The following is a 230,686-nucleotide window of genomic DNA, read 5'->3' as shown; positions in this document are numbered from 1 at the left end:
GGCGCCGGTGTTCGCCGACCGGGTGATGGTCGAGCAGGTGCTGCTGAACCTGGTCAAGAACGCGATCGAAGCCATGCGCGAAATCCCGACCGCGCGGCGCGAGCTGCGCATCGACGCGCGCATGAACCTGGACGACCAGATCGAGGTGCGCGTGTCCGATCGCGGCGCCGGCCTGAGCCCGGCCGAGCAGGATCAACTGTTCTCGCCGTTCTTCACCACCAAGACCGACGGCCTGGGCATCGGCCTGGCGATCTGCCGCTCGATCATCGAATACCACGAGGGCCGGCTGTTCTTCGAGCCGCGCGAAGGCGGCGGCAGCGTGTTCGGCTTCACCCTGCCGCGTTATGAGGCGCGCACTTGAGCGGCGCGCGGGCGCCGTCCGGCCGGGCCTGGGCATCGCGAGATGACAAAGGTCAGCATCGCCGCCCCCGCCCGCCGGGTTATACCGTGCGGCTGGCGCGCGACCGGGCGAGGTCCGTGCGCGCCCCGCTCCATACGCTTTTCGTTTTCACCGTAAAGGTTCACGCAAGGACCCGTGCGCGTATGCGCGCATCGCTATGCCGGGAGTGAGGCCGCATGACCGAAGCACGCATCTACCTGGTGGACGACAACGACGGCTTCCGCGAATCCACCGCGTGGCTGCTGGAAACGGCCGGGTTCGAAGTGCAGGCCTATGCCTCGGGACCGGCGTTCCTGCAGGCCTACGCCGGCGAGCGCCATGGCGGCGCGGCGCCGTGCATCGTCTCCGACATCCGCATGCCGCTGATGAGCGGACTGCAATTGCAGGAAGAACTGCGCCGGCGCGGCATCGCCCTGCCGCTGGTGTTCGTGACCGCGCACGGCGACGTGCCGCTGGCGGTGGAGGCCATGCGCAAGGGCGCGTCCAACTTCCTGGAAAAACCCTTCAGCGACGACGCCCTGATCGACGCGATCCGGGCCGCCATCGCCAATGCGCGCAACCATGCCGGCAGCGAGGCCGGCGACGACCGCCTGGCCCGGCTCAGCCCGCGCGAACGTCAAGTCATGGACTTGGTGGTGGCGAGCAAGCCGAACAAAATCATCGCCGACGTGCTCGGCATCAGCGTCAAGACCGTGGAACTGCATCGATCGAACATGATGAACAAACTCGGAGTACGCTCGCTGCCCGAACTGATGAAGGTGGCGCTGGGCCATGGGTGAGCCGCACAGCATGAGCAGCGAAGACAGCGCGCCGGCGCAAGCGGCCGCGGCCGCGCAACCGCCCCTGGAAGGCACTTCGATCCGCGGGCGTGTGGCCTCCTTGCCGCTGTGGCAGGCGCAGGCTATGTGCGCCCTGTTCGGTGCGGCGCAGCGTTGGCCGCTGCGCGAAGGCGGCTGGCTCAGTTTCGCCCAGGCTTCGCCGATCGACGGCGAGGTAATCACGCTGGAAGGCGACGGCGCGCGGGTCAAGCTGCAGCTCGACAGCGGCCTGTCGCTGGATCACGACACCGGCCTGCACTGGAGCGACTACCAGGGCCGCTCGCGCGTGCTGGCCTGGAGCCTGGCCCACGAATCGCAGCTGATGCGCCTGAGCCAGGCGATCGACATCGCCCTGATTCCGGTGGTCGACGACGGCAACACCTCGCTGCAAAGCCTGCAGGCGCTGACCAAGGCCGACCTGGACGGGCTGTGGCTGGCCTTCACCATCGCCGATACCGGCGGCCAGCCGCGCGTGCGCGGCAATCTGCGCATCCCGCCGGGCTGGGTCGACCGCCTGCTGCAGCGCGCGGAAATTTTCGAACGCCCGCACGGCGACGACAGCGACGGCTATCGCGACTGGTCCGACCTGCCGATCCCGATCGCGCTGCGCTGGGACGGTCCGCAACTGCGCTACGCGCAATGGCGCCAGCTGCGTCCCGGCGACGTGCTGGTGATCGGCAACTACCAGCGTCCGCCGCCGGTGCGCGCGCAAGTGCCCGGCTACGCCTGGCCGCTGCTGCCCGATGCCGGCGGCTGGCGCATCGATGGACCGCCCTTGACCCTTTCCACGCATCAGGAGACTTCCCCGATGAGCGACACCGAGTCCGCCCCCGACACCGCCGAAGCCACCGGCCCGGATGTTCCGGTCCGCCTGGAATTCGATCTGGGCCGGCTGGAATGCCGCTACGAGGATCTGTCCGGCTTCCAGCCCGGCTACGTGTTCGCCCTGCCTTCGCGGCTGGAAGGCGCGAACGTGGTGATCCGCGCCAACGGCCGCGACGCCGGTCGCGGCGAGATCGTCGCGGTCGGCGACACGCTGGGTGTACGCCTGCTCTCCTGGAGCTGAGTCATGGATTTCAGTTCGTTCTCGCCGGCGCTGGTGCTGCTGACGGTCGTCAGCCTGGCGCTGGCGCCGTTCGTCGCGGTGATGGTCACTTCCTTCACCAAGATCGTCGTGGTGCTGAGCCTGTTGCGTAACGCGCTGGGCCTGCAGCAGGTGCCGCCCAACGTGGTCATCAACGGTCTGGCGATCGTGTTGTCGATCTACGTGATGTATCCGGTGATCCTGGAAACTCACGACGCGGTCAACGCGCGCGCGAACGGCACCGCGGTCGCCGCGACGCAGGGGCAGCCGCCGGGGACCGCGGCCGCGGCTCCTGCTGCCGGCACGGCACCCGTGGGCACCGCGCCTGCGGGTGCGGCTCCTGTCGCCGCTGCTACTGCGCCGGCCGCCAACACCGCCGCCGCGCCGGTCGCCAACGCCGCGGTTCCGGCCGCTCCGGCCGCTCCGGCCGCGGTCGCCGCGACGCCGGCCGCGGGCGCCAACGCCAATGCCGCAGCGACCGCCGCCGGCGCGAAAAAACCCGCGGCGCCGTCGGCCTTGCTCGGCGGCGGCAAGATGGACGCCGCGCGCATGCTCGCGCTGATGGACGCCGGCAAGGAACCGCTGCGCGGGTTTCTGATCAAGCATTCCAGCGACGCCGAGCGCGCGTTCTTCCTGCGCAGCGCGCAGCGCCTGCTGCCGCCGGCCTCGCGCGGCGACATCAGCGTCAACGACTTCCTCGTGGTCATCCCCGCCTTCACCGTCAGCGAACTCACCGCCGCGTTCCAGATCGGCTTCCTGATCTTCCTGCCGTTCCTGATCATCGATCTGGTGGTGTCCAACATCCTGTTGTCGCTGGGCATGATGATGCTGTCGCCGACCACGGTCTCGCTTCCGTTCAAGCTGCTGCTGTTCGTGCTGATCGGCGGCTGGGCCAAGCTGGTGCATGGATTGGTGCTGACGTATGGCGCTTGAAGCCGGGATTCGGGAATGGGGATTGGGGATTCGCAAACGCGGCGCTCGCCGTTAACCGACTCCACTTCCCACCCCGTCCGGCTGTGCTTTTCCTAATCCCGAATCCCGAATAACGAATCCCGGCACTCCTATGGGCGACATGCTCGAAATGACCAAACAGGCGTTGTGGCTGACGCTGCTGCTGTCGGGCCCGCCGGTGGTCGCCGCCGCCCTGGTCGGACTGGTCGTGGCCTTCATTCAGGCCGCGACCCAGTTGCAGGAACAGACCTTCGCCTACGCGATCAAATTCACCGTGATCGTGGTGACCTTGTTCGTGACCGCGTCGATGATCGGCGGCACCCTGTACACCTTCGCCGACCGCATCTTCATCGATTTCCCGGGCATGGTCCGGCACTGATGCGCGACGGCGACACCCGCATCGCGCGGCCCGGCCGCGGCGCGCGATGAATATCGATTCCTACGGCAATGTGCTGATCGCGCTGGGGCTGGTGCTGCCGCGCGTGATCGGCTCGTTCATGATGTTGCCGCTGATCACCAGCGAGAACATGCCGCCGCTGGTGCGCAACAGTTTCATGGTGAGTCTGGCGATCATCGCCATTCCGGTGGCGATGAACGGCGTGCCGCTCAATCAGCTCAGCGCGCTGAACTTCGCCCCGATCATTCTCAAAGAGTTGTTCATCGGCGTGTCGATCGGCTTCTGCTTCGGCATGGTGTTCTGGGCGATCAGCGCCGCCGGCAATGTCGTCGACACCCAGGTCGGCATGACGCTGGCGCAGGTGTTCGACCCGATCCAGGGCCATCAGGCCTCGCTGCACGGCACGTTCCTGTCGCAGTTCGCGGCGTGGCTGTTCATGGCCAGCGGCGCGTTCCTGGTGTTCCTGGACTTGCTGCTGTCGAGTTACGCGATGTGGCCGGTGGTGTCGTTCTTCCCGAACCTGCACGCCTCGGGCATGGAGTTGTACGTCGGCCAGTTCAGTTATCTGATGACCGCGCTGCTGGTGATGGCCGCGCCGGTGATGGTGGTGTTGCTGCTGATCGACCTGTCGTTCGGCCTGGTCAACCGCTTCGCGCCGCAGCTCAACGTGTTCACCATCACCATGCCGATCAAGGCGTGGCTGGCGACCTGGATCATTTTGCTGATGCTGGGCGTGTACGTGGAGATCGTGCTCGATCGGCTGGGCGGGAACCGCAGTCTGCTGCAGGCGCTGCATCGGGTGTTTGGCGGCTGAGTCGTCTCAGACCTCGGCGGCGCTATTGCTGTTGCCCCCTTTGAAAAAGGGGGCGGACGGCCGCGAAGCGGACGCGGGGGATTTGCTTTTGCTTTGGCTGTTCGCGAGCAAAAGCAAATCCCCCCTAGCCCCCCTTTTTCAAAGGGGGGAATACTTCGGGGAAGTTGGGTAAGCCGTGGGAAGCTTCGCGGCTTTGGCCACGCCGGCGTTCACTCCACCGGCGGCGGCAGTTCCATCTCGCTGGTGTCGCCCTCGCGCAGACGACGCACGCCCTCGGCCCAATGCAACACCTCGGCCACCGCTTCGAAGAACTCGCTGCCGATGTAATCGTCCAGTGCCACATGCTCGTGCAACCCGCGCGCCAGTTCGATGTTCTGCAGGATCGGCACCCCGGCCTCGACCGCCGCGCGTTTGATCTGCTCGGCCATGTAGCCCTCGCCCTTGGCCACCACCACCGGCAAGTCGGTGGTGCCGTGCTCGTACTGCAGCGCGATGGCGATGTGGGTGGGGTTGGTCACGACGACATTGGATTGGCGGACGGCATTGAGCATGTTCTGCTGCGACCACTCCTGATGCAACTGCCGGCGCCGGCTCTTCACGTGCGGGTCGCCCTCGCTCTCCTTGACCTCCTGCTGGATGTCGCGCCGGCTCATCCGCAACTGCTTGGTGTAGGAGAACTTCTGGTACCACACGTCGATGGCCGAGACGAAGAAGAACACGAAGATCGTCCAGATCACGATCCGCACCAGGCCATGCCAGATGCCCGCGCCCATCGCCTCCGGCGGCGCGTACGGCAGCAGCATCAACTGGGCCAGCATCTTGTAGATCACGAACACGCCGATGCCGATCAGCGCGCCGCTCTTGATCACCGACTTGACCAGTTCGACCAGGTTGTCCACGGAGAACATCTTCTTGATGCCCTCGGCGGGATTCATCTTGTCCAGGCTGGGCTTGACCTTGCCCAGGCTCAGGATCGGCCCGACCTGCAGGAATTCGATCACCACGCCCAGAAACACCGCCATCGCCAGCAACGGCAGCGACAGCCACAGCAGCGCATCGAACGCGGCCGCGCCGACTTCGCGCAGCGCGTCGCCGAAGGGCTGATTGATCGCGCCCAGGCTGGTCTCGAACAGGCGGATCAGCTTCATGCGCATGAAGTCGAGCATCAGCCAGCCGCACACCACCCAGCCGAGCACCAGCACGGTGCTGGTCAGCTCCTTGCTCTTGGCGACGTTGCCTTCCTTGCGCGCGTCGCGGATCTTTTTCTGGGTAGGCGGCTCGGTCTTGTCGGCGCCCTGGTCCTTCGACATGCACGGCCCTCAGCGAGAGGACGAGGAGGCTAGCATGGGCCCCACGACGCGGTAGTGGCGGGTGTCAGCAATCCACGCGCCATCGCCCGGAGCGCCGGCCCGGCCCGAACCGTGAACCCCTGGGCACCCGTACGCTGACGCCGGACCCGCTTGCGCGCCCGCCGCGGCCGGAGACGAATGAACGGGCCGGAACCCACCTAGGGTCACCCCGAGTTGGCCCTTTCCCCCCCCGGGCGCTACATTTCGCCCATCCCCCCGACTTCACCCGACAACCGCCCCGCATGAGCACCATCGGCCCCGACTCGCGCATCGACCGCACCGGCTTGGACAGCCAGGCTGCGCTCGAAAGCCTGCGCAGTCGCGAACCGGCCGCGCAAGACCCGATCCAGCACGCCAACGCGGTCTCCGAGGCCGTTCCGGCCTACGCCCCGCCCGCGGTCGATGCCGGCGAAGACGTCCTCAATGCCGATGCCTGGCACGGCGTGCCCCCCGGCGAGCGCCTGCTGGCCGGCGACAGCCGCCTGGAGCACGAACTGGGTTCGCTGGACCTGTCCGCCGCCGCCGACCGCGGCGCCGACGCGGTGATGGACTCGTTCACCGTCTGAGTTTTCCCGGCGCCCCCGCGCCCGGACTGACCGACCCGCGACGCATCCTCCCCGATCGCCTCCTTCCTGCCCCGTCGCGGCCGCCGCCGTCCGCATCGCCGCGCGAACGCCCGCTGGGCTAGGCTAACGATCTCTCCGCTGCCCGCCTGCGTTGCGCCGTGACCGACGCCGTTCCCTCTCCCGAAGCCCTGCGCGCCGCCGCCGACCGGCTGATTTCGGCCCTGGCCGCGCACAGCGACCCCGAGTACCGGCTGACGGTGCTCAAGCGGGTCGTGCGCCGGCTGGGCGAGGAACGCTATCCCTTGTTCATCCGCCTGCTCGGGGTGGTCGCCGAAAGCGACGACGCCCGCGCTCAGCGCCTGCTCGCGGATACCTTCGGCACCGCGCTGCGGCGCATGGACCTGCCCGGCGGCGCCTTGAGCTCCTGGGGCGCCACCCGCCTGCCCGACTCCACCGGCCCGGTCGCGGTCAGCGCCTTGTCCGGGCATTTCTTCGGCGCCACGCCGCGGCGCCTGCTCGGGCCGGTCGAATACCTGACCGTGTGGCATCTGCAACGCACCCAGCGCACGGCGCTGGGCGCGGACACCTTCCGCACCGCGCTGTCGCGGCTGATCGCCCTGCTCAACCGCAGCGAGGACGCGCGCACGCTGTATCCGCAGAAGCTCGCCTCCGATGCGCAGAACGAACTCGAAGGCGCCTACACCCGCGCCACCCGCGAACGGCTGGCGGCGATCGCCGCGGCCTGGCGCGCGGGCAAATCGCCCGATGCGGTGGCGCAGGCCGCGCTCGACACCGACGCCTCATCGCATCCCAGCGGCTGGGTGGTTCGCGACTTGTAAGCCCGCAGCGATAGCGCATCCGCGCCTGCGACACTGGGCCACATCCGCGCTCGCAACGACGGTGCTGCAATGCGGTCTTCCGCATCGTTGAGGTGAATCGTGCGCGATCGCCGCATTACGCCCGTCCTCGCTCATCCGCATGACCGCACGCGCCGTCGCCTGCTCGCCGGCCTGGGCGCGGCGACGCTGCTGTCGGCCTGCGGCCGCGCCGCGCCGTTGTCGCTGCACGGCATCGACCTGAGCCACCGCAGCGGTTTCGGTCGCGATTTCCGCCTGCTCGATCCGCAAGGCCGGGCGCGCACGCTGGCCGATTTCCGCGGCAAGATCGTGCTGCTGTTCTTCGGCTTCACCCTGTGCCCCGACGTCTGCCCGACCGCGCTGACCCGCGCCGTGCAGATCCGCAAACTGCTCGGCCGCGACGGCGAGCGCCTGCAGGTGATCTTCATCACCCTGGACCCGGAGCGCGACACGCCCAAGGTCTTGCAGGCCTACACCCAGGCCTTCGATCCGAATTTTCTCGGCCTGACCGCGGACGCGCAAACCATCGACGCGACCGCGAAAGCCTTCCGCGTGGTCTACGCCAAAGTGCCGACCGGTTCGACCTACACCATCGACCACTCGGCCTTGAGCTATGTCTACGACGCCGATGGCGCGTTGCGCATGGCGTTGCGGCACGAGCAAAGCGCGGCCGATTGCGTCCACGACATCCGCCAGATCCTGTGAGGCCAGCATGACTTCGATCCACTCCCTCGCCGCGCTCGCGGCTGCGGTATTGCTGAGCGCATCGGCCGCGGTGTCGGCGCAAGTGTCGGTGGACGCGCCGTGGGTGCGCGCGACCGTGCCGCAGCAGCAGGCCACCGGCGCCTTCATGCGCTTGACCGCCGCGCACGACCTGCGCCTGGTCGCGGCGCGCTCATCGGTGGCGCGGACCACCGAGGTGCACGAGATGGCGATGCAGGGGCAGATGATGCGCATGCGCCAAGTCCCGGAACTGGCCTTGCCGAAAGACCGCGCCGTGGCGCTGGCGCCGGGTGGTTATCACATCATGCTGATCGATCTGAAGCGGCCGTTGAGCGCGGGCGAACAGGTGGCGATCACGCTGGTGTTCGCCGATGCGCAGGGCAAGCGCAGCGAGCAGCTTGTGCAAGCTCCGGTGCGGCCGCTGGGTGCCGCGGCGCCCTGAGCAAGCTTTTTTCTTTTGTTGTGGGAGGGAGCTTTAGCCCCGATGCTTTTCGCTCAGCTCGCGGTGGATTCCGGCAATCGGAGCCAAAAGCATCGGGGCTAAAGCTCCCTCCCACAAAGCCTTGGTATCGGGGCTGATGCTCCCTGCACAAAGACTTCGCCTATAAGCCGATCAAACTGCGCTCCGGCCCCGGCCGCTTGCCGAGCTTGCGCTGCAGGGAGCGCCGATGCATGCCGAGCAGGCGCGCGGTCGCGGAAATATTGCCGCCGGTATCGTTCAGCGCCTGCTGGATGTGTTCCCACTCCAGGCGCCGCAGCGGCGTCATCGTGTCGGGCGCTTCCGCCACGGCCGGCGCATCGGCCGATTCCAATCCCAACGCGGACAGGATCGCCGCCACGCTGGCCGGCTTGGGCAGATAGTCGTCGGCGCCGCGCTTGATCGCATCCACCGCGGTGGCGACGCTGGCATAACCGGTGACCAGCACGATCCGCATCTGCGCATGCAACTCGCGCAGCGGCCGGATCAGTTGCAGCCCCGATTCGCTGCCCAGCTTGAGGTCGATCAGGGCGAACGAAGGCGGCTGCGCCATCGCCAGGTCCAGCGCTTGCCGCACGCCGGCGGCGGTGCGCGCCTCGATGCCGCGTCGCGCCAGGCTGCGCTGCAAGGTCGCTGCGTAGGCCGCGTCGTCGTCCACGATCAAACCGCTCACGGCAGGCCCATGGATCGCGGCGCGGGAGAAAGTCGTTGCATTCATGCGCCGCATCCTAATCCCGCCGCCGCGCGGCGGGACTGCGGCAAACTGCCACAGGACAAACTGTCCATGGCTGTGCTGGACTGCGGAATTCCGCCATCGCCCTTCTCCCGCGAACGGAAGAAGGGCGATCGCCTCGCGCCGCCGCAAACGGCGGCGCGGGTTACCGCTTCAATGCACTCCGGCCGTCACTGCCGCTTGCAGTCCACCACCTGCTCGGCATCGGTGCCGTAAGCGACTTCGTGCAGCGTGATCGAAGTTCCCTTCGACGCCTGCAAACCGAACGGCACTTCCAGCTTGCCCATGTCGGCGCCGGCCGCGCGCACGCACTTCAGAGGAATGCCGATGCGCTGCCACTGCCCGCGTGGCAAGCCGCGCAGGATATCGCCGAGCGGCATCTTCGCTTCGCACTTGGGACCGGTGCACACGGCGATCAGATTGGTATCGCCGGCGCCGACCGCATCGACCTTGAGCGTAATCAACAGCTGCACATCGCCGTTGGTTTCGCGCACCAGCTCCATCGGCGTATCGGCCACCCATTCCACGCGCGCATCGCCCTTCCAATCCACGCGCCAGGCGTCTTCCTGCGCCTTGTAATCGACCGCCGACACCGCCACCGCGCCGTCGGCGCTGGCCAGCGGCGGCTTGATCGCATCGGCGCGCTTGCCCTGCGAATCCACGCGCAGCTTCCAGCCGCGCGGCAATGCGCCGCGGCCGAGGAACTGCATCGCGCGCTGATCGATATCGGCCGTGCCCGGATCTTCCGCGAGCGCGCCGACCTTGCCCGGCTTGGCGTAGCTCAAGCCATAACCGAAGGCGAACTGCGGCGAATAGTCCTTGTCGCCGACGTTGGCGATCTGCACCGCCGTACGCGGCCACGAGTACGACAGCTTGCCCTTGAAGTCGTGAGCGACGCCGCCGGCGCCGTTGCGCAGCAACACATCGGCGATGCCGCCGCCTTCCGAACCGGGCAGCCATGCGGCGACAAAAGCATCGGAGGCGTTGATCTCGCGATTAACCCACAACGGCCGCCCCGACAGGAACACGCTCACCACCGGGATGCCCTCGGCCTTAAGCCGCTTGATCGTTTCCAGCTCCGGATTGCGCGTCGGCCGGAACGTCACCGTGCGCAGATCGCCCTGGAATTCGGCGTAAGGGTCTTCGCCATAGACGAAGATCGCCACGTCAGGCTTGTTCTTGTACTTGCCGTCCGCAGCCAGCTCGGCTTGCCCGCCGGCGGCCTGGATCTGCTCGCGCAATCCGCTCCAGATCGACTGCGCATGCGGGAAATCGCTGGCTTTCAGCCCGGTTCCCTGCCAGTTCAAGGTCCAGCCGCCGGACTGCTTGGGCAGGTTGTCGGCGCCTTCGCCGAGCACCAGCACGCGCGCCTTGGGCGAAATCGGCAACACGCCGCTGTCGTTCTTCAACAGCACCAGCGACTCGCGCACGGCCTGGCGCGCGATCGCGCGATGCTCGGCGCTGCCGAGCAATTCGAACTTGCCGCCGAGCGGCCGCTGCGACGGCGCGCCGGCTTCGAATAGCCCCAAGCGCAGCTTCACCCGCAGGATGCGGGTCACCGCATCGTCCAGGCGCGCCATCGAAATCTCGCCGCTTTTGACCTGCTTGAGCGCGTTGTCGTAGTAACCGCGCCAACTGTCGGGCGCCATCAGCATGTCCACGCCGGCGTTGAAGGCGGCCGCGCAATTGTCGTTGCTGCAACCGGTCACCTGGCCGTGCGCGTTCCAGTCGCCGATCACGAATCCGTCGAAGCCCATGCGCTGCTTGAGCACGCCGGTCAGCAAGGCCTTGTTGCCGTGCATCTTCTGGCCCTGCCAACTGGAGAAGGACGCCATCACCGTCTGCGCGCCGGCCTTCAACGCCGGCGGATAGCCGGCGCCGTGAATATCGCGCAGTTCCTGCTCGCTGATTTTCGCATCGCCCTGGTCGCGGCCTTCGAAGGTGCCGCCGTCGGCGAGGAAGTGCTTGGCCGAGGCGATCACATGGCGGCCGTCGAGGAACTGCCTGGTGCCGACCTTGCCCTGCAGGCCCTCGATCGCGGCCGCGGCGTAGCTGGCGACCACGCGCGGATCTTCGGAGTAACCCTCGTAAGTGCGGCCCCATCGATCGTCGCGCGGCACCGTCAGGGTCGGCGCGAAGGTCCACTCCATGCCGGTGGTGCGCACCTCGGCCGCGGTCGCCGCGCCGATCCGCCGGATCAGCTCGGGATTGCGCGTGGCGCCCAGGCCGATGTTGTGCGGGAACAAGGTCGCGCCGATCAGGTTGTTATGGCCGTGCACCGCGTCGATGCCGAAGATGATCGGCACGGCGGCCTTGCCGTCGCTGTCGTCCATCGAGGCTTTATAGAATTTGTCCGCCACCTCCAGCCATTCCTGCGGCGCCGCAGCGTAATTGCCGCCCGGCTCGGAGATGCCGCCGGGCTCGGAATTGCCGCCCGCCAGCACCGAGCCGATGTGGTATTTGCGCACGTCCTCGGGCGTGGCGCTGTTGATGTCGGCCTGGACGATCTGGCCGACCTTCTCTTCCACGCTCATCTTCGCCAGCAGATCGACGATGCGTTTTTCCAGGCGGGCGTCGCGCGCGATCGGCGGTTTCAGGGCGGCCCAATGCGCCGGGTCCACGGTCGCGGCGGCCGCCGGCGCCCCGTCGGCCGCCGCCAGCCCGGGCAGCAGGGCCAGCGCCAGCGCGCAGACCAGCCGCCGGCGCCGGGGATATCGCGATGGGATCGAAAGAATCGCCGCGCGCTCGTGTGCGCTAAGCTCTGCGTTCATGCACTGCTCCTGGTGGCCTGAAAACGACGCGCGGCTTGCGCATGAAAATAGCGAAAGCCGGGCGAAATGGATGAGTATTGGCCGCGCGTTCTGGCAAAATACGCGTAACGCGCAGCAAGGGAAACGACCGGTTATGCGGGTTCGCATCGAAGATGTGGCGGAAGCGGCGGGGGTGTCGATGAAGACCGTCTCGCGCGTGCTCAATCAAGAGCCCAACGTCAGCGAGGACACGCGCAAGCGCGTGGAAGCCGCCGCGCGCAAGCTGCAATACCGGCCCAATCCGTCGGCGCGCAGCCTCGCCGGACAGCGCTCGTTCCTGGTCGCGCTGCTGTACGACAACCCGTCCAGCAACTATCTGATGGAAGTGCAGGCCGGCATGCTCGATGCCTGCATCGCTCAGCACTACAACCTGATGCTGGCGCCGGTCACCTACGGCGAGCGCAAGTTCCTCGCCCACGTGGACGAGATCATCCAGCACTCGCGCGCCGACGGCCTGGTGCTGACGCCGCCGCTCACCGACCACCCCGGCCTGATGAAGCGCCTGGGCCAGCTCGGCATTCCCTACGCCAACATCTCGCCGAAGCTGCGCGGCGGACGCATCGGCGTGGTGCTCGACGAAGAACGCGCGGTGCGCGAAATGATGGCGCACCTGGTCTCGCTCGGGCATCGGCGCATCGCCCATATCAAGGGCCATCCCGAGCACGGCGCCAGCCAGTGGCGCTTGAACGGTTACCGCGACGGCCTGGCCGCGGCCGGCATCGAGTTCGATCCGGGACTGGTGGTGGAAGGCGACTTCCACTACGACACCGGCGCGATCTGCGCCCAGCGCCTGCTGCTCATGGACAACCCACCGACCGCGATCTTCGCCGCCAACGACGACATGGCCGCCGGCACCATCCGCACCGCCAGCGAAATGGGCCTGTCGATTCCCGGCGACGTGTCGGTGTGCGGCTTCGACGACACGCCGATCTCGCGGCAGATTTATCCGCCGCTGACCACGGTGCGCCAGCCCACCCGCGAAATGGGCCGGTTGGCCACCAATGAATTGTTCAAGCGGATCAAGGCGCCCGACGGCGGCCAGATGATCACCGCCGGCTACGAGCTGCAGCTGCGCCAGTCCACCGGGCCGATCGACAAAGGCCGCGCGCGGCGGCGCTGAAATCGCCTGAGCCGAATGCGAGTCCGACGCCGCGGCATCGGGCCCGATCGCGATCGCACCGCTTCGCGCGCGCACCGCGCCCTCGCGCACGACGCGCGAAACCTGGACGGCACGCGCCCCCGCCTTCACCAGAACAGCGCGTACAGCGCGATCAGGATCGCGACCACGGCGATCGCGGCGACGTTGAACGAGGGCGTGGTGGCGTAGCTGACGCCGTCGCTCTGGATGCGGTCGTGGCCGGCGCCGGAGCGTGTCGATAGCGACACGATCACCGCCAACGCCGCGGCCAGCACGAACACCACGCCGACGCGATTGACGAACGGAAGTTCCGGCCATGCGAGCTTCAGCGCCACCGACAGCACGAACGAACCGATCGCCGCGGCCAGCGCGCCGGCTTCGTTGGCGCGCTTCCAGAACAGACCGAACAGGAAGATCACCACGATGCCCGGAGTGAAGAAACCGGTGTATTCCTGGATGTACTGGAAGCCCTGATCGAAACCGCCGATCAGCGGCCGCGCGGTGACGATGGCGATGGCGATCGCGACCGCCGCGGCGATGCGGCCCACCCGCACCAGCCGCTGTTCGCTCGCCTGCGGCCGGTACTTGGCGTAGAAATCCAGAGTGAAGATGGTCGCGACCGAATTGATCTTCGAAGCCAGCGAAGCCACGATCGCCGCCACCAGCGCGGCGAACACCAGGCCCAGCACGCCGCTGGGCAGCAGCGACATCATCGCCGGATACGCATCGTCGGAACGCTTCAGCCCAGGCGCCAGCATCACCGCGGCGATGCCCGGCAGCACGACGATGATCGGCAGGATGATCTTCAGAGCGGCGGCGAACACGATGCCCTTCTGCGCTTCGCGCAGATCCTTGGCCGCCAGCGCGCGCTGGATGATGTATTGGTTGAAGCCCCAGTAACTCACGTGCATCACCCACAGGCCGCCGAGCAGCACGCCGATGCCGGGCAGGTCCTTATAGTGCGGATTGTCGGGCGACAGGATCATCTTGAAGTGATCCGGATGGGTCGCGATCAACTTGTCGAAACCGGCGATCACGCCGGCGCCGTCGCCGATCTTGCTCAGGGTCAGGCCGGCGACCAGCAGGCCGCCGAGCACCAGCAAGGTCACCTGCACGATATCGGTCAGCGCCACCGCCTTCAGGCCGCCGTAGAGCTGATAGGCCAGCGCGAACGCGCCCAGCAAGGTCAGCGCCAGCATCTGGTCCATGCCGGTGACTTGCGAAACCGCCAGCGAACCCAGCCACACGATCGAGGTGAGGTTCACGAACACGTACAGGCCGAGCCAGAACACCGCCATCAGCGTGCGGATGCGATTGCCGTAACGCTCCTGCAGGAACTGCGGCATGGTGTAGATGCCGTTGCGCAGGAACACCGGCAGGAAGAACTTGCCGACCACCAGCAAGGTGGCCGCCGCCATCCATTCGTAGGACGCGATCGCAAGGCCGAGCGCGTAGCCCGAGCCGGACATGCCGATGATCTGTTCGGCGGAAATATTGGCCGCGATCAGCGAGGCGCCGATCGCCCACCATGGCAGCGCCTTGCTCGCCAGGAAGTAGTCCTTCGCGGTTTTCTCGTGCCCGGATTTTTCGCGCGAGACCCATTGCGCGAGAGCGAACACGCCGGCGAGGTAGATCAGGACGATCAGGGTGTCGAGCAAGGGAAGTTTCATGGAGCTCCGCTGGGTCTGGGCGGGATTGAGGAGGTCGTTGCTCGTGCGCGGTGCTTTGTTGCTGGTGTGTTGCTGCTGATGCTGATGCGTTACTGCTGATGCGTACTGCTGGAGTGTTGTTGCCTGCCTGCTGTTGCCTGCCTGCTGCTGCTTGTGTGTTGTTGCCGTGTGCTGTCGCTTGCGTATCAGCCGCCTCGCATCTCACCTATCGTCATTCCCGCGAACGCGGGAATCCAGTGCCTTTCGTGCGAGAACGTTTGAAGTCGCTGGATTCCCGCATTCGCGGGAATGACGGCCTGGAGGGACCTCGCTGAAGTCTCTGGATTCCCGCATTCGCGGGAATGACGTTCTGGAAGGATGACTCTGAAGTCTTTGGATGTTCGACTGCGTCGAAGTAAAGCGGAGTCGGCCTTCGCGGGAATGACGACCTGTGCAGACACCCCGCAGCCCCGGCCCCGCGCGCCGTGAAGCTACGCGCGCGCAAGCCGGAGCGGCGAGGGTGGGACGCGGCGATGCCGTCATCAGAAGTTCCAGCGCACCCGCACGCCGTAGCTGCGCGCGTCGTTGAGGAAACGCGTGTTCACGCCCGAACCCACCAACGCCTTCTGCGATACGTCTTTGTTCGTCAGGTTGCTGCCCCACGCTTCCACCCGCCAGGCACCGCTGAGCGAGCTGAAACCGATGCCGGCGTTGACCTGGGTGAAACCCTTCTGCTTGTCCGGGAAACCGGCGGTGGCCGCGTCCTCGACCCGGGCCACCGCGCCGGAGGCGTCGCGCAGGAAGGTCACGTCGCGGTCGTTGTACTGGGTCAGGAAGAACGAGGAGCGATGCGCGGCCAGGATCTGCCAGTCGAAAGTGCCTCGACTGAAATCGATCGCCTGCTGCAGGCGCGCGTTGAAGGTGAATTCAGAGGACAGCGGCAACTCGTTGCCGGTCAGGTCGATCTGCGAGGTGATGCCGCCGTTGCCGAAGTCCTGGCTGCGCACGTCGGCGACCATGCCCTGCTTGATCTCGGTCTTCAGGTACAAGGCGTTGAGGTCGAGGGTGAACCCCGCGCCCAGGCGCAGCCGGCTCTCGGCCTCGATGCCGTACAGCTCGGACTTGCCGACATTGCGGTTGACCAGGGCGAAGCCGTTCGGCCTGCCGTCCGGGTCGAACGCGATCGTGGTCAGGTCCTGGAACACCTGGTCCTGGTAGTCGTAATAGAAACCGCTGACGTTGAAGGTCGAAGTGCGGCCGAAGAATTCGAACGAGTTCTTCGAGCCGATTTCCAGCGCCGTCAGTTTCTCCGGCTTGTAGGTTTCCGGGATGACATTCACGTCGAAGCTGTCGTTGAAACCGCCGGCCTTGTGGCCGGTGGAGACCGTCGCGTACAGCAGGTTGCGGTCGCTCAGGTCGTATTCGAAGCCCAGGCGCCAGTCGAGGAAATCGAATGCGCTCGAGCCGTGCTGCTCGGAGGGAATACCGAGCGAGATGAAGCTGTGCTGGCCGTTGGCCGGGCAGTTGACGGTGTTGCCGCCGATGTCGGGCCGATCGATGCAGGTGCCGTTCGGGCGGCTGCCATCGACGATGCCCTGCAACTGCTGCTGCATCGTGTCGCGCGCGCCGGCGCGCAGGATGCCGTCCAGCAGATAACGCGCCTTGTCGGCGTCGGTGACCAGGCCGGTGGTGTTGAAGCTGGGGCGATTGAGCAAGCTCGGCATGAAGCCTTCCGTGCCCAGGCGGGTCTGGAACACACCGCCGTCGCCGCCCAGGCCGATGGTCCAGTTGCCGCCGATGCCGTCGCGCGACTTGCGCTCGTCGGTGTAACGCAGGCCGCCCTTGACGCGCAGGCGGTCGTTGACATCGAAGGTGCCGTCGCCGAACACCGCCCACGACTTGCCGTCCACATCGGGCATGGTGAATTCGGTGCCCGAATAGAACGCGCCCTTGTCGGCCAGCGCCATGAAGCCGACCTGCTGCTTCTCGTGGAAGTAGAAGCCGCCGGTGGTCCAGCGAAAGCGCGCATCGTCGTCGGACGACAGGCGCAGCTCGTGAGTCTGCGATTGCGAACGCGCCTGCAGATAGTTGGTGCCGAAGTTGTCGTAGTCGATGCCGCCCCAAGTCGCCGGCTGGCCCGGCGGGCGCTCGCGCAGATCGCGGCCCGGCCAGGTGTTGCCGTCGGCGGCGGAGTTGATCTGGAAGTAGTCGACGTCGCGATAGCTGCCGTTGTATTCCAGGTTCACGCCGCCGAAGTCGTAGCGCACCGTGCCCTGAAAACCCCACAGCTTGTTATCGACCTTGCCCTGCGCGCCGCGGTACACCACCGCGCGCATGTCGATGTCGTCGGGCTTGAAGCCGGCCCTGGCCGCCTCGAACACGCCCGCGCCCGGATAGCCGGTGCCCAGCTCGCGGCCGACGTCGAGCATGGCGAACACCGACAGCTTGTCGTCGGGCTCGTACAGGAACGACAGGCGTCCGGCGCTGTCGTCCTGGATGCCGGCGGGCTGGATGTGCTGCCACAGGCCGGCGTTCTTGAAACCGGCCTCTTTCTCGACGTGATAACCGGCGAAGCGCAACGCGGCGTATTCGCCCAGCGGAAAATTCACCGCGGTCTCGTAGCCCTTCTGATCGCGATTGCCGACCTCGCCCTGCACGTAGCCGCTGAAATCGCCGCCCAGCTCGGGCTTCTTGGTGATGATGTTGAGCGTGCCGGCCAGCGCGTTGCGGCCGCGCAGGGTGCCTTGCGGGCCCTTGTTGATCTCCACGCGTTCCAGGTCGTAGAACATCGCGCCCAGGCCGCGCGGACGCGGGATGTAGGCGCCGTTGACGTGCGGCGCGGCGCCCGGATCGCCCAGTTCGGTGTTGTTCGACGAGCCCACGCCGCGGATGAAGACTTCGGTCGCGCCTTCCTGGTTGGCGATGCTCAGGCCCGGCACGGCGACCTGGATCTGGCGCAGTTCGTTGTTGATGCCCAGGCCGCGCAGATCGTCCTGCGACAGGGCCTGCGCGGTGCCGGCGAATTTCTGCAGACTCTGCGCGCGGCGTTCGACGGTGACGATCACCGAATCCAGATCGGTCGCGTCCTTGCCGGCGGCGGACTCGCGCGCGGGCGCGTCGGCGGGCGCGGCGTCCTGCGCAGCGGCGTTGCTGGCGATCAGGGCGGCGAAGACGGCAAGGCTCAAACTCGAACAGCGGTTACGCACGATCATCAGAACATCCCCTCCCCGGGGTCGGCTTCGCGGCCGATCATGTTGTGGGTGTTGCGGCCATCCGGCGCTCACGCTTCGCGCGGAAGCCTGCCGTTGGTGCGGGACAGCTTGTAGCGCGGCCATGACAGCGCTGTCAACAAAACGGACAGCATGCGGCGATGCAGCATGGTTACGCGGCGCAACCGTCGTTGCCGCGCAACAGGCAGCGTGGTCCGGCGGTTGCGTGATGCGAATCACGCGCACGGCCCGTTCATGCGCGCGTTGCGCGCATTCGCCGCTTCGATGAAGACGACAGGTTCAGACCTAAGTCGCGTCCGCGCGCAGGTGCGAGCGCACGCGGGAGAATTTCCGCTCGGGCGCCGGATTGCGCAATGCATCACGGCCGATGCGCTCGCTGTCGTCGCAGGCGCGGCGGCGCAACGAAGAACCCCGGCCGAAGCCGGGGTTCAAGATCGCCAGTGCGATCGTTCGCTTCAAGCCCGACCCGGCCGTTGCCGTCGGCCGGGTCGCGCCGCGATCACGGCGTGGCGTCGGTGGCCTTATCCGCGTTGACGATACCCGAGCCGATCGCCGGGCTCTGCACCACCGGGAACGGGGTGATGTTCGCCACCGCCTTGATGATCGCCTCGGCCTGCGCGGGCGTGCGGTCGACACCCGGCTTGGATTGCATCAGCGCGACCACGCCGGCCACGAACGGCGAGGCCATCGAGGTGCCGCTGTAGCTCGCATAGCTCGCCGCGCCGGGTACGGTGGTGCCGGAGTTGAGCGTCGACAAGATGCTCTGGCCCGGCGCGGCCACATCCACCAGCGGTCCCCAGTTGGAGAAGCTGGCGCGCACGCCGGCCGAGGTGGTGGCACCGACCGTGATCACGTTGGCGCAGCTGGCCGGCTGGAAGCCCGAAGCGTTGGCGTTGCTGTTGCCGGCCGCCACCACCACGGTCACGCCGCGCGCCACCGCGCCGTTGATCGCGGTCTGGAAGGTCGAGCTGCATGCGCCGCCGCCGCCCAGGCTCATGTTGATCACCGTGGCCTTGTTGACGCCGACCGCGGGCACGCCGCTGACGGTGCCGCCCGACGCCCAGGTGATCGCATCGGCGATATCCACCAGCGTGCCGCCGCAGGCGCCGAGCACGCGCGCGCTGAGCACCTTGGCCTTGAACGCGGTGCCGGCCACGCCGACCGCGTTGTTGGTCACCGCCGCGGCGATGCCGGTCACGTGGGTGCCGTGCCAGCTGGAGTTGGTGGCCGGACGGCCGGCGCCGCATTGACCGGCGGTGGTCCAGTCGCCCTGGTCGGCCGGATTGGCGTCGCGGCCGTTGCTGTCGCGCGCGGCGGCGGCGTTGCTGATGAAGTCGTAACCGGTCGGCGAGGTCAGATTCTGCGCGAGGTCGGGATGGCTGGTGATGCCGGTGTCGATCACCGCGATGATCTTGCCCTGGCCCTGATAGGTGTTGTCCCACGCGGTGTTGGCGCGGATGCCCCAGGTGCCGCCCAGGCCGAATTGCGAGGGATAGCTGGGATCGTTCGGGGTCAGCGCCGGGTAGAACATCGAGTTGGGTTCGATGTACTCGACATCGGGATCGGCCGCGATCTGCTGCATCAGCGTAGTCGCCTCGACCACGTCGAGCGGACGGTTGACTTCGATCAGCTCGCCGCCGGTCGATACCGCGCGCACGTGCTTGATCGTCAATCCCTTCTGGCCCAGCGTGCCGACCGCGGTGCTGAGCTGGCGTTGCAGATCCACACCCTTGGGCGTGCCGGACTTGTACGCAACGATGAAACCGGCGACCGGCTGCTGGGGATCCAGGCTGGTCAGGTTGACGCGGTCGGCGGCGAAGGCCGGCGCGGTGACGATGACGCAAACGGTGGCGGCCGCCAGCAGGTGCGGGCGGAAATACTTGGATTGCTGAGCCATTGCGAAACTCCCGTGAGGTTTCGTTGAGCCGCAGATGCGGCGGAACCGTCCTGGTCCCCTCTCGCGATCGAGCATGTTGGAATGACGTTGCCTTACGCGAGCGCGTCCGGACGTGTCGGCGGACAGCGCTATGTCCGCGTTAGGCAGACTAGGCGGAAATATTTATTCGACAACGCGTAAAAGACTATTCGTCACATCGCGTTCGTTGATGCGGATCATGGATTGCGCATCGGTCACTGCGCCGATTGCATGAATCGGCGCGTGAGCGCGCAAGCGGCGAAAAGCAAACTGCGACGCGCATTGTGAAGCGGCGATAGCGCGTGAATCGTGCGGAAATCGATTACCCAACCCAGAGTGGCGCGGTGGCCGGATCGATGGGCGTCGGGAAAAAAAATGGATTCGAGCTTGCGCCGGAATCCATTTTTGATTCTTGCCTGCAACGTCCGCGTCGCCGCGAGGCGCATCGCACGCACCCGGCCTGCCCCCTCTCCCGCATACGGGAGAGGGGTTCGCCGATCAGCTCTCGTACGCCGACTCGCCGTGCGTGGTGATATCCAGGCCTTCGCGCTCGGCTTCTTCCGGCACGCGCAGGCCGATCACCAGCTTGACGATCGCGAACGCGACCACCGACACCACGCCCGACCACACGATGGTGATGCCGACGCCGAGCGCCTGCACGCCCAGCTGCGAAGCGATGCTGTCGTTGCCCGCGCCGAAGCCGAATCCGCCCAGCGCCGGCGCGCTGAACACCGCGGTCAGCAATGCGCCGATGATGCCGCCCAGGCCGTGCACGCCGAACACGTCGAGCGCGTCGTCCGCGCGCAGCAGGCGCTTGAGCCCGTGCACGCCCCACACGCACACCGCGCCGGCGATCGCGCCGATGGCGATCGCGCCGAACGGGCCGACCGTGCCGCAGGCCGGGGTGATCGCGACCAGTCCGGCGACCACGCCAGAGGCGCCGCCGAGCATCGACGGCTTGCCCTTGATCACCTTCTCCACCAGGCTCCAGGCCAACGCCGCCGCCGCGGTCGCCAGCAGCGTGTTGAGGAACGCCAGCGCCGCGCCCGCGGTCGCTTCCAGGTTGGAACCGGCGTTGAAGCCGAACCAGCCCACCCACAGCAACGACGCGCCGATCATGGTGAAGGTGACGTTGTGCGGCTTGATCGCCTCGCGTCCGTAACCCACGCGCTTGCCGACGAAGTAGGCGCCGACCAGGCCGGCGACACCGGCGTTGATGTGCACCACCGTGCCGCCGGCGAAGTCGATCGCGCCCTTGGCGAACAGGAAACCGTCCGGCCCGTACCAGACCATGTGCGCGATCGGCAGGTAGGCGAAGGTGAACCACAGCACCGAGAACAGCAGCACCGCCGAGAACTTGATGCGCTCGGCGAAGGCGCCGACGATCAGCGCGCCGGTGATGCCGGCGAAGGTCGACTGGAAGGCGATGAACACATATTCGGGCAGCGACACGCCGGCGCTGAAGGTCGCCGCCAGCGATTCCTTGTTCACGCCCTTGAGGAACAGCTTGTCGAGGTTGCCGATGAAGGCGTTGCCGCCGTTGAAGGCCAGCGAATAACCGTAGACCACCCACAGCAAGACCAGCAGCGAGAACACCGCCAGCACCTGCATCAACACCGACAGTACGTTCTTGGAGCGCACCAGTCCGCCGTAGAACAGCGCCAGGCCCGGTACGGTCATTAACAGCACCAGCAAGGTCGAGGTCAGCATCCAGGCGACATCGCCTTTATCGACGATGGGTTTGGCCGCTTCCGCGGCCGCCGCCGCTTCCTGCGCATGCGCAGGGGCGAGGGCGAGCAAGGCCGCCGCCGGCAACGCGCTCCAGGCCAGGGTTCGCAGCATCCGCTCGCGCGAGCGGGGTTCGAGCATCGTGTCGTACTTCATGTTCGTCTCTCGCAGGCAGGGGTCAGAGGGCATCGTCGTCGAGCTCGCCGGTGCGGATGCGCACCGCGCTTTCCACCGGTAATACGAGAATTTTTCCGTCGCCGACCTTGCCGGTGCGCGCGGCGTTCTGGATCGCTTCCAGCGCGGCGTCGAGCAGGCTCTCGGGCACGGCGCATTCGATCTTCAGCTTGGGCAGGAAATCGACGACGTACTCGGCCCCTCGGTACAACTCGGTATGGCCCTTCTGGCGCCCGAAGCCTTTGACTTCGGTGACGGTGATGCCCGATACGCCGACTTCGGTCAGCGCTTCGCGCACCTCGTCGAGCTTGAACGGGCGGATGATGGCGGTGATCAGTTTCATCTCGCGGCTCCGGTGGTTTCGATCAATGCGCGCAGCGTTAGAACGCCTTGCTAACGGTCAAGGTGAAGGCGCTGTCGGCCAGGAAGTTGTTGTGGGCGTTGGTGTAGAGCGCCTTTTCGGCATCGGTGTCGCTGTAGGCGGCGGCCACGGAGAAGCCGCTTTCGAAGGTCTTGGTCACCCCGAGCTTCCAGTCGGTGTATTCGAAGGCCTCGTTGTTCTCGATCCACTGCTTGCCGCCGTGCAGGTTGAGCGTCCAGCCCGGCTGGAAGGTCCAGTTGAGGTTGGCGTCGATATAGCCGCTGCCGTCGGAATCGGCGTAGCCGAACAGATCGGTGACGGCGTAGGAGTACTTCAGGCCGACCGACACCGTTTCGCTGGGCGCGAGCGTGCCGCCCAGATAGATCTCGGTGGTGTTCGGGCTGTTGAAGCCGGACGGGTAGTCGCCCGGGTAGTAGTAGGTCAACACGCCGACGTCGTACGAGAAGATCTCCCCGGCCTTGCCGCGATAGCCCAGATAACCGTCGAGTTCCAGGCTGCTGGAGATGTCGTCGCCGACGACCACCGTGTCCGACAGCCAGCTGATGTTGCTGCCCCAGGCGCCGACGTAGAAACCGCTGTCGTGCGCGTATTCGATACCGCCCTGCAGAGCCGGCTCCTGATTGGTCTGCGAGACCCCGCGAAACAGGTAGTCCGAGGTCAGACTGATCGAGCCCGTGGTTCCGGCGCGCGCTTGCGTAGCCGCGAGCGCGGCGCAGGCGAGCGCGAGTGCGAGCGTCGCCTTGGCGACGGCATGGGCGTGCACCGCGTGAGCGGCGTTGTGGTTTTCAGTCTTGAGATGAGACGACATGACGCAGGCTCCTCATAAGCGGTGGCCCCTCCCCGGTCATTGCGATGTGCGCGGTGATCGCGGGGCGCTTCGTTGGCGCCCTCGCGGTTTTTCGGAAACAAGCCGCCCCGCGGCGGGCTTGGCCCGTCGTGCGTGTCCTCATGGGTTGTGAGTGGAAAACGAAAACGGCCCGGGGCATTCGCCTCGGGCCGTGTGTGGGTTACAACGCTTTGCTCATGAACACGCTGTTGGGATCGTCGCGATATCCGGCGAAGGGCCCGCAGTAGTCGAAGCCGTAACGCGCGTACAGGCTGCGCGCCGGCTCGAATCCATCCATCGAGCCGGTTTCCAGGCTCAGCCGCCGATACTCGCGCCGGCCGGCCTCGCCGAGGATGTGTTCGAGCATCGCCGCGGCGACGCCGCGACGTCGATGCGCACTGGCGGTGCGCATCGATTTGATTTCCCCATGCCCGTCGTCGAGCCGCTTGAGTGCGCCGCAACCGAGCAGATCATCGCCTTCGCCCCAGGCGCTCCAGAACGTGATGTCCGGATGCCTGAGCCCGTCCAGATCGAGCGCGTGGACGCTTTCCGGCGGCGACAGTTCGGCCATGCCCTGCAGGTGTTCGCGCAACAGCGCGATCACTTCGGGATGGTCGAGTTCGCCGGTACGGATGTGCATCGGGCGTTGCTCTCCTGGTTCACGACGGTGCTGCGAATCGCGCGGCGCATCGGTCCGCAACGGCGCGGAATCTTGCCGTTGCGGACCTTGTGCGCGCGCCTGGACTGCTTCAGACCGCGTAGTACATCTGGCATTCGAGCGGGCGAACCGGGAGCTTTCCGGAATGCGTTGAAGCGCATTCCGGCCCGGTGAGCGCCCGGTCCGCAAGGACCGGGCCGGACATCCGCCGGTCCGAAGACCCGATACACATATGCAGCAACTTCTTTAGACGGCGTAGTACATCTGGTATTCGAGCGGGTGAGTTGCGGCGCGGAATTTGGTCACTTCCTGCATCTTCAACGCGATGTAGCCGTCGATGAAGTCGTCGGTGAACACGCCGCCGGCCTTGAGGAACTCGCGATCCTTGTCCAACGCTTCCAGCGCCTGGTCGAGCGAATGGCACACGGTCGGGATGCCCTTCTCTTCTTCCGGCGGCAGGTCGTACAGATCCTTGTCGCTCGGCGCGCCCGGATCGATCTGGTTCTTGATGCCGTCCAGGCCGGCCATCATCAGCGCGGCGAAGGTCAGGTAGCCCGACTGGATCGGATCGGGGAAGCGCATTTCGATGCGGCGCGCCTTCGGGTTGGCCACGTACGGAATGCGGCAGCTCGCCGAACGGTTGCGCGCCGAGTAGGCCAGCATCACCGGGGCTTCGAAGCCCGGGACCAGGCGCTTGTAGCTGTTGGTGCCGGAGTTGGTGAAGGCGTTGATGGCGCGCGCGTGCTTGAACACGCCGCCGATGTACCACAGCGCCATCTGCGACAGGCCGCCGTAGCCGTCGCCGGAGAACAGGTTGACGCCGCCCTTGGCCAGCGACTGGTGCACGTGCATGCCGCTGCCGTTGTCGCCGACGATCGGCTTGGGCATGAAGGTCGCGGTCTTGCCGTTGCGATGGGCGACGTTCTTGATGATGTACTTCATCGTCAACAGCTCGTCGGCCTTGGCGACCAGCGAGTTGAACTTGGTGCCGATCTCGCACTGGCCGGCGTTGGCGACTTCGTGGTGGTGCACTTCGACTTCGATGCCGACCGCTTCCAGCGTCTTGCACATCTCCGAGCGGATGTCGTGCAGCGAATCGAGCGGCGCGACCGGGAAATAGCCGCCCTTCACGCCCGGACGGTAGCCGCTGTTGCCGCCTTCGTATTCCTTGCCCGAGTTCCACGCCGCTTCTTCCGAATCGATGTGGAAGAAGGTGTGGCCCATCTCATTGGCGTAACGCACCGAGTCGAAGATGAAGAATTCCGGTTCCGGGCCGAAGAAGGCCTGGTCGGCGATGCCGCTGGACTTCAGATAGGCCTCGGCGCGCTTGGCCACGCCGCGCGGGTCGCGCGAATAGGCCTGCATGGTGGCCGGGTCGAGGATGTCGCAGGTCAGGATCAGGGTCGGATCGGCGGTGAACGGATCCAGGACCGCGGTCGAAGCGTCGGGCAGCAGGATCATGTCCGACTCGTTGATGCCCTTCCAGCCGCTGATCGAGGAGCCGTCGAACATCTTGCCGTCTTCGAACAGCGCCGGCTCGACGATCGACTTGGGGAAGGTCACGTGGTGCTGGACGCCACGCATGTCGGTGAAACGCAGATCGATGAATTCGACCTTGTGATCCTTGACGAGCTTTTCGACGTGTTCGAGAGACATGGATTGGGTCCGGGATTGGGGATGCGGGATTGGGGATTCGTGCAAAGCGAGGGCTTTGAGGCCGTCTGCCGATAGGGAATGCAAAGCGCGTGCCAACTTTCCAACCGCTCCAAGCTCATGATTTATATGAAATAGAAGCGTGACGCAACGCAGCAATGAACTAGTTTGGTGCGATAAAATCAGCTTACGCACCAAATTGAATCAAAGCCATTTCGGCTATCCTGCCCGCCGCCTCGCCACTGGCTTTGGCGAATCCCGAATCCCCCATCCCGAATCCCGGCCCCTCATGACCGATCTGCTCGCCGCCCTCCTCCTGGGCATCATCGAAGGCATCACCGAATTCCTGCCGATTTCCAGCACCGGGCATCTGCTGATCGCGCAGCACTGGCTCGGCGCCCGCTCTGACCTGTTCAATATTTCGATCCAGGCCGGCGCGATCCTCGCGGTCGTGGTCATCTACTGGAAGCGGCTGTGGGGGCTGGCGACCGGTTTCACCCGCCGCGACAACCTCGACTACCTGCTCAAGCTCGGCCTGGCCTTCGGCATCACCGCGGTGCTCGGCGTCGCGGTCAAGAAGGCCGGCTTCCAGCTGCCCGACCACGTCACCCCGATCGCCTGGGCGCTGGTGCTGGGCGGCGTGTGGATGATCGCGGCCGAGCATTTCGCCGCCAAGCGCGCGGCCGCGCTGGGCGAACGCAGCGAAATCACCTGGACCGTGGCCGCGCTGGTCGGCGTGGCCCAGGTCGTGGCCGGCGTGTTCCCGGGCACCTCGCGTTCGGCGGCGACGATCTTCATCGCCCTGCTGGCCGGCACCACCAGCCGCGCGGCGGCGACCGAGTTCGCCTTCCTGGTCGGCATCCCGACCATGTTCGCGGCCACCGGCTACGAGCTGATGCACGTGGCCGGCACCCCGGCCGCGGCCGGCGAGGACTGGAGCGCGCTCGCGGTGGCCTTCATCGCCTCGGCCGTGACCGCGTTCATCGCGGTGAAGTGGCTGTTGCGCTATATCCAGAGCCATCGCTTCACCGCGTTCGCGATCTACCGCCTCGCCTTCGGCGCGGCCTTGCTGCTGTTGATGCCCTCGGGCAGCTGATCCGCAGCCGATCCCTTGCCGGAACCTCGCCGATGAACGAACAAGACCGCCTCGCCGAACAGCAGTTGCTGGAGTACGTCCAACTGTCCAGCCCGGAGCGCTACGCCGCGTTCCTGGAATCGGTGGCGCGCACCGGGCGCTTCTGGATCGCGATGTCGGGCGAGTTCGTGCTGACCTTGTTCGACGAAGACGGCCAGGAACTGCTGCCGGCCTGGCCCTCGGCCGCGACCGCGCGCGCCTCGCTCGCGCAGGCGCCGCAGTTGCGCGAGTACGCCCCGGCCGAGCGCGAGCTGGGCGCGTGGCGCGAGCACACCGCCGCCGCGCTGATGCAGGCCAAGGTCGCCGTCGGCGTGTTTCCCAGCGACCGCATGCAGAGCGTGACGGTCGATGCGGGACTGCTGCTTTCGCATATCGATGAGGTGATCGCGGAGGATGCCGCGCTCGACGACGACGCCGTGGACGACGAGGCCGACGGCAGCGGCGGCCTGGATCTGGAACGCGCGCAGCGCGAGCTGATGCAGAAGTTCGCCAAGCCGCCCAAGTCCTGAGCGCCGGCGCCGCCGACCGCCCGCTGAACGCGCGCAACCCCATCGCCCGCGCCGGCCCGTTGATCCTGTCTTCGCAACGCAACCCGGATCATTGCGCCCCATGAACATCACCCGCCCGCTCGTCCTCTCCGCCGCCGCGCTGTCGCTGGCCCTGCTCGCCGCCTGCGCCGCGCCCTCGCATAACAACGCCAACGCCGCCGCGCCCGCCGGCGATTCCGCCAGCACCGGCGCCGCCCACTCGTCCATCGACCTGGGCGCCTATCGCTGGAACCTCGACACCGCCAGCGACGCTACCGGCAAGCCGATCGGCGTGCTGCAGCGCGAAGGCAAGTACGGCCTGCAGCTGAGCTTCCTCAAGGACCGCCTGGGCGTGTCCGGCGGCTGCAATCACGTCGGCGCGACCTATGCGCTCAAGGGCGACAAGATCGAGGTCAAGAATTTCCAGACCACGCTGATGGCCTGCCAGGACCAGCGCCTGATGCAGATGGACAGCGAGATTTCCAAGCAGCTCGAAGGCAGCACCCAGTTCGCGATCGAAGGCCAGGCGCAGCAACCGCGCCTGCTGCTGACCACCGCCTCGGGCAGCAAGCTGGTCCTGAGCGGCCAGCCGACGCCGGAAACGCGTTACGGCGGCGCCGGCACGACGATGTTCCTGGAAGTCGACGCGCAGCGCCGCAGCTGCCCGCATCCGCTGATGCGCGACTACCAGTGCCTGTGGGTGCGCGAGCGCAAGTACGACGCCAACGGCGTCGCCCTGGCACCGACGGAGGACTGGCATTTCCTCTACCAGGACATCGAGGGCTACACGCACGAAGCCGGCGTGCGCAACGTCGTACGGATCAAGAAGTTCGACATCAAGAACCCGCCGGCCGATGCGTCGTCGGTGGCGTACGTGCTCGACATGGTGGTCGAGAGCGAACTGGTTCCAGCCAGGTAAGTACGTATCGCGAGCCGGGTTGGTCAGGACTTCCTGACCACCCGCGTCTCGGACAGACGGTCGTGCCAGGCGATGCGATCTTCGCCGGAGAAGAAGATCGAGAACGGCTCGAACGGAATGCAGCGACCCAGGGTGCGCACGATGATGCTGCCCCAACCGGGCGGCTGGTCTTCGTTGTCGACCACGCGCGTGCCGGTGACGAACTTGCCGACGGTCGCGCCGAACAAGCCCTCCATCATGATGTAGTAGACCATTATTATCGCGAAGGTGAAGAACACGTCCTTGAGCGGCGAGTGATAGATCGCCGAGCGGCCGACGACGATTATGATCGCGACCTTGATCATGCCGGCGATCGTCGAATCGATTAAGTAGTTGGCGAAACGCCGGCCGTAGCCGGCGGCCTCGTAGCCGGCCTGCGCATACGCCGTCGGGATGGGTGCGGCGCTGACGCGCGAGACTACCTGGTAGGGATTGTGTTCGTCGCTCATGGCTTCAACCTGCTTCCTTGTATGGCCGCGCTGTCCACGGCGCTTCAACTAAATCCGGCCTGCGAATGCTTTGCGGCGACTCTAAGCCGCGCCCGCGGCCGGCGCAACGAGGCCGATGGCGCGTTCCGCGTTCGGTCGCCAGATGCGCGGATGAACACGCTTCAGCGCGCCCGCACCACCAGGGTCTTGGGCAGGCGATCGTGCCAGGCGGCGACGCGTTCGGTCCCGGAGAACAGGATGGTGAATTGTTCGAACGGAATCAGCCGCGCGGCGGTGCGGCCCAACACCTGGCCCCAACTCGGCGGGCGGCCTTGTTCGTCCACCACCCGGGTATTGGTGACCAGCTTGCCCAGGGTGACGCCGAACATGCCTTCCATCGGCACGTAGTAGATCAGCAGCGCGATCGGCGTCATGACCCAGTCGCGGAGCATGTTCGGCTCGCGCAGCGAGTTCACCACGGCCGGATCGTAAGCGGTGTACAGCGTCAGCGCGCAGACGATCAAGGCGACGCAGGCCAGCGAGTCGATCAGGTAGTTGATCAGGCGCTGGCCGCGCGTGGCGGTGACCAGTTGCGCGATGCGTTCGGCGCGCACTTGGGTCTGCGGCGCATCGTAGGGGTTGTGCGGGTCGTTCATTTCGTCGCTCGGTGGAGAATCGCCGCGCGCCGCGGATCGGCGCCGGCGCGGTCGGTCAAAGGCAAGCCGGATCGGCGCTCCACTCGCGTCGCGCTCACTGGCTCAGCCCTTCACCGCGGGGTTGAGCGAGTAGGTGCCGTAGATCGACGCCTCCCCCAGCACATGGCCCTGCATCGCGTTCAACACGTCGGCGGCGGTGAAGCGCGCGTCCAGTTCCAGCCGCTCCACGTCGAGCGCGAACACGCGGAAGAAATAGCGGTGCAGACGCAGATCGTTCGGCGGCGGGAACGGGCCGTCGTAGCCGTGCCAGTCGCCGGCCATGTCCGGATCGCCGGCGAACCAGCCGGTGTAGTCGTTGAGGCCCTGGCGCGAGCCGCGCGGGCCGGACGGATCGCGCTTGCCGTGCGCGGTCACGCCGTCGCTGCAACTGCCGGCAGCGATCTCGCGCACGTCGGCGGCGATGTCGGCGACCACCCAATGGATGAAATCGGTGCGCACCTGATGCTCGGGAATCTGCACGTCGCTGCGCCCGACCATCTCGGCCACGGTCGGCACGTCCGGGTCGATGCACACCAGCGCGAACGAACGCGCTCCCTGCGGTACCTCATCCCAGGCCAGATGCGGATTGCGGTTCGGCGCGAAGCCATAGCCGTCGCCGCTGGCCTGGCCGGCGGCGAATTCGGCCGGCAGGCGTTGACGGTGCTGGAAGCTGTTGCTGTGAATGCGCATGAAGGGCTCCTGGGCGCTGCTGATTCGCGGTGCGGGCATCGCACCAAGACAGTGAGGGTGCACGATAACGCGCGGCATCGATCCGCCATGGATCGATCCGCCCGGCGAAGTATTCCGTAGCCGGCCGCCGCGAACCGGGTGGTCGATCGCAGCGGCCGTCGCTACCGGCGCGCGCTCAGGCCTGCGGATAGCCCAAACGCTTGGCCACCGGCGCGAGCAACGCGAACGCTTCGCCCAGCGCGCCCTGGTAGGCGCGCCAACGGCCGTTGCCGAGGCGCTCGCTCATCGCGATGCCGCCGGGCAGCGACACCTGCACGCGCAGGGTGTCGGCGATGATCTGCGCGATCGCGCCGGGGTCTTCGCCGGTTTCGTCCAGGCGCACCAGGTTGTGCGGGAACAGATTGCCTTCGTGCAGATCGGCGATCTGGTCCAGGCACTGCGCCAGCCAGCGCGCGCCGTCTTCCGGCGTGGGCAGCGCATACGGCGTCGGGCTGCCGGAGGCCAGCCAGTCCAGCAGCATGTCGCGCGGATCGCGGATCGGAATCAGCAGGAAGGCTTCCGACAGATATGGACGCAACGCGCGCAACAGCGCGTTGTCCCACCACAGCAGCCAGTCGAACACCGGGCCGTCGGCGGCGCCGCGCGCGGGCAAGGCGGCGCGGTACATCTTGATCAGGAAGGCCGGATCGAGCGTGCCGGCGAGCAGTTCCTCGACCGTGCCGTAGCGCTGCATCGGATCGGTCGGCGGCTGCGGGCCGTAGCGATCGACCAGCAGCGGCGCGCCGACCGCGCCGAGCACCTGGGCGATGCGTTCCACCCGCGAACCCGGCGCGCCCCACAGCAGCAAGATGCCGCGGGTGCCTTCGGCGATGGTGCTCATCGCCGGCCAGTCGCCGGCGCTGCGCGCGCTGATGGCGTTGAACGGCAGGCGTTGATCGACGACTTCCGCGTGAAGCTCGGCCCAGGTCGCCGCGGCCGCTTCGGGCTGCGCGGCCAGATCCAGAGTGCGGCCCAGCAACTGCCGCAGCTCGCGCTTGGCGGCCGGATCGACGGCCTGTCCGATCAGGCGCTCGATGCGCTCGGCGGCGGCGTCGGGATCGCGTTCGGTCAGGCCCTGGACGATGCGCATCTCGGCGGCGACATCGCCCGGACTGAGTTCGACGATGCGTTCGGCGATGGCCTCGGCCTGGCTGTGCTCGCCCAGTTGATCGTGCACCGCCGCGCGCGCTTCCAGCGCCGCGAGGTTTTCCGGCATGGCCTGCTGCCAGCGGTCGAGGATCGCCAGCGCCGAGGGCTCGCCGAACGGTTCCAGCACCAGCCGCGCGCGCCACAGGTCCTGCTGCTGCGGATGCTGGGTGAGCGCGGATTCCAGCGACTGGCGCGCGTCGTCGACGGCGCCGAGGCGGCGCCAGGCTTCCATGATCGCGTTGAGCGTGCGCGGATCGTAAGGCTGATCGTCGAAGGCCTCGCGCAGCAGCGACAGGGCGCGGTCGTTGCGGCCGGCGTCGAGTTCCAGCTCACCGGCCCAGCGGCGCACGCCGAAGCCGGCGTCTTCGCGCTGCGCCACCGGCGCGATGCGATCGGCGGCTTCGGCATAGCGCGATTGCAGGCGCAGCAGATCGGCGATCAGCAATTGCAGCGTGGGCTGGTCCGGGCTGCGCTCGGCCAGCGCGGTGAAGGCTTGTTCGGCGAAGGCCAGATGGCCCTTGGCCAGATAGGCGAAGCCCAGGCCGTGCAGCACCTGCGGATCGTCCGGCGCCAGCGAGGCGGCGTGGCTGAGGATGGCCAGGGCGCGGTCGGCGTCGCCGCGGCGCAGCGCCAGCACGCCTTCGATGGCGGCGACCTGCGGGTGATTGGGAGCGATGCGCGCGGCGGTGCGGCCGAGGCGCTCGGCATCTTCCAGGTCGCCGCGCACGATGGCGAGCTGCGCTTTGACGACGTAGGCCGGGAACTGGTTCGGGTCCAGCCCGATCGCGCGCGCGAGCGAAGCCTGGGCCTCGTCGAGGTGGCGGCCGTCGAGCAGCGCGCCGGCGCGTTCCAGATGCAGTTGCGCATCCTCGGGCGTGAGGCCGATGGCGCGATCCAGGGCCGCCACGGCGCCGTCGCGATCGCCGTTCAGACGCAGGGCGGCGGCGTGCAGGCGATGCAGGCCGGCGTCTTGCGGGTCGGTGCTCAGCGCTTGTTCGGCGGCGGCCAGCGCTTCGGCGGGGGTGCCGCTGCGCAGCGCGTCGAGAATGGGTTCGTACATTCGTGTGCTTCGGACGGGATAAGAGGAGGGGGATTGTAGGGGCGCGCGCGGTTTCGCGCTTTTTATGCGCTGGCCGCTGGTCGCGATCGCTCTCCGCCCCCTCGCTCTGTCCCGCCCGGCCGGGCTCAGGCCTCGGCCACGCGCACCACCAGCTTGCCGAAGTTATGCCCCTGCAGCAGGCCGATGAATGCGGCCGGCGCGTTCTCCAGGCCGTCGACGCGGTCCTCGCGCAGCTTGACCCGGCCGGCGGCGACCCATTCGCCCATCTCGCGGCGGAAGGCCTCGAAGCGCTCGGCGTAGTGGTCCAGGATGATGAAACCCTGCAGACGGATGCGTTTTTGCAGCAGCGTGGTCATCAGCCCCGGCAGCGGGTTGGGCACCGGCGGCTGCGCTTCGTCGTTGTAGTGCGCGATCACCCCGCACACCGGCACGCGTGCGTAGTGGTTGAGCAGCGGCAGCACCGCCTCGAACACCGCGCCGCCGACGTTCTCGAAGTACACGTCGATGCCGTCCGGGCAGGCCTGCGCCAGGCGCTGCGCCAGCTGCGGATCGTGGCGGTCGATGCAGGCGTCGAAGCCGAGTTCTTCCACCGCGTAGCGGCATTTGTCCGCGCCGCCGGCGATACCGACCACGCGCGCGCCCTTGAGCTTGGCGATCTGCCCGACCACCGCGCCGACCGCGCCGGTCGCCGCCGCCACGACCACGGTTTCGCCCGGCTTGGGCTGGCCGATGTCGAGCAGGCCGACATAGGCGGTGAACGCGGGCATGCCCAGGCCGCCCAGCGCCAGGGACGGTTGGGCCATGTCGCCGAGCGCGGTCAGGTCGGTGCCGTCCGACAGCGCGTAGTCCTGCCAGCCGGCGTTGCTCAGGACCAGGTCGCCGGCCTTGAACTGCGCATGCTCGGAGCTCACCACCCGGCTGACCGTGCCGCCCACCACCGGCGCGCCCAGCGCGATCGGCGGCGCGTAGCTGGTGCCGGCTTCGTCCATGAGGTTGCGCATGTACGGGTCCAGCGACAGGTACAGCGTGCGCAACAGCAGCTGGCCCGGGCCGGGCGTCGGCACGGCGGCTTCTTCCAGGCGCAGGTCCTGCGTGGTCGGCATGCCGTTCGGGCGGGCGGCGAGGACGATGCGGCGGTTCACGGGTTGCGGCTGCGACATGGAGGCTCCTATCGGGTGGGTGCGTGGGTTGGGTTCGGACGACTCGGTGACTGCAAATAGACCGGTCGCCTAGTGATCGGGTACAAAAAATCGGGTCGGCGTTCACACCGTCCCGCTTCAAACGTTTTGGGTCAGGCCTAACAGTTGCCGGGTGCCGGCCATGGCCGTGTCCAGCGGCGCGCGATCGCGGGCGATCTTGGCCAGCAGGCTGGCGCCGAGCCAGTTCTGGTAGAGCGTCACCGCCGCGGCGCGGCTGTCGGCCGGCGCCGACAAGGAGCCGTCGGCGCGGCCGGCGTCGATGCAGCGCGCCAGGCGCTCGGTGATACAGCGAGTGCCGCGCTCCAGCGCCGCGCGCATGCTTTCGGACAGGTCGCTGACTTCCGCGCCGAGCTTGACCACCGGGCAACGGCTGCTGGCTTCGTCGCCGGTCTGCGAGTCGAGCCAGTCGTCGAAGTAGCCGCTCAGCCGCTGCGCGGCCGTGCCCGGCTGGCTCAGCAGCAGGTCCATGCGCGCCAGATAACCGGCGAAATAGGTCTCCAGCACCGCCTCGCCGAAGGCTTCCTTCGAGCCGAAGTAGTGATAGAACGAGCCCTTCGGCACCTGCGCGGCGGTCAGCACCTCGGTCAGGCCGACCGCGGTGAAGCCTTTGCGCAGCAGCAACGGCAAGGCCACATCGAGGATGTGCTGACGGACGTCGCTGGGGGCGGTGGAGGTCATGGCGGGCACTCTAGAGGCAATTAGACCGGTCGTCTAGTGCTGCCGCGAACGATTTCGCCGGGCCCGCCATGGCGGCTCAGGCCGAGGCCAGCTTCTCCATGCGGTCGGCGATCCAGCGCTCGGCGAAGCCGTCCAGCTGGGCGTTCTCCAGAAACCCGCAATGCCCGCCCCAGGATGCGACTTCCAGGCGCGCGTTCGCGGGCAGCTCCAGTTCGCGGAAACCGGCCACCGGAATCACCGGGTCGTCGGCGGCCATCAGGATGCTCACCGGCACCTGCAACTGCGCCAGGCGCTGGCCGGCGACCGAATAGCCGTCGAAATAGCGATCCAGGGTGCCGAAGTCGGTGTGGCGCTCGACCATCCACTGGGTCAGCGGACGCATGCTCAGGCCGAGCGTGCGGTCGTCGAAGTCGTGCACGCCCGGGAACAGCTCGCGCTTGCGCGCCAGCGAGTCGCGCCATTTTCGCTCGAAGTACCACAGGTAAAAACGCAGGCCGTTTTCCATCGACTCCATGGTGCGCGCCGGGTCCAGCACCGGACACACCGAGGCCACGTGCGCCAGCGGCAGCCCGGCCTCGGGCGCGCGCAGCGCCAGGCGCAGGGCGAAGTTGCCGCCGAGCGAATACCCGGCCACCGACAGCGGCCGCAGCGGAAACATCCGCGCGATCTGCGCGGTGGCCTGCACCACTTCGTCGATGCGGTTGGAGTGGAACAGGCCTTCGTTGAGGTGATGGGTGTCGCCGTGATCGCGGAAGTTGAGCCGGAACACTTCGAAGCCGCGCGCCAGCAACTGCGCCGCGGTCAGGCGCATGTAGTTGGAATCCACGCTGCCTTCCCAGCCGTGCAGCAGCAGCACCAGCCCGCGCGGGGCGACGCCGTCCACGGCGCTGTGCAGGCCGTGCAGGCGCACGCCGCCGTCGGTTTCGATGATGTGCGCCTGGGTGCGCGCGCCGATCGCCGCCAGCCGGCGTTCGGCGTTGCGCCGGCGCAGGGGACTGGAACCCAGCGCCGATTGCACGTGGGCGTTGCGCAGCCAGCGCGGCGGAGCGTAATCGGCTGCAGTCAACATGGGATCAGCTCGCCATCGCCTCGATAATGCGCAGCCGCGCCAGTTCGGCGATGCGGCGGCGTCCATCGGCTTCGCCCGGGCCGATCGGTGTCAGGAAGTGGATTTCGGCCACGCGCCCGGGTTCGCCGAGCAGGCGCAGGAAGTTGGCGAAAAAGCTTTCCTTGTCCTGGAATGCGACTACCGTCTGGGCGTCGCCGCGCTCGCCGTAGCGCAGCGCCACCGGCTGCACCGGCACGCCGGCTTCGACCGCGGCCAGGAAGATGCGCGCGTGGAACGGGCCGATCTCGCGGCCGCCGCGGGTGCCGCCTTCGGGAAACACGCCGACCGAACGGCCCGCGCGCAGGCGCGAGAGCATTTCATGCAGCACGCCGCCGAGCGATTCGGTGTTGCCGCGGTGATGGAAAATGGTCTGGCCGCGCGCGGCGAGCCAGCCCACCACCGGCCAGCCGGCGATTTCGCGCTTGGCGACGAAGCCCATCATGCGCTGGCTGTGCAGGATCTCGATATCGACCCAGCTGACGTGATTGGCGACGAACAAGGTCGCCCCGGCCAGCGGCGTGCCGATCCGGCGCAGGCTGAAACCGAAGATGCGCATCAGGCCGCCGGCCCAGGCGCGGATCAGGCGTTCCTCCAGGGTCTCGCCACCCAGCGGCAGCCGCGAGGTCGGCAAGGTGATGAGCAACAGCACCAGCGGCAGGTGGATGAGCAGATGCCACACCAGCAGCGGCACACGGATCAGGTAACGCAGCGCGCGCGCGGCCGACGCACCGGGAGGCGCGACCGCGCCGGCGTGGGGAGGCGGCGCATTCATTGTGTGCACGATACCTAAGCGATGTCGCAGCGGCCAGCGGCGATTGCGGGCGGCGGCGGCGTTTTAAACGCGATGGTGAAAATTTGACCGTCCGGGTGGGGCTGAATGGGCTGGGATGGGGCTTAAGAGCAAATCCCCCCTACCCCCCTTTTTCAAAGGGGGGGAACAGCCTCGGCAACGGTGGGCCCGCAAAGTCGGCCGGATTCCCCCTTTGAAAAAGGGGGGTAGGGGGATTTGCTTTTGCTCTTCCCCCCGCAAACCTCAATTCGAAGAAGCCGCCACCGCCCCATCCGACACCGCGCCGCGATCGCGCAGCCCGACCTTATGTCCGGCCTTGGCGAAGTACAGGATGTACAGATAGCAAGGCACCATCAGCAGCAAGAACACCAGCTGGAAGTCCATGTGCTGCTTGAGCGCGGCGAACAACTGCGGCACCACCGCGCCGCCGGCGATACCCATCACCATCACCGCCGAACCGACCTCGGTGTGCCGCCCCAGCCCGCGGATGCCCAGCGGGAAGATCGCCGGCCACATCATCGCGTTGGCGAAACCCAGCGCGGCGACGAAGGCCACCGACACATAGCCGTGAGTGACGAAGGCGCCGATCGACAGCGCCACGCCGAGCACCGCCGACAGGCTCAGATAACGCTCCTGCGAGATGAAGCGCGGAATCACGATCAGCCCGACCACATAGCCGACCAGCATCCCGCCCAGCGTCAGCGAGGTGAAGAACTTGGTCTTGTCCAGCGGCAGGCCGAAGCTGTGGCCGTAGGTGCCGATGGCGTCGCCGGCCATCACTTCCACGCCGACATAGACGAAGATGCACAGCGCGCCCAGCCACAGGTGCGGGTACTGGAACAGGTTGGCGCGGCCGCCGTTTTCGCCGTTCGAGGCGCGATTGGCCTCGGCCGCGCGCAGCTCCGGCAGCGGCGAGAACAGCACGCCGACCGCCAGCAACGCCAGCAATCCGGCCATGACCAGATACGGCGCGTGGATGCTGGAAGCGAAGGTGTCGAGCAACTGCGCCTTGGTCGCAGGATCGGCCGCCTTCACCTGCGCGGCCAGATCGCCCATGCCATGCAGCACCAGCGCGCCCAGCAGCAGCGGCGCCAGGATGCCGGCGACCTTGTTGCAGATGCCCATCACCGCGATGCGCTGCGCCGCGCCTTCGATCGGGCCGAGGATGCTGATGTAGGGATTGACCGCGGTCTGCAGCACCGCCAGGCCCGCACCGATCACGAACAGGCCGCCGAGCGCGCCCGGGTACCAGCGCTGGGTGGTGTACTCGCCGAACACCGCCGCGCCGATCGCCATGACCAGCAGGCCCAGCGCCATGCCGCGCTTCATGCCGGTGCGGCGCAGGATCGCCGACGACGGCAGGGCCAGGAAGAAGTACGACAGATAGAACGCCATCGGCACCAGGAAGGCGCCGACCTCGTCGAGGTCGAAAGCGAGCTGGGCGAAGGTGATCAACGGCCCGTTGAGCCAGGTGACGAAACCGAACACGAAGAACAGCGCGCCGATGATCGCGATCGAGCCGAGATACCGCGGCTGAGCGCTGGCGTTGGAAACCGACATGAGACATCCCCTCCCAGAGCAGCGGGTGACGCCCGCCACGCGTCGCCTGTCCCGGTTGACCGGCACGACAAGCGACTGCCCAACGTTGTCACATCTGCCCGGGTCCTGCCAACCGAACCGGGACGAATGGGCTGAAACCCGCGCCAGAACGTGATCTCCGGCGCGCGACGGCATGTTGCGCCGCATCATTAAAAATGAAGCGAGCACACGGTTTGCGCAGCCGGATGACACTTTTGACGACGTTTGTTGACAACGTTGTCAAAGCCGGAGCAATCTCGGCGCCGCCAGGGGAAACCGATGGGCAGCCGTGGAGGGCGCATGCAGTGGGACGGGCTGTTGAAGGCATTGTTTGGGCAAAGCAGGCACGGGGTTTCGATGCCCCGGCGCGAACGCATCGGCGCGACCGCGCCGGGCGGATGGGTGCGAGCATGAGCGCTGCGCCTCAGCTCAAGCGAACAATGCCCGCGAACATGAATACTTTTATCGCCGCCGATGTCGGCGGTACGCACACCCGTGTCGGCCTGGTACGTCCGGGCTATGGCGGCGAATCCACCGTGGCCGTGCTCGCGCACCGCAAATACGTGTGCGCCGACTATCCCGGCCTGGCCGCGATCCTGGCCGAATTCATCGCCGGCAACGGCGTCGGCGTGGACCGGGTGGTGATCGCCACCGCCGGCGTCGTGCTCGACGACGAGGTGGTCAATTCCAATCTGCCCTGGCGCATCTCGCTGTCGCAGCTGCGCGGCGAACTGGGCCTGCACGAAGTGCTGGTCATCAACGATTTCCAGGCCAACGCCAACGCCGCGCAATGCATGGCGCCGGCCGACTCCACCCTGCTCACGCCGGGCGTGAGCGAAGCCGATCCAGGTCCCGGCCCGGTGCTGGTGATCGGCCCGGGCACCGGCCTGGGCGCGGCGCTGCGCATCCCGCACGGCCACTCCACCGTGGTGCTGCCGACCGAGCCGGGCCATACCGCGTTCGCGCCGGGCAACGGCCGCGAAGTGGAAATGCTGCGCCTGGCCCAGCAACGCGGGCAGACCCACGTGCCGACGGAATACTTCGTCTCCGGCCCCGGGCTGGTGAACCTCTACAGCGCGCTGTGCACGCTCAGCGGCGTGGAAGCCTCGCTGCGCGCGCCGGCGGCGATCACCGAAGCCGCCCGTCGCGGCGAAGCGCTGGCCCGCGAAGCGGTGCTGACCTTCTGCGCGCTGCTGGGCAGCGTGATCGGCGATCTGGTGGTGATCAGCCGCGCCAACGCGGTGTTCATCGCCGGCGGCATCCTGCCGCAGCTCAAGGACTTCGTGCCCGACAGCGCATTCCACGCGCGGATGCTCGACAAGGGCGTGATGCGTCCGGTGCTCGAACGCGTGCCGGTGCGGTTGATCGAGAACGAACGCCTCGGCGTGATCGGCGCGGCGAGCTGGTACCTGGAACACCTGGCGCAGTCCGGGCAAGACGCTCTCGCCGCGCCGCGACAACACCCGCAGTAACCGCGCATTCGCCACGCCGCCCGCCCACCGCGAGCGGGCGGCGAACGCGAAACACCGCTGCACACCGGGCGACGCCTGCCCGGAACGGTTCGGCAACAACCCGCTGCACACCTGATTTCGCACAACCGGCTTCGCGACGAACCGACCTGCCCGGTCGATCGCCGAGCCAATCAATGTCGAGGGAGGAGTAGCCAATGAAAGCGCGCAAAACCATCCTGTCCGCCAGCATCTTCGCGATTTTGGCGATGGCTTCGTCCATCGCCCCGGCACAGGACGCCGCGCAGGCCACCTCCGCTCAAGACGCCAAGCCGGCGACGGATGCGACCGACATCGACGCGGTGGTGGTGCAAGGCATCCGCGCCAGTCTGCAAAAATCGTTGGAGACCAAGCGCAGCGCCGACGCCGTGGTCGAGGCGATCACCGCCGAGGACATCGGCAAATTTCCCAACACCAACGTCGCCGAAGCGATGACGCAGATTCCCGGCGTCACCATCGACCGCCGTTTCGGCCAGGGCGAGCGCGTCAGCATCGACGGCACCGACCCCAGCCTCAACCTGACCTTTCTCGACGGCCATCCGCTGGCGCAAACGCCGTGGCTGCACGGCGAGCAGCCCAATCGCGGCTTCGACCACACCCTGATCGCGTCCGAACTGATCGGGCGCATGGAAGTCTATAAATCGCCGGAAGCCAAGCTGCCCGAAGGCAGCCTCGGCGGCACCGTGCTGATGTATACGCGCAAGCCCCTGGACCTGGACGCCAACACCTTCAGCGGCACCATCGGCTACAGCTACAACGACCAGGCCAGCAAGGGCAAACCCACCGCCTCGGCTTTGTACAGCTGGAAAAACGCGCAGGAAACCTTCGGCTTCAACGTCGCCGCGCAGCATTTCGAAGAACGCGTGGACCGCCAGGGCGTGGAGATCTTCAGCTACGTGCCGCCGTCGACGTTTCCCAACGCCGCCGCGCAAGTTCCGGCCGGCGCGCGCGTGCCGAACTTCGTCAACGCCGCCTGGTTCCAGCAGGATCGCGAACGCGACAGCGTCGCGCTGAACCTGCAGTTCAAGCCGAGCAGCGCGCTGGAGTTCAACCTCGACACGCTGTACATCAAGGAAAGCTTCGACAACTACAACCAGTCGGTCTACAACTTCCTCAGCGATCGCGCCGACTCGGTCGATCAGCTCAAGCTCGGCGCCAACAACGTGGTCACCAGCGGCCACTCCGGGCCGAACGCGCGGGTGTTCTACGACGCCAACGCGCGCGTGTCGGAAGTGGAAACCAAGGGCGTGGACCTGCGCGGCAGCTTCCGCGGCGATGGCTGGAAGATCAACGGTCAGGTCGGCCAGAGCAAGGCCACCAACGACAACATGCGCACGTACTTGTTGCAGTCGACCTACACCGGCGCCTACCGCTGGGACATCGGCAAGGGCGTGTTCTTCGACGACCTCGCCGGCTCGCGCGATCCGCGCAACTGGGGCGCCACCGATTCGATCGGCAACGTCAACTTCTTCCAGATCGAGGCCAAGGACCGCTACGCCCAGGTCGATTTCAGCGTCAACTTCAACGGCTTCTTCAACCAGTTGGAAGTGGGCCTGCGCCGGCACAAGCACGAGGAGTCCAACAGCCTCAACGTGTTCGACATCGCCGCCAACACCACCCTGGCCGACATCGGCACCTCCGGCTACACCGACATCCTCAAGGATTTCGGCGGCTTCTCGCCCAGCCACGCGCACCACCTGCAGCTCAGCCGCAGCGACGTGATCGGCTGGGTCAACGGCCGCAACATCGATTACTCGTTCAACAACAGCGATCCGGGCAACTACCTCAACAACACCTTCCACGTCGAGCAGACCAACACCGCGGCCTATGCGCAGCTGAACTTCAGCCAGGACCGCCTGCACGGCAACGTTGGCGTGCGTCATGTCCAGGCCGATATCGAAACCAGCAGCTACGAGCTCGCCGGCAGCCAGCCGGTGCTGCCGGCTCAGGCCGGATGGTGGGTCACGCGCAGCAACAAGAACGACTACTGGCTGCCTTCGCTCAACGTGGTCTACGACATCGCCGACGACTGGGTGATCCGCGCCAGCGCCTCCAAGGTGGTGGCCTGGGCGCCGTACCGCCAGCTGGTGGACGCGACCTTCCTCGACGACGGCCTGCTCACCGGCACGGGCGGCAACTCCAAGCTCGATCCGTATCAGTCCAACAACTTCAACGCGTCGCTGGAGTGGTACTTCGCGCCCGAATCGGCGCTGGCCTTGTCGGTGTTCTACAAGGACATCAGCAACTTCGTGAACCTGGACAACGGCAAGGAGCGTTACTTCAACTCCCTGCGCGACATCGATCCGGCGCGCTGGAACAGCGCCCTGCTGGGCCGCAACGGCTGCACTGCCGACGGCTTCTGCGATTACGCGGTGCTGCGTCCGCGCAACGGCGGCGCGGCGACCATCAAGGGTTTCAACCTGGCCCTGCAGATGCCGTTCGGCGAAACCGGTTTCGGCATCACCAGCAACTACACCTACGCCAAGGGCAAGAGCGAGCAGGGCGATGAGCTGCCGTATCAGTCCAAGGAATCGGTGACGGTCAGCCCGTATTACGAGAAGGGTCCGCTGACCGCGCGCATCAGCTACGGCTGGCGCAGCCATTACCTGGCCGGCGGTTACGTCGCCGGCGCGCCGCCGGCGAGCGTGGACGACTACACCGACCTGGGCGCCAGCGTCGGCTGGGCGTTCAACGAGCACTGCACCGTGCGCCTGGACGCGCAGAACCTGCTCAACGAGAAGTACACGCAGTACCTGGGCGACAAGAGCCTGCCCTTGAACGAATACACCAGCGGCCGCCGCTACATGGCGTCGATGAGTTTTTCGTTCTGACCCCACCTTCGTCGCCGGCGCGGCCGGCGACGCAGCGGTAAACGGCGCACCGCCGCGCATTGCACGCGGCGGCGCGACGAAGCGGTAAGCGGTATCGGCAACATCCGGCGCGGCCGGGCGGTCACCCGCCACCGTGTCGCGCAAGGCATCGAATCAAAAACGTTTCGCAACGAAAACAGGACTTCGCGACGAACCGGTTCCCGGACGATCGTAGAGCCATCACCGCCCGAGGGAGGAACAAAATGAAAGCGCGCAAGACCATCTTGTCAGCCAGCATCGTCGCAGCTCTATGCATGGGCCCCGGCCTGGCGATCGCTCAAGACGCCCAGCCCGCCGCAACGCAGGCCACCGACCTCGACGCCGTCGTCGTCACCGGCATCCGCGCCAGCCTGGAAAAGTCGCTCGACACCAAGCGGGCCAACGTGACCGTGTCGGAGGCGATCACCGCCGAGGACATCGGCAAGTTCGCCAACACCAACGTCGCCGAAGCGATGTCGCAGATTCCCGGCGTCTCGCTCGACCGCCGTTTCGGCCAGGGCGAACGCGTCAGCATCGACGGCACCGACCCCAGCCTCAACCTGACCTTCCTCGACAACCATCCGGTCGCGCAATCGATCTGGTTGTACGGCGAGCAGCCCAACCGCGGCTTCGACTACACCCTGCTCGCGCCGGAAATCCTCGGCCGCCTGGAAGTGATCAAGTCCTCCGAGGCGCGCATCACCGAAGGCAGCCTGGGCGGCACCGTGCTCATGCACACCCGTCAGCCGCTGGACATGGACGCCAACTCCATCGCCGGCTCCCTGAGCTTCAACAAGAACGATCAGGGCGGCGACACCCGTCCCAGCGGTTCGATCGTCTACAGCTGGAAGAACGCCGACAGCAACTTCGGCTTCAACATCGCCGCGCAGCATTTCGAAGAAGACGTCGATCGCCAGGGCACGGAAGTGTTCGGCTACGTCAAGGCCAGCGCGTTCCCGAACCAGACGGGAGCTGCGGCCGACATCGACGTGCCGAACTTCATCAACGCCGCCTGGTTCCAGCAGAGCCGCAAGCGCGACAGCGTCAACGTCAACCTGCAGTTCAAGCCCAGCGACGAACTGGAGTTCGGCCTGAGCGGGCTGTACATCAAGGAAAGTTTCGACAACTACAACCAGTCGGTCTACAACTTCCTGACCCAGCGCCCGGCCGCGGTCGATCGCCTCACCACCTCCGGCGGCGTCGCCACCGGCGGCCACAGCAACGCCAATCCGGTGTTCTACGACAACAACGTGCGCGCCTCCGAGCCCGTCACCAAGGGCGTGGACCTGCACGGCAAGTATCAGACCGATACCTGGGGCGTGTCCGGCCAGATCGGCGCGAGCAAGTCCGACAACACCCTGGAACAGTGGTTCATCGAACCGGTCTTCATGGGCGGCTACAGCTGGGACGCCAAGCGCGGCCTGAGCTTCGACAACCCGGCCGCGGCGCAGAACCCGGCCAACTGGGCCGGCGACGGCTTCATGGGCAACTACGGTGTGATCGACACCGAGACCAAGGACAACTACGCCCAGGTGGACTTCAACGTCCGCTTCGACAGCGTGTTCAACAACCTGCAGTTCGGCGTGCGTCGCGGCAAGCACGAAGAAGACTACGTGCAGAACGTGTACGTGGGCCTGCCGGTCGCCGATCTGAACACCGTCGGCACCATCGGCGCGACCAGCCTGCGCGATCTCAACGACGGCTCGGGCCGCCACGTCCAGGTCGGCCGCCAGAACGTCATCGACTACGTCAACCAGTACCGCGGCATCCTGCGTCCGGACGCCGGCAGCTTCCTCAACAACACCTTCAACGTCGAGCAGACCAACACCGCCGGTTACGCGCAGCTGGACTTCTCCTCGGGCGGATGGCGCGGCAACTTCGGCGTGCGTTACGTCGAATCCAAGACCGACGCGGTGGCCTTCGAGCCCGGCGGCGCGCCGAGCCTGGACAACCTCGCGTCCAAGCAGCGCCACACCTCGAAGAAGCAAGACTTCACCCTGCCGTCGTTGAACGTGGTCTACGACACCGGCGCGGACGTGCTGTTCCGCTTCGGCGCGGCCAAGGTGGTGGCGTGGGCTCCGTACAACCAGCTCACGCACAACACCTTCCTCAACGATTCGACCTTCACCGGCTCGGGCGGCAATTCGGACCTGGATCCGTACGAATCGACCAACTTCAACCTGTCGGCCGAGTGGTACTTCGCCCCGCAGGCGGTGTTGGCGGCGTCGGTGTTCTACAAGGACATCGACAATTACATCTCCAGCGACGCGGCGACCGAGCGTCAGTTCAACTCCAACGCCCAGACCACGCCGGACCGTTACCAGAGCCAGATCGTCGGCACCAACGGCTGCACCACCGACGGCTTCTGCGACTACAGCATCATCCGTCCGAAGAACGCCGGCAAGGGCAAGGTCAAGGGCTTCAACCTGAGCTATCAGCAGCCCTTCGGCGACACCGGCTTCGGCCTGACCGCGAACTACACCTACGCCGACGGCGAAGGCTCCGGCGGCACCAAGCTGCCGTACCAGTCGCGCGACAGCGTCGCGATCAGCCCGTACTACGAGCGCGGCCCGTTCGCGGCGCGTCTGTCGTACAACTGGCGCAGCGATTACCTGGCCGGCGGTTACGTCGCCGGCGCGCCGCCGGCCAGCGTCAACGATTACGCCGAACTCGGCGCGAGCGTGAGCTGGACCTTCGACGAACGCCTGACCGTGTCGCTGGAAGGCATGAATCTGCTCGACGAAGAGTATCTGCAGTACCTGGGCCGCGAAGAACTGGTGGCGCAGCGTTTCCACACCGGCCGTCGCTTCATGGCCTCGTTCCGCTTCAAGTTCTGATTGGCGTTTTCCGCAATCGATGCAACACCGCGCGCGCCGGCCATCGGGCCGGCGCGTGTCGGGGGCGAGGCGAAAGCGTTCGCGCAGTCGTTTAGCCGGTCACATCCGAAGCCCGGTACTCGCGTGCCGGGCTTCGGCGCTTTGAAGATTCCTGATTTGTTGTTCCGGAATCTTTTGTGGGAGGGGCTTCAGCCCCGATGCTTTCCGTTCCGACGCGGTGATCCGAAAGAAAAGCGTCGGGGCTGAAGCCCCTCCCACAAAGGACCTCGCACACTTTTCTTCGCACGCCTCAAACAGCGCCGATCGAACGCCGCTTTCCGACCTGTTCGCACGACGCCTTCCACGGAGCCAGTCCACGATGAAGACGCGCACGACCCGCCACCTGTTCGCCGCCGCCACGCTCGCCGCCGCATTGGCCGCCTGCACCAGCGCCGCGCCGCGCAGCGACAGCGCCGCGACCGGCGACCCAGCGGCCGCGCCCGCCGATTCGAACGCCGCGCATCCCAGCGCGATCATTCCCCGCCCGCTGCAGATCGTCGCCGGCCGCGGCAGCTTCGTCTTCGACGCGAGTACGCCGATCCGTATCAAGCCCGGACAGCCGGGCGAGCGCCGCGTGGCGGAGTACTTCGCCCAGCGCGTCCAGGCCCTGCGCGGCTTCGCTCCCGCCGTCACCGAGGCACCCGGCGGCCGCGGCGCGGTCTGGCTCAACATCGATCCGAACCTGACCATCGGCGATGAAGCCTATGAGCTCGATGTCCAGGCCGACACCGTGCGCCTGAGCGCGCGCACCGAAGCCGGCCTGTTCTACGGCGCGGTCAGTCTGTGGCAGCTGGCCACCGCCGACGGCGGCCAGGGCGCCACGCGCATCGCCGCGCAGCGCATCAACGACGCGCCGGCGTTCGTCTGGCGCGGGCTGATGCTGGATGTCGCGCGCCACTTCCGCAGCGTCGATGAAGTCAAAGCGGTGCTCGACCAGATGGCGCTGCACAAGCTCAACACCTTCCACTGGCATCTCACCGACGACCAGGGCTGGCGCATCGAGATCAAGCAATACCCGCGCCTGACCGAAGTCGGCGGCTGCCGCGTCCTGGCCGGCGCCAACGGCCGCGGCGCCGACGGCAAACCGCAGCAGTACTGCGGTTACTACACTCAGGAGCAGATCCGCGACGTGGTCGCCTACGCCGCCGCGCGCCATATCACCGTGGTGCCGGAAATCGAAATGCCCGGGCATGCGCAGGCGGCGATCGCCGCCTATCCCGAACTCGCCGTGACCGACGTGGTGCGCAAGGCGCCGCGGGTATCGCCGGATTGGGGCGTGCACACGTATCTGTTCGGCGTGGACGATTCGACCTTCAGTTTCCTCGAGAACGTGCTCGATGAAGTCGCCGGGCTGTTTCCGTCGAAGTACATCCACATCGGCGGCGACGAGGCGGCCAAGGATCAGTGGATCGCATCCAAGCAAGTGCAGGCGAAGATCAAGTCGCTGGGCCTGAAGAACGAGATGGCGCTGCAGAGCTGGTTCGTCGGCCGCATCGGCAAGCACCTGCAGGAGCACGACCGGATCCTGCTGGGCTGGGACGAAATCCTCGAAGGCGGCAAGCTGCCGGCGAGCGCGACGGTGATGTCCTGGCGCGGCGACGCCGGCGCGCTGGAAGCCGCGCGCGAAGGTCACGACGTGGTCGTATCGCCCGATCGCAAGCTGTATCTGGATTACGTGCAGAGCGATCGCGACGACGAGCCCAGCGGCCGCTTCCCGGTCAGCACGCTGCGCGCGTTCTACGACTTCCAGATGATTCCGCCCGGGCTCGATGCACAGCAGGCCAAGCACGTGATCGGCGGACAGGGCAACTTGTGGGTCGAACACAGGCGCAGCTTCGATCTGGTGCAAAAGGCGCTGTACCCGCGTCTGGACGCGTTGTCGGAAGTGGTCTGGTCGCCGGCCTCGAGCCGCGACTGGAACGATTTCCAGCACCGCCTGGCGCCGCAGTTCGCGCGCTATCGGGCGCAGGGCGTGCAGGCCAGCGACGTCGCCTACGCGGTCGACTTCAAGGCCGACAACGCGCAGCTGACGCTGTCCAACCAGGCCGGCTTCGGCGAAATCCGCTACCGCACCGACGGCGCCGAGCCGGACGCCGGTTCGCCGCTGTATTCGCAGCCGCTGCCGGCGACGCCGCCGCTGGATCTGGTCGCGACCACCTTCCTGGACGGCCGCGCGCTGTCGGCGCCGCGCCGGTTCAGCGCCAAGGACCTGTCCGACCTCAGCGCCCGCAGCAGCGCCGCGCTCAAGCCCTGCCGCGAAGGCTACAACCTGCGCCTGGAGGACGACGCCGCGCGCGACGGCGGCCGCGACGGCGCGCGCGCCGCGCTCACGGTCAACCTGATCGACCCGTGCTGGATCTACCCGGCCGCGCAGCTCGACGGCGTGGCCCGCATCCGTGCCACGGTCGGGCAGGTGCCGTACAACTTCCAGCTGTGGCACGACACCAGCAAGATCGTGACCCGCAAGGCCACCCTCGGCGGTTCGCTGGAAGTGCGTCTGGACGACTGCAAAAGCGCGCCGATCGCGCGCCTGCCGCTGGCCGCGGCGCGCAAGTCCGACGGCGTGACCACGCTGGAGGCCAAACTGCCCAAGCTGGAAGGTCGCCACGACCTGTGCTTCGTGTTCGCCAGCGGCGGCCACGATCCGTTGTGGGCGCTGGACCGGGTGGTGCTCAAGCCGGCCGAATAAGCCGCGCGGCGCGGCGATTGCGCGTCGGACGGCTCCGCTCCGGGCCGTCCGGCAGGGCTGCGGTTCCGCGGCGGGTGCCGTGAACTGCCTCGCCATTCGCCGCCGCGAGCACGCCGGGTCAGCCCGGCGCCAGCATTTGGTAAAGAAAATATGTGCGCGGATTCATAGATCGTGCATGTCAGCGGTTAGCATGTAGCCGCCCAAGGGGGACCCACGTACATGCCTATCCGCAATCTGCTGTTGGCCGCGGCACTCGCCACGGCTCTCGCGTCCGGCGCAGCCGGCGCGCAAAACCTGCCCAAGCCGAACGAATTCTATTTCGATGCCGACGCCCAGACCGTCAAACCGGTGATCGCCGTGCGCGAAACCGGCGAAGCGGCGATGGAGCGCCTGGCCAAGATCCTCGAACGCAAGGCCCACGCGCCCAACGAAGCCGCCCAGCTGGGGCATCTGGCGATGGAGGCCGGACGCAACGAGCTCGGCCGCCAGCTCTACGCCCGCGCCCTGCGCGAAGTGGACAGCGGCAGCACCTACTGGCGGTCGATCACCTGGAACTACGCCTGGGATCTGTACCGCTCCGGCGCCGGCGAGGAAGCCTTCAGGCAATGGACGACCCTGCACAACGCGCGCACGGTCAACGCCTCATGGATGCCGCCGACCTACGCCGTCGCCTTGTGGACGCTGGGCCGCAAGGACGAGGCCGTGCAGTGGTACGCCGCCGCGGTGCGCAGCGAGCCGGACCAGTGGCGCGACACTTCCGCCTACGCCACCTTGCTGCCGCACTGGCGCGCGGCCGATCGCGCCACCCTGGCCGAAGTACAGAAGGCGTGGGCGGCCAATCCGCCGGCCTGGCCCTGAGCCGGCGCTGACAGCGCACGCGATGCGGGAACGGCGAAGCCCGTTTCCCGCCTCGCGCTTCGAACACGCGCGGGCGTCGATGCGACGCCCGATGCGCAACCGCTACAAGGTTCACACCGCGCCCGCGACGCGATCGGTAACGTCGATGGCGACCGTTCGTCGCCGCCGTTCCCGTTGACACAGGGACGCGGCTAAAGTCGGCCGTCCAAGACCGCGCGCGCTGCGTAGCGCCGGTCTGTCGTTGCATGCGCGGTCGGGGATCGGATGTCCATATCGGCACTGAGTGTCCTGGTAGTCGAAGATCACGGCTTCCAGCGCCGCATGGCCCTGCGCCTGCTCGCCGAACTGGGCATCGACCGCCTGCTGGAAGCCGCCGACGGCGCTTCGGCCTTGCGCCTGCTGCGGGCGCAGGCGCAGCCGCCGGACGTGGTGATGGTCGATCTGGACATGCCGGGCATGGACGGGATCGAATTCATCGACCATCTGGCGCGCGAACAACTGGCGCGCTCGATCCTGGTGGTCAGCGCCCTCGACGCCGCCCTGCTCCACACCGTGCAGACGATGGCCCGCGCCTGCGGCCTGCGCGTGCTCGACGCGGTGCCCAAGCCGCTGACGAAAGCCAAATTGTTCGAAGCCTTGTCCACCCTGGGCCAAACCAAGGCCAGCGTGGAAGAAACCCCACCCGACGAAATCGCCCCTGCCGAACTCCGCCAGGCCCTGACCAACGGCGACATCGTTCCCTGGTTCCAACCCCAGGTCGAACTGAGCAACGGCCGGGTCGTCGGCGTGGAAGCGCTGGCGCGCTGGTGCCACGGCGACGGCCGGGTGATCCTGCCGCAGTACTTCATGCCGGTGCTGGAAGGCGAAGGCCTGCTCGACGAACTCACCGAACGCATGCTCGCCCAAGCCTGCCGCTGGAAGCGCGAATGGGACCGCGACGGCCTGCGCCTGAAACTGTCGGTCAACGTCTCGGCCTCGACCCTGGACGACGCCGGCGCCGCCGACCGCTATCAGCGCATCGTCCGCGAGGCCGGCGTGGACGCGGGCGAAGTGGTGCTGGAACTGACCGAAAGCTCGCTGATGGCCGACGCCGCGCGCGGGCTGGGCGTGCTGGCGCGCTTGCGGCTCAAGGGCTTCGGCCTGTCGATCGACGACTTCGGCACCGGCTGGTCGTCGCTGTCGCAGCTCTCGCAGGTGCCGTTCACCGAATTGAAGATCGATCAGGAGTTCGTCGCCGGCGCCTGCCAGCAGCCGCGCAAGCGCGCGGTGGTCGAAGCCAGCCTGGATCTGGCGCGCAAGCTCGGCCTGGACGCGGTGGCCGAGGGCGTGGAAACCATCGAGGACTGGCAGATGCTGGCCGATCTGGGCTGCGCGATCGCGCAGGGGCGGCTGATCGGCGACGCGGTGCCCGGCGAGGAATTGCCGGCCATGCTCGGTCGCTGGCGCCGGCCCGAGTACTGAGGCGCCATGTTCGCCTGGCTGGACCGTTACAGCATCCGCCGCCAGCTCTGGGGCCTGTTCACCTTGTTCCTGCTGGCCGGGACCAGCGTGCTGCTGCTCGACGAGTTCGAGCAATACCGCGCGCGCCGCACCCTGCAGACCTTGCAGGACGACGCCCTGCTCGGCCTGCGCCTGATCAAGACCGTGTCCGACGCCTACGGCCTGGACGTGGTCGATACCACCTTCCGCGTGCGCAACGATCTGGTCGGCTGGGACGAGGGCCTGGAGCGGGTCGATAACGCGCGCCGCCGCATCGATCAGGCCTGGCTGCGCCTGCAATCGCTGCCGCACACACCGCAGGAAATCGAGCAACTGTACGCCGCCGCGCAGGCGCGCCGCACCGCCGACGCCGCCGCGCTGGAACTGCGCGGCATCCTGCACCGGCGCGACATCAAGGCCCTGGGGCAATTCGCCGATCACCGCCTGTATCCGGCGATCGATCCGCTGACCCAGCGCATGCAGATGCTGTCGGACCTGGAACTGGTCCAGGCCGACAAGGTGGTGCGCGCCGACATCGTGCGCAGCGAGCGGGTCAGCATGCTGCGCATCGCGGTGTCGCTGCTGGCGCTGGCGATCGCCGCGCTGGTCGGCCGGCGCGTGCTGCGCAACGCCTCGCGCGGCATCGACAAACTCACCTGGCTGGCGCGGCGCATGCGCGAGCACGACTACACCGCCGAACCCGGCGAACTGCCGCCGGGCGAGCTGGGCGCGGTGATGCAGGCCTTCATCGACATGCGCCGCGACGTGCTGGGCTTCGAGACCGAGCTCACCGGCCAGCTGATCCGCAACGAACGCACCCGCGCCGAACTCGAACGCCGCGAACGCTTCCAGGCCTCGCTGCTGGATTCGGCGCAGACCGCGATCCTGGCGGTCGATGCGCAGGGCCGCTTCACCCTGGTCAATCCCTTCGCCGAACGCCTGCTGGGCATCCGCGAATCGGAACTGATCGGGCGCGAGCACCTGCATCGCATCTTCGAAGCGCGCGCCTTGCAGACGCTGGCGAGCGAACTGAGCGATCAGTTGGGGCGCCCGGTCGCCGCCGACTGGACCGCGCTGCGCGAACTCGCCCGCGCCCAGGCCGAGCCGCGCGAAACCCGGCTGCGTCATCGCAACGGCACCTGGGTGCCGGCACTGGTCGCGGTCTCGGCCACCGGCGACGGCGAGGACGAAACGCCGGGCCTGCTGGTGGTCGCCGCCGACCTGAGCGCGCTCAAGCACCTGGAACGCGCGTTGCGCGCCAGCGAAGCGCGCGCGCAGGACGCCAGCCGCGCCAAGTCGTCCTTCCTGGCGGCGATGAGCCACGAGATCCGCACGCCGATGATCGGCGTGACCGGGATGGTCGAAGTGCTGTCGCATTCGCGCCTGGATCCCGAGCAGCGCCGCGCGCTGGAGGTGATCCAGCAGTCCTCGCAATCGCTGCTGCGGATCATCGGCGACATCCTGGATTTTTCGAAGATCGAAGCCGGACGGCTGGAGCTGTCGCCGGAAGCGGTGGACCTGTCGGCGCTGCTGCGCACCACGGTCGCCGGTTTTCTCGGCGCGGCGGCCAGCCGCGGCGTGCAGATGAGTTGCCACATCGACGCGGCGATCGCGCCGGCGCACTACGCCGATGCGCTGCGGCTGCGGCAGATCCTCGGCAATTTCCTCTCCAACGCGGTGAAGTTCACCGAGCGCGGCATGATCCAGGCGGCGCTGGAATACGAAGGTCCGGCCGACACGGACGCAGCCGGCCGGGCGCGCGATCGCCTATGCCTGCGCGTGACCGACACCGGCATCGGCGTCAGCGCCGAACAGCAGCGGCATTTGTTCGAGCCGTTCCAGCAGGCCGAAAGCGACACCACGCGCCGCTACGGCGGCACCGGCCTGGGGCTGGCGATCTGCCGGCGCCTGGCCACGCTGATGGACGGCGCGATCAGCATGGACAGCGAACCGGGCGTCGGCACCACGATGCGCCTGCGCGTGGCGCTGCCGCGCGCGGCCGCCGATGCGCTGGCCGCGGCCGAGGCGGCGGCGCCGGCCAGCGAGACCTTGATTCCGCGCGCGCTGCCGGACCTGGCGACGGCCGAGCGCGAGCGCAGCCTGATTCTGTTGATCGACGATCATCCGACCAATCGCTTGGTGATCGCGCGCCAACTCGCCCTGGCCGGTTATGCCTGCGAAGCGGTCGACGGCGGCGAAGAAGGCCTGCAGCGCTGGCGCAGCGGCCGCTACGCGCTGGTGTTGTCGGACGTGCACATGCCCGGGTTGGACGGTTACGGGTTGGCGCGGGCGATCCGCGCGGAAGAGGCGCGCTCAGACGAGGCGGCGCGCACGCCGATCGTCGCGCTCACCGCCTCGGCGTTGAAGGGCGAGGCCGAGGCCTGCCTGGCCGCGGGCATGGACGATTGCCTGATCAAACCGGTCGCGGTCGCGCGCCTGGCCGCGACCCTGCGCCGCTGGCTGCCGCATACCGCCGCCGTCGGCGACAGCGCGCCGTCGGCGCTGGAGGAAGGCCACGATCGCGTCCGCGTGCTCGATATCGGCGTGTTGCAGCACCTGCTAGACGACGTCGGCGGCGACGCGGCACAGGTGCTGGCGGATTTCATCGGCGCCAGCGAACAGGATCTGCATGGCCTGCAGACCGCGCGCAACGAGAGCGATCTGTCCGCGGTGCAGCGGCATGCGCACCGGATCAAGGGCGCGGCGCTGCTGGTCGGGGCGCAGGAACTGGCCGAAGCGGCGCAGGCGCTGGAACATGCCGCGCAGGCGCAGGACTGGGGGCTGGTGCTGCCCTTGCTCAGCGATGTGGAGACGGCGTTGGAGCGGGTGCGGCGGGTGCCTTGGTAGTTGGTGGGTGCGGGAAGAGCAAATCCCCCTGCCCCCCTTTTTCAAAGGGGGGAACAGCAACGGCTCAAGGGGGACGGCAACGACTCAGGTGGACATGCATAGTCGGACGAAGCCCACGACAAATCGCCCCCTTTGAAAAAGGGGGCTGGCGCCTGCGCGCCATCCCATGCCGAGAACCCCGCTGCGCCGGGGGATTTGCTCTTAAGCCAGACTACTTAGCCTGCGCATCCTCAATCGGAATCTGATGCTCGCGCAGCCAAGCGATCACCGCCTCGCGCTCCCCGCGAGTGCGCGAGTTGAGCGTCTTTTCCGGCGTCATGAACATGAAACGCTGGAAACTCGCGCCCTGCACATTGCGCGCATTCGGGCTGGCGCCGGCCTGCAGCAATTCCAGCGCGTGGCCGAATTCGTTGATCTTCGCCGCCTGATGCAAGGGCGTGTTGCCCATGCGGTCGGCCGCATCGGGCTTGGCGCCGGCCTTGAGCAAGGCTTCGAAATTCTGCGTGCGCTCGCCCATCAGCGCCGACACCAGCGGCGTCGCCTGGGTCACCGTGTTGGGCGTGTCGGCACTGGCGCCGTGTTCGAGCAGCAATCGCAGATAACGCGGATCGTCGGCCATCGCCGCCAGATGCACCGCGGTCATGCCGTCGTCGGCGCCGACCGCAGGGTCCGCGCCGGCGCTCAGCAAGGCCTGCATGCCGGCGACGCTGTGCTTGTACAGCGCCCACTGCAGCGGCGTGACGCCCTTGGCGCCGCGGTCGTTGGCGTTGGCGCCGGCCGCGACCAGTTCGCGCACGCGCGCGGCGTTGCCGGCGGCGGCGGCTTCGGCCAGTTCCGCGCTGCGCACATCGGTGAAGACTTCGCTGGCTTGCATCGATCCTTTCCCCGGGCCCGCACACGCCGTGCAGACCTGCAGCATAAGCAAGACGGCGGCGGCCATCATCCGCGATCGCACGCGGCGCGGCATCAATCGAGCAAGGAGCATGGCGCGAGGCCTCCGCTGTCGTGATCGTGGCCGGATCGTAGCGCACTGCCGCGACGGGTAATGCGAAGCGCGCCGGGATCGCGCCGCGCGGGCCGGGCGGCCTGGCGCGATGCGATCACAGGGGAGCGCCGGCGGCGAGGCTTACACGCCGCCGCCGCGCGAACGGGCCGGATCAATCGAACGGATTGAGGAAGCTGCCGACGTCCTTGACCACGTTGACGCCGCCTTCGACCACATCGCCGGCGACATCGAAGGTCACTTCGGCCGCGGTACCGACGCCGTCGATCACGGTTTCGGTCAGGCCGCCCAGGTCTTCGGCGCGATTGCCGAGCCATTCGCCGCCGTCCTCGACCCAACCGGCGACGGTTTCGCCGGTGCCTTTCAGGCCGACGTACTCGCCGACGTCGCGGATCAGTCCGCCGGTCAGCTCGCCGGCGCCCTGCAAGGTATCGCCGGCCAGGTTGAACGCGCCGTGGGCGGAATCGCCGGCGAAGTTCAGCACGCCTTCGGTGAGATCGCCGGCCAGCTTGAAGGTGCCGTCGAAGTAACGGCCGTCGGCGTATTCGTTGCTGGCCACGTTCTTGACGTCGTCGACGAAGTTGGCGCCGTGCTGGTAGCCGTTGACCATCAGCTCGCCGAACTCGTTGCCGGCATCGCCGACCAGGTCGAGCGCGGTTTCCGACACGTCTTCGGCGGCGCGATCGAGCAGGCCCAGTTCGTCGCCCTCGATGCCCGGGGTCGGCGTGGGGGTCTGGGTCTTCATCGCTTCGATCACCGTCGCGGAGCCGTGCGCGGTGAGCGGGTTGGCCCAGCCGCCGGGATGGGCGAGGTTGAGTTCGTAGCCGACCGCGTCGGGCATGCCGTTGATCAGCTCCACGCCCTGCTGCGCGCCGGTCAGCGGATCGCCGTCGACGTTGTAGCGGCGGATCTGGCCGTCCTCGGCCTGGGAGCGGGCGTCGTGCGGGGTGAAGCCCAGATCGCGCAGGGTGTCGTTGCTCAGGCCGGCGGCGTTGAAGGTCACCGCGGTGTTGCCGGTGGCCAGCGCGGCGGTCGAGGCCAGGCCGCCGCCGAGCGAGTGGCCGGTGAACACGACGTTGTCGCCGAAGGCGGCTTCGGCTTCCTTCGCCAGGGTCACGGCCTGGTTGTACTGCGGCGTGTTGATGCCGAAGCCCTGGCCGCCATCGGCGATGAGGTCGCCGCCGGCGTCGTTGGTGCCGGCGAAGGCGACCACGTACTGGCCGTCGCCGTTGGTATAGACCGCGGCGCGGAAGCCGGTGCCGGTGGTGTCCAGCGAAGCCGGATCGATGCCGGCCGGCTTGCCGTCGGCGCCCTTGAGGTTGATCAGCTGATCGGGGGTCAGCTTGGTCCAGCCGGCCGCGCCGGTGCGCGAGGGCTCGTAGACGTCGCTGGACAGCTCGGCCAGCGCGGTATCGATTTCCTTCTGCGGCTGCTGGCCGCGCAGCTGATCGCTGAAGGGCGTCTGCTGCGCCTGCGGCACCGGCACGTGCGGCGAATACGGCAGCTCGACCTTGGCTTCGACCGGCGGCGGGGGAGGCGGCGGCGGCGCGGGCGGGAGCGGCTGCTGGTGCAGGTACTGGTTGATCGCGAAACGCAGCGGATTGGTGATATCGGTCCAGCTCATCGGTGCCGTCTCCTCAGTCTTGACGGCAGCGTATGGGGAGAGATTGTGCAGAAATAGCTGGTACGGGCCCGAGCTAGGGTTGGCCCTAGGGTTGGGAGGGGCGGTTGTAGTGAGGGAGGTGGGCACCGGGCGCGATATATCTGCCTGCCGTCATTGCCGCGCGGTGAGTGCGGCGTACCTTCCTATCGCCGCGAGCGCGACGTACCTACCTATCGTCATTCCCACGCCACGAGCCCGGCGTACCCACGTACCGTCATTCCCACGCCATGAGCGCGGCGTACCCACCTACCGTCATTCCCACGCCACGAGCGCGGCGTACCCACCTACCGTCATTCCCGCGAAGGCGGGCTCCGCTTTACTTCGGCGTAGCCGAACATCCAGGGCCTTTCGTGCGAGAACCTTTGAAGTCGCGGGATTGACGATTTGGTGAGATGGCGCTGAAGGCTCTGGATGTTCGGCTACGCCGAAGTAAAGCGGAGCCCGCCTTCGCGGGAATGACGGCTTGGAGATTCGCGGGACTGACCGCCTGACAAGACACCGCAGCGCAATGCCCCCTCAGCGCCCAGCCGTCTCCAACTCCACCTCATGCTCCTCCAGCCACGCCACCACCGCCGCGCGCTCGCGGCGCGCCTGCGGGTTGAGCTTGTCGTCGGGCAGCTTGAACAAAAAGGTCTGGAAGCTGGCGCCCTGGCGGTTGCGCGCGCGCGGGTCGGCGCCGGCCTTGAGCAGGGACAGCACTTGCCCGGAGGCGTTGAGCTTGGCCGCCTGATGCAAGGGCGTATTGCCCATGCGGTCGGCGCGGCCGGGATCGGCGCCGGCCTTGAGCAAGGCGTCGAACTGGGCCTGGTAACGCGGGCCGGCCGCGTCCGCCAACGGGGTTTCGCCGGTTTCGGCGTGGGCCGCGTTGGGGTCGGCGCGATGCGCCAGCAGCAGGTCGAGGTAGTGCGGATCGTTGGCGATCGCCGCGCCGTGCACGGCGGTGCTGCCGCCCATGCCCGGCCGCGACGGGTCGGCGCCGTTGTCGAGCAGGGCCTGCAGGCCGCGCGGGCTCTGCGCCAGCATCGCGTACTGCAGCAGGTTCACGCCGCGGTCGCCGTGCGCATTGGGATCGGCGCCGGCCTGGACCAGGCTGCGCACGCGCGCGGCGTCGCCGTCGGCGGCGGCCTGCGCCAGTTCGGCGCTGCGCGGATCGGGAAAGGCCTGTTTGGCGTCCATCGCTTCTCCTCGGCACGCCACGCCGGCCAGGGCCAGGCACAGGATCGTCAACGCGGGAAGCGTGGCGGCGCGCATGCGGCGATTGTCACCACGCCGGCAGGGTCTGCCAAGCCAAGCGCGTCACTTCCACGGCTGCTGAGTCTGCATCGCCTCGATCAGCGGGCCGATGGCGTGCAGCTCGCCCGGACGCTTGGCCTTGTCGGCCACGTACTCGGCGGTGCGCTTGGCCATCTCGATCGGATTCCAGGTGAAGTCCGGAGCCTTCGGCGGATCCGGATCCTTCAAGGTGATCTCGTGCCCGGGCGCATCGGGAATCTTGTTGAGCAGCGGCACGTCTTCCTGCGCCGCGGTCAGGACTTCGCCGCCGACGTTGTAACGGCGGATCTGGCCGTTCTCGGCATCGCTCTTGACCGCTCCCGGGTCCAGGCCCAGCCCGCGCAAGGTGTCGTCGTGCACGCCGGCGGCATTGAAGGTCACCGCGGTGGTGTCGGTGGCCAGCGCCGCGGCCGCGGCCAGGCCGCCGCCGAGTGAATGCCCGGTAATGACCATGTTCTCGCCGAAGGCTTGCTGCGCGTCGCGCGCCAGCTGCACGGCCTGATCGTACTGCTTGGAATCCCAGCCGATGCCCTGGCGCGCGTTGTTGATCCAGTCCTGCAGATCGTTGGAACCGGCGTAGGCGACCACGTACTTGCCGTTGCCGTCGCTGTAGATGCCGGCGCGGAAGCCGGTATCGGAATTTTCCAGCGACTTGGGATCGATGCCGGCCTGGGTCAGCTGCGCGTCGTCCAGGCGGGTCCAGTTGCCGACGGTCTTGGTGTCGGGGTTGTAGACCGCCTGCGACAGCTCGGCCATCTGCAGGTCGATCGGCTGCGAATCCTTGCCGCGCAGTTGCTGATCGAACGACAGCGGATCGGGCGCGGCGTTCGCCGCCGGCCCCGGCCGCGCGTTCACGCCCAGCAGTTGCGGGTGATAGCTGGCTTCCAGGGTGAACGGGCCGGCCTCGGGCTGCTGCGGCGGCAGCGGCGGCGCCGGCGGCAGCGTCTCGGCCGGGTTCTGCCAGTTGGGTTGAAGCTGGGTCGGCTGCAGCTGGACGCTCATCTGGTGCTACTCCCCGGTCGCTTGATCACGAACCTACGCGGCCGTACGCGGAGGCGACAACTGGGGCGTACCCGAGGAGCGCGCATTCATGTTCGACCGACCTCGACCTTCGGCCTACGCGGGCGAGCGCGTGCCTGCGCTATCGTCGGCGCTCACCTGGAGAGACCCGCAATGTCATCACCGAACACCGCACCGCGTCGCCGCACGGCGTTGCTCGCGCCGCTCGCGCTCGCCCTGGCCTGCGTCTTCGCCCTGCCCTCCACCGCCAGCGCCGCCGATCGCATCAGCGGCAAACCCTTCGCCACCCGCAGCGAGGTCTACGCGCCGCACGCGATGGCCGCGACCTCGCATCCGTTGACCACGCAGATCGCGCTGGACGTGATGAAGGCCGGCGGCAGCGCGGTGGACGCGGCGATCGCCGCCAATGCCGCGCTCGGGCTGATGGAGCCCACCGGCAGCGGCGTCGGCGGCGATCTGTTCGCGATCGTGTGGGACCCGAAGACGAAGAAGCTCTACGGCTACAACGGCTCGGGCCGCTCGCCCAAGTCGCTGACCCTGGCCGAGTTCCAGAAACGCGGCCTCAAGGAAATTCCGCCGACCGGCCCGCTGCCGGTAACCGTGCCCGGCGCGGTCGACGGCTGGTTCGCCCTGCACGAGCGCTTCGGCCGCAAGCCGATCGCCGACGACCTGGCGCCGGCGATCCGCTACGCCCGCGAAGGCCATCCGGTCCACGAGGTGATCGCCTACTACTGGAACGCCTCGGTGCCCAAGTTGTCGAAGTGGCCCGGCTTCAAGGAGCAGTTCACCATCGACGGCCGCGCGCCGCGCGTGGGCGAGATGTGGAGGAACCCGAATCTGGCCAACACGCTGGAACAGATCGCCAAGGGCGGCCGCGACGCGTTCTACAAGGGCGACATCGCCCGCACCATCGACGCCTACTTCAAGGCCAACGGCGGGTTCCTGAGTTACGAGGACCTGGCCTCGCACCACGGCGAGTGGGTCGAGCCGGTCAGCAGCAATTACCGCGGCTACGACTTATGGGAACTGCCGCCCAACGGCCAGGGCATCGCCGCCCTGCAGATCCTCAATATTCTGGAAGCCTACGACCTGAAGTCGTACGGCTTCGGCAGCGTCGAACACGTGCACTTGTTCACCGAGGCCAAGAAGCTGGCCTTCGCCGACCGCGCGCGCTGGTACGCCGACCCGGCGTTCGAAAAGTCCTCGCCGGTGGCCAGGCTGATCTCCAAGGAGTACGCCGCGCAGCGGCGCAAGCTGATCTCGATGGACAAGGCGCTGCTTGAAGTACAGCCGGCCACGCCCAAGCAGCTCGACCAGGGCGACACCATCTACATGACCGTGGCCGATGCCGACGGCATGATGGTGTCGCTGATCCAATCCAATTACCGCGGCATGGGCAGCGGCATGGCGGCGCCGGGGCTGGGCTTCATCTTCCAGGACCGCGGCGAACAGTTCGTGCTCAAGGAAGGCCATCCCAATTCCTTCGCCCCCGGCAAGCGCCCGTTCCACACCATCATTCCCGCGTTCGTGACCAGGCAGGGCAAGCCGTGGCTGTCGTTCGGCGTGATGGGCGGGGCGATGCAGCCGCAGGGCCATGCGCAGATCCTGATGAACCTGATCGACTTCGGCATGAACCTGCAGGAAGCCGGCGACGCGCCGCGCATCCAGCACGACGGCTCGACCGATCCGGCCGGGCAGGCGGAGGCGATGAGCGACGGCGGCGAGGTGGACCTGGAAACCGGATATCCGTACGAAACCATTCGCGAGCTGATGCGGCGCGGACACAGCGTGCGTTCGGCGCTGGGGCCTTATGGCGGGTATCAGGCGATCATGGTCAATCCCAACGGCGGGTATGTCGGAGCGAGTGAGTCGCGTAAGGATGGGCAGGCGGCTGGGTATTGAGGTGACGGGTTGAAGCAAGGAAGTGCGCTGACGGTTTGCGTTGGCGCGACTTGTTGGTTTCACTCTATGCCGTAGCCACCTCTACTGCTCGACGTAGCCGTCTCTACTTCCCGACTGAGTTCTCCCTTTCAAGAGCGAGTTCCCCCCTTTGAAAAAGGGGGGCAGGGGGGATTCGCTTTTGCCGTTGCCCTTGCTAGTCCTTCCCGCGAACGCGGGCTCTGCTTTACTTCGGCGTAACCGAACATCGAGCGACTTCAAACGTTCTCGCACGAAAGGCACTGGATTCCCGCGTTCGCGGGAATGACGGTTATGGAAGGATGACGCTGAAGTCTCCCATCTCCGCGCGAATGCCCGCTTCACCGCAACACACTCAAGCCCGCGCGCATCCAAACAGCGCCAAATTCTTGCACCCATCCAAACCCGCGCGCGAAGCTTTCGCCATTTCGCGCCGTCGCCGCGATTGCGCGCCGAATCGGGTTGACACATCGCGACCGCCTGTCGAACCATTGGCTCCGCATCGTTCACAACGCGATGCATTCCACGCGCCGCCGGCCCTCGGCCGCTGCGCGATCCGGACCGAGGGGTGCTGCGACGGAGTCCACACGCTCCGCCACGCTCGATCCGCGATGCCGAGCAAGGGCGCCCTCCCGATCAAGGAGGCGTCATGCCTGCGTCCAATGTTGCCACTCCCGCTTCCGTCTCTCCCACCGCCGTATCGGGCGAACCCATGCCGATCCAATCGCCGCACTTCGATCCTCCGCTGTCCATCGCCCTGGTCACCTCGCAAGTCCATCCCGACGTCGATGACGACGACCACGGCCTGGTCGCGGCGCTGCGTGCGCACGGCATCGAGTCCGCGCCGCGCATGTGGAACGACCCGTCGGTGGACTGGTCCGCGTTCGATGCGCTGCTGGTGCGCAGCACCTGGGATTATTTCCAGCACTACACCGAGTTTCTCGGCTGGTACGCGCGCATCGCCGAGCTCGGCACGGTCATCGTCAATCCGCTGCCGCTGCTGATCTGGAACAGCGACAAGCGCTATCTGCTCGATCTGGCGAAACTCGACGTGCCGATCATCCCGACCACGCTGGCGCGCGGCGTCGAGCTGGAAACGGCGCTGGCGTCGATGAGCGGCGAGGTCGTGGTCAAGCCCAGCGTCAGCGGCGGCGCCTGGCATACCGTGCGCGGCCGCGTCGGCAGCGCCGAGTTCCAGCAAGCGCTCGCGAGCTTGCCGCGCGAGCTCGACTATCTGGTGCAGCCGTTCATGCCGCAGATCGTCGAGGAAGGCGAGTGGTCGCTGCTGTTCTTCGGCGGCGTCTACAGCCACGCGGTGCTCAAGAAGCCCGGCAGCGACGACTACCGCGTGCAGACCTATTTCGGCGGCACCGCCGATGCCACCGCGCCGAACCCGCACATTCTCGCCTCGGCGCAGCGCGCGCTGCAGGCGGTGGCCGAGCTGGGCCATCGCGATCAGGCGTACGTGCGCGTGGACGGCGTCGTGGACGCGGGCGTGTTCCGGATCATGGAGCTGGAATTCATCGAGCCGTTCCTGCACTTGCGCGCGCATCCGCCGGCCGCGACCTTGTTCGCCGCGCAGTTGGCGCAACGCTGGCAGACATTGCGCAAGCCAGAGGCTGCCGAGGCCTGAGTCCGCGATACCGCGCATCGTCACGGCGTACGCGTCGTGGCGATGACGCGATCGCCGATGCGGCCCGCGCCCGATCCGCGTATCGTCGCATCGACTTCGCCGCCGCGGCCTGACCGCAATGGAGCGCTCATGAGCGACAGTTTCGTCGTCCGCCTGTTTTCCTACGGCACCCTGCAATTGCCGTCGGTGCAGCAAGCCACCTTCGGCCGCCTCTTGCAGGGCGAGGCCGATGCCTTGCTCGGTTATCGCCGCACGATGGTCAAGATCGACGACCCGCAGGTGGTCGCGACCAGCGGCGAGTCCTATCACCCCATCGTCGAAGCCAGCGGCGACGCGACCGATCGCGTGGACGGCACGGTGTTCGCCATCAGCGCCGAAGAACTCGCCCGCGCCGACGAATACGAGGTGGACGACTACCAGCGCGTTGAAGCGGCGCTGGCCTCGGGCCGGCAGGCGTGGGTGTACGTGAAGCGCGTGCGCTGAGCCACGGCTCGAGCGGACTCACACCGAGCGCGTGGCGGAAATAACCGGCGCAGCCAGTTCCGTAGCAGTGGCGTCATGCACAGCAAGGAATGAAATCGGAACACGAAGCGCTCCTGGCCGTCCCTTGCGGGGCGGTGCGGCTGAGGTCGGCTGGAGAAGAAACTTAGACGGTGCGAGGCGTTTGGCTTCGGGTTTGTTCCTGGCTTTGTTCTTGAGCCAAAGCCACCCGTTGGTCCGCCGCAGCCAGCTTTTGGAAAGACACTTCGACGGGAATCTGCGCGGCGATCACGGTGTTCACATGGGCGCGTTTGTGCGCCGGATCGTGCAGTTCGCCCTGTACCGCGAAGACATCGGTTCCGGCCGGCGTGTTGCGGCCCGGAACAACGTGGTTGACCTGCTCCAGCCCCGCCAGTCGCGAACTCACCAGCAGCGCTGCCGTGGTGCGCTCGGCGGTCGCGTCCAGCGGACGCCCCTGCTCGGCGAAGACACGCCCGACACCCGCGTCGAGGGTGCTGTGCATCGAATGGTTCGGATGGTCAGGATGGCGCGGGTCGGGTACACGGCTCTCCGGCGCAGGCACTGCACCGTGTGCATCCTTGAACGGGCTTTCGGGCGTCTTCTCGGGCAGGCGCCGCCCGATCTCTTCGGCGATGCCCATCGGCCCACGCAGGACGGCCGACCCGATCGATGCGCCTTCCCGCGTGGCCCAAATGTCGCCACGGAACTTATCGATCATGGGTTCAAAGCGATGGGCGTTGACTCGGGTTTCTGGATCGCGCAACACCGAGATGTCCTTCGTCTGCCCGGGTCCTGCGTCGCGGAAATTGTGCAAGCTGTGCGAGAGCGCGCCAGACGCCAAGGCCACCGGCAGGTTTCGCTCATCGGTGAGGCGTGCATCGTTGTTGGCGTAGCCCGCGACCGACAGCGTATTGATGTCGTGCCGGCTCGCGTACACCCGTACCTCGCCGAAGTGGTGGCTGCCTGAACTGACGAAGTCGGCGGCCATGACGTGGTTGACGACTTGATGGCCGCCTTCGGGGATGCGCATGTTCAGGTCGGCCGCGCCGTAAGCGTTGAAGGTCTCGCCTTGCAGGCCCAGCTTGGCCGCGGTGACCTGGGCCAGGCAGCCGCCGAGGGAATGGCCCGTTACCGTGATTGGAACGCCTTGCTCCCCAGCGCGCTCCATAGCCTTACGAGTAAACTCAAGCGCATCTTGAGCCTGCTGATTGGCGCGCTGCCCCACCATTCCGCCGTCCGCGCGCAAGACATCGTCGATGAACTCGCGCGTGAACTCGGTGCCACGATGGGCAACAACGATTTCATTGCTGCCCTCGCGTTGAAACACCACGCCCTGATAGCCAGAGGACCGGTTGTCTGCCACTTCAAGAACATGGTATTTCACACCATCGAGATTCAGTACCCGGTTGCCGTCTTTGTCCGGCGGCGGAATATCGTAAGCGGCATCAGATAGTTCCGCATAGTGTTGGCTGCCAATTGTCATGGCCTTAGCTCCTTGGCTTGCAGCGTTACAGAAATAGTGTCCGACAGATCAGGGTCGCGATATTTCGCGAACTCTTCTCGCTTGAGTGCGCTCTCAGACACCGGCTGAGGATGAGGGCGCGATGTTCCGTACAGCTTCCGCTGCCAATACATCGAGATAGGTAATTCGGTCTCAATCTCCGCGTGGCTCATGAAGGCTGCGAGCGAGTACTCATCAGGCGCCCCCGTAGGGCGCAGCGTGAGAGCGGCGTAGTCGATCACCCACGTACAGATCCCTTTGCCGAAGTAGTCCTTGCTCGCCATCGCATCCAGGTAGACATCAAACCGATATTCGGTCTCGGAAGCTCGATGCACTGAAGGCTTAATGTCGAAGCTATCTGGCGTGGGTGAGTGACCGGAAATGGGCTCAGCGTCAGGCATGCATTCTTGGGACGGGCCCACTTTGTAACGAATGTTCACGGAGGCGCCTTTGAACGGCCCTGGCGCACCATCGATCTTTGCCGTGACGACGTACTTCTGGCGCGGGTTGGGATTGCGCTCGTACTTCGGGTCCATGACCGCGTTGGAGCAGCCGGTTAGCATCGCTGCCATAGCGACGAGTGCGAGGACTGCAAGGGGCGCGTTCGGTTTCATCTGCGATTGACTCGATTCGTATGGCGCTGGTTGAAGGGCTGGGTTCTGAACGTCGCATCTCGCCTGTCGGCACCGGCTCAAAGCCAGACGGCGCCTGTGCTTGGGCTCGACTCTTTGAAGCTAATGATCAAGGAACGAGTTCTGGATGCGTATCGCGCGGTGAACAGCGAGAGCGCGACCATTCCGAAGGCGCCAACCCACAACATTGGGAAGAGCAACGCAAGCTGCCCTAGTGTCACGGCCAGGAGGGCCGCGCTCTGACTGACGAAGCCCAGCAATGTTCCGTACTTCGCACGCGAATGCAGCCCGCTTCCCGCATAGTCCGGGACGGTCTTCAGCGCTTTGAGGGACTCCCAGTAGACGCCTCCCAGGCACCCCATGGACATGGTGTGCAGAGCAGCTGAGCCGATAGCCAACGGAACCGCGGCCACAACGAGATGAGGCACCGAGAACACATGACCTGACAGGAGCAACACGACAAAACTGATGAGCGCACCGCTCGACAGCCGGGACCATCGCGCAGCGCGCGCGCTCTCCGCGCCGATCTTCTCCAGGATTTCGGCGGCGACCTGGGGTGTTGCGTTGAAAAGAAAATTCATCGCGCGCTCCATGGCTATTCGTTCAACAGTACTGCGATCTTTAACGACCGCAGTGCACTTACCTCGTCAGCAGACTCTGGCGGACAGACTGCATGCCGCGTAGTAGACGTGGCAGCCGGTATCGCCAAGCTTCTGGCAAGCCGCCATTTCCATCTCCGCTGCGCCCTGTGTTGATTCTGCTTGATGCCGCTTGATACTCATCGCGATGACTTTTCTTGATACGTTCAACGAACTCGAACAGGGAGGCTGCACCCACTGTAATAAATCCAGCATTCGCTTTCGCTGCTTTTTCTGCACGCTTGACTCGCGTTTTCCAACGCTTCCTCGACCGTTGCTGCACTTTCGGAGAATGAGCCCGTGCGGGACGACACCACCACGGCACACTGGTTTTTGTATGCAAAAGACAGACGGCATTTATTCTTGGCGCTGCGGTCGCGGCATTCCTTAAGCGCTTGAGCCTTGGCTGCGGACTTGCTGTCGAGCTGAGCAACAATGCCATATGTGCCGGCGTCATCAGTAGCAATGGCTCCCCACCTGCTTGCCCATAAGGGGCCAGGGGATGCAGGAGTGCTCCCCCCTGGAATCGGACCGCAAGAAGCTAACGACGTACCGCTGTAGGGGATTTGTCCCGCAGGACATCCACCTTCCGCCTTTGACGGTCCGGTTGGAAGAGCAACCAGCACGGCAAGTAAGAGCACTACCTTTTTCATGACCTTAATCCCTCGTCACTTCGTCAGCAGACTTGATGCGCTGCTCATGTACCGGCGGCGTTCCGGTAATTCGATTGCTGTGGTTGTATGTGGCGCTAGCCGCCTCAGCCGACGCGTAGGACTTGTCTGACTGTTGGCTATCGTTGCGGACCAGCGATGAGTAAGAACCTGGAGGTTGTCCTTGCGGCCCCGGCGAACCGCCACCACCACCCGCGCCGCCTGAGAACGCAGAGAAGTGCATGAAGCTGCCGAGTTGCCCCTGGAAGAAGTTGGCGAGCGACTGAGGAACCGTGATCAGCAGCGCGGTCGCCAGCAACCCGATACCCCCTTGTTGCAGGGCTTGGCTGCTGATGCCCTCGACCTCGATCCCCACTATCGAAGCCAGCTTCGCCACCCATAGGCCCGCCGCGATGCGCGCGACGAGTTCCAGAATCACGCCCGACATCACGCTCAGGCACCCCATCGAGAAAATCGTTCCTATGGTGTAGTTCAGCCATTTCACGAAATGGCCCTTGGTCTGGTCGAACATCAGACACAGGATGAATATCGGCCCCAGGGCCATGGAGAAGGCCATCGTGCATTTGAATGTGAGGTACAGCACGCCGGCGACCATGGCTGGACCGGCAAGCCCGAATCCGGCAAACACAAGCGCACGGGTCTTCTGATCTTGCAGGGTCGGATCGTCCTTTGAAACTTGCACGCCATCTATCGCCGTAAGCGCGACTTGCAAGTACCCAAGATTCTTGTCGATGGCATCGGCCGTGCTCTGGTTCTCATGCCCGGAAAACAGGCCATGCACGGCTCGGTCCATATCTTGAGTAAAGAGTTGATACAGATTGGTACCGCCGAAGGACATCGTGGTCGCGGCAGTAATGATCAGCACGTTCCGCAGCGAGCCAACCAAGAGGTTCCTCAAGGTACCGTTCGACTGCCCCGTGACCATGCGGTAGCCCATGATCATGATCCACAGCACGACTAGCGTTCCCGCGATGCTGGCCGCCCATGACATGGTCCTCTCCATCATGGCGAAGCCGATGTCATCGATCTGGCGAGTCAAGTAGTCGTTAATGATGCGAAAAATCGCGTATTCGCCGAGTCCCGCCTAGCTTGAAGGGGACAGCAAGTCCGACATGCGGCTGAAAGTCATGGTTTGCATCCGTTCTCGAATGGGCAGGCGTGTGCGTCGGCTGGCAGATCAGTTGCCGAGCGCTGCCTTGATGGCAACGGCCTGAATGACTTGCCCACCGATTCCGGTTCTGTTTCCCTCCAGGGCACGTTTGGCCAAGCGAGCTTGGTCCCGCTTGAGCGACTCGATGTAGTCCTCGTAGGCCTTCATGCGCGCCTGCCAGTAATCGAGGTCCAACTGATTTCGTGCGACGAACCGATAGGCCTCGTTGTCGTTCGCGGCTAGCGCGCCCTGACTGTCGTTGACGCTGTCGCGCTGGCTCTCGATCTGCGCGAATTCCTGGTTTCGCCGCATGAGCCTGCGCAACATCTGCACCGACTCGTTGTACTTCATGTTTTCCGCATGGACCATGCGCTGGCAAATGGATTGCTGCTCGCCGATAACGTTCCCGCCCAGCTTGGGCGCGGCTTGCTGAAACACGGTCGTCAACTGTCCCTTGATGCCTTCGCCCCGTCCCGGACACATGTCCTCCATACCGTAGTCGGCCGGACGCGGCGGAAAGCTGTCTTCCATACGGGACTGCCCGAAGTTCAGCCGCTGCAGTCGGATCAACTGTTGCTGGTAGTGGTTTACGGTCTTCTGATACTGACTCGCCGTCTCCTGCCAGCGCTTGCTCTGTTTGCCGTATTCGACGGAGTCTTCGCTCGTCTGCTTCAACTTCGCCATGAGACCGAACGGGTCTTTGACGATCATCTGTGCACTGGCTTGATGGCTCGTGAGAACGCACAAGGCGATGGCGGTGATTGCAGCCCCCCTGACGGAGCGACGATTCACCCTGCTGCGATTCCTCATGTTCGACTCCGTGTCGTGTTGAAGGTACGGCCAACGTCGGCCCGTGGTTCAGTCGTCCAACAAATGCATCAGCCCTTTTTCGTAGAAGTACTTCGCCAGCTCGGCTTCGTGGCGGATGCCGAGCGCCTTCTTCGCCTTGGTCCAATGGGTCCAGATCGTGTCGTAGGCCTTGCCTTCGCGTTCGGCGATCCGGCCGATCGATCCGTGATGCAGGATCGACACGCACACGCGCTGCTGTTTCGGCGTCAGCGACGACCACGGATCGGCGTTGGCGCGGCCGAAGTCGATGCGCGGGTCGCAGAAGGTGTCGCCGGCCCGCACGTGCTGGATCGCCTGCAGCAGCAATCGCGTCGGGCTGGTCTTCAGCACATAGCCGCTGACGCCTTCGGCGATAATCCGCGCCGCCAGAAACGGGCTGTCGTCGCTGGCGTAGACGATGAGCCGCGCCGGCGGGCATCGCTGCCGCAGCGCGCGCACCAGCGCGATGCGCTTCAAGCCCGCGATCGCCGGATCGAGTATCACGATGTCTGCACTGGCCTCCGTTGCGATCAGGACGTCGAACAACCGCTCGCTGGATCGCACCGCGTGAATCTCGTCGGCGATGGGTCCACGCGCACTCTTCAACAACCGCTCGACCAGCATCGCCATCGCGGGCTGGTCGTCTGCGACCACGTACTTCATGCACCGATCCTTATGCTCGTTTCGTTTGGCATCCTGCCAACTCTCAGTGGGCATAGTGTTGCTAAACCGATGGCCTCTTGCCAAGCCGGAAAAACTCCACGAATCGATACGGCATCGCATGAGTTTTATTGGCACACGGCGATACATCGCTCGGCACACCGTTGGCCGAACGCTCGCATTTATCGTGTTTTTTACTGGCTAGTTCGCGCGCTCGGTACGCGCCTCAGTCTGTCGGCGAACGCGGACGGAAACGGTGACGTGTTTCGCTCGCGTCGCGACGCGCCTCAGTCGGCCGACACCGTGCGGCCGCGCGCCCACTCGCGTAAGGATTCGACCTGCTCGGCCATCAGCACCGACAGCGGCCGGGTCTGCTTGAGTTCGGCGCGCAGTTGGAAGTCCGACAGCGGCGCGCCGGCGGCGTGAGCGGCGTACATCGCCGCGACGATGGCCTGCTCGATCTCGGCGCCGGAGAATCCGTCGCTGGCCGCGGCCAATGCCGGCAGATCGAAGGAGTCCGCGCTCAGCGAGCGCCGCCGCAGATGGATCGCGAACAACTCCGCGCGCACCTCGGCCATCGGCAGATCGACGAAGAAGATTTCGTCGAAGCGGCCCTTGCGCAGCAGCTCCGGCGGCAAGGCGTCGATCTGGTTGGCGGTGGCGACCAGGAACAGGCGCGATTTGCGTTCGGCCATCCAGGTCAGCAGATAGCCGAGCACGCGCCGCGACACCCCGCCGTCTCCGTCGCCGCTGTCGCCGGCCAGGCCTTTTTCGATTTCGTCGATCCACAGCACCGCCGGCGACAACTGCTCGGCCGAGGCCAGCGCGGCGCGCAGGTTCTTCTCGGTTTCGCCGTGGAATTTGTCGTACAGCGTGCCGAAGTCCAGCCGCACCAGCGGCACGCCGAAACCGGCCGCGACCGCCTTGGCCAGCATCGACTTGCCGCAGCCCTGCACGCCCAGCAGCAGCATGCCCTTGGGCGGATCGAGCCCGGGCGGCGCCTCGCCGCTGACGAACACGGCGCGGCGTTGCTCGACCCAGCGCTTGAGCCGGCGCGCGCCGGCCACATCGCTCATGCGCGCGGCGTCGTATTCGTAATGCAGGTGGCCGGAGCGGTTGAGCAATTCGAACTTGAGCCTGGCCAGCTCGGGCAGGTCGTCGGCGTTGAGCGCGCCGTCGCGGAAGATCAGGTGGCGGGCGATCCGGCGCGCATCGACCGGATCGATTCCGCGCAGGTTGCGCACGATCTGCTTGACCGCTTCGCCATCGACCTCGACCCGGCGGCCGCCGTTTTCGCGCGCGTAGTTTTCCGCTTCCTCGCGCACCAGTTTCAGCAGCGCGTTGGCGTCGGGCAGGCGGGGCGTGTAACGCACCGCCAGCGAATCCAGGTCCGGCGGCAGTTCCAGCTTGTGGCCGATCAGCACCAGCACGTGCGGCGCGCAATCGCGGCGCTGGGCGATTTCGCGCAGCTGGCGCTGGGTGCTGGCGTAGCCCAGGTAGGGATGGGCGTCGAACAGCAGGTAGATGCCGCGCTGATCGGCGTCGCGGATCGCCTGCAAGGTGGTGGAGATGTCCGGGGCGACGTCGGTTTCTTCCTCGCGGTCCAGATCGACCCGGCGCAGGCCCTCGGTGATCGACCAGCGGTACAGCGCCCGCCACACGTTCATCAGCGCGTGCCGGAACAGCTCGACCACGCGCGCTTCGTCGCGGGTCTCGATCACGATCAGCGGGGTGTTGGAACGGATCAGCGCGGTCAGGTCTTGCAGGTCGCTCATGGGACATGGGTCTTCCGTGGACGCGACATGATACGGCCCGGCGCCCTCCGGCACCCGCGGGCTGGATCCGTTGCGCTGAAGCGGCCATGGCGGGCTGGCGCCGCGGCATCGCAGGTAAGCCGAAAGCCGGGTTGAGCCCGGGCCGGGCAACCGCGACCATGGCCGCATCGCGCCGCTGCGGCGCGCGGAGTCGGTCCGCGATGGCTTTCGACGCTTTTGCCCTGGTGCTGGCGATGCTGGCGCTGGGTTACCTGTTCCAGCGGCTGCGCGCGTTGCCCGACAACGCCGCGCAGACGCTGAATCTGGTCGTGCTGTATGTCTGCCTGCCGGCGGCGGTGCTGCGCTATGCGCCGCGCCTGCATCTGGAGCCGGCGCTGCTGGGCGTGGCGGCGGTGCCGTGGCTGCTGCTGGGCGCGACCGTGCTGCTGGTCGGCGCGCTGGCGCGCGTGCTCGGCCTGCGCCGCGACGAACACGCGGTGCTGCTGCTCACCGTCGCCCTGGGCAACACCAGCTTTCTGGGCTATCCGCTGACCCGCGCGCTGATCGGCGAGCACGCGCTGCCCTACGCGGTGGTCTACGACCAGTTCGGCGCATTCCTGATCCTGTCCACCTTCGGCCTGTGGGTGCTGGCGCGCTACGGCGGCGACGCCCCGCCCAGCGCGCGGGCGATGGTGCTGCGGGTGTTGAAGTTTCCGCCGCTGTGGGCGCTGCTGATCGGCTTCAGCGTGATGCCCGAGCAGCCGCCGAGCTGGATCGCCGGCGGCCTGCAGCGCCTGTCCGACGCGCTGCTGCCGCTGGCGATGCTGACCATCGGCCTGTCGGTGAAACTGGCCTTGCCGCGCGAGGAGCTCAAACCGCTGATCGCCGGGCTGGGCCTGAAGCTGGCGCTGATGCCGGCGCTGGCCTGGGTACTGGTGCCGTGGCTGGGACTGCACGGCGAAATGGCCCGCGCGACCGTGCTGGAAGCGGCGATGCCGCCGATGGTCACCGCCGGCGCGCTGGCGATCGCGCAGCAACTGGCGCCGCGGCTGGCGGCGGCGATGGTCGGTTATGGCTTGCTGCTGTCGTTGGCGACCTTGCCGCTATGGGCGAGGGTGGCGGTTGGCTAGGGCATGAAAGCCCCAGCCCGCTGACCTGTGTGGAACACGGTCCACAGCGACTGGTATGCGCCAAGACGCAGTTCCAACCGATCGGATGCCTCCCGACCCACTGCGGCGGGACTGCATCGTGCTGGACCGTAATGGCCGGTGCGACGATCCAATGATCGATAACAGAACGGCGCCGGATCACTCCGGCGCCGTGTGCTTCAGTGCGAGCCAGGGACGGGAAACCCCAGCCGCCCCAACCTGCTCCATCTCAGGACGATCTGGTCTCCTAGTTGGCGCATTCGGTCGTGTTGCTGCCGGCCAGTTCGTCGTACGACTTCTGGCCCTCCGGCAGCGGCGAAGGCTGCGTCGGCAGCAGCGACCGGTAGGCCGGCGCGTACAGAGCAGACAAAACGCACTGTTTTGATTTGGCGTGGAACTTCAGACGCCCGTTGCCAAAGCTGGTGTCAAAGCCGGCGGTGCCCAGGTCGTTCCCCTGAGTACCGGCGATCAGCGCCAACGCATCGTAGGTAACAGTGGCCAGATCGTTGCGACGCTGGCGCAGCAGACTCGTACGTTCGGACTTCTGCTCGTCAGTGGCATCGTTCGGCAGTGCCGCCGGTTCGGTGGCCTGGGTCAGTTGGCGTTGGTGCTGCAGACCGAGCAGGGCCAGCGCGGCCACATGCGGCGCCGCCGAGGACGTACCGTTAAAGGTATTGGCGCCGTAAGTCACCGTATCGACATTGGCGAAGCTGCCCATGTCCGGCTTGGCGTTGCCCGGCGCCTGCCCGGCCGGACGGCCGCCGCCTGGAGCCAGCACCGGGCCCCGCGAGCTGTAAGTCTCCAGTGCGGAATCCGCCGCATTCAACGCGGCCACCGTGATCACGCTGGCGGAGTCGGCCGGCGCCAGGATCGAACGCTCGGTTTGCTTGTACTGCAGCGGAATTTTCCCGGTGAACACGCGCAGGAAGTTGGCGGCATTGGCGCTCTTGCGAATCACGCGCAGCGCCAGCTTGGCGCCGTTCGAGCATTGCGAGGTGGCGATGTCCGCAGGCACCTTGTATCCAATTTCCTCATACGGGGTTTGTCCGTTGCCGCCATTTTGCAACCTGTCGGACTCCTTCGCCGCGACCCAACCGCTCGGGGTGACGATGTAAGTGCCCCAGCGCCCGGTCGCCGGATCCCGCCCGAACTTCTTGACCTCGTCCTGCCACCGCAACAGTTCGAGCTTGTAGTCGGCGTCGACTGCGTTGGTGTCCGATGCCCAATCATTCCAGACCAGGGTGGCACTGATCTCCTTGCCGACCGGCGTACAGTCGCCGCTGTAGCGCACGATATTCGTGTCCTGCACACCGGCGGTCGCCAGATCGAAGTCCTGCGCGACATTGACGCCGGCACCGTCATCGCTGTCGCCGTCCCAGTGCGCCTGGGCATGGTTACCGGCGGCATTGACCACGATCACGCCGTTATTCGCGGCCGCGGCCAGGGCATCGTAAAGCCCCTTCAGCGTGGCCGAACCGGAGCTGCCGTCACCCGGAACATCGCCGGGGAGCCCGACCGAAGCGGTGATGACCTGGGTCCTGGGTTCGCCCAAAGGCTGATTTTGCGCATCGAGATTGGCTGCGTCCCGGATCGCGTTGACCCAGTCGGCGATAGTCTCGATGTCGTAGAGACGGTACTTGGCATTGGGCGCGATGTCGTAGGCGATTTCGGTGACCGCGTTGCCGTGTCGGTTGCCATTGGCGCCGAATGCCTTGCCCGCCGGCCCGGTCATCACGATGACGTCGGCCTGTTGGGCGGTATTGCTGGGCCATTCGTTCTGGTTCTGCAGTTCGGCGACTTCCCCCGCGTTGTTGTCGAACATGTCGATGATCGCCACCGTCAAGCCCTCGCCCCGCAGGCTCGTGCGCAGCTCGAGGGGTAGTTCGGCCGAGTCGCCCAGCGTACGCAAATGATCGACATTGCTCGCGGTGGCGCCGTCGGAGAAGGCCACCACGTCAGGAAGTTGCATCAGGCCCAATTGCGCCACACCCGCCAGGCCGGCCACCCATTCCAGCCGGGCCACCGGCACCAGCGCTTCCACGCTGGGCGAACCGATGATCGCATTGGCCTGGATGCCGCCGCCGCGCAGACTGCTCAGCAATGCCTCGGTCGCCCGGGTCAACGCCTGGGCGTCCTGGATGCTGCGATAGTCCAGCGCGAGACCGACGTTGATCTTGACCCGGTCGCCATCGCGCCAGCGCTCGGGAATGCCGGCCCGGTCAAGCGCGGCGATCTGCGCTTCGCGCATGGCCGTCTGCGCGGTCTGCCCCGGCTGCGCGGCGATCCAGGCTTGCAGTTGCGGCAAAGCCTGCACGGCCTGCAACAGCGAGCCGGCACCGAGTTTGGCTTGCGCCGGCGTACGCGGCGTCGGCGCGGCATAAGACACGTTCATCGAGGTCGGTGGCATGATCGCCGGCCCGCTCGGACGGTTGCCGGCATATCCGCCCGCGGCCGGAGCGCCTTGCCGTTGGTTCCCCTGAAGGGAGTCGGCATCGAGTTGCGACCAGAGCAATGCGGCGCTGCACGCAGTAGCCATGGCGAGGGCCGTTTTCTTCGAAAGCACCTTCTTCATTCTTATCTTCCCGTATCCACTTGTGGCTAGGCGATCTCTCGTTTGCACGAAGACCCACTGAGCGCCCCTGCGAAACCGTGCTGTTGGTTTGCGCAACGCTTGCTCTTGTCCTTAAACGCGAAAAAATCTGGGATACCCGACTCAGATTTGTCCTAAAAGAAGCCACCGCGCCCTTCCTCGATTCGCTCGCCCAGCACCCGCGGGTGCGCCGCGGACAACTGTGGGCCGGCTTGAGGTGCCGTGGCTGGGATTGCGTGGCGAAATGGCCCGCGCGACCGTGCTGGAAGCGGCGATGCCGCCGATGGTCGCCGCCGGTGCGCTGGCGATCGCGCAGCAACTGGCGCCGCGGCTGGCTGCGGCGATGGTCGGCTATAGCCTGCTGCTTTCGTTGCTGACCCTGCCGCTGCGTGCGCGGGTGGCGGTGGGCTGAGCAACGCGAACTAGCGCGGGTATGCTGCGCGGACCGCGGCGTCGCATCGCCGCCGCATCGAGTTCGCCATGACGCCCGAAACGACGCTCCGACCGCGCCGCCGTTCCATATGGATGCTCGTCGCGCTGGCGATCGTGTTGAATGCCGGCGCCTGCGATCGCGCCGAGCCCGTCGCGGCCGCGCCTGCGTCCAAGAACGCACCGCTGTTGTTCCCGTTCTCGCTGTCGGATGCCGCCCCGAAGTGGAACCAGGCTTACCAGCGCGCGCTGCGCGACCGGCTGGCGACGCTGGCTCAACGCGACGACGCGATCAGCCAGCTCGATATCGTCCGCCTGCAGCCTTTGCTGGACGGCTACTACACCGCGCCGCCGACCGGGGTGCACCAAGAACGCGAGCGGGCCCTGCGCCGCGCCCAGGCCCTGGCCGCGCCCGGCGACGACACCCCGTTCTGGTACGAGGCGGCGATCTGCGCGCACGCCGAACCCATGCCCGGAACCCAGTGCGATCCCAACCCGGCCCTGGCTCATCTGCAGCGCAGCGACGCCGACAACGCCGCCGTGTGGCTGATGAGCGCCGATACGGCCGCCGCCCGCGGCGATCAAGCCCGAATCGATACCGCCCTGCTGCACGCGGCAAAGGCCCGGCGCTACGACATCCGTTATGGCCGCAACGCGACCGAGACGATGCGCGCGCTCGGCGAACTGGAGCTGCCGGCGTTGGACGAGCCGGCGCGCGCGGTCCTGAACTCCGACGGCCTGCTCGCGGACGCGAATCTGCACGACGCGCGCATGGCGCTGGCCGGCGGGGCCTTCCCGCTGCCTTCGCCGCTGGCCTTCCAGCGCCGCTGCCGCACGGCCGCGGCCGCCCCCGCCGGCACCGATGCCGAACTCCATGCGGCCTGCACCGCAATCGCCACGCGGATGGCCGATTCGGACACGCTCATCGGGCAGATGTTCGGCTTGACGGTCATGGCCCAGCTGAGCGCCCGGTCGGCCGACGGCGCGGCCTGGCGCGAACGACTGCGCACTCACTATTGGCAGAGCGCACACCTGCAACAACGCCCCAACCTGATCCGCGATCTGCCCCGGGTCTGGCGCGTGGGCGAAGTCGCCACGTTCGCCGAGCGCCTGAAAGCGGCCGGCCTGGACCGTCCGCCGCCCGACTGGCTGCCGGAATCTCCTCTGCCGCGCTCGCTGGTCCTCACCGGCCGCTACATCGACCCGCCGCCGGCCGCACAGCCGTGATGACCCGCTCCACATCCCCGGTGTAGGCTGCGCTTTCCATCCGGAGGGAGCTCGCATGAAGACCGTGCTGGTGGCCAGTTCCAAGGGGGGCGTCGGGAAGACCACGATCGCCACCCACCTCGCCGCACAAGCGGCTCTGGAAGGCCTGCGCACGGCCTTGATCGACGCCGACCCGCAAGGCTCTTCGACCCGTTGGGCGCAGCGCCGCTCGGTCCTGGAAAGCGCGGTGCTGGCGCTGGACGGCACCCGCCGCAAGGCCTGGCGCAAGAACCTGCCCGAGGATGCCCAGCGCGCGATCATCGACGCCCCGGCCGGGGCGATGGCCGACGACCTGGAAACCTTTCTGGAGTTCGCCGACGCGGTGGTCGTGCCGGTGCAGCCCTCTACCCTGGACATCGAAGCCACCGTGCCTTTCCTGGATTCGCTGGCCCAGCACCCGCGGGTACGACGCGGGCAACTGCGGGTCGGCCTGATCGGCAACAAGCTCAAGCCCTGGACCAACGCCTCGCAGCAGGCGCTGGAGCTGCTCGGCGAATGGCCGTACCCGGTGGTCGGGCAGATCCGCGACAGCCAGGCCTACGTGGTCATGACCGCGCTCGGCAAAAGCCTGTTCGACTACCACTCGCAACAGATCCGCGAGCACCAGGCCGACTGGCAGCCGCTGCTGAAGTGGCTCAACAAGAAGTGAGGCCGGGCCGATAGACGCCGCCGTGCAACGGGACCGGACCTGTCCGCGCCGCGCACCCGCGCGCGCCGGGCGCCGGCCGGGGCGTTGCCGCGGCCGCGCCGCCCGCCGGCCCGCCAACCCGCCCCTCGCCCCCGCTACCCATCCGCCCCCTCGACAGGCATCCTCTACCTTGCGTTCGCGCACTCCCCTCATCACTCGTTCTGGCTCTGACTCATGCGCGAATTGATCCTGCTCCGCCACGCCCACGCTGAACCCGCGGGCCAAAGCCAGGCCGACCTCGACCGGCCGCTGTCCGCCGAAGGTCTGGCCGAAGCCGAAGCCGCCGGCCGCTGGCTGGCGGAGAAAAAACTGATCCCCGACTGCGTGCTGTGCTCGCCCTCGCGGCGCACGCGCGAGACCCTGGAAGCGGTGCTCGGCGCCATCGGCTATGTCGAACAGCGCATCGAGCCGTCGATCTACGACGCCACCCCGGGCACCCTGATCAGCCTGGCCGACACCCATATCGAGGTCGAACGGCTGATGCTGGTCGGCCACAACCCCGGTCTGGAACGTCTGGCCGCGCTGCTGCACAGCGGCCAGTCGGGCGATTACCGCGGCATACCGCCGGGCGGCGTCGCCGTCCTCAGCGTGCCGGCCGGAACCGCGTTGGAACCGGGCGTCGCCCAGCTCAGCGAGTTTTGGTGGCCGTGAGCCCGTCGCCGCCGCGCTTGCGGCGGCGGCACGGTCGAGACGCCGTGATCCGCTGCATCGGGGCCGGCCTGGCCCTGATGTCGGTCGGGCTTGTCGCCCAAGCCGGTGTCCAGCAGTCGTCCCCGGCCGAAACACGGGCCTGGGCGCCGCGGCCGGCGGAAACGCGCGCCGCCGAGTTCCGCGCCACCGACGCCAAGCCGCCCGAGCCCAAGCCGGTGCAGCAGGGCTTCGATCCGGAACACACCCGTTTCAGCTTCGAACTGCGCACCCGCTGGGGCCAGCGCATCGCCGGCGAGTTCCCGCGCTACGACGGCGAACTCACCATCCTGGCCGACGGCCGCCATCAGGTCCGCATCCGCCTGGCCACCGCCTCGGTCGTGGTCGGCGAGTCCGAGCGCTACGCGCGCATGGCCCGCGGCGAGCGCTTCTTCAACGCCCCCCGCTATCCCTTCATCGAATTCCTGTCCGAACCGCACCCGGCCGACCTGGCCCGCACCGGCGGCGTACTGCGCGGACGGCTGACCCTGCACGGGGTGAGCCGCATCGAAAGCTTCGTCCTGGCCCCGGCGGCCTGCGCCAAGCCGGGCGAAGACTGCGACGCGATCGCGCACGGCAGCGTCAGCCGCGACGACTACAACCTCGACGGCTGGCAACTCGCGCTCGGCGACCGGGTACGCTTCACCATGCAGGTACGCCTGCAATCCACGCAAAATAAGCTGATCCCGTCGAAACCCGCGCCGCCCAGGACTCCGGAACCGTTTCCGTCCAGGGTCCCGACGCGTTAAGGAGCCACCCCGTTGAACCCCGTGTTGCGCGGCCTCGCGGCCCTGCTCGCCCTGTCCCTGTCGGCCTGCGCCTCGCTGAGCCCGGCCCAGCGCGACCGCGCCAGCGCGATCGCCGCCGCCGCCCGTTCGCAGCAGATCGACTGCCAGGGCGAGAACGCCTGCGCCCAGCCTTCCCCGCTGTACGAGCTGGGGCGCAAGGCGATGGCGCAGTCCACGCCCGAACGCCCGCGCCACTACGCGCTGATCCTCGATCGCGGCCCCGACGCCCTGCTGGCGCGCATCAACCTGATCCGCAGCGCCACCCACAGCCTGGACCTGCAGACCTACATCTTCGACGAGGACGACGCCGGCAAGCTGGTGCTGGACGAAGTGCTCGCCGCCGCGCGCCGCGGCGTGCGCGTGCGCCTGTTGCTCGACCAGCTGGCGGCGATGCGCCACATCGACACCCTGGCCGCACTGGCGGGCGCCCACGCCAATTTCGAGATCAAGCTGTACAACCCGGTGCTGCACCGCGCCCGCATCAACTACCCGCAGTACGTGCTGGCCGCGGCCTGCTGCTGGCGCCGGCTCAACCAGCGCATGCACACCAAGCTGCTGCTGGCCGACAACCGGGTCGGCATTTCCGGCGGCCGCAATTACCAGGACGACTATTACGACTGGGACGACCAGTACAACTTCCGCGATCGCGACGTGCTGGTCGCCGGCCCCGTCGCCGACATCATGGGCACCGACTTCGAAGTGTTCTGGAGCGATCGCCGCAGCGTGCCGGTGGAGCGCCTGGCCGATGTGGGCAAGCGCCTGATCGACGGCGGCGTGCCGGTGCTGCCGAAGACCGAATTCGAGCGTCCGCAGCGCGCCCAGGCCATGCGCGAGGATGCCGCCGACGAGGCGAAGATAAACGAACGCCTGGTCTCGCACGCGATCGAAGTCGGCGCGGTGCGCTACATCTCCGACACCCCCAACAAGCACCGCGAGAACAGCGACGCCAACGCCCTGGCCTCCGATTCGCTGCGCAGCCTGATCACCCATTCGAAAGAAGAAGTGATCCTGCAGACGCCGTACCTGGTGCTGTCCAAGTCCGCGCAGCAATTGTTCCGCAGCCTGCACGACCGCCCCGACCGGCCGCGCGTGATCGTGTCCACCAACAGCCTCGCCGCCACCGACGCCTTCATCGCCTACGCGCTGTCGTACAAGTACAAGCGCCGCTATCTGCGCGAATTCGGTTTCAACATCTACGAGTACAAGCCGTTCCCGGCCGACGCGCCGATCGATATCGCCGCCACCGGCGCCACGCTGCCCGACCTGGGCCTGGAAGGCCTGGCCGAACGCGACGGCCGCGCCGAGCCCGAATCGGTGCAAGGGGCCGGACTGGCCGAATCGCGGCGCCAGCGCCGCGAACTCGACCGCAGCAGCGTGCTCTACCGCCAGCGCTACCGGCAGCCGCTGGCGCGCGAGTACGCGGCGATGCGTTACGCGCGCCGCCGCACCAACGAGCCGGTGCCGCTCAAGCGCGCCGGCGTGCGCATCGGCATGCACGCCAAGTCGATGGTGATCGACGAGCGCATCGGCGTGATCGGCACGCACAACTTCGATCCGCGCGGCGACCACTACAACACCGAAAGCGCGGTGGTGATCGACGACCCCGTGTTCGCCCGGACCCTGGCCGCGAGCATCCGCCGCGACATCGCCCCGGCCAACTCGTGGGTGATCGCGCGCCGCGACAAGCCGCCGCTCTTCTCCGGGCTGGAGTATTCGATCGCGAAGATTTCCGAGCACCTGCCGATCTTCGACCTGTGGCCGGTGCGCTACGCGACCAGCTACGAATTCGTGCCCGGCCCGGACTGCCCCTCGCCGCTGTACCGCACCGACCCGGGCTTTCGCGCCTGCTACAAACCGGTCGGCGACTTTCCCGAGGTCAACCTCGGCGTGAAGAGCCTGACGACGCGGATGTTCACCGCGTTCGGGGCGGGGTTGGCGCCGATTCTTTGAGGTGCCCGCTCTGCGGTTGGTCCCACCATTAGAAAACAAGTATCCAGACCATCGCCGAAAAACAGCACGCCCCGCTCGACACGGGGCGTTCTCATCTGAAATTTTCCGCTACTTGCGATCCGGATCAAGGCTGAATCGGTTTCTCTGTTCCAACGATGACCTTGCCCTCGCACTCACCCTCGCAGCCTCCGCCGCCGACGCCGGACCAACTGCCGCCGCTGCCGCCGCTGCTACCACCTTCGCCGCCTGATCCACTGCCACTACCGCCACTACCTCGCGGCGTCTTGGCGATCTGCTGCATGCCTGCGACTCCTCCGAAAACCGACGTCATCAAATAAGTCGAACAAGCGGTCGCATTGCAAATGGTGACCGTATCCTTGGCCTTCCATTGATTGACTTTTTGATTCACCGTCGACTGAATAAATACGACCGTATCCGGATCAGGCGTAGGTCCGTTCAACGTGCAACCCGACGAACAGATAAACGTTCCGTAGTGCGAAGCGATCGCCACCCCTATCACGACTATTCCAGCTAACCCTGCAACCCATCTGAACTTCATCTACTGCTGCTCCTGTTGACTGCGCCAGCCGACATGGCCTCCGCGCTCCTTATCTGTTCGGCCGTAAGCTCACGGCCCCACAGATCCAAATACTTCGCCGACGCTTCGACACCTCCACGCTGTTGCAAAGCACGCATGTACGCATACGCCTTTACCGGATCGCGCTTGGCCAAGGTCCCTTCCTGGTAAGTGTTGGCAAGGTTGAACAGCGCCGTGCGATCGCCCCGCGAGGCCGCTGATGTCAAATGCACCAATGCTTCGGACTTGATCCGCGCGAATTCCTCGGCGTTAGCGACGACCTTCTGCGGTGTATCGAATTTCTCCGTGGCGACAGAGAAATAGGCGACTTGCGCACCGACATGTCCCAAGCGCGCGGCCTTCGTGACCCAGTATTCTTTCGATGCGAGCTGATCTTTGCTCAGTCCGGCGCATGCCGCGCGATCTTGCGCCAGTTCTCGAACCACGTTCGCTTCCAGGACTTTGTCCCTGGATACGGCAGCGAGATCTTCCAAGGACTCCTTGCGCGCCTGAATCGAGGAACATCGCAAGACGTCCTCGTATAACTGAAAAGCGGCCATCGCGTTTCCGGACTCTGCCTGTTGCGCCAGCATCGAGTACGTGTCGGCATAACGCCGCCTGTCAGCAATAGTCCTTGTCACGGTTTGCGCTTGGTTCGCAACAATCTCAGGCTTTTGCGGAGCGTCTTTCCTGGGAGCGCTTGGGGACTGGCTCATGACGGTGGACCGAGTCGATTCACGGTCGCCGCGATCGCATCCAATCGCCGCGACCAAGACGGTAAAGAGAAAGACAGCGCGACAATTTCCGCGGAGCATCGTTAGCTTCATTACGATATTCAGTTCAAGGGCCGTGCGGCTACCGTATACCGATGAGGCTCATCGTCTCGAGTGTTGAAACGTCCGATCGCACGGATGTCCCGACTCAGATTCGTCCGAAAAGCGTCGCGTAGGCCTCATCGCCACAAATCGGCGTCCTCGGGACCTTCTCGCGCCCCGGCCACACTCGCCCGCCCTGTAGGTCGTCAGTCATGGGTACGCGATTGCAACCCTCGGCGCCCCCGCCTCATCTCTATCCGTGAACCCGGACGGTGCGCCCCACCGCCCAGCCAGCCCAGGAAGCTCCAGGGCATGACTAAAGGGGGATATGACTTCCAGCACATATCAAGTTCTACCTAGGTGTTGTAGATTACCAACACACCGAAGCACTACCACCCCACGACACAGGACACCCGCCATGAACGCTCTGACCACCCGCACCGTCACCACCACCCCGAATTCGGCTCCGGCCACCACCGTCAACGCCGCCCCGGTTCGTCACCAGCACCGCCAGCGCGACTTCGGCGTCGGCTACGGCAATAGCAGCGGCTACGCCAGCAACCGCAGCTACACCAGCAACTGGGTCCAGCCGCGCTTCCGCTTCGCCTGATCCCGGATTGCCGTACATGGACCGGCCGTCCGTCGTGAACACCGACCGTTTCGCTTTCCGACCCGGACCGGCGCGCATAGCTCCCTGTTTCCCCCGCGCGCCGTTCCGGGCTTTTTGAAACGCACCGCGTTCCCGGCCAGACCCCGCCCGTCCCGCCGTACCCGTACACCGCACACCCGGTTGTAACGCCGCACCGATCAGGCCCTTCCGCCGCAACGGCGGTCCCGATGCCTGGTTTCCCACGCCCCCGGCTGGTCCGGCCGCTGCATCGCCGCTATCGTGACGCGATGAACGCATCCGACCCGACCCGCCCCGAGGCCGCGACGCCCGTCGCCAAGTCCATCTTCCGCAGCGCCGACACCGTCGATGACCTCAACCGGTATTCGCGCAACACCTCGATCGAACAACTCGGCATCGTCTTCACCCAGATCGGCCCGGACTATGTCCGCGGCACGATGCCGGTGGACGCCCGCACCCATCAGCCCTACGGCCTGCTGCACGGCGGCGCCTCGGTCCTGCTCGCCGAAACCCTGGGCAGCAGCGCCGGCAACCTGTGCTGCCCGGAGGGCAAGATCTGCGTCGGCATCGAGATCAACGCCAACCACGTCCGCGGCGTGCGCAGCGGCACGGTCACCGGCACGGCGCGGCCAATCCACATCGGCGGCAGCACCCAGGTCTGGGACATCCGCATCGAGGACGAAATCGGCGCGCTGGTGTGCATCTCGCGCCTGACCCTGGCCGTGGTACCCAAGCTGTGAGCCGGCGAGTAGGCTAAGGCTCCGTCCGGCACGCAGTTACCGCCGGCACCGCGCCCTACGCGAGGCCCCGTGCGCCGACCGACCATCAAAGATGTTGCCGAACTCGCCCAGGTCTCGCTGAAGACCGTATCGCGGGTGATCAACGACGAATCCGGCGTGCGCGCCCGCACCCGCGCCCGCGTGCACGAGGCGATCGCCGAACTCGAATACCGGCCCGACCCGTCCGCGCGCAGCCTGCGCAGCGCCCAGCCGTATGCGCTGGGGGTGGTCTACGACAACCCGAATCCGTACTACATCATCAGCGTCCAGAACGGCGTGCTCGCCGCCTGCCGCGAAACCGGCTACGGCCTGCAGATCCATCCCTGCGATTCGTCCTCGCCGTTGCTGGCCGCCGACCTGATCGATCTGGTCCAGGGCGCGCGCCTGGCCGGGCTGGTGCTGGCGCCGCCGATGTCCGAGCGCATGGAGCTGGTCAGCGAGCTGGTCGCGCACGGCATCAAGCTGGTGCGCATCGTTTCGGCCGCGGAGGACCCCAAGGACGGCTCGCCCTGCGTATGGGTGGACGACCGCGACGCCGCCTACGACATCACCGAGCACCTGATCCAGCTCGGCCACCAGCGCATCGGTTTCCTGTGGGGCGGCAAATCGCACCGCTCCAGTTGGGAGCGCTACAAGGGCTATGCCCAGGCGCTGAACGACTACGGCATCGCCGAAGACGAAAACCTGGTGCTGCCGGGCGACTATTCCTTCGACGACGGCTTCCGTGGCGCGCGGCGTTTGTTCGCGCTGCCCGACCGGCCGACCGCGATCTTCGGCAGCAACGACGAAATCGCCGCCGGCGTGTTGGCGGCGGCGAAGTCTTCCGGCATGCATGTGCCTTACGACCTGTCGATCGCCGGGTTCGAAGACAGCCCGTTCTCGAAGCAATCCTGGCCGACGCTGACCACGGCGCGGCAGGCGACGGAAGAAATCGCGCGCCATGCGGCGTATCGGTTGATCGCGGAGTTGCGGCGCGAGGGCGGGGACAAGCCGATGGACGTTCCGGCCAACGAAGGTTTCAGCCCGATCCTGGTGGTTCGCGGATCGACGGCGCCGCCGCGTCCGGCGCAGGGCTAAGGCGCGCGACCCGCGCGCCGCGGTTTTCCTCCTGATCTCCCCCGCTTTTGCTGTTCCCCCCTTTGAAAAAGGGGGGCAGGGGGGATTCGCTGTTGCTGTTGCTGCTAAAGGCAAAGGCAAAAGCCAAATCCCCCCTGCCCCCCTTTTTCAAAGGGGGGAACAGCAAAAGCCGGGGACGGATGGGCCGGCTCAGCGCCCCAACGCTGCCGCTTCCCTCGCCAGCGCCTCGATCTTCGCCCAATCGCCGGCCTTCACCGCCGCCGGCGGCGCCACCCACGAACCGCCCACGCAAGGCACGTTCTTCAGCGCGAGATACTCGTGCGCGTTGTGCACGCCGATCCCGCCGGTCGCGCAAAACCGCAGTTCCGGCAGCGGCCCGCCGAGCGCCTTCAACGCCGTCGCGCCGCCGACCGATTCGGCAGGGAAAAACTTGAGCTGGGTATAGCCATGCTCCAGCAAGGCCATCGCTTCCGACGCCGTCGCCGCGCCGGGCAGCCAGGGCAGATCGATGTCGCGCGCGGCCGCGATCAAGCCCGCCGCGCTGCCCGGCGACACCGCGAAGGTCGCACCGGCTTTCAAGGCATCGACGAAATCCGATGGCCGGCGCACGCTGCCGACGCCGACCGCCGCGCCTTCGACCTCGGCCGCGATCGCGCGTACCGCGTCCAACGCCACCGGCGTGCGCAAGGTCACCTCGATCGCCGGCAAACCGCCCGCGACCAAAGCCCGCGCCAACGGCACCGCGTCCTTCAGCTCGTCGATCACCAACACCGGCACCACCGGCGCCAGCGCCAACACCGCGGCGATACGCGTTTGCAGATCCTGCATCGAACTCATTGCCTGGCTCCAGTCGTTTTCGGAACGGTGACACTCTTATTTATCGGCGTGGGCGAACGATGTTCAACCACGCATCTCTCATGCCGTCATTCCCGCGAAGGCGGGAATCCAGTGACTTTCGTGCGAGAACGTTTGAAGTCACTGGATTCCCGCCTTCGCGGGAATGACGAGCAAAGGCCCTCAGGGCCGCGCCGCCACTTCATCGATGTGCTTGAGCAGATCCGCCGGATCCTCGTATACGCGAAACCCGCCTGCGCGCTCGAGTTCATCCTGGCCGTAACCGCCCGACAACAGCCCCACGCCGAGCGCACGCGCGCGTCGCGCGGCGAGCAGATCCCAGATACTGTCGCCGACCACGACCGAGTGCTCGATATCGGCGCCGAGCTTGTCCGCGGCGGCGAGGAACAAATCCGGATCGGGCTTGGCGTACTTGACCATGTCGCGGGTGATCACCACCGATACCGCCGGATCGACGCCGAGCGCGACCAGATTGTGGCGCGCGGTTTCCATCCGGCCGCTGGTGGCGATCGCCCACGGGATCTTGTTTTCGGTCAGATAAGCGAGCAGTTCGACCGCGCCCGGCAAGGGGCGAATTTGCGTGGCCTGCTGGCCGTAGGCCTGCGCGTGCAACCGATGCAGGCGCTCGATCCGTTCCGGGGTGATGTCGATTCCGGTCTCGCGCAGCAGGATGTTGGTGAACAAGCCGCCGCTCATGCCGATCTTGCGATGGATGCGCCAGACCGACAGCGGAATGCCGTCGGCGTCCAGCGCCTGTTTCCAGGCCAGCACGTGCTGGTAGACGCTATCGACCAGGGTGCCGTCGAGATCGAACAGGAAGGTGCTGCGTGCGGGGGCGGGCATGGCTTGCTCCTGGGAGCGGGATTCGGGATTCGGGATTCGGGATTCGGGATTCGGGATTCGGGATTCGGGATTCGGGAACAGCGTACTTACCTGTCGTCATTCCCGCGAACGCGGGCTCTGCTTTTCTTCGGCGGAGCCGAACATCCAGTGTCTTAGCCGTGACCTGCCCGAAAGTCGCTGGATTCCCGCGTTCGCGGGAATGACGACTTGGTGGATGACGCTGAAGTCTCTGGATGTTCGGCTCCGCCGAAGAAAAGCAGAGCTCGCCTTCGCGGGAATGACGGCCGGGCGGATTCGAAGTCGGTCATCAGCAACGCCGCATCCGCGACATCGCAATCAAGCAGACGACCGCATCCGCCAACCCTCAAAGCGTCACCGTTCCAAACACCCCCGCGCCGCGATCGGCCGGTGCGGCGTAATCGCGGAACGCCGCGAACAACTCGCGACCCACGCCGGCGTGATGCGAAGACAAATCGGCCGTCGCGCATTCGCGCGAAGCCCAATCGGCCGGCTCGATCACCTGCAAGGTTCCGGCCACCGCATCCACCCGCAGCACGTCGCCGTCGCGCAGCTTCGCCAGGGCGCCGCCGCTCATCGCTTCGGGGGTGACGTGGATCGCCGCCGGCACCTGACCCGAGGCGCCGGACATGCGGCCGTCGGTGACCAGGGCGACGCGATGGCCGCGCTTTTGCAAGACCGACAAGGTCGGGGTGAGCTGATGCAGTTCCGGCATGCCGTTGGCGCGCGGGCCCTGGAAACGCACGACCACGATCACGTCGCGATCCAGTTCGCCGCGCTCGAAGGCCTGCTTCACTTCATGCTGTTCGACGAACACCCGGCACGGCGCTTCCACGACCCAGCGGTCTTCCGGCACCGCCGAGACCTTGATCGCCGCGGTGCCCAGATTGCCGCTGAGCACGCGCAAGCCGCCGTCGGTGCGGAAGGGTTCGGCGACCGGACGCAGCACCGCGGTGTCGCAGCTTTCGCGCGTGCTCGGCACGTACACCACTTCGCCGTCGTCGCCCAATCGCGCTTCCACGCGATAACGCGCCAGCCCCGGACCGGCGACGGTTTCGACGTCGCCGTGCAACAGGCCGTGATCGAGCAGTTCGCCGATCAGGTACGCCAGCCCGCCGGCGGCGTGGAAATGATTCACGTCGGCGCTGCCGTTCGGGTAGACGCGCGCCAGCAGCGGGATCGCCGAGGACAGCGCATCGAAATCCTCCAGGCGCAGATCGATCCCGGCCGCGGCGGCCATGGCGATCAGATGCAGCAGGTGATTGGTCGAACCGCCGGTGGCGTGCAGGCCGATCACGCCGTTGACGATCGCGCGCTCATCGACGATGCGGCCGATCGGCCGGTAATCCTCGCCCAGCGCGGTGATCTGCGCGGCGCGCACCGCCGCCAGCGCGGTCAGCGCGTCGCGCAGCGGCGTGTTGGGATGGACGAAGCTGGAACCGGGCAGGTGCAGGCCCATCAGCTCCATCAGCATCTGGTTGGAATTGGCGGTGCCGTAGAAGGTGCAGGTGCCCGGGCCGTGATAGCTGCGCGCCTCGGCTTCCAGCAACTCCTCGCGCGAGGCCTCGCCGGTCGCGTAGCGCTGGCGCACACGCGACTTTTCGTCGTTGGGCAGGCCCGAGGTCATCGGCCCGGCCGGCACGAAGATGCCCGGCAGATGGCCGAAATGCAGCGCGCCGATCAACAACCCCGGCACGATCTTGTCGCACACGCCCAGGTACAGGCCGGCGTCGAACATGTCGTGCGACAACGCGATCGCCGTGGACATGGCGATGACGTCGCGCGAGAACAGCGACAACTCCATGCCGTCGCGACCCTGGGTGACGCCGTCGCACATCGCCGGTACGCCGCCGGCGACCTGCGCGGTGGCGCCGCAATCGCGCGCGGCGGCCTTGATCAGATCGGGAAAGCGCTCCAGCGGCTGATGCGCGGAGAGCATGTCGTTGAACGAGGTGACGATGCCCAGGTTGGGCGCGTAACCGGTGCGCAGCGCGGCTTTGTCGCCGCTGGCGCAGGCGGCGAAACCGTGCGCTAGATTGCCGCAAGACAGGCGTCGCCGATGCGGGCCGCTGCTCTGCGCCGCGTCGATGCGGGCCAGATAAGCATTGCGGCGCGCGCGGCTGCGTTCGGCGATACGGTGCGTGACTTGCGCGACAACGGGATGCAGTTGGGTATTCACGTTTACTCGTTCGGTGCGAGGCGCCGCACGCGGCGCGAAACAGTTCCCCCCCCTTTGAAAAGGGGGTTAGGGGGATTTGCTCTTCCTACACCTTCCTGAGAAGCAAAGGCAAAAGCAAATCCCCCCGCGCCCGCTGCGCGGACGCGGCCCCCTTTTTCAAAGGGGGCGACAGCAAAAGCCGCAGCTGGGAGGGGAGGGAGCTATGGCTTGGCTGTCTCAAGAGCCCAATATTTCGCGGGCCCCAATAAAACGCTTGCGCTTGGCCGGTTCGAACTCAACCGGCTTCGGCCGAATCAAGGGCTCCAATAAAGCGTAGGCGCCACCGGCGCGCCGCTGAGCACCGAGCGGATCGGCAGCGCGCTGCGCGGATCGCGCTGCGCGCCTTCGAGCACGGCGCGCTTGCTCTCGCCTTCGATGTGCAGATAGATCGCCGGCGCGGTGAAGATCGCGCTCAGGGTCAGGGTCATGCGCGGCTCGGGCATCGCCGAGGTGCGCACCGACATCACCGGCGCGCGGCCGCGCGGCTGCAGACCGATCTCGCGCAGCGCCGGATTGTCGTAGCCCAGGTCCGGGAACAACGAGGCCACGTGGCCGTCCTCGCCCATGCCCAGCACCACCACATCCAGCGGCAGGCCTTCGTTGGCGATCTTGGTCAGCACCGGCATCAGCGCCATTTCCGGGGTCGGCGTCGGCCGGTACATCGGCAGCAGACGGGCGACGGCGGCGTTGTTCTTGAACAGATGCTCGCGCAGCAGGCGCTCGTTGGAACGCGGATGCTCCGGCGGCAACCAGCGCTCATCGACCGGCAGCACGGTCACCCGCGCCCAGTCCAGCGTCTGCGTGGACAGCGCGTCGAAGAAACGCTTGGGCGTGTTGCCGCCGGACAAGGCGATGCACGCCTCGCCATGCCGCGCCAGCGCGCCACGCAGATCGGCCGCGACCTGTTTGGCCAAAGCCTGCGCGAGCTGTTCGCCATCGTCGAACAGGCGCTCATGCAACGGCAGCGGCAAGGGTTCGATCACTTTGAGTCGCTCAGCCTGCATCTTCATGCCACGTTCTCCCATCGCGTTCGATCAGCGCCACCGCGGCGCTCGGACCCCAACTGCCGGCCGTGTACGGGCGCGGCGCTTCGGCGCCCGCGGCCCAGGCGGCGCGGATCGGGTCGATCCACTTCCAGGCCGCGTCGACTTCGTCGCGGCGCATGAACAACATCGGATTGCCGCGCACCACGTCCATCAGCAAACGCTCGTAGGCGTCGGCCTGACGGCCGCCGAAGGCCGCGGCGAAACTCATGTCCAGCGGCACGTGGCGCAGGCGCAGGCCGCCGGGGCCGGGCACCTTGTTCATGAGCCACAGCTTCACGCCCTCGTCGGGCTGCAGGCGCAGCACCAGCTTGTTCGGTTGCAGGCGGCTGGACGGATCCTGATCGGTCAGATCCTCGAAGATCGAATGCGGCACCTGGCGGAAGGTCACCACGATCTCCGACACCCGCTCGCCCAGGCGCTTGCCGGTGCGCAGGTAGAACGGCACGCCGGCCCAGCGCCAGTTCTTCACTTCGGCCTTGATCGCGACGAAGGTTTCCGTCAGCGACTGCGCGCCCAGTTCCTGCGCGTAGCCCGGCACCGCGGTGCCATCGACCGCGCCGGCCTTGTACTGGCCGCGCACGGTGGACTGCGCCGCGTTGCCGTTTACGATCGGGCGCAGCGCGCGCAGCACTTTCAGTTTTTCGTCGCGGATCGCGTCGGCGGCCAGCGAGGACGGCGGCTCCATCGCCACCAGGCACAGCAGCTGCAGCAGATGGTTCTGGACCATGTCGCGCAGCGCGCCGGATTTGTCGTAGTACGGCGCACGCGATTCCACGCCCACCGTTTCGGCCACGGTGATCTGCACGTGGTCGATATGCTCGGCCTTCCACAGCGGCTCGAACAAGGCATTGCCGAAGCGCAGCGCGGTGAGGTTCTGCACCGTCTCCTTGCCGAGGTAATGGTCGATGCGGAAGATTTGCGTTTCGGCGAACACGCGCGCCAGCGCGTCGTTGATCGCATCGGCGCTGACGCCGTCCTTGCCCAGCGGTTTTTCCACCACCACGCGGGTCTTGGGACTGACCAGGCCATGCGACTGCAGGCGATCGGCGACCACGCCGAACAGGTCCGGGCCGACCGCGAGGTAGAACACCCGCACGCGTTCGTCGCCGGCGAATTCGGCGGAGAACTCCGGCCAGCCGCTGTCGGAACTCAGATCCAGGCGGCGATACAGCAGCAGCGACAGGAAGCCTTCCACCGACTGCGACTCGCGCGCGTCCAGATTGGCGAACTTGGCCAGCGCGTCGCGCACCCGGCCGCGGTAGTCCTCGTCGCTCTGGGTGTCGCGGGCGATCGCCACGATGCGGGTGCCGGCGACGATCTGGCCGTCGGCATACCGATGGAACAGCGCCGGCAGCAGCTTGCGCAGGGCCAGGTCGCCGGTGCCGCCGAAAATCACCAGATCGAACGGGGCCAGCGGCGCCAGATGCGGGGCTTGCGAGGGAGTCGGCACGGAGTAGACGCTCATGGACGGGCTCGGACAGGTCTGGATGGAACCATACCAGCAAAGATACCAGTAAGATACCACTTCGGCAAATTAACCATAAATCAATTGGTTACAACGGCGTTACAGGCCTTTGTTGCCGTCAATGGTCTGCGACTGGTATCTTTTTGCCATGCAGGGCTATCTCGAAAGCGAATTCCGCCGCCAGTCCGATGCGCGCCGCGCGCCGGCGTACCAGCACCTGCGCCGGACCCTGCAGCACGCGATCGACAACGGCGAGCTGACCGCCGGCCAGGCCCTGCCCGGCGAGCGCGAGCTCGGCAAGCTGCTGGACCTGTCGCGGGTGACGGTGCGCAAGGCCATCGCCGGGCTGGTCGAGGACGGGCTGCTGGTGCAGCGCCAGGGCGCCGGCACCTTCGTCGCCGAGCGCATCGTCAAATCGTTCTCGCGCCTGACCAGCTTCACCGACGACCTGCGCGCGCGCGGGCTGGACCCGCGTTCGACCTTCCTCGAGCGCGGCGTCGGCGAGGTCACGCCGGAAGAAGCCATGGCGCTGAATCTGTCGCCGGGCGCGCAAGTGATCCGCTATTACCGTTTGCGGACTGCCGAGAACGTGGCGCTCGCACTCGAACGGACGGTGGTCCCTGTCGCGGTGCTTTCGAATCCTGACTTGGTGGAAAACTCGCTGTACGAAGCCTTCGCCAAGCTCGGCATCCGCCCCGCCCGCGCGCTGCAGCGCCTGCGCGCGATCGCCTTCGACGCCGAACAGGCGCGGCTGATGAATCTGCCCGAAGGCGCGCCCGGCTTGTTCATCGAACGCCGCACCTTCCTCGACGACGGCCGCGTCGTCGAGTTCACCCGATCCTTCTACCGCGGCGACGCGTACGACTTCGTCGCCGAACTGCAGAGCGAAACCACCCCGTGAGCACCGACACCTTGCTGGACGCAACAAGCACGCGCATGTACGCCGAAGCCAACGAGTCGGGCGACGCGGTCGCGCGCCAATTCGCCGCCAACGCCGACATCATCGACGACCTGGTCGAACGCCTGCGCAAACAGCCGCCGCGCTTCATCGTCACCTGCGCGCGCGGCAGCTCCGATCACGCCGCGACTTACGGCAAGTACCTGTTCGAAACGCAACTGGGCTTGGTCACCGCATCGGCCTCGCCTTCGGTCGGCTCGGTGTACGCGATCAAGCCCAAGCTCGAAGGCGCGCTGTTCGTGGCGATCTCGCAGTCGGGCAAGAGCCCGGACCTGCTGCGCAACGCCGAGATCGCCAAGGCCGCCGGCGCGCACGTGGTGGCGCTGGTCAACGTCGCCGATTCGCCGCTGGCGCAGCTGGCCGACACCGTGCTCGGCCTGCACGCCGGCCCGGAAAAGAGCGTCGCCGCGACCAAGAGCTATCTGTGCTCGCTGGCCGCGCTGCTGCAACTGACCGCGCGCTGGAGCAACGACGCCGGCCTGTTCAACGCCGTGCACGCGCTGCCCGACGCGCTGCGCGAGGCCACGCGTCAGGACTGGTCGCCGCTGGTCGAAGGCCTGGTCGATGCGCGCAACCTGTTCGTGCTCGGCCGCGGCCTGGGCCTGGCCGCGGCGCAGGAAGCGGCGCTGAAATTCAAGGAAACCTGCGGCCTGCACGCGGAAGCCTTCAGCAGCGCCGAGGTCAAGCACGGGCCGATGGCGATCGTCGGCCCCGGCTTCCCAGTGCTGGCCTTCGCCCAGGACGACGGCACCGGCGACAGCACGGTCGCGGTCGCGCGCGAGTTCCGCGCGCGCGGCGCACCGGTGTGGCTGGCCGCGCCGGGCATCAGCGGCGGCGATGCTTTGCCGCTTGCGCGCTCTTCGCATCCGGCGATGACCCCGCTGATCACCGTCGCCAGCTTCTACAAGGCGGTCAACGCACTGTCGGTGGCGCGCGGGCACAACCCGGACCTGCCGCCGCATCTGAACAAAGTCACCGAGACGGTTTGAGGAACGCCCGCATGTCCGCCACCGCCTTCGTCAACGGCCGCGTGCTCAGCGAGCGCGGATTCGAGTCCGATCTGAGCGTCATCGTCGAAGACGGCCACATCGTCGCGGTCCTGCCCGGCGCGGCACCGGCCGGCGCGGACACGGTCGATCTGCGGGGCCGCTACCTCACGCCGGGCTTCATCGACACCCAGGTCAACGGCGGCGGCGACGTGCTGTTCAACGATGCGCCCACTGTCGATGGCCTGCGCCGCATCGCCGCGGCGCATCGCAAGTTCGGCACCACCGGTCTGATGCCGACCCTGATCAGCGACGATGTCGAGGTGATGGCGCGGGCGATCGACGCGGTGCGCGAAGCGATGCGGCAGAACGTACCGGGCATTCTCGGCATCCACCTGGAAGGCCCGTACCTGGCCGCGGCGCGCAAGGGCGTGCACAACCCGCACAAGTTCCATACCCCGGGCGAGGACGAACTCGATCTGGTCGCCTCCCTGGGCGTCGGCAAGACCATGCTGACGCTCGCGCCCGAGCGCTTCGGCAACGACACCCTGCAGGCGCTGGCCGCGCGCGGCGTGCTGGTCTGCGCCGGCCACACCGCCGCCGACTACGGCCGCCTGCGCGAAGCCTTCGCCCACGGCGTGCGCGGCGTCACCCATCTGTTCAACGCGATGACTCCGCTGGGCAGCCGCGAACCCGGCGGCGTCGGCGCCTGCATCGAAAATCCGGATTCGTGGTGCGGCGTGATCGTCGATGGCGAACACGTGCACGACGCCTCGTTGCGCATCGCCATCGCGGCCAAGCCGCGCGGCAAGATCATGCTGGTCACCGACGCGATGCCGCCGGTCGGCGGCGACACCGAGGACTTCGTCCTGTACGGCGAAACCATGACCTGCCGCGACGGCAAGTGCACCACCGCCGACGGCACCCTGGCCGGCTCCGCGCTCGACATGGCCGGCGCGGTGCGCAACACCGTGCAGCGCCTGGGCCTGCCGTTGGACGAAGCCTGCCGCATGGCTTCGACCTATCCGGCCGAATTCCTCGGCCTGGGTCACGAGCTAGGCCGCATCACACCGGGCTATCGCGCCGATCTGGTGGCGCTGGACGATTCGCTGCACGTCACCGACAGCTGGATCGGCGGCGCCCGCTAAGCTAACCGCCCCACGCGCAAGCACCGAAATCTCCATGGGAGGGAGCTTCAGCCCCGACCAACCGAAGCCGCGCATCGCCGAAATCGCCGGCGTTTCATGGACAAGTGGTCTGAGCCTTCCAGCGCAAGAGCGAGCGAGCCCAGCGCTCAGTGCAACCCCACCTTTCCCTTCATCGCCTCGAAAATCGCCTCGGTCCTGTAGCCCTTGCCCGCCTTGAACACCAGCGGCATGCGCTCGATCGCGCGCGCATCGCGGGTCGGATCGCCATCGATCACGACCACATCCGCGCGCTTGCCGGCCTCCAGGCTGCCGACGCTCTTGTCGCGCCCCAGATAGCGCGCGCCGTTCAGGCTCGCCACGCGCACCGCCTGTTCGAAAGTGAAACCGGCCTCGACCATCAACTCGAGCTGGCGCTTGCTCGCATAACCCGGAATCACGCCGCCGTAGCCGGTCGGGTCCGTGCCGGCCATCAACAAGCCGCCGGCGGCGACGAAACGCCGCTCCCACTGGCCGAGCTTGGGCAGCAGACGCGCCCAATCCTGGCCGCCCGGCTTGGATTGCATCGCCGTCCAGCCCGCTTCGTATTGTTCGCGCACTTCCGGCAGCAATAACGACAGCGCCGCCTCCGACACCTTGGGCCGCTGCGCCGCCAGGGTCTCGATCACGGGCAAGGTCGAGGTCAGCGCGACCTTGCGCTCGACCAGCAGCTCGATCAGCCGCTGCATCTGCGGCGCGTCCACGTCCAGATCGGCGAGCGATCGGGTGATCGACGCCGGGCAGACATCGGGCTGCTTGTCGGCGACGAAGTCCGAGGCGAAGGAGAAGCCGTGCTCCAGATTGTCGATGCCCATCGCCGAGGCTTCGGCGAACGTCACCGAACACAGATGCGCGGTGACCTTGCGCGAACGCCGGTGCGCGACCTCGATCATGCGCTGCAGTTCGTCGCGGCGAATCTGCATGTAGGCCTTGTACGAATCCACGCCCTCGTCGGCCCAGTAGTTCACCGCGCGCTCGGCATCGTCGGCGCCGTCGAGCACCTTCACCGCCAGCACCGGCAGGCCGGGGCCGTTGAGCAGGGGCGAGGTGACTTCCATGTCAGGGCCGATGATGGCGCCGTCGGCGATCTTCTTGCGCATGTTGAGATCGGCGTAAGGTTGCATCGCAGCGGCCGTGCGCAAGGTGGTGACGCCTCCGGCGAGGTACAGCGACGGGAAGCTGTGCACCATTTCGGAATAGTTGCCCTGCCCGGTCGGGTAGAACATGTGCTCGTGCATCATCACCAGGCCGGGCAGCAAGGTCTTACCCTTGGCATCGATCACGGTTGCGCCCTTGGGCACGGCGACCTTCGCGCTGGCGCCCAGGGCGCGGATTTTTCCGTCTTCGATCAGCAAGGTCTGATCGCGCCGGATCGGCGCGCCGGTGCCGTCGATCACATCGGCGTGGGTGAACGCCAATAGCGACTGATCGTAAGCGACGAACGGCGGGCCGGCTTTCGCCGCGGGCACGGGCGTGGCCGCGGGCGCCGCCGGCTCGTGGGCGATGGCGAGCGCGGACAGACCGCAGGACATCAGCAAGGCGATCGAACCTTTCCACTTCATGGAGACTTCCGGCCGGCGGCGAATTGAACGACGCCGATCAGCGTATCGCATCCATTGCGGCATATCGATGGCGCATGGGTGTCGCGGCGGAGCGCTGCGCGCCGGCGAACGCCATTCGGCAGCGTTCGCGCAATCGCGGCTCATCACGGCCTCGCCGGCATCGATACGACCGTGTGCGCAGGCATCGACACCACGCGCGATCGAAAAAGTTCGAACTCGCCGACGGCATGCGCACTCGCGATTGAATTTTTACGCATCGACCCGCGGATATCCCGGCCAATACTCGCAGCGGCACCATTTGCGGAAATGAATGCTGATTAAGAGTTGTCACGTGCGACGCGCCATCCGCGCATCCAAACGATGTCGCCGCTGCACACACGCCCGCGTACGCCGGCCGTCGGCCGATCCGGATCGCATATCCAGCTCCTAAGGTGTCCCGCCAATCCTCGGACGATCACGACGCCCATGCGAGTTCTGCGGGAACCGGCCACCCTCGCGCAGCCGAGCCGATGCGGCCGGGTGTCGCTGTCGCGGCGCATCGCGCTGCTGCTGTTGGTCAGCGTGGCGAGCACTTCGCTGCTGTTGCTGGACGATCGCCTGCAGCAATTGGTCAATCCGCACAACCTCGCCGTGTTCAAGCCAGGCTGGTGCGCGGCCTTGATGCTGATCGTTACCTGCCTGTGGCTCAGCGGCAGCCGGATCGCCGCCAACGCGGTGATCGCGCTGTTCGCCGGCATGCAGTTGCTGCAGCTGTGCCATATCGCCGCGATCGGCCGTCCGCTGTCGCCGTTGGACATCGCGATGATTCCGCATCAATCGCGCGACATCGGCGAGGCAGTGCGCGCCGAGCTCGGCCAGAACTGGCCGAGCCTGCTCGCCGGCGGCGTGCCGTATGCGCTGCTGCTCGCGCTGTTCAATCTCGGCCTGCCGCGCGTGCCGCTGCCGCGCCTGCGTTGGGCTTGGTTGCTGGTGGCCCTGGTCCTGGCCTTCATCCCGTACAGCGCCGCGCGCCGCAACATGATGCGCTTCATGCCGCAGCCCCAACGCAGTTCGCTGCACAATTCGCTGATGGCATTCGGCTACTACGCCGCCAACCTGAGCGGCGCGTCGGTGCGCAGCGACGCCGATCCGTATCGCCCCTATGTCGTCGAACGCGATGCGCGCAGCGATGCGGCGAGGCCGCACTCGATCTGGCTGGTGATCTTCGACTCCACCCGCACCGATCACTGGGGCATGGCCGGCTATGCGCGCGACACCACGCCGGTGATGTCGCGCTGGGTCGCACAGGGCGATGCGCGCTGGCATCGCGGCGTGGCCGGCGCCGCGGCCACGCGCGCCTCGACGGCGCTGCTGCTCAACGGCGTGCGCGAGCCCGGCCACCTCGAACAATTGCGCTCGCATCGCGGCAATCTGTTCCGACTGGCGAAACAGGCCGGCTATCGCACCTATTGGCTGTCGACCCAGTACGGCAACGATCTGCTGGAACACCAGGACAAGGCGGGCATCGACGTTACGCGCACACGCGAAACCGATCCGGAGCCGGTCGCCGCGGTCGGCGACGATGCCATCATCGACATGCTCGCGCCGCTCAAGCCCGGCGAGCCGCGATTGATCGTGCTGCTTCTGCGCACCGCGCATTTTCCGTACGAAGACGCGTATCGGCGGCGCGCCACGCCGCCGCCACAATGGCCGGATACGGCGGTGTCCTCGCCTGCGCAGCGCAAAATCGACGCCTACGATCACGCGATCGCCTATCAGGACGATCTGGTCGGCCGCCTGTACCAGCGCTTCGAGGCCTTGGACGAACAAGGCCTGTTCGTGGTGACCTCCGATCACGGCCAGATGCTCGGCGAAGACGGCGTGTGGGGCCACAACGTGCTGACGCCGCAGATCGCGCAGGTGCCGATGCTGGTGCGCAGCCGCGGCCCGGCGCAACCGCCGCTGGGCGAGAACGGCGAGTGGATATTCCATAACCAGCTCGCGTTCGCGCTGGCCGCGCGCATGGGCTATCGCATCGACAATCCCAACGCGCAAGCGGGCCGGTACTTCCTGCAGGGCTCGGACGCGTTCGGCGACATCCTGTTCCGCGAAGCGCGCGTGGCCGATGGCCAACTGGTGCTGGGCGAATTGTCGGGCCTGCGGCCGGCATCGTCGCGCTGACAGACCGACACGGTCGCGGACTATCATCGGCCACGGATGCCACCGCCTCTCAAGGAAGGATTCGACATGAGCGACGACCGTACCGACCACAGCAGCTACGCTCCCTTCATTCTCATGGACCGCGGCGGCTATCGCTCGCTGCTGCTGACCGAGCCGGGCATGGAAGCGAAACAGCATGTGTTCGCCGAACACGAGGCCGCGGGCTGGAGCGGCAACGGCTACGACTGGAGTTCGATCGCGCAAGCGGTGGTGGCCGAGCGCCTGCCACGGTTGCAGGGTCGGCTGTCGTTCGACCCCGAGGCCGGCATGCTGTCGGTATCCGGCGAACGCGCCGACCTGGAAGCGCTGGGCACGGCGCTGCGCGCGGTGTATCGCGATGAGGCCGATCTGCGCGACCTGCTCTCGCGCGCGGAACTCGACTGACGCGCGAAGCGGGCGGCGCCTGCGCGCACGGGCTTCGTTGCCCGCGTCATTCCTGAACAGGGACAGCACCGGACCCGTTCATCTGCAGGGCGAATCCGTGCGCGTGGTCATGCCTCGCGGATTCACGCCCACAGGGCACACCGGCGGCGCCTAGCGGCCCGATTGAGCACACAAGCTATAATTCCGAGTCTTTGCTCGGCCCCGGCGCGCCACCGCCGGCCCGCGCGGATCGCCGAACGCCCCCGCCAGCCAACCCGCGGCACCGCCGCGAGAGCCCGCCATGACCAGCACCGCAGAACTCAGCTCGCCCTCGTCGGCGAATACTTCCCTGACCAATTCCGTCCTCGATCCGGATTACTCGCTCGAGCACAAGTACACCCGTCAGGAAGGCCGCATCTATCTGTCCGGCGTGCAGGCGCTGGTGCGTCTGCCGCTGATGCAGCGCCTGCGCGATCAGGCCGCGGGCCTGAACACCGCCGGCTTCATCTCCGGCTACCGCGGCTCGCCGCTGGGCGGCTTCGATCTGGAGCTGTGGCGCGCGCGCAAGCACCTGGAAGCGGCCGGTGTGAAGTTCACCCCCGGCCTCAACGAAGACCTGGGCGCGACCATGGTCTGGGGCACGCAGCAGACCAATCTGTTCCCTGGCGCCAAGGTCGAAGGCGTGTACGGCATGTGGTACGGCAAGGGCCCGGGCGTGGACCGCACCGGCGACGTGCTCAAGCACGCCAACGCCGCCGGCACCAGCAAGTACGGCGGCGTACTGGCGCTGGCCGCGGACGATCACGCCTGCCGCTCCTCGACGCTGCCGCACGGCTCGGAGGGCGAGTTCACCAGCGCGATGATGCCGATCCTCAATCCGGCCGGCGTGCAGGACATTCTCGACATGGGCCTGATCGGCTGGGCGATGTCGCGCTACACCGGCCGCTGGGTCGGCTTCAAGACCATCGCCGAGACGGTCGAATCCTCCGCCTCGGTGGACGTGAATCCGCTCGCGCTGAACATTCTCACTCCGGACGATTTCATCCTGCCGCCGGGCGGTTTGAGCATCCGCTGGCCCGATCCGCCGATGGATCAGGAAATGCGCCTGCACCAGTACGCGGTCAAGGCCGCGCAGGCGTTCGCGCGGGCCAACAAGATCGACCGCATCGTCATCGATTCGCCGAACGCGCGCTTGGGCATCATCACCACCGGCAAGAGCTACCTCGACGTGCTGCAGGCGCTGGAGTACCTGGGCCTGGACGCGCGCGCGTGCTCGGACCTGGGCCTGCGCGTGTACAAGGTCGGCATGACCTGGCCGCTGGAACCGGTCGGCCTGCGCGCGTTCGCGCGCGGCCTGGACGACATCCTGGTGGTCGAGGAGAAGCACGCCTTCATCGAAAGCCAGATGAAGGAGTCGATGTACAACTGGGACGGCGAGCGGCGTCCGTCGATCGTCGGCAAGTACGACGAAAGCGGCGAGTGGATCCTGCCGTCCACCGGCGAGCTGACCCCGGCGCGCATCGCCGGCGTGATCGCGCGCCGCATCCAGCGCTTCCACAACTCCGAGCACATGGAAAACGTGCTGCGCTGGATGGAAGAGAAGGAAAGCGAACTCGCCCTGCCGCGCGCCTCGTTCCCGCGCGTGCCGCATTACTGCTCGGGCTGCCCGCACAACACCTCGACCGTGGTGCCGGAAGGCTCGCGCGCGCTCGGCGGCATCGGTTGCCACTACATGGTGACGTGGATGGACCGCGACACCAACACCTTCACCCACATGGGCGGCGAAGGCGTGACCTGGTCGGGGCAGGCGGCGTTCACCGAAACCCAGCACGTGTTCCAGAACCTCGGCGACGGCACCTACTTCCACAGCGGCTCGCTGGCGATCCGCCAGTCGGTCGCCACCGGCGTCAACATCACCTACAAGATTCTCTACAACGACGCGGTCGCGATGACCGGCGGCCAGCCGGTGGACGGAACCTTGTCGGTGCCGCAGATCGCGCACCAGGTGCGTTCCGAAGGCGTGCACACCATCGTGCTGCTGTCGGACGACATCGCCAAGTGGAACAAGCGCGAGCTGTTCCCCAGCGACATGGAATTCCACGACCGCAAGGAACTCGACGCGGTGCAAAAGCGCCTGCGCGAGGTCAAGGGCACCAGCGTGCTGATCTTCGATCAGACCTGCGCGACCGAGAAGCGCCGTCGCCGCAAGCGCGGCAAGATGGTCGATCCGCAAAAGCGCGTGATGGTCAATACCCTGGTCTGCGAAGGCTGCGGCGATTGCGGCAAGAAGTCGTTCTGCGTGTCGGTGCTGCCGAAGGAAACCGAATTCGGCCGCAAGCGCGAGATCGATCAGTCCAACTGCAATAAGGACTATTCCTGCGTCAACGGCTTCTGCCCGAGCTTCGTCACGGTGGAAGGCGGCGGGCTGAAGAAGAAGAAAGGCTCCTCGGCCAAGGATCGCCTGAACAATCTGCCGATGCCGCCGCTGCCCGCGCTGGATCAGCCTTGGAACATCCTGATCACCGGCGTCGGCGGCACCGGCGTGGTCACCATCGGCGCGCTGCTCGGCATGGCCGGTCACCTGGAAGGCAAGGGTGCGAGCGTGCTCGACCAGACCGGCCTGGCGCAGAAGGGCGGCGCGGTCACCACGCATATCCGCATCGCCAAGACCCCGGCCGACATCCACGCGGTGCGCATCGCCGCCGGCGAAGCGGATCTGGTGCTGGGTTGCGACATGGTCGTGGTCAACGACTACTGGGCGCTGTCGAAAGTGCGCGCCGGCCGCAGCCAGGTCGTGCTCAACAGCTACGAAGCGATGCCGGGCACCTTCACCACGCGTCCGGACATGCAGTTCCCGGCGACCGACATCGTCGCGGCGATCAAGCAGGCGCTCGGCGGCGAAGATCCGTTGATCGTCGATGCGACCCAGCTGGCCACCGCGCTGCTCGGCGACGCGATCGCGACCAATCTGTTCATCCTCGGCTACGCCTGGCAGCGCAGCCTGGTGCCGATCGCGTTCGACGCGCTGATGCGCGCGATCGAGCTCAACGGCGCGGCGATCGAAATGAACAAGACCGCCTTCGCCTGGGGCCGCCTGGCCGCGATCGACCCGCAGTCGGTGGCGCAGGCCGCCGGCGTGACCCGCAAGGTGCCCACCGCCGCCGAGGCCACCCCGCGCGACCTGCCGCATCTGGCGCCGGGCGAATGGGAAGGCAACGAATGGGGCGCGACCTCGGCGCCGCGCGCGACCCGCAACGAAGACGAACTGCGCCACGTGCCGGCGCGCGCGGACAGCGACAACGTCGCCTTCCTGCCGCTGGACGATCTGCGCCTGTCGCGCTCGCTGGACGAACTGATCTCGCGCCGCGTGTCGTTCCTCACCGAGTACCAGGACGCCGCCTACGCCAAGCGCTATTCCGATTTCGTCGCCAAGGTGCGCGAAGCCGAGCAGAGCAAGGCGCCGGGCTCGACCGACCTGGCCGAGGCGGTCGCGCGTTACTTCTTCAAGCTCATGGCCTACAAGGACGAGTACGAAGTCGCGCGCCTGTACACCAGCGGCGAATTCCAGCGCAAGCTGGAGCAGCAGTTCGACGGCGACTACAAGCTCAAGTTCCATCTCGCCCCGCCGCTGCTGGCCAAGAAGGACGCGCAGGGTCGCTTGATCAAGCAGGAATTCGGCCCGTGGGTGTTCACCGCGTTCAAGTGGATGGCCAAGCTGCGCAAGCTGCGCGGCGGCAAGCTCGACATCTTCGGCTACACCGAAGAACGCAAGATGGAGCGCCAGCTGATCGCCGACTACGAGCAGACCGTCGGCGGCCTGCTGGCCTCGCTGGACGGCGGCAACGTCGATCTGGCCGCTGAAATCGCCAGCATCCCGGAGCACATCCGCGGCTACGGCCACGTCAAGGAAGAGCACCTGCACAAGGCCAAGGCGCGCGAGGCGGAGTTGATCAAGGAATTCGGCAATCCGTTGCGGATTGTGCAGGCGGCTTAAGGTTCGGTTCGGTTGGATTTAGGCAAAGGCCCCGCGGAAGCGGGGCTTTTGTTTGGTGGGTGTTTTTGGTCGCTGATTTGCCTTTGTTCGTCGTTCCGCCTTTGCTTCGGCTTTGGCCTTTGCTCGTCATTCCCGCGAACGCGGGTTCTGCTTTACTTCGGCGAAGCCGAATATCCAGCGACTTCAAACGCCCTCGCACGAAAGGCACTGGATTCCCGCGTTCGCGGGAATGACGTTCTGAAAGATGACGCTAAAGGCTCTGGATGTTCGGCTCCGCCGAAGTAAAGCAGAGCCTGCCTTCGCGGGAATGACGCGCCCTGGGGTAATGGCGCTCAAGCCCACTCGCCGCAACAACGACGTGAACAACGTCGAACCCCAACTCAAATCGCCTGCAACGCCCGCTTCACCACCCGCGTGCTGCCATCATCGCTGCCGCTCACCATCGCGTAGTTGTAACCGCCGCGCGACCAGTACTGCGCGAGCAGGTCGCCGTCGCGGCGGTCGCCGCGCGGCAGCAGGTAGCGGTGCGGGCCGGGCGGGCGGATGTAGAAGCTGATCGCGTTGCCGGCGGCGTCTTCATACACGATCAAGGCGGCGGCTCCCTGGTCGGTGGCGAGCAGGCGGCCGCCGACTTGCCTGAAGCCCGAGCCGCTCAGGTCGGGCAGTTTCATCGGTTGGCGGAAGTTCGCTTCCAGCCACGGCTGCAGATCGGCGGCGACGCGGTCGGGTTGCAGGTCGTGACGCACGGCGAACAGGCGATGCGCCTGGATCGCATCGGCCATCGGCGCCGCGCTCGCCAATGCGGGCGGCGCGGCCGGCTGCGACCATTCGCGCGCCTGCCAGCCGCCGAGACCGCCGACGCCGATGCTCAACAGCACCGCCGCCGCCATCGCGTAGCGCGCGCTGCGCCGGCGCGCGAGTGCGCCGCGCACGCGCGCGGGATCGAGTTCGGACGGCGGCGCCAGGCTTTCGCCGGCCAGGGCCGCGCGCAGTTGCTGCGCGTCGCGCTGCCAGGCCTGGATTTCCACCAGCCGCTCGGGATGACGGCTCAACCACGCCTCCATGTCGGCGCGGCTCGCGGCGTCCAGGCGTCCATCGACGTAGGCGTGCAGATCGTGTTCGTTCGGGGGCGTGCTCATGGGGTGCTCATCGGGGCGATATCGAACCGATCGCGACGGCGATCGGATTCGTTGCGATCAAGGGAGGCGATGCCGGCCGGGCATCGGCGCGCGCAAGGCCGACTAAGCGAAGGCCGGAACCGCTCATTTCAGCAACCTCAACGCCGGTGCCGGTGTCTCGCCATCGCTGAGCCGGCGCAAGGCCTGGCGCGCGCGCGACAGCCGCGACATCACCGTGCCGATCGGAACCTGCAGAATCTCCGCGACCTCCTGGTAGCTCAGGCCCTCGACCGAGATCCACAGCAACAGGCTGCGCTGCTCCACCGGCAGCCGTTGCATCGCTTCCAGGGTGGAGCGGGCGAGGAACTCGCGTTCGGCCGACGGTTGGCTCTCGGCGCCGGCGATGCCCAGTCGCGCCAGCAGCCCGGCGTAGCGCTGCGAGCGGCGCTGGCCGTCGAGGAACTGGCGATAGACGATCGCGAACAGCCACGGCCGCAGCGCTTGTTCGTCGCGGCGACCGGCCCAGCGGGTGATCGCGCGCTCCATCGCCGCCTGCACCAGATCGTCGGCGGCATGCGGGTCGCGTGCCAGCCAGCGGGCGAAGCGCCACAGCGAGGGCAGCTGTTCGCGCAGGGCGGCATCGATTTCGCTGGCGGACATGGCGCGGGACCGGCTGGAGGGGACTGTCCTGAGTGGGACGCCGCTGGCCGCAGTTTATTCCGCGGCCGATGGAATAAACCCCGGCGGCGTGCGTCGTACCGGTATCGCGCCCCCACCGAGAAGCCCGCATGCCACCACCCGATCCCATCGACACCGCCCGCTCCGCCTCGTCCCCGCCGCCAAAACCGCTGGGCCGCTGGGCGCTGATCGCCTTCGCGGTGAGCGCGCTGGCGGCCGCCTTCGGCTACGTCGCCGGCCCGCTCGATCCGAACCGGCTCACCCCGAAGCAGGTGGTCGATACCCTGCAGAACAACGGCGGCCTGCATCCGGGCTACCGGCGCAATCACGCCAAGGGCGTGTGCGTGATCGGCCGCTTCGACAGCAACGGCCAGGCCGCGGCATATTCGAAAGCGGCCTTGTTCGCGCCCGGCGCCACCCCGGTGGTCGGGCGCTTCGCCCTGCCCGGCGGCAATCCCTACGCGCCCGACGGCGGCGTGCCGATCCGCAGCTTCGCCCTGCGCTTCACCCAGGCCGACGGCCAGCAATGGCGCACCGGCATGAACAGCATGCCGGTGTTCCCGGTCGCCACGCCGCAGGCGTTTTTCGAGCAATTGCAGGCCGGCGCGCCCGATCCGGCCACCGGCAAGCCCGATCCGGCGAAACAGAAGGCGTTCTTCGCCGCGCATCCGGAAACCGCCGCGTTCCGCGCCTGGGCCAAGGACCGCAAGCCCTCGGCGAGTTACGCCACCGAGGCCTACTACGGCCTCAACGCGTTCTACTTCGTCGATGCCGGCGGCGCGCGCCATGCGGTGCGCTGGCGGGTGATGCCGGACAACGGCGCGGCCGCCGCGCCGCTGTCGGCGCAGGATCACGATGTGCTCGCGCGCGAACTCGACCAGCGCCTCGCCAGCGGCCCGCTGCGCTGGCGATTGCTGGTGACCCTCGCCGCCGCCGGCGATCCGACCGACGACGCCACCCGCGTGTGGCCGGCCGATCGCAAGGAGATCGACGCCGGCACCGTGGTGATCGAACGCGCGCAGTCGCAGGACGCCGGCGAATGCCGCGACATCAACTACGACCCGCTGATCCTGCCCGACGGCATCGCCGGTTCCGACGACCCGCTGCTGCCGGCGCGCTCGGCCGCCTACGCCGATTCCTACCGCCGCCGCACGTCCGAGCAAGCCCGGGCTGGCGGCCGTCCGCCGCAGGAGACGCCGCGATGAACCGCGATCATGAAATGTTTTCGCTGCCGGCGCGGGTGCTGCACTGGCTGATGGCGGCGATGATCCTGACGATGCTGTTCGTCGGCGCCGGCATGGTCGCGACCGTGTCGGACAAGCACACCTGGCTGCTGGCGCTGCACAAGCCGCTGGGCATCGCGATCCTGGCCCTGGCGGTGCTGCGATTGCTGCTGCGCCTGGCGCGCAAGCCGCCGCCGTTGCCGGCCGACATGGCGCCACTGCAGCGCTTCGCCGCGCTCGCCTCGCACTGGCTGTTGTATGCGCTGATGTTCGCGCTGCCGCTGGTCGGCTGGGCGATGCTGTCGGCCGGCGGCTATCCGGTGAGCCTGGGCGCGGGCGTGCAACTGCCGCCGATCGCGCCGTTCGATGCGAGCGTGTTCGCGACCTTGCGCTGGTTGCATCGCGCTTTGGCGTATTTGCTGTTCGCCACTGTGCTGATGCACTTGGGCGCGGCGCTGTACCACGGGCTGATTCGCCGCGACGGGGTGCTGCGAAGCATGACGTGGCGGGGTCGGGCGCGCGAGGTGGCGACAGCGGATTCGCAGACGCGGCCGGTCGTGCCCGGCGATTGATCGACGCGCTTCGCGGCCGGCGCCGTCACTGCGCGCCGTCACTGCGCGCCGGCTCGCGGCCGCGTCAGCGCGCCGCGGTCAGGCCGTGGCCGCCGACCGGTTCGGTTTCGAAATGCGCCTGGAAGCTGGCGATCATCGGCTTGGCGCGCTCGATCGCCGCGCGCACTTGCGGCAACGACAGCGAGGCGCGGTGGTTGTCGGCGTTGTCCCAGACTTCGCTGATCCAGATCGCGTCGGCGTCCTTCGGATCGCGGGCGACGATGTAGTTCAGGCATCCGGGCATGGCGCCGACGTCTTGCAGCAGCACATCGATCAGCGCGTCGCGCTGGCCGGCGGTGGCTTTCATCTTGCCGATCAGTCCGTACATGGCGGCGGCGCTCTCAGGTGTCGGGAAGGGGAGCGCCGGCGCATGCGGGCCAGGCCACCGCGAATGCAGCGGCGGCGGTCGTGACGATGAATTCGCGTCGGCCGGGGTGCATGCGGGCGCAGTGCGGTGAACGTCGCGGCGACTTTAGCGCGCAATTGCGGACAGATTGCGGACATGCCCAGAGGTTTGAACTCAGTCGCAGGGACTGTCGCTTTCAGCTCCCTCTCCCGCTCGCGGGAGAGGGTTGGGGTGAGGGACGTCAGGTCGGGCTGCCCTCACCCTAGCCCTCTCCCGCGAGCGGGAGAGGGAACGGTACGCGCGATCGATTGGTCACCGGCGCAGGTGGCTTCTAAATCGATCAGCAGATAGTGCGCCGGTTCCATGCGCGTCGTTTCCCTAAACAATGACGATCATCGCGGCCGCGCCACGTTTCACTTCGGCGCGAAGATCTTCGACAGCCGGTCCGGCGTGCCTTCGATCCGCTCGAGCTTGGGATAACGCAAGCCGCCGCGGTAATCGATGCGCATGGTCTTGATCACATCGGCATTCTTGATGATCAGCTCGATCGGATGCTGCCCGTCCTTGGCCGCGGTCACCGCGTCCTTGAGCCGTTCGCCGTTGCCGGTGTAGCCATTGACCGCGATCAGCGTGCTGCTCGGCGCGATACCGGCGTTGAACGCCGGCCCGTCCCAGCGCACCGCGTTGATGGTGCCGTCGCTGGACAGATTCAGGCCCAGCGAATAGGTCAGGTCGGTGTACTTGCGATCTGCCTCGGCGAATTTGACGAAATCGCCCGGCTTGTCGGTGTAGACAAGCTTCCAGCCGCTCGCCGCCACGCCGTCCAGCGGCGAGGCCTTGGCATCGATGCGCTCGCGCAGGAACGCGGCCCAGTCGAAATGCGCGACCTTGTTCAAGGACGCGACCACATCGTCGAATTCGTACGGCTTGACCTGATAGTCGCCGTTCTCGCCGCGGAAGAAATCGCGGGCGAAATCGTCGAGCGACCGCTTCTCGCCGGTCAGCGCGCGCAGCTTGGCATCGACCGCGAGCCAGACCAGCTGACCACCGCTGTAGTAGTCCTCGCTGAGCTGATAGCTCTGGTACGACTTCGGCCGGCGCATCGCGATCACCGGGTCCATGGTGGTGTCCTGGATCGAACGCCAGGCCAGGCCGGGGCGATCGTCGGCGTAGCGCGCCACCACCATCGCCAGCGCCTCGCGCGCCATCTCCGGCTTCCACAAGCCGGCGCGCGCGGTCAGCACATAACCCCAGTACTGGGTCTGGCCCTCGTAGACCCACAGCAGGCCGTCGCTGAGCGGCTGATTGAAATTGGTCGCGGTCACGCCGGCCGGGCGGCGGTATTTGCCGTTCCACGAATGCACGAACTCGTGCGCGAGCAGATCGCGGCCGGTGACGCTGGCGCCGTCCCAACCGGTGAAGTAATCCGTGTCTACGCCGTTCTCGCTGGAGCGATGGTGCTCCAGGCCGTTGCCGCCCATCTGCGCGGACAGCGAGAGCAGGAAATCGTAGTGATCGTATTGATGCGAGCCGAACAGCTTGTAGGCCTGCGCGACCAGTTCGCGATGCAGCTTGATCTGCTCGGGCTTGGCTTCGAGAAACTTCGCCGCGTCGGCGACGACATTGAGCCGCACCGGGGTTTTCGCGCCCGGGTCGAGATCGATCTGCTTGTAGTAGCGGCCGGCGTAAACCGGCGAATCGAGCAGGGTGTCGAACGGCACCGTGCGATAACGCAAGGTGTCGCCCTGGCGCGATTCCAGTTCGAGCGCGGTGCCGGCCTGCCAGCCGGCCGGCAATTTCAGGGTCGGCGCGATCTGGATGCCGCGCGCGTAGTAACCGGCCGGATACAGCGCGACCTGGTTCCATTGCACGTTGAGCATGTCCGCGGTCATCACCACCCGGCCCTGGTTGTTGCCGGTCGGAGTGAGCATGTCGAAGCTCAGTTCGATCTCGCCCACGCCCTGCGGCACGTCGAGCTTGAAGGCGTAGACGTCGAGCGGATCGCGCGACCATTCGATCGGCTGGCCGTTGCCGCTGATGCGCAGGCCGGCGAGCTTGTCGATCGGCCCGGTCGGCGAGTGGTTGCCCTGGATCCACTGCGGGAACAGCAAGGTCAAGGGGCCGGCCTGGACCGGGATGCGCTGGCGCGCGTGCAGCACACGCCGGGCGATGTCGGTGGCGTCGACCTGCAGCTGCAAGGTGCCCGGATACGGCGTGTCGCGCGGCGCCGCGGTCTGTGCGCGCGCGGCCGACAGCGGCAGCGCCGCGGCGATCATCAGAGGCAACAGGGCAAGGCAGGGTCGAAGCATGGACGGAACTCCGGCGACGCGCGGGACTGGATTGAGCATCCTAACCATGCGCCCGCGCTTGCCTCCTGCCATTGGGCATAGAACGGCGAAGCCGGCGCGGGGGCGACTGATTGCGCACACCGCTTGCGCAGGATGGGGACATCCTTGCGTGCGGCGCGGCCGGCCGCGCGGCGCCGGTGCCGCCTCAGGTGGCGCGACAGCCCGGCCGATGGGTCACGGCTGGGGCAAGGGCTCGTCGCTGCGCGCGGTCAACTGGCTCTCGCCGATGCCGTCGCCGAAGTAACGCATGGCGGTGACGGCACCCTGGCCGTCGCGCTGCAATTGCAGCCGCGACAGGCCGTTGGGATAGGCGTAGGTGTCGCGCGCCACCGGCGTGAGCGCGATGCGCGAGCCGCCCAGGCGCTGCTGGGTCAGCACGCCATCGACCACCCGCAGCGCCCAGGCGAGCTGCGGATTCTTCCGGTACACGCCTTCGGCCTGCTTGAGCGTGGCCGCATCCACCGGCACCGCGGTCACCGCCGGATACGGATCGCCCAGAGCGACCGCGGCCAGCCTGCGCGCCAGGCCTTCCGGATTGACGCCGTCCTTGAGCGCGGAATCGGAATTGGACAACACCGCCACCGTGGTCTTGCCGTCGGGCAGATAGAGCAGGAACGTGGCGAAACCAAAGATGCCGCCGCCGTGGCCCCAACCGCCATGGCCGTGCGCATAGGCCTTGCCGATGCCATAGCCGTAGCCGTCTTCGCGCGCCTTGCCTTCGGGCGTGGTCATCGCCCGATAGCTGTCGGGCTTGAGCACCTGGCCGTTGTGCAGCGCCAGGTTCCAGCGCAGCAGGTCGTCGAGCGAGGACACCAGCGCGCCGGCCGCGTGCGGCTGGCTCATGTCGAGATAATTCATCGGCGCGTTGCCGCCGTCGCCGCGGGTGTAGCCGCCGACGTAGCCCGGAATCAGCGCATGCACGTCGCCGTAGCGCGTGTGCTTCAGACCCAGCGGCTTGAACAGGGCCTGGTCGAGATAGTCGTACCAGCGTTGTCCGCTCGCCGCCTCGATCACCGCGCCGACCAGCACATAGCCCGAGTTGTTGTAGGCGTAGCCCTGCCCCGGCGCGAAATCCACCGGCAGGTCCTTGAACACATCGATCATCGCCCGGGTGCTCAGATCGCGCTTGATCGACTCGTGCATGTAACCGTCGATGCCGGTATAGCTCTTCACCCCGGAGGTGTGATTGAGCAGCTGGCGCACGCTGATCGCGTCGCCGTTGGGGAAATCCTTCACGTACTTGGACAGCGGATCGTCGAGACCGACCTTGCCGGCTTCGACCAGCTTCATCACCCCGGCCGCGGCGAATTGTTTCGTCACCGAGCCCAGGCGGAACACCTGGTCGGGCGTCAGCGGCACGCCGAGTTCGATATTGGCCAGACCGCGCGCGCCGCGGTACAGCACCTGGTCGCCGCGCGCGACCAGGACCACGATGCCCGGCCCGCCCTCGGGAACGCTGTCGGCCAACAAGGTCCGCGCATAGGTCGCGACTTCGGCCGCGGAGGCGGGCCTGGAGGCAGCGACTGCCGCCGTCGCCGCGTCCGCCGATGCGAACGGCAACGGCGCGACACACAGGCCGGCGCACAGCGCGGCCGAGAACCACAGGCGCATGACCACTCCGCTTGCAGGGATGTGGCACGAACATACGTGGCGCGTCCGCGCCGCGACATGGCCGGAAGTCAGGGTACGCGGCGCCGCGATGCGCGGATCGGACGGCGCGGGCGCGGCGCGGTTACGCCGAACGCGCCGCGCCGGCCAGGATGCTCATCGCCACCGCTTCGGCGGTCTTGATCCCGTCCACCGCCGCCGACAGGATGCCGCCGGCGTAACCGGCACCCTCGCCGGCCGGGAACAGGCCGCGCGTGTTGAGGCTGTGGCCATCGGTGCCGCGGGTGATGCGCAGCGGCGAGGACGTGCGCGTCTCCACGCCGGTGAGCATCGCATCGGCCATGGCGAAGCCCTTGATCTGCTTGTCGAAGGCCGGCAGCGCTTCGCGGATCGCGGCGATCGCGTAGTCGGGCAGCGACGCGCTCAGATCGCTCAGGCGCACGCCCGGCGTATACGAGGGCTGCACCGCGCCGAGCGCGGTCGATGCGCGGCCGGCGAGGAAATCGCCGACGCGCTGGCCCGGCGCTTCGTACTCGCCGCCGCCCAGGGCGAAGGCCTGCGCCTCCCAATGCCGCTGCAGGGCGATGCCGGCCAGCGGGCTGCCGCTGTCGTCGAAGGGCTTGAAGTCGTCCGGAGTGATGCCGACCACGATCGCCGCGTTGGCGTTGCGTTCGTTGCGCGAGTACTGGCTCATGCCGTTGGTGACCACGCGGCCGGGCTCGCTGGCGGCGGCGACCACGGTGCCACCCGGGCACATGCAGAAGCTGTAGACCGAACGGCCGTTGCGGCAGTGATGCACCAGCTTGTAGTCGGCCGCGCCGAGAATCTCGTGACCGGCCTGCGGGCCGAAACGCGCGGCGTCGATCAGCGATTGCGGGTGTTCGATACGGAATCCGATCGAGAACGGCTTGGCCTCCATGAACACGCCGCGCTCGTGCAGCATCTTGAAGGTGTCGCGCGCGCTGTGGCCGACCGCGAACACGACGTGGTCGGCGCGCAGTTGCGCGCCGTCGGCCAGCGTCACGCCGCGCAGTTGCCCGTCTTCGATCAGCACGTCCTCGACCCGCTGCGAGAAGCGGATTTCGCCGCCCAGCGATTCGATCGTCGCGCGCATGTTCTCGACCATCGACACCAGGCGGAAGGTGCCGATGTGCGGCTTGCTGACGTAGAGGATTTCTTCCGGCGCGCCGGCCAGGACGAATTCGGTCAGCACCTTGCGGCCGTGATGCAGCTTGTCGCTGATCTGGCTGTAGAGCTTGCCGTCGGAGAAGGTGCCCGCGCCGCCTTCGCCGAACTGCACGTTCGACTCGGGATTGAGCACGCGCTTGCGCCACAGGCCGAAGGTGTCCACGGTGCGTTCGCGCACGGCCTTGCCGCGTTCGAGAATGATCGGCTTGAAGCCCATCTGCGCCAGGATCAGGCCGGCGAACAGGCCGCACGGGCCCATGCCGATCACGATCGGCCGCAGCGGCAGCGCGGCCGGCGCGCGGGCGACGAATTTATACGCGGTGTCGGGCGTGGGCAGCACCTTGCCGGTGTCGGCGGGGGCGGGGTTCTTGCCGCTGTTCTTGCCGCCCTTGGGCGCTGGCGCGGCGGACGCGTCGGGGCCCAGGCGTTGGAGGATTTCCGCCTCGCGCGGCGTGTCCACGTCCAGCGAATAGATCAGCACGATGCCGCCGCGCTTGCGCGCGTCATAGCTGCGCTTGGCGATGGTGTAACCGGTGAGGTCCGTCGCGGCGATGCCCAGGCGGGCGAGGATGGCGTCGGTAAGCGCGCTGGCCGGGTGGTCGAGCGGCAGGCGGAGGTCGGTGAGTCGAAGCATGGCGATATTCTAAGAGGCTTCGGGAGTGGGCGCTTTTTTGCCGAGGTTGCGCGTGCCCTCACCCCGGCCCTCTCCCGCAAGCGGGAGAGGGAGCAGACACCGCGCGTCCCTTCTCCCGCATGCGGGAGAAGGTGCCCGAAGGGCGGATGAGGGCCCGCGCCCGCAACCGCGACACACACCCCGCCCTAAACACCGCGCTAACCACCATCGCACCCGGATTGGCTAGCATGCTCAACCCCCCAGCCACGACGTCGCCGGCCTCATGATCCGACGCCAGTTCCTCAAATCCGCGGCCGGCGCCCTGGCCGCCTTCGGCCTGCCCCTGCCCGCGCTCGCGCTGACCGGCCCGGCCGCGACCAAGCTCGGCGCGGCGCAGCCGTTCGACTTCGCCACCCTCAAGGGCCAGGCCCGCGCGCTGGCCTCGAAGGCCTACGCGCCGCGCAGCACCACCTTGCCGCCGGCGCTGGCGGCGTTGAACTGGGACCAGTACCAGTCGATCCGCTTTCGCCGCGATCACGCCCTGTGGGGCGGCGGCGACGGCAAGTTCCTGGCGCAGTTCTTCCATCTGGGCCTGTTCTTCAAGTCGCCGGTGCGCATGTACGAACTCGCCGGCGGCCAGGCGCGCGAGATCGCCTACGACCCGGAAATGTTCGACCGCGCGCGCAGCGGCATCCAGGGCAAGCCATTGCCGGCCGACCTGGGCTTCGCCGGTTTCCGCCTCAACACCCGCAAGGATCCCGAGCGCGATTTCGCCGCGTTCCTGGGCGCGAGCTATTTCCGCGCGGTCGGCGTGGAAGGCCAGTACGGCCAGTCCGCGCGCGGCCTGGCGATCGACACCGGCACCGGCCACGCGGAGGAATTCCCGGACTTCGTCGCCTACTGGCTGGAACGCCCCTCGGCCGATTCCGACACCGTGGTGGTGTACGGCCTGCTCGATTCGCCCAGCGTCGCCGGCGCGTACCGTTTCGCGATCACGCCGGGCGAAGTGCTGCTGATGGACATCGATTGCGCGCTGTACCCGCGCAAGAGCATCGAGCGCCTCGGCCTGGGCCCGTGCACCAGCATGTACCAGACCGGCGAGAACGACCGCCGCATGGACTGGGACTGGCGCCCGGAAATCCACGACACCGACGGCCTGGCGATGTGGACCGGCAGCGGCGAATGGATCTGGCGCCCGCTGTGCAATCCCGAACACCTGCGCTTCAACATGTTCAGCGACGAAAACCCGCGCGGCTTCGGCCTGTTGCAGCGCGACCGCAACTTCGATCATTACCAGGACGACGGCGTGTTCTACGACAAGCGCCCGTGCCTGTGGGTCGAACCCAAGCAAGGCTGGGGCGCCGGCTCGGTACAGCTGGTCGAGATTCCGACCCTGGACGAAACCTTCGACAACATCGTCGCCTTCTGGAATCCGCGCGAGAAACCGCAGGCCGGGCAGGAGCTGCTGTACGGCTATCGCCTGTACTGGGGCGCGCAACCACCGGCGGTGCCCAAGCTCGCGCATTGCGTCTCCACGCGCACCGGCCTGGGCGGCCGCATCGGCTTCAAACGCGATTATTTTTCCCAGCGCTTCGCGGTGGATTTCGCCGGCGGATCGCTGGCGCAGTTGGCCAAGCGCGACGCCATCGTCGAGCCGGTGATCCAGATCGGCAAGGGCAAGCTGGAAACCGTGTCCTGCCGTCCGCTGCACGAGATCGACGGTTACCGGGTGATGTTCGACGCGGTGCCGCCCGGGGATTCGACCGAACAGATCGATTTGCGCCTGTTCCTCAAGAACGACAGCGGCGCGCTCAGCGAAACCTGGCTGTATCAGTGGTCGCCGCCGGCCAAGGCGGATCGGAAGGTTTATTGAGGGTGGGGTTGGGTTCTGGCGTTCGGTAGAAGCAAATCCCCCCCTGCCCCCCTTTTTCAAAGGGGGGAACAGCAACGACGGACAGCAACGGCAACGGTGCTTCGAACCATCGGCCAAGCGCGTCAATTCGCCCCCTTTGAAAAAGGGGGCCAGCGCCCGACGAAAAAGCTTGCCGCGCGAAACCTCAGCGCGGGGGATTTGCTCCAGCGACGAAAGCGTTCGCTGACCGAACTGCCCTCATCGCCGGACGAAAATCACGCCACCCGGGCCCGCCGCGCCCGCGTCAAATGCACCAGCAGCAGCGAAATCGCCGCCGGCGTCATGCCCGCAATGCGCTGCGCCTGGCCCACGGTCTGCGGCCGCACGCGCTCCAGCTTCTGCTGCACTTCCAGCGACAAGCCGCGCACCGCGGCGTAGTCGAACCCGTCCGGAATCGGCGTGCTCTCGTTGCGCTGCTGGCGCTCGATCTCATCGCGCTGACGATCCAGATACCCGGCGTACTTCACGCCGATCTCGACCTGCTCGGCGACCTCGGCCTCCGCCACGGCCGGACCCAACGACGGCACCTGCATCAGCTTGGCGTAGTCGATTTCCGGACGCTTGAGCAGATCGCGCGCGCTGCATTCGCGGCTGACCTCGATGCCCAGGGTCTGCGCGATCTCGCGGCCGAGCGCGTTGTTCGGCGCCGCCCACACGCCCGCCAGACGCGCGCTCTCGCGCTCGACCGCCTCGCGCTTGCGCTCGAAGTGCGTCCAGCGCGCCTGCTCGACCAGGCCCAGCTCGCGCCCGACCGGGGTCAGGCGCAGATCGGCGTTGTCCTCGCGCAGTTGCAACCGGTACTCGGCGCGCGAGGTGAACATGCGATAGGGCTCGCTGGTGCCGTGAGTGATCAGGTCATCGACCAGCACGCCGATGTAGGCCTCGTCGCGACGCGGGCTCCAGCCGTCCGCGCCGCGCACGAAGCGCGCCGCGTTGACGCCGGCCAACAGGCCCTGCGCCGCGGCTTCTTCGTAACCGGTAGTGCCGTTGATCTGGCCGGCGAAGAACAGACCGGCCACGGCCTTGGTCTCCAGCGTGGTCTTGAGACCACGCGGATCGAAGAAGTCGTACTCGATGGCGTAGCCCGGCCGGGTGATGTGGGCGTTCTCGAAACCGCGGATCGAACGCACCAGATCCAGCTGCACATCGAACGGCAGCGAGGTCGAGATGCCGTTGGGGTAGATCTCGGCCACGTCCAGGCCCTCGGGCTCGACGAAGATCTGGTGGCTGGCCTTCTCCGCGAAGCGCACCACTTTGTCTTCGATCGAGGGGCAGTAGCGCGGGCCGATGCCTTCGATCTGGCCGGTGTACAGCGGCGAGCGGTCCAGCGCGCCGCGGATGATCTCGTGGGTGCGCTCGCTGGTGTGGGTGATCCAGCACGAGACCTGACGCGGATGGTCGGCCCGCGTGCCCATGAAGGACATGACCGGACGCGGATCGTCGCCCGGCTGCTCTTCCATCACCGAGTAGTCCAGGCTGCGCCCGTCGATGCGCGGCGGCGTGCCGGTCTTCAGGCGATCCACCGCGAACGGACCTTCGCGCAGGCGCGCGGCCAGAGCGGTCGCGGGCGGATCGCCGGCGCGGCCGGCGGCGTAAGTGGTCTGGCCGACGTGGACTTTGCCCGCGAGGAAGGTGCCGGCGGTCAGGACCACGGCCGGCGCGTCGAAGCGCAGGCCGGTCTGGGTGACCACGCCGGTCACGCGGCCGTTGTCGAAGGCGATGTCGTCCACCGCGGCCTGGAACATCGTCAGCCCCGGCTGCGCTTCGACCGCGCGGCGGATGAAGCCGCGGTACAGCGCGCGATCGGCCTGGCAGCGGGTGGCGCGCACCGCCGGGCCCTTGCTGGCGTTGAGGCGCCGCCACTGGATGCCGGCGGCATCGGCCGCACGCGCCATGACGCCGCCGAGCGCGTCGATCTCCTTGACCAGATGACCCTTGCCGATGCCGCCGATGGCCGGGTTGCAGCTCATCGCGCCGACCGTCTCGACCGAATGGGTCAGCAACAAGGTGCGCGCACCGGCGCGCGCCGAGGCCAGCGCGGCTTCGGTGCCGGCATGGCCGCCGCCGATCACGATCACGTCGTATTGGTAGAAGTCGCTCATGGGGCCGGGAATCGGGAATCGGGAATCGGGAATCGGGAATCAACAGCGTAAAGCCGCGATTGCCCGTTGAGACATGATCTCACGCTGCCGCGCCTTACCTGTTCCCGATTCTCAATTCCCGATTCCCGGCCCGCCTCACTTGGCACGGTTCATGCGTAGCTACTCATGCACCTTGCGGGGCAGGCGCTAGACGCCGGCTGGAATTGGAACAGGGGCTGGCCAAGCGCTCGCGGGGGAAGCCGGGGGGCCGAATGTCGGGGGACATTCGGCCCCTTTTTATTGCCCGCGCCCAACGCGCCGGGCCGCTGCGCACCGGCCACGCCACGGCGTCCGCCGATTGTTGGGCCTCGCAGCCAACTTACTGATCTCAAACGAAAAAGCGCGCGTGGATACGCGCGCTTTTTCGTTTTGCCCCGCTCGCGGGGAAATGGGCGCCGACGCCTGACGGGGACGGAACAGGGGGGATCCGTGATTCCTCGCCAGGCGCCGACATAGAAGCCTGTGCTTACCGAAAACGTCCAAATACGACGTAAGCGGTCAGTAGCGGTAGATTGCGGTCACTCCGGTCCGAACGCAAGTGCGCCCCGTTCCAATTTCGGCGACTGCCGGGGTACGCCCCGGCAGCCGGCAAGTCACGGTTCAGCGTTCGGCGTTGCGCCATTCCTTCCAGCTGCGGCCACCGTCGGCACGTCCGGACGGTGCCGAGGGCGCCGACATCCGCGGTTGCGGCATCGAGCGCGGCTGCGGCGCGAACCGCGGCTGCTGCATCGCCGGGTTGTCGTTGCGCGGCGCCCAGGCGCCTCCGCCGATCGGACGCGCGTCGCGCCAGGACACGCCGCCATCGGCGCGCGTGGACGGCCGCGACGGATAGCTCGGGTTCGGATTGCTGGGCGGACGGTGCGGACGGCTGGGGTAGTAGTAGCGCGGGTAGCCGTAACCGTACGGATAGCCGTTGTAGTACGGATAACCGCCGTAGTAGCCGTAACCACCGTTGCGATAGCGATAGGACTCGCCGTACGGGTAGTACCCGTAGCCGGGCGCGTAACCGCCGTAGCCGCCGTAGTAGTTGTAGTCGACGCTGGGACGGCCGTAGTAGTACGAACCGCCGCCGCCGCCGCCGCGCAGGGAATAATCGGACACGCAACCTGCCAGCAGGCCGGCTGCGACTAATGGGACTATAAGTTTACGGATCATGGCAGACCCCCCGGGTAGGATTTCAGAGTCTGCCTGATGCGTTGAACTCGGGCTTAACTCGGCCCGGCATCGCCTATACGGTTCAGGCCTGGGTTTCGCCCGGCACGGCGGGCGTATCGGCCTTCAGGTCGATGTGCACCGGCGCCTTGGTGACGCCGTCGAGCGCCGGCGGCGGATCGCAGCCGGTGAGCAGGACGACCAGACCGATGGAAAGGCAGAGCGAAAATTTGCGGAACATGGCGGAATCCCCTGTTGTGGGTCTCGGGTGAGTCGTACTGAATAGGTCCGGTCGCGCACAGCGCGGCGACGGACATAACGCCGGCTTTCCTGATGGTCCCGACCGCGGACAATCCCGTCCGCGCGAACCGGAAGCTCTGAAGGCTCCGCCAGCCGATTCCTCGCCAGGCACCGTGCAGCAAAACCTTCGATCAGCGCAATACCTAAACTAACGATGACTGACCTCGCAATTGCGGCACGGGTTCACAGTTCGCCGGGTGCAAGACGTTTGCGCTATGTCGCCGCTCAATGAGCGCGACGGCGGCGCGGTAAGCTAAACCGCGCAGGGCGACGGGCGCGGCGGAAGGCTTGCGCGACTCACGCGCGCGGTCGGGTTCGGCGTCTCCAGCGCGTCGGGCCGGGAACCTGCGCGCGGCTTGCGCGGTCACTATCCTCGATGATGGTTCGACGGCCGCCGCCTGGGCCCGTCGCGGTGCTTTCCTTGAATTCTGGCCTGGTTTTCGATGATCGAATTGGATGCGGTCCATCGTCGCTACGAGATGAATGGGCAGGCGGTGAACGCATTGGCCGGAGTGGATCTGAAGATCGCCGCCGGCGAGTTCGTGGCCATCACCGGCGCATCGGGCTCGGGTAAATCCAGCCTGCTCAATATCCTCGGCTGCCTGGACCGCCCCACTCGCGGGCGCTATCTGATCGAAGGCCGCGACGTGGCCGAATTCGACGACGAGGCCGCCAGCGACATCCGCAACCGTCGCATCGGCTTCGTCTTCCAAAGCTTCCATCTGCTGCCGCGGCTGAGCGTGCTGGAGAACGTGCTGCTGCCGCTGCGCTTCCATCGCGAACCGCCGGCGGACGCGCACGCGCATGCGCACGAACTGCTCGGCCGCGTCGGCCTGGGCGATCGCAGCGGCCACCGCCCCAGCGAGTTGTCGGGCGGCCAGCAACAACGCGCGGCGATCGCCCGCGCCCTGTTGCTGCGGCCGGCGCTGCTGCTGGCCGACGAGCCTACCGGCAACCTGGATTCCAAGAGCGCGACCGACGTGCTCGATCTGATCGGCGAAGTCCACAGCGGCGGCCAGACCGTGGTGCTGGTGACCCACGACCGCGACCTCGCCGCGCGCGCGCCGCGCGAGGTGCGCCTGCACGACGGCAAGGTCGAGCATGACTCGGCGGCCTGAGCGCATGCGCGTGCGCGCATCCCTCGTCGTCGGCGCGGCGCTGTCCTCGCTCGCGGGCGCGGCCTGCGCCGCGGTGCTGACCGGCGAGGTGCGCTCGGTCGGCGCGCAGGTGATCTATACGCCGCAATCCAACAGCGCGCCGGTGGCGATCCGCTATTTCGTGCCCGAAGGCCAGTCGGTCAAGGCCGGCGAGGTGGTGCTGCGCATCGATCCGGGCCAGGCCGGCACGCAGATCCCCGAACTCGAAGCCAAGATCGAGCAGGCGCGGGCCAAGGCGGCGAAGGAACTGGCCGAACTCGAGGTCAAGGCGGTCGATGCCGAAGTCGCGGTGGCCGAAGCCGAAGCCGCGCTGGCCACGGCCAAGATCGAGGCGGCGATTCCGCGCACGCTGATCTCGCAACTGGACTACGACCGCCATCAGGGCGATCTGGACAAGACCACGCGCGAAAACCGGCTCAAGCACGAACTGCTCGACACCGCCCGCGCTGCGGTCGCGCGGCGCCGCAGCGACGGCCAACTGGAAGTGGACAAGCTGGTCATCCAGCGCGATTACTACGCCGCGCTGCTGCGTCAGTCGGAAGTGCGCGCCGAACGCGACGGCGTGGTCCTGCACGGATTCAACAACAACTGGATCGGCGGACGCATCGACGAAGGCAGCTCGACCATGCCTGGCAGTCGCGCCGGCGAAGTGGTCGGCAGCGGCGGCGGCATGCAGGTGCGCGCCTGGGCGCTGGAACCGGACCGGCGCGGCCTGCGGGTCGGCCAGCGCGTGCAGCTGAGTTTCGACGCCCTGCCGCGCCAGCGCCTGCAAGCGACGATCCGCGCGATCGCCGGCGCGCCGGACCGCAAATCCGAATGGGGCGAAGGCCGTTACTTCACCATCGACATCGATCTGCCGCCCAGGCACGGACTGCCGCTGTTGCCGGGCATGAGCGTGCGGGTGACCGCCGCCAGCGCCGCGCCCAGCGCCGGAGCGCAGCGATGAAGCGCCTGTGGGCGGCGTTGTTGCTGGCATCGAGCCTGCCGGCCGCGGCCGCGCCGCTGCGCGTGGACGGCGAGGTCTATGCGCGGCGCACTTCGGCGCTGATGCCGCCGAGCGTGGAGCGCATGTGGCAGTTCAACATCACCCAGCTCGCCACCGACGGCGCGCCGGTCAAGCGCGGCCAGCAGGTGATCAGCTTCGACAGCAGCGACGTGATCAAGCAGCTCACCGAGAAGCAAAGCCAGCTCAAGGAAAAACACAGCGAGCTGGAAAAACTCGACCTGGAGCTGGCCGAACGCCAACGCAGCGAGCGCCTGGCCACCTCCGAGGCGCAGGCGGCTCTGGATAAAGCTCAGCGCAAGACCCAGCAGCCGGCCGAGCTGATCGCCGGCATCGAGTACCGCAAGCTGGTGGTCGCGCGCGCGCAGATGGAACGCAAGATGGCGCTGGCGCAGCGGCGCGAAACATTGTCGGCCGAGCAGCGCCGGCAGGAACGCCGCCTGCTCGCGGCCGAACGCGCGCAACTGCAGGCCGACGTCGATCGTCTGCAGCGCTCGCTGGGCGCCTTGAACGTGATCGCGCCGCGCGACGGCCTGATGATGCATCGCAGTAATTTCGAAGGCGAGAAATACGACGTGGGCTCGCAAGTCTGGGTCGGCCAGACCGTGGCGGAGATTCCCGACATGAGCACGCTGGCGGTGCGCGCCGAATTGCCCGAGCGCGATCTGCAGAAAGTCAGCGTCGGCGCGCCGGTGCGCATCGTCGTGGAAGGCGGCGCCGGCAGCGTGCTGCGCGGGCATATCGCCTCGGTCGGCCGCGCGGTGCGCAGCAAGTCGCAGGTGCAGCCGGTGCCGGTGCTGGATCTGGACGTGCAGCTCGACGATCCGCGCGCGCCGCTGCGACCGGGGCAGGCGGTGCGGGTGGAGATCGCGGCGCCGGTGGCGGCGAAGGGTGTGGCGCGATGAGGGCGGCGCTGGGTGGGCGGATTGCGGCGCTGCGCGCAGGTTCTCGCGGCGATCGATGCGGATTGCGCGCGATGGGGTGTCGCGGTCTTGGGAGTGCGCAGGCGGTGGTTATCGGCCTCTTCGGTTGGCTCCTCCCCGCGCTGTGGCTGAGCGGCTGCGCCGGCGACATCGCCCCCGCGGCGACCGAAACCCTGACGCAGGCGCCGCTGCAACTGAGCGTGCGCGGCGAGGGCGAACTCAAATCGGCCAAGTCCACGCCGCTGAACGTGCCCGGCCGCAACTGGGCGGCGCGTCAGGTCGAGTGGATGCTGCCCGAAGGCAGCGCGGTCAAGAAAGGCGACCTGATCGCGCGCTTCTCGGCCGAACAAGGCAAGCAGGAACTCGCCCAGACCCTGATCGACGTGCAGCGCAATCTGCTCGCGCGCGCGGCCAAGCAGGGCGATCTGGAAACCGCGCAGAGCAAGGTCGCGGTCGATCTGGCCCAGGTCGCGGTGCAGCTGGGCATCGCCGACCGCTACGCCAGCGCCGACCTGAGCACGATGGCGCGCAACGAAGTGCTCGACGCCGTGCAGGACCGGCGCTTTCTGACCGAGAAACGCGAGACCCTGCAATGGCAGCGCGGCCAGTCCGGCGCGCGCGGCGGCGCGGAACTGGCGGTGCTCGACGCGCAGCGCGCGACCTTCGACATCGCCGCCAAGACCCGCCAGGCCGACCTGGACGCGCTGGAGCTGCGCGCGCCCAACGACGGCGTGCTGATGCTGACGAGCAACTGGTCCGGCGAAAAACCCAATATCGGCGCGACGCTGCGCGCGGGCTTCGACTACGGCAGCCTGCCCGACGCCTCGGCGATGGAGCTGGATCTGAGCCTGCCGCAGATCGAAGCGCAAGGCATCCATGTCGGCAACGCCGTGGAGATGTTTCCGGTCGGCCGGCCCGAGCAGAAGATTCTCAGCAAACTGTCCTGGGTCGCCAGCGCGGCCAAGGTGCGCAGCCAGGAAAGCCCGGTGAAGTATCTGAGCATGAAGGCGCCGATTCCGGCCGAGGCGATCGCGCGCTACAAACTGGTGCCGGGGCAACGGCTGCAGGCGCGGGTGATTTTGTTCGACGCGCGCGCCTTGAGCGTGGCCAACGTGGCGATCGACAGCGACGACGGCCGCGACTACGTGCGCGTGCGCGACGGCGGCGATTTCCTGCGCCGCGAGATCAAGCTGGGCGTGCGCGGGCCGGCGCGCTCGCAGGTGCTGTCGGGCCTGCGCGCCGGCGATGAAGTCTTGCTGGCCGAGGCCGGCGCGATCGAAACCGCGGCGCCACCGAAAGAACCCTCGGGCAACGATGCCGGCGCGAGCAAGCCGGCCGCGCGCGCGACCCCGGCGGCGCGACCGTGAGCCGTGCCCTGCATTGGCTGCCGCCGATCTGGCGCGAAGCGGTCGAGGAACTGTGGCGGCGGCGTCTGCGTACCCTGCTGACCTTGCTCGGCATGATCTTCGGCGTCGGCGCGATCGTGGCGATGCAGGCGGTCGGCGAAGGCAGCCGGCGCGAAGCGCTGCGCCTGGTGGAAAGCCTGGGCCTCAACAATCTGATCGCCGAGGCCAAGCCGCAGGACGAAAACAGCCTGCGCGAAACCCGCGCGCGCAGCCTGGGCCTGAGCCTGGCCGACGCCGACGCCGCGCTCGCGGTGGTGCCCGGCGCGCAGCGCTACGCCGCGGAGAAACCCATCCGCACCCATTCGGTCTTCAGCGACGCCGGCCGCAGCGACGCCCAGGCCAGCGGCGTGAGCCCGGATTACTTCGACTTGTCGTCGCTGCGCATCGCCAAGGGCCGCGCCTTGACCGACGCCGACGATCGCGCCCTGGCCGCGGTGGCGGTGCTGGGCCATCAGGCGGCGGCGGATCTGTTTCCGGGCGTTGATCCCATCGGCCAGGACCTGAAGGTCAATCACGTGTGGCTGCAAGTGGTCGGTGTGCTGGCCGATCGCGACTTGAGCAAAGATCAGTTCGAAGGCGTGCAGTTGGGGCTGGAGAGCAACCGCGTGTACGTGCCGCTGGCCAGCGCGCGGGCACGATTCAAGTTCCAGCCGCAGGAGGACGAGGTCGATCGCTTCGTGCTGCGCTTGCGCGATCCTTCGCAACTGGCCGCCGGCGCGCGGGTGCTGTCGACCGTGCTCAATCAGCGCCACGCCGGCATGTCCGACTTCCGCCTGGTGGTGCCGCAGCAATTGTTCCAGCAGCATCAGAAGACGCAGCGCATGTTCCGCGTGGTGATGGGCGCGATCGCCGGCGTGAGCCTGTTGGTGGGCGGCATCGGCATCATGAACATCATGCTCGCCAACGTGCTGGAGCGGCGGCGCGAGATCGGCCTGCTGCGCGCGCTGGGCGCGCGGCGGCGCGACGTGATCGCGCAGTTCCTGCGCGAGGCGACGGTGATCTGCGTGTCGGGCGCGGCGCTGGGATTGTTGTTCGGGGTCGCGCTGGCGTATCTGATCGCCGCCTTCGCCGGCTGGCAGGTGGCGTGGGCGCCGATCCCGGTGTTGCTGTCGGCGCTGTTCTGCGCCGCGGTGGGCTTGGGCTTCGGTGTGTATCCGGCGCGGCAGGCGGCCAGGCTGGACCCGATCGCGGCGCTGCGCCACGACTGAGGACAATGCGGCCCCCTCCCTTTGTCGATGCAGTTCCCCCCTTTGAAAAAGGGGGGTTAGGGGGGATTTGCTTTTGCTTTAAAGCACGGCGGAGCAAATCCCCCGCGCCTGTAGCCAAGCACAGCAACCATACCTTCGCCGGGCGCTCGCCCCCTTTTTCAAAGGGGGCGCATTGACGCGCTTGTCCGGTGCGGACGATGCATCGCGCCCCATCCCCGCGGACACCGGTCCACCTTTCCGCCACGCCGCGCACCCCACCTTCCACACGCCTGCGCTACGCTTGGTCCATGAACAATCTCTCCGCTCCGCAAGGCATCGAGCCCGCCTCCGCCGTCGCCGATCCGGCCGCGCCGACCTATTCCGATATCCTCGCCGCGGCCGCGCGCATCGCCCCGCATGCGCATGCCACGCCGGTCATGCGCTCGCGCGTGATCGACGAAGCCGCCGGCTGCGAGCTGCACTTCAAATGCGAGAACCTGCAACGCGGCGGCGCGTTCAAGTTCCGCGGCGCCTGCAATGCGGTGTTCTCGCTCAGCGACGAGGAAGTCGCGCGCGGCATCGTCACCCAGAGCTCGGGCAACCACGGCGGCGCCATCGCCCTGGCCGCGCGCCTGCGCGGCGGCCGCGCCACCGTGGTCGCGCCGCACAACACCCCCAAAGTCAAGCTCGCCGCGATCCGCGCCTACGGCGCCGACATCGTCCATTGCGAACCCGAGCAGTCCGCGCGCGACGCCGCCACCGCTCAGGTGCTGGCGCGCACCGGCGGCGTGCTGGTGCATCCGTTCAACGATCCGCGCGTGATCGCCGGCCAAGGCACGGCCACGCTGGAGCTCCTGGCCAGCGCGCCGCAACTGGACACCGTGATCGCGCCGGTCAGCGGCGGCGGACTGCTGTCGGGCACCGCGATCGCCGCGCACGGCCACGATCCGTCCATCGCCGTCTACGGCGCCGAGCCCGAGGGCGCCCGCGACGCCCACGATTCGCTGCTCGAAGGCCGCCGCATCACCGGCCGCAAGACCGACACCGTCTGCGACGGCCTGCGCGCGGAACTGGGCACGCTCACCTTTCCTATCCTTCGCTCACACCTGCGCGACATCTGCCTGGTCGATGATCGCCAGGTCATCGCCGCCATGCGCTTGATCTGGGAGCGCATGAAGCTGGTGGTCGAGCCGTCCGGCGCGGTGCCGCTGGCGGTGGTGCTGGCCTATCCGGCGTTGTTCGCGGGCCGTCGCGTCGGCCTGATCGTGTCCGGCGGCAACGTCGATCTGGATCTGGCGGCGCAATGGTTCGCGCCGCAAACGCTTTGACCGGTTTCCGACACGCTTTGCGTTTGTTATGCGGTCGGTTCTTCGACACGCAGTGTTAGCCGCATAAACTGCGTAAAAAACGGGCTTTTCTGTGATCTTCGTTTGCGTTTTTTGTTAACGCAACTGGCACGCTGCGCCATCGCGCGCCAGTCCCTTGGTCATGGCCGCGCTCGTAATGAGTCGGAACAGACGGACCTGCGCACAGGCCAGGGGAGTACTACATGGTGGATGTCGAGTTTCGCGTGGTGTCCGACCGCCGCGACGGCCTCTTGCTCGCCTTGGGGCAGGTGGTCATCGCGAACGGATTCACCCTGCTGCGCCAGCGCATGCTCAACAGCGATGAAGGCGTGGTGCTGGTCATGGTCGTGCGGGGTCCGGCCGATGCCTTGCTGATGCTCGAAGAGAAGCTGGGCACGCATCATCTGGTGCAGAGCTTCGAGGCTTCGCCGTACGAGCCCGCGCCGAGCGCGCCGGCGGCCGCGCCGGCTCCGGTCGCGCGCAACAACGGCAATGGCAATGGTCACGCGGGACAGACGTCCGCGGCTGCTGCGCCGGTCGCGCCGGCGGGTGCGGCGGGGGGGCACGCGGCTGCGCCTATTGATACGCAGCGCGTGGAAACGCTACTACCCCAGTTGGCGCGCAACTACCCCAACATCCTGCTGCAGCTGGTCGCGCTGGAACGCGAACTGCCGCCGGCGCAGCGCGAGGCGACCTTGCGCTACATCGGCCAGCGCGTCGGCGCCTGGGTCTACAAACGCGATTTCGCCCTCGGCGGACAGCTGCCGCTGGCCGACTCGGTGCGCCGCATCGCCCTGCCGGCGATGCGCCAGCTGGTCCAGGCCGAACTGCACGAGGACGTGCTCAAGGTCCGCAACAGCCCTTTCTGCCATCGCGGCGAGAGCGGCGAATGCTGCCATTTCCTGCGCGGCATGCTCGGCGGGCTGCTGGAAGGCCAGCACGGCGCCCACGTGCACGTCGTGGAAAGCCAATGCCGCAACACCGGCGCGGAGACGTGCCGGTTCGAATTCGAAAGCTGACCGGTTCGCCGGTCGACCGCCACGGTCAAGGACCGCCGTGGCGCATGGCACGCCGGGCATGCGCCGACGTGCTTTATCGCAACGGCGCGGGACGGCGCCGCGGCGATTCATTGCAGCTCAACCCATCCACCTCAGGGGGTTCGCCATGCCGCTCGATCACGCCATCCAATGCATCCATGACCCATTGCTGGTCATCCTCTCCTACGTAGTGTCGGTACTGGGCTCGTTCACCGCGCTGCAGCTGGCGATCGCGATTCCCAACGCGAGCGGCCCGGCGCGATGGCGCGCGGTCACCGCGGCCGGCATCGCGATGGGCGGCGGCGCGATCTGGGCCATGCACTTCATCGCCATGCTCGCCTGCCGCATGAACGTGGAGGTCACCTACGACCTGCCGATCACGCTGGGCTCGGCGGTGGTCGCGGTGGTTTCGTGCATGGCCGGACTGGGCATCGCCGGCACCGGCGTATTCAACTGGGGCAAGCTCATCATCGGCGGCGTGCTGATGGGCCTGGGCGTGACCGGCATGCACTACGCCGGCATGGCCGCGATGCTGATGCCGGCCGACACCGTCTACGACAGCACGCTGGTGATGGCTTCGGCGGCGATCGCGATCGTCGCCTCCATCGTCGCCCTGTGGCTGGCCTTCAACCTGCGCGGCTGGGGCCAGATGCTCGGCAGCGCGCTGGTGATGGGCGTGGCCGTGTGCGGCATGCACTACACCGGCATGCTCGCGGCCAGCTTCGTGCCGAACCAGGCCGGCAGCGCGGCCACCGCCGGCGGCGTCAGCGGCGGCTACCTGGGCGTGGGCATCTTCGTGGTCACCACCGCGCTGCTGGCGGCGGTGCTCACGATCAGCCTGCTGCGCCAGCGTCAGCGCGCGATGGTGCGGATCTGAGTCCGCTCCGCGCCGTCTGAACGGCGCGGCGGACATCGCTGCGGTACACGAGAAGGGCCCGCCAAACGCGGGCCCTTCGCTTTGGCGCCGAACGGCGGCGAACCGCGCCGCCGGCGGTTCCTCGATTAGGCCCGAATGCGCCATGATGCGCCTGCCCCGCCCTACCCGCAGGATCGCTCATGAAGATCGACGGCACCCGTCTGCACGACCGCGCCACCGAAGTGGTGCTGTCCTATTACGCCGCCTTCAATCGCGGCGACTGGGCCGGCATGCTCGCCACCCTCGGCGAGGGCGTCGTGCACGATCTCAACCAGGGCGCGCGCGAATCCGGCCGCGAGGCCTTCGCCGCGTTCATCGAGCGCATGGCGCGGCATTACCGCGAGCAGCTGCGCGATATCGTGGTGATGGTGTCGCCCGACGGCGTCCGCGCGGCGGCGGAGTATGTGGTCCACGGCGAGTATCTGCTGACCGATCCCGGCCTGCCCGAAGCGCGCGGCCAGCGCTATGTGCTGCCGGGCGGCGCGTTCTTCGAAATCCGCGAGGGCAAGATCGAGCGGGTGACCAACTACTACAACCTCGATCACTGGGTCGCCCAGGTCGGCGGTTGACCCCGCGCTGTCGCCGATGCGCTGCTTCACCATGAGCCTGGGCACGCGCAACATAGCTGCGATGTGGAGCATCGGCCTCGGCGATATGCGATAGCGCACCGCGCATATGCATCGCGGGTTTGCCTGCAATTCACCGTGCCGCATGCGACGGCTTCGCCGCATGTCCGCGTCCGCGCCGCATCGCGGCCATCGGTGTCGCGTTACCCAATAGACGTCACAGTTATCGGCTCGCAATCCTCGCCACTGCGAGGGGGGTCGATGGGCCTGCTTGCGCTTCTATCTACAGCGAATGCTTGTTCGCTATTCGCCGCGTGAACGAAGCGCGCCGTGCGCGCGGCCTTTCTTCTCCATTTCAGGAAAACGAACCGATGAAATCCTTAGGTAGAGCATTACTCGCCACGGCACTGTTCGCGTGCTGCGGAGCGGCGATCGCCGGGAAAATTCCCAGCGGCGCGAAGGCCACCCAAGCCGAGTGGAACGTGCTGGTGTTCATGAACGGCAAGAACAATCTGGAACAGTACACCGTCCACAACTGGGACCAGATGGCCAAGGTCGGCAGCTCCGACAAGGTCAACATCCTGGTCGAATACGGCCGCATCGACGGCTACTACACCGGCAACGGCAACTGGACCGGGGTCAAGCGCTACCGCGTCAAGAAGGGCGACAAGCCGACCGCCGCCGGCGCGTTGATGGACCTGGGCCGGGCCAAGTTGAACACCGACATGGGCGATAAGGACACGCTGGCCGAGTTCATCAAGTGGGGGACCGAAAAGTATCCGGCCAAGCGCACCATGCTGGTGATCTGGAACCACGGCCAGGGCTTCCGCGCCGCGCCGAGCCAGAAATCCACCCATCGCTCGGTGTCCTTCGACGACCAAACCGGCAACGCGCTCTACAACGCCGACGTGGCCGCCGCGATCAAGACCGCGCTGGGCGACAAGAAGCTCGATATCGTCTCCTTCGATGCCTGCCTGATGGCGATGATCGAGCCGGCCTACGAGTTGCGCAACCGCGCCGACTTCCTGGTCGGCAGCGAGGAACTCGAGCCGGGCGAAGGTTGGGACTACGGCTTCCTCGCCAAGCTCAGCGCGCAGCCGGCTACCACCGGGGCCCAGTCCCTGGGCCGGTTCGTCGTCGACAGCTACCGCGACTACTACACCAACAATCCCAGCGGCCATACCACGCTGTCGTCGATCGATCTGAGCAAGGCCGGCCTGGTCGCCGACGCGCTCGATTCGGTCGCCGAAAGCCTGACCACCAGCACCGAGCGACAGGCCGCGCGTAGCGCGCGCACGGGCATGACGCCTTACGACGGGTCGCTGGGGGTGGACATCGGCGGCTGGCTGAGCCTGCTCAAGACCAAGGCGATCGACGCCGACAGCAAGGCCGCGATCGGCGACGCGCAAGCCGCGTTGGCGCTGGCGGTCAAGGCCAACTACAGCAGCGGCAACAACATCGGCGGCCGCTACAAGGGCGACACCGGCCTGGCCGTGTTCTTCCCGCAGAGCGCGAAGGAATTCAACTCCGACACGTCCAGCGACGGCTACAAGGTCAGCAACACCGACCGGCCGATCAGCTACGTGCGCGAATCGGCCTGGCCGGGCTTCCTGAAGACCGTGTTCTCGGCGCCGACCGACTGATCGCAGCGAAGGCAGTCCCGGCGGCGGAAGCGTTATCTCGCTTCCGCCGCCGGCAAGGTTGAATCGCCGCAGCAATGCGGCGCGCATGTCGCCGCTTGCGTGCGACGGACGACGCGGAAGACCGACGAGGCGGCCGCGGCGCCTGCGGCGGTTGCGCGCTACCAGGTCGCGCAGCCGTCCGTCCGCAGGTGGCCGAACCCAGTGCCGCGCCGCGGTGGCGCCGCGACCGGCCCGTCGGAGCCTTGGGGGCCGGGATTGGTGATACGGGATTGGCGATGCAAAAGCCGGCGTTAATCGCTGCTTTTACCAATCACAAATCCCTAATCCCGAATCTCGGCCCAAATAAAAAGACCGACGACAGGACACGGCGAAAGAGAGGGGGAGGGGGCGTCGCCGTGCCTGGGGGTCGTCGGTCAAGGGGGAACGGTCGGGTGCGGAACCCGGAATTGGGAATCGGCGAAAGCGACGAAGGCGAGCCCGCGCTTTCTGCGAATCCCAAATCCCGAATCCCGGTCCCGGCTACATCAATTGCGCGCCACGCCTTCGCGCACCGGCTCGCGGCCCGGCCAGCCGCCGGCCATCGCCTTGTACAGCGAGATCGCGCCGGTGACGCTGCGGGTGCGGCCATCGGCGAAGGCGTCCTGCGCCTGCAGCTGCGTGCGTTCGGCATCGAGCACTTCGAACAGGTCGGCGGCGCCGGCCTCGTAGCGCACGCGGGCGAGCTTGGCGGCCTTCAGGCTGTCCTGCGCGGCGCGCTCCAGGTGCTGGTCCTCGACGCGGGCGCGCGCATAGCGCACCAGGGCGTTCTCGGTATCTTCCAGCGCCAGCAGCACGCTTTGCTGATAGCGCGCCAGCTCGCCTTCGGCGGTCGCGTCGGCGGCCTTGATGCGCGAACGCACGCGGCCGATGTCCAGGAACGACCAGTCGATGCCCAGCGCGACCAGGCGGGTTTCGCTGGCGCGTTCGAACAAGGCGGACGTGTCTATGGCCTGCGAACCGATCAGCCCGCTCAGGGTGAAGCGCGGGAACAGATCGGCGGTGGCCACGCCGATGCGCGCGGTCGCCGCGTGCAACCGGTGTTCGGCCGCGGCGACGTCGGGACGGCGGCGCAGCAGTTCGCCCGGCGTGCCGGCGTCGAGACGTTGCGGCAGCGCCGGCAACGCGCCGGCCTGATCCAGCTCGGCGATCAGCGCGTCCGGCGTCTGCCCGGTCAACACCGCCAGACGGTGCTCGGTGATCGCGACCTGGGCTTCCAGGTTCGGCACCCGCGCCAAGGTGGCTTCGAGTTGAGCGCGCGCGCGCGAAGTATCGAACTCGGTGCCGCGTCCGGCGTCGAAGCGCGCCTGCACCAGGCGCAGGGTCTCGGTCTGGTTCTCGGCGTTTTCGCGCGCGACCCGCAGACGTTCCTGCAGGCCGCGCAACTCGACATAGCTGCGCGCCACTTCGCCGACGATCGACACCTGCATCGCCTGCAGATCGGCGGCGCTGGCCCAGGCGTCGGCGCGCTGGGATTCGATGTTGCGGCGCACCCGGCCGAACACGTCCAGTTCCCAGCTCACGTTGGCCTGCGCGCTGTAGCTCTCGTTATCGCGCGCCGAGTTCGACGCGCCCGGCATCTGGTCGGAGCTCGAACGCGTGTCGCTGCCGCTGGCGCTGCCGGTGATGGTCGGGAAGCGGTCGAACTTGGCGCCGCGCAACAGAGCGTTGGCGCGATCGTAGTTGGACAGGGCGATACGCAGATCGTGATTGGCCGACAGCGATTCCTCGACCAGCCGCGTCAGCAGCGGGTCGTTGAAGCCGCGCCAGAACTCGGCGTCGGGTTCGGGCGCGACGGTGCCGTCGGTGGCCGCTTGCGCATCGCCGCGGGCGAACTTGTCCGGCGTGGACAGGGTCGGCCGGACATAGTCCGGACCGACGGCGCAGGCGGCCAGCGCGAGCGTCAGCACGGCGATCGCGGGAAATTTCAGATTACGCATGGACTTTCTCCGTAGCGTTGTGATGGTCGCCGTGCGAGACCAGCTTGTTGCCGGCCATCTTGCGCAGAGCGACGTAGAACACCGGGGTCAGGAACAGACCGAACAAGGTCACGCCCAACATGCCGGCGAACACGGTGATGCCGGTGACCGAGCGGATTTCCGCGCCGGCGCCATGCGACAGCACCAGCGGAACGGTGCCGGCGATGAAGGCGATGGAGGTCATCACGATCGGACGCAGACGCAGGCGGCACGATTCCAGCGCGGCCTCGACGATGCCCTTGCCCTGCAGTTCCAGTTCGCGGGCGAATTCGACGATCAGGATCGCGTTCTTGCACGCCAGGCCCATCAACACCACCAGGCCTACCTGCACGAACACGTTGTTGTCGCCTCCGGTCAACCACACGCCGAGCAACGCCGACAGCATGCACATCGGCACGATCAGGATCACCGCCAGCGGCAGGGTCCAGCTTTCGTACAGCGCGGCCAGCACCAGGAACGCGAGCAGGATGGCGAGCGGGAACACGATCAACGCGGCATTGCCCTGGCTGTCCTGCTGATAGCTCAGGTCGGTCCATTCGATTTCCATGCCGTGCGGCAACACCTTGGCGGTCACGTCCCGCACCACGTCCATGGCCTGGGCCGAGGACATCACGCGCGGATCGACGTCGCCGGCGATGTCGGCGGCCGGATAGCCGTTGTAGCGCAGCACCGGGTCGGGACCGAAGGTCTGCTTGATGCTGACCATCGAACCGATCGGCACCATCTCGCCGCGGTCGTTACGGGTACGCAGGTTGCCGATGTCCTCGACGCTGTCGCGGAACGAACCGTCGGCCTGGGCGATCACCTGCCAGGTGCGGCCGAACTGGTTGAAGTCGTTGACGTAGGCCGAACCCAGATAGGTCTGCAGGGTGTCGAACAACTCGGTCAGCGGCACGCCCTGCGCCTTGGCCTTGACGCGGTCGACTTCGGCGTCGAGCTGCGGCACGTTGGCCTGGTAGGTGGAGTTGGCGTAGCCCATGCCCGGGGTCTGCATCACCGTGCCCTGGAACGCACTGACCGCGTTCTGCAGCGCGCCGTAACCCAGATTGCCGCGGTCTTCGATGAACATCTGATAGCCCGCGCCGTTGCCCAGACCCAGAATCGGCGGCGGCATCAGGCCGAAGGCGAAGCCTTCCTGGAAGCCGGCGATCTTCTGATTGAGCTCGGCGGTGATCTCCACCGCGCTGCGGCTGCGCTCGCTGAACGGCTTAAGCGGCAGGAACGCCACGCCGGTGTTGGGCGTGTTGGTGAACTGCACCGCGTTCAAGCCCGGGAAGGCCATGGTGTGCTGCACGCCTTCGATCTTGCCGGCGACGTCGGTGACCTTCTTCAACATCGCGTCGGTGCGGGCGATCGAGGAACCTTCCGGCAACTTCACCGCGGCGATCAGGTACAGCTTGTCCTGCAGCGGGATGAAGCCGGCCGGCACCAGCTTGAACATGAAACCGGTACCCAGCAGCAGCAGGGCATAGACCACGAACACCGCGCCGCGCTTGCCCAGCGTGCGCGACACCGCGCCCTGGTACTTCTCCGAACTGGAGGCGAAGAAGCGGTTGAACGGACGGAACAGCCAGCCGAACAGACGGTCGATCAGACGCGTCGGCGCATCCTTCGCCGCGCCGTGCGGCTTGAGCAGAAGCGCGGCCAGGGCCGGCGACAGGGTCAGCGAGTTGATCGCCGAGATCACCGTGGAGATGGCGATGGTCACCGCGAACTGCTTGTAGAACTGGCCGGTCACGCCCGACAGGAACGCCATCGGCACGAACACCGCGCACAACACCAGCGCGATCGCGACGATCGGGCCGGACACTTCCTTCATCGCCTGGTGCGCCGCTTCCAGCGGGCTCAGGCCTTCTTCGATGTTGCGTTCGACGTTCTCCACCACCACGATCGCGTCGTCCACGACGATGCCGATCGCCAGCACCAGGCCGAACAGGCTCAAGGTGTTGATCGAGAAACCGAGCAGATACAGCGCCGAGAACGTACCCACGATCGACACCGGAACCGCGATCAGGGGAATGATCGACGCGCGCCAGGTCTGCAGGAACAAGATCACCACCAGCACCACCAGCAAGATCGCTTCGAGCAGCGTGGTGACCACGGCCTTGATCGAATCGCGCACGAAGATGGTCGTGTCGTAGACCGCCTCGTACTTGATGCCTTCCGGGAAGCTCTTGGACAGGCGATCCATGTTGGCGATCACCTGTTCCTGGATCTCCAGCGCGTTGGCGCCGGGCGACTGGAAGATACCGATGCCGACCGCGTTCTTGCCGTCGAGCTGCGAACGCAGGCTGTAGTCGCCGGCGCCCAGTTCCAGGCGGGCGACGTCGGACAGACGGACGATTTCGCCGTCGGCGCCGCTCTTGACCACGATGTTGCCGAACTCTTCCTGGCTCTGCAGACGGCCCTTGGCGTTGATCAGGGTCAGGAATTCGCTGTTGGGCATCGGCTCGGCGCCGAGCTGGCCGGCCGAGACCTGCACGTTCTGCTCGCGCATGGCGCGCAGCACGTCGCCGGCGGTCAGGCCGCGCGAGGCGACCTTGTCCGGATCCAGCCACACGCGCATGGCGTAGTCGCCGCCGCCGAAGATCTGCGCATCGCCGACGCCCGACAGGCGCGCGAGCTGATCCTTGACGTGCAGACGCGCGTAGTTGCGCAGGTACAGCGTGTCGTACTTACCGTTGGGCGAGGTCAGATGCACGACCATCAAGAAGACGGGCGACTGCTTCTGCGTGGTCACGCCTTGCCGGCGCACATCCTCGGGCAGTCGCGCCAGCGCCTGGCTGACGCGGTTCTGCACGCGCACCGCCGCGTCGTCCGGATCGGTGCCCGGGCGGAAGGTGACGGTGATCGCCAGCACGCCGTCGGAACCGGCGACCGACTTGATGTACATCATGTCCTCGACGCCGTTGATCGCTTCTTCAAGCGGCGTGGCGACGGTTTCGGCGATGACCTTCGGGTTGGCGCCCGGGTACACCGTGCGCACCATCACCGACGGCGGGATGACTTCGGGATATTCGCTGATCGGCAGGATCGGTATCGCGATCAGGCCGGCGGCGAAGATCACGATCGACAGCACGGCAGCGAAGATCGGCCGATCGATGAAAAACTTGGAAAAGTCCATGACGGATTCCTTGGTGCGGGGTTGAGCCGCATGAGTCCCCGGCCGAGTCCGTGGGGGAGGTCGGCCTTGATTGCTTGAAACCTCGCGTTCGCGTTTGCCTTGGCTCGTCATTCCCGCGAACGCGGGAATCGGGAGACTTCAAACGCTCTCGCCCGAAAGTCCCTGGATCCCCGCGTTCGCGGGGATGACGGCAGGAACCCTTCGAAGGTTCGGGATGTCGCTCAGCGCGCGGCGATCACAAAGCCCCGGCCGCCGCGCCCGGCGCCGCCGGCGCGGGCGCCGGAGCGCCCATCGCGATGGGCTTGGGATTGACCGGCATGCCCGGGAAGAACACCTTCTGCACGCCGTGGACGATGACCTTGTCGGTCGGCGCCAGGCCCGAGTTGATCACGCGCAGGCCGTCGATCATCCGGCCCAGCACCACGTCCTTGCGCACCGCGGCGTTCTTGTCGCCGAGCACATAGACGTACTTGCGGTCCTGGTCGGTGAGCACGGCCTTGTCGTCGATCAGCATGGCCTTGAACTCGCCGCTGCCTTCCAGCTGCACGCGCGCGAACAGGCCCTGGGTGAAGGCGCGATCGCTGTTGTCCACCACCGCGCGGGCGCGGATGGTGCCGGTGGTCGGATCGACCTGGTTGTCGGTGAAATCGACCGTGCCCTTGTGCGGGTAGCCGGTCTCGCTGGCCAGGCCGATGCGAACCGGGTTCTTGTCGCCTTCGCGTTCGCCCTTGCGCGCCAGTTCGTTGTAGCGCAGGTAGGTCTGCTCGTCGCTTTCGAAATAGACGTACATCGGGTTCTGCGAGACCACCGAGGTCAGGATGGTCTGGTCGGCCGAGGCGAGATTGCCCACGGTGACCATGGCCCGGCCGGCGCGACCGTTGATCGGCGAACGCACTTCGGTGAAGGTCAGATCGAGCTGGGCCGAGGCCACCGCGGCTTCGGCCGCGCGCACCGCGGCGTCGCCGCCGGTGCTGGCGGCGCGGCGGGTTTCGAACTCTTCGCGCGAGATCGCTTTGGCTTCGACCAAGGTCTGCGCGCGCTTGTCCTGGGTCTGGGCCAGGCGCGCTTCGGCGCGCGCCTGTTCCAGCTGCGCCTGAGCGCGGTTGAGCTCGGCGCGGTAACGGCGCTGGTCAATCACGAACAGCAGGTCGCCCTTCTTGACCTCCTGGCCTTCCTTATAAGCGATGCGATCGACGTAGCCGCTGACGCGGGCGCGCAGCTCGACCGACTCCACCGCGCTGACGCGACCGGTAAACTCGTCCCACTGACGCACCTGCTTGCTCAGCACCTGAGCGACGCTGACGTCCGGCGGCGGCGGCGCGCCGCCCTCGTGGGGCGCGGCCTGACTGCCGCAGCCCACGGCTGCCAAAGCGATGACGAGACTCGCGGCCAGCGCGAGCACGGAGAGTCCGACGGCGGGTCGGCCGGAACGGACATTGAAATGACTGGTGCTCATCGGGGGGTGGGTTCCTGTTTGGGATTCTGGGTGGTCAGCGACTTCAGCAAGGCGCGCGCGTCCTGGAGGCAGCGTTGCGTTTTTTCATCGGACGGGCTGTCCGGACCTTGCGCACATGCATCGGGCGAAGTCGTCTTTGGAACGGTGTTGAGGCTGGTAGTGGTTGGATACGGTTCGGTGCTGCGAAGCTCGGTGTGGCTGGCTGGCGCGCGGGTATCGCTGCGGCTGGCGGGCGGCGAAGGGACACGTACGCGCGGCGGCAACACCGAGGGCGACACCACGCGCGAGGCGTAGGGCACGATCGGCCGCGGCGGCTCGTCGCTGATGTCGTGATCGATCAGCGCCATCGCGCGCTGGCCGACCGACAGGGCGCTGGGCCATTCGGGGCAGGAATGGCGTTGGTTGAACTCGGTGCACACCGGCGTGTCCACGGCCAGCAGCTGCACGCGCACCGACAGCTGGCGGGCTTCGTCGTGCAGCACGCGCGCGAGCATGCGCAGCGCGGCCGCGCCGATCGAGCGGTGGCCGTAGCCGGCCCAGGGGTGCTCGCTGCCGGGACCGCCGACCAGCACGTAGGTGCCGCCGCGATCGTGTTCGGCCAGCAACGGCAGCAGGTGGCGCGCCGCGGCGAGGTGGGGGAGCAGATCCTCGTCGAGCTTGCGGCGCAGGAATTCGGCCGGATTGTCGAGCAGGCGACCTCGTTCGGCGCTGCCGCACACCGCGGCGACCACGCCCGCGAACGGGCGGCCGAGCTTGCGCAGGGCGCGGGCAAGCTTGGCGCCGGCGGCGTCGTTGGCGACGGAACCGGCGACGGTGGTCAGATCGGCGTGGGGGTAGCCGGCCTTGAGCGCCTTGAGTTCGCCTGCCTGACGGGCCACCGCGATGACCGGGCGGCCGCTGTCGATCGCGGCCTGCACAACCCCGCGGCCGACGCCGCCGGTGGCACCGAGTACAACCAAGGGGGCTTTCATTGTCCCGCCCCTGGGACTTTTTCTCCCGTGACCGGGACGATCACGTGACGCTTGTCATCCCGGGTGAAATACGCGAGCACAGCGCTCACCGCCGGCATCAGCAGCATGGCCGCGGGCAGGGCGATGGTGAAGGCCAGCACCCAGGCCAGCATCCAGGCTTCTTCCGCGCCCTGGGCCAGGCCCTGGCGGAAAACGACCACAGCCAGCCCGATCAGGGCGGACATGGCCACCAGCATTAAAGGTAGAAAGGCGAATCGGGCTTGGCGTGGGCTCAACATGGCGGGGGCCTCTTGTCGATATGCGGCACAGAGTAGAGATGAGAACAGCACTTGATTAGCCCGCGATTAAGGGAATAATTGTCCCGGAAACGGTCCAATATCCCTCCGACCCCCTTGAACGGCTCGCGGGCGACCCCTACGCAATAGAGCGGGGGTGGTCCTGGACCCTCAGATGGGGCTCCACGCACTGACAGGACGATGGCGCCACTGTCGGCTTTCCGCGGCCGCCCCGGCAGTGGATGAGATCAGCCAACGCCGGTGACAGCCGTCACCCACGACCCAGGCCGGACGGAAGCGGCCGCCGATACGCGACGGATCGCGCAGCGCAACCGATCAGGCAATGCATTGAACCGGCCGCGAGGCCGGGGCGATATCCGAATCCTTCCCGATCCGGCCCGCCGCAGCTCACGTACACGATCCATCGTCTTCGCTCAGCGCACTTCCGCCATCGCACCGCAACCGCTTCACTCGCGCCGTCTGTCTTTCGCCCCATTACCAAGGAGGCCATCCCCCATGGCTCACGATCTCAACGACACCCTGATCTTCGTGAAGGTGGTCGAAAGCGGCAGCTTCATCGCGGCCGCGCGCGTTCTGCGCCTGCCCAAGACCACGGTCAGCCGCAAGGTGCAGGAACTGGAAACGCGCCTGGGCGCGCAGCTGCTGCATCGCACGACGCGCAAGCTCGGCCTGACCGAAGCGGGCAACATCTACTTCGAGCACTGCCAGCGCATCGCCCGAGAACTGGCCGAAGCCGAAAGCGCGGTCGGCCAGCTGCAGGGCGGCCCGCGCGGCTGGTTGCGCATCACCGCGCCGTATTCGGTCGGCATCACCTGGATCGCGCCGCTGCTGGGCGAGTTCCACGCGCGCCATCCGGAAGTGCGGGTGGAGATGAACCTCAGCAACGAAACCGTGGACATGATCGACAAGGGCATCGACGTCGCCCTGCGCGTCGGCGACCTGCCCGACTCGAACCTGATCAAGCGCCGGCTGGCGATCTTCCGCACCCAGATCTACGCCAGCCCGAACTACCTCGCCCGCCACGGCGAACCGCTGCATCCCGACGACCTGCGCCATCACCGCACCCTGGCGATGCCCAAGTCGCGGCGCAACAACGAATACATCTGGACGCTCAGCGACGGCGAGCGCAACGTCGATTACGTCATCGACCCGGTCATGGTCGCCAACGACCCCGGCCCGCTGCGCGGCGCGCTGCTGTGCGGCGAAGCGCTGATGCTGGCCGCCGACGTCACCGTCAAGGCCTTCGCCGAACAAGGCTACGTGCAACGCGTGCTGGCCGGCTGGACCGGCCCTGAGTACGAGTTCAACGCGGTGTTCCCGCGCGGGCAGGTGCAATCGCCGAAGGTGCGCGCGTTCGTGGACTTCCTGGTCGAGCGCCTGAACTTCGACGCCGACTACATGCAGGTGCTGTGCCCGGACGCCAAGCGTTTCCGCAAGGCCTCGGAAGAAGCCGAAGCCACCCTCGCCCACAGCCTGGCGAAGGAAGCCGGCGAACCGCGCACGATCGCGGTGCCGGTGGTGGAAGCGATCGAAGCCATCGCCGAAGCGGTGGACGCCAAGCGCCCCGGCAAGACGCCCGCACGCGCCGCCAAGCGCGCCGAGGATGGGGCCGCGCGCCGGGACGATACGCCTAGTGATGAGGATGCGGCGTTGGTGTAGGCGGCGAGGTTATCGAAACCTCCCCATCGATCGCACCGACTCCCAACGCCCTCCCCGCCTCAGCGAATCCCTCCTACCGATCCCCCCTTTGAAAAAGGGGGGCCAGGGGGGTTTCTCTTTTGCTCTTGCTTGTCCCAGCAAAAGCAAATCCCCCGCGCTGAAGCCATCCTCGACCCCGATCAACGCCGGGCGCCCGCCCCCTTTTCCAAAGGGGGCAACAGGTCGTCGCTTCGTTGTTGATGAAAGACTACGCCCCCAACCGCCACGACAACCCCGACACGCGCGCCGCGTGCCGCGACAACGCCAGCCGCAGCACCGCTTCGCTGGCGGCGATATGCAACTCACGCCGCGCCCGGGTCAGGCCGGTGTAGATCAGTTCGCGCGACAAGTGCCGTGCGTCCTGACGCGGCAGTTGCAGCCACACGCTGTCGAATTCCGAGCCCTGCGCCTTGTGCACGGTCATCGCGAACGCGCCGCCGTGCGCGGGCAAGGCCGAGGGATGGAAGCCGCGCACGCCGTCGCTGCCACCGGCGAACCACGCCACCGTCGCCGCGCCCGCATGTTCGTCGCCGCGCGGCCGCAAACACACGCCGATGTCGCCGTTGAACAGGCCGTGGCGATAGCTGTTCTCGGTCACCAGCAACAGACGGCCGTGGAAATACGCCGGGCGATGGCTGCCGGCCAATGCTTCCTCGATCCGCGCGTTCAAGGGCGCGGCGCCCTGGCCGCCGTCGCGCATCGCTGTCAGCAGACGCAGCTTCGCCGCCAGGGCCAGCGCCTGCGCCGGATCGTCGGTCGCGCCGATTTCGCGCCACGCCGACAACAGGCGCTCGCGCCCGCCGCCGGCCAGCGGATCGTGCAGGTCTTCGTGGAAATGCACGCCGGCCAAAACGCCGCCGCGCAGCAGTTCGAGCGCGGTGTCGGCGTCGCCGGCACGCGTGGCCTCGGCCAGCGGCGCCAGGTCCAGGCTCTCGGCCTGACGATAGCCGCGACGCAGATGCACGCGATACGCGCTCAGCGGCTGCGCCGCGTGCTGGACCGGCGTGTCCTCGCCGAGCAAGGGCCGCAGTTGCACGGCCCACTCCGCCGGCAAGCCGTCGTCGTCGCCGGCCGCATCGACGATCGCCGCGAGCACATCGCCGGCTTCCACCGACGGCAGCTGATCGCGATCGCCGAGCAGAATCAGCCGCACGCCATCGGGCACGGCCTCGACCAGCTTGCACATCAGCGGCAGATCGACCATCGAGGCCTCATCGACCACGATCACATCGAAGGCCAGCGGATTGCGCGCGTCGTGACGGAACCGCGGGCTGTCCGGCACGCTGCCGAGCAAGCGGTGCAGGGTGCTGGCCTGTCGCGGCAAGGCATCGCACAGCGAGGCCTCGACCGCGTCGAGCGTGCACAGGCGTTCGGCCGCCGCGCGCAGGCTTTCGGCCATGCGCTCGGCGGCGCGGCCGGTCGGCGCGGCCAGGGCGATGCGCGGCGGCGGCACGCCGTCCAGGCGCGCTTGCGCGATCAACAGCACCAGCAATCGCGCGATGGTGGTGGTCTTGCCGGTGCCGGGGCCGCCGGTGGCGAGCAGCAGCGACTGCAGCAGCGCCAACGCCGCCGCGCGCGCCTGGCGGTCGTCGTCGCGCGCATCGGGAAACAAGGCCGCGAACAGCGGCGCCAGCGCAGGCAGATCGGCCGGCGCCGGCGCGAACGCGGCGATGCGGCGCAGGCCTTGCGCCAGGCGGCGTTCGTATTCGCGATAACGACGCAGATACAGCAGCCCGCGTTCGAGCACCAACGGCGCCGCCGGATCGGCCGGACGGTCGGCCTGCGGCGTCGCGATCCAGCGCGAATCGGCCAGCGCCGCCAGCCATTGATCGCCATCGGGCCATTCGATCGCCGCTTCGGTCAGCAACTGCGGGCGGCGCGGATCGAACGCGGCGTGGCCGCGCGCGATCGCCTGCGAAGCCAGCGCCGCCGCGGCGAGCACGCGATCGGGCGTGTCGCGATCGAGCCGGCGCAAGGACTGCGCCAGGGCGTGATCGACCGTGCGCAGCGCGCCTTCGCGGTAGAGGCTGTCGAGCAGGCTCATGGCGCGACCCTGCCGCCGGCGAACAAGGCATCGATGGCGTCGACGAGTTCGCGCGCGGGTTTGTCCGCGTGCACGCCCGCGGCCGGGTCGCCCGGATCCAGGCCGCGGCAGAACAGATAGCGCACGCCGCCGAAATCGCGCGCGTAGTCGTAGGCCTCGCCGAGTCTGAAGCGCAGCCAGCGATGCAGAGCGATGGTGTAGATCAGCGACTGCAAGGTGTATTCGCTCTCGTTCATGGCCCGCTCGATCTGCGCCGGCTCGTAGTCGGGCAGTCGGTTGGTCTTGTAGTCGAGCACGTAATAGCGGCCTTCGAAGGCGTAGACCAGGTCGATCTTGCCGGTCATCAACCCTTCCAGGCGGCGGCGCAGACCGAAGGCGCGGCGATCGCGCAGCCAGCCGTGCGCGTGCAAGGTCGCCAGCAGCGCATCGACCGGCGCCGATTCCAGGGCGAAGTGGAATTCCATTTCGCTGCGGCGCTGGTGCTCGGCGATTTCGCACAATCGCGCGCCTTCGGGCATGCGCGCGGTCAGGGTCAGGCCGACCAGCGACGTCAGCAGCGGCAGGCCGTCGTCGATGTCGGCTTCGACATAGCCTTCGCCGCGCATCGCCGCGGCCAGGATATCCGGCGCGCCGTCGGGCGCCGGCCGCTCCGGCGTCCACTCGCGCCAGGCGGCGAAATCCACGCGCTCCAGGGCGTTGTGCACGACATTGCCGAAGCGGCTGCCGGAGTAGCGCGCATCGCCCGGCGTCAACGCCACCGCCGCGGTCTGCGGTTCGTCTTCGGCGCCGCGCTCGTCCTGCGCGGCCTGGGCGACGCCGCCGTCTTCGTTGGTCAATTGGGTGAAGCTGTAGACCCACCAGTCGCGCGGCACCGAACGCCGCGCTTCGCGCGCCGGCGGCACCGCGCCGCTGGCCAGCGGCGGCAACGGCGTCGGCGCGGGTTCGGGCAGCGCGGCGTCGATGACGATCTCGCCCTCGTGTCCGCTCGCGAGCGCGTCCAGGTCGGCCAGCATCGGCCGCAACGGCGAGGCCGGGGCCAGATACAGAGGCCCGGTCGCGATCCACAGCGCATGCCGGGCGCGGGTCAGGCCGACGTAGAGCAGGCGCGCGTCTTCGGCGCGCGCCTCGGCGGCGGCGCGTTCGCGCGCGCTGTCCCAATCGGGCGTGCGCGGATCGGACACCTGCGTCTGCAACTGCATGATCCGGCCGCGCTGCGGATCGGGGTATTCGCACCAGCGCCCGCCGCGCGGCTCGCGGCCGATCGCGACGAAGGGCATGAACACCAGGCCGAACTCCAGGCCCTTGCTCTTGTGCAGGGTCAGGATCTGCACGCGGTGCGCATCGGATTCCAATCGCAGTTGCTGTTTCTCGTCGCTGTCGTCGGCCTCGGCGATGCGCAGTCGCAGCCAGTCGCGCAAGCCGTGCAGGCCCAGCGAACGGGTATCGGCTTCCTGCAGGGTTTCGCCCAGTTGCAGCGTGTTGGTCAGGCGCCGCTCGCCGTCGTTCAAGCCGAGCAGACGCGGCGCGTGTTCGGCGCACAGGTCGGCGATGAGCGCGAGCGGGCCGTGGCGCTGCCAGCGTTCGCGCCAGGCCAGCGCGCGCAGTTGCCAGTCGCGCTGCAGGTCGTCCTCGCGCGCCAGTTGCGCGATCGCCGCGCCGTCCAGGCCGATCAGCACGGTCGCCAGCGCCGCGCGCAGACGGCCGCCGTCGCCCGGATGCAGCAGCGCGTCGAACAGAGTCAGCACTTCCATCGCCTGCGCGGTCGCGAACAGGCTGCGCCGGCCGGCGGCCACCGCCGGAATGCCGGCGGCGATCAGAGCCTGCTGGATGCGCGCGGCTTCGTCGTGGCTGCGCACCAGCACGGCGATGTCGGCCGGCAGCAGCGCGCGCGCGCCGATGGTCGCGCGGCCTTCGCGCGCATCGCGCAGCCAGCCGTGGATCGCGGCGACGCAGGCGCGCGCGGCCAGATCGCGCGATTCCGGCGCGCTCCATTCGGGTTTCTTGCGGCCGTCCTCGGGCGCCGGCAGCGCGCGCACGGTCAGGGCCGGCGCGGTCGCGCCGTCGCGTTGCAGGTCGGCGTCGGCGACCGCGCCGCCGGCCTGGACTTCGCGGAAGGCGATGCGGGTATCGACGAACGCGGTCTCGCCGGCCTGCGCGTACAAGGCCGAGATCGCGCGCAGCAGCGACGGCCGCGAGCGGAAGTTGTGATCCAGCGGCGGCGCCTGATCGGCCAGCGCGGCGGCGGTCAGGTAGGTGTGCACGTCGCCGCCGCGGAAGCCGTAGATGGCCTGCTTGGGATCGCCGATCAGGAACAGCGCGCGCTGCGCGAAAACGCGCTGGAAGATCGCCCACTGGCGTGGATCGGTGTCCTGGAATTCGTCCACCAGCGCCACCGCGTACTGCTCGCGCAAGCGCTGCGCCAGAATCTCGCCTTCGGGGCCTTCCAGCGCCGCGGCGACATCGCCGATCAGATCGTCGAAGCTCTGCACCCGGCGCACGCGCTTGAGTTCGGCCAGGCGTTCGCGCGCGGCATCGCGGATGCGGTGCACCAGGCTCACCGCCTGTCCCGCCAGCCATTGATCGCGCTGCGCCGCAGCGTCCAGGTACGCCGCGACCGCGTCGAACAAGGGCGAAGCCGGCGTCGCCGCGTCCTTGCCCTTGTTGGTCTTGGCGGCCAGCGCGGCCGGCGTGAGTTTCTCGATGCGCTCATCCAGCGGCTGCGCGGCGTCGCCGTTCGCGCTCCACTGCTTCAACGCCGACCACAGATCTCGCGGCAAATTCGCGCGGTAGCTGTTGCCGTTGAGCACCTTGCCGGCGATAGCGGCATCGAGCGCGGCGAAAGCGTCGTCGCCGTGCTGGGCGAAGCTCGCGCGCAGCGCGTCGGCGGCGTGCAACAGGTTCGGCAGCGGATCGGCCGCTTCGGCCGGCGCTGGCGGCAACAGCAGCGGCGCGCGCAGCAACGCGCCCAGGTCGGAGGCCAGCGACTTCGGCCCGCCCGGCCATTGCAGCGACAGCAATTCCGCCGCGGTCGCCTCGCTGCCGAACGCGCGCCACAGGTCCAGGGCGATTTCGTCCAGCAGTTCGCGCTCGCTGCCGATCATCTCCGGCGCGGCGAAGGCTTGTCCGGTTTCCAGCGCGTGCTCGGCCAGCACTCGCGCGCAGAAGCCATGGATGGTAACCACGGCGGCTAGATCGATCTCACGCGCGGCGCGCTGCAGGCGCGTGCGCAAGGCGGCCGCGCCTTCTTGTTCGGCTTGCGCGCGAACCAGTTCGCGTGTGATCGCGCGTTCGGCGTCGTCGTGATCGGCCGGCAGGGCCGGATCGTCGGCGGCGATGCGCGCGGCCAGCAGCAAACGACGGCGCAGGCGCTCGCGCAGTTCCTGCGTGGCCGCGTCGGTGAAGGTCACCGCGAGGATTTCGCTGACCCGCAGGCCGCGTTCGATCACCAGGCGCGCGACTAAGGTGGCCAAGGTGTAGGTCTTGCCGGTGCCGGCGCTGGCCTCGATCAGGCGCAGGCCGTCCAGCGGCAGGTCGAGGAAGGGATCGCGTGCGAGGTTCATGCGCCGCCGTCCTCGTCGCGTCCGTGCACGACCGCGTCGAACACCAGCCGGGCGATGCCGCGGAATTGTTCGCCCAGTTCCGGGTCCAGGAACGGATCGCGCCCGCGCAGCGCCAGTTGCACGCCAGCCGGGCTGGCCTCGCCCCAACTGCGGGCGCTGCCGTGCCATTGCGTTTCGGCCTTGTTCCAGCCGGCGTGACCGCGGCCGTCCTGGTCCTGCGCTTGAGCTTCGTACCATAGCCAACCGGCGCGCGGCAGGAACGGCAGCGGCATGCGCAGGCCGTAGTCGCGCAATCGCAGCAAGGCGCGCAGCGCGGCCTGGGCGGCGGGCGGCGACAACGCCGGACGCAGATGCGGCCCGGGGCCGTCCGCGGCCTGCGCGAACTGCGCCAGCGGGCGCGCGTCGCCAAGCGCGGACAGCACCAGCCAGTCCAGGCCGTGGGCGATCTGCGAGGGCCCGTGCAAGGTGTCGAAACGCAATCGCGCCAAGCCGCCGGCATAGACATCGTCGAGCCGGCCGCGCAGCTGCGCTTCGCCCAGATCCAGATCGAACGCCAACGCCTGCGCCTCGCCGCTGCGCCAGCGCGCGAACGCATCCGCGAACGGCCGCACCTGCCCGAGCAAGGCGTCGAGCTGACGCCGGCCGAGCGGACCCGACGGCAACAGCGCGCGCGCGCGCAGCGCGGCCTGCAAACGGTCGCGATCAATCGCGCCGTCGCCGGCCAGCAGATCGTCGAACACGGCGCGTTGCAATTGCTGGCGGAACAGGCCCGGGCCGGGCAGCACCAGCGGTTCGACATCGTCCGCGCTGTCGATTTCGTCCGGCAGTTTCAGGCCCAGCCGTTGGCGCAGGAAGGCGCTGGGCGGATCGCGCAGGAAGCTGCGCAGATCGCGATAGTCGATGACGCCGTCGTGGCCGCCGGCATCGGCCGGCGGCGGGTCCGGCGGCAGCGGATCGTCGAGCCACGGACCCAGTTCGAGCCGCTGCGAGCGCGCGCCGGCGTCCACCGCCGGGCGCCATTCGCCGCGATAGCTGAAACGCCGCGGCTCCGGCTCGGCGCCTACGCCGGCATCGGCGCCGAACGCGGCCGGCGCGAACGGTTGCAGCGGTTCGCGCACGGTGAACTGCGCGCGCACCCGCGCCGGGTCGGCGTGGTAGCGCGCGATCACGTCGAGCAGCTCCGACACCAGCGTGGACGGCTCGCGCTGGCTGCCGTCGCGCGGATCGGCGCCGAGGTAGCTCAGATAGAAGGTGTCCGAGGCGGCGGCGAACAACTGCAGGAACAAGAAGCGGTCGTCGTCGCGCAGCGAACGGTCGCCGTGGCGGCGCGCGGCGGTGCCCAGTTCGGCGGCGAGGCGGTTGAGGCCGCCGGCCGGATCGCGGCGCGGATAGTCGCCGTCGTTCATGCCGAGCAGGCAGATCGCGCGGAACGGGATCAGCCGCATCGGCACCATGCGGCCGAAGCTGACGCCGCCGGTGAGCAGCGGCGCGCGCGTGTCGGCCTCGGCCAGCGCGGCGCGGAAATGCGCGCGCACCACTTCCGGCGGCACCGCGCCGTCGTAACCGGCGTGCGCGGCGTCGCTGGCGAAGCGCTCGATCAGGCTGCGCAGGCGTTCCAGCGTGCGCTGATCGGCGGCCTCGCGCGGGCGTTCGGGCAGCAGCGCGCGCAGCAGGCCGAGCAGGCGCTCGGACCATTGCGCGGGGGAGAGGTCGGCGGCCAGGCCACGTTCGAAACGCGCCAGCACGCGCAGCAGGCGGATCAGCGCGTCGAGCGCGTCGAGCGAGGCGCCTTCGAGTTCGGCATACGGGGCGATGCCGGCGACCATGTCGTGGCTCGCCTCCTCGCCGCCGGCGGCGTGGCCGATCAGCAGGCGGTCGAGCGCGAACGCCCAGGTGTAGGCATCGTCGCCGGGCGCGTCGTGGCGGCTGCGATGGGCCGCGTCGATGCCCCAGCGCGCGCCGGCGTCGCCGAGCCACAGGCGCAGGCGGTCGAGGCCGGCGCTGTCCAGTCCGGCCTGCTCGGCGATCGCCGCGGTCGCCAGCAGATCGAGAATCTCGCTGAGGCCGAAGCGCGACACCGGCAGCGCGAGCAGGCGCAGGAACACTTCCGCCAGCGGCTCGGCGGCGAGCGGGCTGACGTCGGCCAGCGCATAGGGAATGAACCCCGGCCGCCCGGCCAAGCCGCCGAACACCGCCGCGATATGCGGCGCGTAGGGATCGATGTCGGGCGCCAGCACCGCGATCTCGCGCGGCTGCAGCGGCGGATCGAAGCGGCGGCCTTCGGGCGAATCGCGATCGAGCAGCGCCTGCAGTTGATCGTGCAGCACCTGCACCTCGCGCAGGCGGGTGTGGCAGGCGTGGACTTGCACGCTGGCGTCGGCGCGGTCGAGCTGCGCGCGCCACGGCACCGACGGCAGCGCGCGCCGGTGCAGCAGGTCGCGTTGCAGGCGTTGCAGCAGGCTGTCGCGCGCCGGGTCGTCGTGGCGGCTTTCTTCCGGATCGGCGTAGGCGGCGATTTCGCCGGAGGGATGCACGACTTCGTAGCCGCCCAGCACCGCCATGAAATCGCGCCCGGCCGCGCCCCAGGCCTGCAGCAGCGGGTTGTCGTCCTCGCCGAAGGCGGCGTCTTCGCCCTGGCGCAGGCGCTCGGCCAGGGTGCCCAGATCGCCCCAGTATTTGCGCGTGGGCGTGGGCAGATAGAAGTGCAGGGTGCCGGCCAGCGCTTGCGTGGCGATCACCCGCAGCACGTCGGGCGAGATGTTGAGGGTGGCGAAGGCGAACAGCCGCGGCGGCAGGCCGCGCGGGATCGTCGCCGGGCCGCCGTGATCGGCGCCGAAGCGGGCGAGGTAGTCGTCGATGCGGCGCGCGCGATAGCGGCGGCCGGCGGCGACGCGGCGCCACAGCGCGGCCTGCGCGTCGTTGCGCTCGTGGCCGGCGTCCCAGGCCAGCAGCCAGTCGCGACGCCAGGCCTGGTATTTCTCGAACAGCGAGGCCAGTTCGCCCGACAGCGACCAGGCTTTGATCGGATCGTCGCCTTCGAGGTAGGCGCGCAGCGGCGCGAGCGCGGGTTCGCGCAGTTGCGCGGGCTGGGACAAGGTGGCGTAGACGCGCCAGTGCAGGGCGGCGGCGTCGAGGTCTTCGCCGCGCTCGGCCTGGGCGCCGGTTTCGTTCGCCTCCAGCGCGCGTTGCACGAATTCGCCGGGGGTGAGGAATTCCAGATTGGCGGCGATGCCGTGCGCCTGCGCCAGCGTCGCTTGCAGCCAGCGGCGCATCGCCACCTGCGGAATCAGCACGGTGTCCGGCGTCAACAGCGCCTGTCCCGGCGCCGGCGCGCGCAGTTCCTGCGCCAGCATTCCGGCCAGCACGTCCAGCGCATTGGAGTGATAGAGACGGAAATCGGGGCGCGCGGACATTCGGACATCTTGCCGCATGGGGGCTCCGGGCGCAGGAGCGGGATGTGGCGTTTGTGTTTGGGGGTCAGGAGCAAATCCCCCCTGCCCCCCTTTTTCAAAGGGGGGAATTCGTCCTGAGAGGACGTGGTAACGGAGCGATCGTCGCTTCGTCGAGTGCGAGCCTGCGTCGCTGTCAAACACCACGCACCCCATCGAAGCGTTCCCCCCTTTGAAAAAGGGGGGCCAGGGGGGATTTGCTCTTGGCGACAATCAACCAACCGCTTAAAACCGTTTTAATCCACCCCCGTCACGCTTCCACCTCACACACTGCGCCGACCCTCCGACCGACCCATCTCCGGGCGCAGACCGCTAAGCTGCGACAATGGCGCCACGCTCCAACCCCGTTCAGCCTCGCTGGGCCAAGCTGCGCCGTTTTGTAGACGCACCCGCTTCGCCCCGCCCGCACCGGATTGTCTTTCCGCATGACGACGTCATCGCCCATCGTCCGCCTGACCGACCTGCGCCTGGATCGCGGCGGCCGCAGCGTGCTGCGCGGAATCAATCTGTCGGTGCCCAGCGGCAGCATCGTCGCGGTGCTGGGGCCGTCGGGCAGCGGCAAGTCCACGCTGCTGTCGGCGCTGACCGGCGAGCTCGCGCCGGCCGCGGGCAAGGTCGAGGTGTTCGGCCAGCAGGTGCCGCAGAACCAGCGCGACCTGCTCGAACTGCGCAAGGGTATCGGCGTGCTGCTGCAAGGCAACGGCCTGCTGACCGACCTCACCGCCGCCGAGAACGTGGCGCTGCCGCTGCGCGCCCACACCCGACTGCCCAATGCGCTGATCCGCCGCTTGGTGCTGATGAAGCTGCACGCGGTCGGCCTGCAGGCCGCCGCCGACGCCTACCCGCGCGAGCTGTCCGGCGGCATGGCCCGCCGCGTCGCCCTGGCGCGTGCGCTGGCGCTGGACCCGCCGCTGATGATCTACGACGAACCGCTGACCGGCCTGGACCCGATCGCCTCCGGCGTGGTCATGAGCCTGGTCCGCCGCCTCAACGACACCCTGGGCCTGACCAGCATCGTGGTCACCCACCACGTCCACGAAACCCTGCCGGTGGCCGACCACGCCATCGTCATCGCCAACGGCGGCATCGTGTTCTCGGGCACGCCGGCCGAGCTGGAACACAGCACCGACCCGCTGGTCCGCCAATTCCTGCGCGGCGAGCCCGACGGCCCGATCGGCTTCGATGCCGCGCCGCGCACTTCGGAGGCTGCTTGATGCCCTTGATCGAGGCCACCCGCTCGCTGGGCCGTGCCGGCCTGTTCTCGCTGTCGGTGCTGCGCGCGTCCAAACCGACCGCGGACTTCTTCCGCGAGCTGATCCGCGAAATCTACAAGATCGGCGCACGTTCGCTGCCGATCATCGCTGTTGGCGGCGCGTTCGTCGGCCTTTCCGTGACGTTGCTGGGCTATCGCGCGCTCGACACCTACGGCGCGGCCAATCAGGTCAGCGCGATGCTGGGCCTGGGCCTGTACCGCGAACTGGGGCCGGTGCTGACCGCGCTGCTGTTCATCGGCCGCGCCGGCAGCTCGATCGCGGCCGAACTGGGCCTGATGCGCGCGACCGACCAGATCACCGCGCTCGGCCTGATGGCGATCGACCCGATCGGCAAGGCGGTGGCGCCGCGGTTCTGGGCGGCGGTGCTGTGCGTGCCGCTGCTGACCGGGTTCTTCTGCAGCCTGGCTATCACCGCCAGCTACTTCGAGTCGGTGCACGTGATCGGCATCGAGGCCGGCACGTTCTGGCAGGTGCTCAAGGACAGCGTCGATTTCTATGACGACTTCCTGATGGCGTTCGTGAAGTCGGCGGTATTCGGCGCGACCGCGGCGCTGGTGGCGGCGTATGTGGGTTACCACGCCGAGCCGACCATCGAAGGCACTTCGGTGGCGACCACGCGCGCGGTGGTCAATGCTTCGCTGCTGGTGCTGATGTTCAACTTCGTGATGTCGGCGCTGCTGTTCAAGTAAGCCGTTTTCCTTCTCCCGCTTGCGGGAGGGGTGCTTTGTTTTCCCTTCTCCCGCGAGCGGGAGAAGGTGCCCGACAGGGCGGATGAGGGCCCGGGTGAGGTTGCAGCGCGGAAATCGCGCGCCCTCACCCCAACCCCTCTCCCGCCAGGCGGGAGAGGGGCTCCAAGGCCTCCGCGGCCCGGACCCTTTCGCAATACCCACACCGTTCCAGACATACCGTTTCCACAGCCGCGTTGATCCGCGCGGGCTTTATCCCCAAGGTGATGCCATGTCCGTCCGCAGTCCCCGCATCGAATTCGCCGTAGGCGCGTTCCTGCTGCTCGCCCTGGCTTCGCTGCTGGTGTTGGCCATCGCCTCCACCAACGGCAAGTTCGGTTTCGGCGGCGATAGCTACAACATCATCGCCAAATTCAGCACGATCGGCCCGTTGCGCCCGAACGCGCCGGTCAAGATCGGTGGCGTGACCGTGGGCCAGGTGGCCGACATCTCGCTGGACCCGGTCAAGTACAAGTCGGTGGTGACCCTGGCCATCAACAAGCGCTACACCCTGTCCGCTGACACCTCGGCCGGGATCCTCACCAGCGGCCTGCTCGGCGAAAGCTATGTCGGCCTGTCCCCGGGCGGCGACCCGGAAAACCTCAAGCCCGGCGACGAGATCTTCCTGACCCAGCCGGCCGTCGATCTGATCCAGCTGGTCGGCAAGTACATGTTCAGCGGCGGCGGCGCACAAGGCGGCAATGGCGGCGGCGCGGCCGCAGCCAAGCCGGCCGACGCCGACGTTCCCGACTACCTCAAGGGCGAAGCCGCCCCCTCCGACGAGAGCAAGAAATGAAGCGCATCCTGATCGCCACCGTCCTCGCCTCGGCTCTGATCGCCGGCGCGCCCTCCCTCGCTTTCGCCCAGGCCACCGCGGCCCCGGGCCAGGCCGCGCCCGCCGCCGGTTCGCCCAGCGCGATGGTGCTGGCCAACAGCACCCGCATCCTGTCCACCCTGGAGTCGCGCCGCGCCGAGTTCAGCAAGAACCGCGCCGCGCTGAGCCAGTTCATCACCACCGAATTCAACACGGTCTTCGACCGCGACTACGCCGCACGCCTGGTTCTGGGCACCCACGGCCGCGGCGCGTCCGACGCCGAGGTGAACCAGTTCGCCGACGCCCTGACCGGCAGCCTGATGCAGCGCTACGGCTCGGCCCTGCTCGACTTCAACACCCGCCTGCAGGTCCGGATCAAGTCCGAGACCCCGCTGCGCGGCGGCGCCATCGTCAAGGTCTCCAGCGAGTTCCTGCGCCAGGGCGGCGAGCCGATTCCGGTGGACTACCTGCTGCGCAAGAACGGCGCGCAGTGGAAGGTGTTCGACGTGATGGTGGAAGGCGTCAGCTTCGTGCAGACCTTCCGCAATCAGTTCGACACCCCGCTCAGTCAGAAGTCGATCAGCCAGGTCGCCGCCGACATCAAGGCCGGCAAGCTGCAGGCCCAGGCGAGCAGCAACTGAGATGAGCGCGGCGAGCGTTCGCAAGGACGGCGAGGCGCTGGTGTTCGCCGGCCCCCTCGACCGTGCCGCGGCCGCCGCGTTGTGGCCGCAGGCGCGCGCGCTGGCCGCGGGCGCGCGCCGTTTCGACCTGACCCAGGTCAGCTCGGTCGATAGCGCCGGGCTGGCGCTGCTGGCCGAACTGGCCGCGCAGGCGCCCGACGTGGCCGTGGTCGGCGAACCCGCCGGCCTGGCCGAGTTGCGCGCGGCGTACCGGCTCGATGCCTCGCTCGGTTTCGGTCACTGACCCACGACCTGCGTCGCATTAACCCATTGTTGCGGTCGCCGACGCCCTCCTGACGAGGCCTGGCCGCCCCCACCGTTGTCCTGGAAGACTAGACTGCAACCATGCGCCCCCACGCACTCCCTTTAGCGCTGGCCCTGGCTTTGGCCGCGCTGCGTTCCGTTCCGGCTCTCGCGCAAGACGCGGCGCCGGCCTCCGTGGCTGCCCTGCCCGAATCCTCCGCCGCCGAGGCGCTGACGCTTGAACCGGCGGCGATCGAATCGCAGCCGGGCCAGGCCGCGGCCGATCCGCAACCGATGCCCGCGCAAGCGGACGCTACGGTCGCGGTGCAGACCGATTCGGCGATCGCGCTGTCGGCGGCCGGGGTGAGCCCGGACACGACCAACGCGAACGAAGCCGCCGCCGAAGCGACCGTCGAACCGGCCGTTGCCGCCGACGCGCTGGCGAGCCGCAGCATCGACCTGGATCCGATGTCGCTGGACTACGCCCTGGCCCAGATCGATCCGTCGAAGGCGCCACCGGCCGGCGCCTCGGCCGATCCGAGCGACCCGCGCACCGACGCCGAACGCGATTTCGACGACATCTACGGCGTGTCGGCCTACGACCCGGTCGCCGATCCCACCCTGCCGGCGCCGGCCAACGTGCCCGGCGCCTACGATCCGTGGGAGAAGTACAACCGCAAGATGCACCGCTTCAACATGGCGGTGGATCGCGCCGTGGCGCGGCCGCTGGCGCGCGCCTACTCCAAGGTGGTGCCGCGTCCGATCCGCCTGGGCGTGAGCAACTTCTTCAACAACCTCGGCCAGCCGGTGTCGATCCTCAACGCGCTGCTGCAGGGCAAGCCCAAGCAGGCGGCGCAGTCGCTGGGCCGTTTCGCCCTCAACAGCACGCTGGGCATCGGCGGCATCTTCGACCCGGCCACCGCGGCCAAGCTGCCCAACCGCAGCGAAGACTTCGGCCAGACCCTGGGCGTGTGGGGCTGGAAGCGTTCGCGCTACGTCGAGCTGCCGTTCTTCGGTCCGCGCACCGTGCGCGACACCTTCGGCATGGTCGGCGACGCCCCGCTGAGCCCGCTGCGCCAGATCGAACGCGACCGCATCCGCATCCCGCTGCAGGGCTTGCAGCTGGTGGACGTGCGCGCGCAGTTGCTGCCGCTGGACAGCCTGCGCGACGGCGCCGAGGACGAATACGCCCTGGTCCGCGATTCGTGGACGCAGCGCCGCGATTACCAGATCTTCGGCGACCGCATGGAAAAGAACGGCGACACCCAGTTGCCGGACTATCTGCAGGACGACAGCAACCCGAGCGTCCCGGCCGATGCGATGCCGATAATGCCTACGGATGGTACTGGCGTGCGTTGATTACGCAGCACGTTTGGCGACATCAATGAACGATGCGATCGCCCGGAAAATGATAGGCCCCGTCTTTAAGATGGGGCCTTTCGCTTTGGTACTGGCCGCCATCGCCATAGACAGCTGGCTCTACCATTCCCGCTGCGAATTCAGTCCAGCGGTGAATTGGTCGCTGGTCGCATTTGGGGGCGCCATGCAGATTTTCGCTGTCGCACTGTTGCTTGCGCCGCGCGTACTGTCTTTCGCACCGACGCTGACGGAGCTGCGTTACCTGGCCCCGATTTCGCTGGTCTTATTCATTTGCGCAGGGGCGGTTGTGCGCGACTCGATCCAGTTCAGCGATGCGTTTGGCCAGTCCAAGGGCTATGTATCTCAGGGCCAGCGTTGCTCGGCTCGATGAAATAGAACGAGTCTGTTCGGCTTCAATCTTTCGACTCATCTATCTGCGGATCGGGTAAACCTGCGGCTCCTTCGATCGGCTGCGGTGCGTCTTCGCCGATATCCACGGCACTGTCGTCATCCCCCGACAACTCCACCAACTTCGCCGGCAACGCGCGGTTCGGCTTCACCCCCATGTCGCGCAGCATCTCCGCCTGGCGGATCACGCTGCCCTTGTTGCGGCTGAGTTTGTCGCGGGCGGCGTCGAAGCTGTCTTTCGCCTGGCCGATGCGGTCGCCGACTTTTTCCAGATCGGCCACGAACGAACACAAGCGGTCGTACAACTGCGCGCCGCGCTTGGCGATTTCCTGCGCGTTGCGGTTCTGCGCTTCCTGCCGCCACAAATGGGCGACGGTGCGCAGCACGAACAGCAGCGTGGACGGGCTCACCACCAGCACGTTGCGTTGCCAGCCGTCCATGAACAGGTTGCGGTCGTGCGTCACCGCCAGCATGAAGGCCGGTTCGACCGGCACGAACATCAGCACGAAGTCCAGCGAACGCAGGCCGTACAAGTCCTGATAACGCTTCTCCGACAGCCCGCGCATGTGCTGGCGCACCGATTCGAGATGGCGCTTGAGCGCGCGCGCGCGCAAGTCGTCGTCCTCGGCGCTGGTGAATTCTTCGTACGCGGTCAGCGAGACCTTGGAGTCGATCACCAGATGCCGGTCTTCGGGCAGATGCACGGTGACGTCCGGGCGGCGCTCGCCGTCTTCGGTGCCATGGCTTTCCTGGACGTCGTATTCCTCGCCCTTGCGCAGGCCGGCCGATTCCAGCACACGCTCCAGGATCAACTCGCCCCACGCACCCTGCGCCTTGCTCGACCCCTTGAGCGCGGTGGTGAGGTTCTTCGCGTCTTCGCTCAGCGACTGATTGAGCGCCATCAACTGCCGCACCTGTTCGCCGAGCGCGGTGCGGTCGCGGGTTTCGTTGTCGTAGACGGTCTCGACCTTGGCCTGGAACTCGGCGAGCTTTTGCTGCAGCGGATCGAGCAGCAGGCCCAGGTGGCTGCGATTCTGCTCGGTGAAGCGCTTGCTCTTCTCTTCCAGGATTTCGTTGGCGAGGTTCTTGAACTGGTTGCTCAACTCGTCGCGCACGTCCTTGAGCTGGGCGATCTTCTCCTGCGCCTGACTGCGTTCGGCGTCGAGCTGGGTGTTGAGGCGGCCCACATCGACCGTGCGCCGGCTCAGTTCGGCCGCGGCCGCGTCGCGCTCGCGCTCCAGCTGTTCGAACTCCAGGCGCAGGCGTTGCAGCGCCTGCTGTTCCTTGTCGAGCTCCGCGCCGGTGCGGCCGATGGTTTCGCGCAGCATGCCGCTGTCGCGCTGCAGCTGGTTGCGCGCGGCTTCAAGTTCGTCGAGCCGGCTCTGCAGTTCGGGAATGCGCGCGCTGCGCTCCAGCAACTGCGCGCGTTCGGCGTTGGCCGCGTTCAACTGCGCGCCCAGTTCGTTGCGCGCGGCCTCCAGTGCGCGCGCCGCGCCGGCGCGCGCGAGCAGCCAGGCGAGCGCGGCGCCGATCAACAGCGCGGACAAAATGGCGATCAGGGCAACGGTCGGGGACATCGAAGGCTCGTGGAACGTACGGGGGACAGGCCGTTCCGTGGCCGAACGCCGGACAAGGGCGTTCTGAAGACGGGCACGGATCGCATGCCTAGTCTAAGCGTCCAGTCTAGGCGGAGGAGTCTCAGGCTCTGCGACGAACCGGAGCGGTGCGGGCGAAGGTGAGGTTCGTGGTTCGAGATGTGGCGGTGTCGACCGAGTGCCGATGCGAAGGCCGCGACTGCGTGTTGAAGGATGCAGCGACCGTGCACTCGCCTGCCGTCCTCCCCACGAACGCGAAGGCCGGGGCGTCACGCCGCGCCCCCAGAACCCGTGCGTCCCGCTTTCACGTGATCACGCCAGCCCGGTCTCGACCGCCGCCCGGGCGCTGTTCCCGCCCAGCCCGAAAAATTGCGGACGCGGTCGCAAAAGCCCATAAGACCACCCCCGCCGCGTTCCATACGGAACAGGATCGAACGCGGCCACTGTGCCAATCTTGGCCGCTCGACCGCCCGGCCTTCGCCGGTCGCGCGCCAAGGACTGCACCCATGGACCCGCAAGATCCCCGGCTGTTCGCCGACCCGCGCGGCGTCTGGCGCGACGACGGCGCCGGCCGCGTGCACGGCATCCGCTGGCACGACATCGACGGCATCGACGGTTACGCGATCGACGCGGCCGACCGCAAGCTGGTGTTCGTCGAGCTCGGCACCGCGGCCGGCGAGCGCCTGGAGTTGCGCACCGACTGGCCCGGTTATCGCGAAGTCGCCACCGCCCTGGTCGTGCATCTGCCGGGACTGGACGTGGAAGCCCTGCATCGCCTGGAACAGACCCGGGCCGAGGATCCGCCGACGATCCTGTGGTGGAAAGACTGAGCAATACTGAAGCCGGCGGACTGCAACTACTCACGCTCTAGCACGGTCGTTGGATGGTCGTCGGCCACGTCCCGTTGTGGATCAGCTGAAGAGGTCGGCAGAAACCGAATGCAACTCATCGACCAATGCGATTGGGCCTGGACGCTGTACGCCGACGGCGAGCGCCGCTATTTGTCGGTGCTGTGCGGCACGATCGCCATGTACGAGCTCACGCTCGAACTCGATGCCGGCGAACGCGCGCGGATCGGGGAGCCGGGATTTCTCGATGGCTTGGCGCGCGAAGTGTCGTATCGGCCCGATAGCTACAAGGCGCGGCATGTGACGGGGTTTCGCGCGCCGGATTGAGCGTCGGATCGTCTTGCTCCCTCTCCCGCGAGCGGGAGAGGGTTGGGGTGAGGGCACGCGAAAGTCGGGAGAACCGAAGTATTCGCGCCGTTGGCGTCAGCCCCCCCGGTCCGAGCGCTACTACGCGTCGGGGCTTTGCCTGCCGCGCGAGCCAATGGCACGCAAGCACGGAGAGGGAGCCAACCTCAATCCAACACCCGGCAAAACACCGCCTTCAAATACCGCGACTCCGGCACCTGCGCCAGCCACGGGTGATCGGCGCCGGCGCCGGACACCTTCAGCACCTGCACGGTGCGGCCGGCGTAGAACGCGGCGCGGCGCAGCATATCCAGGAACTGGTCTTCGCTGACCAGGCCCGTGCACGAGAACGTGGCGAACAAGCCGCCCGGCTTGACCACGCTCAAGGCCAGCTTGTTCATGTCCAGGTATTTCTTCAGCGCCGCGATGACTTGCTCGCGGTCGCGGGTCATCTTGGCCGGGTCGAGAATCACCACGTCGAACTGCTCGCCGGCGTTACCCATGTCGCGCAGGTAGGGGAAGATGTCCGCCTGGACGAACTTGACGTTGGCGCCGTTGAGCTTGGCGTTGCCCTTGGCGATGTTGAGCACGTCGGCGTCGATGTCCACGCCGATCACTTCCTCGGCGCCGCGCACCTTGGCGTAGACGCCGAAGCCGCCGGTGTTGCAGCACAGGTCCAGCACGCGCTTGCCGGCCACCTGCTGCGACAGCCATTCGCGGTTTTCGCGCTGGTCGGCGAAGAAACCGGTCTTGTGCGCGCCGGCCGGGTCGGCGCGGAACTTCACCCCGTACTCGGTGATCGTCGACGGCGGCACCGGCTCGGTGCCGCGGAAATCGAAGCTTTCCTGCTTCTGCACGTGTTCGTCGGCGAAGGCATAGAAACGGCAGCCGGGGAATTGCGCGCGCAGCGCGTCGTAGATCCATTCGCGATGACGGAACGCGCCGGCGCTGAAGTACTCGACCACCAGCAGATCGCCGTAACGGTCGACCACCAGTCCGCTGATCCCGTCGCCCTCGCTGTGCACCACGCGCCAGGCGTCGCTGACCTCGTCGAGCCTGAGCACGTCGCGGCGCAGCGACACCGCCGCGGCGATCTTGCGCGCGAACCAGTCGGCATCGACTTCGACGTCGGGATCGTTTTCCAGCATGCGCAGGGCGATGCGCGAATGGCCGTTGTAGAAGCCACGGCCGATCCACAGCCCGTCCACGCCGACGACGTTGACGATGGCTCCGGGCTTGGGCCGCTGGGCGGGCTTATCGACCAGGCGCTGGAAGATCCAGGGGTGGGTGGATTTCCAGGCGTTCTTGAGGCGTACGGTGGGGATTTCGGTAGTCATCCGGGCATTCTACCGGGGCCGGACGCCGGTCCCGGCCTTTGACCGGGTGCTCAGTCCCGTTCGCGGGACAAAGAAGCCCAGCCGGACCGGCTTGTAAAGGTTTGCGGCGGTGCCAATCTGATTCACATGCACCTGCCCACCGACGCCCCGATCCCCGACACCCCGGCCCAGCGCAAAGCCGACCGCGCGCGCCTGATCCGGGCCCTCAACCTGAGCCTGGCCTTCGTGCTGGTGCTGGTGGCGGTGTTCAGCGCCCAGGGCAGCTTCGACGTGCGCGCCTTCACGGTCCAGCCCTGGTCGGCCGAAGGCCTGATCGGGCTGCTGACCGCGCCGTTGCTGCACGGCTCGATCGAGCACCTGGCCGCCAACGCGACCTCGCTGCTGCTGCTCGGCACCCTGGCCGGCGCGGTCTATCCGAAGGCGACGATCCGCGCCCTGCCGATCATGTGGCTGGGTTCGGGCCTGGGCGCATGGCTGCTCGGCGACCCCGGCAGCTACCACCTGGGCGCCAGCGGCGTGACCCACGGCCTGATGTTCCTGGTGATGTCGCTGGGCCTGCTGCGCCGCGACCGCGCCTCCATCGCCGCGGCCTTCATCGCCTTCCTGCTCTACGGCGGCATGCTGCTGACCGTGTTGCCGCGCGAAGTCGGCGTGTCCTGGCAGGCCCACCTGGGCGGCGCCGTGGCCGGCGTGATCAGCGCCTTCGTGTTCAAGCTCAGCGACCCGCTGCCGCCGCGCAAGCGCTACAGCTGGGAAGACGAAGAAGACGCGCAGATGGTGCCGGTCAACGACGAACTCGAACCGCCCAGCCCGAGCCGCGTGCCTGTGCTGTGGAACCGGCCGGAGCCGAGGGATGTGCAGTCGGGGGTGGTGTTGCGGTTTCCGGGGCGCGGAAACAACGAAGAATAGTCCGCCGGTGGAGCCGTCCCTGCACGGGTTACACTGCGCCAGCTCTCCGCATTCCGGCTCGATCCGAGCCCCGCACGATGTCCGCCAGACAAGATCCAGGCACCGGTATTCCGGTGCCCGAGTACGGGGTAACGATCCCCTGGCGTATCACTCAGACCGAGCTGTACGAGCTTATTCCGCGTGATCGATTCGAGGCCTGCGCGCACGGCCTGACGGTATTGCGCTTCACTTTGTTCGGTCATGCCGCGCCTTACTGGTTCAACTTCGTCAGCTACCCCTGGCTGAGCGAAGTCCAGTTCTTCCGTTGCCGACCCTGTTGGCGAGCGATCAAGCCCCGCTACCGGGCAAGCGCCGACGCCTTGCGTAAGGCGCTGGGACCGACCAGCCACACCGAGTATCGCGACGGGCAGCAGATCTGGGATTTCGCGAACGTCCGCGTCGAGAACTATGTCCATCGCGGTTGGCGGCCCATGGAACGGCCACCACAACGACGCGGCACGAGATACCTGCACACCCTTTCGGTACGCTTGCGATCCGATGCCCAACGGTGAACCCCTATCGCTGCACGGCCCCCGCCGCGCACGCTAGAGTGGCGCCGCGTCCATGGGAGATGGGCCGCGCTCGCCTTGATCGGCACCCACGCGAATTCCCCGTCTCCCCGGCGCGATCCGTCCAACGTCCGCTCCGGAGTTTCGCCATGCGCCACCTGACCGCACCGCTCGTGCTCGCGTTGTCGTTCGCTGCCGCCCCGCTCGCGCAGGCCGCCAGCGCCTGCCATGTCGAGGGCCAGGTCGCCGGCATGGTCATCAACGAATGCACCCAGTCCTTGCAGCCGATTTCGGACGAGCAGCTCAAGCAGCAGTGCAACGGCAAGGTGCCGGGGCTGGAGGAACTCGGCGGCCAGGCCAACGCCCGGCTGGTCCCGGCCTGCCCCAGCGGCGCCAAGGGCGTGTGCGAATCGCCGATGGGCGCGCAGGCCAAGATCCATTACTACAAGCGCTCGGCCGAGGAGCTGGCGAACCTGCAACGCGCCTGCCAGATGCAGCGCGGCAAGTGGACCCAGCCTTGAGCCCGCGCACGGCCACGGCGCTGATCCTCGGCGCCGCGCTGGCAAGCGCCGGCAACGCGGCGCGCGCCGCCGACGCGCCTTCCTTCGACCGGCCCGGCATCGCCTTCGCCACCGGCACTCTGCCCAGGGGCGCCTTCGCCTGGGAACAGGGGCTGCCGGATTTCGAGCGCGACGACAGCGGCGGCACGCGCAGCACCACCTACAGCGCCAACACCAATCTGCGCCTGGGGCTGAGCGACCACGTCGAGCTGCAACTGGCGACCTCGCCGTTCAACTACCTGCGCGAACGCGACGGCGACGGCCGCCGTTCGCGCCATGGCGCGGGCGATACCGGCGTGGCGCTGAAGATCGCGCTGCCGTCCTCGCACGACAAGTTTTCCTGGGCCGTGCTCGGCAGCGTCACCGCGGCTAGCGGCGATCGCGAATTCAGCAACGGCGCCACCCAGTATTCGCTCGGCACCACCCTGGGCTACGACTTCAGCGACGCGGTGTCCGGCGCGCTGTACTTCAATCTGGATCGCAGCGACGGCGCCGACACCTGGAGCTGGTCGCCGAGCCTGAGCTACGCGGTCAACGACCGCGTCGCGGCTTACATCGAAGCCGGCTGGTCGCACACCGACCACCAGCCCACCACCACGGTCGCCGGCGTCGGCCTGACCTTCATGGCGACACCAGCAATCCAGCTCGACGTCTCGCTCGACGCCGGCCTGGACCGCGACAGCCCCGACCTGCAAGGCGGCGTGGGCGTGGCCTTCTACTTCGATTGATCAGCCCACCACGGAGACGACCATGGACGATCGCAATCTCTACGCAGCACCGGCCAGCCAAGTGGTCGATACGCAAGGACCGGCCGGACGCAGCGACGAGTTCTATATCGTCTCGGCGCGCAAGTTCTGCCTGCTGTTCATCAGTACCTTCTCGCTGTACCAGCTGTATTGGTTCTACGTGCACTGGGCGCGCTATCGCCGCGTGCATCAGCTCAGCCTGTGGCCGGTGCCGCGGGCGATCTTCTCCCTGTTCTTCGCCCACGCCCTGGCCGGACACATCGACGAATCGCTGCGCGCCTCCGGGCGGCGCTTTGCCTGGGCCCCGACGACGGCGGCGACGGTGTATGTGGTGGCGCAGTTGATCAGCAATCTGGCCGACCGCATTCCCTGGCCGGTCGCGGCTGAGCCGATCGCCACCGTCGCCACCTTGCTGATGATCGTCCCCACCGGTTGGGCGCTGCTGATGTTCCAACGCGCCGCCAACACCGCCTGCGGCGATCCGGGCGGCGAATCCAATCGCCGCCTGACCGCGGCCAACTACATCTGGCTGGTGCTGGGCGCGCTGCTGTGGCTGGTGATATTCCTCGGCGTGGCGATGTCGTTCCTGCCCGAGCAATACCTCGAAGAACCCTGATGGACGATCGCAATCTCTACGCCCCGCCGATCAGCGACGTCACTCCGATCGCAGGGCCGGTCGGCCGCACGAACGAATTTTTCGTGGTGTCGCCGCGCAAGTTCTGCCTGTTGTACTTCGGCACCTTCGGCCTGTATCAGCTGTATTGGTTCTACATGCACTGGGCGCGGTACCGTCGCGCGCACTCGGTCGCGCTGTCGCCGGTGACGCGCACGCTGTTCGCGGTGTTCTACACCCATTCCCTGACCAAGCGGATCGATGCGTCGCTGCGCGCGTCCGCACGCGTTTTCGCGTGGAAGCCGGCGTTTCCGGCGACGGTTTATGTAATCGCGCAGGTCGTCGGCCTGGTTGTCGATCTGGCCGCGCAAAGCCGGGTCGCGGCGTCCGCCATCGATCTTTTCGACGTGCTGATACTGCTGCCGTTGGGATGGGCGCTGCTGAAGATCCAGCTCGCCGCTAACGCGGCTTGCGCCGATCCGCAGGGCGAATCCAATCAGCTGCTGACGCCGGCCAATTATTTGTGGCTGATGCTGGGTGCGGCGTTGTGGTTGCTGACTCTGATCACGATGGCGGGCGTATTCATCGCCGATTACGTGGGTGAGCTGCGGCCGTAGCGTCGTTCGCCGCGGCGCGTTGCCGCTGCTGGGCGCGGCTTGTAACTCGCGAGACCGGGGACACCCGGAGAGCGGCGCTCAGCCACAGCAACGGCAACAGCAACAGCAACAGCAACAACAATGGCAACTGCGCCGGTTCGCTTGTCGGGCTCAATCGATCAATACCATCCCTCAACGCCCCTTCGCCCATCAAGCGAATACAACGGCTCCAACAATCACTCGAACAAACGCCGGCGCTGGCCGCTCCCGCATCGCCCTCACGCGGCGCCCATGCAGTCGGTCGCGTCGCGCCGCCGCCGTCACTTGGCGGCGCCAGGCGCCGGTGCTAGCGTCGGCCTCGCATCAACCATCGCGTCGCCGGTCATCGCCGCCCAGCCGATAACACGGCGCGAAGTCCGATGCGCAACCCAGGCCGTTTACGCCGATCGGCGCCGCGCCGATCGAGGTCGACCGCCGCAAGCCGCTGTCGTCGCCACCGCCGCGAGAACTCCATGCGCCGTTCGATGCCCGTATTGCTGTCCGCCGTCTGCGCCCTGTCGATGCTGTCCGCGTGCAAACCCGAACCGGCGCCTCCACCGGCCGGCGGCTACGACGAACGCGCCGGCGCCGACGCGCGCCGGATCGAATCGGACCTGCGCTTTCTCGCCGACGATCTGCTGGAAGGCCGCGAGACCGGCACGCGCGGGTTCGATCTGGCCGCGTTGTACGTCGCCGCCCGCTTCCGCGCGATCGGCCTGCGGCCGGCCGGCGATAACGGCAGCTATTTCCAGCAGGTGCCGTTGCTGCGCGCGCAGCGCCTCGACAACGGCGGCAGCCTGAGCATCGAGCGCGCGACCGGCACGGTCGCGCTGCGCTTTCGCGACGATTTCCTCCCGCAGCTCAATTTCGACCGGGCCCAGGCGCAGGTCGCCGCGCCCGCGGCGTTCGTCGGCCAGGCGGTGTACGCGCCGGATCTGGACCAGGACGACTTCGCCGGCATCGACCTGCGCGGCAAGATCGCGGTGCTGTTCAACGGCGCGCCGGCGCGCTTCGATATCGACCGGCGCGCGTTCTACAGCTCGCACCGCGAAAAGATGCGCGCGCTGGTCGAACGCGGCGCGGTCGGCGCGGTGATCGTGGATACCGAAGACGAAGAAAAATCCGAGCCCTGGGCGCACGAGGTGCGTAACTGGAATTGGCCGGGCATGCGTCTGCGCGATACCGACGGCGGCGCCATCGATACGTTTCCGCAGTTGGCGGTGGTCGCGCGCGTCGGCGCGGCCCGCGCCGGCGCGCTGCTCGATGTCGGCGACCACAGCGCCGCTGCGCTGTTCCGCGACACCCGCGAAGGCAAGCTGCGCGGCTTCGATCTGCCCGGCACGCTGAGTTTGTCTGCGCACAACCGGATCGAGCCGGCGCAATCGCGCAACGTGGTCGCGCGCCTGCCCGGCGCCGACGCCGCGCTGGGACGCGAGCACGTGGTGTTCACCGCGCACCTGGATCACCTGGGCATCGGCGCGCCGGTCGGCGGCGACGGGATCTACAACGGCGCGCTCGACAACGCCCTGGGCGTGGCGGTAATGCTGGAGTCGGCGCAGCAGCTGGCGCAGTCGGCGACGCCGCCGCGGCGTTCGCTGCTGTTCGTCGCGCTGACCGGCGAAGAAAAGAACCTGCTCGGCGCGGAGTGGTTCGCGCAGCGGCCGACGGTGCCGCGCGAGTCGCTGGTCGCCAATATCAACGTGGATATGCCGGTGATGCTGGTGCCGACCCGCGACGTGATTCCGATCGGCGTGGAGCATTCCAGCCTGCAGCCGCTGCTGCTGCAGGCCGCGGCCGACATCGGCGTGGAGCTGTCGCCCGATCCGTTGCCACAGGAGAGCATTTTCATCCGCAGCGATCAGTACGCCTTCATCCGCACCGGCGTGCCGGCGGTGTTTCTGCTCGGCGGAATCAAGGGCGACGAGGGCGCGGACCGGCAGCTCAAGGATTTTTTGCGCGATCACTATCACGAGCCCAGCGACGATGCGTCGCAACCGATCCAGTATGCGGACGCGGCGCGGCTGGCGCGGCTCAATGCGCGCATCGGTCAGCGTATCGCCGATGCGGCGCAGCGGCCTCGGTGGAATGCGGGGGATTTTTTTGGCGAGCGGTTTGGCGGGGCCGGTAAGGCGGCGAAACCGTGAAGTTCGAATCGGCCGGGGCGATGTGGGGTCTGGCGATCTGAGCGGAAAGCATCGGGGCGCAAGCCCCTCTCACAAGAGCTGAAACCCCTCCCACAAAATCACGCGCCATGGACGTCGGGTGGGCGTGGCTATACTCGTGGCATGAGCGCAACCACGATGAAAACCCTCGGTCTGCTCGGCGGCATGAGCTGGGAATCGACCGTGCCGTACTACCGCATGATCAACGAGACCGTGCGCGATCGTCTCGGCGGCCTGCATTCGGCGCGGCTGCTGCTGTACAGCGTGGACTTCGCCGAGGTCGAACGCCTGCAGCATGCCGGCGACTGGGACGCGGCCGGCGCACTGCTCGGCCGCGCCGCGTGTTCGCTGCGCGACGGCGGCGCGCAGTTGCTGCTGATCTGCACCAACACCATGCACAAGGTGGCCGCGCAGGTCGAAGCGGCTTCGGGCCTGCCGTTGCTGCACATCGCCGATCCCACCGGCGCGGCGATCCGCGCCGCCGGGCTGGGCAAGATCGGCCTGCTCGGCACGCGCTTCACCATGGAACAGGAGTTCTACCGCCAGCGCCTGATCGAACGCCACGGCCTGGAGGTGCTGGTGCCGCCGGCCGAGGATCGCGAGATCGTGCATCGGGTGATCTACGACGAGTTATGCCTGGGCAAGATCCTGCCGCCGTCGCGCGAGGAGTATCGGCGCATCATCGCCGGCTTGGTCGCACGCGGCGCGCAGGGCGTGATCCTGGGCTGCACCGAGATCGGCCTGTTGATCGGCCCGCAGGACGTAGACGTGGCCTTGTTCGACACCACCGCGCTGCATGCGCGCGCGGCGGCGCTGGCCAGCCTCGGCGAAGCGCCGGCGCCGTAGTCGCCGCTCCCGCCGCCGCGGCGGTGGTGTTGCAGCCGCGCTGCCGCCAAACTGCGGCCATCGAACGCGCAACGGAGTCCGCGATGAACGACCGCCCGAATCCCGGCTGGTTTGGCCGTAACTGGAAATGGTTCGTCCCCACCGGTTGCCTGACCGTGCTGTTGCTGGCCGCGCTGGCGCTGGTCGGCCTGATCGGGCTCGGCATCAAGGGCGCGTCCGGGCTGTTCGCGTCCTCCGAACCGGTGCGCCACAGCGTGACCCTGGCGCAGGCCAATCCGGCCGTGGTCGCGGCATTGGGCAAGCCGCTGGAAGTCGGGATGATGATCCAGGGCAGCATGCACACCAGCAACGACGACGGCCACGCCGATCTGTCGCTGCCGCTCACCGGTCCACTCGGCAAGGGCCGGCTCTACCTCAAGGCCGATCGCGCCGTCGGGCGCTGGTCGTATTCGCTGATCGAAGTCGCCATCGACGGCAGCGACCAGCGCATCGATCTGCTCGGCAACGGCGGCTCCGCGCCGGCCGGAGCGGCGCCGACGCCGGACACCTCGCCGCAATCGGAGTCGAACCCGGACTCCGATGTCGAGCCCGACTCCGAGCCCGACTCCGAGCAGCCCGATTCCGAGGAAGAGCCCGCGCCGCGCGCCGACGCCGAGGTCAGCGCGACGGCAGCGGCAAGCCCTTGAAGGCCTTGACCGTGCGCAGCACCAGGCTGGAATTGATGTCGGCGCCGCCGGCCTGATTGAGCAGGCGGTCGAGCAGGAAGCGCGACAGGTGCTCCAGGTCGCGCACCACGATCTGCAGCAGATAGTCCATGTCGCCGGTCAGGGCGTAGCAGGCGACCACCTCGTCCCAGGTTTCGACGAACTCGGCGAAGGCGCCGACCGCCTCGCTGTCGTGGCGGCCCAGGCGCACCCGCACGAACGCCTGCAGGCCCAGGCCCAGGCGCGCGGCGTCCACTTCGGCGCGGTAGCCGGAGATCACCCCCTCGCGTTCCAGCCGCTGCACCCGGCGCAGGCAGGCCGAGGCCGACAGATGCACGCGCTCGGCCAATTCGGCGTTGGTGAGGCGGCCGTCGCGCTGCAATTCGGCCAACACGACGATGTCGGTGCGGTCCAGTTCGATGGTGGCCATTTTCAGCGCCTTACAGGTTAATGACGCAACAATCTTGCGCTAAGACGGCATAAACACGCAACAACGCAAGCTAATTGCGCCAAATCGCGATTAAAGTCGTGTGATCACCTCCCTCGTGGTCAGGAGCGACCCGGCATGAACACCGCCACCCCGCAGCGCGTCGAACATCAGCTCACCGACAAGGGCTACGTGCCGGTCTATACGACCGCCGTGATCGAGCAGCCGTGGGCGTCGTATTCGACCAGCGACCACGCGGTGTGGGCGCAGTTGTTCGAACGCCAGCAGCAGGTGCTGGTCGGCCGCGCCAGCGACGAGTTCATCGCCGCTCAGCGCGCGATGCGGATGACGCCGGACCGGATTCCCAAGTTCGACGACCTCAACCGCGTGCTGCGCGCGCACACCGGCTGGGAGCTGATCGGCGTGGAAGGCCTGCTGCCGGAGCTGACTTTCTTCGACCATCTGGCCAATCGCCGCTTCCCGGTGACGTGGTGGATCCGCAAGCCCGAGCAGATCGATTACCTGTCCGAGCCGGATCTGTTCCACGACCTGTTCGGCCACGTGCCGCTGCTGATGAATCCGGTGTTCGCCGACTACATGCAGGCCTACGGCCGCGGCGGCGTGAAGGCGCACGGTATCGATCCCGATGCGCTGGTGCATCTCACGCGCCTGTACTGGTACACGGTCGAGTTCGGCCTGATCAAGCAGGCCGACGGGCTGCGCATCTACGGCAGCGGCATCGTCTCGTCCAAGAGCGAGTCGATCTACAGCCTGGAATCGGACGCGCCCAACCGCATCGGCTTCGACCTGGAGCGGCTGATGCGCACGCGCTACCGCATCGACACCTACCAGAAGACCTACTTCGTCATCGACAGCTTCGAACAGCTGATGCGCGCGACCGAGCCGGATTTCACCCCGATCTACCAGCGCCTGGCGAAGCAGGATTCGATCCCGGCCGGCGACGTGCTGGCGACCGACACGGTCTACACCCGCGGCACCGGCGAGGGCTGGTTGCTCGACGGCGACGTCTGAATCCCGTTGCGGACGCAAGGAGCTGCGCAAGCCGCTCCTTGAGTCGCTTGCCGCCGGGTTACACTGCCGCGCAATGACCAATGACAATCAGAGCAAGACCCCGCACATGGGTGCGGATCACGCAGGCCTCGCGCAGGGCGCGAGCGCCGTCCCCTACCGCCAGATCCGTGCCGTCTACGACGACACCACGATCCGCGTTTACCAGGCCTATAACCACCTCATCGCCGACGCGGCGTTGAAGAACGGCCGCTTCGTCGAGCCGTTCTCGCGCTCGCGCATGACCTGGATCAAGCCGTCCTTCCTGTGGATGATGTATCGCGCGGGCTGGGGCTACAAAGACGACAACCAGCAGCGGATTCTCGCGATCGATCTGTCCCGCGAGGGTTTCGAGTGGGCGCTGGCGCACAGCTGCCCGTCGCATCCCGATCCGGCGATGAGCGCCGAGGAATGGAAGCGCCACAAAGACGCCACGCCGGTACGCATCCAATGGGACCCCGAGCGCGACCTGCATTTCCATCCGCTGGACCATCGCGCGATCCAGATCGGCTTGAGCGGCGCCGCGGTGCCGCTGTATGCCGATCGATGGGTGCAGCGGATCGAAGACATCACGCCGCTGGCGCACCGGCTGCATGCGCTGATCGAGGCGGGGCAGTTGGATGAGGCCAGGACGTTGTTGCCAGTGGAACGGCCGTACACGGCGAATACCAAGGTTTGAGTTTCTTCGTCTGGATCGCAGCGATCTGAGCGAAGAGCATCGGGGCTGAAGCCCCTCCCACAAAAGACTTCGCAGAGACGCAATCTGTTGTGGGAGAGGCTTCAGCCCCGACGCTTTCCGCTAGATCAAACCGGATCTCTATCGCTTCGACCGCTTGCCAGCGCTCCGATCAAGCCGCACTCGCAAGCAGATCCGTCTGCGGCGCGCGCCGCTGGCCGAGCACGAAGCGGATCGACCAGCCGATGAAATAGCCGGCACTCAAGCCCGACACGTACACGTCCCAGCCCATCGCGCTGTCGCGCAGGTGCGGCTGGGTCGCGGCGATCACCTGCAGCACGTAGTGGCCGAGGAAGATCGCCAGATTGCGCAGCAACGGCAGCACGCTGCCGGGCTGGTGCACCAGGCGGTTGCGGTGATCGAACCGCAGCGATGCCGGCGACAGCGACCAGGCGCCCAGCGCGCCACCAAGCACCGCGCCGGCGAACCAGTGCGCGGCGATGTCGATCGGCGCGCCGCTGCGCGCGAACAGGCCGGACACGCCCCAGACGATGAACACCGCCGGCACCATCCACACCCGCGTCAGCGGCGTGGTGCGCGCCTGCAGGCGCTTGATGCCCAGCCAGACCAGCAAGGCGAGCAGGGCGAACACCCACAGGGGCGTTTGCGAGAACAGGGCGGACAGCGGCATGACGGACCTCGGCGGATGGGAAGGGCACACCGCAGGGCGGGCGCGGCGACGGTTTGGTCCGAAGCCGTCGCGGCCGTCCCGATGTCGCCGGAGGGCCCGCTGTGGTGTGGCGCTCATGCTCGGCCGGCGCGCGTCCGCGTCGCAGTCCCGGCGGTCATCGATCCGACCTGCCGGAAGTCATCGCCGCATCCGCCGCCGCCACGCCTTGTCCGAATCGCGCCGTGGAGTAGCCGCATCGGCACCTGAATCGGGCTCCCGCGGGATCCGCGGCCGCGCCGCTAGTCCAACCGCGTCACATCCGCCGCGCGCGCCTGACCAAAAACGGCGAATCCCGACAGGCCCGGCACCTGAGCCCCACTTCGCGGCAATCGTCACATTTATAGGTTACGCATAACGTCCTGCTAACAAATGACAATGCGATTGAATTCACATTTTTGGCATGGATTGTGCTTCATCAGGCCGGAGCTCCGGATTCCCCGGCAGCCCTCTTCGGATTCCAATCCACCATGCGCAAGCTCCCGAAAGCCCTCCTGGCCATTACGCTGCTGGCCAGCCTGCCCTTGATCGCCCAAGCCGAATCGCAGTTCACCACCGGCGCCGGCACGCCGATTACCGCCAGCGCCCGCCTGGACTTCCAGATCACGATTCCGAAGATCCTGTTCCTGCGCGTGGGCACCGGCGCGGACGCCATCACCAACGCCGCGGTCAACCAGATCGCCTTCGCCGTGCCGGCGGCCAATGTCGGCGACGGCAGCGCCATCGCCGCCACCGCCGGCTCCGGCGACCTGGGCAACGGCGCGGTCACCGCCAAGGTGCTGGGCAACAACGGCAACATCACCTTCACCTCGACCACCCTGGGCGCGCTCAGCAACGGCGCGGCGGGCGACACGATTTCCTACAGCCAGATCGGCACCACGGTCACCGCTCTGAACTCGCCGGTGGCGCTGCCGCATCCGGCCCTGGCCGACGGCGCGACCACCACGGTCAACCTGACCCCGGCCACCGGCAAGGTCATCAACCGCGACGCGCGCTGGACCTTCGCCTACCTCAACGGCAACGTGGTCGCGCCGGGCGTCTACGGCGGCACCAACACCAACAACAGCCGCGTCACCTACACCGCGTCGATGCCGTAAGCGGCAGCGCACGCGCGTCATGCACCGCCGCCGATCCGGCGGCGGCGCTTCTCTTTCCGAGGTCCGCCATGACCGCACGTTCCCGCGGCGGGGCGCTGCTGCTGCTCGCCTGCGCATGGTCGCAGGCGGCCGGCGCGTTCACCGCGACCATCCTGCCCGGCACCCGCGCGGTGTATCTGCGCGTCGGCAACGGCGTGTTCACCGGCAACTACCGCAGCGGCGGCACGCCCGGCTCGGGCGGCGCGCTCAACGTGGTGTCGGTGACGGTGCCGGCCGCGGTCCTGGGCAACGGCGCCGACCAGGTCATGACCACCAACGCCACCCAGGCCAACAGCAACTACGACGGCTTCGCGTTCTGCAACGTGCCCGCGCAGATCTACGTCGGCGGCTTCTACCGCCTGCCCGGCGTCAACGGCACCGCGACCTTGAGCGCGACCGCGCCGACCGGCCTGACCAACGCCCAGGGCGAGGCGATCGCGTTTTCGCAGATCAAGTGGACCAGCAGCGGCAACAACGACACCGGCGCGCAGCCGATCGCGGCCGGACAGTTCACCGGCGGCACCCAGGTCCTGGCCAGTTTCCCGGTCAACAGCTGGCGCGAGAGCTGCCATACCTTCAGTTATTCCAACGATGCGCTGGTCGCCGCCGGCGTCTACACCGGCCGGGTGACCTACACCCTGAGCGCGCCGTGATGCGCCGGTCCCTGCACATCGCCGTCGCCGCCGCCGCGCTGCTGGCCGCGCCGGCGATGCTGCCGGCGGCGACCTATCGCGTCGACGACAGCGGCACCCAGGTATCGAACAACAGCGTGCAGATGCGCTGGGATTCACCGCTCCCCGGCGGCGCCGCGCGCTCGGGCGTGACCGGCGCGCTCAACGTCGCGCTGCGCTTGAACGTGGCCGCCTGGCGCGGCCGCGTCGGCCGCATCTACATGACCCTGCCGGCCTCGCCGTCGGGTCCGCTCAGCGCGACCTGGAGCACCCAGGGCCGGCTGTTGCCCGGCAGCTTGCGCGCCGGCGAACGCACGCTGGTCTACAGCGGGCTGATTTCTGACAGCGCGCTGGAAGACACCTTGCGCCTCACCCTGCAAGCCGACGGCCAGCGCCTGGTGCGCGCCGAGGCGCTCAACTTCTCTTTCGAAATCGACTTGGACGATCCGTGATGCGCAAGTTCCGTCTCGATATCGCCGGCCTGCTGCTGGCGGCCGGCGCTCTGGCCTCGGCGGGCGCGGGCGCGCAGGGCTTCTCCGCCCTGGTCTCGCCGCCGCGCTTCGAAGATCAGGTCAAACCCGGCACGGTCTATCGCAACGTGGTGGAGATCTCCAACGTCTCCGGCGCCGCCGCGCACTACACCCTCAAGACCGCCGACTGGCATCTGGACGCGCAGGGCTCGGCGGTGTTCGACACCGCGCTGGCGCCGGGCAGTTGCCGGCCGTGGGTCGGGCTGGAAGCGGCCGATATCCACGTCGCCGCCAACGGCAAGCGCCGCTATCGCTTCGAAGTCGCGGTGCCGGCCGATGCGCCGGTCGGCGAATGCCGCTTCGCGATCCTGCTCGAAGGCGATCCGGAGAACGTCGGCGGCGCGCTCGCGCTGCCGGTATCGGGCCGGATCGGCATCATCGTCTACCTGGGCGTCGGCGAGGCCGCCGCGCGACTGCACCTGCTCGACACTGGCGTAGCGCAAGTGGAAGGCCACAAGCTGCCGGTGCTGCGCGTGCGCAACGACGGCAACGCGCACAGCCGCCTGGAAGGCCTGGTCGATGGCACCGACGCCAACGGCCGCAAGCTCAGCTTCCTGCCCAGCAGCCTGCCGCTGATGCCGGGCGAAACCCGCACCATCGCGCTGACGCCGCAAGCCGACGACACCGCCTCGGCGCCGCCGGTCATCGCCTATCCGCTGCAGCTCAAGGGCGCGCTGGACTGGGGCAAGCAGCGGCTCGAACTCGACGCCCGGCTAAGCCCGTGAGCGCGCGCCGTTGAGTCCACCTCGCGCCCCGGTGCGAAGCAGGCTCGCCGCCTGCCTCGCCGTCGCGATCGTGTGCGGGTGCGTGAGCGCACCAGCGCTCGCCGGCGAGGCCGTGGGCGCGACCGCATCGGCCGAGGGCGAATACCGCGACCGCATCATTGCCGCGCAAGCGCTGGCGCCGCTGCCGCCGGATTCCGACGAAGTCGCCGACGCCAGCGGCCTGCCGCGTTCGCTGCGCGTGCAGCTCGATCTGGCCCGCACCGAACGCGGCGATGAAGGCTACGGCGAACAAGGCCTGTCGGCCGGCGGTTACTGGGAAACCGCGGACTGGGGCAGCTGGTCGCTGGACGCGGCGGCCTTCCACAGCGACCGCGCGCGTTACGGCGACGGCGGCGGTTGGGGCGGCGCGGCCACGCTGTGGCAACGCGGCCTGTTCCTCGACGGCGGCTGGCGGCTCGACAACGGCCTGGGCGTGGTCAATACGCCGTCGCTGGATCTGCAGCGCAATCAGTACCGGTTCTTCCTGCCGACGGTGGCGCTGGCCGGTCTGAGCACGCAATGGAATCGCGATGCCGACGGCCTGAGCGCGTACGCCGCGTTCGGCCGCGCCGGCATCTACAACGGCACCCGCGTGACCGGCTTCGATATCGCCGACGGCCAGGTCGGCGCGGTCGGCGCGCAATGGCGGCCGGCGCCGGGCTGGACCGCATCGGCGGCGTTGCTGAGCACCGACGGCCGGATCGTGCCCGACTCGCTCGGCGAAGCCGCGCTCGCCGCCGGTTCATCGCAGGCTGCGCACTGGGCCGCGACCTGGAGCTCGGCGCGCGATTCGATGCAGATCAATCTGCTCAACAGCCGTAGTTCTGGCGGTATTGATGCGCGCGGCGATCGCGGCGACGCCACCGGCGGCTGGATCGACGCCAGTTCCCGGCGCGGCCGCTATCGCCACAACTACGGCCTGTTCTCGCTCGATCCGGGCCTGGTCTGGGGCGCGTTGCCGATCAACCAGGACGTGCGCGGCGGCTACTACCGCATCGCCTATCAATACGGCCGCTGGATCTGGAACGCCGGCGTCGATGACATCCACTCGATCAGCGGCCACGGTTTCGACGGCCAGTACGCGACCGGCTTCGCCCGCTATCAAGCCAGCAGTTCGCTCGGTTACGGCGCCAGCGCCAGCCTGCGCCATGTCGACGGCCGCGATAGTTATTCGCTGCAGGGCTTCCTCGACCGGCGCAGCGACTGGGGCCTGACCCGGCTGCAACTCGATCAGGCCGACGGCGGCCGCGGCATCGGCCGCAGCTGGCAGGCCAGCGTCGATCAGGCCCTGCCGCTGCGCGAAGGCCGGCGCCTGTCGGTGTCGCTGGGCTACGGCGAATTGAGCTATCCCGATCAAAACCCGACGCGCACCGCCAGCGTGTCGCTGTACGGCGGCATCGAACTGGGCCAGCGCTGGTCGCTGGACGGCAACGCGCGCTGGACCCGCGGCGACGGCCCGTCGGCGCTGCGCGGCGTCGATCTGAATCTGGGCCTGAACTGGCGCATCGCCCCGGGCTGGGGCTTGAGCGCGTCGCTGTATCAAAGCCGCGGCTCGCAACGCTCGCCGTTCGCGCTGGATCCGCTGGCGGTGGATTCGCCGTTCCAGTCGCTGCCGCGCGAACGCTCGGGCTTCCTGAGCCTGCGTTACGACTATCAGGCCGGCCGGCCGCTGGCGGTGATCGGCGGCGCGCCGGGCGCGGCGACCGGCGAGGTCGCCGGCTCGATCTTCCTCGACGACAACGGCGACGGCGTGCGCGCCGCTTCAGAGCTGGCCGCGGTCAACGTGACCGTGGTGCTGGACGGGCGCTATTCGGTGCGCACCGACAGCAACGGCCAGTTCGCGTTCGCGCGGGTGTCGGTCGGCTCGCATCGGTTGCAGGTGATCGCCGACAACCTGCCGCTGCCATGGTCGGTGGCCGACGGCGCGCTGCCGGTGACGGTGAACGTTCGCGATACCCGCCGCATCGATATCGGCGCGACGCGGCCGCGCTGAGGCGCGGCTTCGCCTGTCCTGGTTCGCGGCGCCGAGCTAAGCGATCGCCACGCGCTCGGCCGCCTGCCGCGACGCCGCCGAATTCGACAGCAACCGCCCGGCCAGATCGCGCGCCGCCACGCGCAGCTCCGGCACCGCGGTGATCTCCCACAACTGCGCGCGCAGCAGCGGCCCGATCGCATACAGGCCGCGCACCGCCACGCCCTTGTGATCGAGCACTTCGAACTGCGCCGAACTGCGCAGCCCCAGGCCGAGCGGATCGGCCGCGACCAGCCCCGACTCGCGCAGATGCGCGATCAACGGATGGGTGCTGCGTTCGACATCGGTATCCAGGCCGGTGGCGCGGATCAACACGTCGAAACGCTCGGTGTGCAGGCGCTGGCCGCCGCGTTCGCGGATCAGCGCTTCGACCGCGTCGTCGCCGCGCCGCGCGCGCAACAGGCGGCCGGCGCGGATCTGCAGCTGCCCGCTTTCGCGCAAGGCCTGCAGCTCATCGTGCAATTGCGGCGCGATGCGATGGCGCGCGATCTCCCAGTACGAGCGCAGATGGCGCAGGAAACTCGCCCGCTGCGGCGTGGGAATGCCCTGCCAGAACTTCTGCAGGTGCAGGCGCAAGGCATCGACCAGACTGCGCCAGTCGGCGATCACCGGCGTCAGCGTGCGCAGCGCGCGCAGCAGTTCGCGCGGCGCATGGCGGTCGAGCGCGTGCAGCACCGCCGGCGGCAGGGCGATCGCTTCCGGCGGTTGCTCGCCGTGCGCACGCGGCAACAGGCCGTGGCGCGACAGCGCGACGATTTGTCCGCGATGACCGCGCCGCTGCAAGGTCACCACCACGTCGGCCATGGTCAGGCCGGTGCCGACGATCAACAGCCGCGCATCGGGCGCGATCGCGTCGATGGCGCCATCCTGCCACGGCCATCCCAGGTAGCTGGGATGGATCGCCAGGCGTGGGCCGACGCCGGGCAAGGGCTGCGGCGGCAACGCGCCGAGCGCGAGCACGACGCGGTCGCTGACGAAATCGCTGCCGTCGGCCAGATGCACGCGAAAGCCCGCCGACGCGCGTTCGACCGCGATGGCTTCATGACGGATCTGGCTGAAACCGGCGGTGCTGCCGGCGACGGCGGTCTGCAATTGCGCGTGCAGGTATTCGCCGTAGAGCAGGCGTGGCAGGTAACTGCCGCGGGCGCGGTCGGTGAGGTTGAGCCAGTCGGCGAAACCGCCGGGGCGATCGGGCGTCGCGCCCAGATCGCTGGCGCGCACGTTGAGCAGATGCTCCGGCCGCGCCTCGCCGTAGGCCACGCCGCGGCCGTAACTTTCCGTCTGGCCGACCAGACACAACTCCACGCCCGGCCCGGCCTGGCGTGCCAACTCGCTGGCCAGCGCACTGCCGCTGAACCCTGCTCCGACGATCGTGATACGCATGACGCGGCTCCTGCGACGCGATGGGGAGCCCACGTTCTAGAGGATCGCGCCGCGGTGCGTGTAAAGCGCGGGTTACCGCTTCGTAAAGCGGCGCGAACGATGCGGAACTTCGTCATGACTAACGGGAATTACGGGTGTCGCGGAATTGCAAGACGGTGCGCTGCGCCGCATCCGCGACCCACCGATGTGAAGGGTCCAGCGATTCCCTCTCCCTCTCCCGCTTGCCACCCAAGGTGACTTCCTTCGGGGCGCGGGAGAGGGTTAGGGTGAGGGCGCTTTTTGCTTTTGCTTTTGCTTGCCAGACAACAGCAAAAGCATTCACGCCTTCGGCGCTCATCCCCTCACCCCAGCCCTCTCCCGCGCCCCGAAGGAAGTCACCTTGGGTGGCAAGCGGGAGAGGGAGTAATCGGGTTTTTCGCAATCGGGAGAGGACGTTACGCAGGTACTCTCGCGAGCGAGTACCCCTGGCTAGCGCTTCGCGTTCGAGCCCTTACTTCGGCCCCGCCAACCGCTTCGCCGTCCCATACGGCCAATGCTTCAAGGTCCCGTCCTTCACCCAATCCAACTGCATGCGCACATACCCGTCGGCGGTGCGCGTGTGCTGGCGCTCGCCCTTGGCGTCCTTCTCGAATTCCAGGATGCCGTGATCGGCCTGCGGGAACACCACGCTGGTGATCGGCCGGCCGGCCTGGCCCAGCGCGATCAAACGCTTCTGGGTCTCCTGCGGCGGCGCCTCGACGTCGTCGCCGCCCAGCACCCACAGCTGCGGCGTGTTCAAGGTCTTGAGCACCGGCATCGGGTCGTAGTCCCAGCTGACTTCGTAATCGTACTTCGCCATCTCCGCCATCGATTCCTCGCGCGTGTGCAGGGCGATCAGGCCGCTGTACTCGCCCTTGAGCGACTTCCACCACGGCTCGCCCTGGTATTTCTCGCGCAGCGCGTCGAGCGCTTCCCAACCGCGCTTGCCGTTGGTGGACGCGATCAGGCCGGTCACGTCGCTGACCTCGCGCGCCTTGCGCAAGGTCTGCGCATCGCCGAAGCCGGCCGCGCGCAGGTCCAGCACGACTTGATCGCGATCCTCGGCCAGCACGCTGTCGGCCAGGCCGAAACCGACGAACACGAACTGCGCCTGCGGCGTCTTGCTCGCCGCCAGCGGCGCGACCCAACCGCCCTGGCTGCCGCCATGGAAGCCGATGCGGCCGATGCGCGCACCGCCCAGGCGTTGCGCTTCGCGCAGCGCCGCCGAGGCGTCGTCGGACAGGTCGTGGAAGTTCTGCGAGTACTTGCCGCTCGATCCGCCGGTGCCGCGCTTGTCGTAGACGAACACGCCCACGCCTTCGGCCGGGAACAGATGCTGCTGGTAATAGCTGTCGACGCCGGAGTAATTCTCCGAGCCGTGCACCATCACGATCACCGGCACCGGGCCCGAACCCTGCGGCAGCACCAGCCGGCCGCGCAGGCTCACGCCCTTGCCTTCGAACTTGGTATCGACGATGTCGAACTTGATCTTCTTGCCGGCGTGCCCTTCGTACTGGATGCGGCCTTCGTCGCAGGCGCCGAACGACACCCGCACGCCGTCGGACCGATCGCTCCAGCCGCGGGTGCTGACCCAGGCGCCGTCCTTCGGCGTCAGCTTGCCGGTGCGGCCGTCGATCAGGCGCCAGCGCAGCTGCTCGGGTTTGTCTATGGTGCCCACCGAGACCACGCTGTCGTCGTCGAGACGATAGGCCCCGGCATGGCAGCGCGCGTCGGGCGCTTTGGCGGCGGCGGCCGGTTCGGCGGCGACAGCGGCGGCGCTGGCCAGCAACGCAGTCAACAAAGCGGTGGTGCGCAAGACGGAAGTATTCATCAGCAAGGCCGTGGAGGAAGTTCATGGCTTGTGATGCGAGCAGCGCCGCGACGGTTGCATCCGCGCGCGGCGCGGATGCGGCAACTGTAGACACTTTCGTTTTATCCGCCGATGTGCTTCCGCGCCGCAGGACACGGGCCCTGCATCGCCTCGCCGGCACCTGCCGGAAGTCACTTTCTGCCGCGCAAGCATTGCCAGCGCCGCGGCCGCGCCGCAGCATGCCGGTCATGACCACGCTGCTGCGCAGGACCGTGCTGCAACCGATGAACCTGCCGGCCCTGCTGACCTGGCTGGCGGTCGCGCTGTCGCTGCGCTACGCCGGCGACCGCGACGCGCCGATCCTGTGGCTGTCGATGTTGACCTTCGCGGCGAGTTTCCTCGCTCACGATCTGCTGCCCGAGCGCCACCGGTCCTGGCGCGCGGCGCTGTTCGCGCTGGAAACCGCCAGCGCGCTGACGGTGTGCTGGTTCGCCTCGCGCGGCGGCGCCGCGCCGGCGCTGCTGGTGGTGCTGATCGCGCACATGACCACGGCGTATCCGCCGCGCGTGCTGATCGCGCTGGCGTTGGCGATCAACCTCGCCCTGTACCTGATCCTGCTCTACGGCGGCAGCCCCGCGCCGCTGGTGATCACGGTGATCTTCGCCGGCTTCGAATCCTTCGCCGCGCTGATCGCCCACTACGCGCGCAACGCCGAGCAGACCCGCGACCGCCTCGCCCTGGTCAACGCCGACCTGCTCGCCACGCGCGCCCTGCTCGCCGACAGCGCGCGCGACGCCGAGCGCCTGCGCATGGCGCGCGAGCTGCACGACGTGGCCGGGCACAAGCTCACCGCGATGATGTTGAACCTGCGCGCGCTGGCGGCCGAGCCCGACCTCGCCGAGCGCCGCGAAGTGCAATTGGCTCAGCAACTGGCCGGCGAATTGCTCGGCGACATCCGCGGCGTGGTCCAGGCGCTGCGGGATGCGCGGGGTCTCGATCTGGCCACCGCCTTGCGCGCGCTGGCCGCGCCGATGCCCAAGCCGGCGCTGGATCTGACCATCGACGCCGACATCCATCTGACCGACCCGGCGCTGGCCGAAACCTTGCTGCGCGTGGTCCAGGAAGCGCTGACCAACAGCGCGCGCCATGCCGAGGCCGAGCGCGTCGCCGTGGACATTCGCCGCGACGGCGCGACATTGCGGATGCGGATCGAAGACGACGGCCAGGCGCGCGGCCCGCTGCGCGAGGGCAACGGCCTGGCCGGGATGCGCGAACGCATCGACGCCGCCGGCGGTACCCTGGCGCTTTCCCGCAACCGGCACGGCGCGATGCGCATCGACGCGAGCTTTCCCCTGAACCCTGCGAGGCCGGCATGAGCGCGCAGCCCAAGGCGCCGCTGCGGCTGGCCCTGGCCGACGATCAGATGCTGGTGCGCGCCGGTCTGCGCGCCCTGCTCGAACGCCTGGGCCTGCACATCGTCTTCGAGGCCGACGACGGCCAAGCGCTGCTCGACGGCCTGGCGCAGAGCCCGGTCGATGTGGTGCTCAGCGATATCCGCATGCCCGGCCTGGACGGCATCGACGCGTTGACGAAACTGCGCGAGCGCGGCGACCGCACGCCGGTGCTGCTGCTGACCACCTTCGACGACAGCGATCTGCTGCTGCGCGCGGCCGAAGCCGGCGCGCAGGGGTTCCTGCTCAAGGACGCGGCGCCGGAAGACCTGCGCGAGGCGATCGTGCGCGTCGCCGCCGGCGAAACCCTGCTGCAGCCGGTCAGCACCGAGCCGGTGCGCGCGCGCTACCGCTATCACGCCGACGACGCGCCGCGCGCGCTGTTCACCGAACGCGAGGTGTCGGTGCTGCGGCTGATGGCCGGCGGTTATTCGAACAAGGAAATCGCGCGGGCGATGTTCCTGGCCGAGGGCACGGTCAAGAACTATGTCTCGGTGATCCTGGAAAAGCTCGATACGCGCGATCGCACCCGGGCGGTGCTCAAGGCGATTACCTTGCGGGTCATCTGAGACAACCGGAACGGTTGCTCCGCAATCCCCGCCCCGCCTAGGTTTGCGGCGGTCCGACGCCGGCCGCGGGGACTTTTTTCGCAGGACATGTCACGGCTCGCAGGCCTGGATCGTCGAACAGGGTATAGACACTTCACCCTCTGAGAGGATGCCCCCATGAGCGACACCGCCCCGGTCAAGTACGAACGCGAACTCCCCCAACTGCTGACCCAGCTGGGCGGCGTGGAATCGGCGATCAAGAACCTGGCCGACGAAGAAAAGCTGCCGCCGGCGATCTATCACCTGATCAAGCTGCGCGCCTCGCAGATCAACGGCTGCGCGTACTGCGTGAAGATGCATACGCGCGAAGCGCGCGCCGACGGCGAAACCAACGACCGCCTGGACCGGCTGGTGGTGTGGCGCCACGCCGGCGACTTCAGCGCCGCCGAACGCGCCGCGCTGGCCTGGACCGAAGCGCTGACCACGCTCGACGCCGCCGCCGACTACGCGCCGCTGCGCGCCGAGTTGCGCGCGCATTACCAAGAGCGGCAGATCGCGACGATGACCGCGGCGATCGCGATGATCAATCTGTGGAACCGGCTGCAGGTGTCCAAACACTGAGTCGCGCGCGGATGGCGGCGCGCGCGCGTGCCGCCATCGCCCGCCGGAACACTGCGTCATCGCAAGGTTCTGGTGACCGGCAGCGCCGCGCGCCCGGCTATCATCTGCCTCGCATTTTTGCCCCCTCGCAATCCCATCGCCATGACCGCCGCCGAAGACAACCGTTTGTTCGCCCAGACCGCGCCGATGCTGACCGGCCTGGCCTATCGCATTCTCGGCTCGCGCGCCGACGCCGAAGACGCGGTGCAGGACACGTTCCTGAAATGGCAGGCCGCCGATCGCGCCGGCATCGACAACCCGGGCGCGTGGCTGACCACCGCGTGCACGCGCCGTTGCATCGACCTGCTGCGCTCGGCCCATCGCACCCGCGTGGATTACGTCGGCGACTGGTTGCCCGAGCCCATCCACGCCGAAACCACCGGCCAACCGGAGGAGCAACTGTCGCTGGCTTCCTCGCTATCGACCGCGTTCCTGCTGTTGCTGGAGCGGCTCACGCCGAAGGAGCGCGCGGCGTATCTGCTGCATGAAATCTTCGATCAACCGTACGCCGACGTGGCGCGCATTCTCGACATCGAGGAAGCCGCCTGCCGCAAGCTGGTGCAGCGCGCGCGCAGCAACGTCGAGCAGGCCAAGGTGCGTCACGTCACCCCGGCCGAACAGCAGGACCGCCTGCTGAGCGCGTTCGAGACCGCGCTGGTCGAAGGCCGCACCGCGCCGCTGGCGGCATTGCTGTCGGAACAGATCGCCCTGCACGCCGACGGCGGCGGCAAGGTCAGCGCGGTGGCGCGCGCGTTGCATGGGCGCGACGCGGTGCTGGGCTTCATCGAATCGGTGCTGCATCCGGCCTGTCGCGAAGATCGCTGGATGTTCGTCGATCTCAACGGCTCGCGCGGCGTGATCCTGGAGCGCGAGGGCCGCATCGAAGCGGCAATGAGCTTCGGCTACGACGAGGACGATCGATTGCGCGATATCTACATCATGCGCAATCCGGACAAGCTGGCTCGGTTGGAGGCGGTGAAGATTCGTTGAGGGCGATCGACGCGCCCCCAAGCTGTTCCCCCCTTTGAAAAAGGGGGGTTAGGGGGATTCGCTTTTCACCGCGCGCCGCGCAAATCCCCCGCGCGAGCCGCATCCTCCCGACTTCATACCAACGCAACGCGCCGCCCCCTTTTTCAAAGGGGCAAACTATCGCGCCGCAAAGCTGTTCCCCCCTTTGAAAAAGGGGGGCTAGGGGGGGATTTGCTTTTCACCGCGCACCACGCAAATCCCCCGCGCGAGCCACATCTTCCCGACTTCGTACCAACGCAACGCGCCGCCCCCTTTTTCAAAGGGGGCCAACTATCGCGCCGCAAAGCTGTTCCCCCCTTTGAAAAAGGGGGGCTAGGGGGGATTTGCTTTCCACCGCGCGCCGCGCAAATCCCCCGCGCGAGCCGCTTCCTCCCGACTTCATACCAACGCAACGCGCAGCCCGTTTTCCAAAGGGGCGCGAATTGACGCTATCGCTCCAACCCCTGCGCCCCCACCGAACGCAGATACCCATCCAACCCACGCTCACGACTGTCGGCGAACGTCTCCCCCGTCACCACATGCGCGACGATCCGATCCGGCCGGAAGCTGCGGTAGTCCTCTCGCAGCCGGCACCACGCGCCCAAAGTCCAGCTGCCGCCCCAGAACGACAAACACAGCGGCTCGATCTCGCGTTCGCTCGCGCGCGCCTCGCCGTCGCGATAGGTCAACTTCAGCAGTTGCCGCCCCTGGACCGCGCCGTACAGCACATCGATCAGCCCACTGGCCTCGATGCGATTTTCCAGCTCCGGCGCGAAGATGCGCGTGCGCGCGCTGCGATCGCGCAATTCCGGCGGCAGCACCGCCTCGATCTTCAACAGCGCCGCGGTGGCGCTGCGCCCCAGGCGCTCGCCGCCGAAAGCGCGCACGAAACGGCTGCCGACCACCAGGGCTTCGAGCTCGTCGGGATTGAACATCAGCGGCGGGATGTCCGCGCCCTTGCGCAGCAGATAGCCGACCCCGGCCTCGCCCTCGATCGGCACGCCGGAACGCTGCAGGTCGGCGACATCGCGGTAGACCGTGCGCAGCGACACTTCCAGCGTCTGCGCCAACTGCTGGGCGGTGATCGCTTGGCGGCGGCCGCGCAGGGCATGGATCAGCAGGAACAGTCGGTCGGCGCGGCGCATGCGGCATGATCCCGCGCCGCGCCTTCGCGCTCAAGCGCGCGCGGGCCGGCGCGCGACGGCCGCCACAGGTCGCGGCGGGCCCGGCCCGGCGTTATCACGCCCGCAGTTCCGAACGCGCCGTCGGCGACAGCCGCAAGCGCTGCGGCGCCTGCTTGAGCTCGCCGAGCAACGCCTCGGCCAGCGCCGCGCGCCAGCGCGGATCGGTGTCCAGACGCGCCGCGTGTTCGCGCTGCGCCGCTTCGTCGGGATAACGCACGAACCACACCAGCACGTGTTCGCCCTCGCGCACCGGCAGGCGCGGGTAGCCGTTCGGCGAGGGGTCGCCGACGTAGGTCGCGAGCCACTGCGCGCCGCCTTCGCCGAGCAAGGGCGCGAACTCGCGTTCGAAGCGCGCCAGGAATCCGTCCTGCGCCGGCGCGTTCAAGGCGCAGATGCCGGCGATCACCACCTCGCCCGACTGTTCGCGGCTGCCCACCGGTTCGCGCGCGCGCGCGGCCGGCGCGAAGCCCGAGCCCGGCCGCGCCGGCTTGAGCATCAACACGTCGTCGTTGTCGAGCAAGGTGGCGTTGGCCGCGTCGCGATGGCGCCGCCAGGTCGGGCCGGAATAGAAGGCGGCGAGCGAAGCCGCGCGCAGGGCGTGACCGGGGAAGCCACGCATCCAGGTGTAGCGGTCGGCATCGTCGAGATCGCGGAACTGGCCGATCAAGTGCATGCCCACGGCTTCCTGCGATTCGATGAATTCGCGCTCGAACAAGTCGATCATGTCGTCTCGGCGCCCGGGATTCATGCGGTACTGGCGCAGTTCGATCGTCGTGTCCTCGTGCAGCAGGCGGCCGTGCTCGTCGCTGCGATGCATCCACATATGCCAGTTGGTTTCCCAGGTCCGGCCGCCGTCGGCGGAGAATTCCTGGTGCCAATGCGCGGTGTTGGCGCTGATGTCGCTCCAGATGAAACGCGCCTGCACCGGCCGGCCTTCGTGTTCGAGTTCGCCGTTGAAGCTGCCCACGCCCTGTTCGAAGACGCCGACCACCGGCGGCTCCAGCACGCCGTCGTGGCTGCCGGCCCACCAGATGCTCCAGTGGCGATGTTCGAGATTGAACAGGCGCAAGGTCATGCCCTGGAAGGTGTCGGCCATGCCCGGCCGATGCCAATCGCTGAGAAATGCATCGACGTTGCCGAGCCCGCCGAGCACCGGCTCGCAGGTCTGCCGGGCGCGAAAAATCTCCCAGTCGTCGCTGCCGCTCAGGCGCTGGCGCAGGCGTTCGTTGTGCACCTGCCAGCGGCCGTGCAGGAAGTCGAAGTCGTGGCGGCCGTCGGCGGCCGCGGGGGTAGCGTTCATGGGCGTCACCGGCGTGTTCATGGCAGACGGGTCATGTGCATGACCCAGTTGGTTTCCCAGCTCTTGCCGCCGTCGGGCGACAGCGCCTGCTCCCAGCGCACGCTGTCGGCGCGGATGTCGGTCCACAGCGCGCGCGAGGGCAGCATCGCGCCTTCGTGCAGTTCCTGGCCTTCGAACACGCCCACGCCGTCGCGGAAGCCACCGATCAGCGGCGCTTCGAGCACGCCGTCGCGGTCGCTGGCCCAGTACACATGCCATTGCCCGGTCTGCGGCCGGTACAGGCGCAGGGCGAAGCCTTCGATGCCGCCGTTCCAGTCGGTGAGGTAATGATCGACGCTGCCCAGGCCGCCGAGCACGGGGTGGCATTCGTCGGTGGCGTCGAATTCGATCCAGTCGCGGCTGCCGGCCAGGCGCTTGGCCAGGCGACGGTTCTTGACCTGCCAACGGCCGTGATAGAAGTCGAAATCGTGGCGGCCGTCGGCCACGGCGGATTCGGGCGCCTTGAGCGCGGCGCGCGGCGGCGCAGGTTCCGCCGGCAGCGCGCCGGCCAGCGCCGCCAGTGGCGCGGCGGCGCCCAGGCGCAGCATCGTCCGCCGTTGCTTGTCCACGTCCGTGGTATCCAATGCCCGCTCCCGTCACCGTGCCGATCGCACACCGACACGATGGGCCCGGGCTGCTGCCAGCCTGCTGTCAGCAGGGCGACGGCGCGGGACGAAAGCGCAATCGCGGGATACCCGGGTTTGGCGCGCCCTCAGCCCGCCGGCGCGAGCGGGAACTGCACCCGCACCTCGAACCCGCGGCCGGGCCCGCGCGGATCGTCGCTCGCGCGCTCCAGGCCCGGGCCGCATTCGATGCGGGCGCCGTGGGTCTGGGCGATGCGCGCGACCAGCGACAGGCCGATGCCGCTGCCGCCGTCGGGGCTGCCCGGCGCGCGGTAGAAGCGGTCGAAGATGCGGTCGCAATCCTCCGGCGAAACGCCGCAGCCGCTGTCGGCGACGCTGAGCACCACCGCGCCGCTGCTGTGCACCGCGCAGGTCACCGCGACCTGGCCCTCGGCGCCGGCGTGGCGCACCGCGTTGTCGATCAGATTGCGCAGCAGGATGCCGAGCTGATCGACATCGCCGAGCAGGCGCGCGGGCTCGGCGCGCAGGCTGATGCGCTGGCGGCGCTCGCGCGCGAGGGTTTCGAAATCGCGGATCACCAGCACGATCAGGTCCGACAGATCCAGCGGCTTGAGCCGCACCGATTCCTCGCCCGCATCCAGCCGCGCCAGATCCAGCAATTGCTCGGACAAGCGCGCGCTGCGCTGCACGCCGGCGTTGAGGCGCACCAGCGCGGCGTTCTTCTCTTCCAGGGTGGTCGCGCGCAAGGCCAGTTCGGCGTGCGTGCTCAACACCGCCAGCGGCGTGCGCAGTTCGTGCGCGGCGTCGGAGATGAAGCGGCGCTCGTGCTGGACCGCGGCATCGACGCGTTCGAGCTGATTGTTGAAGGCGTCCACCAGCGGCCGGAATTCCGACGGCAGCGCCTGGGTCGGCAGCGGGGTGAGATCCAGCGGCGGGCGTTGCTGCAGGATTTCGCGCAGGGCCGTGATCGGACGCAGCGAACGGCCGATGACCTTCCACGTCGCCAGGCCGAACAACATCAGGATCAGGCCGGCCGCGAGCAGGCTGCCGGCGATCCAGCCCTGCAGCTCCTGGATCGCCATCTGCTTGCTGCGCCCGACCTGCACGATCAGGCCGCGGCGGTGATCGGTGAGCGTATACACCTGCCACGGCTCGCCGCCGATGAGGCGGCGGGCGAAACCGTCCTTGAAGGTGGGATTGAGCGGTTGCAGCGGCGCGGCCGCGGAATACACCACGTTGCGGCCCTGCGCCCAGACCTGGAAGCTCATCTTGCGATCGGCCGCGACCGGTTCGGTGGCGCGCTTGGGATCGCGCGAGGGCAGCCGCTCCAGGCCTTCGGGCATCGACGCCAGCACTTGTTCGGCGATCTCGCGCAGCGAGTTGTCGAGCATGCCGGAGTGTTCGCGGCTGAGTTGCCAGACCTGGCACGCCAACCACACGAACCACGCCAGCAGCACGGTCTTGATCAGCACCCAGGTCAGCTTCCAGCGCAGCGAACGGCCGCCGGCGAAGGATTCGCGATGGCCGCAGCGCTGCTGCCATTCGCGCCGGCGCTGTTCGTGATCGTGCCAGCGCTGGCGGCGTTCGTCGTGGTCGCGGCCGTTGCGACCGCCGGCGGATTCGTCCTGCGCGGCGTGCGCCGGCGAGGCGCCGTTGCGGCCGTCGAGGGCGCTCATGCCGGACCGCCGCCGATGCGGTAGCCGTAGCCGTGCACGGTCACGATCAGTTGCTCGCCGAGCTTGCGCCGCAGCTGGTGCACGTACACCGCGATGGTGTTGCTTTCGATGGTGCCGGAGCTGCCGTACACCGCTTCTTCGAGCTGCTCGCGGGTGACCGCGCGGCCCTGGCGTTCGAGCAACAGCATCAGGGTGCGGAATTCATGCCCGCTCAGCGCGACCGGCTCGCCGTCGCGGGTGACCAGACGCCGCGCCGGGTCCAGCACCACCGTGCCGCAGCTGAGCACCGGCGAAACCCGGCCCTGGCTGCGCCGCATCACCGCGCGCAGGCGCGCGCACAGTTCGTCGAACTGGAAGGGTTTGACGATGTAGTCGTCGGCGCCGGCATCCAGGCCGGCGATGCGTTCGCTGAGCTTGTCGCGCGCGGTCACGATCAGCACCGGGGTGGCGTCGTAGCGGTTACGCAGGGTGCTCAGCACGCCCAGGCCGGAGCCGCCGGGCAGGCCGACGTCGAGCACGACCGCGTCGAAGTCGTGATCGACCAGCGCGGTCTTGGCCTGCGGCGCGTCGCCGACCCATTCCACGCGCCAGCCGTCGTCCGTCAGTCCCGCGCGCACGGCCTCGGCCAGCATCACGTCGTCTTCCACCAGCAGGATTTTCATGCCTCGTCTTGCGTCATTTGGCCGCATCGCCAGGACTCAGGCTGCGCCGGCACGATTAAAAACTTCTTAAACGCCGGCGCGCACGATCCGCTCTGACTTCCCGTGGCGCCCCGTCATGTCCGCTGCCCGCGCTTTGTTGCAGACACCGTTGGCGAGGATGCTACGCCCGTCGCGGCCGCCACGGCGCGCGGCGGTTCAGGCAATGGCCGCACCCGGCCGCGATGTCCCCTCCGTCCCCCTAAACCGGAACCCCGCGATGAAATCCCAGCTTGCCGCGACCCCAAGCGCTCCCGCCGAGCGCGGATCCGTCGTCCTGACCGTGCGCCCGGTGCTGCCCGCCGATGCGCCCACGCTGATCGCGCTGTGCGATGAGCATGCCGACAGCCGCGCGCTGGAGCGCCGTCCCTACGGCCCGCCGCGCACGGATGCGCTGGAGTTGATGGAAGTCCTGTTCGAGCCGCCGTTCGGCGCCTGGGCCTGGCTGGCCGAGGTCGATGGCGAGGTGATCGGCTACGCCAGCGCGACCGCCGGGTTTTCGATGTTGGAGCGCGCGTATTGCCTGCAGTTGGACGATCCCTACCTGCGCTCGGCCTGGCGCGGGCGTGGCGTGGAGACCGAGTTGCTGCGGCATGCCTTGGACGCGGCGCAGCGTTTTGGTTGTTTGAATCTGCAATGCCAGTCGCCGGCCTGGAGCGAGGCGGCGCGCGAGTTGGATGCGCCGCTGCGCGCGGTGCGGGTGGAGGCGGTCAAGTATGTGGTGCGGACGGAGAGTGAGGTGGTGGCTGGGTGATGTTGGGGTGCGTAATGGAGTGGGAAGGTGGAGTTGGATTTTTTTCAGGATGTATTGCGTAGCTCGTATTCCTCGCTCCTCACTTCACGCTTCGTATTCTCACTTCGCAATCCGCAATCCGCAATCCACACTTCGCACTTCGTATTTCGCACTTCGTATTTCGCACTTCGTATTTCGCACTTCGTATTTCGCGCCGTTTACTCAGCGCTACGCATTCTTACCTACCGTCATTCCCGCGAACGCGGGAATCCAGTGTCTTTGCCGTGACCTGCACGAAAGTCGCTGGATTCCCGCGTTCGCGGGAATGACGGATTGGAAGGATGGCGCTAAAGGCTCTGGATTCCCTGCTTCGCGGGAATGACGGTCTGGGGAGATGGCGCTTAAGGCTCTGGATTCCGGCCTTCGCGGGAATGACGGTCTGGGCGATGGCGATGGCGATGGCGATGGCGATGGCGATGGCGATGGCGATGGCGATGGCGATGGCGCAAAAGTCTCGCACCGCATCCCCTCACCTCCCCTCCAACACCTCATCCACCGCCCCGCCGTCGAACAGATCCGACTGCGCGATCGCTTCGTCTTCCTCGACGAAACCCGATACGCCCACGCCGACCAGCCGATACAAGGTCGATGCCGGCAACTCCACCCGCGCGCGCAGGCCGCAGGCCAGGTCGGCGAGTTCGGCTTCGCTGGCCGGCGGGTGCGGCGGCGTCAGGCTGCGGGTGAGAATGCGGAAATCCGCGGTCTTGAGCTTGAGCACCACGGTGCGCGCGATCCGCCCGGGATTGCGCTGCAGTTCGCGCTGATAACCGGCCCAGGTCTTGGCGGCCAGCGCGCGTAGGTCGGCTTCCACCTCGCTCAACGGCAGGTCGCGTTCGAAGGTGTCTTCGGAGGAAATCTGCAGCGTCGGTCGCGACGGCTCGACCGGGTGGTCGTCGATGCCGTAGGCCAGTTCGTGCAGACGCCGGCCCCAGCGGCCGAAGCGCTGCTCCAGCGCCAACGCGCCCAGCGCGCGCAGATCGGTGACGCGCTGCACGCCCAGTTCGGCCAGCTTGGCTTCCATCACCTTGCCCACGCCGGGCAGGCGCCCGACCGGCAACGGCGCCAGGAACGCTTCGACCTGATGCGGCTTGACCACGAACAGGCCGTCGGGCTTGTTCCAGTCCGACGCGATCTTGGCCACGAATTTGTTCGGCGCCACACCGGCCGACGCGGTCAGCCGGGTTTCCTCGCGGATCGCGTCGCGGATGGCTTGCGCGGTCGCGGTCGCCGAAGGCAGGCCGGTCTTGGTCGCGGTGACGTCCAGATAGGCTTCGTCCAGCGACAGCGGTTCGATCAGATCGGTATGCCGCTCGAAGATCTCACGCACCTGTCGCGACGCTGCCTTGTAGCGCACGAAATCCGGCGGCACGAACACCGCATGCGGGCACAGGCGCTCGGCGCGTACCGCCGGCATCGCCGAGCGCACGCCGAACTTGCGCGCCTCGTAACTGGCCGCGCACACCACCGACCGCGAGCCGCGCCAGGCCACCACCACCGGTTGCCCGCGCAGCGCCGGATCGTCGCGCTGTTCGACCGACGCGTAGAACGCGTCCATATCGACATGCAGGATCTTGCGGCTGGAAACGGACACGGTACGCTGGTGGCGGGGCGACGGCGCATAGTAGCCCGGACGCGCCGTCGGCCTGCAGTGACGTGCGCCGCGGATGCTCTGCGCGCGCCACCGCACGCAGGCGGGCATCCACTCGCACAAGCGCGACCCGCGGGCGATCTTCAGAACGTCGGCATCAACACATTGGCATCGTTCAAGCCGGCGCCGTAAACGCCGTCGCCGTAGGCGAACTGGCGCGGATTGCCGAGCGCGGCGATGAGTTGGTCGAAGGCCGCCGGAATCGTGCCCTGCCAGGTCGAGATCTGGCCGATCACCATCGTTGTCAGCGGATCGTAGTCCCAGGCTTGCAGCACGTTGATGACGGTGGCGACGTCGCCACCGCTGAATCGGGTGCCGTCGGCGGCGTCGATCGCCAGATGGATGCCGATCACATCGGTGCCGTCGTTGTTGCGCGCGGCGATGCCGATGCACGAGGAGAAACCGGTGAACTGGATGGTGGGCTGGGTGTCGTCGCCTGCGCTTGCGACGTTGGCGGCCGCGGCCCATTGGCGTTCGGCGATCGCCAGCGCATTGCCGGCCGGAGTAAGGGTGTAAGGCATCGCTGCGCTCCTGTGCACGGCGGAATGCCGCGTCGCGACGATGAAACGCCTTGGTTCCGCGTTTTCGCCATGGGGACCGCGCGCGCAGGCGCCGATGCCGGTTCGCTCGCGCTTTGCCGCGGCTTGCGCGTTTGCTTGCGCGCATCCGGCGCGGGTCGGTCCGTGCATGCAAGCTTGGATGCGGTCGCGCCATTCACGTTCCTCGCAGCGCCGCGTTCTGCCGGGCATGACTTCCGAACTTCGTCTGCAGCCCCCCGCCGCCGCCGCCATCGCCGCGCATCCGTGCTTCACCGGACTGCCGCCGCCGGACACGGACGACTTCGACTCGCTGTGCCGGTTCTGCGAAGACCATCGCGTGGCCGTGCTGGCCTCGCTGCCCTGGGTCGCGGCCGAGGTCGCCGGCCTGAGCGGGTTCGATGCGATGCTGCGGCTGGTGCTGCGCCACGGCGGGCGCCGGCTGTATCTGCCGCGCGACCGCCTCGCCTGTTCGGACCGGCTCGAAGTGCCGCTGGACCCGGCCACCCACCGGCGCCTGCTCGACCGCGCCAGCGCCGCCGGCACCATCGAGATCCCCTCGGCCTGGGGCGTGTTCGTCGGCCTGCGCCGGGTCGCCATCCGCGCCGCGGTGCGCGCCGGGCGCAGCCAGCGCGAGGTCGCGCAGGCCTTCGGCGTGACCGAGCGGCATCTGCGCCGCGAGGCCGATTCGATCCATCTGAGCGAACGCGCGCGGGCGGCGGAGAACTGAGCGAACCCGCGCGCCACCCGGGCTCCGGCCCCGCCCTGCCCGTCGCCGAACCCCGATCCAGCGCGCAAAAACTGAATGCGCACGCGCCGGCGGTCTGCGTCCGGTCACCCGCATCGGCGACAATGGCGCCCCTCGCCGCCACTGCCCCGAGCCCATGTCCTCCGTCCTGAGCCCCAGCAACACCTCCATCTCCCTGACCCGCTACCTGATCGAGGAACAGCGCGCCGGGCGCATCAATCCCGACCTGCGCCTGCTGATCGAAGTCGTCGCCCGCGCCTGCAAGACGATCTCCATCGCGGTCGGCAAGGGCGCCCTGGGCGGTGTGCTCGGCGATGCCGGCACGCCCGGCGCGGCCAGCATGAACATCCAGGGCGAGGCGCAGAAGAAGCTCGACGTGCTCAGCAACGAAATCCTGCTGGAAGCCAACGCCTGGGGCGGCCACCTCGCCGGCCTGGCCTCGGAGGAAATGGACACCTCGCATCCCATCCCCGACGTCTACCCGCGCGGCAACTACCTGCTGCTGTTCGATCCCCTCGACGGTTCGTCCAACATCGACGTCAACATCTCGGTCGGCACCATCTTCTCGGTGCTGCGCGCGCCCGAAGGCGTGACCCAGGCGCAGGACAAGGACTTCCTGCAGCCCGGCACCGAGCAGGTCTGCGCCGGCTACACCACCTACGGCCCCAGCACCATGCTGGTGCTGACCATCGGCAACGGCACCCACGCGTTCACGCTCGATCGCGAAGTCGGCAGTTTCGTGCTGACCACGCGCGGCATGCAGATCCCGGACGACACGAAGGAATTCGCGGTCAACATGTCCAACCAGCGCCACTGGCAGCCGCCGATGCAGGCCTACGTGACCGATCTGCTGGCCGGCAAGGAAGGCCCGCGCGGCAAGGACTTCAACATGCGCTGGGTGGCCTCGATGGTCGCCGACGTGCACCGCATCCTGACCCGCGGCGGCATCTTCAGCTATCCGCTCGACGCCAAGTGCGAGGCGCAGGGCGGCAAGCTGCGGCTGATGTACGAAGCCAACCCGATGAGTTTCCTGGTGGAACAGGCCGGCGGCGCCGCCAGCACCGGCCGCCAGCGCCTGCTGGAAGTGCAGCCCACCGGCCTGCACATGCGCGTGCCGGTGTTCCTGGGCAGCAAGGCCGAGGTCGAGACCGCGGTGCGCTATCACCATGAGTTCGACGCCGAGCAGGCGTGATCCACGGGCGGCGGGACCGGGCCGGTTCCGCCGCCTTTTTTCCCGCCGGCCTGGGACGTGGTTCGCGCGGCGGTGAGGGTGCGTGGGTGATGTCCGCGACGGGCGCGAAGTAAATATCCGACATGGTTCCAGCGACGAGGACGGCGCGGGCATGGCTCTGAGCGCCGCGCAGCGCCGTGGGCTTCGTGCGCTGCGGTGAAGATGTCGTCGCAGCGCGTGCTTTCGCGCGTCCCGTCTTCGCCAACATTCTTCGCCGTATGCTGTGTGTGACCGCGGTTAGATCGAAACAATTCCGTGGCTCGTTTCTTGCACCCCGCCAAGCCGCCCGCATAAACGCAGCAAGCCCGGCCTACCGGCCGTCGGTGACCGCCTTTCGCCGGACTCTGCGTTGGAGTAATTACTTGCGGTAATTGCAGGCGCCTTGCGCCGGCGGGGAATACAGCTATGGCCAACGGCATCCGTGGCGACTTGGGGAGTCGCTCCGCAACGCATCCTGCGTCCGCGCGGGTCGTTGCCGCGCGCGGCGACGGTGCGCGCGAACTCATCTACCTCAGTCCCGGCGGCGCCGGACGCATGCATGCGCTCGCCCCGCTGCAGAACCTGGGCTGGACCCTGCGCCGCGCGCCCGACGCGCGCGCCGCGCTGCGGCAACTGCAGTCCAGCCCGCGCCTGCCGCATGCGGTGCTGATCGATCTGCGCGAAGGCTTCGACGCGCGCGACCTGGAAGAACTCGGCCCCGCCCTGGCCGCGCAGAACGCCGGCTGGATCGCCGGCGTCGCCTCGGCCCAGCTCGACGACGAACCCGCGCGCCGGCTGATCCGCGACTACTGCTACGACTACGTCACCCTGCCCTGCCCGGAAGCGGTGCTGCACACGGTGATCGGCCACGCCTACGGCATGGCCGCGCTGGCCTGCGGCGCCGGCAGCGCCGACGTGCTGTGCAGCGGCGGCGTGGACGGCATGATCGGCGAAAGCGAAGCCATCCGCGCGCTGTGCCGCGGCCTGCACAAGGCCGCCTCCACCGACGCGCCGGTGTTCATCGCCGGCGAGACCGGCACCGGCAAGGAACTGGCGGCGATGGCCGTGCACCGGCAGTCGCATCGCAGCCGCAATCCGTTCATCGCCATCAACTGCGGCGCGATCCCGCACAACCTGGTGCAGTCGGAATTGTTCGGCTACGAGCGCGGCGCCTTCACCGGCGCGCAGCAACGCAAGCTCGGCCGGATCGAGATGGCCAACGGCGGCACCTTGTTCCTGGACGAAATCGGCGACCTGCCGATGGAGAGCCAGGCCTCGCTGCTGCGGTTCCTGCAGCAAGGCTCGATCGAGCGCCTGGGCGGGCACGAACAGATCCCGGTGGATGTGCGCATCGTCTCGGCCACCCATCACGATCTCGATCAGGCCATCGCCGACGGCCGCTTCCGCGCCGACCTGTTCCACCGCCTGTGCGTGCTGCGCCTGCAACAGCCGCCGCTGCGCGAACGCGGCGGCGACATCGACCTGATCGCCGACCACGCCCTGCAACGTTATGCGCAGGAAACCTCGCGCGGCATCAAGGGTTTCTCGCCGTGCGCGCGCCAGGCCATGCACCGGCATCCGTGGCCGGGCAACGTGCGCGAACTGATCAACCGCGTGCGCCAGGCCGTGGTCATGGCCGAAGGCCGCTACATCACCGCCGCCGACCTGCACATCGACGATGCCGCCGACGGCGTGCCGATGACCCTGGAAGAAGCCCGCGATCTGGCCACGCGCGAAGCCATCGAACGCGCCTTGCACCGCAATCGCCGGCGCCTGGGCGAATCGGCGCGCGAGCTGGGCGTGTCGCGGGTGACCTTGTATCGGTTGATGCAGCGGCTGGGCATGCGCGGCGGCGAAGAAGAGATCGACGACGACGCCGTGCGCACGGCTTAAGCCGTCGCCGGGTCGCCCGGTTCGTCCGCGGCCTCCGTCCTCGCCGGTTCGATCCGGTGCACGACCACTTCGATCGCATCGATGCCCGGGGTCGAAGCCTGTGTGCTCCACAGCGCCAGCTCATCGATGATCAGGCCATTGAGGCTCCAGCCAAGACCGGTGCGCTGGGCCAGGGCGATCGCCGCCACCACGCTGTCGGACCACGATGCGGTCGCGTGCTCTCTGCGCGCCTGGATCTTGTAGCCGCCCTTTTCGTACGGCGCGACCGTCAACGCAGACACTTCGACCTGGGCGCGGCGGAAATGCCTCGCCGCGAGCTTGCGCGCCGCCGGTTCGGTCTTGGTCGGAACGAACAAACGCCAATGCAGGTTCATGACCGCGCCCACGCTGCCGATGCAGGAACAAACCAATGGTTCATCGGCGGTGCTTCCCGATATCGCGATCGTGAGTGGCGCGATTCTGGCGCCGCGGCGAAGCGCCACGCAATTGCAATTGAAATCGCTGCAAGCGCGCGTCACATAAAAAACGGGGCGGAGATCGGGCCTCCGCCCCGGCGTGGGGCGTCGTGCGACGCCGTTGCGCTGAAAGCTTGAATCGCCGCGCGGCTCAGAAGGACTTCGAACCGCGCATCGAAAACACGAAATTCGGCGCGTCCGGAGTGAGGCCGGCGGCCAGTTGGCCGTTGATGGTCCAGCCCGAGGGCAGCACGTAGCTCGCGCCGATGTTCAGGGTGGTCGAATTGCTGGAGCTGCCCGGGACGCGGCGCTTGCTGCCGCCCGGCGCGGTGATGTGGGTCGCGCCGGTCACCGACGTGGCGACCGAGAAGCTCACCGCCGAGCGATCGTTCAGCGCGATGGCCAGGCCGCCGCTGAGCTGGATCGCGTTGCCCAGTTCGACCCGCGCCGGCGAGATCTGCTCGGCCACTGGCGAGATGTCGCCGAAGTTCGTCGGCTGGTTGTAGGTGTAGCCGACGTTGCCGAACAGGATCACCGGATCGTAGGTGCGCAGCGCCGAGACGTTGACCGTCGCCGCCCACACGCCCGAGCCGGTCGGCAGGTTCTCGGGGATGTTGAGGTTGTTGTTGTCGCCGTCGGGCTGGATCAGCTTCAGGCCGAACGGATCGCGTCCGGTAGGCGCGCGCACGCGCAGGCTGGTGACGATGTCGGGCCAGCGCTGCGATTCCTTCACCCACTGGTAGTACGCCGCGACGCTGGCGTCGCCCACGCCCTGCGAACGCATGCGCACTTCGCTGACCACGCTGGACGCGCCGCCGGCGCCGCCGCTGACGAAGCGCGAGTCGCGGTACACGTACGGCAGGCTGGCTTCGACGCTGATGCGGTCGGTGAGGCCGTAGCGGCCGCTGAGTTCGAAGGTGGCGACGCTGGCCTTGGTCTGATCGAGGTTGATGCTGCCCAGGAAGATCGCGTCCAGGGCCAGAAAGCCGCTGAGCGCGAGTTGGCGGCGGTCGTAGTAGCTGTAGCTCAGGCCGGTATCGAGGGTGAACTTGCGCTCGAACAAGGGCGCGTGTTCGCGCACCACCAGGGCTTTTTCCTGCTCGCGGCGTTGCGCGTCCTCGGCGCGCTGGGTCTGGCCGACCTGCACCGGCGCGTCGCGATCCTGGTCGCTGGCCGCGGTGGCGGCGGCCTTGCGCTTGGCCTGTTCGGCGACGTCGCGCGCGTCCTGGCCGACCAGTTCCTGCTGCGGACCGTCCGGCGCGGACAGGCCGCGGCCACGCTGGGTCAGTTGCAGGTCGCCGAGCTGATCGCGCAGTTGCTGGATTTCGGCCTTCTGCGCGTCCAGCTCGCGGCTCATGTCGAGCATGCGCTGGTGCAGCGATTTGAACTGCGCGCGCTGTTGTTCGATGGCCTCGCCGCCGTCGTCGGCCGCGCGCGCGGGCGCGCTCAGGGCCAGCGCGAGGGCGAGGGCGAGGTAAAGCGGTGCGTGAGCGGCGCGCATGATCCTGGCGTCCATGACAAGAGGAAGGTGAATTCAGCGAGGCAGCGCGCGCAGGCTGTCGAGCGCCTGCTGCAGGCCGAGTTGCCGGCTCAGTTGCGGCGTCATCGCCGCGGTGACGATCTGCAGCTGCAATCGGTTGCCGGCATCCATGCCGTTGCCGGCGATGCGGCCAAGCTGGGCGATGCCGCCTTGCGCGCCGGCAGCCAGGCGCTGCTGTATCGACGCGCCCGGCCCTTCGATGCCCACCTGCACGCCGCCGTCGAGGAAAGTCACTCGCGCCTGCATCGTGCCGGCGCTCGCGGCGCTCCGGCTTTGGCCGTTGAAACCGCTGGCGTCGGTGTTGGCCTGGGCCTGATCGACGAAACCGATCGAGGTCAGATTGGACAGGCGATTGCCGTCGCCGGCGATCTGCGCGATCTGGCCGATGCCGCGCACCTGCACCGCATCCGCGCCGCTCGCGCTGCTGTTGGTCGGCAATGCGCCGCCGCTGCCGGCTTCGGCGTGGCTGCGCGCATCGACCGACACCGCGAAGCCGGCGCCGTCGCGTTGCACCAGCAGCGAGCCGCTCGCCATTGCCGCGCCTTGCTGCGGCGTGTTCAAGCTGGAGACGACGTCCACGCGCAGACCGACCAGCATCTGTGCGCCGAAGTATTTGCCGCTGATCTTGGCCAGAGTGGCTTCATCGACCAGATCCGCGCGCAAAGGGGGCAGGGCGACCGCGGGTTGCGCCGCGGCCGCCGCTGCCAGGAGGGCCGAGAACAGGGCACGGGGGAGTGATGGGCGGTTCATCGGACACCTCGGAACGAGTGCATGCGTCGCGGCTCGCGACGCGGAAAGTCAGAACAGATCGGCGATCACCAGACCGAACTCGACCACGCGCGGCGGCGCGGTCGCGCGGTCGAGCGCGTCCACACGGCGTTGCAAGGCCGGCGAGCTGCGGTTGTTGACCAGGTAGGAATCGGTGCGCATCGGCTGATCGGAGACCACGGCCAGGACGATGCCGTTCCAGCCGCGCACGAAGTCGGCTTCCTGCATCACCCGATGGCCCAGCGCGGGATCGGCGACGAATACGCGGCCGCCGGCCGCGCCCTTGACCACGACGAAGTGGCGATAGCCCTTCAGGTCCAGCAGCGCGATCACCGGCATCTGCAGGCGGTACAAGGCGTCGGCGTCTATGCGGAAGCCGTGCGCGCGCAGGCCGATGCTTTCGACGTAGCGCTTCATGTCCAGCATCGAGAAGCCGTTGCGCACGACTTCGTTCGGGTCCACGCCGATCATCATCTTCTTGATCAGCTCGGGCTCGCTGACCTCAAGGCCGTAGCCGTAGTGCAGCAGGCTGGCCAGCGCCGCCGAGCCGCAGCTGAAGTCGTAGCGCTGATGCAGCAGATCGCGATAACGCAGATCGCGCAGCGTGCGCATCGGCTTGACGATCGGCGAAGTGCCGTTGCCGGTGAGGCGGGTGACATCGACCGCGGTGCGGCGTTCCTCAGCCGACTGCGCGCGCGCGCCGCCGGACAAGGCGGCGACGGTCAGGGCAGCGAGCAATGCGGTGCGGATCGGCGACATGGCGGCGGGGCTCGGGTTGGAACAGGGCGGATGGATCGAACTCCGCGATGACCGACGCGCGGTCATCGCGGAGGCGGGACTGGGGACACTCAGTCGCCGCAACTGGTGCAGGGCGGAGGCGGCGGCGGCGGTGCGCAGGCGCCGCAGGACGCGGTCGCGATCGACAGACCGTTGTGCTGCAGGTTGCCGATGCCCGAGGCGACGTTGACGCCGATGTTGCCTTGCGCGCCGGACAGCGCATTGCCGTCGAGCGAGGCGTACAGGTCCAGGCTCATGCGCCGGCCTTCGCTGTCGAGCAGATTGCCGACCGAGAGCTGTTCGCTGTCGGAGGTGGCGATCGCCACGGTGCCGGAGCTGTTGACCGAGGCGGCCATGCCGTTGCCCTGCGCGTTGCCGACGCCGGCGGCGACGTTGACGCCGATGTTGCCCTTGGCGTTCGACAGCGCGTTGCCGTCGAGCGTTGCGTCGTAGTACGTGTCGTCGGTGTTGGTGGTGGCGAAGTTGCCGAGCGAGGCCTGGCTGCCGAACACCATCGCCGAGGCGAACACTTTCTCGCCGTCCACCGCCGACAGCGCGGTGTCGTTGGCCTGGGCGTTGCCGACGCCGGCGGCGACGTTGGCGCCGATGTTGCCCTGCGCGTCCGACAGCGCATCGCCGCCCAGATGGGCGTCGTGGTCGCCGTCGCCGAGCGATTGATTGAGCAGCGTGGTCTGGTCCTGATCGACCGTCGCCGCCGATTCGGACGCGACCTTGATCTTGCCGCGAACCTTGACCCGGCCCGATACGTCGATGTGATTGCCGACGTAGGTGTTGCTGTGGATGTCGGCGGCGTCGCCTTCGGCGAAGGCCGGCAAGGCCACGATGCCGGCCAGCGCGATCGCCAGCACGGTGTATTGGAGTTTCATGGTCGTTCTCCGTTAGAAGCGCGGAACGGCCGCGGCCTGCGCCGCGGCCGCGTGCGCATTACTGGCAGCTGCCGCAGGACGCGGTCGCGATCGACAGGCCGTTGTGCTGCAGGTTGCCGACACCGGCGGCGACGTTGGCGCCGATGTTGCCCTGCGCGCCGGACAGCGCGTTGCCGGCCAGGGTGGCGAAGGTATCGAGGTCGCAGGCCGCGGCCAGCTCGTTCATCCACGCGTCCTGCTCGCTGTCGGAGGCGGCCTTGGCGATCGTGCCGGAGCTGTTGACCGAAGCGGCCATCGCATTGCTCTGCGCGTTGCCGACGCCGGCGGCGACGTTGACGCCGATGTTGCCCTTCGCGTTCGACAGCGCATCGCCGTTGAGGGTGGCGTCGTAGTAGGTGTCCTGCTGGCTGGAGTAGGCGTAGTTGAAGCCCGAGCTCTGGCTGTTGAAGGTCATGGCCGAGGCGAAGACTTTCTCGCCGTCCACGGCCGACAGCGCGGTGTCGTTGGCCTGGACGTTGCCGACGCCGGCGGCGACGTTGGCGCCGATGTTGCCTTGCGCATCCGACAACGCGTTGCCGCCGAGGCGGGCGCTGTGGTCGCCGTCGCCGAGCGAGGCATTGCCTTCGGTGGTCTGGTCCTGATCGACGGTCGCGGCCGATTCGGACGCCACGCGGATCTTGCCTTTCACCCGCACCTTGCCGGATACATCGATGTTGTTGCCGATGCTGGTGGTGCTGTGAATCTGGGCGTCGTCGCCTTCGGCGTAGGCGGGCGCGGCGATGACGAGGCCGAGCGCGAGGGCAAGCAGAGTCAGTTGCGCTTTCATGGTTCTCTCTCCTGGTGGTGGTTGAGTAGTGCTTGGGTTCTGCCGTCTTTTTTTATGGAACGCCCCCGGGCAGTTGGAGCACGATGGCGTTGACCGACGCGTTGCCGGTCCCCGCCGTCTGATTGAGTTGCAGCACGCCCCGGCCGCCGCGGAAGGCGTCGTCGGCGATGGCCGCATCGCGCAGGCTGGGCGCGCTTTGGGTTTCGATGCTCGGCGCGCCGGCCACGTCGGCCAGGGCGTTGTCGTCGACGCCGGCGATGTGCGCGATGCCGGTTTGCGCGTCCTGCGCCAGCACGAAGGAATTGAGTTGCGCGTTGCCGGCGCCTGCGCTCTGGTTGAGCGAAAGCAATCCGTCGTGGCCGGCGAAGGCCTGCGCGTCGATACGCGCGCTCGCCTCGCGCCGCCGGTCTTGCGCGCCGATCGCGCTGCGTTGCCGCGCGTGCTGTTCGATGAGGGCCAGGCCGTCGGGGGCGATCGCGATCGCGGCCAGATTGGCTTGTGTGTTGCCGGTGCCCGCGCTTTGGTTGATCGCGACGCGGCCGTCGATGCCGCGGCCGGCCGCGCCGATGTGGGCGCGATCGCGGCCGCTCGGCGATTGGGCGTTGCTGTCGGTGGAGATCGCGGTGGCGAGCAGGCACGCGGCCAGCCACAGCGGCGTGAGGCGCAGCGAGCGCAGGCGTGCGTTCATCGCCCGCTCCCCTGCAGTTGCGGCGCCAGCGCCTGCATTACGCTGCCGGTGATGCGATCGCCGAGGCCGGCGGTCGCGGCGGTGACCGCGCCGCCGACGCTGGCGGTCGGGCCCATCGGCGCCGTCGACGCGGACGGGCCGAGCATGGGATTGGCCGCGCCGCTGACCGGCACCAACAATCCGTTGAGGGTGTTGCCGGCGAGCAGCGGGCTCAGGCCGGTGGAACCGTGCTGATCGAGTTCGGCATCGCCCAGCAACGGCGACAGCGAACGCTCCAGCGTGCCGTGGAAGACCTGCCCGGGAAACGCCGTGGCCTGGGTGTGCACCGGATTGTCCTGCGCCGGCAGCGCGCGGTAGGCGATGCGCGGGTGGACGGTGCGAGCGATGACGATGTTGGTGTCCTGCTCGCCGGAATCGCGGTCCTGCGCCGCCGCCACGGGGGCGAGTCCGGCCGCCATGCAGACCGCGGCGACACTCAGGGCCCGCAACCAGGGGCGGTGTGGAATACCAGGGGCGAACAGAGGCATGACGGCGAACTCCGGGGCAGGGGACTCTCGCGGGGCCCGCATCGGGGCAATCGAGGCGGACGAGCAGGGCTAACGCGAAAGCCGTGCCAAGTTCGCAAGGCCATGAATTCAAAGAGATTTCAGGAAGTACAGCGGCGCGTGGCCGGCGCGGCCGCCGCTAAACGTTGCGCTGTCGCAACGCCCGATGAAATTCGCACTCGCAGCATTCGCCTGCTCAGCTTTGGCTCGGTGAATGCGTTCAGGCCCGTCCAGCGGACCTTTGAGACGCCTGTACGGCGTGGCCGCCGTCGTGTCGATCCGACGTTGCCTTTTTGCAACCTCGGCCCCCCGTGCGAGGATGGCCGCTTTCCACGCGCTTGCCGTTCGCGCGTTCTCTCACAGCCCAGCGCCTGCCATGTCCTCAACGCCCGATTCCGTTGCACCCACCGGCTCAGACGATTTCATCGAGGTCTATCCGCAGGCGTTGACGCGCGAGGAATGCGCGCAGCTCGTGCGCCGCTTCGACGCCAGCGGCGACAGCGAACCGGGCCGGGTCGGCGGCGGCGTGATGCCGGATCTGAAGGACAGCCGCGATCTCACCATCACCGGCCGCGAGGGTTGGAAGGATGTGGAGGTCGCGTTGAATCTGGCGGTGTTCCGCGGCTTGCTGAAGTATCTGCGGCGTTATCCGCACACCATGATCGCGCCGTTGATGCTCGAAGCGCCGGCCGCCGACGGCAAGCGCCATCGCCTCACGCCCGAGCGCATGGCCGAAATGGACGACGGCGCCTTGGCGCCGATCGCGCAGACCGTGTTCCGTCCGGGCGCGATCAACCTGCAGCGTTACACCGCCGATCGCGGCGGTTACCCGTACTGGCATTGCGAGTTGTATCCGCGCGATCAGACCGCGGAAACCCTGCACCGGCATGTGCTGTGGACGATCTATCTCAACGACGGTTTCAGCGAGGGCGAGACCGAGTTTCTCTACCAGCGCCGCAAGATCGCGCCGCGCGCGGGCGATCTGCTGATCGCGCCGGCGGCGTTCACCCACACCCATCGCGGCAACCGGCCCAAGGGTGGGGACAAGTACATCGCCACCAGCTGGATTTTGTTTCAGCGCGCGGAGCGGTTGTACGGCGGAGGGTAAGCGCTGGGTGTGCGGTGCGGCACGCTGAGGCGTAGAGCAAATCCCCCGGCGCTGACGCGACGATCAGTTCACGATTTCTCGCAGGCGCCCTGCCCCCTTTTTCAAAGGGGGCGAATTGACGCGCTCGCGAAGAGGACGCGGCTATGGCCAGCGTCTGGAGATTCCGCGCAGCGCCAAATCGCGCTGCCGTATCCGACGGGGTTCCCCCCTTTGAAAAAGGGGGGCCAGGGGGGATTTGCTTCTGCCTCTATCCCCGAAGCAATCAGGGATTACGCGGATGATTCAAAACCAGCCAATACAACCCGACCTGCTTCACCGCCCACACGAACTGCTCGAAATCCACCGGCTTCTGGATATAGCTGTTGACCCCGAGCGCATAGCTGGCCTCGACGTCGAACGGCTCGGTGCTGGTGGTCAGCACCACCACCGGCAGCGTGCGGGTGGGTTCGTGGGCGCGGATCGCCTGCAGTACTTCGCGGCCATCGACCTTGGGCAGATTGAGGTCCAGCAGCACGATCGACGGCAGATCGGCCGGATCGCGATCGGAGTAACGGCCGCGGGCGAACAGGTAATCCAGCGCCTCGGCGCCGTCGCCCATCACCACCAGCCTGTTGGCGATCTTGGCCTCGTCGAAGGCGAGCCGGGTCAGCTCGACGTCGTCGGGGTTGTCCTCGACCAGCAGGATTTCCTTATGCATCTGCGCTTTCCTCGCCCTTGAACCGCAAGGGCAGTTCGACTGTAAACGTGCTGCCCGCGCCGGGCTGGGAGTGCGCGCGCAACTGGCCGCGATGACGCTCGGCGACCCGCCGCGCGATCGCCAGCCCGAGGCCGTGACCGCCGCCCTGATCCGGCCCGTGCAGGCGCTGGAACGGCTCGAACAGCTTGTGAGCATAACGCATGTCGAAACCGGCTCCGTGGTCCTGAATCGACAACTGCAGGCGCGATCCGACCACCTCGCCGCGCACCTGAATGCGCACCGGGGCCAGCTCGCCGCCGGGTTCGCCGGCGGCCCGCTCGCACGAGAATTTCCACGCGTTATGCATGAGTTGGTTGAGCATCAGCTTGAGCAGGCGCTCGTCGCCCTCGACCTGCAGGCCGGGCTGCACGCTGACTTCGCCGCGATGCCTGGGATCGGCGTCCTGCAGCTCGGCGCCGACCCAGTCGGCGAGCAGGCTCAGGTCCACCGGGGCGATGCGCATCTCGGCGCGGGTCACGTGCGACAGCTCGGTCAGCGCCGCCAGCAGGCCGGTCATGCGCGAGGCCGCGGCGCGGATCCGGGTCAGGTAATCGCGATCGGTTTCGTTCAAGCGCTCGGCCGCGCGCTCGCCGAGCAGGGCCGAGAAACTTTCGATCGAACGCAGCGGCGCGCGCAGGTCGTGCGCGACCGCGTCGGCGAACAACTGCAGCTGGCGATTGGACGCGTCCAGCGCGGCGCCGTGCTCGGCCATGCGCGCGCTGCGCGCCAGATCGGCCTCGCGCTCGTCGCCGATGTCGCGCATGTGCGAGATGAAATACTGCGGCTTGCCGTCTTCGTCGCGCATCACCGCGATGTTGAGCTGCACCCACACGTCGCTGCCGTCGCGATGCACATAACGCTTGTGCTCATCGACCGAGGCCAGCGCGCCGCTGACCAGCGCGGCGACCAGGTTGTTGCTGATCGCCAGATCGTCGGGATGGGTGACTTCGCTGTAGTGATGACCGCGCAATTCTTCGATGCGGTAGCCCAGCAGTGCGCACAACGCCGGATTGACCTCCAGCCAGATGCCGTCGATCGAGACGATCGCCATGCCGATGTTCGACGCCGCCATCGCCAGGCGGAAACGGTCGTCGGCGGCTTTGCTGGCCGGCATCGTGGGGTGCGGCAAGGTCATCGCGGTAACGCTGTGGTCGCACAGGGGGTCCGAAGTGACCGGGGAGTGTATCCAATGCCGCCGTGATGGTGCGGTGGACGGCGCACACGGCTCGGACACAGCCGGCTCAAGCACAATCGCGCAATGGACTTTTCTCAGATCGCCTTCCTGCTGATCCTGGCAGCCGCCCTGTACCTGTTCGTCAGCGAGCGCCTGCGGGTCGATGTGACGGCCATGATCACCCTGCTGGCGCTGGTGCTCAGCGGCGTGCTGGACGCGAAACAGGCCTTGTCCGGCTTCGCCAGCGAACCTGCGATCATCGTCGCGGCGGTGTTCGTGATTTCTGGCGGCCTGGCCGCGACCGGCATCACCGAGCGCCTGGGCCAGGGGATCGGCCGCGCCGCCGGCCGCAGCGAGAGCCGCGCGATCGCGGTGACCATGCCGGCGGTGGCGGCGCTGTCCTCGTTCACCCACCACGTCATGGTCACCGCGATGATGCTGCCGATCCTGACCCGGTTCGCCAAATCGCGCGGGCTGTCGGCCTCGCGCCTGCTGATGCCGATGTCCTTCGCCGCCTCGCTGGGCACGACCCTGACCCTGGTCAGCGCGCCGGCGTTCCTGCTCGCCGACAACCTGATCGAGCGCACCGGCGCACCCGGCCTGGGGATTTTCTCGATCACCCCGATCGGCCTGGCCCTGGTGGTGGTCGGCGTGCTGTACATGCTGGCCGCGCGCTGGGTGCTGCCCAAGCGCGGCGGCGAACACGGCGACGACGGCTATCTGCGCCTGGACCGTTACCGCACTGAGCTCGTGATCGTCGAAGGCTCGCGCTGGAGCACGCGTCCGCTGTCGGAATTGCAAAAAGCGCTTGGCGACCGCTTCGTGCTGACCGGCTGGCTGCGCGACGGCCAGCGCCGCCAGGACCTCGGCCCGGGCAGCGCCTTGATCAGCGGCGACATCCTGCTGGTGGAGGCGTCGGCCGACGCACTCGCCTCGCTGCACGACGACCCCGGCCTGGACCTCAACGCGATCAAGCGCTTCGGCGAGCACGCCGACGGCGACGGCGAGCCGCAGCTGGTGCAGGCGCTGGTCGCGCCGGGTTCGGAATTCGTCGGCCGCAGCGTGCGCGAGCTGGATTTCGCGCGCCAGTTCCACGCCGTCATCGCCGGCCTGTGGCGGCGCCACGGCGCGGTCGCGCCGCGCTTGTCCGACGCGCGCCTGCGCGAAGGCGACCTGCTGGTGCTGTGGGGCCGGCCGGCGCGTTTCGCCGAACTGGCCGCGCACCACGGCTTCCTGATGCTGGTGCCGTTCGCCGGCGAAGCGCGGCGGCGGGTGCGCGCGCCGCTGGCGCTGGGCATCTTGCTGATGACCATCGTCGCGGCGGCGACCGAATGGCTGCCGGCGTCGCTGGCGTTCCTGCTGGGCGCGGTGGCGATGGTGGCCACGCGCTGCGTCGATGTCGAACAGGCCTATCGCGAAATCGACGTGCGCATCTTCGTGATGATCGCAGGCGTAATTCCACTGGGCGTGGCGATGGAGCAGACCGGCACCGCGCAGTTGCTGGCGCAGGGCATGCTGCAGGTGATCGCGGGCTGGTCGCCGCTGGCGATCTTGCTGGTGATGTTCACCGTCGCCGCGCTGCTGACCCAGATCCTGTCCGATGCGGCGACCACGGTGCTGTTGGGGCCGATCGCGATTTCACTGGCGCAATCGCTGGGCCTGCCGCCGACGCCGTTCGTGGTATGCACGGCGCTGGGCGCGGTGGCCGCGTTCCTGACTCCGATCGGTCACCACGGCAACCTTCTCATCCTCGGCCCGGGCCAGTACCGCTTCAGCGATTTCCTGCGTATCGGCCTGCCCTTGACCATGCTCATCGCCTGGGTCAGCGCCTGGATGGCGCGCTGGCTGTGGTTGGGCGGGCCGTTGCTGCCGGGCGCGTCCTGAGCCGGCGCCGCGGCGTGCAGCAGAAACGGCCGCGGCGCCTGCGCAGAGCGTCAGCAGGCACAGCGTCGCGAGCAGATGGCGCGGACGGGACGCCCTGTGCCGCGCGCGCGGCGCGGGTCGCATGGCCGTGGTCGTGGCGTTCGCGAACATGGACGGTCCTGTCGGGCCACAGCGCTGCGGCGAAGACACGCTAGAGGCATTGCCGGTGCGGTGAATCCGCCTAAGGTCGAGGGGCGCGCGGGGTTTGCGGGGTTCGCTCATGCAGTGGCAAGGCGGGCGGCGAAATCGCATCGCTTGCAGGGGCCGCCGTGAAGCTGCGATGCGACCGGAGCCGAAAGCGTCGGATCTGAAAGGCCCTCCCACCAAGAGGGGCTTCCCACAAAGCGGTCTCCTGCGAAGGGCCATCCTGCGAAGGTTTGCGGACGTGACAGCGGTCACGTGGTTGTAAGGAATTCCCTACAGCACGCCCTGGGGTCCCCTGAGGGTAAATGCTTAGTCGCTAAGTCACCTTATGCACGCCCCGACAGCACGACTTATGCGCCGGCAACGGACGCCGCTCAGCAAGGGAATAAGTCGCCGCCTTGAGCAAGCGGTCAAGCTGGGTCGGGGCATCCCGTTTCATTCGATGGTCGACGACCCCATGCCCTACACGGTGCAACTCAACGAATCCACCTACCTCGGCCGCACCTTGTCGTGCGACGTGGCCGAGGAGCGTTTCGACAATGTCGCCGCCGCTTCGGCCGCGGCCAAGAACGAGGCCTTCCATTTGTCGGTGCAGCTCGGCGTCGCCGTGGCGATCCGCATTTTCGAAGACCGGCGAATTTTCCTGTCGCACATCATGCCGGCGCCGCAGCGCTGAGGCATGCGGCCAACGCGCCGCATGCAGATGTAATCCGCAGGCGCCACGCGCCTGCCGCCATCGCCACGACACAAGCCCATCGGCCGCGCTCGCGGCCTTTCGGCGTTTGTTTCGTGTCTTCAGCCATAGGCGCCTGTTAGACGCACATCGCATTTCGTGAAGGAAATACGTCACCCGCGCGCCCGCAAGGTGGGGTGAGAAGTGTCCGGGAGCGTTCGAATTGGTGGGGAAACGATGGATAACACGCGTCCTTCCTCGTCGTAGGCGCGTCTTTCCAGGCATTACAAGCTCCCTGCCGTTGTGCAGTAACGCCGATTTCGCGACATCGATCGCGAAACGGCGATTTTGCGTTCTTTCCTATTTTTGCTTTGCATGACTCGGAGAACTTCGCATGTCCATGAAACAACGAGTGCTGACCGCATCGATCCTGCTTGCGATCACCGGCACCACCGCGACCGCGCTGATCACCGCGCATCGCGACGACGCCGCCAGCGGCGCCGCCCAGACCGCCGCCGCGGCGAATGCGGCCGCGCGCGCGCCGGATGCGGCCGCGCGTTCCAACGCCAGCGTCCGCGCCACCGCGGAAAACACCTTCGCCGATGCCAGCGCCGTCTCAGGCGCCACCCCGGCCGCGCAACTGGAACGCCATCCGGCGGTGCAGCGCGCGCGCGAACTGCTGCAGGCGAGCAAGGCCGGCAGCGCCGGCGCGCAAGGCCTGGCCAACGCCGGCGCCAACGCGATGGCGGCGGAAAGCTACAAGCCGCGCGATGTGGTGGTCGAAGCCGACGGCAGCGAGCACGTGCGTTTCCAGCGCGAATACCAGGGCCTGCCGGTGATCGGCGGCGATCTGGTCACCCACGCCAAGGGCGGCCTGCTGACCTCGATCAGCAAGACCCTGGACCTCAAGCTCGGCGACGGCGGCTCGGTCACGCCCAAGCTTTCGCAGAACCAGGCGATCGCCGACGCCGGCGTGCATTTCGCCGGCCGCTTCATCGAGGCGCCGAAATCGCGCACGGTGTATTTCGCCCAGAACAACCAGCCCAAGCTGGCGTATGAAGTCAGCTTCCGCGGCCTCAACAAGGCCGAACGCCCGGTCCATGATCTGATTTACGTCGATGCCGACAACGGCAGCTTCCTCGGCCGCGACAGCCGCATCTACACCGCCGAAGCGGCCGAAGGCCAGGGCTTCACCATCACCCGCGGCAAGGTGCCGATCTCCACCAGCAAGGTCAGCGCGGAGGAAAGCGACGGCCGCGGCGCGGGCTTCCTGCTGCGCGACGACAAGCGCGGCGGCGGCACCGTGCACAACACCGGCGGCACGGTCGTCGACCTGGTGTTCGGCGGCGGCGACTTCACCGCGCCGCCGATGTTCGATGCCGACAACCTCTGGGGCAACGAGCAGATGACCAACATCGAGCGCACCGGCGTGGAAGCGCATTACGGTGTGTCGAAGACCTGGGACTACTACAAGAAGTACTACGACCGCCTCGGCATCTTCGGCGACGGCCTGGGCGTGCAGAGCTTCGTCAATGTCACCTTCACGTATTTCTTCTTCATCGACGTGGGCGGCACCAACGCGTTCTGGGACGGCGACGCCAAGCGCATGGTCTACGGCAACGGCGACTACGGCGTGTCCAACCCGGTGGTCGCGCTCGACGTGGCCGGCCACGAGATGTCGCACGGCGTGACCCAGGCCACCTCGGGCCTGCTGTACTCGGGCGACGCCGGCGGCTTGAACGAAGCCAACTCCGACATCCACGGCACCCTGGTCGAGTTCTACGACAACAGCCCGAAGGACCCGCCGGATTACCTGATCGGCGAGAACGTGATGCTCAGCGGCGTGCCGCTGCGTTTCATGTTCAAGCCCAGCCTGGACCAGGACGCCGACGGCGTGGGTTCGTTCGACTGCTACCCCGCCGGCGGTTTCGACCCGGAGAACCAGGCGCACGATCCGCACTACACCTCCGGCATCGGCAACCACTTCTTCTACCTGCTGGCCGAAGGCCAGAAGGTGCCGAAGTCGCATCGCAAGACCGTGTTGCCGTCGGATCTGGTCTGCAACGGCGCGACCGGCCTGAAGGGCCTGACTGCGACCGTCGCCGGACAGATCTGGTACCGCGCCAACACCCTGTACCTGACCTCGCAGGCCACCTATCCGGATGCGCGCGTGGCGACGCAGACGGCGGCGCAGGATCTGGTCGATCGCGGCCTGCTCAAGGCCAGCGCGGTCAAGACCGTGGCCTGCGCCTGGGAAGCGGTCAACGTGACGCTGCCGGAAGGCTCCACGGCGGCGCGCTGCAAGAACTGAGGAATCGCTCTGAGCCGTACCCGGGCTCGAATTGGTAAGTGTTTGCGGTCTTTGCGGCCCCCGTTGCGTTCGCGCGGCGGGGGCCGTTCTTTATCCGGCCGTGTCGATGCACCGGTCGTGCTTGCCCTGCCCTCGCAACGACGGCGGTGGCGACGATGCGATGCGCATGAGATGAGTGGCGCGGCGCGCGCCTGAGCGGTGAACCCGCCAGATTCCGCCGGGTTCCGGCCATCGCCGACACGCCCGTATCCGTGCGCGCGGGCCGCGAGGTCGCTGGCTACACTTTGTCCAACCCCCAGCACAGCCGGTCCCCATGCATCAGGTCGCTGTCGTCGCGATGGACGACGTTCTGCCCTTCGAGCTGTCCATTCCCGGACTGGTGTTTCCGTGGGTGCGGCTGGCCGACGGCGAGACCGCCTATGAGGTGCGCATCTGCGCCGAACGCGAGCGCGTGCGCACAGGTTCGATGGAACTGGTGGTGCCGTGGGGCCTGGCCGAACTCGAACATGCCGACACCGTCATCGTGCCGGGCATGTCGCCGCCGCGCGCGCCGGTTCCCGTCGCGATCCTGGACGCGCTGCGCGCCGCCTCCGCGCGCGGCGCGCGCATCGCCTCGATCTGCACCGGCGTATTCGTGCTGGCCCAGGCCGGCCTGCTCGGCGGCCGCCGCGCGACCACGCATTGGTCCACCTCGGTCGAACTGGCCGAGCGTTATCCGAATATCCAGGTCGATCCGGACGTGTTGTTCGTCGATGAGGGCCAGATACTCAGCTCGGCCGGTTCGGCCGCCGGCATCGACCTGTGCCTGCACCTGATCCGCCGCGACTACGGCGCAGCGGCCGCAGCGGCCGCCGCGCGCTGGGCGGTGGTGCCGATGGAACGCGGCGCCGATCATTCGCCGCTGCTGCAGCACGCGCCGCCGCAGTCCGACGCCTCGCTGGCGCCGCTGCTGCGCTGGATGGAGGAGCATCTGGACCGGCCGCTGCTGGTCGACGAACTCGCCCGCCACGCCTCGATCAGCACGCGCACGCTCAACCGCCGTTTCCGCGAGCAGACCGGCACCACGCCGCTGCAGTGGCTGCTGATCACCCGCATCCGCCGCGCCCAGCAGTTCCTGGAAACCACCGACTTGTCCGTGGAGCAGATCGCGCTGCAGGTCGGCTTCGCCTCGGCGACGACCTTCCGCGACCGCTTCTCGCGTTCGGTCGGCACCAACCCGACCGCGTACCGACGCGGTTTCAGCGAAGGCCGCCAGATGAAGCGCGCGCGCTGATCCCACGCAGGCGACGACGCATCGCGCTCAAGCCAGAGGCTTGTGCACGAACAAGTGCTCATCGACGAAATCCAGAAACACGCGCAGCTTCGGCGAGACGTGCTTGTGCGCCGGCCACAGCGCCCAGAACTGCCCGCGCTGGGTCTCGAACCCCGGCAACACGCGGCGCAACCGATCCGAAGCCAAGTGATCGCGCACCAGAAAATCCACCGAATACACGATGCCCAGCCCGTGCACCGCGGCCTGCACCGCCGCTTCGCTGTTGTTGCACACCAGCGCCGCCGGCAGATGCGGCGGGTTCTCGCCGGGCTCCAGCCGCAGCGACCATTCCTGCAATTTGCCGCTGTTGGCGAAGCGGAAATGGATGCACTCGTGCGCTTCCAGGTCGGCCGGCGCGCGCGGTTCGCCGCGCCGCGCCAGGTAGTCGGGCGAGGCGCACAACATGAAACAGAACGGCCCCAGCCGGCGCGCGCGCAGGCGCGAGTCGGGCATGTCGCCGCTGCGGATCACCGCGTCGAAACCGCCTTCGATCACATCGACCATCTGGTCGTTGAAATCCAGATCCAGCTCGACCTCGGGATAACGCCGGCGGAACTCGCCGAGCACCGGCACCAGGAACTTGTAGCCGTTGGTCGGCAGGCTGACCCGCAGGCGGCCGCGCGGCGCCTGCATGGAGTGGGTCAGCATCGCCTCGGCTTCTTCCAGTTCGTCCAGCAGCGGTTTGCAGCGCTCGTAGAACTGCCGGCCTTCCTCGGTCAGGCGCACGTTGCGGGTGTTGCGCTGGAGCAGGCGCACGCCCAGCTGCTGCTCCAGCTTGGCCACGCTCTTGCCCACGGCCGAGGATGAAATCCCGATCTGGCGGCCGGCGGCGACGAAGCTGCGCAGCTGCGCGGTGCGGACGAAGGCGAACAGGCTGCCGAGCTTGTCCATGCGGGGTCTCCAGCGGCGGGCGCATAGATTGCGGCCCCGATTATGTCGTATCGCTCCATAAAGCATGAACCAGATCGGCATTTTTCCCCGATTGCGTCCCATCTAAGCTGGTCCGCCCGTCCCCACGGCGATCCCGATGCCCTCCCCCCTGCCCTCGCGGGCTTCCGCCGCCGGCCCCGTACCCGGCCGTTACGACCGTTTCCTGATCCTCGGCGCGGTGTGCCTGGCCGGGCTGGTACTTCCGCTGAGCTTCACCGCCCCGCCGGTGGCGATCCCGGCCATCGCCGCCGAACTCGGTGGCAGCCCGGTGGCGCTGAACTGGATGACCAACGCCTTCATGCTCGCCTTCGGCAGTTGCCTGATGGCGGCCGGCACCCTGGCCGACACTTACGGCCGCAAGCGCGTGTTCTCGATCGGCATCGTCGCCTACGCGATCGTCTCGCTGCTGCTGGCGCTGGCGCCCAGCCTGGCCGTGCTCAACGGCCTGCGCATCGCCCAGGGCGTCGCCGCCGCGCTCGCCCTGGCCGGCGGCAACGCCGCCTTGTCGCAGGAATTTCACGGGCCGGCGCGGATCCGCGCCTTCAGCCTGCTGGGCACCGCGTTCGGGCTGGGGCTGGCGTTCGGACCGAGCCTGGCCGGCTGGCTGGTGCAGACCCAGGGCTGGCGCTCGGTGTTCCTGTCGAGTCTGGCGATCGCGCTGCTGGCCACGGTGTTCGGCGTGCCGCGCATGCGCGAGTCGCGCGATCCCGACGCCGCCGGCCTGGACTGGCGCGGCAGCCTGAGCTCCACCGCGATGCTGGCGCTGCTGACCATCGGCGTGCTGGAAGCGCCCGAGCGCGGCTGGAGCGACGGCTGGGTGATCGCGGCATTGATCGGTTCGGCGGCGCTGCTGGCCTTGTTCGTGCGGGTGGAAACCCGCGCCGCGCGGCCGATGCTGGACCTCAGCCTGCTCAAGTACCCGCGTTTCGTCGGCGCGCAGTTGCTGCCGATCGGCACCGGGTTTTGCTATCTGGCGCTGATCATCGTGCTGCCGGTGCGGTTGATCGGCATCCACGGCCTGAGCGCGCTCAACGCCGGCCTGATGATGATCGCGTTGTCGGCGCCGATGCTGGTGGTGCCGTTCCTGGCCGCGGTGCTCAGTCACCGCATCGCCGCCGGCACCTTGTGCGCGGCAGCGTTGTTGCTGGCCGCGGCGGGCCTGGTGTGGCTGGGCGTGGAGGCCGCGGCCGGTTCGGTGCACGGCCTGATCGCGCCGATGCTGCTGATCGGCGCCGGCTCGGCGGTGCCGTGGGGCCTGATGGACGGGCTGGCGATCAGCGTGGTGCCCAAGGAACGCGCCGGCATGGCCGCGGGCGTGTTCGGCGCCAGCCGCGTCTCCGGCGAAGGCATCGCCCTGGCGATCACCGCCGCGGCCCTGGCCGGGTTGCTGCAACTGCGTCTGTCCTCGGCGATCGGCGTGGACGGCGCGACGCTGACGCAGGCCGCTCAGCGGCTGGCCACGGGCGATGCGGCACGTGCCCAGGCCTTGCTGCCGCAACTAGACGCCGCCGCGCTGGTGCACAGCTACGACGCCGCGTTCGCGTGGTTGATGTATGGATTGGCCGGACTGACCGCGGCGATCGCCGGGGTGGTGTTCGCCCTGCTCGGCGACGCTTCGGCGCACGAGCCGGCCGCCCTGGCCGAGCCGGCGCGGGACGATCGCATCGAACTGGCCGATGAGCCGGCCTGCTGAGGCAACCCGCGCGGGGCGGTGCCGGCCCGGGCGGCCGCCGCCCCGCCCCATCCAGCATTTTTGAGCGAGCCAACACGTATCCGGCGCATGTCCGGCCTCGCGGCCTTACCTCGATTCAACCACTGACCCCCACCGATCAGGCGCAAGTTCTCACCTCGAAGGCACCGTAAAGATGTCTTCGAGGCGTGGTCCAAGCGCAGATCGGCCGCTCCGTCAGTGCTGCATATGTCGAGAGACCACCGACCGATGGCCACCTCCTCCACTCCTGCCGGCGACGCTGTCGCCCGCGCGGACCGGCCGCGCCCGAAGACCCGCGTCCGCCTCTGGCTGGCGCTCGGCGCGTTGGCGCTGCTGGCCGGCCTGGCCGGCGCCGCCGTTCATTCCGCCAGGCAACATCGCGACCTCGAACGCTCGGCGCGGATCCACGCCCAGGTTGCGGCCTTGTTCGAATCCCGGCTCGGCGTCGATGCCATCTGCCATCTGGAACGCGCGCCGTTCGCTTCGATCGCTTGGCTGATCGACACCGAGGTGCAACTGCGTCGCCTGGCTTCGTCCGAGCAGGCGCTGACCCTGGCCTGCGGACTGTCGGTGCTGGCGCGCAGCCACGCCCTGATCGGCCGCTACGCCCAGGCCGAGCGCCTGTCCGGCGAAGCCAACGGCCTGCTCGACCGACACGGCCTGGAGAATCTCTCCGTCACCGCGACCACCGTGTCGCTGATGAATCTGCAAGCGCGTTACGCGCCGGCGGAAAAAATCGCCAAGGCCGAACTGCGCCGCGGCCACGACGGCATCGACATGGCCACGCGCCTGGATCAGCTGCGCCTGCAGCTCGAGCTCAGTCGCGCGCAATGGGGCCTGGCCGACGACGACGGCGCGATGAGTTCGCTGGAAGACGCGCTGGCCCAGGCCCGCGTCCTGGTTCCGCCCAATGCCGGGCTGATCGCCGAACTGCTCAGCCAGCGCGGCGAATGGCGCGGACGGCGCTTCGATTTCAGCGGCGCCGAACACGATCTCACCCAGGCCATCGCGATGAGCCAGGGCACGACCCAGGCCGACAACGCGCGCTACCAACTGGTGCGGATGCTCAGTTACAGCGAACAGCCCGAGCGCGCGACCGCCGAGGCCGGACAACTGGTCGCCGACCGGCAAGCGCATCTGGGCGCGCAGCATCCCGATACCGGCCGCGCCTGGATCGCGCAGTCCGACGCCCAATACAACGCCGGCCACATCAGCGACAGCATCGGCGCCTTGCAGCACGGCAAGGCCATCGTCCTGGCCAGCTACGGCGCGCGCCATCCCGAGTACGCCGAAGTGCTGCGCCTGGAATCGCTGCACGACTACATGCACATGCGCTACGACAGCAGCGTGGGCAAGGCGCGCGAGGCGGTGAAGATCTGCGAGCAGGCGTTCGGCCCGACCCACGAGCAAACCTTGCGAGTGCGATTCAACCTCGCGACCAAGCTCACCTTCGGCTTGGACAGCCGCTGGGATTCGCCAGACTATCGCGAAGGCCTGGGCATGCTGGAGGACTTGGTCCAGACCGGCAGCGAAACCGATATCCCCATGCCCTACGAAAAAATGACGGTGGGCATCGCCCTGGCCATGCGCGCGCCGGAGCACGAACTGCCGCGCGCCGAACGCATCCTGCGCGAAGTGCAAGTCGATATTCACCAGTATCTGCCGGCGCGCGCGGCGGCGCGTTCCTACGTGGATTTCACCCTGGCGTCGGTGATGTACCGCGACGGCCGCCAAGTCCAGGCCGACGAGCAATTCGCCCGGTTCGTCCAGGCCAGAGACGGCGAGCAGTCGCTGCCGCTGCCGACGCGCACCTTGATCCACGAAGCATTGATGTACCGGGCCCTGTACGCCATGTCCACCTGCCGCCGCGAGGATGCGTTGACCGCCTTGCGCAAGGCCCTCAAGAGCGATCGCGAGCATCTGTCCCAGGCGCGCATATACGCGCGTCAGGCGCAGGATTATCTCGGCGAAATCGAGCGTCACGGCGTGTTGAGCGAACACTTCGGCCGGAAGCAGGTCGCGGACAAGCGCCTGGACGGAGCCGATGCGAAGTTGTATTTCCAGGCCTCAAGGCTTTCGCTCGATTGCTCGCGCGGCCTGTTGGCCAAGCGCTGATCGCGTTTTTCACGTTGCGCGCGATCACAGCGGTGCACCGCGTCGCGCCCGCGCCGCAGCGCTCAGAACAATTCCAACTGCGGCGTAGGCTTGCGCGGCGCGACGAAACGGCCGGTATCCAGCGGCGGCAAGCGTCCGAAACCGTGCTTGCGCCAAGCCTTCTGGAAACGCTGTTGTATCAGCTGCGCGAACGGCCCTTCGCCGCGCATGCGCTTGCCGAAGCCGGCGTTGTAATCCTTGCCGCCCTGCATCTGCTGGATCAGGCTCATCACATGCGCGGCGCGATCGGGATAGTGCAGCTGCAACCACTCGCGCCACACCTGCTTGAGCTCGTGCGGCAGGCGCAGGGTGACGTAGCCGGCCGAGCGCGCGCCGGCTTCATAGGCGGCGGCGAGGATGCGCTCCATTTCGCTGTCGTTGATCATCGGAATCACCGGCGCGACCATGACCCCGACCGGCACGCCGGCATCGGCCAGCGTGCGCATCGCCTTGAGCCGCGAATGCGGCGCGGAGGCGCGCGGTTCCATCTTCGCCGACAGATGGTTGTCGAGCGTGGTGACCGAGAAGTACACCGACACCAGCCCGCGCCGCGCCATCGAGGCCAGCACTTCGACATCGCGCACCACCGAGGCGTTCTTGGTGATCAGGCTGAAAGGATGCGAACACGCGTCCAGCACTTCGATGACGCCGCGGGTGATGCGGTAGCGGCGTTCGATAGGCTGATAGGAATCGGTGTTGATGCCCAGCGCGATCGGCGCGCAGCGGTAGCCCGGACGCGCGAGTTCGTTCTGCAGGCGCTCGGCGGCGTTGGTCTTGGCGAACAGCCGGGTCTCGAAATCCAGGCCCGGCGACAGCTCCAGATACGCATGCGAGGGCCGGGCGAAGCAGTAGACGCAGCCGTGCTCGCAGCCGCGATACGGATTGACCGACTGGCCGAAGGCGATGTCCGGCGAATCGTTGCGGCTGATGATGCTGCGCGCGCTTTCCTCCGTGACCACGGTGTCGGGCCGCGACTGCGCGTCGGCGTCCTCATACACCGAGCCCCAGCCGTCGTCCTGCGCCTGCGCGGTGGTGACCGCGTAACGGCCGGCGACGTAGGACGCCGAGCCGCGGCCCTTGATCGCGGCGGGATCGAGCGAAAGCCGGGTTTTGTGCGCCGAATCCATGCGCCCCAGATTACCCCCGCGCCGTCGCAGCGGGCGCGACGCACGCGGCCCGTCGCGCGCCGCGCCTGAACGGGTCAGCGACGATTTCGGCGCCGGCGCGGCGCACGGCCGATAGCGCCGGCGATCACTCTATTTCGAAGGTCACACTCACCGACGCGTTCACGCTGATCTGGCCGACCGCCGAGGTCGCCCCGTCCTCGCCGCCATCGCCGCCACCCGCGTTCTGCATGACGTTCTGCATCAGTTGCTGGCCGCCGCTGTGGCCCCAGCCGGCGGCGCTGCGCCACCAGCCGCCCGAATACGATTCGGAAATCGATTGCGCCGGGCCGCGACGCACGCCGAGCTCGGAGGTCAGGGCGTCGGCTTTTTCCTTCGCCGCGCGGATCGCCAGCGCGCGCGCGGCATCGCGATGCTTGCGCAGCTGCGAGGTGCGAAATTCGATGCCGTGGATGTATTGCACGCCGTTTTCCAGCAGGCCCGTCAGCAGATCGTCGAAGCCGGCGACGCGGGTCACCTTGATGCCGATGCTCTTGCGCACGATGTACACCAGCGGCACCAGCGTCGATCGTTCCAGCGCGGTGCGGTTGCTGTTGTCGCGCTGGTAATCGGGCTCGATGCTGATGAAATCGGTCTGCACGTCCTTGTCGGGCACGCCGCTGCGCTTGAGGAAGGCCAGCGCGGCGGCGACGCTTTCGTCGTTGAGCCGCTTGGCCTGATCGAGTTTGGGATGACGCGATTCGACTCCGACGTTGAGCAGGATTTCGTCCGGCGCGACCTTGATTTCGGCCGAGCCCGATACGCTGATGCTGCGGCTGGCTTTCTCCGCGAACGCGGGCAGGGCGGGCAAGGCGGCCAGAGCGAGCGCGAACAGCAGGCGGTATTTCATGTCATCACTTCCTTGGATTGGGCCGCCGGTCTGCGGCGGTCGGGACAGGCGTGGCGGCGATGCGCGGGACAGGAACCGGCGCGGGTTTCAGCGGGCGAAATCGATCGCCTCGGCCGCCTGCGCGCGAATGGCCGGGCCGAAGCTGGTGACATCGGCCAAGGTCAGATTGTGATGGGCGCGGATGAAGGCCGCATCGGCGTGCGGCTTGTCGTGGGTGGTGTGCGCGTCGGCCGCCACGGTCACCGGATAGCCCAACGCGGCGGCGCGGCGCACGCTGGTGTCGACGCAGAATTCGCTGGCGTAGCCGGCCACCACCAGGCGATCCACGCCCAGGGCCTGCAACTGCGCCTGCAGATCGGTGCGCAGGAACGAGTCGGGCGTGGTCTTGCGCACGTAGCGGTCGCCGTCGCGGACCTGCAGGCGCGGGTCCAGCGCCCAGCGTTCGCCGCCGTGCTGCAACGGCGTGCCCGCGGCTTCGTGCTGCACGAAGATCACCGCGGCGCCGGCGGCGCGGGCGCGTTCGGCCAGGGCGTTGATGCGCGCGATCACCGCGTCGGCCTCGGCCGGCGGCGGCCGGGTGTCGAACAGGCCGCGCTGCACGTCGATCACCAACAATGCCGATGCCATCGGGTCCGTCCTCGCTGCGACAGCGGCTATCCTAAACGCAGGCAGCGGTAGCGGCTTATGCTCGCCTTGCCGACCGATTGCACACTTTGCGCGCATGCTCCGGCGGGCTAGCCTTAGCCCGCACCGGCTGCGGCCGCGGCGGTCGCCCATTGGAGTTTCCCGTGCCCGAAGCGCTGTCCCAGCTGTGGCAGGACCTGATCCGCATTCCCCACCTCAGCCTGTATCTGACCGTGGGCTGGGCGGTCTATCTGGTCTGGCTGGGCCTGTGGATCGTCCTGCAGAAGCGCGAACCGGTGGCGACCATCAGTTGGCTGGTGAGCCTGGCGGCGCTGCCGTACATCGGCTTCTTCATCTATTACTTCTTCGGCCCGCAGCGCATCCACCGCCAGCGCCTGCGCCGGGTGCGCGCGCGCGCCGCGCTGCCGGCGCCGCCGCCGGGACTGACGCCGTCGCCGGAAGCCATCGAACTGGCCCGGCTCGGCCAGGCCACCACCGGCCTGCCGCCGACCACCGCTACCCAGGCGCGCCTGCTGATCGACGGCGGCGCCAAGTACGCGTCGCTGCTGGCCGACATCGCCCTGGCCCGCGAGTACATCCACCTGGAGTACTACATCTACCAGCCCGATCGCACCGGCACCGCGCTGCGCGATGCGCTGATCGAGCGCGCCCGCGCCGGGGTCAAGGTGCTGATGCTGCTCGACGCGGTCGGTTCGGGCTCGACCTCAAGCGCGTTCCTGCGGCCGCTGATCGAAGCCGGCGCGGAAGTGTCTTGGTTCCATCCGATGAAGCTGCGCTGGTTCTGGCGGCGGCCGTGGTTGAACCTGCGCACGCACCGCAAGATCGTGGTGATCGACGGCAAGGTCGGCTACACCGGCGGCATCAACATCACCGACGAGGAAGACGAACGCCTGCGCAAGGACGCTTACCGCGATCTGCATCTGCGCCTGGAGGGCGACGTGGTGCGCGAGCTGGAACTCGTCTTCATCGAAGACTGGTGCTACGCCACCGGCCAGCCTCCGATCCGGCAGATTCATCCGGCGCCGCAGCAAGGCACGATCGCCGCGCAGGTGGTCAGCTCCGGACCGGATTCGGGCTGGGAAGCGATCCATCGCGTGCACGTCGGCGCCATCCACGCCGCGCGCCAGCGCGTATGGCTGGTCACGCCGTACTTCGTGCCGGGCGAGGCCGCGCGCATGGCGCTGACCTCGGCCGCGCTCGGCGGCCTGGACGTGCGCCTGCTGGTGCCCAAGCTCAGCGACAGCCGCCTGGTCACCTACGCGGCGCGTTCGTACTTCGACGAATTGCTGGAAGCCGGGGTCAAGATCCACGAATACGGCCCACGCATGCTGCATACCAAGGCGCTGCTGTGCGACGACGAGATGGCGATCATCGGCACGGCCAATTTCGATCACCGCAGCTTCCGCCTGAACTTCGAGATCTCGGTGATGTTCTACAACACGACGCTGGCCGGCGAGTTGGCGGCGCTGATCGAACAGGAATGCTCGTGGGCGCCGCGCGTACGCATCGATCGCGAGCGTTCGCTGTGGCGCACCCGCCTGCCCGAGGCGCTGGCGCGGCTGGTGTCGCCGGTGCTTTGATCGGGGGCTTCTGAGGGGGCCGCCGCGACCGCGAATTCGCAATCGCGGCGTAATCGGCGGGGACGGTCGCCGCTCGCGCCCCTCCCATGATGCGGCCCCTGGCATCCGGGGCGTTCAGGCAACTCCGCCCGACCCACGCGCATGTGCCGGCGGTCGCAGCCAGGGACCGACCCAGCTGTCGCCGTCGCCGGCCCGCGCTACACTCGACCCGGGCCCGCCGAGGCCCACGGTCCACCGCCGTCCGGCCGCGATCCGGGCCGGACGCGGGGATGTCGAATTCGTCAGGGAGCACGCCGCAATGCCTTGGGTTTACCTGCTGCTGGCCATCGCCGCCTTCGTGGTGGCGCTGAAGACCACCTCGCCCGCGCTGATGGCGGTGAGCCTGCTGGCCGCGCTGGGCCTGCTGATCGCCGGCGTGATGAGCCTGCTGGCCCGGCGCCTGGACAACACCAGCCGCGACGTCTCGGTGATCATCGATCCGGTCGAGCTGCGCCGTCTGCGCGAACAGGCCGAGGCGCGCAAGCTCGCCGCCAGCCAGTCCGAGCCGCCGCAGCGCTGATTGCCGCCGCGCGCTCGCCGCGGCCGTCTTCGCTCCCACCCAGCCACATTGCGCACTCGCCGCCGGCGACGCGGCGCGTTAGGCTTTCGTCATGACCGCCCTGAGTGTCAACGTCAACAAGATCGCGGTGCTGCGCAACTCGCGCGGCGGCGGCGAACCCGATGTGCTGCGCGCCGCGCGCACTTGCCTGGACGCCGGCGCGCACGGCATCACCGTGCATCCGCGGCCCGACGCGCGGCATATCCGCGATTACGACGTGTTCGCCCTGGCCGAACTCGCACACGCGCGCGGAGTCGAGTTCAACATCGAAGGCAATCCGTTCGCGCCACCGCGGCCGGGTTATCCGGGCTTGTTCGAACTGTGTCGACGCACTTCGCCGGCGCAAGCCACCTTGGTGCCGGACGGCGACGATCAGCTCACCTCGGATCATGGTTTCGATTTCGAACGCGACGCCGAACGGCTGCGTCCGCGCATCGCCGAACTGCGCGAACTGGGCTGCCGCGTCAGCGTGTTCGCCGATGCCGATCGCGACGGCATCGAACGCGCCGCTGAGCTTGGCGCACAACGCGTCGAGCTTTATACCGGGCCGTACGCGGAAGCTTTCGCCGCAGGCCGGACGGACGACGCGCTGGCATTGTTCGCTGGTGCGGCGCGTCGTGCGCAGGCGGTGGGTCTGGGCGTCAATGCCGGACACGATTTGAGCCAGGCCAATCTCGGTGCGTTTCTGCGCGGTGTGCCGCAGGTGCTTGAGGTGTCGATCGGGCACGCGTTGATCAGCGAGGCTTTGTACGCGGGCCTGGATGCGACGGTGCGGGCGTATGTCGAGGTGATCGCCAAGGCGCGTTGATTCGGTCGGTTGCGCCCCGCTCGGCTTTCTAAATCATATCGAGCTTGATCGGGATCGCGTCGAGGTCGAGGTCGAGTAAGGCCATGTCGTATTGCGACCGGAATTCAATCGTCGGCGTCATGTGCGAGCCGGCGTTTTTTGCTCGTCATTCCGACGTACGACTGACCGACATCCCCTTTGCTCGTCATTCCCGCGAACGCGGGAATCCAGTGTCTTTCGCGCGAAAGACACTGAGGTACGTCATCATCGATGGCGTTTCGCGAAGAACATTGGCGCGGGGCGCTCTGCCGACTTCGATAGTTCTGGCTCGAAAGACACTGGATTCCCGCGTTCGCGGGAATGACGAGCAAAGGTTTGGTGATGCAACACGCTGCCTCGTTGATTCGCGTCTCGCCGATGGCAGCTCAGCGTCTTGTCCTGCAATGCCGAAATGTCTCGCAATAGGCAAAAAGGCCGCTAAAAAGCGGCCTTTTTGCATCGGCAGATACATCGCCGACAGTTCAGCTGCGCAGACCATCAACGCGTAGAAATATTCCGCACGCCGCTTTCCTTCGCCGCCGACAGGGCGTGAGTGAACCCCTGGTAATCGGCATCGGCGTTGGCGCCGACTTCCACGACCGTGTCCGGGTTCGCATGGACGACGGCGGCGAGCGCGGCCGGCAGTTGCGTCGTGGTCAGGCGCTGGCCGTCGAGATCGAAGCTGCCGTCCTGCTGCACCATCAACACGACCTTGGGCGGTGTCCGGATCACGTCCGGATTGGGGTAGGGCAGGGACAGGTTGAGATTGCCGGTCAACGCGGGCGCGGTGACCATGAAGATGATCAGCAAGACCAGCATCACATCGACCAGCGGCGTGACGTTGATTTCGGCGACGGGCGCGTTGCCCGAATAGGTGGATGCGGAGAACGCGGAGCCGGCCATATGCACCTCCATCCTTGGGCGGGATGCCCGCCTTTACGCTAATCCCGTCACAGTCCGCAATGCAAGTGCGACCAAAGGCGCAGTCGCGGCACCGCCGCGGTACCGACACGGGCACCGATGCTGATGCCGATATCGGCATCGGCATCGGCATCGGCATGGCATGGCATGGCATGGCGCCAGATCGCATCGAGTCCGTCCCACGCATAAAAAAACGCCGCCCGGTTGGGCGGCGTTCTCACGACGGTAAGCGTCGGTTCCGGACGGAATTACTTCTGGACGAAACCGATTTTTTTCATATCTGCGTTTTTGGCGTAAGCCAGCACCTTGGCGAGAATGCCGTATTCGGCATCGTCGTTGGTGTCGATTTCTAGCAGAGGTTGGTTCGTGGGATCGCGTTGAACCGTCTCGTTCATCATCCCCTGGATCGCCGTCAACGGCGTGGGGTTGTTGTTCCAGAACACCTGGCCGGTCGCATCGATCCGCAGCGCGATCGGCGGCGGCGGTTCTTGCGTTTGCGGCGGCGGGTTCAACGTCGGTTGCGGCAGGTTGACGTCGATCGGGTAAGACACCGTCGGTGCCGTGACCATGAAGATGATCAGCAGCACCAACAGCACGTCGACCAGCGGGGTCACGTTGATGTCGGAGATCGCACCGCTATCGGAGTTGTTACTGAAAGCCATCTGACTAGTCTCCGATTAACGTTCTTTGATCGCGACGAAACCGACCTTGCGCATGCCTTGCTTCTGCGCGACGGTCACCACGTTGTTGATGGTGCGGTACTTCGTGGTCTTGTCGCCGCGAACATTGAGCTGCGGCTGCGGGGTCTTCTGCGCTTCGACCGACAACCGGCTTTCCAGCTGCTCCGCCGACACGGGCTCGTCGTTCCAGTAGATGTGGCCATCTTCCTGGATCGCCAAGGTGATCGGCGGCGTCTTCGGCGCTTCCTCGATCTTCTTCAGCGTGGCATCGGGCAGTTTGATCTCGACCTTATGCGTCATCAACGGCGCCGTGATCATGAAGATGATCAACAGCACCAGCATCACGTCCACGAGGGGCGTGACGTTGATTGTGGCCATGGGGCCGCCGGTGTCGCCGCCTGAACTAAAGGCCATGTCCGAACTCCAGAACTACGCTAAATGAGGAGGCTTGTTGCTTAACGCTTGCCGCCGACTTCGCCGACGCGCGAGCCGGTAGCGAAGAAGTCGTGCAGGTCGTGCGCGAAGGTGTCGAACTTGTTGTTCGTGACGCGGTTCAGGCGCACGAAGAAGTTGTATGCGAGCACCGCCGGGATGGCGACGAACAGACCGATGGCGGTCATGATCAGCGCTTCACCGACCGGGCCGGCCACGGCCTGAATCGAGGACTCGCCGCTGGCGCCCAGGCGCAGCAGGGCGTGGTAGATGCCCCACACGGTGCCGAGCAGACCGACGAACGGAGCGGTCGAACCGACGGTGGCGAGCACGGTCAGACCGGCTTCCAGACGCGAGCTTTCGCGGGTCACGGCCTGACGCAGGGCGCGATCAACGAACTCCGAGCGGTTCAGCGACTCGACCAGGCGCGAACCTTCGTGGCGCTGGTGGTGAGCGGCGGCCTGAGCGGCATCGAGCGCGATCTTCGAGAACGGCTCGCTGCGCGACTGCTCTTCCATGTAACGGATGGCGTCCTGGGCGTTCGGGGTTTCCCAGAACGTGCTGACGACGCGGTCCGAAGAGCCGCGCAGGCGCAGGTTCTTAACGAAATTGATGACGATCCAGTACACCGACAGAACCGACATCAGCAGGAGCGTGATGAACACGACCCAGCCCACGAAATCGAAGTTCTGCGCCAGATGCATGAAGCTCATCTGCTGGAGCGCTTCTGCGTTGGAGCCTCCAGCGGCGGCGGTAGTGGTTTGCTGCAGCATGACGCTTACCTTTGTAATGTCGTGGAAAGGAAAGAAGGTAGTACGTATTACGTAAAGTGACTTACGACAGTCCCTGGACCCCGATCAGGTCGGCGGGACGAAATCCACGGGCACGCGGACGCGACTTGCGACCGGCTGACCGTTGCGCATTTCAGGATTGAAGCGCCACTTGCGTGCGGCATCCATGGCCGCTCGGTCCAGATTACGGTTACGGCTGGACTTCTCGACCTGCACGTCCAGCACGTTGCCCTGGCCGTCGATGCTGATCACGAGGACTACGGTACCGCCCACGCCCTGACGGGCTTCGGTCGGCGGGTACTTCGGCGGATTCAGACGACGCGAGGACGGGTCCACGCTCGAGCCGATATCGCTGGCGGCCGTCGGCGGCGCGGGCGGAGCCGGCGGCGGCGCGGGCGGATCGATCGGGCTCGGATCCAGGTTCTCGACCGGCGGTTGTTCCGGCGGCGGAGGGGTCGGGGTCGGTCGCGGCGGGGACAGTTCCTTCGGAGGCTGCTTGAGCTCCTTGGGCGGTTCCGGCGGCGGCGGCGGCGGCGGCGGGGGCGGCGGCGGCGGCTTGATGATGTTGACCATCGTCACCTCCTCTTTTTCCTGCTGCTGCGCGGGCGGTGTCATCGGGGCCAGCAACAGCAGGAGCGCCGCGGCATGCACGGCGATCGCGCAGGAGATACCGGCAATACGTGCCCAGTTCAAACCTTCGCGGTCGTCATCATTCCTAACTTGGAGTTCGAGGTCTTGCGTCATGCCGTCAGCTCGGGAGGTGTTTCCGGACGCCGGGGCGCCGCGGGCCATCGTTCGGTTCCTGCAACCGTTTCCAGTCGCGGGAACCTCCTAGCATATACCAAACCGCGTCACAGGTTCCAAGCGCGGTTGGCCTCTACACACTGAAATTACTTGCCTTTCAGCGCGAGAATCTTCTTGGCGTCATCGGGCTTCTTAACGCCCTTTGAGATCGCCTGCTGGGCAGCTTCCTTGGCCTCGGGGATGCGGTCTTCCTGCCACAGTACACGGGCGAGATTCAGGTACGTCTCACCGTCTGGTGCGAGCGGAGCCGCTTTCTTGTACGCATCGATCGACTTGCCAGCCTGATCGGAGAAGTAATAGGACTGCGCCAGCGCCACGTAGGCCTGGTAGTCCGGCTTGAGGATGCCCTTTTCCAGGCCCTCGTTGATGACGCCCGCCGCTTCCTTCTCCTTGCCATCCAGATTCAGATAGGTGGAGTAGAGCTGGCGGTAGTCCTTGTCTTCGGTGAACTGGCCGGCGGCGCGCATCTTCTCGAGCACCACGGCGGCCTTGTCGAGCATGTCCGACTGCGAGTAGACCGCGGCGACGTTCATCTGCGCGCGCTTGTCGTTGGGCGACTTGGCGGCGATGGCTTCGGCGACCTTGGCCGCTTCGGCGCCCTGATTGCTTTCCACGTAGGTGGCCATCAGCAACTGCTGCCACTCGGCCTTGGGCTCGGGCGAGGCGTCGATCGCGGCCTTGATGACCTTGGCGGCCTCCGCGTGGCGCTCCAGACGGTACAGGGCGTTGCCCTTGACGATCAGGTGCTCGGGCTTGGTGCTCTTGGATTCGGTCAGGAAGCGGTCCATCGTCGCCAGCGACTCGGTGTACTGCTCTTCCTGCAACTGCAGCTGGGCCAGGACGAACATGCGGTCGAAATGGCTGTTGTTGTCCAGGCCGTTGATGTCGATGGCCTTCTTCAGGTACTCCATCGCGGCCTTGTTGTCGTCGGCGTCGTAGGCGACCTGGAAGCCGATCTGGGCGGCGAAGGAACGCTCGTACGGGTTCAGCCCGGTGTCGGCGATGATCGCATCGGCCTGGGCGCGCGCGTCGGCGGGCTTTTCCTTGTTGAACGCGTCCATCATCTTCTGCAGCTTGGTGCCGCCCTTCGACGAGGCCTTGGCGTCCGGCGCGACGCGGGTCGCGTTCGGGTACTGGTTCTCGACCTTCTTGCCGTCGTCGCTCTTGTTCCGGCGCGAGTTGGCGCGGCCGTTGTCGCGAAGGTTGCTGGCGTTCTCGCGCTTCTCGGTCTGACGCTCGGTGTCCTGCTGAGCGGCGGCCTGGGGAACAGCGCCGAACAGCACCACCGCGCCGATGGCGGCGGCGAGCAGGGTGCTACGGCGGGTGGGTTGCTTGTTCATGGACTCACCTCAAAAGAGCTCAGCGGCCGCAGACCGTAGGGCCTCGCGGCGGGACGGCGCAAGGCCAAGGGGCCGCCAACCTAACAGAAACCTGGGGCGGCGCGATACGGGTCTGCACATCCTTTTCACACTCGACTTCATCCACACTTGGGCGTACGGCCGGCCGCACGGGCCTGTTCGTAAACCGGAATCAGCGACCCGGCGCGGGCGTTCAACTCGTGGATGCGCGACTGCGGATCGGGGTGGGTGGACAGCCATTGCGGCGGCCGCGAACTGCTGGCGGAAATCATGTTCTGCCACAGGTTCACCGCCTGCCGCGGGTCGTAGCCGGCCTGCGCCATCAGGCGCTGGCCGACCACGTCGGCCTCGCTTTCCTGGGTGCGCGAGCCCGGCAGCAGGAACGCGGTCTGCAGCGCCGCTCCGCCGAGCTGACTGGTCGCGCTGGCGGCGCCGTCGCCGTAGCGCGCGCCCATCAAGGTGCCCAGGATGTTCAACGCGGCCTGACTGCCCATCTGGCGGGTGATGCGCTCATCGTGATGACGCGAAACCACGTGGCCGATTTCATGCGAAATCACCGCCGCAAGTTGGTCCTGATTCTTCGCGACCGTGAAAATTCCCGTGTTTACGCCAACCTTCCCGCCCGGCAGGGCAAAGGCGTTGGGCGAAGAATCGACGAAAACCGCCACTTCCCAGTTGGATTGCCAGCCCGGCGGCAGCTGCCCTGTGATCGAATTGACCACGCAGCGCACATAGGCGTTCTGGCGAGCGTCGGTGCTCAGCCGCTCTTTGCTCTTGGTCTCCTCGAACGCCTGCGCGCCCATCTGGTCGAGCTGCGCTTTCGAGATCGCGCCGACATGCTGAGTGCGCCCGGTGGGCGAGGTGGTGGTGGCGCAGGCGGCGACCAGGGATGCGATCGACAGCCCCAGCACAAGACGTTTCATACCAGCGTTCCCCAAAGCGATTCGACCGTTGTAGCCCGGCCTGGATTAACAAATCGTCAATAGCCGAACGCGGACGCTGCGGCTCAGGCGAGCAGGGCCAGACAGGCGATCAGATTGTTGCCGGCGTGGGCCAGATACGCCGTCCACAAGCTGCCGGTGCGGCGGTAGATCCAGGCGAACAACGCGCCCATCAGCGCGTACACCGACCACAGCAGCAACATGCCCCAGCCGCTGCTGACGCCCAGGCCCGGCGGTTCGTGGACCAGCGCGAAGGCGGCCGAACTCAGCGCCACGCCCAGCCACGGCCGTCCGGCGGCCCACAGACGGCCGAACAGCACACGACGGAACAAGAGTTCTTCGTAGGCCGGCGCGATCAGCACCGCGAAGATCAGCAGCGAGCGCGGATGCGTGCGGATGATTTCGCCGAGCACCTGATTGGTCGGGGTGATGTCGATCCCCATTTCTTGCGCGAACGCGCTGACAACGGCGCTGTAGCCGCTGCATGCGATCAACGCGAAAGCGATCCATCCCCAGCTCGATCGATGCCACAACGCGCGCCACGATTCGGCCCGTTCGACCGGGTTCGCATTTCGACGAAAGTAGTAGACGAACAAGGCGCTGATCGCGGTCGCGACCAGGCTGACGACGACCAAAAGCAGGGGATCGAGCGCGATTTGCGCAGAATCGATGCCGCGCAATCCCTGCGCGAAGCCGACCGCGGCCACGCCAAGCAGCGACAGACCGGCGAGCAATGCGATCGCCAGCGACAGGTCGAGGAAGAATCCGCCAACAGCGGCGAACAAGGACGCTGGCGATGAGCCTGCGTGTGCGTGCGACGCGGTTGGCGCGATCGCATCGTCGAACGCGGCCGGCGGCGACGCCGGCGACGCGGCGAGGGCGCGCTCGCGCGCGCCGTCGCGTGGGTCGCCCGATGGTCCGGCCGTTACGGCCGGATCGGGCGCTTGCGGGTCACACGTCGAGATTGGCCACCTTCAGCGCGTTATCCTCGATGAACTCGCGGCGCGGTTCGACCACGTCGCCCATCAAGGTGCTGAAGATCTGATCGGCGGCGACGGCGTCTTCGATGCGCACCTGCAGCAGGCGCCGCGTTTCCGGATTGACCGTGGTGTCCCACAGCTGCTCGGGATTCATTTCGCCCAGGCCCTTGAAGCGCTGGATCGCGCGGCCCTTCTTGGCTTCCTCGAGCAACCACGCCTGCGCCTGGGCGAAACTCGTCACCGCCTGGGCGCGATTGCCGCGGATGATCTGCGCGCCTTCGCGCACCAGTCCGTGCAGCAGCGCCGCCGCTTCGCGCAGCGAACGCAGCTCGCCGCCTTCGAACGCCGACAGCGGCAGCACCTGCACCAGGGTCTGGCCCATGTGCGCGCGCGTGACCAGCAACGCGGCCTGACGGGTTTCGTTGGCCGGATGCAGTTGCAGCGAATAACGCGGCTTGCCGAGCCCGGTCTGGTTGAGGCGCTTTTCGAGCGCGTCGAGTTCGTGGCGCTCGTCGATGTTGGCGAGCAGGTGCGCGGTGTCGAGCGGGGTGAAATCGATCAGCGCCTGCAGCACGTTGGGATCGTAACGATGCGCGTTGCGGGCGATGGTCTCGCGCGCGCCGGCATAGGCCAGCAACAACTTCTCCAGCGCCGCGCCTTCGATCGGCAACTCGCCGGCCGCCGGAACCAGCGACGCGCCTTCGACCGCGTTGTTGGCCAGGTACTGGTCCAGCGCCGCGTCGTCCTTGAGATAGATCTCGTTCTTGCCCTGCTTGATTTTGTACAGCGGCGGCAAGCCGATGTAGATGTGCCCGCGCTCGATCAGCTCCGGCATCTGCCGGTAGAAGAACGTCAGCAGCAAGGTGCGGATATGCGAGCCGTCGACGTCGGCGTCGGTCATCAGGATGATGCGGTGATAGCGCAGCTTGTCCGGGTTGTACTCGTCCTTGCCGATGCCGGTGCCGAGCGCGGTGATCAGCGTGCCGACTTCGGCGCTGCCGAGCATGCGGTCGAAGCGCGCGCGCTCGACGTTGAGGATCTTGCCCTTGAGCGGCAGGATCGCCTGCGTCTTGCGGTTGCGGCCCTGCTTGGCCGAGCCGCCTGCCGAGTCGCCCTCGACGATGAACAGTTCGCTGAGCGCCGGATCTTTCTCCTGGCAGTCGGCGAGCTTGCCGGGCAGGCCGGCGATATCCAGCGCGCCCTTGCGGCGGGTCAGGTCGCGGGCCTTGCGCGCGGCTTCGCGGGCACGGGCGGCGTCGATGATCTTGCCGGTGATGGCGCGGGCTTCGTTGGGGTGTTCTTGGAGGAACTCCTCCAAACGTGCACCGAACGTGCTCTCAACGACCGGGCGAACCTCGGAACTGACCAGTTTTTCCTTGGTCTGCGAGGAAAAGCTGGGGTCCGGCACCTTCACCGACAGCACCGCGATCATGCCTTCGCGCATGTCGTCGCCCGACAGCGCCACCTTGGCCTGCTTGGCGATGCCGCTGTTTTCGATGTAGTTGGTCAGCGTGCGGGTCAGCGCGGCGCGGAAACCGATCAGGTGGGTGCCGCCGTCTTTCTGCGGGATGTTGTTAGTGAAGCAGAACATCGTTTCCTGATAGGAATCGGTCCACTGCAGCGCCACGTCCACGGTGATGCCGTTCTGCTCGCCCGACACCGAGATCACGTTCGGGTGCAGCGGCGTCTTGACCTGGGCCAGATGCTCGACGAAGGAGCGGATACCGCCCTCGTACTGGAACAGGTCGCGCCGGCCTTCGCCGCGCTCGTCGATCAGGGTGATCTTGACGCCGGAATTGAGGAACGACAGTTCGCGCAGGCGCTTGGCCAGGATGTCGTAATGGAATTCGACGTCGCTGAAGATTTCCACCGCCGGCTTGAAGCGCAGCAGGGTGCCGCGCTTGGGCGAATCCTCGATCTGCTTGAGCGGGTACAGCGGCTCGCCCAGCGCATATTCCTGCTGGTGGTGGTGACCGTCGCGCCAGATGTCCAGCCACAGGTGCTCGGACAGCGCGTTGACCACTGACACGCCCACGCCGTGCAGACCGCCGGAAACCTTGTAGCTGTTGTCGTCGAACTTACCGCCCGCGTGGAGCACGGTGAGGATCACCTCGGCCGCCGACACGCCTTCTTCCTTGTGGATGTCCACCGGAATGCCGCGGCCGTTGTCGAAGCAGGAAACCGAACCGTCGTCGTGCAGGGTCACGATCACATCGTCGGCGTGGCCGGCGAGGGCTTCGTCGATCGCGTTGTCGACCACCTCGAACACCATGTGGTGCAAGCCGGTGCCGTCGTGGACGTCGCCGATGTACATGCCCGGGCGCTTGCGCACGGCCTCGAGTCCGCGCAAGACGGTGATCTTGCTGGAGTCGTAGGTCTGGTTTTGCGGGGGCTGCGGCGTGGACGGCTCGGCGGTCGGGTCTTGCGAGGGGTCGTGCTCGGTGTTGGTCATTGCGTCAACAGGCTCCGACGACGCGCGGGTCCGGCGGGGCCGCCGGGACGCGTCGAAACACATAAAAAAGTGGTTGAAGTATAGCAGGCGGGAGAGGGCGCTCCGCGGCCGCAGAACGGCGAGGAAGGCCGGCGCGGCCCCTCGGACGGGGCGCCCCGGCGCCCGGGTGCTCCGGCGCGCCGCCAGCGTCTTAAATGGGGCCGCCGCAGGGCGATTTAAACCAGGGTGCCCCCGTGGGGCTCATGTTTCACGTGGAACATGGCTTGAGTTGGGGTTGGAACGGCTTAAGGTGCGGCTGCGAGGCCTGGATCACGCCGCCAACCTGAGGGGCCGATCGCCGCGGTGAGGCTTGGCCGGCGGGTCGGGCGGGGCAGGGGGCGGGGCGCAGAAGCCTGGCCACCACGCCGCTAACGATGAGCTCCAACCGGGCTTCGAAGATTACCCGCCCACCAGCTGACCATGTTCCACGTGGAACCTGGTCAGTTCGACCTGCATCCCGGCCAAGGCCGGCGGTGCCTCGGTCCCGGTGATGAAGACCTGCGCTTTCGACGCCAGCAACCGTTCCAACACCCGCTGCTGGTGGTTGCGATCCAGCTCAGAGGCAAGATCGTCCAGCGCCACCACCGGCCATTCTCCGCGGATCGCCGCGTGGTGTTCGGCCTGGGCCAGCAAGGCCGACAACGCAGTCAGCTTGGCCTGGCCGCGCGACAGAGCCTCGCGCCCGGGAATCGCACCGTAGCCGATCCGCCAGTCGGCCCGGTGCGGGCCGACCGAGGTATAGCCGGCCAGCTGATCGCGATCCCGGGCCAGGAGCAGGGCATCGGCCAGCGGAAACTCCTCGCGACGCCAGCCCGGCAGGTAATCCAGGCGCACGGCGCCCAGGGACGGCGCGAGTTCGGCGGCCAAGGCGGCGAATCGCGGCTGCAGCTCATCCAGGTATTGCTGGCGCCGACGGGTCAACGGCTCGCCGGACTCGGCCAACTCCCAATCCCAGGCATCCAACTGCCCATCGCGGGCGCGGGCCTTGAGCAGGGCGTTGCGCTGCTTCAGCGCCCGGGTATAGCGGCGCCACAGCGGAGTGAAGTCATGTTCCACGTGGAACAAGCCCCAATCGAGGTAACGCCGGCGGATTTCCGCGGCGCCGGTGATCAGGGCATGGCTGCCGGGCTCGAAACTGACCACGGCCAGGGCAGCGCAGAGTTCGCCGAGTTGGGACACGGCCGCACCGTCGAGCCGCCCGACCCAATCCTGGCCGCTATGGCGCAGGCCGGCCTTGCGCCGCTGTTCGCGGCGGACCTCCTGCCATTCGACGAAGATTTCCAGCGCCGGATCGCCGGAACGGATCAGGCCGTCGCGCACGCGGCCACGGAAACTGCGGCCGTAGGCCATCAGGTGCAGGGCTTCGAGCAGACTGGTCTTGCCCGCGCCGTTCTCGCCCGTGATCAGGTTGATCCCGGGCGCCGGCAACAAGCTCACTTCGGCGAACCGGCGGAGACCGCGGGCGTCCAGGCGGGTTACATGCATGGGGAAATGATCGCAGATTGGATTGACGGGCGGCGGGCGGGGCGGGGTTTCGGGCGCGAGTTGCCTCGACCGCAGCGGAAATGGCACGGGCCACGAAACCCAGCATCGGATTACACGGGCAATTGGACCGAGCAGGAGACCCGCCGGGACAGGCTTTGCGGAGAAATCTCTGCGGCGGGAGCGGAGCGACCCCGAACCCATGGACTGCCGTGGCTGCTACGGCCAGGTCCGAGCCCCGCATAGATCCGGACCCGCCAACGAAAAACGCCCGGTTCAGAACCGGGCGTTTTCGTGTTCCACGTGGAACCTGACTCGATAATCCGAAATCAGAGCCGCAGCGGCATCACCACATGGCGGCAACGCTCGTTCGAGGCCTCGCGCACCAGTGCCGACGAGTTGGCGTCGCGCAAGGCGATGACCACGTATTCGTCGCGCAGGGCGGTCAGGGCGTCGAGCAGGTAGTTGACGTTGAAACCCACGGCCAGATCATCGACCTTGGTGTCGGCTTCGACTTCTTCCTGCGCTTCTTCCTGCTCGGGGTTGTGCGCGCTGATCTTGAGCTGGCCCGGGGTGACTTCGATGCGAACCCCGCGGTACTTCTCGTTCGACAGAATCGCCGCGCGCTGCAGCGAGGCGCGCAGCACTTCGCGCTCGATCCGCACTTCCTTGTCGGCGCCGATCGGAATCACCGCCTCGTAATCGGGGAAGCGGCCGTCGATAAGCTTGCTGGTGAAGGTGACATCGTCGCGCTTGATGCGGATGTGGCCGCGGCCCATTTCGAGCTCGACCTCACGATCGCCGCCTTCGAGCAGACGCTGCAGTTCCTGCACGCCCTTGCGCGGCACGATGATCTGGCGCTTGGCCTGGGCGTTGCCTTCGAACGGCGCCTCGCACAGGGCCAGGCGATGACCGTCGGTAGCGACGCAGCGCAGGCTGGTCTCGCGCAGGTCGAACAGCAGACCGTTGAGGTAATAGCGCACGTCCTGCTGGGCCATCGCGAACGCGGTGCGTTCGATCAGTTCCTTCAGCGCCGCTTCCGGCACCCGCACGCGCTCGGTGGCTTCGACTTCGTCGATCGACGGGAAGTCGTTAGCCGGCAGGCTGGCCAGAGTGAAGCGCGAACGGCCGGCCTGGACAGTGATCTTCTCCGCCGTCTGGCTGACCGTGACTTTGCTGCCGTCGGGCAGGGCGCGAATGATTTCGAACAGCTTGCGCGCTGGAATCGTGGTTTCGCCGTCCTTCGCATCCTCGACCGCAACGCGGGAAATCATCTCGACTTCCAGATCGGTACCGGTCAGCGACAGCTGTCCGTCCTTGACCTGTACGAGCAGGTTGGCGAGGACCGGCAAGGTCTGCCGGCGTTCGACGACATTGACCACTTGGGCCAACGGCTTGAGAAAGACTTCGCGTTGCAGACTGAAACGCATGCGGACCCCTTGGCCGTCTGTGGGCGCAAGCCCAATTACTAAAGAGATGTATAAATCAAAAGCATGGTGGAGGTGGAGCGGCGAAAAACGTTGGAGAACGTATGTAACGCTTTGATATCCATACGTTTTTCGGTACTTCAAAAGCGGGTAGAACCGGCCTTGGGGACCGGGTAGAACCTGTGGATAAATTCGGCGCCTCTGGGCGGCCTCTAACTTGTCCACAGCTTGTGCGTCTTTCGTCCCCCAACTTATGCCTTTCGCATCAGTGGTTTACGAATTACCTTGTGTCTCGCCTCGGTGACACGGCCCCTGCGGTGGCTGAAATCGCGGTACGTGCTGGCGACACCTCCAGCGTTCCCGTTCCTTCCGCGCAAACCTTCGCGCCTCACGGTCCCGACGCTTCCCGACACGACCTACGACGTACCGGCAACAGTCCTGCAGCAGCGGTCCTGCGATCTCAGACGATGAGCGCGGCCGGCAACGCGGTCGAGCCCATACGTCGAAGCGTGATCGGCGAACGTGGCGCTCCAGGTTCGAAGCCACCGCAACACCCGCCTTACGACGCGCACTTCGTTTCTTTCCGCCGATGCAATGGCCCGTGCAACCGACCGCGCACCCGGCTTGTACGACACAGCGGTTCTTTCGTTCCTTCCGGCTAGGCGTTGCCGCCGCCGCCGGAACGACTTACTCGCTGAGTTTACGAATCAGCTTGTCCCAGTCTTCCCGCAGCTTGCCGTCGGTTTCCATCAACGTGCGGATCTGACGGCAGGCGTGCAGAACGGTCGTGTGGTCGCGGCCGGCGAACGCGTCGCCGATTTCCGGCAACGAGTGTTCGGTCAATTCCTTGGTCAACGCCATGGCGACCTGGCGAGGACGGGCGAGCGAACGGGTACGCCGCTTCGACAACAAGTCCTTGATCTGGAGGCCGTAGTAGTCTGCCACGGTCTTCTGGATGTTGGGGATGCCGATCGCGTGCTGCTGCGCCCGCAACAGGTCGCGCAGGGTTTCCTGCGCGAACTCGACGGTGATGGCGCGGCCGGTGAAGTTGGCCCGCGCGGTCAGGGTGTTGAGCGCGCCTTCCAGGTCGCGCACGTTGCTGCGCATCTTCTTGGCCAGCAGGAAGGCGACTTCCTCCGGCACCGCGGCGCCGCGTTCCTTGGCCTTGGAAATCACGATCTGGGCGCGGGTCTCGAAGTCCGGCGGCTCGATCGCCACCGACAGGCCCCAGGCCAGGCGCGACTTCAGTCGCGGCTCCAGGCCCTCGACCTCGCGCGGATAGCGGTCGCAGGTCAGGATGATCTGCTGCTTGCCGTCGAACAGCGCATTAAAGGTATGGAAGAACTCTTCCTGGGTGCGGTCCTTGCCGGCGAAGAACTGGATGTCGTCGATCAGCAGCGCGTCCACGCGTTGGAACTGGCGCTTGAACTGATCCATCGTCTTGTCCTGCAGCGCCTTCATCATTGCGCTGAAGAACTGCTCCGAACGCAGGTACATCACCCGCATGGCCGGATTGGCCTCGCGCATGGCGTTGCCGGCGGCGAACATCAGATGGGTCTTGCCCAGGCCGGTGCCCCCGTACAACAGCAGCGGGTTGTGCGCGCGTTCGCCGGGTTTCTGCGCCGCCTGCCAGGCCGCGGCGCGGCCGAGCTGGTTGCTGCGGCCTTCGACGAAGTTGTCGAAGGTGTAGTGATTGTCCAGATTGCCCTGGAACGGCTCCGGCGGCGCCACCGGGCGCGGCGCGCTCACGGCGATGTCCGGCTCGCGCGCGGGCAACGGCGCGATGCGCGGCAGCGAGCCGATTTCCAGGCTGACGTCGTCGCTGCCGGCGAAATACGACAGCAGTTCGCGGATCCGGCCCAGGTAGCGTTCGCGCACGTGTTCGACCACGAATGCGTTCGGCGCGTAGAGCACGGTCTTGGTGTCGCGCTGCGTCGCCTGCAGCGGTTTCAACCAGGTGTGGACGTCCTCGACCGGGAATTCGGCTTCGAGGCGTTCAAGGCAGCGGGGCCAGGCTTCCAT

At 67.6% G+C, this 230,686-nt stretch carries 195 protein-coding genes, 2 pseudogenes and 1 riboswitch (1 of these 198 cut by a window edge); of the genes and pseudogenes, 98 read left to right on the top strand and 99 right to left on the bottom strand.

The features are described from left to right. The 6 genes from LG3211_RS00975 to sctT all read left to right on the top strand — a co-directional run. A protein-coding gene (locus LG3211_RS00975; RefSeq protein ID WP_057941206.1) for a sensor histidine kinase crosses the window boundary here: on the top strand, window positions 1-361 show its 3' end. 731 nt of this gene lie to the left of the window's left edge; the window shows 361 of its 1,092 coding nt (coding positions 732-1,092); its start codon lies off the left edge, out of view; it ends in the stop codon at window positions 359-361. A 215-nt stretch (window positions 362-576) separates the two neighbouring features. Then, window positions 577-1,179 (top strand): response regulator transcription factor, encoded by a 603-nt coding sequence (locus LG3211_RS27240; protein WP_057941205.1) that lies wholly within the window; start codon window positions 577-579, stop codon window positions 1,177-1,179. A 10-nt stretch (window positions 1,180-1,189) separates the two neighbouring features. Further along, the gene (gene sctQ, locus LG3211_RS00965) at window positions 1,190-2,284 is read left to right on the top strand and encodes a type III secretion system cytoplasmic ring protein SctQ (RefSeq protein ID WP_057941204.1); all 1,095 of its coding nucleotides are present in this window, start codon (window positions 1,190-1,192) and stop codon (window positions 2,282-2,284) included. A 3-nt stretch (window positions 2,285-2,287) separates the two neighbouring features. Further along, window positions 2,288-3,235, top strand: coding sequence for a hypothetical protein (locus LG3211_RS27265; protein ID WP_425479927.1), 948 nt, complete (start codon window positions 2,288-2,290; stop codon window positions 3,233-3,235). A 139-nt stretch (window positions 3,236-3,374) separates the two neighbouring features. Then, window positions 3,375-3,632, top strand: a complete 258-nt coding sequence (gene sctS / locus LG3211_RS00950) for a type III secretion system export apparatus subunit SctS (RefSeq protein WP_269465119.1) — start codon at window positions 3,375-3,377, stop codon at window positions 3,630-3,632. A 46-nt stretch (window positions 3,633-3,678) separates the two neighbouring features. Continuing rightward, window positions 3,679-4,464 (top strand): type III secretion system export apparatus subunit SctT, encoded by a 786-nt coding sequence (gene sctT / locus LG3211_RS00945; protein WP_057941202.1) that lies wholly within the window; start codon window positions 3,679-3,681, stop codon window positions 4,462-4,464. A gap of 209 nt (window positions 4,465-4,673) precedes the next feature. Here the strand turns inward: sctT and sctU are convergent, their stop codons facing one another. Further along, entirely contained in the window at window positions 4,674-5,774 is a 1,101-nt protein-coding gene (sctU, locus tag LG3211_RS00935; protein WP_057941200.1) for a type III secretion system export apparatus subunit SctU, read from the bottom strand. 281 nt (window positions 5,775-6,055) lie between these two features. On the opposite strand from sctU, the gene LG3211_RS00930 reads away from it, so the two are divergent. The 4 genes from LG3211_RS00930 to LG3211_RS00915 all read left to right on the top strand — a co-directional run bounded on the left by LG3211_RS00930 (window position 6,056) and on the right by LG3211_RS00915 (window position 8,401). After that, window positions 6,056-6,379: a hypothetical protein gene (locus LG3211_RS00930; RefSeq protein WP_057941199.1), complete on the top strand. Its 324-nt coding sequence runs from the start codon at window positions 6,056-6,058 to the stop codon at window positions 6,377-6,379. 158 nt (window positions 6,380-6,537) lie between these two features. After that, complete coding sequence (locus LG3211_RS00925; protein ID WP_057941198.1) at window positions 6,538-7,218, top strand: hypothetical protein; 681 nt, start codon at window positions 6,538-6,540, stop codon at window positions 7,216-7,218. A gap of 99 nt (window positions 7,219-7,317) precedes the next feature. Continuing rightward, window positions 7,318-7,941, top strand: a complete 624-nt coding sequence (locus tag LG3211_RS00920) for an SCO family protein (RefSeq protein WP_237049808.1) — start codon at window positions 7,318-7,320, stop codon at window positions 7,939-7,941. A gap of 7 nt (window positions 7,942-7,948) precedes the next feature. Further along, complete coding sequence (locus tag LG3211_RS00915; protein WP_057941197.1) at window positions 7,949-8,401, top strand: copper chaperone PCu(A)C; 453 nt, start codon at window positions 7,949-7,951, stop codon at window positions 8,399-8,401. A gap of 160 nt (window positions 8,402-8,561) precedes the next feature. Here the strand turns inward: LG3211_RS00915 and LG3211_RS00910 are convergent, their stop codons facing one another. Both LG3211_RS00910 and LG3211_RS00905 read right to left on the bottom strand, forming a co-directional pair. Beyond that, window positions 8,562-9,155, bottom strand: a complete 594-nt coding sequence (locus LG3211_RS00910) for a response regulator transcription factor (RefSeq protein WP_057945177.1) — start codon at window positions 9,153-9,155, stop codon at window positions 8,562-8,564. A gap of 185 nt (window positions 9,156-9,340) precedes the next feature. Then, the gene (locus LG3211_RS00905) at window positions 9,341-11,941 is read right to left on the bottom strand and encodes a glycoside hydrolase family 3 protein (RefSeq protein WP_083512210.1); all 2,601 of its coding nucleotides are present in this window, start codon (window positions 11,939-11,941) and stop codon (window positions 9,341-9,343) included. A gap of 133 nt (window positions 11,942-12,074) precedes the next feature. On the opposite strand from LG3211_RS00905, the gene LG3211_RS00900 reads away from it, so the two are divergent. Beyond that, the gene (locus LG3211_RS00900) at window positions 12,075-13,100 is read left to right on the top strand and encodes a LacI family DNA-binding transcriptional regulator (RefSeq protein WP_057941196.1); all 1,026 of its coding nucleotides are present in this window, start codon (window positions 12,075-12,077) and stop codon (window positions 13,098-13,100) included. A 125-nt stretch (window positions 13,101-13,225) separates the two neighbouring features. Here LG3211_RS00900 and LG3211_RS00895 read toward each other — a convergent pair whose 3' ends face one another. From LG3211_RS00895 to glnA, 8 genes are all read right to left on the bottom strand, one after another. Beyond that, window positions 13,226-14,788, bottom strand: coding sequence for a sodium/sugar symporter (locus LG3211_RS00895; RefSeq protein WP_057941195.1), 1,563 nt, complete (start codon window positions 14,786-14,788; stop codon window positions 13,226-13,228). A gap of 521 nt (window positions 14,789-15,309) precedes the next feature. After that, entirely contained in the window at window positions 15,310-17,952 is a 2,643-nt protein-coding gene (locus tag LG3211_RS00890; RefSeq protein ID WP_235112428.1) for a TonB-dependent receptor, read from the bottom strand. Between the two features lie 544 nt (window positions 17,953-18,496). Beyond that, complete coding sequence (locus tag LG3211_RS00885; RefSeq protein ID WP_057941193.1) at window positions 18,497-19,894, bottom strand: S8 family peptidase; 1,398 nt, start codon at window positions 19,892-19,894, stop codon at window positions 18,497-18,499. Window positions 19,895-20,410: 516 nt separating this feature from the next. Next, window positions 20,411-21,754 (bottom strand): ammonium transporter, encoded by a 1,344-nt coding sequence (locus LG3211_RS00880; RefSeq protein WP_148649154.1) that lies wholly within the window; start codon window positions 21,752-21,754, stop codon window positions 20,411-20,413. A 64-nt stretch (window positions 21,755-21,818) separates the two neighbouring features. Further along, window positions 21,819-22,157: a P-II family nitrogen regulator gene (locus LG3211_RS00875; protein WP_057941192.1), complete on the bottom strand. Its 339-nt coding sequence runs from the start codon at window positions 22,155-22,157 to the stop codon at window positions 21,819-21,821. Between the two features lie 37 nt (window positions 22,158-22,194). Further along, a complete protein-coding gene (locus LG3211_RS00870; RefSeq protein WP_083512208.1) occupies window positions 22,195-23,004 on the bottom strand; it encodes a TorF family putative porin in 810 nt (269 codons plus the stop codon). A gap of 199 nt (window positions 23,005-23,203) precedes the next feature. After that, a complete protein-coding gene (locus LG3211_RS00865; RefSeq protein WP_057941190.1) occupies window positions 23,204-23,662 on the bottom strand; it encodes a GNAT family N-acetyltransferase in 459 nt (152 codons plus the stop codon). Between the two features lie 264 nt (window positions 23,663-23,926). Beyond that, window positions 23,927-25,336, bottom strand: a complete 1,410-nt coding sequence (gene glnA, locus LG3211_RS00860) for a type I glutamate--ammonia ligase (protein WP_057941189.1) — start codon at window positions 25,334-25,336, stop codon at window positions 23,927-23,929. Window positions 25,337-25,622: 286 nt separating this feature from the next. Between glnA and LG3211_RS00855 the strand changes: the two genes are divergently transcribed. The 3 genes from LG3211_RS00855 (at window position 25,623) to LG3211_RS00845 (ending at window position 27,914) form a co-directional block, all read left to right on the top strand. Further along, window positions 25,623-26,429, top strand: coding sequence for an undecaprenyl-diphosphate phosphatase (locus tag LG3211_RS00855; RefSeq protein WP_057941188.1), 807 nt, complete (start codon window positions 25,623-25,625; stop codon window positions 26,427-26,429). Window positions 26,430-26,461: 32 nt separating this feature from the next. Continuing rightward, window positions 26,462-26,977 (top strand): DUF2750 domain-containing protein, encoded by a 516-nt coding sequence (locus LG3211_RS00850; protein WP_057941187.1) that lies wholly within the window; start codon window positions 26,462-26,464, stop codon window positions 26,975-26,977. Between the two features lie 100 nt (window positions 26,978-27,077). Then, window positions 27,078-27,914: an META and DUF4377 domain-containing protein gene (locus LG3211_RS00845; protein WP_057941186.1), complete on the top strand. Its 837-nt coding sequence runs from the start codon at window positions 27,078-27,080 to the stop codon at window positions 27,912-27,914. A 23-nt stretch (window positions 27,915-27,937) separates the two neighbouring features. On the opposite strand, the gene LG3211_RS00840 is transcribed toward LG3211_RS00845, so the two are convergent. The 9 genes from LG3211_RS00840 to LG3211_RS00800 all read right to left on the bottom strand — a co-directional run bounded on the left by LG3211_RS00840 (window position 27,938) and on the right by LG3211_RS00800 (window position 37,349). Beyond that, the gene (locus LG3211_RS00840; RefSeq protein ID WP_057941185.1) at window positions 27,938-28,402 is read right to left on the bottom strand and encodes an RDD family protein; all 465 of its coding nucleotides are present in this window, start codon (window positions 28,400-28,402) and stop codon (window positions 27,938-27,940) included. 161 nt (window positions 28,403-28,563) lie between these two features. Continuing rightward, on the bottom strand, window positions 28,564-29,037 hold the full coding sequence (locus LG3211_RS00835; RefSeq protein ID WP_057941184.1) for an RDD family protein: 474 nt from the start codon (window positions 29,035-29,037) through the stop codon (window positions 28,564-28,566). A 102-nt stretch (window positions 29,038-29,139) separates the two neighbouring features. Further along, window positions 29,140-29,766: a YbhB/YbcL family Raf kinase inhibitor-like protein gene (locus tag LG3211_RS00830; protein ID WP_057941183.1), complete on the bottom strand. Its 627-nt coding sequence runs from the start codon at window positions 29,764-29,766 to the stop codon at window positions 29,140-29,142. A gap of 175 nt (window positions 29,767-29,941) precedes the next feature. Further along, window positions 29,942-32,014, bottom strand: a complete 2,073-nt coding sequence (locus LG3211_RS00825) for a tetratricopeptide repeat protein (RefSeq protein WP_057941182.1) — start codon at window positions 32,012-32,014, stop codon at window positions 29,942-29,944. Window positions 32,015-32,139: 125 nt separating this feature from the next. Beyond that, complete coding sequence (locus LG3211_RS00820) at window positions 32,140-33,174, bottom strand: NADP-dependent oxidoreductase (protein WP_057941181.1); 1,035 nt, start codon at window positions 33,172-33,174, stop codon at window positions 32,140-32,142. Window positions 33,175-33,291: 117 nt separating this feature from the next. Continuing rightward, on the bottom strand, window positions 33,292-33,891 hold the full coding sequence (locus LG3211_RS00815) for a TetR/AcrR family transcriptional regulator (protein WP_057941180.1): 600 nt from the start codon (window positions 33,889-33,891) through the stop codon (window positions 33,292-33,294). 76 nt (window positions 33,892-33,967) lie between these two features. Then, complete coding sequence (locus tag LG3211_RS00810; RefSeq protein ID WP_057945174.1) at window positions 33,968-34,957, bottom strand: YheT family hydrolase; 990 nt, start codon at window positions 34,955-34,957, stop codon at window positions 33,968-33,970. 7 nt (window positions 34,958-34,964) lie between these two features. Further along, a complete protein-coding gene (locus LG3211_RS00805) occupies window positions 34,965-35,771 on the bottom strand; it encodes a lysophospholipid acyltransferase family protein (RefSeq protein ID WP_057941179.1) in 807 nt (268 codons plus the stop codon). A 261-nt stretch (window positions 35,772-36,032) separates the two neighbouring features. After that, window positions 36,033-37,349, bottom strand: a complete 1,317-nt coding sequence (locus LG3211_RS00800; RefSeq protein WP_057941178.1) for a sugar MFS transporter — start codon at window positions 37,347-37,349, stop codon at window positions 36,033-36,035. Between the two features lie 470 nt (window positions 37,350-37,819). On the opposite strand from LG3211_RS00800, the gene LG3211_RS00795 reads away from it, so the two are divergent. From LG3211_RS00795 to LG3211_RS00765, 7 genes are all read left to right on the top strand, one after another. Continuing rightward, window positions 37,820-38,839, top strand: coding sequence for a glucokinase (locus tag LG3211_RS00795; protein ID WP_237049807.1), 1,020 nt, complete (start codon window positions 37,820-37,822; stop codon window positions 38,837-38,839). A gap of 194 nt (window positions 38,840-39,033) precedes the next feature. After that, entirely contained in the window at window positions 39,034-41,706 is a 2,673-nt protein-coding gene (locus LG3211_RS00790) for a TonB-dependent receptor (protein WP_057941176.1), read from the top strand. Window positions 41,707-41,948: 242 nt separating this feature from the next. Beyond that, on the top strand, window positions 41,949-44,561 hold the full coding sequence (locus LG3211_RS00785) for a TonB-dependent receptor (protein WP_057941175.1): 2,613 nt from the start codon (window positions 41,949-41,951) through the stop codon (window positions 44,559-44,561). 358 nt (window positions 44,562-44,919) lie between these two features. Beyond that, complete coding sequence (locus LG3211_RS00780; RefSeq protein WP_057941174.1) at window positions 44,920-47,289, top strand: family 20 glycosylhydrolase; 2,370 nt, start codon at window positions 44,920-44,922, stop codon at window positions 47,287-47,289. A 219-nt stretch (window positions 47,290-47,508) separates the two neighbouring features. Then, the gene (locus tag LG3211_RS00775; RefSeq protein WP_057941173.1) at window positions 47,509-48,147 is read left to right on the top strand and encodes a tetratricopeptide repeat protein; all 639 of its coding nucleotides are present in this window, start codon (window positions 47,509-47,511) and stop codon (window positions 48,145-48,147) included. A gap of 264 nt (window positions 48,148-48,411) precedes the next feature. Further along, window positions 48,412-49,608 (top strand): EAL domain-containing response regulator, encoded by a 1,197-nt coding sequence (locus LG3211_RS00770; protein WP_057941172.1) that lies wholly within the window; start codon window positions 48,412-48,414, stop codon window positions 49,606-49,608. A gap of 6 nt (window positions 49,609-49,614) precedes the next feature. Then, window positions 49,615-52,473, top strand: a complete 2,859-nt coding sequence (locus tag LG3211_RS00765; protein ID WP_057941171.1) for an ATP-binding protein — start codon at window positions 49,615-49,617, stop codon at window positions 52,471-52,473. A gap of 211 nt (window positions 52,474-52,684) precedes the next feature. On the opposite strand, the gene LG3211_RS00760 is transcribed toward LG3211_RS00765, so the two are convergent. The 4 genes from LG3211_RS00760 to LG3211_RS00745 all read right to left on the bottom strand — a co-directional run bounded on the left by LG3211_RS00760 (window position 52,685) and on the right by LG3211_RS00745 (window position 57,413). Then, window positions 52,685-53,347, bottom strand: a complete 663-nt coding sequence (locus tag LG3211_RS00760) for an ankyrin repeat domain-containing protein (RefSeq protein ID WP_187313110.1) — start codon at window positions 53,345-53,347, stop codon at window positions 52,685-52,687. Window positions 53,348-53,630: 283 nt separating this feature from the next. Further along, entirely contained in the window at window positions 53,631-55,100 is a 1,470-nt protein-coding gene (locus tag LG3211_RS00755) for a Tle-like phospholipase domain-containing protein (protein ID WP_057941169.1), read from the bottom strand. Between the two features lie 555 nt (window positions 55,101-55,655). Beyond that, complete coding sequence (locus LG3211_RS00750) at window positions 55,656-56,390, bottom strand: ankyrin repeat domain-containing protein (RefSeq protein ID WP_057941168.1); 735 nt, start codon at window positions 56,388-56,390, stop codon at window positions 55,656-55,658. 45 nt (window positions 56,391-56,435) lie between these two features. After that, window positions 56,436-57,413, bottom strand: a complete 978-nt coding sequence (locus LG3211_RS00745; protein WP_057941167.1) for a Tle-like phospholipase domain-containing protein — start codon at window positions 57,411-57,413, stop codon at window positions 56,436-56,438. Window positions 57,414-57,584: 171 nt separating this feature from the next. Here LG3211_RS00745 and ggt point away from each other — a divergent pair, with 171 nt between their 5' ends. The 3 genes from ggt to LG3211_RS00730 all read left to right on the top strand — a co-directional run bounded on the left by ggt (window position 57,585) and on the right by LG3211_RS00730 (window position 61,464). After that, complete coding sequence (ggt, locus tag LG3211_RS00740) at window positions 57,585-59,333, top strand: gamma-glutamyltransferase (protein ID WP_057941166.1); 1,749 nt, start codon at window positions 57,585-57,587, stop codon at window positions 59,331-59,333. A 572-nt stretch (window positions 59,334-59,905) separates the two neighbouring features. Then, window positions 59,906-59,985, top strand: a riboswitch (S-adenosyl-L-homocysteine riboswitch). A gap of 75 nt (window positions 59,986-60,060) precedes the next feature. Continuing rightward, window positions 60,061-60,981 (top strand): ATP-grasp domain-containing protein, encoded by a 921-nt coding sequence (locus LG3211_RS00735; RefSeq protein ID WP_057941165.1) that lies wholly within the window; start codon window positions 60,061-60,063, stop codon window positions 60,979-60,981. 129 nt (window positions 60,982-61,110) lie between these two features. Continuing rightward, window positions 61,111-61,464 (top strand): gamma-glutamylcyclotransferase family protein, encoded by a 354-nt coding sequence (locus LG3211_RS00730; RefSeq protein ID WP_057941164.1) that lies wholly within the window; start codon window positions 61,111-61,113, stop codon window positions 61,462-61,464. 163 nt (window positions 61,465-61,627) lie between these two features. Here the strand turns inward: LG3211_RS00730 and LG3211_RS00725 are convergent, their stop codons facing one another. From LG3211_RS00725 to LG3211_RS00690, 8 genes are all read right to left on the bottom strand, one after another. Continuing rightward, complete coding sequence (locus tag LG3211_RS00725; RefSeq protein WP_083512205.1) at window positions 61,628-62,965, bottom strand: XVIPCD domain-containing protein; 1,338 nt, start codon at window positions 62,963-62,965, stop codon at window positions 61,628-61,630. After that, a complete protein-coding gene (locus tag LG3211_RS00715) occupies window positions 62,962-63,597 on the bottom strand; it encodes a hypothetical protein (protein ID WP_057941161.1) in 636 nt (211 codons plus the stop codon). The genes LG3211_RS00725 and LG3211_RS00715 overlap by 4 nt, the downstream gene beginning before the upstream one ends. A 77-nt stretch (window positions 63,598-63,674) precedes the next feature. Next, window positions 63,675-64,196, bottom strand: a complete 522-nt coding sequence (locus LG3211_RS00710; RefSeq protein ID WP_148648682.1) for a hypothetical protein — start codon at window positions 64,194-64,196, stop codon at window positions 63,675-63,677. 224 nt (window positions 64,197-64,420) lie between these two features. After that, entirely contained in the window at window positions 64,421-64,906 is a 486-nt protein-coding gene (locus LG3211_RS27330; protein ID WP_083512204.1) for a DUF4189 domain-containing protein, read from the bottom strand. 4 nt (window positions 64,907-64,910) lie between these two features. After that, window positions 64,911-65,963 (bottom strand): TrbL/VirB6 family protein, encoded by a 1,053-nt coding sequence (locus tag LG3211_RS00705; protein ID WP_057941159.1) that lies wholly within the window; start codon window positions 65,961-65,963, stop codon window positions 64,911-64,913. Between the two features lie 138 nt (window positions 65,964-66,101). Continuing rightward, window positions 66,102-66,884, bottom strand: a complete 783-nt coding sequence (locus tag LG3211_RS00700; protein ID WP_237049806.1) for a hypothetical protein — start codon at window positions 66,882-66,884, stop codon at window positions 66,102-66,104. 48 nt (window positions 66,885-66,932) lie between these two features. Then, entirely contained in the window at window positions 66,933-67,565 is a 633-nt protein-coding gene (locus tag LG3211_RS00695) for a response regulator (protein ID WP_057941158.1), read from the bottom strand. Between the two features lie 284 nt (window positions 67,566-67,849). Continuing rightward, window positions 67,850-69,337: an AAA family ATPase gene (locus tag LG3211_RS00690; RefSeq protein ID WP_057941157.1), complete on the bottom strand. Its 1,488-nt coding sequence runs from the start codon at window positions 69,335-69,337 to the stop codon at window positions 67,850-67,852. Between the two features lie 200 nt (window positions 69,338-69,537). Here LG3211_RS00690 and LG3211_RS00685 point away from each other — a divergent pair, with 200 nt between their 5' ends. Further along, a complete protein-coding gene (locus tag LG3211_RS00685; protein WP_057941156.1) occupies window positions 69,538-70,446 on the top strand; it encodes an AEC family transporter in 909 nt (302 codons plus the stop codon). 265 nt (window positions 70,447-70,711) lie between these two features. On the opposite strand, the gene LG3211_RS00680 is transcribed toward LG3211_RS00685, so the two are convergent. Beyond that, window positions 70,712-73,036 carry a S8 family serine peptidase gene (locus LG3211_RS00680; RefSeq protein WP_057941155.1) on the bottom strand — a complete coding sequence of 775 codons (2,325 nt, stop codon included), beginning with the start codon at window positions 73,034-73,036 and terminating at the stop codon, window positions 70,712-70,714. A gap of 229 nt (window positions 73,037-73,265) precedes the next feature. Between LG3211_RS00680 and LG3211_RS24605 the strand changes: the two are divergent. The 6 genes and pseudogenes from LG3211_RS24605 to LG3211_RS00655 all read left to right on the top strand — a co-directional run. Beyond that, a pseudogene (locus LG3211_RS24605) lies at window positions 73,266-73,466 on the top strand (AEC family transporter); the annotation flags it as partial. 68 nt (window positions 73,467-73,534) lie between these two features. Continuing rightward, window positions 73,535-74,710 (top strand): hypothetical protein, encoded by a 1,176-nt coding sequence (locus LG3211_RS00675; protein WP_148648681.1) that lies wholly within the window; start codon window positions 73,535-73,537, stop codon window positions 74,708-74,710. 55 nt (window positions 74,711-74,765) lie between these two features. Next, window positions 74,766-75,398: a ParA family protein gene (locus LG3211_RS00670; RefSeq protein ID WP_057941153.1), complete on the top strand. Its 633-nt coding sequence runs from the start codon at window positions 74,766-74,768 to the stop codon at window positions 75,396-75,398. A 213-nt stretch (window positions 75,399-75,611) separates the two neighbouring features. Continuing rightward, window positions 75,612-76,088 carry a SixA phosphatase family protein gene (locus LG3211_RS00665; protein WP_057941152.1) on the top strand — a complete coding sequence of 159 codons (477 nt, stop codon included), beginning with the start codon at window positions 75,612-75,614 and terminating at the stop codon, window positions 76,086-76,088. Between the two features lie 44 nt (window positions 76,089-76,132). Then, window positions 76,133-76,873, top strand: coding sequence for a YceI family protein (locus LG3211_RS00660; protein ID WP_148648680.1), 741 nt, complete (start codon window positions 76,133-76,135; stop codon window positions 76,871-76,873). 12 nt (window positions 76,874-76,885) lie between these two features. After that, window positions 76,886-78,862, top strand: coding sequence for a phospholipase D family protein (locus LG3211_RS00655; RefSeq protein WP_057941150.1), 1,977 nt, complete (start codon window positions 76,886-76,888; stop codon window positions 78,860-78,862). Between the two features lie 124 nt (window positions 78,863-78,986). Here the strand turns inward: LG3211_RS00655 and LG3211_RS25280 are convergent, their stop codons facing one another. Together LG3211_RS25280 and LG3211_RS00650 are read right to left on the bottom strand one after the other, a co-directional pair. Further along, on the bottom strand, window positions 78,987-79,421 hold the full coding sequence (locus tag LG3211_RS25280; RefSeq protein ID WP_148648679.1) for a hypothetical protein: 435 nt from the start codon (window positions 79,419-79,421) through the stop codon (window positions 78,987-78,989). After that, window positions 79,418-80,155, bottom strand: a complete 738-nt coding sequence (locus LG3211_RS00650) for an SEL1-like repeat protein (RefSeq protein ID WP_057941149.1) — start codon at window positions 80,153-80,155, stop codon at window positions 79,418-79,420. Before LG3211_RS00650 ends, LG3211_RS25280 begins: the two co-directional genes overlap by 4 nt. Window positions 80,156-80,672: 517 nt before the next feature. Here LG3211_RS00650 and LG3211_RS00645 point away from each other — a divergent pair. The 3 genes from LG3211_RS00645 to LG3211_RS00635 all read left to right on the top strand — a co-directional run bounded on the left by LG3211_RS00645 (window position 80,673) and on the right by LG3211_RS00635 (window position 82,738). Continuing rightward, window positions 80,673-80,864, top strand: coding sequence for a hypothetical protein (locus tag LG3211_RS00645; RefSeq protein WP_057941148.1), 192 nt, complete (start codon window positions 80,673-80,675; stop codon window positions 80,862-80,864). A 287-nt stretch (window positions 80,865-81,151) separates the two neighbouring features. Beyond that, window positions 81,152-81,622 (top strand): hotdog fold thioesterase, encoded by a 471-nt coding sequence (locus LG3211_RS00640; RefSeq protein WP_083512202.1) that lies wholly within the window; start codon window positions 81,152-81,154, stop codon window positions 81,620-81,622. A 69-nt stretch (window positions 81,623-81,691) separates the two neighbouring features. Then, window positions 81,692-82,738 carry a LacI family DNA-binding transcriptional regulator gene (locus LG3211_RS00635; protein ID WP_057941147.1) on the top strand — a complete coding sequence of 349 codons (1,047 nt, stop codon included), beginning with the start codon at window positions 81,692-81,694 and terminating at the stop codon, window positions 82,736-82,738. 189 nt (window positions 82,739-82,927) lie between these two features. Here LG3211_RS00635 and eda read toward each other — a convergent pair whose 3' ends face one another. The 5 genes from eda to zwf form a co-directional block, all read right to left on the bottom strand. After that, window positions 82,928-83,575: a bifunctional 4-hydroxy-2-oxoglutarate aldolase/2-dehydro-3-deoxy-phosphogluconate aldolase gene (eda, locus tag LG3211_RS00630; RefSeq protein ID WP_057941146.1), complete on the bottom strand. Its 648-nt coding sequence runs from the start codon at window positions 83,573-83,575 to the stop codon at window positions 82,928-82,930. 180 nt (window positions 83,576-83,755) lie between these two features. Next, window positions 83,756-84,436, bottom strand: a complete 681-nt coding sequence (locus LG3211_RS00625; RefSeq protein ID WP_057941145.1) for an HAD family hydrolase — start codon at window positions 84,434-84,436, stop codon at window positions 83,756-83,758. Between the two features lie 364 nt (window positions 84,437-84,800). Next, window positions 84,801-86,633 carry a phosphogluconate dehydratase gene (gene edd / locus LG3211_RS00620; protein ID WP_057941144.1) on the bottom strand — a complete coding sequence of 611 codons (1,833 nt, stop codon included), beginning with the start codon at window positions 86,631-86,633 and terminating at the stop codon, window positions 84,801-84,803. A 293-nt stretch (window positions 86,634-86,926) separates the two neighbouring features. Beyond that, window positions 86,927-87,682 (bottom strand): 6-phosphogluconolactonase, encoded by a 756-nt coding sequence (gene pgl / locus LG3211_RS00615; RefSeq protein WP_187313109.1) that lies wholly within the window; start codon window positions 87,680-87,682, stop codon window positions 86,927-86,929. After that, window positions 87,666-89,183, bottom strand: coding sequence for a glucose-6-phosphate dehydrogenase (zwf, locus tag LG3211_RS00610; protein WP_057941143.1), 1,518 nt, complete (start codon window positions 89,181-89,183; stop codon window positions 87,666-87,668). Before zwf ends, pgl begins: the two co-directional genes overlap by 17 nt. A gap of 148 nt (window positions 89,184-89,331) precedes the next feature. Between zwf and LG3211_RS00605 the strand changes: the two genes are divergently transcribed. From LG3211_RS00605 to nagA, 3 genes are read left to right on the top strand one after another with little or no spacing between them, the layout of a single operon-like run. Further along, a complete protein-coding gene (locus LG3211_RS00605) occupies window positions 89,332-90,084 on the top strand; it encodes a GntR family transcriptional regulator (protein WP_057945170.1) in 753 nt (250 codons plus the stop codon). A gap of 35 nt (window positions 90,085-90,119) precedes the next feature. Further along, window positions 90,120-91,130, top strand: a complete 1,011-nt coding sequence (locus LG3211_RS00600) for an SIS domain-containing protein (protein ID WP_057945169.1) — start codon at window positions 90,120-90,122, stop codon at window positions 91,128-91,130. Window positions 91,131-91,141: 11 nt separating this feature from the next. Further along, entirely contained in the window at window positions 91,142-92,275 is a 1,134-nt protein-coding gene (gene nagA / locus LG3211_RS00595) for an N-acetylglucosamine-6-phosphate deacetylase (RefSeq protein WP_057941142.1), read from the top strand. A 146-nt stretch (window positions 92,276-92,421) separates the two neighbouring features. Here nagA and LG3211_RS00590 read toward each other — a convergent pair whose 3' ends face one another. Continuing rightward, a complete protein-coding gene (locus LG3211_RS00590) occupies window positions 92,422-93,873 on the bottom strand; it encodes an amidohydrolase family protein (protein ID WP_237049805.1) in 1,452 nt (483 codons plus the stop codon). 465 nt (window positions 93,874-94,338) lie between these two features. Here LG3211_RS00590 and LG3211_RS00585 point away from each other — a divergent pair, with 465 nt between their 5' ends. The 3 genes from LG3211_RS00585 to LG3211_RS00575 all read left to right on the top strand — a co-directional run bounded on the left by LG3211_RS00585 (window position 94,339) and on the right by LG3211_RS00575 (window position 100,429). Then, complete coding sequence (locus tag LG3211_RS00585) at window positions 94,339-96,033, top strand: sulfatase-like hydrolase/transferase (protein WP_057941141.1); 1,695 nt, start codon at window positions 94,339-94,341, stop codon at window positions 96,031-96,033. 66 nt (window positions 96,034-96,099) lie between these two features. Next, window positions 96,100-96,456, top strand: coding sequence for an Imm51 family immunity protein (locus LG3211_RS00580; RefSeq protein ID WP_057941140.1), 357 nt, complete (start codon window positions 96,100-96,102; stop codon window positions 96,454-96,456). Window positions 96,457-96,736: 280 nt separating this feature from the next. Continuing rightward, window positions 96,737-100,429 carry an indolepyruvate ferredoxin oxidoreductase family protein gene (locus LG3211_RS00575; RefSeq protein ID WP_057941139.1) on the top strand — a complete coding sequence of 1,231 codons (3,693 nt, stop codon included), beginning with the start codon at window positions 96,737-96,739 and terminating at the stop codon, window positions 100,427-100,429. 380 nt (window positions 100,430-100,809) lie between these two features. Here the strand turns inward: LG3211_RS00575 and LG3211_RS00570 are convergent, their stop codons facing one another. After that, complete coding sequence (locus LG3211_RS00570) at window positions 100,810-101,568, bottom strand: anti-sigma factor family protein (protein ID WP_057941138.1); 759 nt, start codon at window positions 101,566-101,568, stop codon at window positions 100,810-100,812. A gap of 123 nt (window positions 101,569-101,691) precedes the next feature. Next, window positions 101,692-102,207 (bottom strand): RNA polymerase sigma factor, encoded by a 516-nt coding sequence (locus tag LG3211_RS00565; protein ID WP_057941137.1) that lies wholly within the window; start codon window positions 102,205-102,207, stop codon window positions 101,692-101,694. A gap of 128 nt (window positions 102,208-102,335) precedes the next feature. Here LG3211_RS00565 and LG3211_RS00560 point away from each other — a divergent pair, with 128 nt between their 5' ends. Both LG3211_RS00560 and LG3211_RS00555 read left to right on the top strand, forming a co-directional pair. After that, window positions 102,336-103,430, top strand: coding sequence for a catalase family peroxidase (locus LG3211_RS00560; protein ID WP_057941136.1), 1,095 nt, complete (start codon window positions 102,336-102,338; stop codon window positions 103,428-103,430). Continuing rightward, the gene (locus tag LG3211_RS00555; protein WP_057941135.1) at window positions 103,427-104,020 is read left to right on the top strand and encodes a cytochrome b; all 594 of its coding nucleotides are present in this window, start codon (window positions 103,427-103,429) and stop codon (window positions 104,018-104,020) included. The genes LG3211_RS00560 and LG3211_RS00555 overlap by 4 nt, the downstream gene beginning before the upstream one ends. 64 nt (window positions 104,021-104,084) lie before the next feature. On the opposite strand, the gene LG3211_RS00550 is transcribed toward LG3211_RS00555, so the two are convergent. The 4 genes from LG3211_RS00550 to LG3211_RS00535 form a co-directional block, all read right to left on the bottom strand. Then, complete coding sequence (locus tag LG3211_RS00550; RefSeq protein ID WP_057941134.1) at window positions 104,085-104,387, bottom strand: putative quinol monooxygenase; 303 nt, start codon at window positions 104,385-104,387, stop codon at window positions 104,085-104,087. A 431-nt stretch (window positions 104,388-104,818) separates the two neighbouring features. Continuing rightward, on the bottom strand, window positions 104,819-106,714 hold the full coding sequence (locus LG3211_RS00545) for a M61 family metallopeptidase (protein WP_057941133.1): 1,896 nt from the start codon (window positions 106,712-106,714) through the stop codon (window positions 104,819-104,821). A gap of 213 nt (window positions 106,715-106,927) precedes the next feature. Further along, a complete protein-coding gene (locus LG3211_RS00540; protein ID WP_057941132.1) occupies window positions 106,928-108,364 on the bottom strand; it encodes a serine hydrolase domain-containing protein in 1,437 nt (478 codons plus the stop codon). A 121-nt stretch (window positions 108,365-108,485) separates the two neighbouring features. Then, window positions 108,486-110,183: an NAD(P)/FAD-dependent oxidoreductase gene (locus LG3211_RS00535; protein WP_057941131.1), complete on the bottom strand. Its 1,698-nt coding sequence runs from the start codon at window positions 110,181-110,183 to the stop codon at window positions 108,486-108,488. Window positions 110,184-110,445: 262 nt separating this feature from the next. Here LG3211_RS00535 and LG3211_RS00530 point away from each other — a divergent pair, with 262 nt between their 5' ends. Beyond that, window positions 110,446-112,035, top strand: coding sequence for an OpgD/OpgG family glucan biosynthesis protein (locus tag LG3211_RS00530; RefSeq protein WP_057941130.1), 1,590 nt, complete (start codon window positions 110,446-110,448; stop codon window positions 112,033-112,035). A gap of 254 nt (window positions 112,036-112,289) precedes the next feature. Here LG3211_RS00530 and mnmG read toward each other — a convergent pair whose 3' ends face one another. The 3 genes from mnmG to LG3211_RS26190 all read right to left on the bottom strand — a co-directional run bounded on the left by mnmG (window position 112,290) and on the right by LG3211_RS26190 (window position 115,608). Next, window positions 112,290-114,176: a tRNA uridine-5-carboxymethylaminomethyl(34) synthesis enzyme MnmG gene (gene mnmG / locus LG3211_RS00525; protein WP_057941129.1), complete on the bottom strand. Its 1,887-nt coding sequence runs from the start codon at window positions 114,174-114,176 to the stop codon at window positions 112,290-112,292. 639 nt (window positions 114,177-114,815) lie between these two features. After that, entirely contained in the window at window positions 114,816-115,316 is a 501-nt protein-coding gene (locus LG3211_RS00520) for a hypothetical protein (RefSeq protein WP_057941128.1), read from the bottom strand. 136 nt (window positions 115,317-115,452) lie between these two features. Then, entirely contained in the window at window positions 115,453-115,608 is a 156-nt protein-coding gene (locus tag LG3211_RS26190; RefSeq protein ID WP_187313108.1) for a hypothetical protein, read from the bottom strand. A 502-nt stretch (window positions 115,609-116,110) separates the two neighbouring features. Between LG3211_RS26190 and LG3211_RS00515 the strand changes: the two genes are divergently transcribed. The 10 genes from LG3211_RS00515 to LG3211_RS00470 all read left to right on the top strand — a co-directional run bounded on the left by LG3211_RS00515 (window position 116,111) and on the right by LG3211_RS00470 (window position 126,851). Then, window positions 116,111-116,785, top strand: coding sequence for an ABC transporter ATP-binding protein (locus LG3211_RS00515; RefSeq protein ID WP_057941127.1), 675 nt, complete (start codon window positions 116,111-116,113; stop codon window positions 116,783-116,785). A gap of 10 nt (window positions 116,786-116,795) precedes the next feature. Continuing rightward, window positions 116,796-117,770 carry an HlyD family secretion protein gene (locus LG3211_RS00510; RefSeq protein WP_187313107.1) on the top strand — a complete coding sequence of 325 codons (975 nt, stop codon included), beginning with the start codon at window positions 116,796-116,798 and terminating at the stop codon, window positions 117,768-117,770. Next, window positions 117,767-118,732, top strand: coding sequence for an HlyD family secretion protein (locus LG3211_RS00505; protein WP_057941125.1), 966 nt, complete (start codon window positions 117,767-117,769; stop codon window positions 118,730-118,732). The genes LG3211_RS00510 and LG3211_RS00505 overlap by 4 nt, the downstream gene beginning before the upstream one ends. A 104-nt stretch (window positions 118,733-118,836) precedes the next feature. Further along, a complete protein-coding gene (locus LG3211_RS00500; RefSeq protein ID WP_083512196.1) occupies window positions 118,837-120,117 on the top strand; it encodes an efflux RND transporter periplasmic adaptor subunit in 1,281 nt (426 codons plus the stop codon). Beyond that, on the top strand, window positions 120,114-121,364 hold the full coding sequence (locus LG3211_RS00495) for an ABC transporter permease (protein ID WP_235112590.1): 1,251 nt from the start codon (window positions 120,114-120,116) through the stop codon (window positions 121,362-121,364). Before LG3211_RS00500 ends, LG3211_RS00495 begins: the two co-directional genes overlap by 4 nt. 287 nt (window positions 121,365-121,651) lie before the next feature. After that, window positions 121,652-122,671 carry a pyridoxal-phosphate dependent enzyme gene (locus LG3211_RS00490; protein WP_083512195.1) on the top strand — a complete coding sequence of 340 codons (1,020 nt, stop codon included), beginning with the start codon at window positions 121,652-121,654 and terminating at the stop codon, window positions 122,669-122,671. Between the two features lie 221 nt (window positions 122,672-122,892). After that, on the top strand, window positions 122,893-123,708 hold the full coding sequence (locus tag LG3211_RS00485) for a V4R domain-containing protein (protein ID WP_057941124.1): 816 nt from the start codon (window positions 122,893-122,895) through the stop codon (window positions 123,706-123,708). Window positions 123,709-123,853: 145 nt separating this feature from the next. After that, a complete protein-coding gene (locus LG3211_RS00480; RefSeq protein ID WP_083512194.1) occupies window positions 123,854-124,603 on the top strand; it encodes an MHYT domain-containing protein in 750 nt (249 codons plus the stop codon). 179 nt (window positions 124,604-124,782) lie between these two features. Continuing rightward, window positions 124,783-125,211 carry a ketosteroid isomerase-related protein gene (locus LG3211_RS00475; protein WP_057941123.1) on the top strand — a complete coding sequence of 143 codons (429 nt, stop codon included), beginning with the start codon at window positions 124,783-124,785 and terminating at the stop codon, window positions 125,209-125,211. Between the two features lie 368 nt (window positions 125,212-125,579). Further along, window positions 125,580-126,851 (top strand): clostripain-related cysteine peptidase, encoded by a 1,272-nt coding sequence (locus LG3211_RS00470; protein WP_083512193.1) that lies wholly within the window; start codon window positions 125,580-125,582, stop codon window positions 126,849-126,851. A 524-nt stretch (window positions 126,852-127,375) separates the two neighbouring features. Here LG3211_RS00470 and LG3211_RS00465 read toward each other — a convergent pair. From LG3211_RS00465 to LG3211_RS00445, 5 genes are all read right to left on the bottom strand, one after another. Continuing rightward, window positions 127,376-128,827 (bottom strand): efflux transporter outer membrane subunit, encoded by a 1,452-nt coding sequence (locus LG3211_RS00465; protein ID WP_057941121.1) that lies wholly within the window; start codon window positions 128,825-128,827, stop codon window positions 127,376-127,378. Continuing rightward, the gene (locus LG3211_RS00460) at window positions 128,820-131,990 is read right to left on the bottom strand and encodes an efflux RND transporter permease subunit (RefSeq protein ID WP_057941120.1); all 3,171 of its coding nucleotides are present in this window, start codon (window positions 131,988-131,990) and stop codon (window positions 128,820-128,822) included. Before LG3211_RS00460 ends, LG3211_RS00465 begins: the two co-directional genes overlap by 8 nt. A 235-nt stretch (window positions 131,991-132,225) precedes the next feature. Next, a complete protein-coding gene (locus LG3211_RS00455; protein WP_083512192.1) occupies window positions 132,226-133,446 on the bottom strand; it encodes an efflux RND transporter periplasmic adaptor subunit in 1,221 nt (406 codons plus the stop codon). Further along, on the bottom strand, window positions 133,443-134,417 hold the full coding sequence (locus LG3211_RS00450) for an SDR family NAD(P)-dependent oxidoreductase (RefSeq protein WP_083512191.1): 975 nt from the start codon (window positions 134,415-134,417) through the stop codon (window positions 133,443-133,445). The genes LG3211_RS00455 and LG3211_RS00450 overlap by 4 nt, the downstream gene beginning before the upstream one ends. After that, window positions 134,414-134,641 carry a DUF2798 domain-containing protein gene (locus LG3211_RS00445; RefSeq protein WP_187313106.1) on the bottom strand — a complete coding sequence of 76 codons (228 nt, stop codon included), beginning with the start codon at window positions 134,639-134,641 and terminating at the stop codon, window positions 134,414-134,416. The genes LG3211_RS00450 and LG3211_RS00445 overlap by 4 nt, the downstream gene beginning before the upstream one ends. Before the next feature lie 567 nt (window positions 134,642-135,208). On the opposite strand from LG3211_RS00445, the gene LG3211_RS00440 reads away from it, so the two are divergent. Further along, window positions 135,209-136,372, top strand: a complete 1,164-nt coding sequence (locus tag LG3211_RS00440) for a LysR family transcriptional regulator (RefSeq protein ID WP_083512189.1) — start codon at window positions 135,209-135,211, stop codon at window positions 136,370-136,372. Window positions 136,373-136,619: 247 nt separating this feature from the next. Here the strand turns inward: LG3211_RS00440 and recD are convergent, their stop codons facing one another. Genes recD through recC form a run of 3 tightly spaced genes read right to left on the bottom strand, consistent with a single transcriptional unit; the run spans window position 136,620 to window position 145,428 of the window. Continuing rightward, on the bottom strand, window positions 136,620-138,455 hold the full coding sequence (recD, locus tag LG3211_RS00435) for an exodeoxyribonuclease V subunit alpha (protein WP_057941117.1): 1,836 nt from the start codon (window positions 138,453-138,455) through the stop codon (window positions 136,620-136,622). Beyond that, the gene (gene recB, locus LG3211_RS00430; protein ID WP_057941116.1) at window positions 138,452-142,015 is read right to left on the bottom strand and encodes an exodeoxyribonuclease V subunit beta; all 3,564 of its coding nucleotides are present in this window, start codon (window positions 142,013-142,015) and stop codon (window positions 138,452-138,454) included. Before recB ends, recD begins: the two co-directional genes overlap by 4 nt. Next, the gene (gene recC / locus LG3211_RS00425; RefSeq protein WP_057941115.1) at window positions 142,012-145,428 is read right to left on the bottom strand and encodes an exodeoxyribonuclease V subunit gamma; all 3,417 of its coding nucleotides are present in this window, start codon (window positions 145,426-145,428) and stop codon (window positions 142,012-142,014) included. Before recC ends, recB begins: the two co-directional genes overlap by 4 nt. Window positions 145,429-145,889: 461 nt before the next feature. On the opposite strand from recC, the gene LG3211_RS00420 reads away from it, so the two are divergent. The 7 genes from LG3211_RS00420 (at window position 145,890) to LG3211_RS00390 (ending at window position 150,950) form a co-directional block, all read left to right on the top strand. Further along, window positions 145,890-146,678: an ABC transporter ATP-binding protein gene (locus tag LG3211_RS00420; RefSeq protein ID WP_057941114.1), complete on the top strand. Its 789-nt coding sequence runs from the start codon at window positions 145,890-145,892 to the stop codon at window positions 146,676-146,678. Beyond that, complete coding sequence (locus tag LG3211_RS00415; protein ID WP_057941113.1) at window positions 146,678-147,427, top strand: MlaE family lipid ABC transporter permease subunit; 750 nt, start codon at window positions 146,678-146,680, stop codon at window positions 147,425-147,427. The genes LG3211_RS00420 and LG3211_RS00415 overlap by 1 nt, the downstream gene beginning before the upstream one ends. 268 nt (window positions 147,428-147,695) lie before the next feature. Beyond that, complete coding sequence (mlaD, locus tag LG3211_RS00410; protein WP_057941112.1) at window positions 147,696-148,259, top strand: outer membrane lipid asymmetry maintenance protein MlaD; 564 nt, start codon at window positions 147,696-147,698, stop codon at window positions 148,257-148,259. Continuing rightward, entirely contained in the window at window positions 148,256-148,918 is a 663-nt protein-coding gene (locus tag LG3211_RS00405; protein ID WP_057941111.1) for an MlaC/ttg2D family ABC transporter substrate-binding protein, read from the top strand. The genes mlaD and LG3211_RS00405 overlap by 4 nt, the downstream gene beginning before the upstream one ends. Before the next feature lies 1 nt (window position 148,919). Further along, window positions 148,920-149,201: an STAS domain-containing protein gene (locus LG3211_RS00400; protein ID WP_057941110.1), complete on the top strand. Its 282-nt coding sequence runs from the start codon at window positions 148,920-148,922 to the stop codon at window positions 149,199-149,201. A gap of 194 nt (window positions 149,202-149,395) precedes the next feature. Next, on the top strand, window positions 149,396-150,559 hold the full coding sequence (locus tag LG3211_RS00395; protein ID WP_235112611.1) for an MlaA family lipoprotein: 1,164 nt from the start codon (window positions 149,396-149,398) through the stop codon (window positions 150,557-150,559). A gap of 25 nt (window positions 150,560-150,584) precedes the next feature. Continuing rightward, window positions 150,585-150,950 (top strand): hypothetical protein, encoded by a 366-nt coding sequence (locus LG3211_RS00390; RefSeq protein WP_057941109.1) that lies wholly within the window; start codon window positions 150,585-150,587, stop codon window positions 150,948-150,950. Between the two features lie 22 nt (window positions 150,951-150,972). Here LG3211_RS00390 and LG3211_RS00385 read toward each other — a convergent pair whose 3' ends face one another. Beyond that, window positions 150,973-152,544, bottom strand: a complete 1,572-nt coding sequence (locus tag LG3211_RS00385; protein WP_057941108.1) for a DNA recombination protein RmuC — start codon at window positions 152,542-152,544, stop codon at window positions 150,973-150,975. 524 nt (window positions 152,545-153,068) lie between these two features. Here LG3211_RS00385 and LG3211_RS00380 point away from each other — a divergent pair. After that, on the top strand, window positions 153,069-153,392 hold the full coding sequence (locus tag LG3211_RS00380) for a hypothetical protein (protein ID WP_057941107.1): 324 nt from the start codon (window positions 153,069-153,071) through the stop codon (window positions 153,390-153,392). Between the two features lie 108 nt (window positions 153,393-153,500). Beyond that, the gene (locus LG3211_RS00375; protein WP_057941106.1) at window positions 153,501-153,737 is read left to right on the top strand and encodes a hypothetical protein; all 237 of its coding nucleotides are present in this window, start codon (window positions 153,501-153,503) and stop codon (window positions 153,735-153,737) included. Between the two features lie 185 nt (window positions 153,738-153,922). Here the strand turns inward: LG3211_RS00375 and LG3211_RS00370 are convergent, their stop codons facing one another. Next, the gene (locus LG3211_RS00370) at window positions 153,923-155,092 is read right to left on the bottom strand and encodes a class I SAM-dependent rRNA methyltransferase (protein WP_057941105.1); all 1,170 of its coding nucleotides are present in this window, start codon (window positions 155,090-155,092) and stop codon (window positions 153,923-153,925) included. A gap of 132 nt (window positions 155,093-155,224) precedes the next feature. On the opposite strand from LG3211_RS00370, the gene LG3211_RS00365 reads away from it, so the two are divergent. The 9 genes from LG3211_RS00365 to LG3211_RS00325 all read left to right on the top strand — a co-directional run bounded on the left by LG3211_RS00365 (window position 155,225) and on the right by LG3211_RS00325 (window position 162,797). Continuing rightward, a complete protein-coding gene (locus LG3211_RS00365) occupies window positions 155,225-156,001 on the top strand; it encodes a rhomboid family intramembrane serine protease (RefSeq protein WP_425479988.1) in 777 nt (258 codons plus the stop codon). 77 nt (window positions 156,002-156,078) lie between these two features. Further along, entirely contained in the window at window positions 156,079-156,552 is a 474-nt protein-coding gene (locus LG3211_RS00360; protein ID WP_148648677.1) for a hypothetical protein, read from the top strand. A gap of 146 nt (window positions 156,553-156,698) precedes the next feature. Continuing rightward, the gene (locus tag LG3211_RS26925; RefSeq protein ID WP_057941102.1) at window positions 156,699-157,070 is read left to right on the top strand and encodes a hypothetical protein; all 372 of its coding nucleotides are present in this window, start codon (window positions 156,699-156,701) and stop codon (window positions 157,068-157,070) included. Next, window positions 157,067-157,837 (top strand): transporter, encoded by a 771-nt coding sequence (locus LG3211_RS00350; RefSeq protein WP_057941101.1) that lies wholly within the window; start codon window positions 157,067-157,069, stop codon window positions 157,835-157,837. The genes LG3211_RS26925 and LG3211_RS00350 overlap by 4 nt, the downstream gene beginning before the upstream one ends. A gap of 22 nt (window positions 157,838-157,859) precedes the next feature. Further along, window positions 157,860-158,471 carry a hypothetical protein gene (locus LG3211_RS00345; RefSeq protein ID WP_057941100.1) on the top strand — a complete coding sequence of 204 codons (612 nt, stop codon included), beginning with the start codon at window positions 157,860-157,862 and terminating at the stop codon, window positions 158,469-158,471. Further along, complete coding sequence (locus tag LG3211_RS00340) at window positions 158,471-159,085, top strand: hypothetical protein (RefSeq protein WP_057941099.1); 615 nt, start codon at window positions 158,471-158,473, stop codon at window positions 159,083-159,085. Before LG3211_RS00345 ends, LG3211_RS00340 begins: the two co-directional genes overlap by 1 nt. Window positions 159,086-159,576: 491 nt before the next feature. Beyond that, window positions 159,577-161,247 carry a M28 family peptidase gene (locus tag LG3211_RS00335; RefSeq protein WP_057941098.1) on the top strand — a complete coding sequence of 557 codons (1,671 nt, stop codon included), beginning with the start codon at window positions 159,577-159,579 and terminating at the stop codon, window positions 161,245-161,247. Between the two features lie 156 nt (window positions 161,248-161,403). Beyond that, window positions 161,404-162,111 (top strand): aspartate/glutamate racemase family protein, encoded by a 708-nt coding sequence (locus tag LG3211_RS00330; protein WP_057945162.1) that lies wholly within the window; start codon window positions 161,404-161,406, stop codon window positions 162,109-162,111. An 83-nt stretch (window positions 162,112-162,194) separates the two neighbouring features. Further along, the gene (locus LG3211_RS00325; protein WP_057941097.1) at window positions 162,195-162,797 is read left to right on the top strand and encodes a cytochrome c oxidase assembly factor Coa1 family protein; all 603 of its coding nucleotides are present in this window, start codon (window positions 162,195-162,197) and stop codon (window positions 162,795-162,797) included. On the opposite strand, the gene LG3211_RS00320 is transcribed toward LG3211_RS00325, so the two are convergent. Next, window positions 162,769-163,245, bottom strand: a complete 477-nt coding sequence (locus LG3211_RS00320) for an Lrp/AsnC family transcriptional regulator (protein ID WP_057941096.1) — start codon at window positions 163,243-163,245, stop codon at window positions 162,769-162,771. The genes LG3211_RS00325 and LG3211_RS00320 overlap by 29 nt on opposite strands. A 135-nt stretch (window positions 163,246-163,380) precedes the next feature. On the opposite strand from LG3211_RS00320, the gene phhA reads away from it, so the two are divergent. Continuing rightward, window positions 163,381-164,274, top strand: a complete 894-nt coding sequence (gene phhA / locus LG3211_RS00315) for a phenylalanine 4-monooxygenase (RefSeq protein ID WP_057941095.1) — start codon at window positions 163,381-163,383, stop codon at window positions 164,272-164,274. Between the two features lie 106 nt (window positions 164,275-164,380). Further along, window positions 164,381-164,989 (top strand): DUF4291 family protein, encoded by a 609-nt coding sequence (locus LG3211_RS00310; RefSeq protein WP_057945161.1) that lies wholly within the window; start codon window positions 164,381-164,383, stop codon window positions 164,987-164,989. Between the two features lie 169 nt (window positions 164,990-165,158). On the opposite strand, the gene LG3211_RS00305 is transcribed toward LG3211_RS00310, so the two are convergent. Next, window positions 165,159-165,677: a DUF6622 family protein gene (locus LG3211_RS00305; protein ID WP_057941094.1), complete on the bottom strand. Its 519-nt coding sequence runs from the start codon at window positions 165,675-165,677 to the stop codon at window positions 165,159-165,161. A 506-nt stretch (window positions 165,678-166,183) separates the two neighbouring features. Between LG3211_RS00305 and LG3211_RS00300 the strand changes: the two genes are divergently transcribed. The 5 genes from LG3211_RS00300 to LG3211_RS00280 all read left to right on the top strand — a co-directional run bounded on the left by LG3211_RS00300 (window position 166,184) and on the right by LG3211_RS00280 (window position 170,807). Continuing rightward, window positions 166,184-166,810 carry a hypothetical protein gene (locus LG3211_RS00300; protein WP_057941093.1) on the top strand — a complete coding sequence of 209 codons (627 nt, stop codon included), beginning with the start codon at window positions 166,184-166,186 and terminating at the stop codon, window positions 166,808-166,810. Window positions 166,811-166,878: 68 nt separating this feature from the next. Then, window positions 166,879-167,502 carry a hypothetical protein gene (locus LG3211_RS00295; protein ID WP_057941092.1) on the top strand — a complete coding sequence of 208 codons (624 nt, stop codon included), beginning with the start codon at window positions 166,879-166,881 and terminating at the stop codon, window positions 167,500-167,502. Next, window positions 167,502-167,972 (top strand): hypothetical protein, encoded by a 471-nt coding sequence (locus LG3211_RS00290; RefSeq protein ID WP_057941091.1) that lies wholly within the window; start codon window positions 167,502-167,504, stop codon window positions 167,970-167,972. The genes LG3211_RS00295 and LG3211_RS00290 overlap by 1 nt, the downstream gene beginning before the upstream one ends. Then, window positions 167,972-168,775: a COG1470 family protein gene (locus LG3211_RS00285; protein WP_057941090.1), complete on the top strand. Its 804-nt coding sequence runs from the start codon at window positions 167,972-167,974 to the stop codon at window positions 168,773-168,775. Before LG3211_RS00290 ends, LG3211_RS00285 begins: the two co-directional genes overlap by 1 nt. Window positions 168,776-168,857: 82 nt before the next feature. Continuing rightward, window positions 168,858-170,807 (top strand): carboxypeptidase-like regulatory domain-containing protein, encoded by a 1,950-nt coding sequence (locus LG3211_RS00280; protein WP_057941089.1) that lies wholly within the window; start codon window positions 168,858-168,860, stop codon window positions 170,805-170,807. Window positions 170,808-170,843: 36 nt separating this feature from the next. On the opposite strand, the gene LG3211_RS00275 is transcribed toward LG3211_RS00280, so the two are convergent. The 3 genes from LG3211_RS00275 to LG3211_RS00270 all read right to left on the bottom strand — a co-directional run bounded on the left by LG3211_RS00275 (window position 170,844) and on the right by LG3211_RS00270 (window position 174,078). Further along, complete coding sequence (locus LG3211_RS00275; protein ID WP_057941088.1) at window positions 170,844-172,229, bottom strand: FAD/NAD(P)-binding protein; 1,386 nt, start codon at window positions 172,227-172,229, stop codon at window positions 170,844-170,846. A 118-nt stretch (window positions 172,230-172,347) separates the two neighbouring features. Continuing rightward, a complete protein-coding gene (locus tag LG3211_RS25270; RefSeq protein WP_148648676.1) occupies window positions 172,348-172,566 on the bottom strand; it encodes a hypothetical protein in 219 nt (72 codons plus the stop codon). 153 nt (window positions 172,567-172,719) lie between these two features. After that, a complete protein-coding gene (locus LG3211_RS00270) occupies window positions 172,720-174,078 on the bottom strand; it encodes an alpha/beta hydrolase family protein (protein ID WP_057941087.1) in 1,359 nt (452 codons plus the stop codon). Between the two features lie 103 nt (window positions 174,079-174,181). On the opposite strand from LG3211_RS00270, the pseudogene LG3211_RS00265 reads away from it, so the two are divergent. From LG3211_RS00265 to sigJ, 4 genes and pseudogenes are all read left to right on the top strand, one after another. Beyond that, a pseudogene (locus LG3211_RS00265) lies at window positions 174,182-175,433 on the top strand (sensor histidine kinase). Further along, window positions 175,430-176,077 carry a response regulator transcription factor gene (locus LG3211_RS00260; RefSeq protein ID WP_057941086.1) on the top strand — a complete coding sequence of 216 codons (648 nt, stop codon included), beginning with the start codon at window positions 175,430-175,432 and terminating at the stop codon, window positions 176,075-176,077. Before LG3211_RS00265 ends, LG3211_RS00260 begins: the two are co-directional and overlap by 4 nt. 156 nt (window positions 176,078-176,233) lie before the next feature. Next, the gene (locus LG3211_RS00255; protein ID WP_057941085.1) at window positions 176,234-176,677 is read left to right on the top strand and encodes a carboxymuconolactone decarboxylase family protein; all 444 of its coding nucleotides are present in this window, start codon (window positions 176,234-176,236) and stop codon (window positions 176,675-176,677) included. Window positions 176,678-176,818: 141 nt separating this feature from the next. Next, window positions 176,819-177,706, top strand: a complete 888-nt coding sequence (sigJ, locus tag LG3211_RS00250; protein ID WP_057941084.1) for an RNA polymerase sigma factor SigJ — start codon at window positions 176,819-176,821, stop codon at window positions 177,704-177,706. Between the two features lie 467 nt (window positions 177,707-178,173). Here the strand turns inward: sigJ and LG3211_RS00245 are convergent, their stop codons facing one another. The 5 genes from LG3211_RS00245 to LG3211_RS00225 form a co-directional block, all read right to left on the bottom strand. Next, window positions 178,174-178,869: a helix-turn-helix transcriptional regulator gene (locus LG3211_RS00245; RefSeq protein WP_057941083.1), complete on the bottom strand. Its 696-nt coding sequence runs from the start codon at window positions 178,867-178,869 to the stop codon at window positions 178,174-178,176. Window positions 178,870-178,963: 94 nt separating this feature from the next. Then, on the bottom strand, window positions 178,964-180,208 hold the full coding sequence (locus LG3211_RS00240) for an NIPSNAP family protein (RefSeq protein WP_148648674.1): 1,245 nt from the start codon (window positions 180,206-180,208) through the stop codon (window positions 178,964-178,966). A 17-nt stretch (window positions 180,209-180,225) separates the two neighbouring features. Beyond that, window positions 180,226-180,831 (bottom strand): hypothetical protein, encoded by a 606-nt coding sequence (locus LG3211_RS00235; protein ID WP_057941081.1) that lies wholly within the window; start codon window positions 180,829-180,831, stop codon window positions 180,226-180,228. Window positions 180,832-180,959: 128 nt separating this feature from the next. After that, window positions 180,960-182,507: an ATP-binding protein gene (locus LG3211_RS00230; RefSeq protein ID WP_083512186.1), complete on the bottom strand. Its 1,548-nt coding sequence runs from the start codon at window positions 182,505-182,507 to the stop codon at window positions 180,960-180,962. Next, window positions 182,504-183,169, bottom strand: a complete 666-nt coding sequence (locus LG3211_RS00225) for a response regulator transcription factor (RefSeq protein ID WP_057941080.1) — start codon at window positions 183,167-183,169, stop codon at window positions 182,504-182,506. The genes LG3211_RS00230 and LG3211_RS00225 overlap by 4 nt, the downstream gene beginning before the upstream one ends. A gap of 256 nt (window positions 183,170-183,425) precedes the next feature. Here LG3211_RS00225 and LG3211_RS00220 point away from each other — a divergent pair, with 256 nt between their 5' ends. Next, window positions 183,426-183,959, top strand: a complete 534-nt coding sequence (locus LG3211_RS00220) for a GNAT family N-acetyltransferase (RefSeq protein WP_187313105.1) — start codon at window positions 183,426-183,428, stop codon at window positions 183,957-183,959. A 508-nt stretch (window positions 183,960-184,467) separates the two neighbouring features. On the opposite strand, the gene dinB is transcribed toward LG3211_RS00220, so the two are convergent. Together dinB and LG3211_RS00205 are read right to left on the bottom strand one after the other, a co-directional pair. Next, window positions 184,468-185,553: a DNA polymerase IV gene (gene dinB / locus LG3211_RS00210; protein WP_057945158.1), complete on the bottom strand. Its 1,086-nt coding sequence runs from the start codon at window positions 185,551-185,553 to the stop codon at window positions 184,468-184,470. A 176-nt stretch (window positions 185,554-185,729) separates the two neighbouring features. After that, window positions 185,730-186,167: a hypothetical protein gene (locus tag LG3211_RS00205; RefSeq protein WP_057941077.1), complete on the bottom strand. Its 438-nt coding sequence runs from the start codon at window positions 186,165-186,167 to the stop codon at window positions 185,730-185,732. A gap of 226 nt (window positions 186,168-186,393) precedes the next feature. On the opposite strand from LG3211_RS00205, the gene LG3211_RS00200 reads away from it, so the two are divergent. From LG3211_RS00200 to LG3211_RS00190, 3 genes are all read left to right on the top strand, one after another. Beyond that, a complete protein-coding gene (locus tag LG3211_RS00200; protein ID WP_057941076.1) occupies window positions 186,394-186,912 on the top strand; it encodes a hypothetical protein in 519 nt (172 codons plus the stop codon). A 154-nt stretch (window positions 186,913-187,066) separates the two neighbouring features. Beyond that, on the top strand, window positions 187,067-188,122 hold the full coding sequence (locus LG3211_RS00195; protein ID WP_057941075.1) for a class 1 fructose-bisphosphatase: 1,056 nt from the start codon (window positions 187,067-187,069) through the stop codon (window positions 188,120-188,122). Window positions 188,123-188,695: 573 nt separating this feature from the next. After that, window positions 188,696-190,033, top strand: coding sequence for a sigma-54 dependent transcriptional regulator (locus tag LG3211_RS00190; RefSeq protein WP_057945157.1), 1,338 nt, complete (start codon window positions 188,696-188,698; stop codon window positions 190,031-190,033). Here LG3211_RS00190 and LG3211_RS00185 read toward each other — a convergent pair. Next, window positions 190,030-190,407 (bottom strand): hypothetical protein, encoded by a 378-nt coding sequence (locus LG3211_RS00185; protein WP_057941074.1) that lies wholly within the window; start codon window positions 190,405-190,407, stop codon window positions 190,030-190,032. The two genes, LG3211_RS00190 and LG3211_RS00185, sit on opposite strands and share 4 nt — an antisense overlap. Between LG3211_RS00185 and LG3211_RS26185 the strand changes: the two genes are divergently transcribed. Then, window positions 190,406-190,555 carry a hypothetical protein gene (locus tag LG3211_RS26185; RefSeq protein ID WP_187313104.1) on the top strand — a complete coding sequence of 50 codons (150 nt, stop codon included), beginning with the start codon at window positions 190,406-190,408 and terminating at the stop codon, window positions 190,553-190,555. The genes LG3211_RS00185 and LG3211_RS26185 overlap by 2 nt on opposite strands. 84 nt (window positions 190,556-190,639) lie before the next feature. Here the strand turns inward: LG3211_RS26185 and LG3211_RS00180 are convergent, their stop codons facing one another. The 7 genes from LG3211_RS00180 to LG3211_RS00150 all read right to left on the bottom strand — a co-directional run bounded on the left by LG3211_RS00180 (window position 190,640) and on the right by LG3211_RS00150 (window position 196,501). After that, window positions 190,640-191,989 carry a transporter gene (locus tag LG3211_RS00180; RefSeq protein WP_083512828.1) on the bottom strand — a complete coding sequence of 450 codons (1,350 nt, stop codon included), beginning with the start codon at window positions 191,987-191,989 and terminating at the stop codon, window positions 190,640-190,642. A 33-nt stretch (window positions 191,990-192,022) separates the two neighbouring features. Beyond that, the gene (locus LG3211_RS00175) at window positions 192,023-192,778 is read right to left on the bottom strand and encodes a hypothetical protein (protein WP_148648673.1); all 756 of its coding nucleotides are present in this window, start codon (window positions 192,776-192,778) and stop codon (window positions 192,023-192,025) included. Between the two features lie 48 nt (window positions 192,779-192,826). After that, entirely contained in the window at window positions 192,827-193,555 is a 729-nt protein-coding gene (locus tag LG3211_RS00170) for a C39 family peptidase (protein ID WP_083512182.1), read from the bottom strand. Between the two features lie 89 nt (window positions 193,556-193,644). After that, window positions 193,645-194,460, bottom strand: coding sequence for a hypothetical protein (locus tag LG3211_RS00165; RefSeq protein ID WP_057941071.1), 816 nt, complete (start codon window positions 194,458-194,460; stop codon window positions 193,645-193,647). A gap of 58 nt (window positions 194,461-194,518) precedes the next feature. Next, a complete protein-coding gene (locus LG3211_RS00160) occupies window positions 194,519-195,286 on the bottom strand; it encodes a hypothetical protein (RefSeq protein ID WP_057941070.1) in 768 nt (255 codons plus the stop codon). A gap of 52 nt (window positions 195,287-195,338) precedes the next feature. Next, window positions 195,339-195,974 carry a hypothetical protein gene (locus LG3211_RS00155; protein ID WP_057941069.1) on the bottom strand — a complete coding sequence of 212 codons (636 nt, stop codon included), beginning with the start codon at window positions 195,972-195,974 and terminating at the stop codon, window positions 195,339-195,341. Next, window positions 195,971-196,501, bottom strand: coding sequence for a hypothetical protein (locus LG3211_RS00150; RefSeq protein WP_148648672.1), 531 nt, complete (start codon window positions 196,499-196,501; stop codon window positions 195,971-195,973). Before LG3211_RS00150 ends, LG3211_RS00155 begins: the two co-directional genes overlap by 4 nt. Window positions 196,502-196,895: 394 nt before the next feature. Here LG3211_RS00150 and LG3211_RS00145 point away from each other — a divergent pair, with 394 nt between their 5' ends. Then, complete coding sequence (locus LG3211_RS00145) at window positions 196,896-197,627, top strand: 2OG-Fe(II) oxygenase (RefSeq protein WP_057941067.1); 732 nt, start codon at window positions 196,896-196,898, stop codon at window positions 197,625-197,627. Window positions 197,628-197,889: 262 nt separating this feature from the next. Here LG3211_RS00145 and LG3211_RS00140 read toward each other — a convergent pair whose 3' ends face one another. Both LG3211_RS00140 and LG3211_RS00135 read right to left on the bottom strand, forming a co-directional pair. Next, window positions 197,890-198,324: a response regulator gene (locus tag LG3211_RS00140; RefSeq protein ID WP_057941066.1), complete on the bottom strand. Its 435-nt coding sequence runs from the start codon at window positions 198,322-198,324 to the stop codon at window positions 197,890-197,892. Then, window positions 198,317-199,498, bottom strand: a complete 1,182-nt coding sequence (locus LG3211_RS00135; RefSeq protein ID WP_057941065.1) for a sensor histidine kinase — start codon at window positions 199,496-199,498, stop codon at window positions 198,317-198,319. The genes LG3211_RS00140 and LG3211_RS00135 overlap by 8 nt, the downstream gene beginning before the upstream one ends. A gap of 123 nt (window positions 199,499-199,621) precedes the next feature. Between LG3211_RS00135 and LG3211_RS00130 the strand changes: the two genes are divergently transcribed. The 4 genes from LG3211_RS00130 (at window position 199,622) to LG3211_RS00115 (ending at window position 205,861) form a co-directional block, all read left to right on the top strand. Further along, window positions 199,622-201,421, top strand: a complete 1,800-nt coding sequence (locus LG3211_RS00130) for an SLC13 family permease (protein ID WP_057941064.1) — start codon at window positions 199,622-199,624, stop codon at window positions 201,419-201,421. A gap of 625 nt (window positions 201,422-202,046) precedes the next feature. Next, window positions 202,047-202,280 carry a hypothetical protein gene (locus LG3211_RS00125; RefSeq protein ID WP_057941063.1) on the top strand — a complete coding sequence of 78 codons (234 nt, stop codon included), beginning with the start codon at window positions 202,047-202,049 and terminating at the stop codon, window positions 202,278-202,280. A gap of 391 nt (window positions 202,281-202,671) precedes the next feature. Further along, window positions 202,672-204,588: a M4 family metallopeptidase gene (locus LG3211_RS00120; protein ID WP_083512181.1), complete on the top strand. Its 1,917-nt coding sequence runs from the start codon at window positions 202,672-202,674 to the stop codon at window positions 204,586-204,588. 313 nt (window positions 204,589-204,901) lie between these two features. Continuing rightward, a complete protein-coding gene (locus LG3211_RS00115) occupies window positions 204,902-205,861 on the top strand; it encodes a GlxA family transcriptional regulator (RefSeq protein ID WP_057941061.1) in 960 nt (319 codons plus the stop codon). A gap of 27 nt (window positions 205,862-205,888) precedes the next feature. Here LG3211_RS00115 and LG3211_RS00110 read toward each other — a convergent pair whose 3' ends face one another. Then, window positions 205,889-206,791: a LysR family transcriptional regulator gene (locus LG3211_RS00110; protein ID WP_057941060.1), complete on the bottom strand. Its 903-nt coding sequence runs from the start codon at window positions 206,789-206,791 to the stop codon at window positions 205,889-205,891. Window positions 206,792-206,927: 136 nt separating this feature from the next. Between LG3211_RS00110 and LG3211_RS00105 the strand changes: the two genes are divergently transcribed. Both LG3211_RS00105 and LG3211_RS00100 read left to right on the top strand, forming a co-directional pair. Then, window positions 206,928-208,523 (top strand): MFS transporter, encoded by a 1,596-nt coding sequence (locus LG3211_RS00105; RefSeq protein WP_083512180.1) that lies wholly within the window; start codon window positions 206,928-206,930, stop codon window positions 208,521-208,523. A 246-nt stretch (window positions 208,524-208,769) separates the two neighbouring features. After that, window positions 208,770-210,656, top strand: coding sequence for a hypothetical protein (locus tag LG3211_RS00100; protein WP_057941059.1), 1,887 nt, complete (start codon window positions 208,770-208,772; stop codon window positions 210,654-210,656). 62 nt (window positions 210,657-210,718) lie between these two features. Here the strand turns inward: LG3211_RS00100 and LG3211_RS00095 are convergent, their stop codons facing one another. The 3 genes from LG3211_RS00095 to LG3211_RS00085 form a co-directional block, all read right to left on the bottom strand. Next, complete coding sequence (locus tag LG3211_RS00095; protein WP_057941058.1) at window positions 210,719-211,822, bottom strand: PA0069 family radical SAM protein; 1,104 nt, start codon at window positions 211,820-211,822, stop codon at window positions 210,719-210,721. A 124-nt stretch (window positions 211,823-211,946) separates the two neighbouring features. Beyond that, window positions 211,947-212,708: an SIMPL domain-containing protein gene (locus LG3211_RS00090; protein ID WP_057941057.1), complete on the bottom strand. Its 762-nt coding sequence runs from the start codon at window positions 212,706-212,708 to the stop codon at window positions 211,947-211,949. Window positions 212,709-212,795: 87 nt separating this feature from the next. Next, window positions 212,796-213,335 (bottom strand): cysteine hydrolase family protein, encoded by a 540-nt coding sequence (locus LG3211_RS00085; RefSeq protein ID WP_057941056.1) that lies wholly within the window; start codon window positions 213,333-213,335, stop codon window positions 212,796-212,798. 161 nt (window positions 213,336-213,496) lie between these two features. Here LG3211_RS00085 and cls point away from each other — a divergent pair, with 161 nt between their 5' ends. The 3 genes from cls (at window position 213,497) to LG3211_RS00070 (ending at window position 216,339) form a co-directional block, all read left to right on the top strand. Beyond that, entirely contained in the window at window positions 213,497-214,933 is a 1,437-nt protein-coding gene (gene cls / locus LG3211_RS00080) for a cardiolipin synthase (RefSeq protein WP_057941055.1), read from the top strand. Window positions 214,934-215,231: 298 nt separating this feature from the next. Beyond that, entirely contained in the window at window positions 215,232-215,492 is a 261-nt protein-coding gene (locus tag LG3211_RS00075; protein WP_057941054.1) for a hypothetical protein, read from the top strand. A gap of 91 nt (window positions 215,493-215,583) precedes the next feature. Continuing rightward, window positions 215,584-216,339, top strand: coding sequence for a pyridoxine 5'-phosphate synthase (locus tag LG3211_RS00070; RefSeq protein WP_057941053.1), 756 nt, complete (start codon window positions 215,584-215,586; stop codon window positions 216,337-216,339). Window positions 216,340-216,855: 516 nt separating this feature from the next. Here LG3211_RS00070 and LG3211_RS00065 read toward each other — a convergent pair. The 13 genes from LG3211_RS00065 to dnaA all read right to left on the bottom strand — a co-directional run bounded on the left by LG3211_RS00065 (window position 216,856) and on the right by dnaA (window position 230,686). After that, on the bottom strand, window positions 216,856-217,260 hold the full coding sequence (locus tag LG3211_RS00065; protein ID WP_148648671.1) for an ExbD/TolR family protein: 405 nt from the start codon (window positions 217,258-217,260) through the stop codon (window positions 216,856-216,858). Between the two features lie 47 nt (window positions 217,261-217,307). Further along, window positions 217,308-217,499, bottom strand: coding sequence for a hypothetical protein (locus LG3211_RS00060; protein ID WP_057941051.1), 192 nt, complete (start codon window positions 217,497-217,499; stop codon window positions 217,308-217,310). A gap of 27 nt (window positions 217,500-217,526) precedes the next feature. Continuing rightward, the gene (locus LG3211_RS00055) at window positions 217,527-217,940 is read right to left on the bottom strand and encodes an ExbD/TolR family protein (protein WP_057941050.1); all 414 of its coding nucleotides are present in this window, start codon (window positions 217,938-217,940) and stop codon (window positions 217,527-217,529) included. Between the two features lie 15 nt (window positions 217,941-217,955). Further along, complete coding sequence (locus tag LG3211_RS00050; RefSeq protein WP_057941049.1) at window positions 217,956-218,372, bottom strand: ExbD/TolR family protein; 417 nt, start codon at window positions 218,370-218,372, stop codon at window positions 217,956-217,958. Window positions 218,373-218,413: 41 nt separating this feature from the next. Then, a complete protein-coding gene (locus LG3211_RS00045; RefSeq protein ID WP_057941048.1) occupies window positions 218,414-219,163 on the bottom strand; it encodes a MotA/TolQ/ExbB proton channel family protein in 750 nt (249 codons plus the stop codon). A gap of 84 nt (window positions 219,164-219,247) precedes the next feature. After that, window positions 219,248-219,925, bottom strand: coding sequence for an energy transducer TonB (locus LG3211_RS00040; protein WP_057941047.1), 678 nt, complete (start codon window positions 219,923-219,925; stop codon window positions 219,248-219,250). A 146-nt stretch (window positions 219,926-220,071) separates the two neighbouring features. Continuing rightward, window positions 220,072-221,325 (bottom strand): tetratricopeptide repeat protein, encoded by a 1,254-nt coding sequence (locus tag LG3211_RS00035; protein ID WP_057941046.1) that lies wholly within the window; start codon window positions 221,323-221,325, stop codon window positions 220,072-220,074. Window positions 221,326-221,462: 137 nt separating this feature from the next. Then, window positions 221,463-222,266, bottom strand: coding sequence for a M48 family metallopeptidase (locus LG3211_RS00030; RefSeq protein WP_057941045.1), 804 nt, complete (start codon window positions 222,264-222,266; stop codon window positions 221,463-221,465). A gap of 83 nt (window positions 222,267-222,349) precedes the next feature. Beyond that, complete coding sequence (locus LG3211_RS00025; protein WP_057941044.1) at window positions 222,350-223,069, bottom strand: CPBP family intramembrane glutamic endopeptidase; 720 nt, start codon at window positions 223,067-223,069, stop codon at window positions 222,350-222,352. A 166-nt stretch (window positions 223,070-223,235) separates the two neighbouring features. Continuing rightward, complete coding sequence (gene gyrB, locus LG3211_RS00020; RefSeq protein WP_057941043.1) at window positions 223,236-225,716, bottom strand: DNA topoisomerase (ATP-hydrolyzing) subunit B; 2,481 nt, start codon at window positions 225,714-225,716, stop codon at window positions 223,236-223,238. 438 nt (window positions 225,717-226,154) lie between these two features. Continuing rightward, window positions 226,155-227,240: a DNA replication/repair protein RecF gene (gene recF / locus LG3211_RS00015; RefSeq protein ID WP_057941042.1), complete on the bottom strand. Its 1,086-nt coding sequence runs from the start codon at window positions 227,238-227,240 to the stop codon at window positions 226,155-226,157. Window positions 227,241-227,566: 326 nt separating this feature from the next. Continuing rightward, window positions 227,567-228,667, bottom strand: a complete 1,101-nt coding sequence (gene dnaN / locus LG3211_RS00010) for a DNA polymerase III subunit beta (RefSeq protein ID WP_057941041.1) — start codon at window positions 228,665-228,667, stop codon at window positions 227,567-227,569. Between the two features lie 684 nt (window positions 228,668-229,351). Continuing rightward, window positions 229,352-230,686, bottom strand: coding sequence for a chromosomal replication initiator protein DnaA (gene dnaA, locus LG3211_RS00005; RefSeq protein ID WP_057941040.1), 1,335 nt, complete (start codon window positions 230,684-230,686; stop codon window positions 229,352-229,354).

Source organism: Lysobacter gummosus (assembly GCF_001442805.1).
In the GTDB taxonomy this organism is placed as follows: Bacteria; Pseudomonadota; Gammaproteobacteria; order Xanthomonadales; family Xanthomonadaceae; genus Lysobacter; species Lysobacter gummosus.
This window is presented reverse-complemented; position numbering and strand designations above follow the sequence as displayed.

Coding starts and splice junctions, on each gene's coding strand:
- LG3211_RS00560 (WP_057941136.1), top strand. CDS start 102,336: ATGCCACCACCCGATCCCATCGACACCGCCCGCTCCGCCTCGTCCCCG.
- LG3211_RS00450 (WP_083512191.1), bottom strand. CDS start 134,417: ATGAAAGCCCCCTTGGTTGTACTCGGTGCCACCGGCGGCGTCGGCCGC.
- LG3211_RS00180 (WP_083512828.1), bottom strand. CDS start 191,989: ATGCGCGCCGCTCACGCACCGCTTTACCTCGCCCTCGCCCTCGCGCTG.
- LG3211_RS00670 (WP_057941153.1), top strand. CDS start 74,766: ATGAAGACCGTGCTGGTGGCCAGTTCCAAGGGGGGCGTCGGGAAGACC.
- LG3211_RS00225 (WP_057941080.1), bottom strand. CDS start 183,169: ATGAAAATCCTGCTGGTGGAAGACGACGTGATGCTGGCCGAGGCCGTG.
- LG3211_RS00585 (WP_057941141.1), top strand. CDS start 94,339: ATGCGAGTTCTGCGGGAACCGGCCACCCTCGCGCAGCCGAGCCGATGC.
- LG3211_RS00840 (WP_057941185.1), bottom strand. CDS start 28,402: ATGAGCGACGAACACAATCCCTACCAGGTAGTCTCGCGCGTCAGCGCC.
- LG3211_RS00730 (WP_057941164.1), top strand. CDS start 61,111: ATGAGCGACAGTTTCGTCGTCCGCCTGTTTTCCTACGGCACCCTGCAA.
- LG3211_RS00470 (WP_083512193.1), top strand. CDS start 125,580: ATGAAATCCTTAGGTAGAGCATTACTCGCCACGGCACTGTTCGCGTGC.
- LG3211_RS00285 (WP_057941090.1), top strand. CDS start 167,972: ATGCGCAAGTTCCGTCTCGATATCGCCGGCCTGCTGCTGGCGGCCGGC.
- LG3211_RS00160 (WP_057941070.1), bottom strand. CDS start 195,286: ATGAAAGCGCAACTGACTCTGCTTGCCCTCGCGCTCGGCCTCGTCATC.
- LG3211_RS27330 (WP_083512204.1), bottom strand. CDS start 64,906: ATGAAAAAGGTAGTGCTCTTACTTGCCGTGCTGGTTGCTCTTCCAACC.
- eda (WP_057941146.1), bottom strand. CDS start 83,575: ATGAGTTCGATGCAGGATCTGCAAACGCGTATCGCCGCGGTGTTGGCG.
- LG3211_RS00125 (WP_057941063.1), top strand. CDS start 202,047: ATGGTCGACGACCCCATGCCCTACACGGTGCAACTCAACGAATCCACC.
- LG3211_RS00645 (WP_057941148.1), top strand. CDS start 80,673: ATGAACGCTCTGACCACCCGCACCGTCACCACCACCCCGAATTCGGCT.
- ggt (WP_057941166.1), top strand. CDS start 57,585: ATGTCATCACCGAACACCGCACCGCGTCGCCGCACGGCGTTGCTCGCG.
- LG3211_RS00895 (WP_057941195.1), bottom strand. CDS start 14,788: ATGAAACTTCCCTTGCTCGACACCCTGATCGTCCTGATCTACCTCGCC.
- LG3211_RS00555 (WP_057941135.1), top strand. CDS start 103,427: ATGAACCGCGATCATGAAATGTTTTCGCTGCCGGCGCGGGTGCTGCAC.
- LG3211_RS00380 (WP_057941107.1), top strand. CDS start 153,069: ATGGACCCGCAAGATCCCCGGCTGTTCGCCGACCCGCGCGGCGTCTGG.
- LG3211_RS27265 (WP_425479927.1), top strand. CDS start 2,288: ATGGATTTCAGTTCGTTCTCGCCGGCGCTGGTGCTGCTGACGGTCGTC.
- LG3211_RS25280 (WP_148648679.1), bottom strand. CDS start 79,421: ATGAAGTTCAGATGGGTTGCAGGGTTAGCTGGAATAGTCGTGATAGGG.
- sctS (WP_269465119.1), top strand. CDS start 3,375: ATGCTCGAAATGACCAAACAGGCGTTGTGGCTGACGCTGCTGCTGTCG.
- LG3211_RS00835 (WP_057941184.1), bottom strand. CDS start 29,037: ATGAACGACCCGCACAACCCCTACGATGCGCCGCAGACCCAAGTGCGC.
- LG3211_RS00405 (WP_057941111.1), top strand. CDS start 148,256: ATGAAGCGCATCCTGATCGCCACCGTCCTCGCCTCGGCTCTGATCGCC.
- LG3211_RS00400 (WP_057941110.1), top strand. CDS start 148,920: ATGAGCGCGGCGAGCGTTCGCAAGGACGGCGAGGCGCTGGTGTTCGCC.
- sctT (WP_057941202.1), top strand. CDS start 3,679: ATGAATATCGATTCCTACGGCAATGTGCTGATCGCGCTGGGGCTGGTG.
- LG3211_RS00115 (WP_057941061.1), top strand. CDS start 204,902: ATGCATCAGGTCGCTGTCGTCGCGATGGACGACGTTCTGCCCTTCGAG.
- LG3211_RS00330 (WP_057945162.1), top strand. CDS start 161,404: ATGAAAACCCTCGGTCTGCTCGGCGGCATGAGCTGGGAATCGACCGTG.
- LG3211_RS00130 (WP_057941064.1), top strand. CDS start 199,622: ATGGACTTTTCTCAGATCGCCTTCCTGCTGATCCTGGCAGCCGCCCTG.
- LG3211_RS00530 (WP_057941130.1), top strand. CDS start 110,446: ATGATCCGACGCCAGTTCCTCAAATCCGCGGCCGGCGCCCTGGCCGCC.
- LG3211_RS00690 (WP_057941157.1), bottom strand. CDS start 69,337: ATGAGCGACCTGCAAGACCTGACCGCGCTGATCCGTTCCAACACCCCG.
- LG3211_RS00870 (WP_083512208.1), bottom strand. CDS start 23,004: ATGTCGTCTCATCTCAAGACTGAAAACCACAACGCCGCTCACGCGGTG.
- LG3211_RS00185 (WP_057941074.1), bottom strand. CDS start 190,407: ATGAACCTGCATTGGCGTTTGTTCGTTCCGACCAAGACCGAACCGGCG.
- LG3211_RS00340 (WP_057941099.1), top strand. CDS start 158,471: ATGGACGATCGCAATCTCTACGCCCCGCCGATCAGCGACGTCACTCCG.
- LG3211_RS00625 (WP_057941145.1), bottom strand. CDS start 84,436: ATGCCCGCCCCCGCACGCAGCACCTTCCTGTTCGATCTCGACGGCACC.
- LG3211_RS00455 (WP_083512192.1), bottom strand. CDS start 133,446: ATGAGCACCAGTCATTTCAATGTCCGTTCCGGCCGACCCGCCGTCGGA.
- LG3211_RS00545 (WP_057941133.1), bottom strand. CDS start 106,714: ATGCTTCGACCCTGCCTTGCCCTGTTGCCTCTGATGATCGCCGCGGCG.
- LG3211_RS00390 (WP_057941109.1), top strand. CDS start 150,585: ATGAACGATGCGATCGCCCGGAAAATGATAGGCCCCGTCTTTAAGATG.
- LG3211_RS00475 (WP_057941123.1), top strand. CDS start 124,783: ATGAAGATCGACGGCACCCGTCTGCACGACCGCGCCACCGAAGTGGTG.
- LG3211_RS00685 (WP_057941156.1), top strand. CDS start 69,538: ATGGCTTTCGACGCTTTTGCCCTGGTGCTGGCGATGCTGGCGCTGGGT.
- LG3211_RS00795 (WP_237049807.1), top strand. CDS start 37,820: ATGAATACTTTTATCGCCGCCGATGTCGGCGGTACGCACACCCGTGTC.
- LG3211_RS00345 (WP_057941100.1), top strand. CDS start 157,860: ATGGACGATCGCAATCTCTACGCAGCACCGGCCAGCCAAGTGGTCGAT.
- zwf (WP_057941143.1), bottom strand. CDS start 89,183: ATGAGCGTCTACTCCGTGCCGACTCCCTCGCAAGCCCCGCATCTGGCG.
- LG3211_RS00600 (WP_057945169.1), top strand. CDS start 90,120: ATGTACGCCGAAGCCAACGAGTCGGGCGACGCGGTCGCGCGCCAATTC.
- LG3211_RS00100 (WP_057941059.1), top strand. CDS start 208,770: ATGGCCACCTCCTCCACTCCTGCCGGCGACGCTGTCGCCCGCGCGGAC.
- LG3211_RS00805 (WP_057941179.1), bottom strand. CDS start 35,771: ATGAATGCGCCGCCTCCCCACGCCGGCGCGGTCGCGCCTCCCGGTGCG.
- LG3211_RS00775 (WP_057941173.1), top strand. CDS start 47,509: ATGCCTATCCGCAATCTGCTGTTGGCCGCGGCACTCGCCACGGCTCTC.
- LG3211_RS00335 (WP_057941098.1), top strand. CDS start 159,577: ATGCGCCGTTCGATGCCCGTATTGCTGTCCGCCGTCTGCGCCCTGTCG.
- LG3211_RS00675 (WP_148648681.1), top strand. CDS start 73,535: ATGACGCCCGAAACGACGCTCCGACCGCGCCGCCGTTCCATATGGATG.
- LG3211_RS00030 (WP_057941045.1), bottom strand. CDS start 222,266: ATGAAACGTCTTGTGCTGGGGCTGTCGATCGCATCCCTGGTCGCCGCC.
- LG3211_RS00135 (WP_057941065.1), bottom strand. CDS start 199,498: ATGACCTTGCCGCACCCCACGATGCCGGCCAGCAAAGCCGCCGACGAC.
- LG3211_RS00070 (WP_057941053.1), top strand. CDS start 215,584: ATGACCGCCCTGAGTGTCAACGTCAACAAGATCGCGGTGCTGCGCAAC.
- LG3211_RS00650 (WP_057941149.1), bottom strand. CDS start 80,155: ATGAGCCAGTCCCCAAGCGCTCCCAGGAAAGACGCTCCGCAAAAGCCT.
- LG3211_RS27240 (WP_057941205.1), top strand. CDS start 577: ATGACCGAAGCACGCATCTACCTGGTGGACGACAACGACGGCTTCCGC.
- LG3211_RS00075 (WP_057941054.1), top strand. CDS start 215,232: ATGCCTTGGGTTTACCTGCTGCTGGCCATCGCCGCCTTCGTGGTGGCG.
- LG3211_RS00575 (WP_057941139.1), top strand. CDS start 96,737: ATGACCAGCACCGCAGAACTCAGCTCGCCCTCGTCGGCGAATACTTCC.
- LG3211_RS00480 (WP_083512194.1), top strand. CDS start 123,854: ATGCCGCTCGATCACGCCATCCAATGCATCCATGACCCATTGCTGGTC.
- LG3211_RS00850 (WP_057941187.1), top strand. CDS start 26,462: ATGAACGAACAAGACCGCCTCGCCGAACAGCAGTTGCTGGAGTACGTC.
- LG3211_RS00485 (WP_057941124.1), top strand. CDS start 122,893: ATGGTGGATGTCGAGTTTCGCGTGGTGTCCGACCGCCGCGACGGCCTC.
- LG3211_RS00825 (WP_057941182.1), bottom strand. CDS start 32,014: ATGTACGAACCCATTCTCGACGCGCTGCGCAGCGGCACCCCCGCCGAA.
- LG3211_RS00760 (WP_187313110.1), bottom strand. CDS start 53,347: ATGCAAGCCAGCGAAGTCTTCACCGATGTGCGCAGCGCGGAACTGGCC.
- LG3211_RS00110 (WP_057941060.1), bottom strand. CDS start 206,791: ATGGACAAGCTCGGCAGCCTGTTCGCCTTCGTCCGCACCGCGCAGCTG.
- LG3211_RS00590 (WP_237049805.1), bottom strand. CDS start 93,873: ATGAAGTGGAAAGGTTCGATCGCCTTGCTGATGTCCTGCGGTCTGTCC.
- LG3211_RS00765 (WP_057941171.1), top strand. CDS start 49,615: ATGTTCGCCTGGCTGGACCGTTACAGCATCCGCCGCCAGCTCTGGGGC.
- dnaN (WP_057941041.1), bottom strand. CDS start 228,667: ATGCGTTTCAGTCTGCAACGCGAAGTCTTTCTCAAGCCGTTGGCCCAA.
- LG3211_RS00845 (WP_057941186.1), top strand. CDS start 27,078: ATGAACATCACCCGCCCGCTCGTCCTCTCCGCCGCCGCGCTGTCGCTG.
- LG3211_RS00095 (WP_057941058.1), bottom strand. CDS start 211,822: ATGGATTCGGCGCACAAAACCCGGCTTTCGCTCGATCCCGCCGCGATC.
- LG3211_RS00460 (WP_057941120.1), bottom strand. CDS start 131,990: ATGGACTTTTCCAAGTTTTTCATCGATCGGCCGATCTTCGCTGCCGTG.
- LG3211_RS00755 (WP_057941169.1), bottom strand. CDS start 55,100: ATGAGCTGGACCGATATCACCAATCCGCTGCGTTTCGCGATCAACCAG.
- LG3211_RS00750 (WP_057941168.1), bottom strand. CDS start 56,390: ATGCGCGCCGCCACGCTTCCCGCGTTGACGATCCTGTGCCTGGCCCTG.
- LG3211_RS00745 (WP_057941167.1), bottom strand. CDS start 57,413: ATGAGCGTCCAGCTGCAGCCGACCCAGCTTCAACCCAACTGGCAGAAC.
- LG3211_RS00035 (WP_057941046.1), bottom strand. CDS start 221,325: ATGAACAAGCAACCCACCCGCCGTAGCACCCTGCTCGCCGCCGCCATC.
- LG3211_RS00725 (WP_083512205.1), bottom strand. CDS start 62,965: ATGACAATTGGCAGCCAACACTATGCGGAACTATCTGATGCCGCTTAC.
- recF (WP_057941042.1), bottom strand. CDS start 227,240: ATGCATGTAACCCGCCTGGACGCCCGCGGTCTCCGCCGGTTCGCCGAA.
- LG3211_RS00905 (WP_083512210.1), bottom strand. CDS start 11,941: ATGAACGCAGAGCTTAGCGCACACGAGCGCGCGGCGATTCTTTCGATC.
- LG3211_RS00580 (WP_057941140.1), top strand. CDS start 96,100: ATGAGCGACGACCGTACCGACCACAGCAGCTACGCTCCCTTCATTCTC.
- LG3211_RS00150 (WP_148648672.1), bottom strand. CDS start 196,501: ATGCCTCTGTTCGCCCCTGGTATTCCACACCGCCCCTGGTTGCGGGCC.
- LG3211_RS00505 (WP_057941125.1), top strand. CDS start 117,767: ATGAAGCGCCTGTGGGCGGCGTTGTTGCTGGCATCGAGCCTGCCGGCC.
- LG3211_RS00050 (WP_057941049.1), bottom strand. CDS start 218,372: ATGGCCTTTAGTTCAGGCGGCGACACCGGCGGCCCCATGGCCACAATC.
- LG3211_RS00245 (WP_057941083.1), bottom strand. CDS start 178,869: ATGCGCCGCGCCGACCGACTGTTCCTGCTGATCCATGCCCTGCGCGGC.
- gyrB (WP_057941043.1), bottom strand. CDS start 225,716: ATGACCAACACCGAGCACGACCCCTCGCAAGACCCGACCGCCGAGCCG.
- LG3211_RS00855 (WP_057941188.1), top strand. CDS start 25,623: ATGACCGATCTGCTCGCCGCCCTCCTCCTGGGCATCATCGAAGGCATC.
- LG3211_RS00550 (WP_057941134.1), bottom strand. CDS start 104,387: ATGTACGGACTGATCGGCAAGATGAAAGCCACCGCCGGCCAGCGCGAC.
- mnmG (WP_057941129.1), bottom strand. CDS start 114,176: ATGAGCGACTTCTACCAATACGACGTGATCGTGATCGGCGGCGGCCAT.
- LG3211_RS00695 (WP_057941158.1), bottom strand. CDS start 67,565: ATGAAGTACGTGGTCGCAGACGACCAGCCCGCGATGGCGATGCTGGTC.
- LG3211_RS00830 (WP_057941183.1), bottom strand. CDS start 29,766: ATGCGCATTCACAGCAACAGCTTCCAGCACCGTCAACGCCTGCCGGCC.
- LG3211_RS00770 (WP_057941172.1), top strand. CDS start 48,412: ATGTCCATATCGGCACTGAGTGTCCTGGTAGTCGAAGATCACGGCTTC.
- recD (WP_057941117.1), bottom strand. CDS start 138,455: ATGAGCCTGCTCGACAGCCTCTACCGCGAAGGCGCGCTGCGCACGGTC.
- LG3211_RS00780 (WP_057941174.1), top strand. CDS start 44,920: ATGAAGACGCGCACGACCCGCCACCTGTTCGCCGCCGCCACGCTCGCC.
- LG3211_RS00665 (WP_057941152.1), top strand. CDS start 75,612: ATGCGCGAATTGATCCTGCTCCGCCACGCCCACGCTGAACCCGCGGGC.
- LG3211_RS00420 (WP_057941114.1), top strand. CDS start 145,890: ATGACGACGTCATCGCCCATCGTCCGCCTGACCGACCTGCGCCTGGAT.
- LG3211_RS00175 (WP_148648673.1), bottom strand. CDS start 192,778: ATGAACCGCCCATCACTCCCCCGTGCCCTGTTCTCGGCCCTCCTGGCA.
- LG3211_RS00865 (WP_057941190.1), bottom strand. CDS start 23,662: ATGCACATCCGTACCGGCGAACTCGACCATCCCGAAGTGATCGCGCTG.
- LG3211_RS00155 (WP_057941069.1), bottom strand. CDS start 195,974: ATGAACGCACGCCTGCGCTCGCTGCGCCTCACGCCGCTGTGGCTGGCC.
- LG3211_RS00230 (WP_083512186.1), bottom strand. CDS start 182,507: ATGAGCGCCCTCGACGGCCGCAACGGCGCCTCGCCGGCGCACGCCGCG.
- LG3211_RS00260 (WP_057941086.1), top strand. CDS start 175,430: ATGAGCGCGCAGCCCAAGGCGCCGCTGCGGCTGGCCCTGGCCGACGAT.
- LG3211_RS00090 (WP_057941057.1), bottom strand. CDS start 212,708: ATGAAATACCGCCTGCTGTTCGCGCTCGCTCTGGCCGCCTTGCCCGCC.
- LG3211_RS00105 (WP_083512180.1), top strand. CDS start 206,928: ATGCCCTCCCCCCTGCCCTCGCGGGCTTCCGCCGCCGGCCCCGTACCC.
- LG3211_RS26185 (WP_187313104.1), top strand. CDS start 190,406: ATGACCGCGCCCACGCTGCCGATGCAGGAACAAACCAATGGTTCATCG.
- mlaD (WP_057941112.1), top strand. CDS start 147,696: ATGTCCGTCCGCAGTCCCCGCATCGAATTCGCCGTAGGCGCGTTCCTG.
- LG3211_RS00055 (WP_057941050.1), bottom strand. CDS start 217,940: ATGGCTTTCAGTAACAACTCCGATAGCGGTGCGATCTCCGACATCAAC.
- LG3211_RS00885 (WP_057941193.1), bottom strand. CDS start 19,894: ATGGCTCAGCAATCCAAGTATTTCCGCCCGCACCTGCTGGCGGCCGCC.
- LG3211_RS00255 (WP_057941085.1), top strand. CDS start 176,234: ATGAGCGACACCGCCCCGGTCAAGTACGAACGCGAACTCCCCCAACTG.
- LG3211_RS00800 (WP_057941178.1), bottom strand. CDS start 37,349: ATGTCGGTTTCCAACGCCAGCGCTCAGCCGCGGTATCTCGGCTCGATC.
- LG3211_RS00900 (WP_057941196.1), top strand. CDS start 12,075: ATGCGGGTTCGCATCGAAGATGTGGCGGAAGCGGCGGGGGTGTCGATG.
- LG3211_RS00440 (WP_083512189.1), top strand. CDS start 135,209: ATGGCTCACGATCTCAACGACACCCTGATCTTCGTGAAGGTGGTCGAA.
- LG3211_RS00640 (WP_083512202.1), top strand. CDS start 81,152: ATGAACGCATCCGACCCGACCCGCCCCGAGGCCGCGACGCCCGTCGCC.
- LG3211_RS25270 (WP_148648676.1), bottom strand. CDS start 172,566: ATGAGCGCCGAAGGCGTGAATGCTTTTGCTGTTGTCTGGCAAGCAAAA.
- LG3211_RS00415 (WP_057941113.1), top strand. CDS start 146,678: ATGCCCTTGATCGAGGCCACCCGCTCGCTGGGCCGTGCCGGCCTGTTC.
- LG3211_RS00120 (WP_083512181.1), top strand. CDS start 202,672: ATGTCCATGAAACAACGAGTGCTGACCGCATCGATCCTGCTTGCGATC.
- LG3211_RS00165 (WP_057941071.1), bottom strand. CDS start 194,460: ATGAAACTCCAATACACCGTGCTGGCGATCGCGCTGGCCGGCATCGTG.
- LG3211_RS00815 (WP_057941180.1), bottom strand. CDS start 33,891: ATGACCTCCACCGCCCCCAGCGACGTCCGTCAGCACATCCTCGATGTG.
- LG3211_RS00240 (WP_148648674.1), bottom strand. CDS start 180,208: ATGAACGCTACCCCCGCGGCCGCCGACGGCCGCCACGACTTCGACTTC.
- LG3211_RS00515 (WP_057941127.1), top strand. CDS start 116,111: ATGATCGAATTGGATGCGGTCCATCGTCGCTACGAGATGAATGGGCAG.
- LG3211_RS00370 (WP_057941105.1), bottom strand. CDS start 155,092: ATGACTACCGAAATCCCCACCGTACGCCTCAAGAACGCCTGGAAATCC.
- LG3211_RS00710 (WP_148648682.1), bottom strand. CDS start 64,196: ATGAATTTTCTTTTCAACGCAACACCCCAGGTCGCCGCCGAAATCCTG.
- LG3211_RS00085 (WP_057941056.1), bottom strand. CDS start 213,335: ATGGCATCGGCATTGTTGGTGATCGACGTGCAGCGCGGCCTGTTCGAC.
- LG3211_RS00325 (WP_057941097.1), top strand. CDS start 162,195: ATGAACGACCGCCCGAATCCCGGCTGGTTTGGCCGTAACTGGAAATGG.
- glnA (WP_057941189.1), bottom strand. CDS start 25,336: ATGTCTCTCGAACACGTCGAAAAGCTCGTCAAGGATCACAAGGTCGAA.
- LG3211_RS00045 (WP_057941048.1), bottom strand. CDS start 219,163: ATGCTGCAGCAAACCACTACCGCCGCCGCTGGAGGCTCCAACGCAGAA.
- LG3211_RS00680 (WP_057941155.1), bottom strand. CDS start 73,036: ATGAAGAAGGTGCTTTCGAAGAAAACGGCCCTCGCCATGGCTACTGCG.
- LG3211_RS00270 (WP_057941087.1), bottom strand. CDS start 174,078: ATGAATACTTCCGTCTTGCGCACCACCGCTTTGTTGACTGCGTTGCTG.
- nagA (WP_057941142.1), top strand. CDS start 91,142: ATGTCCGCCACCGCCTTCGTCAACGGCCGCGTGCTCAGCGAGCGCGGA.
- LG3211_RS26925 (WP_057941102.1), top strand. CDS start 156,699: ATGCGCCACCTGACCGCACCGCTCGTGCTCGCGTTGTCGTTCGCTGCC.
- LG3211_RS00735 (WP_057941165.1), top strand. CDS start 60,061: ATGCCGATCCAATCGCCGCACTTCGATCCTCCGCTGTCCATCGCCCTG.
- LG3211_RS00295 (WP_057941092.1), top strand. CDS start 166,879: ATGACCGCACGTTCCCGCGGCGGGGCGCTGCTGCTGCTCGCCTGCGCA.
- LG3211_RS00310 (WP_057945161.1), top strand. CDS start 164,381: ATGGGTGCGGATCACGCAGGCCTCGCGCAGGGCGCGAGCGCCGTCCCC.
- dnaA (WP_057941040.1), bottom strand. CDS start 230,686: ATGGAAGCCTGGCCCCGCTGCCTTGAACGCCTCGAAGCCGAATTCCCG.
- dinB (WP_057945158.1), bottom strand. CDS start 185,553: ATGGACGCGTTCTACGCGTCGGTCGAACAGCGCGACGATCCGGCGCTG.
- LG3211_RS00290 (WP_057941091.1), top strand. CDS start 167,502: ATGCGCCGGTCCCTGCACATCGCCGTCGCCGCCGCCGCGCTGCTGGCC.
- sigJ (WP_057941084.1), top strand. CDS start 176,819: ATGACCGCCGCCGAAGACAACCGTTTGTTCGCCCAGACCGCGCCGATG.
- LG3211_RS00875 (WP_057941192.1), bottom strand. CDS start 22,157: ATGAAACTGATCACCGCCATCATCCGCCCGTTCAAGCTCGACGAGGTG.
- LG3211_RS00140 (WP_057941066.1), bottom strand. CDS start 198,324: ATGCATAAGGAAATCCTGCTGGTCGAGGACAACCCCGACGACGTCGAG.
- LG3211_RS00445 (WP_187313106.1), bottom strand. CDS start 134,641: ATGTCCGCCCTGATCGGGCTGGCTGTGGTCGTTTTCCGCCAGGGCCTG.
- LG3211_RS00375 (WP_057941106.1), top strand. CDS start 153,501: ATGCAACTCATCGACCAATGCGATTGGGCCTGGACGCTGTACGCCGAC.
- LG3211_RS00915 (WP_057941197.1), top strand. CDS start 7,949: ATGACTTCGATCCACTCCCTCGCCGCGCTCGCGGCTGCGGTATTGCTG.
- LG3211_RS00715 (WP_057941161.1), bottom strand. CDS start 63,597: ATGAAACCGAACGCGCCCCTTGCAGTCCTCGCACTCGTCGCTATGGCA.
- LG3211_RS00220 (WP_187313105.1), top strand. CDS start 183,426: ATGAAATCCCAGCTTGCCGCGACCCCAAGCGCTCCCGCCGAGCGCGGA.
- LG3211_RS00605 (WP_057945170.1), top strand. CDS start 89,332: ATGCAGGGCTATCTCGAAAGCGAATTCCGCCGCCAGTCCGATGCGCGC.
- LG3211_RS00320 (WP_057941096.1), bottom strand. CDS start 163,245: ATGGCCACCATCGAACTGGACCGCACCGACATCGTCGTGTTGGCCGAA.
- LG3211_RS00360 (WP_148648677.1), top strand. CDS start 156,079: ATGTCCGCCAGACAAGATCCAGGCACCGGTATTCCGGTGCCCGAGTAC.
- LG3211_RS00790 (WP_057941176.1), top strand. CDS start 39,034: ATGAAAGCGCGCAAAACCATCCTGTCCGCCAGCATCTTCGCGATTTTG.
- sctQ (WP_057941204.1), top strand. CDS start 1,190: ATGAGCAGCGAAGACAGCGCGCCGGCGCAAGCGGCCGCGGCCGCGCAA.
- LG3211_RS00880 (WP_148649154.1), bottom strand. CDS start 21,754: ATGCTGCGAACCCTGGCCTGGAGCGCGTTGCCGGCGGCGGCCTTGCTC.
- recC (WP_057941115.1), bottom strand. CDS start 145,428: ATGTCCGCGCGCCCCGATTTCCGTCTCTATCACTCCAATGCGCTGGAC.
- LG3211_RS00200 (WP_057941076.1), top strand. CDS start 186,394: ATGACTTCCGAACTTCGTCTGCAGCCCCCCGCCGCCGCCGCCATCGCC.
- LG3211_RS00205 (WP_057941077.1), bottom strand. CDS start 186,167: ATGCCTTACACCCTTACTCCGGCCGGCAATGCGCTGGCGATCGCCGAA.
- LG3211_RS00930 (WP_057941199.1), top strand. CDS start 6,056: ATGAGCACCATCGGCCCCGACTCGCGCATCGACCGCACCGGCTTGGAC.
- LG3211_RS00490 (WP_083512195.1), top strand. CDS start 121,652: ATGAACAATCTCTCCGCTCCGCAAGGCATCGAGCCCGCCTCCGCCGTC.
- LG3211_RS00535 (WP_057941131.1), bottom strand. CDS start 110,183: ATGCTTCGACTCACCGACCTCCGCCTGCCGCTCGACCACCCGGCCAGC.
- pgl (WP_187313109.1), bottom strand. CDS start 87,682: ATGAAGATGCAGGCTGAGCGACTCAAAGTGATCGAACCCTTGCCGCTG.
- LG3211_RS00820 (WP_057941181.1), bottom strand. CDS start 33,174: ATGTCGCAGCCGCAACCCGTGAACCGCCGCATCGTCCTCGCCGCCCGC.
- sctU (WP_057941200.1), bottom strand. CDS start 5,774: ATGTCGAAGGACCAGGGCGCCGACAAGACCGAGCCGCCTACCCAGAAA.
- LG3211_RS00785 (WP_057941175.1), top strand. CDS start 41,949: ATGAAAGCGCGCAAGACCATCTTGTCAGCCAGCATCGTCGCAGCTCTA.
- recB (WP_057941116.1), bottom strand. CDS start 142,015: ATGAACCTCGCACGCGATCCCTTCCTCGACCTGCCGCTGGACGGCCTG.
- LG3211_RS00465 (WP_057941121.1), bottom strand. CDS start 128,827: ATGCGTAATCTGAAATTTCCCGCGATCGCCGTGCTGACGCTCGCGCTG.
- LG3211_RS26190 (WP_187313108.1), bottom strand. CDS start 115,608: ATGTTCCGCAAATTTTCGCTCTGCCTTTCCATCGGTCTGGTCGTCCTG.
- LG3211_RS00385 (WP_057941108.1), bottom strand. CDS start 152,544: ATGTCCCCGACCGTTGCCCTGATCGCCATTTTGTCCGCGCTGTTGATC.
- LG3211_RS00195 (WP_057941075.1), top strand. CDS start 187,067: ATGTCCTCCGTCCTGAGCCCCAGCAACACCTCCATCTCCCTGACCCGC.
- LG3211_RS00540 (WP_057941132.1), bottom strand. CDS start 108,364: ATGCGCCTGTGGTTCTCGGCCGCGCTGTGCGCCGGCCTGTGTGTCGCG.
- LG3211_RS00565 (WP_057941137.1), bottom strand. CDS start 102,207: ATGTCCGCCAGCGAAATCGATGCCGCCCTGCGCGAACAGCTGCCCTCG.
- LG3211_RS00305 (WP_057941094.1), bottom strand. CDS start 165,677: ATGCCGCTGTCCGCCCTGTTCTCGCAAACGCCCCTGTGGGTGTTCGCC.
- LG3211_RS00190 (WP_057945157.1), top strand. CDS start 188,696: ATGCATGCGCTCGCCCCGCTGCAGAACCTGGGCTGGACCCTGCGCCGC.
- LG3211_RS00300 (WP_057941093.1), top strand. CDS start 166,184: ATGCGCAAGCTCCCGAAAGCCCTCCTGGCCATTACGCTGCTGGCCAGC.
- LG3211_RS00570 (WP_057941138.1), bottom strand. CDS start 101,568: ATGAGCACGCCCCCGAACGAACACGATCTGCACGCCTACGTCGATGGA.
- LG3211_RS00145 (WP_057941067.1), top strand. CDS start 196,896: ATGTCCTCAACGCCCGATTCCGTTGCACCCACCGGCTCAGACGATTTC.
- LG3211_RS00275 (WP_057941088.1), bottom strand. CDS start 172,229: ATGCGTATCACGATCGTCGGAGCAGGGTTCAGCGGCAGTGCGCTGGCC.
- LG3211_RS00040 (WP_057941047.1), bottom strand. CDS start 219,925: ATGACGCAAGACCTCGAACTCCAAGTTAGGAATGATGACGACCGCGAA.
- phhA (WP_057941095.1), top strand. CDS start 163,381: ATGAACACCGCCACCCCGCAGCGCGTCGAACATCAGCTCACCGACAAG.
- LG3211_RS00065 (WP_148648671.1), bottom strand. CDS start 217,260: ATGGCCGGCTCCGCGTTCTCCGCATCCACCTATTCGGGCAACGCGCCC.
- LG3211_RS00170 (WP_083512182.1), bottom strand. CDS start 193,555: ATGTCGCCGATCCGCACCGCATTGCTCGCTGCCCTGACCGTCGCCGCC.
- LG3211_RS00700 (WP_237049806.1), bottom strand. CDS start 66,884: ATGAGGAATCGCAGCAGGGTGAATCGTCGCTCCGTCAGGGGGGCTGCA.
- LG3211_RS00910 (WP_057945177.1), bottom strand. CDS start 9,155: ATGAATGCAACGACTTTCTCCCGCGCCGCGATCCATGGGCCTGCCGTG.